The sequence below is a fragment of the Pseudomonas sp. NPDC089407 genome, assembly GCF_044900445.1.
In the GTDB taxonomy this organism is placed as follows: Bacteria; Pseudomonadota; Gammaproteobacteria; order Pseudomonadales; family Pseudomonadaceae; genus Aquipseudomonas.
Map to the genome: position 1 here is coordinate 1 of NZ_JBJDNB010000008.1, position 182,370 is coordinate 182,370.

Sequence of the window (182,370 nt, forward strand, 5' to 3'; positions counted from 1 at the left end):
TTGCCGGCGATGGGCCGCAACGCGGCCCCAAATTGCTTAACTGACCGGCATTAGGGCTTGCCCCGCGAAGCGCCGCGCGGGCGGCGCTCGATCTCACAGGCGCCCAAAACCTATCGCCAGGCACCTGGTGGCCATCGTGCAACCTCCTGACGATCACCTCGCCGCCATCACGCGAACACAAAAAACCATCAAAAATCGCCCGATTCTCAGCCAGGTCCTACCTCCCCGCGAACCATTTCCTACGTTCACCCCAATCCCAAGGATTTATCCTACGCATCGTGTCGACGCCCGTCTGATTGTCCGGGGAAAGCCAGCTCTCTAGGCTGACCGGGTCGCTGTCGGTTCAGCGATCGGGTGTGGAAACCCGTCTGATCTGAGGTGCTGTCTTCAATGGCAGCTGTGCGCGGGAGGCCGTCTGGCCTGCCGGGTTGCCTCCGACCGGTTTTCCACCCCGCGTACAACTGCCACCCTTCGTGTGGAAACGGATGGTTGCAGGACAACTTTGTGAGGTCTCTGCAATGAAAAAGATTGTCCCCAAGCCTCATATAGGTAACATCCTACAAAGCGCGACCCCCCACGTCTGATGCGGTGGCGGCCAAGTGAGCCTAGAGAGATGGGTCGCCGAGAGCAAAGGCCAGAACAATTGGGTGGACGAAAAACTGCCCGACCTCAAGACGTTTGCGCGTGAACTGCGCGCCAAGGCTAGCGAAGAACTAGCTGCTGCCGACTCACATGACGCCGCAATCGAACTCGCTGCGCAGCACCTGGGCTTGAACACAGAAAATGCCAGCCGGGTAATCGTCAAAAGCCCAATGGGCGACATCCTAATTCTGCGTAGCTGTATCCATCACATCGTCGAGAAGCGACAGGACGCCCGGGAACGCTATGTAAAAGTCGCTCTGGACACACTGATCGGACCATTTGAAGTTTGGCAGGTGGCCTACACCAATGACACCAACAGGCTGGCCTTCATAGGCGTCTACGAGACCAAGCGGCAGATGCTGGTGGTCGTAACCCTCGTCAAAGGCAGCATGCTGTGGAATTTCATGCAGTGCGATGCAAAAGCTCTGAACAAGCATCGCCACGGGAAGCTGCTCTACAAGCGCTACACATTCCTACCGAGCAAAGAAAAGGGCCACTGTCACCAGTGGCCCTGTAAGCATGCTTGATATTCATATACACACCCTCAAGCCGGGGTGTGGAGGTCTCACCCGACGCTGATGATTCAGCCACCGACGGGGTTCCTACGCCAACTGTTGCCGCTGAATGGCAGCTGGTTTCGCGCTCAACTGAAACGCTAACAACACTCTTTCATCAAGTCAACGATGACTCTCAGTGGAATCCACCTATCAGGTTACTTGGTGTTACTTACCCGCAGTCAACGCGTTATAGCTGGTCATCAAATTCCGATAATCCGGAATGTGGTTCGAGCACAGCGCCGCCAGCCCTTCCACATCATTGCGCCAGTCGCGGTGCAGCTCACAGGCCACGCCAAACCAGGTCATCATCTGCGCCCCTGCCTGGCTCATGCGGTCATGCGCCGCATCACGGGTCATTTCATTGAAGGTGCCAGAAGCATCAGTCACCACAAACACCTCAAACTCTTCCTCCAAAGCCGACAGCGCCGGGAACGCCACGCAAACTTCAGTCACCACACCGGCAATAATCAGCTGCTTCTTGCCAGTCGCCTTCACTGCCTTGACGAAGTCTTCGTTGTCCCAGGCGTTGATCTGGCCAGGGCGGGCGATGTACGGGGCGTCCGGGAACAGCGCTTTCAGTTCCGGTACCAACGGGCCGTTAGGGCCTTGTTCGAAGCTGGTGGTGAGGATGGTCGGCAGGTTGAAGAACTTGGCCAGGTCCGCCAGGGCCAGCACGTTGTTCTTGAACTTATCCGGCTCGATGTCACGCACCAGCGACAGCAGGCCAGCCTGGTGGTCGACCAGCAGTACGGCGGCGTCATCTTTGTTCAGGCGGTTGTATTTGAAGTTGGTCATGGTCTGTGCTCCTAAGGGTTATGAATTTTTCAGCAATTCGGGGTGTTTCGCGTTGATGGGCACAGATTAAAATCATCACCTTTGCGGCGGTAGTTAGCAGAATCTGGCTTTAGCGTTCCGTTATATGAACGATGGATTTGTAGGGGCTGTGCTGGCCTCATCGCCGGCAAGCCAGCTCCCACAGGTACTGCTCAGGATTCAAAACCAGCGCGATACCTGTGGGAGCTGGCTTGCCGGCGATGAGGCCAATATAGGCAACCCGTTACCCGGAGACCGATCATTGGAAGACCTCAACTCCCTCTACTACTTCACCCAGGTAGTCGAGCACGGTGGCTTCGCCCCGGCCGGCCGGGCGCTGGACATGCCCAAGTCGAAGCTCAGCCGGCGCATTGCCGACCTGGAAGACCGCCTGGGCGTGCGCCTGCTGCACCGCACCAGCCGCCACTGCTCGCTGACCGAGATTGGCCAGGCCTACTACAACCGCTGCCTGGCCATGCGCGTGGAAGCCGAAGGTGCGGCGGAGATTATCGAGCGCAACCGCAGCGAACCGCGCGGGCTGGTGCGCATCAGTTGCCCGACCACCCTGCTCAACTCCTGGGTCGGGCCGATGCTGACCCGCTACATGCTCAAGTACCCGCAGGTGGAGCTGTTCATCGAAAGTACCAACCGCCGGGTCGACCTGCTGCACGAGGGCTTCGACATCGCCCTGCGGGTGCGCTTTCCGCCGCTGGAGAACACCGACATGGTGATGAAGGTGCTCAGCAACAGTACCCAGTGCCTGGTTGGCCAGCCGCAGTACCTGGAACAGTTGCCCGAGGGCTTTGATCCACAGTTGCTCAGCACATTGCCGAGCCTGCACTGGGGCAGTGCCCAGCGCGAGTACCAGTGGGAGCTGTTTCAGGGCGAGGACACCCGCCGCAGCATCGTCATCCCGCATACCCCGCGTATGGTGACCGACGACCTGTTTGCCTTGCGCCATTTCGTGGTGGCCGGGGTGGGGATTGCGCATTTGCCGCGGGTGGCGGTGCGTGAGGACCTGGCGGCGGGGCGGCTGGTGGAGCTGGTTCCGGACTGGCACCCGCGCTGTGGCATCGTGCATGCGATCTTCCCGTCGCGACGCGGGTTGCTGCCTTCGGTGCGGGCGTTGATCGATCATCTGGCTGAGGAGTTTGCGATCAGCGATATGGCTTGAGTCAGTTGTAGCCTATTCGGGCCCTATCGCCGGCAAGCCAGCTCCCACAGGATCACCACAGGCTATGAGACCTGTGCAGTACCTGTGGGAGCTGGCTTGCCGGCGATAGGGCCCTGACAGTCAAAAAGGATCCCCAGCACACCCTTACAAGACCCTTGGCCTATCCTTCACCCACACTCCCGGATCATCCCCCGGAGCCCCCCATGATCCGCGCCACTCACGGACCAGGCCGCGCCCTGCTCGCCACCCTCGCCCTGTGCCCGGCTCTCAGCCAGGCCGACGAACCCGGCTGGTCGCTGCTCAGCCGCAACTACTTCCTGCACAGCGACTTCCGTTCACCTTCCGGCAGTGGCCAGAACTACCGCCAGGAATGGGCCCAGGGCTTCATCGGCGAGGTCCGCTCGGGCTTCACCGAGGGCACGGTCGGGGTTGGCATCGATGCCCATGGCTTTCTCGGCCTCAAGCTCGACGGCGGCCGCGGTCACGCGGGTACCGGCCTGCTGCCACGCGACAGCGATGGCCGTGCCGAGTCCGACTACTCCAGCGCCGGCGCCGCGCTCAAGCTGCGCCTGGGCAACACCCAGCTGCGCTACGGCGAGATGATGGTGGAAACCCCGGTGTTCGACACCGGCGACAAACGCCTGCACCCGGAATACGCCACCGGCTGGTTGCTGGCGAACACCGACCTGCCCGACTGGCGCCTGCAGGCCGGGCGCTTTACCGCCTTCAACAACCAGGACAACAGCTCGACCCACGACGACTTCAGCGGCTACGGCGCCACCACCCACAACCGCGCCATCAGCCTGGCCGGCGCCACGTTCGCGCCCGCTGGCCCGTTCGGCGGTGCGCTGTATGCCGGGCAATTGCAGGACACCTGGCGCCAGGCCTACCTGAACCTGAACCTGGCCGAAGGCAACTGGCGCCTGGACGGCAACCTGTACCGCACCCGCGACACCGGCAACGCCAGCGCCGGGGCAATCGACACCCTCGCCTACAGCCTGCTGGCCAAATACAGCTTCGGCGCCCAGGCGCTGAGCCTGGCCTACCAGAAGGTCGAGGGCGACACCCCGTTCGACTTCGTAGGTGGCGATTCCATCTACCTGGCCAACTCGATCAAGTACGCCGACTTCAACGGCCCTGGCGAGCATTCGTGGCAACTGCGCTACGACCTCAACTTCGCCACCCTCGGCGTGCCCGGCCTGAGCCTGATGGGCCGTTACGTCACTGGCCGCGGCATCGATGGCAGCCATGCCCCGGCAGGCGGCGCTTATGTGAACCAGTACGGCGAAGGCGGCAAGCACTGGGAGCGCGACATCGACCTGAAATACGTGGTGCAGTCCGGTGCCGCCAAGGACCTGAGCCTGTCGTTCTCCCACGTCAGCCACCGCGCCAACCAGGCCCAGGCCGGCGATGACATCGACCGCATCTACCTGATCATCGAATACCCACTCAAAGGCAGCTTCTGACATGAGCACATCCCCTTCAGGCGCCTGGAGCCCATTGCGCAACACCACATTCCGCATGCTGTGGATCGCCACCATCGCCTCGAATATCGGCACCTGGATGCACGAGGTGGGCGCCGGCTGGCTGATGACCACGCTCTCGGCCAGCCCGCTGCATGTGGCGCTGATCCAGGTGGCCGGTTCGCTGCCGATGTTCTTCCTGGCCCTGCCGGCAGGAGCGGCGGCGGATATCGTCGACAAGCGCCGCTACCTGTTGCTGGTGCAACTGTGGATGTCGACGGTGGCCGTGGTGCTGGCGGCGCTGACCCTGCTCGGGTTGATGAACGTGACCCTGCTGCTGGTGCTGACCCTGGCGCTGGGCATTGGCACCGCACTGATGATGCCGGCCTGGAGCGCGCTGACGCCGGAGTTGGTAGGCAAGCAAGACCTGGCCAACGCGGTGGCGATTTCCAGCGTCGGCATCAACGTGTCGCGCGCCATCGGCCCGGCGTTGGCCGGCGTGGTGGTGAGCCTGGTCGGCCCGTGGCTGACCTTTGCCTTGAACGCCGTGTCGTTCGCCGGGGTGATCCTGGTGCTGTTCCTGTGGAAGCGCGAAGTGAAGGAGCCGCTGCTGCCAGCGGAACGCTTCGTTGGCGCCATGCGCACCGGGCTGCGCTTTGCGCGCAGTGCCAAACCCTTGCAGGCTGTGCTGTTGCGGGCCTTGGCGTTCTTCTTCTGCGCCAGCGCCGGCACGTCGTTGCTGCCATTGATCGTGCGTGGCGAGATGCACGGCACCGCCGCTGATTTCGGCTTGCTGCTGGCGGCCATCGGCATCGGCGCGGTGGCCGGCGCGACCTTGCTGCCACGCCTACGTGACCGCATCAGCCGCGATCGGCTGGTGATGCTGGCCAGCCTGCTGTATGCCCTGTTCCTGCTGGCCCTGGCGCTGGTGCGCAACTTCTATGTGCTGCTGCCGGCAATGCTGCTTAGCGGCGCGGCGTGGATTGCCGTGCTGTCCAATTTGCAGGTGGCGGCGCAGACCTCGGTGCCGGCCTGGGTAAGGGCGCGGGCGCTGTCGGTGTACATCCTGATCTTCTTCGGCGCCATGGCTTGTGGTGGCTTGCTGTGGGGTACGGTTGCCAGCCATGTGTCGATCACCGTTAGCCTGCTGTTTGCTGCTGGTGGGTTGGCATTGGGCACCTTGCTGACCTGCAAGGTGACGCTGCCGGAAACCGAGGCGGAAGAGCTGACGCCGTCGCTGCATTGGCCGGTGCCGGTGCTGAGCGATGACATGGACAAGGAAAGCGGGCCGGTGATGGTAACCGTGGAGTACCACATCGACCCGGCCAAGGCCGAGGCGTTCCAGCGGGCGGCGCGGGAGCTGGAGGCCATGCGCAAGCGCAATGGCGCGTTGTCGTGGGGGTTGATGCGCGACAGTGCCGACCCGGCGGTGTGGCTGGAGTTCTTTTTTGAAGAGTCGTGGCTGGAGCATTTGCGGCATCACCATCGGGTGACCCGCGGGGAACTGAAAATCGAGGCTCGGGTGCGGATGCTGCAGACCGATGGGGTCGTGGTGAGGATCCGGCATCTGTTGGCTGGTGGGGAGCATAAAGCTCACCACTGAATGCCACAGGACTGATGCGATCCCTTTGTAGGAGCGGCCTTGTGTCGCGAAAGGGCTGCGCAGCAGCCCCGGCAATTTTTGCTGTGTCGCTGATACCCTGGGGCTGCTGCGCAGCCCTTTCGCGACACAAGGCCGCTCCTACAGGGGAACGCGCGATCCTGACAGACAAGAAAGGGGCCTTATTAAGGCCCCTTCTGCATTTCAGCTCAGCTTAGAACGCAAAGCACGAGCAACCCAGCGCCCCCCAGAAGCCCTGGAAGTCATTGACTGGCACACTCGATTTACGCGCCTTGTCATGGCTGTGCGCATGCACCCCGCACGGCCCCGAGCATTGGTGCACGGCTGCTGCCAGCGACGGCGTGCCCACGCGCCAGTGACCTGGCACCTTGGCCACAGGCGACCATTCCGGCAGCACGGGCACCTGCGGTGGGCCGAGGCGATCGAACTCGCCGGCACCGTACACAACCTTGCCATCGACAATGGTCAGCACCGACTCGATACCCTTGATCGCCTCTTCTTCGACGCTGAAGAAGTCCAGCGACAGTGCCGCCAGGTCGGCCAGCTGGCCTACCTTGATCTGGCCCTTCTTGCCCTGCTCGCTGGAGAACCAGGCGCTGCCCTGGGTGAACAGCTGCAGCGCGGTCTCGCGGTCCAGGCCTTCCTTGTACAGCGCCATGCCGCCCACGGTCTTGCCGCTGACCAGCCAGTACAGCGAAGTCCACGGGTTGTAGCTGGATACGCGGGTAGCGTCGGTACCGGCACCGACCGGCACGCCCATGTCGAGCATGCGCTTGATCGGCGGGGTCTGTTCGGCCGCCTTGGCGCCGTAGCGGTCGACGAAGTACTCACCCTGGAAGGCCATGCGGTCCTGGATGGCGATACCGCCGCCCAGCGCACGCACGCGCTCGATGTTCTCTGGGGTGATGGTTTCTGCGTGGTCGAAGAACCACGGCAGGCCGTTGAACGGGATGTCGCGGTTGACCTTCTCGAACACGTCGAGCATGCGCGTGATCGATTCGTTGTAGGTGGCGTGCAGGCGGAACGGCCAGCGTTGCTCGACCAGGTGGCGCACCACCGGTTCCAGCTCTTCTTCCATGGTCTGCGGCAGGTCCGGGCGCGGCTCGAGGAAGTCCTCGAAGTCGGCGGCGGAGAACACCAGCATTTCGCCGGCGCCGTTGTGGCGCAGGAAATCGGTGCCACTGTGCAGCTTGACGCTGGAAGTCCACTTGCGGAAGTCGTCCAGCTCTTCCTTAGGCTTTTGAGTGAACAGGTTGTAGGCAATGCGCACGGTCAGCTGGTTGTTGTCGGCCAGCGCCTGGATCACCGAGTAGTCATCGGGGAAGTTCTGGTAACCGCCGCCGGCATCGATGGCGCTGGTCAGGCCCAGGCGGTTCAGCTCGCGCATGAACTGGCGGGTGGAGTTGACCTGGTATTCCAGCGGCAGCTTCGGCCCCTTGGCCAGGGTGGCGTAGAGGATCATCGCGTTGGGGCGGGCGATCAGCATGCCGGTCGGGTTGCCGAACTTGTCACGCTGAATCTCGCCACCCGGCGGGTTCGGCGTGCTCTTGTCGTAGCCAACAGCCTTGAGCGCTGCGCGGTTGAGCAGCGCGCGGTCGTAGAGGTGCAGCAGGAATACCGGGGTGTCAGGCGCGGCCTGGTTGATTTCTTCCAGGGTGGGCATGCGTTTTTCAGCGAACTGGAATTCGTTCCAGCCACCGACCACGCGCACCCACTGCGGGGTTGGCGTGCGGGCGGCCTGGTCCTTGAGCATGCGCAGGGCATCTGCCACCGACGGCACGCCTTCCCAGCGCAGCTCCAGGTTGTAGTTCAGCCCACCGCGGATCAGGTGCAGGTGCGAGTCGTTCAGGCCCGGGATTACCGTGCGCTGCTTGAGGTCGATGATTTGCGTGGTGGCGCCCTTGAGGGCCATGGCCTCGGCGTCGCTGCCCACGGCAAGGAAGCGGCCGTCCTTGATGGCGACGGCGGTCGCGGTGGGCTTTTCGCGGTCAACGGTGTGCAGCTTGCCGTTGAACAGAATCAGATCGGCGGTCATGGAACCTCCTTGGGTGGATGCGTGAGCGGAACCGGCCTGGCCGGTGAAAGGCAATGCGGACCAGAGCGCGCCGGCGGCACCGAGGACGGTGCTGGTGGCGAGGAACTGGCGACGGGTCTTGTCGTTGCGGTCCTGGGACATGGGGTTCTCCGTCTCTGGGTGCGGCGGCGGCAGGCGCGACTGCGGAGCATGCCGGTTGGAGCAGGGCCAGGGCTTGGATGAATGTGCGGTGAGTTGAAGAAGGTTAGCCCTGATCAAGCTTTGTGTTGCCTGGGCTGGCCTCTTCGCCGGCAAGCCAGCTCCCACAAGTACTGCACAAGGCTCAAGTGCTATGGAGACCCTTTGGGAGCCCTGATCAGGTTTTGTGTTGCCTGGGCTGGCCTCATCGCCGGCAAGCCAGCTCCCACATCGCCCCCACAGCATTTGAGCCTTGTGCAGTACCTGTGGGAGCTGGCTTGCCGGCGATGGGCCGCAAAGCGGCCCCGGCTTTCTCAACGGTTCAAGAAGGACAACAGGTCTTCATTCAGCTGCTGCGCATGAGTCACCGCAAACCCGTGCGGCGCCCCTGCATACACCTTCAGCTCAGCCCCACGAATCAGCTCCGCCGCCTGCTTGCCGGTAGTCTCGAACGGCACGATCTGGTCGTCATCACCATGAATCACCAACGTCGGCACATCGATCTTGGCCATGTCCGGGCGGAAGTCGGTTTCGGAGAACGCCGTCACGCAATCCAGGGTGCCCTTGATCGACGCCATCAGCGCAATGTTCAAGGTTTGCGTCTGCACGCCCTGGGACACCTGCTGCCCATGGTTGATGCCATAGAACGGCGCTGCGAAATCGGCGATGAACTGCGCCCGGTCGGCACGCAAGCCGGCGCGGATACCCTCGAACACCGACAGGTCGACACCCTCGGGGTTGTCGTCACGCTTGCCGAACACCGGCGTTACCGCGCCCAGCAGCACCAGCCCGGCTACCCGCTCGCTGCCGTGGCGGGCGATGTAGCGGCTGACATCGCCGCCGCCCATCGAGAAGCCCACCAGGGTCACGTCGCGCAGGTCGAGGTGTTCGATCAACTGGGCGATGTCATCGGCGAAGGTGTTGTAGTCGTAGCCGCTCCACGGCTGGCTCGACCGGCCGAAGCCACGGCGGTCGAAGGCGATGGCGCGGTAACCGCGGCTGGCCAGGAACTCCATCTGCGAATCCCACATGTCGGCATCCAGCGGCCAGCCGTGGCTGAACAACACGGGCTTGCCGCTGCCCCAGTCCTTGAAGTAGATCGAAGTGCCATCGCGGGTAACGAACGTGCTCATAACGGTATCTCCTTGAAAGTGTCGAGGTGAGGGCGTGGTTCAGCCGCGCAGCCAGTTGGCGCAGCGGCGGGTTACCCAAGGCATGATGTAGAACACCACGGGCAGGATGACGAACACATTGACGATCAGGTTGCCGGTTATCACACCGCCCAGCTGCGGAAAGCGCGCGAACAGCGGCGCCAGCAGTTGCGGAATGACCATGGTCATCGGGCAGATCACCAGGTAGGTCAGCAGCGCCTGCTTCCAGCGCGGTGGTTGCGCCGCCGCTGTACCGGGCGGGTTTTCAACAACCTGGTGCTGCAGGCATACGGTTACCACTTCGCGGTTGTTCTGGAGTGCGGTGTTCATCGGCGTTCCTTGGGATGAGCTTGCCCGCATCCACTGTGCAACGGCGAACGGGCGGGGGCTTGGATAGGTGTGCTGCCCTGGCCGGGCACCGACTGGCGGTGCCCGCGGCGGTTGGGCTTACTTGTTGGCGTTGAAGGCGTTGTAGCTGGTCATCAGGTTGCGGTAGTCCGGGATGTGGTTGGAGCACAGCGCGGCCAGGCCTTCGATGTCGTTGCGCCAGTCGCGGTGCAGCTCGCAGGCCACGCCGAACCAGGTCATCAGCTGGGCGCCGGCACGGCTCATGCGGTCATGGGCAGCGTCGCGGGTCATGGCGTTGAAAGTGCCGGAGGCATCGGTGACCACGAACACGTCGAACTCTTCTTCCAGGGCTGCCAGCGCCGGGAAGGCTACGCACACTTCGGTGACCACGCCGGCGATGATCAGCTGCTTCTTGCCGGTGGCCTTCACGGCCTTGACGAAGTCTTCGTTGTCCCAGGCGTTGATCTGGCCTGGGCGGGCGATGTAGGGGGCGTCCGGGAACAGGGCTTTCAGTTCCGGTACCAGCGGACCGTTGGGGCCTTGCTCGAAGCTGGTGGTGAGGATGGTTGGCAGGTTGAAAAACTTGGCCAGGTCGGCCAGGGCCAGCACGTTGTTCTTGAACGCGTCCGGCTCAATGTCGCGGACCAGCGACAGCAGGCCAGCCTGGTGGTCGACCAGCAGTACGGCGGCGTCGTCTTTGTTCAGGCGGTTGTATTTGAAATGGGTCATGGGGGTAGCTCCTAAGGGTTTTGATTTTCAGTAATTTGGGTGTTTCGCGTTGATGGGAGAAGATTAAAACCATCACCTTTTGAGCGGTAGATAGTGGTTTTTGGCTGTAGCGTTCTGTTTTAGGAACGATGGATTGGCGCTGGATGTGCTGGCCCTATCGCCGGCAAGCCAGCTCCCACAGGATCTCCACAGGTCTTGCGGGCTGTGTAGTACCTGTGGGAGCTGGCTTGCCGGCGATAGGGCCGGTACAGGCCCCCATTGCCTGCAACAGCAACCTGCTCTATTACTACCCACAGCCCTCCCCTCACCTCCGAGACCACCATGCTGGCGTTCATCCAGTCATACCCGTTGTTGCTCGGCACCGCCCTGATCCTGCTCGACCTCGTGTTCTGGCAAGTCATCCCCATCCAGCGCCGGGCCTGGCGTATTGGCACGCGCCTGGTGATCTTCCTGCTGTTCAGCTCGGTGCTGGTGGCCGCCGGCATGAGCCCACTGCAACCGCCGCCGTGGCCCGACGATGTCTCACGCAACCTGATGGCCACGGTGCTGGCGATCGGCTGGTGGCTGTTCGGCGCGCGCACCGTGACGGTGGTGTTCGGCCTGTTGCTGGTGGCCCGGGGCAGCCATGGCGGGCGTTTGCTGCAGGATGTGCTGGGGGCGCTGATATTCCTGGCCGCCGTGGTCGCTGCCGCAGGCTATGTGCTGCAGTTGCCGGTGAAGGGGCTGCTGGCGACGTCGGGGGTGATGGCCATCGTCATCGGCCTGGCGTTGCAGAGCACGCTGGCCGATGTGTTCAGCGGCATCATCCTGAACACCACGCGGCCCTACCAGATTGGCGATTCGATCTCGATCGACGGCACCGAAGGCAAGGTGCTGGAAATCGACTGGCGCGCCACTCGCCTGCTTACGGGTACGGGTAGCCTGGCGGTGATCCCCAACTCGGTGGCGGCCAAGGCGCGGCTGCTCAACCACAGCCGCCCGGCCGATGTGCACGGGGTATCGATCAGCGTGGTGGTGCCGGCCAAGGTGCGGCCCAAGCGGGTGATCGATGCACTGGAAAAGGCCCTGCAAGGCACCAGCGCGATCCTTGCCTCACCGGCGCCCAAGGTTTCGGTAAAGGCCTCGACGCTGGAGTCGGTGGAGTATGAGGCCAGCGGCTTCATTGCCGACATGGGCGGCAAGACGGCGGCGCGCAACCAGTTGTTCGACCTGGCGCACCGGCACCTGGAAGCCAGCGGGGTAATGTGGAACATCGACCTGGCCATGCCTCCACGCAGCCGCCAGCGCGAGGTTCTGGACGAAGTTCGGGTGTTCCGCTCGTTGAGCGCCGAGGAACGCGATGCGCTCAGCCAGCGCATGACCACCGTGGAGTACCTGGCGGATCAGGTGATTCTGGAGGTGGGCGAGCATTCCGACCATTTGCTGGTGATTGGCAGCGGTGTGGTGTCGGCGTCGGTACGCGATGGCGACAAGCTGCTGGAAGCCGGGCGCATGGGGCCGGGCGAGGTGCTGGGGATCGAGGGGATCATCGACGAAGATGACTCGTTTGCCGAGTTCCGCACCTTGACCAGTTGCGTGTTGTATCGAATCGACAAGGAGCAGGTGAAAAGTTGCCTGGTGCAGCGTGGCGATGTGCACACGGCGCTGAGCAAGTTGCAGCGGTTCCGGCGCCAGAACCGGGAATCGTTGTTGCTGCAGAAGCCGGCCCTGATCAAGAAGGGTGGCTTCCTTAGCTGGTTGCACAAGTAAGCCTGCGCGGGTTACTTCCAGCCCAACGCGGTCCTTGGAGCGGCCTTGTGTCGCGAAAGGGGTGCGCAGCGCCCCCAGAATTCCAGCTTCGCCGCATAGATCGCTGGGGCCGCTCTGCGGCCCTTTCGCGACGCAAGGCCGCTCCTACAAAAAGCAGCGCAGGGCTTACAGGACCACTCTCAAGCACTGCCCCGCGTGGTACAGCGAGAACCCGGACTCGTAGAACGCCGTACGCAGCGAAGGCGCACTCACGCCACTCATCGGCGAGAACGGTATCGGCAGGCTATCGGCCTCACCCTTCAGCAGAAACTCGGCAAACGCCCGGCCAATCACGGTACCGGTGGTATTACCCCGCCCGTTATACCCGGTCACCGCCACCAGCCCCGGCGCCGGCTCGAACAGGCGCATCAGGTGGTCAGGGGTGAAATCGATGCAGCCGGTCCAGTGCATCTCCCACTCGACCTTGCCCAGCTCAGGGTAGTAATGGCTCTGGATGCGGTCGGCCCAGCTGCGCACGAACCACGCGGGCTTGTTGTCGACCCGGCCCAGGCTGCCAAGTAGCAGACGGCCCTGGTCGTCGCGACGGATGCTGCTGAGCACGGTGCGGGTGTCCCACGAGCCTTGGCCATGTGGCAGCACCTTGTCGGCCGCTGCGCCCTGCAGGGGCTTGGACGCCACCTGGTAGTAATACCCACGGAAGAACTGCTTCTGCAGGTTGCTCCAGTCGCCTTCGGTGTAGGCGCCGGTGGAAATCACCACCTTGTCGGCGCGCACCGAGCCACGGGCAGTCTTCACCCGCCAGGCATCGCCATCACGCTCCAGGCCTTCGACCGAGGACTGCTGGAACAGCTTGCCACCCAGGCGTACCACGGCAGCTGCCAGGCCTTGGGTATAACCCATCGGGTTGATGGTGCCGGCGCGGCGGTCGAGCAGCGCGGCGGAAATCTTGTGGGTACCGCAGTATTCCTGGCACTGCGCGCCGGTCAGCAGCTCGACGTCGGCACCGCGGCGGCGCCATTGTTCGTGGCGGGCTTCGAGGTCGGCGATGCCGGTGGCGTTGTGCGCCATGTGCAGCGTGCCTTTGTGCTGGGCCTGGCAGTCGATGCCCAGGCGCTCGATCATGGCGAACACTTCGCCCGGGGCTTCGCCGAGTACCGTGTTCAGGCGGCTGCCCTGCTTCTGGCCGAGGGTGGCCTCGACATCGTCGGGGCGGATCCAGGTGCCGGCGTTGACCAGGCCGACGTTGCGCCCGGAGCCACCGTGGCCGATCTTCCAGGCCTCCAGCAGAATCACCGACTTGCCCTGTTCGAGCAGGTGGATGGCCGCCGACAGGCCGGTAATGCCGCCACCGATCACGCAGACATCGGCCTTGTGCTCACCGGCCAGGGCCTGGGCGGCCACGCTCGGTTTGCTGACGAATTCCCACAAGCATTCTTGACGCAGTTCGGACATGGCCCGGCTCCAGCAGTGTTGTTCTTGTAGGGGCCGCTGTGCGGCCCATCGCCGGCAAGCCAGCTCCCACAGGGATCGCACAAGCTTGGAGTCTGTGCGATCCCTGTGGGAGCTGGCTTGCCGGCGAACCGGGGGCAAAGCCCCCGGCCATGCAGCATCAATCCATCAGTCGAACACAATACCCTGCGCCAGCGGCAGCTCACGCGAGTAGTTCACGGTGTTGGTCTGGCGACGCATGTAGCCTTTCCAGGCATCCGAGCCGGACTCACGGCCACCGCCAGTCTCTTTCTCGCCACCAAACGCACCGCCGATCTCGGCGCCGCTGGTGCCGATGTTGACGTTGGCGATGCCGCAGTCGCTGCCCGAGGCGCTCTGGAAGCGCTCGGCTTCGCGGATGTCGGTGGTAAAGATGCACGACGACAGGCCTTGTGGTACTTCGTTGTTCAGGCGCAGGGCCTCTTCGAAGTCGTCGTAGGCCAGCACGTACAGGATCGGGGCGAAGGTTTCGTGGCGTACCACGTCGCTTTGCGCCGGCATTTCGGCAATGGCTGGCGACACGTAGTAGGCGTTCGGGTACTGGTCGGCCAGCTGACGCTCGCCGCCAAACACCTGGCCACCTTCGTCGCGGGCCTTGGCCAGCGCGCCCTGCATGGCGTCGAACGACAGCTTGTCGATCAGCGGGCCAACCAGGTTGTCCTTGCGTGGGTCGCCGATGCGCACTTTGCCGTACGCGGCTTTCACGCGGGCAACCACTTCGTCCTTGATCGAACGGTGCACGATCAGGCGGCGCAGGGTGGTGCAACGCTGGCCGGCGGTACCGACAGCGGAGAACAGGATGCCGCGCACGGCCAGGTCGAGGTCGGCGCTCGGGGCCAGGATCATGGCGTTGTTGCCGCCCAGCTCGAGGATGCTGCGGCCGAAGCGGGCAGCCACACGTGGGCCGACTTCGCGCCCCATGCGGGTGCTGCCGGTGGCGCTGACCAGCGGTACGCGCGGGTCGTCGACCATGGCTTCGCCGGCTTCACGGCCGCCGATCACCAGTTGTGCCAGGCCAGCTGGGGCATCGCCGAAGGCTTTCAGCGCTTTTTCGAACAGCGCCTGGCAAGCCAGGGCGGTCAGCGGGGTTTTCTCGGAAGGCTTCCACACCACCGAGTTACCGGCCACCAGGGCCAGGGCGGTGTTCCAGGCCCACACGGCAACCGGGAAGTTGAAAGCGCTGATCACGCCGACCACGCCCAGCGGGTGCCAGGTTTCACGCATGTGGTGGCCAGGGCGCTCGGAGGCGATGGTCAGGCCATACAGCTGGCGCGACAGGCCGACGGCGAAGTCGCAGATGTCGATCATTTCCTGCACTTCGCCCAGGCCTTCCTGGGTGATCTTGCCGGCTTCGATCGAGACCAGCTCGCCGAGGTCGGCCTTGTGCTCACGCAGCACTTCGCCGAACAGGCGCACCAACTCGCCACGGCGTGGGGCCGGCACGGTACGCCAAGCTTCGAAGGCACTTTGGGCCTGATCGATGCGGGCGATGGTCTCGGCTTTGCCGAGCAGTTTCACCGAGGCGATCTGGCTGCCGTCGATCGGCGTGTGAACAGGGTAGTCGCCCTGGGTGTAAGCCTCGGCGGCAACGCCAAGGCGCTCGAGCAATCCAGCAACCATTTGTGCATCTCCTACATCGGGTGATGGGGTGGAAAATGATGTGGATCAGTATTAATCCGATCACATAGGTACAACAAACGACCTTTATTCCGCATATCATTCCGTCAGGTAATGATTCGAGCCGCAGAGACCGCTATGTCCAAACGCCTGGTGCCTTCCATGACCGCCCTGCAGTGCTTTGAAGCTGCAGCCCGCCATTTGAGCTTTACCCGTGCCGCCGAAGAACTGCACCTGACACAGAGCGCGGTCAGCAAGCAGGTGGCGCAGCTGGAAGACATGCTGCGCCACCACCTGTTCCTGCGCATTCGCCGGCGCCTGCAGCTGACCCCGGCGGGCAGCCTGTACCTGGCGGAGGTCAACAAGATCCTCACCCAGGTGGACATGTCCAGCCGCTACGTACTCACCTACGGCGAGCAGACCGAAATTTTGAAGGTAGCCACTCAACCGAGTTTTGGCGTGCGTTGGTTGATCCCGCACCTCAAGGGTTTTGGCAAACGGCACAGCAATATCCACCTGGATATCCGCAACGAGATGGAGCCGTTCGCCCTGCTGCAAGGTTCGGCGGATGTGGTGTTCTTTTATGGCCAGGGCACATGGCCGGGGGCCAGCTGCGTAGAGCTGTTCCGCGAAGAGGTGGTGCCGGTGTGCGCGCCGGAGCTGCTGGCCGGGCGTGAGCTGGGCGGGGCCGAGGAGCTGGCCGAACTTGTGCTGTTGCAGAGTACGTCGCGGCCAGAGGCCTGGCATGAGTGGTTCCTGGAGCAGGGCCTGCAGAGCGTCAGCGCCTACCATGGGCCGCGCTTCGATACGTTCTATATGGCGTTGAGCGCGGCGCAGGCCGGGTGTGGGGTGGCGTTGGTGCCGCGTTACCTGGCGGCCAAAGAGCTGGCTGACGGTAGCCTGGTGGTGCCGTGGAACCATGCGATGCGCAGTGCCGGGGCGCATTACCTGGCGTATGCCGAGCATGCGGCGGAGGTGCCCAAGGTAAGGGCATTGGTGGAATGGATTCGTGAGCAGTTGCAGGCTTGAGATTGCCGGGGCCGCTCTGCGGCCCATCGCCGGCAAGCCAGCTCCCACAGGTTCTGCACAGAGCTGAAGGTCGATCAAAAAAGGAATGACACACTCACTTTTTTTCGCTTGTGAGCCAAGTGCATTCCCAGCTTTCATGTAAGCGTCCGAACCTAACCAGGAAGCTAGCGATGCCCGCCCATGATTTCGTCAGCCCAGACAGCATCCGCGCGCAGTTCTCTGCCGCCATGTCGCTCATGTACAAACAGGAAGTGCCGCTGTACGGCACGCTGCTGGAGCTGGTGAGCGAAATCAACCAGCAGGTCATGGCCCAGCAGCCTGCCGTGGCCGAGGCCCTGCGCTGGACCGGCGAAATCGAGCGCCTGGACCACGAGCGCCACGGCGCCATCCGTGTCGGCACCGCCGAAGAGCTGGCCACCATCGCCCGCCTGTTCGCGGTGATGGGCATGCAGCCGGTCGGCTACTACGACCTCAGCTCTGCCGGGGTGCCGGTACACTCCACCGCTTTCCGCGCTGTGCACGAGCAATCGTTGCACGTTAGCCCGTTCCGCGTGTTCACTTCGCTGCTGCGCCTGGAACTGATCGACAACCTGCAACTGCGCGAGCTGGCGCAAGGCATTCTGGCCAAGCGCCAGATCTTCACTGCCCGCGCCCTCGAACTGATCGCCCAATGCGAACGCGATGGTGGCCTGAATGCCGCCGATGCCGAGGCGTTCGTGCAGGAAGCGCTGCATACCTTCCGCTGGCACCATGACGCTACCGTCACCGCTGAGCAGTACCAGCAATTGCACGACCAGCACCGCCTGGTTGCCGATGTGGTGGCCTTCAAGGGCCCGCACATCAACCACCTGACGCCGCGCACCCTGGACATCGATGCGATCCAGGTCGGCATGCCGGCCAAGGGCATACCGCCAAAGGCCGTGGTCGAAGGGCCGCCAACTCGTCGCCACCCGATTCTGCTGCGCCAGACCAGCTTCAAGGCCCTGCAGGAGAAGGTTGCTTTCAGCGACCAGCAAGGCAGCGAAGGCAGCCACACCGCCCGCTTTGGCGAGATTGAACAGCGGGGTGCGGCGCTGACGCCGAAAGGCCGCCAGCTGTACGACAAACTGCTGGATGCTACCCGTGCTGCCTTGGGCGGTGCGCCGGCTGAGGCCAACGCCGAGCGCTACATGGGGCTGTTGAAGGACAGCTTTACCGAATTCCCGGACGACCTCGCGCAGATGCGTGAGCAGGGTCTGGCGTATTTCCGCTACTTCGCCACCGAGAAGGGCCTGGCTGCGCGTGATCAGGAGGATCGCCCAACTACGCTGGAAGGCCTGATCGAGGCGGGCCATGTGCACTTCGAGGCGCTGGTTTACGAGGACTTCTTGCCAGTGAGTGCGGCGGGGATTTTTCAGTCCAACCTGGGGGACGATGCGCAGGCCGAATACGGCAGCAATGCCAACCGCGATGCCTTTGAAGCGGCATTGGGGCTGCAAGTGCAGGATGAACTGACGCTGTATGCGCAAAGCGAGCGGCGGTCGCTGCAGGCTTGTGCGCAGGCGTTGAACCTGGGTTCGATGTAAGGCTGCAGATCGCCGGGGCGCTTTGCGCCCCATTCGCGGGCACACCCGCTCTCATAGAACAACACATAACTCACTGATTTAGCAGGGGCCTGTGGGAGCCTGGCTTGCCAGCGATGAGGCCTGAACAGGCAACACAAGGCAGTTGCTCCCCCAGGTACCGCGCCCCCTTCGGTATCAGCGGAAACGGTCCACTTCCTGCCGTAACTGCGCCGCCAACCCTTCCAGCTCCCGCGCGGTAAAGGCCAGTTCATTGGCCACCTCGCGCTGCTCGCCGTTGGCCTGGGCAATGCTCTGCAAGTTGCGGCTCAGCACTGTCGCGGTGCTGCTCTGCTCCTGGGTCGCCGTACTGATCACGGCAAACTGCTCGCCCGCCGCACGGCTTTGCTCGTCGATACACGCCAGCGCCTGTGCCACTTTGTCGTTACGTTCCAGGCCTTCCTGCATCAGCTGGTTACCCTGCTCCAGGGTGGTAATGGCATGCCCGGTCTGCTGCTGGATGCTGGTAATCATCCCGGAAATTTCATCGGTGGCCTGACGGGTACGCGCGGCCAACCCCCGCACCTCATCCGCCACCACCGCAAAGCCGCGCCCCTGTTCACCGGCACGCGCCGCCTCGATGGCCGCATTCAATGCCAGCAGGTTGGTCTGCTCGGCGATCGCGGTGATCACGCTGATGATGCCGCCGATTTCTTGCGAGCGGGCCCCCAGGCTGTCCATCACCGTGGCAGTGCCGCCGAGGGCATCGGCAATCTGCTTCAACGAGCGAGATGCCTCATCCATGGCGTTGCGGCCAATGCGGGTCTGCTGGGCGTTGTCACGGGCCATGCGCTCGGTGCCCGCCATGTTGTCGGCGATGTTCATCGAGGTGGCGCTGAACTCCTCCACCGCGCCGGCCATGCTGGTGATCTCGCCGGACTGCTGGTCCATGCCTTCGCAGGCGCCAGCAGACAGGCCAGACAACGAACGGGCACGGGTGCTGACCTGCTCGGAGGCGCTGCGGATGTGCTCGACCATGGTCGACAGTGCCTCGCCCATCTTGTTGAAGCTGCGCGCCAGTTGCCCGATTTCATCATCGCTGGTCACGCTCAACCGCGCATTCAGGTCGCCTGCCCCAAGCGCTTCGGCCTGACGCACCAGGTCGTCCAGCGGGCGCAGCTTACGCCGCAGCAACCACAGCGTGGCCGCCACGGCCAACAGCATGGCCAGCGCGCTGCCGATGGCCAGGCGTAGGCCAACGCTCCAGGTCACCTCGCGGATTTCTGCCATCGGCATGCTCGCCACCACCGTCCAGGGGCCTTCGGCAAAGGGTGCGGTGGCATTGTACAGCTGCTGCTCGGCATTGGCCGGCGGCACCAGCCATTGGCCCTTCTCGTCCTGCAGGGCCAGCGAACCGGTCTGGCCGATGCGGAAGCGCTTGAGGTTGGCGAACTGGGTGTTCTGCGCATCGGTGTAGTCGAACCCGACGAACAACACGGCAATCACCCGGCCATCGCTGTCGCTTACCGGCACGTAGCGGGTCATGTAGTTACGCTCGAACAAAACGGCGCGGCCAACGTACATCTGCCCGGCCAGCAGCTTGAGGTAGGCCGGGTGCTGGCGATCGAGCTGGGTACCGATGGCGCGGCTGCCGTCCTGCTTTTTCAGGTTGGTGCTGATGCGCACGAAGTCGTCGCCGCTGCGCACGAACAACGTGGCGATGCCGGCGGTCATCTGCTGGAATTCGTCAACTAGCTGGAAGTCGTTGTTGAGCAGGTGCTCGCCGAGGTACAAGGCCGGCGTGGCCTGGCCGGCGACCTGCACGGTTTCACCGGCATGCCGTGACAGGCCCGAGGCGAAGCGGCGCTCGAACAGGCCGCTGAGGCGCTGGGTATTGTCCTTGAGCGAACTGTGGAAGGTGTCGAGCTGGTCGGCCAGCAAGCGCGCCTCACTGGCCAGGTGGGCCTGGCGTGTGGCGAGGTTGGCATCGTCCAGCGAACGCAGGGCGAACAAGGTACTGCCAGAGATGACCAACGCCAGCACGATGGCGAGGGCGACACCGAGTTGCGAGGCGATGCGGGCACGCGGTTGAGACATGAGGAAGCTCCAGGCAAGAGGCCGGGATCGTCCTGATCACGCTGACCACCCGATTATTTTTGACGGGAAGCGCGCCCTCTTTCGGGACGCTGGTGCCAATTGATCGGCGCCGCGGGCGAATACTTGAGTGCCGGGCCGGGGTATACGCAAACGTTTTCTATCGCCTGTTAGGGCCCTTTCGCGGGCTTGCTTTAATGCCAGTCAGTTAAGGCTACTGGGGCTGCTGCGCAGCCCATCGCAGGCAAGCCAGCTCCCACACCGATTGCACTGATCTCAAGCCATGCGCCGTACCTGTGGAAGCGGGTGAGCCCGCGAAGAGGCCATTTCAGGCCATCAAAGAGTCGCCAGGATTTCCACATCGGGCAGATCCATCGCCGCCACCTCCTGCTCAAGAAACGCACTCAACCGCCGCAACCGCTCCCCGCCACGCCGGGTACGCGGCCACACCAGGTAGTAATCCATGCCGCTTGGCACTGCCGTCGGCCAGGGCAGGCTCAGGCGCTTCTGCGCCACATCTTCGGCCACCATCAGCAAATCACCCATGGAAATCCCGTAACCACGCGCCGCCGCAATCATGCCCAGCTCCAGGGTGTCGAACACCTGCCCGCCCTTGAGCGACACCTTGTCGTCGAGGCCCATGCGCTCCAGCCATTCGCGCCAGTCGCGCTTGTCCACCGTGGGGTGCAGCAGCTCGATGCCGGCCAACCGGCAAACATCCCAGGGTTGTTCGTCGAGCAGGTCCGGCGCGCCGACCGGGATCAGCAGCTCCGGAAACAGCTTGCGCACCTCCCAGTCTGCCGGGAACACCCCATCGCTGAGCAACACCGCACAGTCGAACGGTTCCTGGTTGAAGTCCACATGGTCGACGTCCATCCAGGCGCTGGTCAGCTGCACCTCGTTGCCCGGCTGCAGGTGGCGAAAGCGGCTCAGGCACGCCAGCAACCAGCGCATCGTCAGCGTCGAAGGTGCCTTCATGCGCAGGATGTCATCTTCGCCGCACAAGGTCTCACACGCCCGCGCGAACGCGGCGAAGCCCTCACGCACCCCCGGCAGCAACACCCGCCCCGCTTCGGTCAGCTGCAGGCTGCGCCCGCTGCGCACGAACAAGCGGCAGGCGAAGTGCTCTTCCAGGGTGCGGATATGCCGGCTGACGGCGCTTTGGGTGATCGACAGCTCTTCGCCGGCACGGGTGAAGGAGCTGAGTCGTGCAGCCGCTTCGAATGCGCGCAAGGCATACAGCGGCGGTAGCTGGCGTGGCATGAGGCACCTGCAATATGGGCGTGAAAGGCGAATCACCAAAGAGCCTATATACATGAGTTCAACTCATGCCAACTATCGCTTTTATCCTTTTGTGCAAAGCTGACCGAAGCCTCAGAATCGCCCTTCGTTCATCACCTCAGGAAGAAGGACCGCCCATGCACGTCGCGCCCACCACTGAACTCAAGGCTTTGCTGCGCCTGGCCGGGCCGCTGATTGCCTCGCAGTTGGCGCACATGCTGATGGTGCTGACCGACACCCTGATGATGGCCCGCATCAGCCCGCAAGCCCTGGCCGGTGGCGGCCTGGGGGCAGCCAGCTACTCGTTCGTGTCGATCTTCTGCCTGGGCGTGATCGCCGCAGTCGGCACCCTGGTGGCAATCCGCAAGGGCGCCAACGACATCGAAGGCGCCACGCGCCTGGCCCAGAGCGGCCTGTGGCTGGCCTGGGGCCTGGCGCTGTTCGCCGCGCTGGTGCTGTGGAACCTTGAGCCTGTCTTGCTGATGTTTGGCCAGAAACCGGAGAACGTTGCCTCGGCCGCTGAGTTTCTTACCCTGCTGCCATTGGCGTTGCCCAGCTACCTGACCTTCATGGCCTTGCGTGGTTTTACCAGTGCCCTTGGCCGCTCGACCCCGGTCATGGTGATCAGCGTGGTCGGCACGGTGCTCAACTACCTGCTCAACGTGGCGCTGATCGAGGGCATGTTCGGCTTGCCCAAGCTGGGCCTGATGGGCATTGGCCTGGTCACTGCCGTGGTGTCGATGGGCATGGCCATTGCCCTGGCGCTGTACATCCGCTGGCACCCGGCCTATGTCGCCTACCCGCTGCGCAAGGGCCTGTCGCGCCCGTCGCTGCCGGCCCTGCGCGAACTGTGGCGGCTGGGCTTGCCGATTGGCGGCACCTACATGGTCGAAGTGGGCCTGTTCGCCTTTGCCGCGCTGTGCATGGGCGTGCTCGGCAGTACCGAGCTGGCGGCGCACCAGATTGCCCTGCAGATCGTGTCCACGGCGTTCATGGTGCCGACGGGCCTGTCGTATGCGGTCACCATGCGCGTGGGGCTGTATTACGGCGCCGGCAACCTGCTGGCAGCGCGCAGCGCCGGGCGGGTGGGTATCGGCTTTGGGGCGACGATCATGTTTGCCTTTGCGGCGCTGTTCTTGCTGTTGCCGGAAGCACTGGTGAGCCTGTTTATCGACCGTAACGACCCAGGCTTTGCAGCCATCTACCAACTGGCGGTGCAATTGCTGATGGTGGCGGCCTGGTTCGAGTTGTTCGATGGCATGCAGACCATTGCCATGGGCTCTATTCGCGGGCTGAAGGATGCCAAGACCACCTTCCTGATCGGGCTGTGCTGCTACTGGCTGGTGGGGGCACCGAGTGCCTGGCTGTTCGCGTTCAACCTGGGCGGTGGAGCGGTCGGGATCTGGTGGGGGTTGGCGCTGGGGCTGGCGTGTGCGGCGGTGGCACTGACCTTTGGTTTTGAGTGGCGGATGAAGCGGTTGCTGAGGAAAGCGGGTTTACCTGACAGGTCTGCGGTGTCTGTGTAATTGTCGGGGGCTGCTTTGCAGCCCATTCGCGGCACAAGGCCGCTCCCACAGCGGCCTGCATACGTCGATCAATGTGGGAGCGGCCTTGTGTCGCGATGGAGGGCGAAGCCCTCCCCTACGATGTCACAGGCTAACCAGCTTCGGCGCGCTGCAATTCAGCAAAAACGCCATCAACTCCCCCACCGGCAACGGCTTGCTGACCAGAAACCCCTGCACCTGGTCGCAACCAAACCCGCGCAGCAGTTCCAGTTGCTCTTCACTCTCAACCCCTTCGGCCACCACCTCGAGGTTGAGGTTGTGCGCCAGGTTGATCATGGCGTGCACCAGCTTGCGGTTTTCTTCGCGCATTTCCATTTCGGCAACAAAGCTGCGGTCGACCTTGAGCAAGGTGATCGGCAAGCTGTTGAGGTGCACGAACGAAGAAAAGCCAGTGCCAAAGTCATCCAGTGAGAAGCGCACGCCCAGCCGGCCCAGCGCGTCCATGGTCTGGCGCACCAGCTCGTTGCGGCGCATTACGGCCGTTTCGGTGAGTTCGAACTCGAGCCAGCGGGCATCCACGCCGTGCTCAAGGATCAGCCGGCTCAAGGTGGCCAGCAACTGGCTGTCCTGGAACTGGCGAAAGCTCAGGTTGACCGCCATGTGCAGCGGCTCCAGGCCACGCTCGCACAGCGCCTGCATGTCCCGCAGGGCACGGGAAATCACCCAGTAGCCCAACGGCACGATCAGGCCGCTCTGCTCGGCCAGCGGCACGAACTCGCTAGGCGGCAGCAGGCCACGTTCGGCATGCCGCCAGCGCACCAGCGCCTCGAGGCCGACGATGCGCCCGTCCGCCAGGTTCAGCCGTGGCTGGTAGTGCAGCTCCAGCTCGTCACGGCGCAGGGCGCGGCGCAGTTCGCTTTCCAGGTCGGCGAGGCTGCGGGCGTTGCGGTTGATGCGCTCGTTGAACACATGAAAGGTGCAGCCCTGGCTGCCCTTGGCCTGGCGCATGGCAATGTGCGCGTGCCACATCAGTGGGTCGGCGCCGCTGTGGGCACGGGCGTGAGCCAGGCCCAGGCTGCAGCCCAACAGCAGGCTTTCACCATCGATCCAGTAGGGTTCGGCCAGCGCCTCGACAATGCGCTCGGCAATCCACTCGGCGCGGTTGGCATCGCGGCGGGTGTCGATCAGCAGGGCGAACTCGTCGCTGCCCAGGCGCGCCAGCTGGTCGCCCGCTTCCAGCTGGTGCTTCAGGCGTGCCACCACCTGCAGGATCAGGCGGTCGCCACTCTGGTGGCCAAGCGCGTCGTTGACGTGGCGGAAGTTGTCCAGGTCCAGGTGGCCAAGGGCAACACCACGGCCTTCGTTCTCGGCCAGGCGTGCGGTAAGCAAGGCCTGAAAGCCCTGGCGGTTGGCGATGCCGGTCAGCGGGTCTTGTTCGGCCAGGCGCTGCAAGGTGGCGACCAGCACGCCGCGTTCACGCACATGGCGCAACGAGCGGCGCAGGGTGTCGGCGTTGAGCTGGTCACGTACCAGCCAGTCGCTGACGCCGCTGGGCGCCGTCTCTGGCTCGTGGTCCAGCAGCAGCATGGTCGGCAGCTCGCAACGCCCGGGCGCCGGCTGCAATGCCGCGGTTGCCAGGATCACCGCCTGGCGGTCCTGGCTGAACAGGCTGTCTACCGCCTCCCAGTTCGGCGCGGTCAACAGCACTGCGCTGCCGCCCAGTGCCTGCACGCATTCGCGTAGCAGCACGATCCATTCCGGCTCATCGGCCAACAGCAGCAAACGCAAAGGTTCGACAGGCGTGGACAAGCGGGCTCCTTAGGGCTTCACGGTGCAACGGGAGAGGTCGGGTATGCTACTGCATTAATGAAAATGATTTTCACTTTTACACATGCAGGCGCAGTGCAGCGCCCCGACGCATTTTGTCGTGCATCCTGCGCGAAACCAGACCCGCCGGCAAATACGATTTTTCCAGTACATGGCATTAGGCTGGCTAATACACCGAGCCTGCACAAAAGTCTGACTCAGACGTCAGACGGTCGCGCCACAACCGCCCCATGCCTGTTAGAATGCGCGGCTATTTTCTGGCGACCCCCGGTTTCTAGCATGTCCCGACTCAATCCCCGGCAGCAGGAAGCCCGTGACTACGTCGGCGGCCCTCTTTTGGTGCTCGCCGGTGCAGGCTCGGGCAAGACCAGCGTGATCACGCGCAAGATTGCCCACCTGATCCAGAACTGCGGCATCCGTGCCCAGTACATCGTGGCGATGACCTTTACCAACAAGGCCGCACGCGAGATGAAGGAGCGGGTCGCCACCTTGTTGCGCCCGGGGGAGGGCCGCGGCCTGACGGTGTGCACGTTCCACAACCTGGGCCTGAACATCATCCGCAAGGAACACGAGCGCCTGGGCTACAAGCCGGGCTTCTCGATCTTCGATGAGTCCGACATCAAGGCGTTGCTGTCGGACATCATGCAGAAGGAATACTCCGGCGACGACGGCATCGACGAGATCAAGAACATGATCGGTGCCTGGAAAAACGACCTGATCCTGCCGCCCGAGGCCCTGGAAAAGGCACGCAACCCGCGCGAGCAGACCGCGGCCATCGTCTACACCCACTACCAGCGCACGCTCAAGGCGTTCAACGCGGTGGACTTCGACGACCTGATCCTGCAGCCGGTCAAGCTGTTCCAGGAGCACCCCGAGGTGCTGGAGCGCTGGCAGAACCGCGTGCGTTACCTGCTGGTGGACGAATACCAGGACACCAACGCCAGCCAGTACCTGCTGGTGAAGATGCTGATCGGCATGCGCAACCAGTTCACCGTGGTAGGCGACGACGACCAGTCGATCTACGCCTGGCGCGGTGCCCGCCCCGAGAACCTGATGCTGCTCAAGGAGGACTACCCCTCCCTGAAGATCGTCATGCTGGAGCAGAACTACCGCTCCACCAGCCGCATCCTGCGCTGCGCCAACGTGCTGATCGCCAACAACCCGCATGCGTTCGAAAAGCAGCTGTGGAGCGAGATGGGCGTGGGCGACGAGATCCGCGTAATCCGCTGCAAGAACGAGGAAGCCGAGGCCGAACGCGTGGCCATGGAAATCCTCACCTTGCACCTGCGCACCAACCGCCCGTACAGCGACTTCGCCATCCTCTACCGCGGTAACTACCAGGCCAAGCTGATCGAACTGAAGCTGCAGCACCACCAGGTGCCGTATCGCCTGTCGGGCGGCAACAGCTTCTTCGGCCGCCAGGAGGTCAAGGACCTGATGGCCTACCTGCGCTTGCTGGTGAACCCGGACGATGACAACGCCTACCTGCGGGTGATCAACGTGCCGCGCCGCGAAATCGGCTCCACCACCCTGGAAAAGCTCGGTAACTACTCCACCGAGCGCGGCATTTCGATGTACGCCGCCAGCGAAGAGCTGGGCTTGGGCGAGCACCTGGACGCGCGCTACACCGAGCGCTTGCAGCGCTTCAAGCACTGGCTGGACGGGGTGCGCCACAAGGTTGCCCTGGAAGACCCGATTGCCGCGCTGCAAGAGATGATCCGTGACATCGACTACGAGAACTGGATCCGCCAGCAGACCGCCAGCGACAAGGCGGCTGAGTTCCGCATCAGCAACGTCTGGTTCCTGGTCGAAGCGCTGAAGAACACCCTCGAGAAGGATGAAGAGGGTGAGATGACCATCGAGGACGCCATCGGCAAGCTGGTGCTGCGCGACATGCTCGAGCGCCAGCAGGAAGAAGAAGAGAATGCCGAAGGTGTGCAGATGATGACCCTGCACGCCTCCAAGGGCCTGGAATTCCCTTACGTGTTCATCATGGGCATGGAAGAGGAAATCCTCCCGCACCGCTCCAGCATCGAGGCCGACACCATCGAAGAGGAACGCCGCCTGGCCTACGTGGGCATCACCCGCGCGCGCCAGACCCTGGCGTTCACCTTCGCTGCCAAGCGCAAGCAGTACGGTGAAATCATCGACTGCACGCCTAGCCGGTTCCTCGACGAACTGCCACCGGACGACCTGGCCTGGGAGGGCCTGGACGATGCGCCGGTCGAGGTGAAGGCCGCACGCGGCAACAACGCCCTGGCCGATATCCGGGCAATGCTCAAACGCTGATCAACCCTTATTCTTAAACTTTGCCGCTAGCTAGCGGCAACCTTTGTTACATCGAGGAAACTACAGTGGAAGCACTGCATCAGAAGATTCGCGAAGAAGGCATCGTGCTTTCCGACCAGGTTCTCAAAGTCGACGCGTTTCTCAACCACCAGATCGACCCGGCGCTGATGCAGCTGATCGGTGACGAGTTCGCCCGCCTGTTCGCCGATGCCGGCGTGACCAAGATCGTTACGATTGAAGCCTCGGGTATTGCCCCGGCGGTGATGACTGGCCTGAAGCTTGGCGTGCCGGTGATCTTCGCGCGCAAGCACCAGTCGCTGACCCTGACCGAGAACCTGCTGACTGCGACGGTGTACTCCTTCACCAAGCAGACCGAGAACACCGTGGCCATCTCGCCGCGCCACCTCAACAGCAGCGACCGCGTGCTGGTGATCGACGACTTCCTGGCCAACGGCAAGGCCTCGCAGGCGCTGATTTCGATCATCAAGCAAGCCGGCGCCACCGTGGCTGGCCTGGGCATTGTTATCGAGAAGTCGTTCCAGGGCGGCCGTGCCGAGCTGGACAGCCAGGGCTACCGCGTTGAGTCGCTGGCCCGGGTGAAGTCGCTGGAAGGTGGTGTGGTCAGCTTCATCGAGTGATGCCCATTGGGGCCGCTTTGCGGCCCATCGCGACACAAGGCCGCTCCTACAGGAAAACGCGATCCCTGTAGGAGCGGCCTTGTGTCGCGAAAGGGCTGCAAAGCAGCCCCGGCAGTCTTTCAGGTCGCCGCCAATCCTGCCAGCAACAACCGCTGATACAGCTCTTCCTTCAGCCCCTGCGGCTGCTCCAGCCCCATCCGCCCCAGATGCCGCTCATACCCCTCCGGCTCCGGCGCATCCAGCGCGGCCTTGCCCAGCTCCAATACCTCGCTCAGCTTGAACTTGCTCTTCAACCAGTTCAGCGCCCTCAACAAATCCCGCTCTTCAGCCGTAAAGTCCGTGCCCAGCGGATACTCCGGGAACAACCGCGCATGCCCCGCCCTGACAGCCTCCAGCCGCTGCGGCGTGTTGTCGGCAAAGCGTGTATCCAGCTGAAAATCCCTGGCCAGCTTACCGGCGCGCTTGGCCTGTTCGATCAGCCCCTGCTGGAACCGCGAATCACACACCGCCAGCAACCGCGCAATCACGTCGCTGTCGGTCTGCCCACGCAGGTCGGCAATGCCGTATTCGGTCACTACGATATCGCGCAGGTGCCGGGGGATGGTGCAGTGGCCATAAGCCCAGAAAATGTTCGACGTCACCTCCCCGCCCGCCTCGCGCCAGCTGCGCAACAGCAGGATCGAGCGCCCGCCCTCCAGCGCATGGCCTTGGGCAACGAAGTTGTACTGCCCGCCCACGCCACTGAGCACCCGGCCGTCTTCCAGCTGGTCGGCCACCCCGGCGCCAAGCAGGGTCATGCCGAACGCGGTGTTGATAAAGCGTGCATCGCGGCGCTGGCGGCGCTTGAGTTCCTCCTCCCCATACAGTTCGTTGATGAAGCTGATACGGGTCATGACGAACTGCGCACGCTGCTCCAGCGGCATCTCGCGCAAGCGCTGATAGAACGCCTGCGGGCCAAGGAAGAAGCCACCGTGCAATAACGCACCGTGCTCATCCGCCGGGCGTCGCAACAGGCCTGCCTCGGCCAGCACCAGCAGGCCGTTGACGAACATCTCGCTGCAGCCGTACAGGCCCTGGGCGAAGGTATCCAGCCCCCCTTCCCGCGCGATCAGCGCCTGCCACGGGCCGACATCCAGCGCGTCGAGCACTGCACGGTAGCCGGCGTTATCACCCTGGCGCGCCAGCAATGCCGCGGTCACCGCATCGCCCATGGCACCAATGCCGATCTGCAGGGTACCGCCGTCACGCACCAGGCTGCTGGCGTGCAGGCCGATGCAGTGGTCCTGGATGCCGACCGGCATGTTCGGCGTGGAGAACAGCCGGCGCTGCTCGGCTTCATCGAGCAACAGGTCGAAGGCGTCGATAGGCAGCTCGGCATCGCCCGGCATGTAGGGCAGCTCGGCATGCACCTGGCCGAGCATGAGGATCGTTTCGCCAGCAGCGCGGCGCTTGGCGATCATCGGCAACAGGTCGAGGGTGATATCGGGGTTGCAGGCCAGGCTCAGGTGGACCGGCCTTTCCGGAGTGGCGGCCACCAGCTGAGCGACCAGGTTCAGGCCCTTGGCGTTGATATCACGTGCGGCGTGGCTGTAGTTGCTGCTGACGTAATCCTGCTGAGCCGATTCGCTGTGCAGCAGGCTGCCCGGCTGCATGAAAAACTGCTCGACGCGAATGTTGGGTGGCAACGTGTCATTGCGCAGGTCGGCGAGGTAGGCGAGTTCTTCGTAGTCGGCGAAGACGCGTTCGACAAAGGGTTCGAGAAAGCGCCGTTGCAAACCATCACCCAGTGGCGGGCGGCCGAGGGACAGGGCCGTGTAGATAGTCAGCTGCCGTTCGGGCAGCTCGCGGACACGGGCGTAAAGCGCGTTGACGAAGGCGTTGGGCTTGCCCAGGCCCAGCGGCAGGCCCATGTGAATGTGGGCTGGCAGGCGCGCCAGGGCTTGCTCGACAGCCTGGTCGATGGAACAGAGGTGCATCGGGGCCTCCTGAGACATCCATGGGTTCAGGGGTTGGACATGGGTTCAAGCAGGTTGGTTGCCTGGGCGGGCCTCTTCGCGGGTAAACCCGCTCCTACAACAATCCGTGTGGTGCCTGGATCTTTGTAGGAGCGGCTCTAGCCGCGAAAGGGCCGGCACTGGCCCCACAAAAACAAAGCCCGCCATCAAAGGCGGGCCTCATGCAATTTCAGCTGCTGCTCACAGCCCGGACATCTTCTTGATCGCCCCTTTCAGGTCGTCATCCGAGCAGTCCGCGCAGGTGCCTTTCGGCGGCATGGCGTTGATGCCGGTAATGGCCTTGGCCAGGATGCCGTCCAGGCCGCCCTGGTGGTCGGCGCGTTCTTTCCACGCCGCGGTATCGCCAACTTTCGGCGCACCGAGCAGGCCGCTGCCATGGCAGGCGTTGCAGTGCTTGGCGATGATCTCGTCCGGCGTTTTCGCGCCCCCACCACCGGCACTTACAGCCACTTCCATGCCTTTGCATTCCTGGCCCTGGACGCACACCTGGCCAACCGGCTCCAGGCGTTTGGCGATGTCGTCATTGGTCGCAGCGGTTGCGCTCATTGCCCAGAGGGCGAATACGGCTGCTGGTACGGCCAGCATCTTCTTGATTTGGTTCACGCGAACACCCTCATGGTGGCTAATCACGCTCGCGGCCACGGAACGGCGAGCGTTGAAAAGTATAGCGGGAACCCAGAGGCCGTGAAACGACCCTACACAGGAAAGGGGTATTGCCGAATCAATGCACTGCGCTGGATCAAAAGTTTGAAGGTGTTGCCGCGCTGATCAGCCGCGCAGGCTGGTCGAACGGGTTGCGAAAACGGTGCGGGCGAGTGCTTTCGAAGTAGTAGCTGTCGCCTTCTTCGAGGATGAAGATCTCGTTGCCGACCACCAACTCCAAACGCCCTTCCAGCAGGATGCCGGTTTCTTCGCCGTCGTGGGTGAGCATTTCGGCACCGGTGTCGGCACCTGGCGGGTACACCTCGGTGAGAAAGGCGATGGCACGGTTGGGGTGCGACTTGCCGACCAGCTTCATGGTCACTGCACCGTCCGAGATATCGATCAGCTCGTGGGCCTTGTAGACGATCTGCGCCGGGCCTTCTGCTTCCAGCTCGACCGAAAAGAACTCGACCATGGACATAGGAATACCGCTCAGCACCTTGCGCAGCGAGCTGATGGAGGGGCTAACGCTGTTTTTCTCGATCATCGAGATGGTGCTGTTGGTCACCCCGGCTCGCTTGGCGAGTTCGCGCTGGGACAGGCCCTTGAGCTTGCGGATGGCTTGCAGTCGTTCGCCGACGTCCAAAGCTGGAGCCTCCTGAAACGGTGGAAAGGGGGGTGGATGTGAACGATATCATGGCAATGCCGTTCAGTATTTACAACACACCGCCCCTCAACCTGTCCGCTTCAGCGTGTCATTCGCCGATGTAGTCCCGTGGTACCCGCTTCAGGTTGCAGAAGATCTGGTACGGAATGGTGCCGGCATGTGCGGCCACTTCGCTGGCCAGCACCTGCTTGCCCCACAGCTCGACCGGGCTGCCGACGGAGGCTTGCGGCACCTCGGTCAGGTCGATGCACAGCATATCCATCGACACCCGGCCGATCAGCTGGGTGCGCTTGCCGGCCACCAGCACCGGGGTGCCGTTAGGCGCCTGGCGCGGGTAGCCATCGGCGTAGCCCATGGCGACCACGCCAACGCGGGTTGGCCGTGGGCTGACGAACTTGGCGCCGTAGCCCACCGGCTCGCCGGCAGGCAGCTCGCGCACGCTGATGACGCGCGATTGCAGCGTCATCACCGGTTGCAGACGCGCGGCCTCGGCCTGTGCCACCTCGAACGGCGTGGCGCCGTATAGCATCAGGCCCGGGCGTACCCAGTCGCTGGGCGCCTGTGGCCAGCCCAGTACGCCAGGCGAGTTGCGCAGGCTGCACTCGGCGGCCAGGCCCTGGCGGGCGGCTTCGAACACGGCGATCTGCTGCGCGGTGGCGTCGGCGTCCAGCTCGTCGGCGCGGGCGAAGTGGCTCATCAGCACGATGCGCGAAACTTTGCCGGTGGCCAGCAGGCGCTGATAGGCGTCGTGGTAATCCTTGGGGTGCAGGCCGACGCGGTGCATGCCGCTGTCGAGCTTCAGCCACACGGTGAGCGGCTTGTGTACCTGGGTCTTCTCGATGGCTTCCAGCTGCCACAGCGAGTGCACCACGCACCACAGGTCATGCTCGGCGATCAGTGCCAGTTCGCTGGCTTCAAAGAAGCCCTCCAGCAGCAGCACTGGGGCCTTGATACCGGCGGCGCGCAGCTCCAGCGCCTCTTCGATGCAGGCCACGGCAAAGCCGTCGGCTTCGTTTTCCAGGGCCAGGGCACAGCGTACGGCGCCGTGGCCGTAGGCATCAGCCTTGATCACGGCAAGGGCTTTGGCACCGGTCAGTTCACGGGCCAGACGGTAGTTGTGGCGCAGGGCCTGGAGGTCGATCAGGGCGCGGGCGGGACGCATGGCGGCTGCCTTATGGTGGTTCGGGTTGAAATCGGTGTTGGTTTCATCGCCGGCAAGCCAGCTCCCACAGGTTCTCGCAGGGCCTGAAGACTGTGGAGATCCTGTGGGAGCTGGCTTGCCGGCGATGAGGCCGGTACAGGCAAACTTACTGCTGGTGCGCCGGCGCAGTCTGCCCGTGCTTGGCCACTTCCGGGCTGTTGCCATAACGGGAAATGTCCAGGCCTTCGGCGCTGATTTGCGGCTTCTTGCGCGCAATCAGGTCGGCCAGCAGGCGACCGGAGCCGCACGCCATGGTCCAGCCCAAGGTACCGTGGCCGGTGTTCAGGAACAGGTTGCGGAACGCCGTGGCACCGACAATCGGGGTACCGTCCGGGGTCGCCGGGCGCAGGCCGGTCCAGAAGCTGGCCTGGCTCAGGTCACCGCCCTGAGGATAAAGGTCGTTGACGATCATCTCCAGCGTTTCGCGCCGACGTGGGTTCAGCGACAGGTCAAAACCGGCGATTTCCGCCATGCCGCCAACACGGATGCGGTTGTCGAAACGGGTGATCGCGACTTTGTAGGTCTCGTCGAGAATGGTCGAGGTCGGGGCCATGTCGCCGTTGGTGATCGGCACGGTCAGCGAGTAGCCTTTCAACGGATATACCGGGGCCTTGATGCCCAGCGGCTTGAGCATCTGCGGCGAGTAGCTGCCCAGCGCCAGCACGTAGCGGTCGGCGGTTTCCAGCTTGCCGTCGATCCACACGCCATTGATGCGGTCGCCGGCAAAGTCCAGGCGCTGGATGTCCTGGCCGAAGCGGAATTCCACACCCAGCTTCAGCGCCATGTCGGCCAGCTTGGTGGTGAACAGCTGGCAGTCGCCAGTCTGGTCATTGGGCAGGCGCAGGGCGCCGGCCAGGATGTCTTTCACGCCGGCCAGGGCCGGTTCGACGCGGGCAATGCCGTCGCGGTCGAGCAGCTCGTAAGGCACGCCGGACTGTTCGAGCACGGCAATGTCCTTGGCCGCCGCATCAACCTGGGCCTGGGTGCGGAACAGCTGGGTGGTGCCCAGGCTGCGGTTTTCGTAGTTGATGCCGGTTTCGGCGCGCAGCTCGTCAAGGCAGTCACGGCTGTACTCGGACAGGCGCACCATGCGCTCCTTGTTCACCGCATAACGGCTGGCGGTGCAGTTGCGCAGCATCTGCGCCATCCACAGGTACTGGTCGACGTCGCCGGTGAGCTTGATGGCGAGGGGGGCGTGGCGCTCCAGCAGCCACTTCACGGCCTTGAGCGGCACACCTGGGGCGGCCCAGGGCGAGGCATAGCCGGGCGAGATCTGGCCGGCGTTGGCAAAGCTGGTTTCCATGGCCACTGCCGGCTGGCGGTCGACCACCGTGACTTCGAAGCCTTGCCGGGCCAGGTAATAGGCACTGGCGGTTCCGATTACGCCGCTACCAAGTACCAGAACTCGCATCGTTATATCCCTCACACGCGGCACGCCGCAGACTTTTATTGAAATGGCATGAATGGGCGCAGTATAGGAATTCGAGACCAGTGCAATTCACTATATAAAAGCCTATTATTGGCGAGAATTCTCGGCAAAATCGCCTTTCACGGAGGGGCATCCCCTATGAGAACCCAGCACCAGAGCAAGCGTGAACTGGACAAGATCGACCGCAATATCCTGCGTATCCTGCAGAATGACGGGCGTATTTCCTTCACCGAACTGGGCGAGAAAGTTGGGCTGTCCACCACCCCTTGCACCGAGCGGGTTCGCCGCCTGGAGCGCGAGGGCATCATCATGGGCTACAACGCCCGCCTGAACCCGCAGCACCTCAAGGGCAGCCTGCTGGTGTTCGTGGAAATCAGCCTGGACTACAAGTCGGGCGACACCTTCGAGGAGTTCCGCCGCGCGGTGCTGAAGCTGCCGCACGTGCTGGAGTGCCACCTGGTTTCCGGGGACTTCGACTACCTGGTGAAAGCACGCATTTCGGAAATGGCCTCGTACCGCAAGCTACTGGGCGACATCCTGCTGAAGCTGCCGCATGTGCGCGAGTCGAAGAGCTACATCGTGATGGAGGAGGTAAAGGAGAGCCTCTGCCTGCCGATCCCGGACTGAGGCTAGACCAGTACCTGGCGGGTGGTGGCAATGAACTGGTGCACCAGCTGCTCGGCAGCGGGATCGATCATCGGTTCAGGGCCACGGCCACGCGGGCATGCCAACTGCGGGGTGGTGCCGAACAGGCGGCAGATCATTGGCCGCTCTTCATACACCGTGCAGCCATTGGGGCCCAGGTGCACGCAGTCCAGGCGCTCCAGGGCGGCGTCCTGCTCGGCCTGGGACTTGCGCGGCAGGCGGGCCATTTCTTCCGCCGAAGTGGTGACCGGGCCGCAGCAGTCGTGGCAGCCAGGCTCGCACTCGAAGGAAGGGATGAGTTCGCGCAGGAAGTGAATTTTGTGGCGGTTGCAGGACATGGCTGAATACAAATTTGGAAACCAGCCCGAATTATAGGCTTACACGCTCTTTGTAGGAGCGGCCTTGTGTCGCGAAAGGGGTGCGTAGCGCCCCCAAATTTTCAGCTTCGCCCCAGTTATTGCCGGGGCCGCTACGCGGCCCTATCGCGACGCAAGGCCGCTCCTACAGGTGACCGAGTTAACCAGGCCAGGCGGTTGCCCACCCCAGAGCCCCGGCTTATCCTCCCTCCCCTAGCCCACCAGCCTCAGGACCGAGCCCATGATCCACAGCGCGCAGCACGCCGCCTCCTATTACGCCGCCAGCAGCGCGCCACACCCCGATCATTCTTTCCTGCAAGGTGAACACAGCGCCGACGTGTGCATCGTCGGCGGAGGCTACTCAGGCCTGAACACCGCCATCGAGCTGGCCGAACGTGGCTTCTCGGTGATCCTGCTGGAAGCGCGCAAGCTCGGCTGGGGCGCCAGCGGGCGCAATGGCGGGCAATTGATTCGCGGGGTGGGCCATGGCCTGGAACAATTCCTGCCGGTGATCGGCGAGGACGGCGTGCGCAGCCTGAAGCTGATGGGCCTGGAGGCCGTACAAATCGTGCGCGAGCGGGTCGAAAAGCACGCCATCGCTTGCGACCTGACCTGGGGCTATTGCGACCTGGCCAACAAACCCGCCGAGCTGCTGGGCTTTGCCGAAGACGCCGAAGCACTGCGCAGCCTGGGCTACCAGCACGAGTTGCGCCTGGTCGGCAAGGACGATATCCACAGCGTGGTCGGCGCCGACTGCTATGTGGGCGGGCTGGTCGACATGGGCTCGGGGCACCTGCACCCGCTCAACCTGGCCTTGGGTGAAGCGGCCGTGGCCGCGCGCCTGGGCGTCAAGCTGTTCGAGCAGTCCGAGGTTTCCCGTATCGACTATGGCCCCGAGGTGCAGGTGCATACTGCCCAGGGCCGGGTACGCGCCAAGACCCTGGTACTGTGCTGCAACGCCTACCACAACAACCTCAACCGCGAACTGGGCGGCAAGGTGCTGCCAGCCGGCAGCTACATTATCGCCACTGAACCGCTGGGTGAGGCGCGCGCCCGCAGGTTGCTGCCGCAGAACATGGCGGTATGCGACCAGCGCGTGGCACTGGACTACTACCGCCTGTCTGCCGACAACCGCCTGCTGTTCGGCGGTGCCTGCCATTATTCGGGCCGCGACCCGAAAGACATCGCCGCCTACATGCAGCCGAAGATGCTCAAGGTGTTCCCGGAGCTGGCCGATGTACGCATCGACTACCAGTGGGGCGGCATGATCGGCATCGGCGCCAACCGCCTGCCACAGGTTGGCCGCCTGGCCGACCAGCCGAATGTGTATTACGCCCAGGCCTATTCGGGCCACGGGCTCAACGCCACCCACCTGGCTGCGCGCTTGCTGGGCGAGGCCATCAGCGGCCAGGAGGGCGGGCGTTTCGATCTGTTCGCCAAGGTGCCGCACATCACCTTCCCCGGCGGCCAGCATTTGCGCTCGCCGCTGCTGGCATTGGGGATGCTGTGGCACAGGCTCAAAGAGCTGGTCTGAAAGCAACGCGGTCAGTGTAGGAGCGGCCTTGCGTCGCGAAAGGGGTGCGAAGCGCCCCCAGGGTTTCAGCTTCGCCGCAGGAATCGCCGGGGCCGCTTTGCGGCCCTTTCGCGACACAAGGCCGCTCCTACATAGACCGCGCAGCACTTGCCTGATTAGTCTTTCCAGAAGGGTTTGCTGCCCTCGATCCGCGCCTGCTCCCAGCTCAGCCCGACATCGCGCAGCTCATCGTCAGTCAACTGCAGCAGTGCCCTGCGGGTATGCCAGCGGTGCAGCATCAGCCCCCAACGCCCAAGCCCTTGCGGCGCGTTGAACACCTTGGCCTGCTGCCCGGCTTCCAGTTCCCTGGCCAACAGTTGCAAGCGCACATCGCTCATGCCACCCATCACCGCACCCTCCCGTTCCGTTGATACCGTAGGGAAAGCATGCGCGTCGGCAGCAGCGCCAATACAGATCCAATACGGCCTTATTATTCCCATACAGAATTGGCCGTAGCCCGACTGAATGCTGTATTTTCACCCAAACTGTACCGGTCGCTGCACCCAGGCAGCGCAGGAGTATGCCGTGACGCTCTACCTGAACCTCGCCGAACTGCTCGGCGCCCGCATTGAACAGGGCTTGTACCGCCCCGGTCAGCGCCTGCCGTCGGTACGCGCCCTGAGTGTGGAGCACGGGGTCAGCCTGAGCACCGTGCAGCAGGCCTACCGCATGCTCGAAGACAGCGGCATGGTCTCGCCACGGCCCAAGTCCGGTTACTTCGTCAGCGACCACCGCCAACTGCCTGCGCTACCCGCCGTCAGTCGCCCGGCCCAGCGGCCGGTGGACATCTCGCAGTGGGAGCAGGTGCTGGAGCTGGTGCGCAGCACCCCACGCAAGGATGTGGTGCAGCTTGGCCGCGGCATGCCCGACATCGATAGCCCTACCCTCAAGCCGCTGCTACGTAGCCTCGCCCAGTTGAGCCGGCGCCAGGACATGCCTGGCCTGTACTACGACAACATCCACGGCAACCTGGCCCTGCGCGAGCAGGTGGCGCGGCTGATGCTCGATTCCGGCTGCCGCCTGGGCCCGGCCGATCTGGTGATCACCACTGGCTGCCATGAAGCGCTGTCATGCAGCATCCGCGCGGTCTGTGCGCCAGGCGACATTGTCGCGGTCGACTCGCCCAGCTTCCACGGCGCCATGCAAACCCTCAAGGGCCTAGGCATGAAGGCGCTGGAAATCCCCACCGACCCGGTCACCGGCATCAGCCTTGAGGCGCTGGAGCTGGCCCTGGAGCAGTGGCCGATCAAGCTCATCCAGATCACCCCCAGCTGCAACAACCCACTCGGCTACATCATGCCCGAGGCGCGCAAGAAGGCCCTGCTGAGCCTGGCCCAGCGCTACGACGTGGCGATTCTGGAAGACGATGTGTACGGCGACCTGGCCTACACCTACCCGCGCCCGCGCACCCTCAAGTCGTTCGACGACGACGGCCGCGTGCTGCTCTGCAGTTCGTTCTCCAAGACGCTGGCCCCCGGCCTGCGGGTAGGCTGGGTGGCGCCCGGGCGCTACCTGGAGCGGGTACTGCACATGAAGTACATCAGCACCGGCAGCACGGCCTGCCAGCCACAACTGGCCATCGCCGACTTCATCGCCGGCGGGCACTACCAGCCCCACGTGCGGCGCATGCGCAGCCAGTACCAGCGTGGCCGCGACCTGATGAGCGACTGGGTAACCCGCTACTTCCCGGCAGGCACCCGGGTCAGCCGGCCGCAAGGCGGCTTCATGCTCTGGGTAGAATTACCCGAACATTTCGACACGCTGCGGCTGAACCGCGCTTTACTGGAGCAAGGCGTACAGGTTGCCGTAGGCAGCATCTTCTCTGCCTCGGGCAAGTTCCGTCATTGCCTGCGCATGAACTTCGCCGCGCGACCGACGCCGCAGATCGAAGCTGCCGTGCGCAAGGTCGGTGAAGCCGCCCTTCGTCTACTGGATGAAGAAAGCGCCGACGCGTAACTTTGCGCCGCCCGCCACGGTCCAACCCCCTATAGCCCTTGCTGCACAGGACGATCCACCCTTGAGACGCCAGCGAGCCTTGCCTCTGCTGCTGGTGCTGCTGCTCGCCCTTGCCGGCTGCGCCAATGTCAGTACGCCCCGCGAAACCAGCCAGGCGCTGCCTGCCAACGACTCGGCCTTCGGCCGCTCGGTGCAACGCCAGGCCGCGCCCTACGGCGGCCGTTCGGGCTTTCGCCTGCTGCCTAACAGCAACGAGGCCTTTCGCGCCCGTGCCGAGCTGATCCGCAACGCCCAGGCCAGCATCGACTTGCAGTACTACATCGTCCACGACGGCCTCAGCACCCGCGCCCTGGTGCACGAACTGCTGCGCGCCGCCGACCGTGGCGTACGCGTGCGCATCCTGCTCGACGACACCACCAGCGATGGCCTGGATACCATCATGGGCACCCTCGATGCCCACCCGAACATCCAGATTCGTGTGTTCAACCCGCTGCACCTGGGCCGCAGCACCGGGGTGACGCGCGCTGTCGGCCGGCTGTTCAACCTGTCGCGCCAGCACCGGCGCATGCACAACAAGCTGTTCCTGGTGGACAACAGCATGGCCATCGTCGGCGGGCGCAACCTGGGTGACGAGTATTTCGATGCCGAGCCCAACCTCAACTTCACCGACATCGACCTGCTGGGCGTCGGCCCGATTGCCGAGCAGCTGGGGCACAGCTTCGACCAGTACTGGAACAGCGCCCTGAGCCGGCCGATCACCGACTTCCTCTGGCGCGACCCGGATGCTAACGACCTGCGCGCCAGCCGCCACCGCCTGGAGGTGTCGCTGGCTGAAGCCAGAACCCAGCGCAAGGCCCTGTATGACCGCCTGATGGCCTACCAGTCGCAGCCGCGCCTGGACGTGTGGCGCAACGAGCTGATCTGGGCACACGCCCAGGCGCTGTGGGATGCACCCAGCAAGGTACTGGCCGACGACGAGCCGGACCCGCAATTGCTGCTGAGCCAGCAACTGGCGCCAGACCTGGCCAACGTGCACTGCGAGCTGATGCTGACATCGGCGTACTTTGTGCCGGGTGAACCGGGGTTGCTGTACCTGACCGGCCGCGCCGACGCTGGCGTTTCGGTGAAACTGCTGACCAACTCGCTGGAAGCCACCGATGTACCGGCAGTGCACGGCGGCTATGCCCCCTATCGCCGGGCCTTGCTTGAGCACGGGGTGCAACTGTACGAGCTGCGCCGCCAGCCCGGCGACCCCAGCGCAGGGCGCCTGAGTTTCCGTGGCAGTTCGGATTCCAGCCTGCACACCAAGGCGATCGTGTTCGACCGGCGCAAGACCTTCATCGGCTCGTTCAACTTCGACCCGCGTTCAGTGCTGTGGAACACCGAGGTCGGGGTGCTGGTGGACAGCCCGGAGCTGGCTGAGTACACCCGCGAGCTGACCCAGCAGGGTATGGCGCCGGCGTTGAGCTACCAGGTGAAGCTGGTGGGCGACAGGCTGGTGTGGGCGACCGAGGACAATGGGCAGCGGCATATGCTGACTGCTGAGCCGGGCGGGGTCTGGCGGCGGTTCAATGCCTGGATCAGCAAGGCGGTTGGTTTGGAGAAGATGTTGTAGCTACCGGCCTCATCGCCGGCAAGCCAGCTCCCACAAGGACCGCACAGCATTCAAGACCTATGGGGAACCTGGAAGCTGGCTCCCAAAATGAATGCACAGCATTCGAGACCTGTGGAGTCCCTGTGGGAGCTGGCTTGCCTGCGATGGGCCGCAAAGCGGCCCCAAAATCGATCAGGCAGACACCGCCTCAAAAGCCCCGCGCCTCTGGGTTAGCACCACCAACCCGGCAGCCCCGACCGCCATCAGCAACAACAACGCATGCCCACTGATCCACTGGCTCCCCGCCCCCGCCAACAATGGCCCAAGCAGGCAGCCAATGCCCCACAGCTGCGCCACATGGGCATTGGCCCGCACCAGCTCATCATCGCGGTAGCGCTCGCCGATCAACACCAGCGACAAGGTGAACAAGCCCCCGGCGCTGGCCCCGAACAGCACCCACAACGGCCACACGGCCGGGGTATGCAGCAGTAGCGGAATCGCCAGGCTGGACACCAGCAAGGTCACCGCACAACCGGTGAACAACACACGGCGCGACATATGGTCGGCCAGCGCACCAATGGGCAGCTGCAGCACCGCATCGCCGACCACCACGGTACTGACCATGAACAGGGCGATTTCGGTGGTAAAGCCTTGCTGCAGGCAATACACCGGCAGCAAGGTCAGGATCATCGCCTCGAACGAGGCAAACAGGGCAATGGCCCAGGCGATCACCGGCAGGCGCCGGCAGAAGGCGAACAGGTCGCCGAAGGTGACGCTGCAGGCTTCGGTGCTCGGTGCCCCGCCACGCCCCATCAGTACTAGCGGTGCGAGCAACAGCAGGCCGGTCGCGGCCCAGAAGCCGAAGTCGTCATCGGAACCAAGAACGCCCAGCACCAGTGGCCCGGCCAACTGGCTCAGGGCGTAGCTGCTGCCATACAGCGCCACCAGGCGGCCGCGCCATTGCTCGACCACCAGTTGGTTGATCCAGCTTTCGCCGAGGATGAACACCACGGTCAGGGACATGCCGATCATCAGCCGCAGCAGCAGCCACAAGGGGTAGCTGGGCAACAGTGCGACCAGGCCAATCGACAGCGCCCCGCCCCACAGGCAGATGCGCATGGCCGAGGGCACGCCGACCCAACCGGCCAGGCGGCTGGCCAGGCTGGCACCGGCCAGAACGCCCAGCGCCGGCATCGCCGCCATTACGCCAATGGCAAAGCTGCCGTAGCCCCAGGCCTCCAGGCGCAGGGACACCAGCGGCATGCTCACGCCGAGCGCCAGGCCGACACTGAGCACCGATGCCAGCACGGCGAAGTAGGTACCCCAACGCATCCTTGACCTCTTGAATTGTTGGGGGCTGCTTTGCAGCCCGATCGCGACACAAGGCCGCTCCTACAGGAAATCGCGAATCCCTGTAGGAGCGGCCTTGTGTCGCGATCGGGCCGCGAAGCGGCCCCCTGGGATTACAGCTTGATCCAGGTCGCTTTCAGCTCGGTGTACTTCTCCAGCGCATGCAGCGACTTGTCACGGCCGTTGCCCGACTGTTTGAAGCCACCGAACGGCGCGGTCATGTCGCCGCCGTCGTACTGGTTGACCCAGACGCTGCCAGCGCGCACGGCACGGGCGGTCTTGTGGGCCTTGGAAATGTCCGAAGTCCAGATACCCGCCGCCAGGCCATACGGCGTGTCGTTGGCAATGGCCACGGCCTCTTCGGCGGTGTCGAAGGCGATTACCGACAGCACTGGGCCGAAGATTTCTTCCTGGGCAATGCGCATGGCGTTGGTCACGCCGTCAAAGATGGTCGGCTCGACATAGGTGCCGCCCGTCTCTTCCAGGGTGCGCTTGCCACCGGCCAGCAGCTTGGCGCCGTCCTGGTGGCCAGCTTCGATGTACGACAGCACGGTGTTCATCTGCTGGGTGTCGACCAGGGCACCGACAGTGGTCTGTGGGTCCAGTGGGTTGCCTGGCTTCCAGCCTTTCAGGGCCTCGACCACCATAGGCAGGAACTTGTCCTTGATCGAGCGCTCGACCAGCAGGCGCGAGCCGGCGGTGCACACTTCGCCCTGGTTGAAGGCGATGGCACTGGCAGCCGCTTCAGCGGCAGCTTGCAGGTCCGGGGCGTCGGCGAAGACGATGTTCGGGCTTTTGCCACCGGCTTCCAGCCAGATGCGTTTCATGTTCGATTCGCCAGCGTAGACCATCAGCTGCTTGGCGATCTTGGTCGAACCGGTGAACACCAGGGTGTCGACATCCATGTGCAGGGCCAGGGCCTTGCCCACGGTATGGCCATAGCCTGGCAGCACGTTCAGCACGCCAGCCGGGATGCCGGCTTCGATCGCCAGTTGGGCGATGCGAATGGCGGTCAGCGGCGATTTTTCGGACGGTTTGAGCACTACCGAGTTACCGGTGGCCAGCGCCGGGCCGAGCTTCCAGCAAGCCATCAGCAGCGGGAAGTTCCACGGTACGATGGCGCCGACCACACCCACTGGCTCACGGGTAACCAGGCCAAGCTGGTCGTGCGGGGTCGGGGCGACTTCGTCGTAGACCTTGTCGATGGCTTCAGCGGTCCAGTGAATGGCCTGGGCCGCGCCCGGGATGTCGATGCTGGAGGAGTCGCCGATCGGCTTGCCCATGTCCAGGGTTTCCAGCAGCGCCAGCTCTTCAACGTTCTTGCGCAGCAGGTCGGCGAAGCGGATCAGCTTGGCCTTGCGCTTGGCCGGGGCCAGTTGCGACCACACGCCAGCGTTGAAGGTGGCACGGGCGTTTTCCACAGCGCGGTTGGCATCGGCCAGGTCGCAGCTGGCAACCTTGGCCAGGAAGCGTCCGTCGACCGGGCTCAGGCACTCGAAGGTTTCACCGGATGCGGCATCGGTGTATTCGCCGTTGATGAAGGCACGGCCTTCGATCTTCAGTTGCTGGGCACGTTGTTCCCAGTCCGCACGGGTCAGGGTGGTCATACGAAACTCCTCCTCTTGTTTAGGTGCAACGCCGCACTGAGGACTCACAGGCGTTGTCAGAATTCTGGCCGGGCGACGAGCGCACACTGGCAAGCGATACCCTAAACCAGCCGGTGTAAACTATCAATATATTTGACACATAAGGCCCAAAAGCCTACTGATGTTCATTTTATTAAACAACAACAGGAGCCGCACCATGCGCATCGACAGCATCATCGACTTCGCCCAGGTCATCACCGAGGCCGAGCGCTACCGCCCGGCGGCGGAAAAAATTCTCAAGGGCGAGCCCGACCAGGCGGTCTACAACCATTATTCCAGCCCATGCGGGCAGTTTGCCGCTGGGGTGTGGGAAGGTGAGGTGGGGCAATGGACAGTGAACTACACCGAGCATGAATACTGCGAGATCGTCCAGGGCGTTTCGGTGCTGCGCGACCAGGACGGTGGGGCCAAGACCTTGCGCGCCGGTGACCGGTTTGTCATCCCGGCCGGCTTCAAGGGCACCTGGGAGGTGCTGGAGCCTTGCCGCAAGATTTATGTGATGTTCGAGCAGAAATAAGCGGTGGCAGTGCCGGCCTGTTCGCGGGCAAGCCCGCGAACAGGCCCGACCAGGCATAAAAAAACCCGCGTCCTTTCGGATGCGGGTTTTTTTCAGGTCGCCGATCAATTACTTGATCTTGGCTTCCTTGTACACCACGTGCTTGCGAACAACCGGATCATATTTCTTGATCTCGATTTTGTCCGGGGTGGTGCGCTTGTTCTTGTCGGTGGTGTAGAAGTGGCCGGTACCGGCACTCGAAACCAGACGGATCAATTCACGCATGATGCTCTCCTTAAACCTTGGCGCCAGCTTTACGGATGTCAACCAGAACGGCGTCGATGCCGCGCTTGTCGATGATACGCATGCCTTTGGCGGAAACGCGCAGACGCACGAAACGCTTCTCGGATTCAACCCAGAAACGGTGGTGCTGCAGGTTCGGCAGGAAACGACGACGGGTTTTGTTGTTTGCGTGGGAAATGTTGTTCCCGGTTACTGGACCCTTACCAGTAACTTGACAGACTCTCGACATGACTCAGCCCTCTAAAACCACATGCCCAACCCGGCATGGGTTGGCCGCTTAATCTCTCAGTCTTTGGCGCCTGGGCGCCGTGATTCTGGAGGTCTTATCGACCGGATCCGCTGATGCGACAGGCCGAGCCCCTAGAAAAGAGCGCTGCTTTATACCAGAAAGACTTGGCTGCAACAACAGTAGATACACATTGCCGCACGCCAGAACGCGCCGGGCCAGCATAGCGGCAGGCCCCGCCAGCCGTCGACCGCTCGTCGCCAGATTTGTAAAAAAGGGTGTGGTCATTTGCCAGCGGGCACACTAGGGTAGGCCTTTTCCAGACTGCACTGGCAGATGGGCCACTGACAGCCAAGGAGCCACCATGCGTGCTGCCGCCCTTTCCTTACTCCTCAACTCTATGTTCGCCGCAGGCACCGTGTTCGCTGCCAGCGCTGCCCAGGCCGCACCGCTGAGCGTTTGCAGCGAGGCCAGCCCCGAAGGCTTCGACGTGGTGCAGTACAACTCGCTGACCACCACCAACGCCACCGCCGACGTGCTGATGAACCGCCTGGTGGAGTTCGACGCGGCGCAGGGCAAGGTGGTACCGAGCCTGGCGGCCAGCTGGACGGTATCGGCCGACGGCCTGGTGTACGACTTCACCTTGCGCGATGGCGTGAAGTTCCACAGCACCCCGTACTTCAAGCCTGGCCGGGAACTGAATGCCGACGACGTGCTGTTCAGCTTCCAGCGCATGCTCTACCCGGCACATGCCTGGCACAAGACCGCACCCGGCGGCTACCCGCACGCCCAGTCGCTGCAACTGGGCAGCCTGATCAAGGCCATCGAGGCGCCGGCGCCGAACACCGTGCGCTTTACCCTTAGCCACCCGGACGCCACTTTCCTGGCCACCCTGAGCATGGGCTTCGCTTCGATCTACTCCGCCGAATATGCCGACAAGCTGCTCAAGGCCGGCACCCCGGAGAAGCTCAACAGCCAGCCGGTTGGCACTGGCCCGTTCGTGTTCCAGCGTTTCCAGAAAGACGCCGTGGTGCGCTACCGCGCCAACCCGGACTATTTCGCCGGCAAACCAGCGGTCGACCCGCTGATCTTCGCCATCACCACCGACGCCAACGTGCGCCTGCAGAAGCTCAAGCGTGGCGAGTGCCAGGTGGCCCTGTCGCCCAAGCCGCTGGACATTGCCGAAGCGGGCAAGGATGGCAACCTCAAGGTGGCTACCACCCCGGCATTCATGACCGCCTTCGTCGCCATCAACAGCCAACACCCGCCGCTGGACAAGCCGGAAGTTCGCCAGGCGATCAACCTTGCCTTCGACAAGCAGGCCTACCTCAAGGCCGTGTTCGAGGACTCGGCAGTGGCCGCCAACGGCCCCTACCCGCCTAACACCTGGAGCTACGCCAAGGACCTGCCCGGCTACCCGCTGGACCTGAAAAAAGCCAAGGCCCTGCTGACCAAGGCCGGCCTGGCCGAGGGTTTCAGCACCACGATCTGGACCCGCCCCTCGGGCAGCCTGCTCAACCCCAACCCCAGCCTTGGGGCGCAGATGCTGCAGGCCGACCTGGCCAAGATTGGCGTAAAAGCGGAAATTCGCGTAATCGAATGGGGCGAGCTGATCCGCCGCGCCAAGGCGGGCGAGCATGACCTGCTGTTCATGGGCTGGGCCGGTGACAACGGCGACCCGGACAACTTCCTCAGCCCGCAGTTTTCCTGTGCGGCAGTGGAGTCGGGGACCAACTTCGCGCGCTTCTGCGACAACCGCCTGGACCAGCTGATCAGCGCCGGGCGTACTACCAACGACCAGAGCGTGCGCAGCCGGCTGTACCAGCAGGCACAGACGCTGATCCAGCAGCAGGCACTGTGGGTGCCGCTGGCACACCCGACAGCGGCGACCCTACTGCGCCAGGAGGTCGAGGGGTACCAGGTGAGTCCGTTCGGGCGGCTGGATTTCAGTAAGGTTTCGGTGACCAAGTAAGGTCTGGAGGGGCCTGTCTTCAGGGCTGTGTTGCCTGTGAGATCGAGCGCCGCCCGCGCGGCGCTTCGCGGGGCAAGCCCGCTCCCACATCTGTTTCGGGCCAATGATTCCTGTGCCTTAGGCGCGCGCACCCTGGGTGTATGGCTGGAGAGAGATTAAGAACAGCGGTGCAGCCGATGTTGAAGGGGGCAAACAAGGCGAACAGCGGTGACCTCACAGGACTGATTGGCCCGAAACAGATGTGGGAGCGGGCTTGCCCCGCGAAGCGCCGCGCGGGCGGCGCTCGATCTCCCAGGCGCCATACCTCTCAAGACAGGCACCTGGCAGCCCTGACCCCATTGACCTGCCTCAAGCCACAATCCACCCCTGCTCGACCATCGACAACGGCTCGCCATCGCCAACGATGATGTGATCCAGCACCCGCACATCGATCAACGCCAAACCCCGCTTCAACGACAGGGTCAGATGCACATCGTCCTGGCTCGGCTCACTGTTACCCGAAGGATGGTTGTGGCACAGGATCAACGCCGCCGCGTTATGCAGCAGTGCCCGCCGTACGACCTCCCGCGGGTAGACGTTGGCCCGGTCGATCGTGCCCCTGAACAGGATCTCGAATGCCAACGGCCGGTGCTTGGTGTCGAGAAACAGGCAGCCGAACACCTCACTGGGCTCATGACGCAACATGGCCTTGAGATAACGCCGGACCGCCACAGGCCCTTCAAGGGGCGCTGCGCGCTCGATGCTCTCATCCAGATAGCGCCGGCCAATTTCCAGTAGCGCTTGCAACTGCGCGTATTTCACTGCCCCTATGCCCGGCTCACGCAACACAGCCTCGCGGTCAGCCTCAAGAAACTGCCTCAGCCCACCAAAACGCACCAGCAGCCCCCGCGCAAGGTCCAGCACATTACGCCCGGCGACCCCCGAGCCCAACAACACGGCCAGCAACTCGGCATCCGACAGCACCGCCGCCCCACGCTGCAACAACTTCTCCCTCGGCCGTTCTTCCGCCGGCCACTCCCTGATATTCATCCCCGCCCCTCTGCCCTTGCTGCGGCTCATTTCGGCCCTGTGTTAATCTATTTCGCCTCGTACATGCGACGTTCTGCCGCAGGCATTTTCAAACGTCGCCGCCCGCTCTCACTGGAAAAAGGCAAGCCTATGCAGCGGCTGTATCGCAAGCGCATCGTTCTCGGCGTGGGTGGCGGCATTGCCGCCTACAAAAGCGCCGAGCTGATTCGCCGACTCCTGGAGCACGGCGCGCAGGTGCGCGTCGTCATGACCCGCGGTGGTGCCGAATTCATCACCCCGCTGACCCTGCAGGCGCTGTCGGGCCACCCGGTGCACATGGACCTGCTCGACCCGGCCGCCGAAGCGGCCATGGGCCACATCGAACTGGCCAAGTGGGCCGACCTGGTGCTGATCGCCCCGGCCACCGCCGACCTGATGGCGCGCATGGCCCAGGGCATGGCCGATGACCTGCTGACCACCTTGGTGCTGGCCACCGACGCCACCGTGGCCGTGGCCCCGGCGATGAACCAGGCCATGTGGCGCGACCCGGCCACCCAGGCAAACCTTGAACTGCTCAAGAGCCGTGGCATCCAGGTGTTCGGCCCGGCCTCCGGCAGCCAGGCCTGCGGCGACGTCGGCCTGGGGCGCATGCTCGAAGCCACCGACCTGGCCTGGTGCGCGGCAGAAAGCTTCAAGCGCCAGGCGCTGACCGGCAAACACGTGCTGATCACTGCCGGGCCGACCCAGGAAAACATCGACCCGGTGCGCTACATCACCAATCATAGCTCCGGCAAGATGGGCTTCGCCCTCGCCGAGGCGGCCGCCGAAGCCGGGGCTCGGGTAACCCTCGTCACTGGCCCGGTGCACCTGCCTACCCCCGACCGGGTCAGCCGTATCGACGTGGTCAGCGCGCGGGACATGCTCGCGGCCTGCGAAGCGGCCATGCCATGCGACCTGTTCATCGCCTCGGCGGCGGTTGCGGATTACCGCCCGGAAGTGGTTGCCGCACAGAAACTGAAGAAGGATCCTACGACCGGCGACGGCATGCTGCTGCAGATGGTGCGCAATCCCGATATCCTTGCCACCCTTGCTGGCCGCGCCGACCGCCCGTTCAGCGTCGGCTTTGCCGCCGAGACCGAACACTTGCTCGATTACGCCACGCGCAAGCTCAAGGACAAGAACCTCGACCTGATCGTCGCCAATGATGTGGCCAACCCCAGCATCGGCTTCAACAGCGAAGAAAACGCCTTGACCGTGATCGACCGCCAGCAGCACCAGACTCTCTTCGCGCAGACCAGCAAGGGCAAGATCGCCCGGCAACTGGTCGCCTTCATCGCCGAACGGCTCAATCAGGTTCAATAAGTTCCATGCACGCTCTTCAAGCCAAGATCCTCGACCCACGCCTGGGCAGCGAATTCCCGCTGCCAACCTACGCCACCCCTGGTTCCGCCGGCCTCGACCTGCGCGCCCTGCTCAAGGAAGACACTGTCCTTGAGCCTGGCCAGACCCTGCTGATCCCTACCGGCCTGTCGATCTACATCGGCGACCCGGGCCTGGCTGCAGTGATCCTGCCGCGCTCGGGCCTGGGCCATAAGCACGGCATCGTGCTGGGCAACCTGGTCGGGCTGATCGACTCGGACTACCAGGGCGAGCTGATGGTGTCGTGCTGGAACCGCGGCAACACCCCGTTCACCCTTGCTGTTGGCGAGCGCATCGCCCAGATGGTGCTGGTCCCGGTGGTACAGGCCCACTTCGATATCGTCGAAGCATTTGATGAAAGCCAGCGTGGCGCTGGCGGCTTCGGTCACTCCGGCAGCCACTGAGCCGACAGAACGACCGTTCAGGCCAAGGATGGCGAACTCTCTGGCGAAACCACCGTCCAAGCGTTCAGTTTGCGCCTGCCCAGAAAGCCTTTGACTAATGGAGCTTCCAGAGATGAACGACATGGCCCACCTGGTCCCCGCCGAATTGCCAGACAGCATTTTCCGCGCCTATGACATCCGTGGCGTGGTCGGCAAGACCCTGCACGCCGAAACCGCCTACTGGATCGGCCGCGCCATCGGCGCGCAAAGCCTGGCCCAGGGCGAGCCGCAGGTTTCGGTAGGCCGTGACGGCCGCCTGTCGGGCCCGATGCTGGTCGAACAGCTGATCAAGGGCCTGGTCGATGCCGGTTGCCAGGTCAGCGACGTCGGCCTGGTGCCCACCCCGGCGCTGTACTACGCCGCCAACGTGCTGGCCGGTAAATCGGGTGTGATGCTGACCGGCAGCCACAACCCGTCGGACTACAACGGCTTCAAGATCGTGATTGCGGGCGACACCTTGGCCAATGAACAGATCCAGGCCCTGCTGACCCGCCTGAAAACCAATGACCTGACCTTGGCCGAAGGCCGCGTGGAAAAGGTCGAGATCCTTGACCGCTACTTCCAGCAGATCGTCGGTGACGTGAAGCTGGCGAAAAAGCTCAAGGTGGTGGTGGACTGCGGCAACGGCGCTGCTGGGGTGATTGCGCCACAGCTGATCGAGGCGCTGGGCTGTGAAGTGGTCCCGCTGTTCTGCGAGGTTGACGGCAACTTCCCCAACCACCACCCAGACCCGGGCAAGCCGGAAAACCTCGAAGACCTGATCGCCAAGGTCAAGGAAACCGGTGCCGATATCGGCCTGGCCTTCGACGGTGACGGCGACCGCGTCGGCGTGGTGACCAACACCGGCAGCATCGTCTACCCCGACCGCCTGCTGATGCTGTTTGCCCAGGACGTGCTGGCGCGCAACCCGGGCGCCGAGATCATCTTCGACGTCAAATGCACCCGACGCCTGACCCCACTGATCGAACAGCACGGCGGCCGCGCACTGATGTGGAAGACCGGCCACTCGCTGATCAAGAAGAAGATGAAACAGACCGGTTCGCTGCTGGCCGGCGAGATGAGCGGTCACATCTTCATCAAGGAACGCTGGTACGGTTTTGACGACGGTATTTACAGCGCTGCACGCCTGCTGGAGATCCTCAGCAAGGCCGGGCAGAGCGCCGAAAACCTGTTTGCGGCCTTCCCGAACGATATTTCCACGCCGGAAATCAATATTGATGTGACCGACGAGGGTAAATTCAGCATCATTGATGCACTGCAACGCGACGCCGACTGGGGCGAAGCCAACCTGACCACCATCGACGGTGTGCGGGTCGACTACGCCAACGGCTGGGGCCTGGTTCGCGCCTCCAACACCACCCCGGTGCTGGTGCTGCGCTTCGAGGCCGACAGCGACGCCGAGTTGCAACGTATCAAGGATGTTTTCCGTACCCAGTTGCTGCGGGTTGAGCCTGAGCTGCAACTGCCGTTCTGACCGACTATCTGTTCCTTACAGGAGCCCTGCATGACCCTCGATCGCGATGCCGCTTCCCATGTAGCCGAGGTTTTGTCCGAAGCACTGCCTTACATTCGCCGCTTTGTCGGCAAGACCCTGGTGATCAAGTACGGCGGCAACGCGATGGAGAGCGAGGAGCTCAAGACCGGCTTCGCCCGTGACATCGTGCTGATGAAGGCTGTGGGCATCAACCCGGTGGTGGTCCACGGCGGTGGCCCGCAGATCGGCGACCTGCTCAAGCGCCTGTCGATCGAAAGCCACTTCATCGACGGCATGCGCGTCACCGACTCGGCGACCATGGACGTGGTAGAGATGGTGCTGGGTGGCCAGGTCAACAAGGACATCGTCAACCTGATCAACCGCCACGGCGGCAGCGCCATCGGCCTGACCGGCAAGGACGCGGAGCTGATCCGCGCCCGCAAGCTGACCGTCAGCCGCCAAACGCCCGAGATGACTACCCCGGAAATCATCGACATCGGCCACGTTGGCGAAGTGGTGAGCGTGAACACCGACCTGCTGAACATGCTGGTGAAGGGCGACTTCATCCCGGTCATCGCGCCAATCGGCGTGGGTGCCAACGGTGAGTCGTACAACATCAACGCCGACCTGGTGGCCGGTAAGGTGGCCGAGGCGCTGAAGGCTGAGAAGCTGATGCTGCTGACCAACATCGCCGGCCTGATGGACAAGCAGGGCCAGGTCCTGACCGGCCTGACCACTGAGCAGGTCAACGAACTGATCGCCGACGGCACCATCTACGGCGGCATGCTGCCGAAGATCAAGTGCGCGCTGGATGCGGTGCAGGGCGGTGTGAACAGCTCGCACATCATCGACGGCCGCGTGCCGAATGCCGTGCTGCTGGAGATCTTCACCGACAGCGGCGTGGGTACCCTGATTACCAACCGCAAGCCACGCTGAGTGATTGGTTAGCCTGTTCGGGCTTCTTCGCGGCGGTTCGACGCCTCGATAAACCCGCTCTTACAAAGGCAATCGCAGCCCTCGAGCCTGGCGCTGCCCCATGTAGGAGCGGGTTCACCCGCGAAGAGGCCCGAACAGGCGACACAAAAAAAGGCGACCTTCACAAGAAGGTCGCCTTTTTCAGTTCCAGGCCAAGATCAGATCCCGTACTGCGCCCGGTAAGCCTCGACAGCCGGCAGGTGCTGCTTCAGCTGCGGGTCATCGGCCAGGAACTCCAGCACCTGGGTCAGCGAAACGATGCTGACCACCGGGATGCCGAAGTCGCGCTCCACTTCCTGGATCGCCGACAACTCGCCATTGCCACGCTCTTCGCGGTTCAGGGCGATCAGCACGCCGGCGGCCTTGGCCTGCTGGGCGTTGATGATTTGCATGACCTCACGAATGGCGGTACCGGCAGTGATCACATCGTCGATGATCAGCACTTCACCGGCCAGCGGTGCGCCAACCAGGCTGCCGCCTTCGCCGTGGTCCTTGGCTTCCTTGCGGTTGAAGCACCATGGCACGTCGAGCTGATGCTGGTCTGCCAGCGCCACGGCGGTAGTCGCCGCCAGCGGGATACCCTTGTAGGCCGGGCCGAACAGCACATCGAACGGGATCTTGCTGTCGACGATGGCGGCGGCGTAGCAACGGCCCAGTTCGGCCAGGGCGGAACCGGTGTTGAACAGGCCCGCATTGAAGAAATACGGGCTGGTACGCCCCGATTTCAGGGTGAATTCACCGAAACGCAGTACCCCGCGATCGATGGCAAAACGGATAAAGTCGCGCTGATACGGCTGCATGAATAGTCCCGGACACCACGGATTTAGCTAAATGGGTTGAGCTCGGGTATCATACACGCACGAGATTTATGGGGCCATTTATGCGGATCATCAGTGTGAACGTAAATGGCATTCAGGCTGCGGCCGAGCGTGGTTTGCTCAGCTGGCTGCAAGCCCAGAATGCCGACGTCATCTGCCTTCAGGATACCCGCGCCTCGGCCTTTGAACTCGATGACCCAGCTTTCCAGCTCGATGGCTATTTCCTTTATGCCTGCGACGCGGAGGTGCCTGCCCAAGGTGGTGTGGCCCTCTATTCGCGCATGCAGCCCAAGGCAGTCATCACCGGCCTGGGCTTCGAGACAGCCGACCGTTACGGGCGTTACCTGCAAGCAGATTTCGACAAAGTCAGTATTGCCACCCTGCTGTTGCCTTCGGGCATGAACGGGGATGAAGACTTGAACCAGAAGTTCAAGTTGATGGACGACTTTGCCAAGTACCTGGACAAGCAACGCCGCAAGCGTCGCGAATACATCTACTGCGGCTCGTTCTACGTGGCGCAACAGAAGCTCGACATCAAGAACTGGCGTGACAGCCAGCAGTCGCCGGGCTTCCTGGCGCCCGAGCGGGCCTGGATGGATGCGATCACGGGCGAGATGGGTTATGTCGATGCCCTGCGCGAAGTCAGCCGTGAAGGTGACCAGTACAGCTGGTGGCCGGACAACGAACAGGCCGAGATGCTCAACCTGGGCTACCGGTTCGACTACCAGATCCTCACCCCGGGCCTGCGCCGCTTCGTGCGCAACGCCCGCCTGCCGCGTCAGCCGCGCTTCTCGCAGCATGCGCCGCTGATTGTGGACTATGACTGGACGTTGACCATCTAAAAGGCATGGGCCGCTTTGCGGCCCTTTCGCGACACAAGGCCGCTCCTACAAGGGTTATGCATTCCCCTGTAGGAGCGGCCTTGTGTCGCGAAAGGGCTGCAAAGCAGCCCCAGCTTTATTTGATCGGCCGCCAGATCATCGGGTAGCGATACGGCTTGCCCTCATTCGCCCGCACCGCGGCAATGATGATCAGGATCAGCACTGCCACCGTCAGCATGGCGAACAGCACCAGCCCGATAAACACGAACATCAGCAAGAAGCAGATGAACCCGGCAATGGTCACGCTGATCTGAAAGTTCAGCGCCTCTTTGCCCTGGGCGTCGATGAAAGGGTCTTGTTCGCGCTTGAGGTGCCACAGCACCAGCGGGCCCAGCAGGTGCCCGAGCGGCACCACTAGGCCCAACAGCGCGGAGAGGTGGCAGAACATCGCCCATTGCCGGATTTCGGCATTGGGCGGGGTGATCGACAGGTTCGAATCGCTCATGCCCCGCACCTCCCTGGCTGGTTTCAGTCGGCCAGCGCGGCCTGCTGCAGTTCGAAGATTTCAGTCATGCCTTTTTGCGCCAGGGCGAGCATGGCGTTGAGTTCTTCAGGCTGGAACGGCGCGCCTTCGGCGGTGCCCTGTACCTCGATGAAGCCACCGGCACTGGTCACGACCACGTTCAGGTCGGTCTCGGCTGCGGAGTCTTCGAGGTAGTCCAGGTCGAGCACGGCTTCGCCCTGGTACATGCCGACCGACACAGCGCCGATCATGTGCTTGAGCGGGTTGCCGCCCTTCAGGCCGCCACGCTTCTTGATCACCGCCAGGGCGTCGCACAGGGCGACCATGGAACCAGTGATGGACGCGGTGCGGGTGCCGCCATCGGCCTGGATCACGTCGCAGTCGACGTACAGGGTGATGTCACCGAGCTTGCTCATGTCCAGCGCGGCGCGCAGCGAACGGCCGATGAGGCGCTGGATTTCCAGGGTGCGACCACCCTGCTTGCCGCGGCTGGCTTCGCGCTGGTTACGCTCGCCGGTGGAACGCGGCAGCATGCCGTATTCGGCGGTCAGCCAGCCTTGGCCCTGGCCTTTGAGGAAGCGCGGTACACCGTTTTCCACGCTGACCGTGCAGATGACCTTGGTGTCACCGAACTCGACCAGTACCGACCCTTCGGCGTGCTTGGTGTAGTTGCGGGTGATGCGGATCGAGCGGAGCTGATCGGCGGCGCGACCACTTGGACGTTTCATCTGGGATACCTGTACTGGGACTTTGAATCTGCCGTGCATTATAGAGCCCGCAGCCCGGCGAGGACATGCCTATTGTCGCGCGCGGGGCTGCCCGTCGCCTTTTCCTACCGCTGCAGGCCCCCCTCGGTAACATAGGCGGATTGGGCGCCACGGCCCCACTGCGCTACAATCCTGCGCCTTGCAGCCAAGTGGCTGCCACCGTTCATTCATCTACGCGAGGTACTCCCCATGGTGCACAGCATGACCGCTTTTGCTCGTGTCGAGCGCGCCGGCAGCCAGGGCACCCTGGTCTGGGAGCTGCGTTCGGTCAACCATCGCTACCTGGAGCCGCACCTGCGCCTGCCCGAGGCCCTGCGCGACCTTGAAGGCGGCGTGCGTGAAGGCCTGCGCCAGGGGCTGTCGCGGGGCAAGGTGGAATGCACCTTGCGCCTCAACGAAGACAGCAACGGCAAGCCGCTGAAGGTAGACCGCGAGCGCGCCGCGCAGCTGGTGGCCGCCGCCGAGGAAGTGGCCGGTCTGATCAAGCAGCCGGCGCCACTGAACCCGCTGGAGGTGCTGTCGTGGCCGGGTGTGCTGGTGGCCGACACCAGCGACCCGCAGGCGCTGAACGCCGAAGCCATGGCGCTGTTCGACGAAGCCTTGGCCGAACTCAAGGCAGGGCGCCTGCGCGAAGGCCAGGAGCTGGCCCGGTTGATCAACGAGCGCCTGGACAACATGGCCGGCGAAGTCACCACCCTGCGCGCGCTGGTGCCGCAGATGCTGGCGGCACAGCGGCAGAAGATTCTCGACCGTTTCGGCGACATGCAAGCGGAACTTGACCCGCAGCGCCTGGAGCAGGAAATGGTGCTATTGGCCCAGAAAAGCGACGTGGCCGAGGAACTCGACCGCCTCAGCACCCATGTCACCGAAGTGCGCCGGGTGCTCAAGGGTGGTGGCGCCGCCGGCCGGCGCCTGGACTTCCTGATGCAGGAACTCAACCGCGAGGCCAACACCCTGGGCTCCAAGGCCTTCGACCCACGCAGCACGCAAGCGGCGGTCAACCTGAAGGTATTGATCGAACAGATGCGTGAACAAGTACAGAACATCGAGTAAGGCCACCCCGACCATGAACCACAGCAGCGGCACCCTCTACATCGTTTCGGCCCCTTCGGGCGCCGGCAAGACCAGCCTGGTCACCGCCCTGACCAAGGACGACCAGCAAATCCGCGTCTCGGTCTCGCACACCACCCGCGCCATGCGCCCGGGCGAGCAGCACGGGGTGAACTACCACTTCGTCGTCCACGAGGAATTCAAGGCGCTGATCGCGCAAGGTGACTTCCTGGAGCATGCCGAAGTATTCGGCAACTTCTACGGCACTTCGCGCAGCGCGCTGCAAGAAGTGCTGGACCAGGGCAATGACCTGATCCTGGAAATCGACTGGCAAGGCGCCCAACAGGTGCGCAAGCTGATGCCGCAGGCACTGTCGGTGTTCATCCTGCCACCGAGCCAGGAAGCGCTGCGCCAGCGCCTGGACGGCCGCGGGCAGGACAGCGAAGCGATCATTGCCGGGCGCATGAAGGAAGCGGTCAGCGAGATGGTGCACTACGACGAGTATGACTACGTGATCATCAATGATGATTTCGACGTGGCGCTGACGGATTTGAAGGCGGTGTTCCGTTCGAATCGGCTGGTGTTGAAGAAGCAACAGCAGCGTCATGCGGCTTTGCTGAAAGAACTGCTCTCCTGAGAGACCGCATGGGGCTGCTTTGCAGCCCTATCGCGATACAAGGCCGCTCCTACAGGGGATCGCGCAAGACTGACTGACGCGATCTTTTGTAGGAGCGGCCTTGTGTCGCGATAGGGGCGCAAAGCGCCCCCAGCTTTATTCCTGCAGCGGCAAGGTAGCCTGCTGACGCAGGGTAGCCCCCAGGAAGTACGCCGGCGCACGCATGCGCGACAGCATCATCAGCCCGATGCCCAGCACCGAGATGATCGCGGCAATCACGAACACCAGCCCCAACCCGCCCACATGCGAGCCGCTGCCGAAGTCCGGCGAGGCGCTGTCGATCGCGGTACGCGCGAAGATCACCGACAAAATCACTCCACCCACCAGCGGGCACATACCGCGCATGATGAAGTGGCGCAGGCTGCTGAACAGGCTGTCGCGGAAATACCAGACGCAGGCAAACGCCGTCAGCGAATAGTAGAAGCAGATCATCATGCCCAGTGCAGTAATGGTGTCCGCCAGCACGTTCTCGCTCAGGGTACGCATGGTCACGTAGAACAAACCCGCGGCGATGCCGGCACAAATGGTGGCGTAGCGCGGGGTTTGCGAGCGCGGGCAGACGCTGGCGAACTTTGGCGGAACCGCGCCGTAGTAACCCATGGCCAACAGGGTGCGCGCCGGCGCCACGAAGGTCGACTGCAGCGACGCTGCGGTGCTGGCCAGTACGGCAATCGACATCAGGATTGCCAGCGGCCCCATGACCGGGCCGGCCAGGTGGGCAAACACGTTCTCCTGGATGCGCGGGTTGTTCAGGCCCAGGCCCGTTTCGCTGATACCGGCAAACTGCAGGGTGGCGATGGCAGTGAACAGGTACAGGCCAAGAATCAGCATTACGGTCAAGGTGGCAGCCTTGCCCGGCACCTCTTCACTGCCGACCGACTCTTCGCTGACGGTCAGGCAGGTATCCCAACCCCAGAAGATGAAAATCGACAACGACAAGCCAGCAGCAAAGGCCGAGAACGACTCGACGCCGAACGGGTTGAACCAGGCGAAATCAAACTCCAGCGATGGCGGCGCGGCGGTGCCACCGAAGGCGGCGAAGGCAAAACCGATCAGTACCAGCAACTGCAGGGCCACCAGGCCGTACTGCACAGTCATCGTGGTGGCAATGCCGCGACAGCAGATCCACACGGCCAGGGCGATGAATACGCAACAGGTGGTGATGTTGATCAACAGGTTGTCGGCCAACGCCGCCAGCTCGTGCTTACCCGTGATCTGGCCGAGGAACAGGTAAAAGAAGTCGACCGCCACGCCGGCCAGGTTGGACAGCACGATGGTGGTGGCCACCACCAGCCCCCAGCCGCCAATCCAGCCGATCATCGGGCCGAAGGCACGCGCCGACCAGGTAAACGAAGTGCCACTGTCCGGCTCGGCCGAGTTCAGCTCGCGGTAACCCAGTGCCACCAGCAGCATCGGCAGGAAGCCGACGATGAACACGGCCGGCAGGTGCGCACCCACCTCGCGCACGGTCGGGCCAAGGGCGCCGGTCAGGGTGTAGACCGGGGCGATGGTGGAAATGCCCAGCACCACGCTGGCCAGCAAGCCCAAGCGGCCTTTGGCCAGCCCCTTGCTGCGCTGGGTGTTGCCCGCGTCGGCCGCCACGTCGGGTGGGCGGCCGGCTTCTGTGTAATTGCTCATGAGTATTTGCCGTAAATTTTGGAATTGTTTTCACAGGCCTTGCGTACAAGGCCCGCTTTCACTCATTGAAAGCGTGCTATCGGGAACAGGTCATCCGAGACCTCGGCTGCCGTCAGAATCACTCCTGGCGTGCGCCCTCCCGTGCTGCATAGGCAAAGCAGGCTTCGCGAAACGCCTGAAACAGGCGCAGCGAGACCGGGTTTTCGTTGAACCGCCACTCCGGGTGCCACTGCACGCCAAGCACGAAGCCCGGCGCCGCAGGCATGGACACCGCTTCGATCAGACCATCCGGGGCCCGTGCTTCGACCCGCAGGCCCGGGGCCAAGCGGTCGATGCCTTGGCTGTGCAGTGAGTTGACCTCGAACTGCGTAGCCAGGCCCAGACGCTCGAACAACCCGCCAGGCTCGATGCCGACCGGGTGACGAGGGCCGTATTGCACCTCCAGGGGGGCGTCCTCGGGTTCGCGGTGATCAAAGTAGCCAGGCAGCTCCTGCACACGCTGGTGCAGGCTGCCGCCAAGGGCCACATTCAGTTCCTGGTAGCCACGGCAGATGCAAAACACAGGCACGCCGGCGGCAATCGCCGCCTGCAGCAGCGGCAGAGTCAGGCGATCGCGCGCCAGGTCGTGCCGGGTACCCGCTGCACTGGGGGCGCCATTGTAATGATGCGGTTCGATATTTGAAGGCGAGCCGGTAAAAACAATGCCGTGCAGCCGGGCCAGCAGCGCGGGCGTGTCGCTGCCGCCGTCACGGGCCGGCAAGATCAGCGGCAGGCCGGCAAAGCCGGCCGCCTCGACATACTTGTCGCCCACCGTGTGCGAGGAGTTCTTCCCCACCTGCTGGCGGCAGGCGCTGATACCGATCAAGGGGACCGCAGTTGCGCTCATGGGCTTACACCGTGTGCAGGTACCAGTTGTACTCAAGGTCGGAAATCGACACTTCGAATTCGGCCAGCTCGCTTTCCTTGCAGGCCACGAAGATATCGATGTAGTCCGGGCTGATGTATTGGTTGAGGACTTCGCTGTCGTCCAGCGCGCGCAGGGCATCGCGCAGGTTGTTCGGCAGGCTTTGCTCCAGTTGTTCGTACGAGTTGCCTTCGATCGGCGCTTCGGGCTCGACCTTGTTGGTCAAGCCGTGATGCACGCCGGCCAGGATGGCCGCCAGCATCAGGTACGGGTTGGCGTCGGCGCCGGCCACGCGGTGCTCAAGGCGCACGTTATCGCTGCTGTCGGTCGGCACGCGTACGGCCACGGTGCGGTTGTCCAGGCCCCAGCTCGGCGCATTGGGCACGTAGAACTGCGCGCCGAAGCGGCGGTAGGAGTTGACGTTCGGGCAGAGGAAGGCCATCGACGCCGGCATGGTCTCCAGCACGCCACCGATGGCGTGGCGCAGCGTATCGCTTTGCAGCGGATCGTCACTGGCGAAAATGTTCTTGCCGGTTTTCTTGTCCAGCAACGAGATGTGCACATGCAGGCCATTACCTGCCTGGCCCGGGTAGGGCTTGGCCATGAAAGTGGTGTCCATTTCATGGTCGTAGGCCACGTTCTTGATCAGGCGTTTGAGCAGGATCGCGTAGTCGCAGGCCTTCAGCGGGTCGGACACGTGATGCAGGTTGACCTCGAACTGCGCCGGGGCGCTTTCCTTGACGATGGCATCAGCCGGCAAGTCCTGTTCCTTGGCCGCTTCGAGCATGTCCTGCAGGCAGTCGGCGTATTCGTCGAGGTCGTCGATCAGGTACACCTGGGTCGACTGCGGGCGTTTTCCCGAAATCGGCGAACGCGGCGGTTGCGGGCGGCCGTTGAGGTTGTCCTGGTCGATCAGGTAGAACTCCAGCTCGAACGCGGCGCAGATATCCAGGCCCAGGTCGTCGAACTTGCTCACCACCTGGCGCAGCACTTCGCGCGGGTCAGCGAAGAACGGCTGGCCTTCAAGCTCGTGCATGGTCATCAGCAGCTGGGCGGTGGGGCGCTTTTGCCACGGTTCATTACAGAGCGTGCCGGCGATTGGGTAGCAGATGCGGTCGGCATCGCCGATATCCAGCCCCAGCCCAGTGCTTTCGACTGTGGAGCCGTTGATGTCCAGGGCGAACAGCGACGCCGGCAGGTTGATGCCCTTTTCGTACACCTTGTGCAGGCTGGCCCGCTCGATGCGCTTGCCACGTACCACGCCATTCATGTCGGAGATCAGCAGATCGACGTACTGCGTGTCCGGATGGGCCTGGAGGAAGTCATTCATCTCGCTGGAAGAACTGGCGCACGGGGTTACCGACGTCATGGCTGTACATCCTTTGATTTGCTGCGGCGATGTGGGGATACGGCTGGCGCCTCACGGGCGACGATGGTTGCAGCTGTTGTTCTTTTCACTTTCCCATCGTGGGGATTGGTTACCCGACCGGGCGCATTGATTCCGGGGGGCCGTTTCACTATAAAATGGCCCTGATGCAACAGACATTGGCAATTCGGCAAGCAGAGCGTGCACCAATGCAATATCAGATTACCCACGCCGACCTCTCCCTGGTCTTGGCACTGGAGCGTGGCCGCTCGCTGGCCAAGGCCGCCGAGCTGCTGAAAGTCGACGTGTCGACCGTGTTCCGTTCGATCCGCCGGCTGGAATCGGCACTCGGTACCGCGCTGTTTGTAAAAAGCCGCAAAGGCTACCTGCCGACCGACACTGCCCAAGCCCTGGCCGAACAGGCCGAGCGCGCCGAACAGGCGCTGGAGGCGGCGCGCATCGCCATGACCAGTGGCGAGCAGGTGGTCAGCGGCACGGTGCGCCTGACGTGCACCGAGGCGGTGATGCACAGCCTGTTGCTGCCGGCGCTGGCCGAGTTCATGCCCAATTACCCGGCCCTGTCGCTGGAAATGGGCACGTCCAACACCTTCGCCAACCTCAGCCGTCGCGACGCCGACATTGCCCTGCGCCTGACCAACACGCCACCGGAGCACCTGGTGGGCCGCAACCTGGGGTCTACCTCCTATGTTGTCTGCGGTCAGCCGCAGTGGCGCGAGCGCCTGGCCGAATCGCCGGCCAGCACACCGTGGATCGCCCCTGACGACTCGATGCAAGACCACCCCACAGTGGTCTGGCGCAACCAGCAGTACCCAGGGTTGAGCCCGCGCTACCAGTGCAGCAGCATGTCGACCATCGCCCAACTGGTGACCGCGGGGCTGGGTGTGGCGGCGCTGCCGGACTACATGGTGCATGCACTGCCCGAGGTGGACGCGCTGAGCGGGCCGCTGGCCGGCTGCGACACCCAGTTGTGGCTGCTGACCCGGCCGGATTGCCGGGCACTGCGCTCGGTGCAGACATTGTTCGAAGAGCTGACCCCGCGGTTGCGCGGCGCGATGCTCTGAGGTTATCGTCAGCCTCATGCATTGAGGGTGTCTGTTTCGGCCCTTTCGCGGCTGAAGCCGCTCCCACAGGGTGCGGTGGCAGGCCCGGGAATAAGGCGGCTCGGTAAAACAGCGCTTCCCTATTGGCTGGTGATTTTTTAAACTATCGAGTCCGCCTGCCCATTATCGGGCTGCACGCCCACCGCATTTGCTACTGAGGAAGACCATGGCCCGCGTAACTGTTGAAGACTGCCTGGAACACGTGGATAACCGCTTTGAGCTGGTCATGCTCTCGACCAAGCGCGCTCGCCAGCTGGCGACCGGCGGCAAAGAGCCACGCGTAGCATGGGAAAACGACAAGCCTACCGTTGTTGCCCTGCGTGAAATCGCCGAAGGCATCGTCACCAACGAGTTCATCGCCGCCGAAGAGATCGTCACCGAGGATCCGGTGTTCGCCGCGTTCGAGGACGAGAACAACGAGGCTGTCTGATTGATGCCAGGTCGACGTCGTACGGCGCAAGGCCCTCTTCCTCGGCAGGAGGTGAACCCATGCCGGGTATAGAAGCCTTGGCCGAACGGCTGTCGACCTATCTTGGCCCCGAACAGGTCAACCTGGTCCGGCGCGCCTATTTTTACGCCGAACAGGCCCACGACGGGCAGCGCCGACGCAGCGGCGAGCCCTACGTGACCCACCCGCTGGCCGTGGCCAGCATCCTCGCCGACATGCACATGGACCATCAAAGCCTGATGGCGGCCATGCTGCACGACGTGATCGAAGACACCGGCATCGCCAAGGAAGCCCTGAGCCAGCAGTTTGGCGAGACCGTGGCCGAGCTGGTCGACGGGGTCAGCAAGCTGACCCAGATGAACTTCGAGACCAAGGCCGAGGCGCAGGCCGAGAACTTCCAGAAGATGGCCATGGCCATGGCCCGCGATATTCGCGTGATCCTGGTCAAGCTGGCCGACCGGCTGCACAACATGCGCACCCTGGAAGTGCTGTCTGGCGAAAAACGCCGACGCATCGCCAAGGAAACCCTCGAGATCTACGCCCCCATCGCCAACCGCCTGGGCATGCACACCGTGCGCGTGGAATTCGAGGACCTCGGCTTCAAGGCCATGCACCCGATGCGCTCGTCGCTGATTCACCGGGCGGTGAAAAGCGCACGCGGCAACCGTAAAGAGATCGTCGCCAAGATCGAGCATTCGCTGGCCAACTGCCTGGCTGCCGACGGTATCGAAGGCGAGGTCAGCGGCCGGCAGAAACACCTCTATGGCATCTACAAGAAGATGCGCGGCAAGCGCCGCGCCTTCAACGAGATCATGGACGTGTACGCCTTCCGCATCATCGTCGACAAGGTCGACACCTGCTACCGCGTGCTTGGCGCCGTGCACAACCTGTACAAGCCACTGCCCGGTCGCTTCAAGGATTACATCGCGATCCCCAAGGCCAACGGCTACCAGTCGTTGCACACGACGTTGTTCGGCATGCACGGCGTGCCCATCGAAATCCAGATCCGCACCCGCGAGATGGAAGAGATGGCCAACAACGGCATTGCCGCGCACTGGCTGTACAAGTCCAACGACGACGAGCAGCCCAAGGGCAGCCACGCCCGCGCCCGCCAGTGGGTCAAAGGCATTCTCGAGCTGCAGCAACGGGCCGGCAACTCGCTGGAATTCATCGAGAGCGTGAAGATCGACCTGTTCCCGGACGAGGTCTACGTGTTCACGCCCAAAGGCCGGATCATGGAGCTGCCCAAAGGCTCCACGGCCGTCGACTTCGCCTATGCGGTACACACCGACGTTGGCAACAGCTGCATCGCCTGCCGCATCAACCGCCGCCTGGCACCGCTGTCCGAGCCGCTGCAGAGCGGCTCGACGGTGGAAATCGTCAGCGCCCCTGGCGCCCGGCCAAACCCGGCCTGGCTCAACTTCGTGGTCACCGGCAAGGCGCGTACTCACATCCGCCACGCGCTCAAGCAGCAGCGACGCTCCGAGTCCATCAGCCTGGGCGAACGCCTGCTGAACAAAGTGCTCACCGGCTTCGACAGCAGTCTTGAGAATATCCCCCAGGAGCGCATTCAGGCGATTCTCGCCGAGTACCGCCTGGAGCTGATCGAAGACCTGCTCGAAGACATCGGCCTGGGCAACCGCATGGCCTACGTGGTCGCACGCCGCCTGCTATCGGCCGAAGGCGAACAATTGCCGGCGCCGGAAGGCCCGCTGGCGATCCGCGGTACCGAAGGCCTGGTGCTGAGCTACGCCAAGTGCTGTACACCGATCCCGGGCGACCCGATCGTCGGCCACCTGTCGGCGGGCAAGGGCATGGTCGTGCACCTGGAAAACTGCCGCAATATCAGTGAAATCCGCCACAACCCGGAAAAATGCGTGCAGCTCTCCTGGGCCAAGGACATCACGGGCGAGTTCAATGTCGAACTGCGTGTCGAACTGGAACACCAGCGCGGCCTGATCGCCCTGCTGGCCAGCAGCGTCAACGCCGCCGACGGCAACATCGAGAAGATCAGCATGGACGAACGCGACGGCCGTATCAGCGTGGTCCAACTGGTGGTCAGCGTGCACGACCGTGTGCACCTGGCACGTGTGATCAAGAAGCTGCGTACCCTGACCGGTGTGGTCCGCATCACCCGCATGCGTACGTAGTCCGCCAACCGCAAGGAGTCATCATGAGCAAGACCGTCATCAACAGCGACAAGGCCCCAGCCGCTATCGGTACCTACTCGCAAGCGATCAAGGCCGGCAACACCGTGTACATGTCGGGCCAGATTCCGCTGGACCCGAAGACCATGGAACTGGTCGAAGGCTTCGAAGCCCAGACCGTGCAGGTGTTCGAGAACCTCAAGGCCGTGGCTGAAGCCGCTGGCGGTTCGTTCAAGGACATCGTCAAGCTGAACATCTTCCTCACCGACCTGAGCCACTTCGCCAAGGTCAACGAGGTCATGGGCCGCTACTTCGAACAGCCTTACCCGGCCCGCGCCGCCATTGGCGTTGCCGCGCTGCCGAAAGGCGCTCAGGTCGAAATGGACGCCATCCTGGTCATCGAATGATGCCTCGGGTGACGGGCGCCCTGCCCGTCACCCCCCTCCTCTGCAAGGTTTTCCCGTCATGCGTCAAGCACTGCCCCTCGCGCTGGCAGCCCTGCTACTGGGCGGCTGCGCCAGCCACAAACCCGAAGATTTCAACGGAACCTGGATCAACCAGGCCGCGATCAAGGCTGCCGTGAAAGGTGACAGCCTGCGCCAGGCCCTGAATGAACATGGCCCGGTATTCGAGTGGAAACTCGACGTCGCCACCCACCAGGCCAGTTTCAGCAATGGCTTCGAAGCTGCCGACGGGCAGTTGACCCCCCTTGAGAAACAACTGCAGGCCAGCTTTTTCGGTGGCCAGACCGAGCGGCTTGAGCTGGACGGCGACGAACTGCTGACCACTGACCAGGCTGGCACCCAGCAGACCTTCGTGCGCGTCAACGCCCCGGCCACAGCCAACGCCCCGTTGGGCAGCAGCTTCGAAAAAGCCCTGTATCAGGCTTACCTGGGTGGGGAGTGGAAAATTCTCGAAGGCCAGGGCAAAGGCGAAAAGGTGCGCTTCAGCGATACCGGCAACGTCACTGGCTTGCCAGGCCCGGACCGCTTCGCCCTGTGCCTGGCCGGCGACTGCGCGACCATGGGTGGCAGCAACGACAGCCTGTGGCTGGAGCGCAACCAGCGTGGGGCGCCATTCATTATCAAGCGCGATGGCGACACGCTGGAGATTTTCCAGGCAGTGAACCGTGCGCGGTCGGATGAAATGCCGCAGCTGGCGGCGGGTACGCGTCAGTGGGTGCTGGAACGCAACTAGAGGCCCCACGCGCACCTGTAGGAGCGGCCTTGTGTCGCGATCGGGCTGCGAAGCAGCCCCAGCAATTTATGCTGAGACGCTGAAACCCTGGGGCCGCTGCGCGCCCCGTCGCGACACAAGGCCGCTCCTACAATCGACCGCGTCAGTCTGAAGGCTGGTTTTTTCCTTTCAAGATCGCAGCGTAGCCCTCCTTGTAACTCGGGTACACCGGCGCCCAGCCTAACGCCCGCGCGCGGGCGTTGCTGCAGCGCTTGCTGCCGGTACGCCGCACACGCTGCTCATCGGACCACTCGGTAACGCCCATGTACTCGCGCAGCCAGGCCACCACGTCGGCCAGTGGTGCCGGGTCGTCGTCCACGCCGATGTAGCAATTGCCCAGCACCTTGCCATCAGCATCGGCCTGCAGCAGGAACGCCAGCAGGCTGGCAGCGTCCTCGGCATGAATGCGGTTGCCATAGAGCGGCGGCTCTACGGCCACGCGGTAACCCTGGCGCACCTGGCTCAGCAGCCATTCCCTACCTGGGCCATAAATGCCGGTCAGGCGCACCACGCTCGCCGGAATGCCACTGGCCAGTGCCAGCCGTTCAGCCTCCAGCATCACCCGCCCGGAATAACCCTGAGGCTCAGTGGCCGCGCCCTCCTCGATCCATTCGCCGTCCTGTTGCGCATACACGCTGCTGCTGGAAACGAACAGCAGGCGGCGCGGGTGCTGGCCACGTTCGGCCAACCACGCCAGCACATGGCGCAAACCGTCTACATAGGCTGCCTGGTAACCCGCCTCGTCGTGCTGGCTGGCGGCCACGCAATACACCAGGTAATCCAGCGCGCCCGGTGGCCAGGCTTGCGGAAGCGACGCTTCGGCCAGGTCTGCGGCAACCGGCTGAACACCTGCTGGTAGCTCCCCGACCGACCGCCGCAGGCCGCTCACCTGCCAGCCGCGCGCCAGCATCTGCCGGGCCAGACGCCCGCCCACATCACCACAACCCACCACCATCACAGAAAGGTCTGACATCACAAACTCCCTAGACCAATTGATCAGCCGACCACGCTACACGATGGGTGGCTAGACCATAGGCGAAAAAAGCAACAAGATTACTTTTGTTAACAAGAATTACTTGCAATAATGGGCGCCAATTTGTTCTCGGCCTACCTCGAGGCCTTGGAGAACGTTTACCTTTTTTCTTCATCAGGTCCGGCCAGCATGACTCGTAATCAACCTTCCGCTTCGCCAACCCCGTCGCGCGCCTGGCGCGCCATCGCCGCGCTGACACTCAGCCTGGTGCTGGCCCCGGTGGCCATGGCCGATGAGCCAACCGCCAATACCACCACCCCTGCTGCGGCCACTGCCGCTGCTGCGCCGGGTACTGCCCCGGGCGCCCCGGCTGGCGACGTACAGGCACCGGCCGCTACCGCCGCCGCCCCAGCCGATGCACCGGCTGCAGTCGACCCTAGCGTCGAAGCCATGGTTGAAGACACCTCGCTGGGCATGGCCCACGACCTGTCCCCATGGGGCATGTACAAGAACGCCGACATCGTCGTGAAGATCGTCATGATCGGCCTGGCCATCGCGTCCATCATTACCTGGACCATCTGGATCGCCAAAGGCTTCGAACTGATGGGCGCCAAGCGTCGCCTGCGTGGTGAAATCGCCCAGCTGAAGAAATCCACCACCCTCAAAGACGCCAGTGAAGCCGCCAACAAAGAAGGCACCCTGGCCCACACCCTGGTCCACGACGCCCTCGAAGAGATGCGCCTGTCGGCCAACGCCCGCGAAAAAGAAGGCATCAAGGAGCGCGTAAGCTTCCGCCTGGAACGCCTGGTACACGCCAGCGGCCGCACCATGAGCAGCGGCACCGGCGTACTCGCCACCATCGGTTCCACTGCGCCGTTCGTCGGTCTGTTCGGTACCGTATGGGGCATCATGAACAGCTTCATCGGCATCGCCAAGACCCAGACCACTAACCTGGCGGTGGTCGCTCCAGGCATCGCCGAAGCCCTGCTGGCCACCGCCCTGGGCCTGGTCGCAGCAATCCCGGCCGTGGTCATCTACAACGTCTTCGCCCGCTCCATCGCTGGCTACAAGGCTCAGGTGTCCGACGCCTCCGCTCAGGTACTGCTGCTGGTCAGCCGTGATCTGGACCATCAGGGCAGCGAGCGCGCCGCCCCGCACATGGTGAAAGTGGGGTAAACCATGGGCCTGCATCTCAACGAAGGTGGCGACGACCTCGCCGAAAACCACGAAATCAACGTTACCCCGTTCATCGACGTGATGCTGGTGCTGCTGATCATCTTCATGGTCGCAGCCCCGCTGGCCACGGTCGACATCAAGGTCGACCTGCCGGCCTCGACCGCCAAGCCGGCGCCGAGGCCCGAGAAGCCGGTGTTCGTCAGCGTCAAAGCCGACCAGAAGCTGTACGTCGGCGACGATCAGGTTGCTGCACCCGACCAGCTTGGCCCGATGCTCGACGCCAAGACCAAGGGTGACAAGGAAACCACCATCTTCTTCCAGGCCGATAAAGGCGTGGATTACGGTGACCTGATGGAAGTGATGAACAACATGCGTGCGGCCGGCTACCTGAAGGTCGGTCTGGTAGGTCTCGAGACGGCAGCCAAGAAATGACAAAACCGCGCTCAAACATGGCGCGCTACGGTGGCAGCCTGGCGATCGTGCTGGGTGTGCACGTGCTCGCCGTGCTGCTGACGCTCAACTGGTCGGTGCCCCAGGCCATCGAGCTGCCGCCGGCAGCCATGATGGTCGAACTGGCACCGCTGCCGGAGCCTGCGCCACCACCACCTCCAAAGGCGGCGCCGCAGCCACCGGCACCGGTCGAGGAACCGCCGCTGCCGAAGCTGGTGGAAGCACCCAAACCGAAAATCGCCATTCCCAAGCCGCCCAAGCCGAAGGCCAAGCCACAGCCGCCGAAGCCCGAGAAAAAGCCTGAGCCGCCGAAGGAAGCACCGCCGACCGAGCAGACGGTAGACGCACCGCCAAGCAACACGCCACCGCAGAAATCTGCGGCACCGGCTCCGAGCATTGCGTCCAACAGCAACGCCCTGCCGACCTGGCAGAGTGACCTGCTGCGTCACCTGGCCAAGTACAAGCGGTACCCGGAAGACGCGCGCCGTCGCGGTCTGCAGGGCATCAACCGCCTGCGCTTCGTGGTCGATGCCGAGGGCAAGGTGGTGTCGTACTCGATGGCCGGTGGTTCGGGCAGTGCTGCCCTGGACCGGGCGACCCTGGAAATGATCCGCCGGGCCGGCACAGTACCCAAGCCGCCACCCGAGTTGTTGAACAATGGCACGATCGAAGTCGTGGCACCGTTCGTCTACTCACTGGACCGCCGCTGACACTTTTGCTTCTGTCACAAATCGGCAACTCTGATAACGTGCGTCTATCGATTGCAGCCGCTATGCTGGGGCCGCAACTTCATGGACGCACGTTATGACCCTCACAGAATTACGCTACATCGTCACACTCGCCCAGGAACAGCACTTCGGCCATGCCGCCGAGCGCTGCCATGTGAGCCAGCCGACCCTGTCGGTCGGTGTGAAGAAGCTCGAGGATGAGCTAGGCGTTCTGATCTTCGAACGCAGCAAGAGCGCGGTACGCCTGACCCCGGTCGGCGAAAGCATCGTTGCTCAGGCACAGAAGGTACTGGAGCAGGCCCAAGGCATTCGCGAGCTGGCCCAGGCAGGCAAGAACCAGCTGACTGCCCCGCTCAAGGTTGGCGCCATCTACACCGTCGGCCCCTACCTGTTCCCGCACCTGATCCCGCAGCTGCACCGCGTGGCGCCGCAGATGCCGCTGTACATCGAAGAAAACTTCACACACGTGCTGCGCGAAAAACTGCGCAACGGCGAGCTGGATGCAGTGATCATCGCCCTGCCGTTCAATGAAGCCGACGTGCTGACCCTGCCGCTGTACGACGAACCGTTCTGCGCCCTGATGCCGGCCGACCACCCGTGGACGGCTAAAAAAACCATCGACACCGCCATGCTCAACGACAAAAGTCTGTTGCTGCTCGGTGAAGGTCATTGTTTCCGCGACCAGGTACTGGAAGCCTGCCCGACCCTGAACAAGGGCGGTGAAGGTTCCCGGCACACCACGGTCGAGTCCAGTTCGCTGGAAACCATCCGCCACATGGTGGCCTCGGGCCTTGGCGTGTCGATCCTGCCGCTGTCGGCCGTGCACAGCCATCACTATGCGCCGGGGGTCATCGAAGTGCGCCCGCTGACCGCACCGGCGCCGTTCCGTACCGTGGCCATTGCCTGGCGCGCCAGCTTCCCGCGGCCGAAGGCCATCGAGATCCTCGCCGACTCGATCCGCCTGTGCTCGGTCGCCAAAACCCCTGCGGAACAACCGGCCTGAGTCATGACTGAGCTGTCGAACGTCCCGGTCACCGTGCTCAAGGGTGTTGGCGAGGCCATGGCCGAGAAACTCGCCAAGGTCGGCCTGGAGAACCTGCAGGACGTGCTGTTTCACTTGCCCCTGCGCTATCAGGACCGCACGCGCGTGGTACCCATCGGCCAGCTGCGCCCGGGCCAGGATGCCGTGATCGAGGGTGTGGTCAGCGGCGCCGACGTGACCATGGGCAAGCGCCGCAGCCTGGTGGTGCGCCTGGGTGACGGCAGTGGTGTGTTGAGCCTGCGCTTCTATCACTTCAGCAACGCGCAGAAGGAAGGCCTCAAGCGGGGCACCCACCTGCGCTGCTACGGCGAGGCGCGCCCCGGCGCTTCGGGCCTGGAAATCTACCACCCGGAATACCGCGCCCTGAATGGCGACGAACCGCCGCCACCGGTCGATCAGACCCTGACACCGATCTACCCGTCTACCGAAGGCCTTACCCAGCAACGCCTGCGCCAGCTGTGCCAGCAGAGCCTGGGCATGCTTGGCCCGCGCAGCCTGCCCGACTGGCTGCCCGACGAACTGGCCCGCGACTACCAGTTGGCACCGCTGGACGATGCCATCCGCTACCTGCACAACCCGCCAGCCGACGCCGACGTCGACGAACTGGCCTTGGGGCACCACTGGGCTCAGCACCGCCTGGCTTTCGAGGAGCTGCTGACCCACCAGCTTTCGCAACAGCGCCTGCGCGAAAGCCTGCGCAGCCTGCGTGCTCCCGTGTTGCCCAAGGCTACCCGCCTGCAGGCGCAATACCTGGCCAACCTGGGCTTCCCGCCGACCGGTGCACAGCAGCGGGTAGCCAATGAAATTGCCTACGACCTCAGCCAGCACGAGCCGATGATGCGCCTGGTGCAAGGCGACGTGGGCGCGGGCAAGACCGTGGTCGCGGCGCTGGCCGCCCTGCAAGCCCTGGAGGCCGGCTATCAGGTGGCGTTGATGGCACCTACCGAGATCCTCGCCGAACAGCACTACATCACCTTCAAACGCTGGCTGGAGCCGTTGGGCATCGAAGTGGCCTGGTTGGCCGGCAAGCTCAAGGGCAAGGCCCGGGCAGCGTCCCTGGAGCAGATCGCCAACGGGGCGCCGATGGTGGTCGGCACCCACGCACTGTTCCAGGAAGAGGTGAAGTTCAAGCACCTGGCCCTGGCGATCATCGACGAGCAGCACCGTTTTGGCGTGCAGCAGCGCCTGGCCCTGCGCAAGAAGGGCGTGGCCGGCGAGTTGTGCCCGCACCAGTTGATCATGACCGCTACACCAATCCCGCGTACCCTGGCCATGAGCGCTTATGCCGACCTGGACACCTCGGTGCTCGACGAGCTGCCACCCGGGCGTACGCCGGTGAACACCGTGCTGGTCGCCGACAGCCGCCGCTTCGAAGTGGTCGAGCGAGTACGCGCCGCCTGTGCCGAAGGGCGCCAGGCCTATTGGGTATGCACCCTGATTGAAGAGTCCGAAGAGCTCACCTGCCAGGCCGCCGAAAGCACCTACGAGGAACTTGGCAGCGCCTTGGGCGAATTGCGGGTGGGGCTGATTCACGGGCGCATGAAACCAGCGGAAAAAGCCGAAATCATGGCGCAGTTCAAGGCCGGTGAATTGCAGCTGCTGGTCGCTACCACGGTGATCGAAGTCGGCGTGGATGTGCCTAATTCCAGCCTGATGATCATCGAGAACCCCGAGCGCCTGGGCCTGGCGCAGCTGCACCAGCTGCGCGGCCGGGTTGGCCGGGGCAGCGCCGTCAGCCATTGCGTGCTGCTGTACCACCCGCCGCTGTCGCAAATCGGTCGCGAGCGCCTGGGGATCATGCGTGAAACCAATGACGGCTTCATCATTGCCGAAAAAGACCTGGAGCTGCGCGGTCCGGGCGAGATGCTCGGCACCCGCCAGACCGGCCTGCTGCAGTTCAAGGTCGCCGACCTGATGCGCGACGCCGACCTGCTGCCGGCCGTGCGTGACGCTGCCCAAGCGCTGATCGCCCGCTGGCCGGAACACGTCAGCCCGTTGCTGGACCGCTGGCTGCGTCATGGCCAGCAATATGGCCAAGTGTGACGCCAGTCCCATAATGGATCCAGATTTGCCCCGAGGCTGGTTATACTTCGCGTTTAAAAGAATCAGTGGATACGGACCATGACTGAAGTTGCCCTGGACACCGCAACCCCACACACACCTTCCGTTATCAGGCTGCTGCTTGAAAAGCTCGGCGTCGCCTACCGCGAGGTGCTCGAAGATTCGCACCTGCCGGCCGCCTCACGGGTTCAGGCTGTGCTGCTCGACGACGAGGTCGGCGCCCTGATGGTGCTGTTCCCGCAGAGCCAGCTACTGGACCTGAACCGCCTGGCCGAACTGACCGGGCGCAAGCTCACTGCCGTGTCGGTGCCGCGCCTGAAACAGATGCTCGACAAGCACCAGCTCAAGGCCCTGCCGGGGATCCCGGCACTGACCAGCTCGCCGTGCCAGTACGAAAAGAGCCTGCTCGACGTCGACACCGTGTATATCCAGTCGGGTGAAGCCGGTCTGCTGCTGGAAATCGAACGTGCGCACTTCAAGCGCATGCTGGCCAAGGCCAGCGAAAGCAGTTTCGGCCAGGAAGTCGAGGCGATCAGCCCCAACCTCGACCGCCCCGATGACGACACCCGGGAAATCACCAATGCCGTGCAGGCCTTTACTGCCCGGCGCATCCAGAAACGCCTGGAAGAAACCATCGAAATCCCGCCACTGGCCGATACTGCACAAAAAATCATCAAACTGCGGGTAGACCCCAACGCCAGCATCGACGACATCACTGGCGTGGTCGAAACCGACCCGGCGCTGGCCGCACAGGTGGTGAGCTGGGCGGCGTCGCCTTACTATGCCTCGCCGGGCAAGATCCGCTCGGTGGAAGACGCCATCGTGCGCGTGCTGGGCTTCGACCTGGTAATCAACCTGGCCCTGGGCCTGGCGCTGGGCAAATCCATGAGCCAGCCAAAAGACCACCCGCAGCAGGCCACGCCGTACTGGCAGCAATCGATCTATACCGCCGCCATCATCGAAGGCCTGACCCGTGCCATGCCGCGGGCAGAACGCCCCGAAGCTGGCCTGACCTACCTGGCCGGGCTGCTGCACAACTTTGGCTACCTGTTGCTGGCGCACGTGTTCCCGCCGCACTTCTCGCTGATCTGCCGCCACCTGGAGGTCAACCCGCACCTGAGCCACACCTATGTGGAACAGCACCTGCTGGGCATTAGCCGTGAGCAGATCGGCGCCTGGCTGATGAAGTTGTGGGACATGCCGGAAGAGCTGTCGACCGCGCTACGCTTCCAGCACGACCCGGCCTACGACGGCGAGAATGCGGCGTTCCCCAACCTGGTGTGCCTGGCTACCCGGCTGCTGCGCTCGCGGGGGATTGGCTCGGGGCCGCTGGAGGAGATTCCGGACGAGTTGCTGGAGCGTCTGGGCATTGCCCGGGACAAGGCTGAGGATGTGGTGAACAAGGTGCTGGAGGCCGAGAGCCTGTTACGTGAACTGGCTTCGCAGTTTCACGCACCGCATTAAGGCCATTGGGGCCGCTTTGCGGCCCATCGCGACACAAGGCCGCTCCTACAGGGACCGCGCAAATCCTGAACGGGACGCGGTCGTTGTAGGAGCGGCCTTGCGTCGCGATGGGCTGCAAAGCAGCCCCAGCAATTTCAGCCCTTCTTCTTCGGTTTCAGGTATTTCATCAGCCCCTGGAACCACATCACCAACGCCGGATTGCCCTTGATCTGGATGTGCTTGTCCTGAATCCCCTGCATGAACGCCAACTGCTTGTTGCCCGCCTGCATCGTGGCAAAGCCGTAGGCCGCATCCTTGAAGGCGATGGCGAAGGCCGGCTGTGGGTGCGCGCCGCCCTTGCTGCTGATGCGCTCGTTGTTGACGGTGAAGTGCCGGGCGACCTTGCCGTCCAGGGTCTGCATCTGGAACACCAGGTCCTTGCCCTTGAGCTGCTGCTGGAATGCCGGGTTGTTTCGGCTGGCCCTGGCCATCAACAGCCCCATGGCCCAGAGAAGAAAGCGGAACTTCATCAACGCGCCTCGAATAAAAAGTGACTAAGACGCGCAGTCTATCCTTTTCCAGAACTATTTATGCAAGTTCGAAACATTTTGCCTGCAGAAAGCACAACGGGCGCCCTGGGGCGCCCGCTTGGCTGACACTGGGGTTGTCAGGAAGCGATCACTTGCCTTTCTTGGCTGGCTTGGCCGGGACATTGACGCTGTCGCGCAGGTTCTTGCCTGGCTTGAAGGCCACGGTGTTGCTGGCCTTGATCTTCACCGGCTCGCCGGTTTGCGGGTTCTTGCCGGTACGCGCGCCGCGATGACGTTTTTCGAAGGTGCCGAAGCCGACCAGGGTCACGGTGTCCTTGTCCAGGGCACCGGTGATGCTGTCGAGAATCGCGTTCAAAACCTGATTGGCCTTTTCCTTGGTCAGATCGGCCTTATCGGCGATGACGGCGGCGAGTTCTGGTTTGCGCATAGTGAAGCCTCTTTGACGGAATTCTTGTTGTTATGCCGTGCTGCCTTTGGGAGCAGCGCTCAAGGCACCGCAGGCTCTAATCTGCGGCAGACGGGAGTGAGAATGGCACGTGCTCCGGGGCCGCGCCAGTATCTGGACGGCCATTGTTCAGGCAACAACAGGATAAATCCGACAGAACGCCCGCTATTTACGCCATAACCGCTGGCAACTGGCGATTTAGCGCCAGTTTCTCCATCACCGCCGCCCCGGTCAGGGCGTAACCCAGCAGCTTGCCGTCGGTGTCCAGGCACAGCACCTTGAGGTCACTGCCCTGCCCCTCTACCTGCCAGCTGCCTTCGCGGCCCTGTGGCGGCGGTGAGACCACCAGCGGGCACGCCGGGGTTTTCACGGTGATCGGCATCGGCCCGTAAGCCACCGCCGTCGGCTTGCCGGCCAGGGTTTGCGCCAAGGCACGGGCACAGCTCATCAGCGGCATCACATAGAGCAGGTTGATGCCATCGACTTCGGCACAGTCGCCGAGGGCGAAGATGTTGGCGTGGGAGGTGCGCAATTCTCGGTCGACGCTGACGCCGCGATTGGTCTGCAGGCCGGCAGCGGCGGCCAGGTCGGTGCGCGGGCGCAGGCCGATGGCGGAAACCACCAGGTCACAGGCAATCACGCTGCCATCCGACAGGTGCGCTTCCAGCCCTTGGTCCACCTGCTGCAGGCGGGTCAGCACCGGCCCAAGGTGAAAGCGTACGCCCAGGCCTTGTAGCCCGGCCTGCACCGCGCTGGCGGCAGCCGGGTGCAGCAGGGTCGGCATGACCTGCTCGCAAGGCGCTACCACGTCGACCTGGAAGCCGCCCAGGCTCATGTCGTTGGCGAATTCGCAGCCGATCAGGCCGGCGCCGAGGATCAGCACACGCTGCTTGCCGGCAGCGGCGGCGCGGAAGCGTGCGTAGTCTTCCAGGTCGTTGATCGGGAACACCAGGTGGCTGCCGTCCCCTTCAACCGGCACCTGCACGGTTTGCGCGCCCCAGGCCAGCACCAGGTCGCGGTATTCCACCGCCTCTTCACCGATCCACAGGCGCTTGTGGCCTGGGTCGATGCCGCTGATGCGGGTATGGGTACGGATCTCGGCATTCAGTTGCTCGGCCATGGCGCCCGGCTCGGCCATGCACAGGCCATCGGCGTCTTTCTGCTTGGCATAGCCCATGGAGAGCATAGGCTTGGAGTAGGAGCGACCGTCATCGGCAGTGATCAGCAGCAGCGGCGTCTGCGCATCGAGCTTGCGAAATTCACGGGCCAGGTTGTAGCCCGCAAGGCCGGTACCGATGATTACCACAGGGGACGTCATGTCGTGCTTGCCTCGCTTAGCCGATGGAGATCATTTCAAAGTCGCTTTTGCCGACGCCGCAGTCTGGGCACAACCAGTCTTCCGGTACATCTTCCCAACGGGTGCCGGGGGCGATGCCGTCGTCGGGCCAGCCTTGGGCTTCGTCGTAGATCAGGCCACAGACAATACATTGCCACTTTTTCATCAGGTCGTTTTCCTCGGTTCGGGCTTGGGCTTTGTGTTGCTGCTGAAGGCCTCTTCGCGGCTAAAGCCGCTCCTACAGGGATCACCGCAGGCTCTGGAACAGTAGAGAGCTGTAGGAGCGGGTTTACCCGCGAAGAAGCCAGCGCGCAATTCTAGGGGGGCTTTGTAGCGGCCCTGCCCCCAGTATGCAAGCACTCGGGGCAATCATGCTAAGCTCGCCGCCTCTCTGGTTGTAACAAGCAGACCGACGTGTCGTACGAATCCCCGCAAGCAGCCGCTGTGGCGTGGCTGCCGTATTCGCAGCTGGCGACCGACATCGACCAGCCTACCCTTGACTGGCTGTTCGACGAGGGCTCGCTGACCCGCCGCCTGACCCGCCTTTCCGTTGATCACTTCTCCGTCACCCCACTGTTCGAGGGCTGGCAGCCGCTGCGCGATGACGAATGCCTGGCACTGGGCATCGCGGCGGGCGCGGAAGGCTGGGTGCGTGAGGTGTACCTGCGCGGCCATGGCCAACCGTGGGTATTCGCCCGCAGCGTGGCCAGCCGCAGTGCCCTGGAGCGCGGCGGGCTGGACCTGGAAACCCTCGGCAGCCGCTCACTGGGCGAGTTGCTGTTCTGCGACCAGGCGTTCACCCGTCACCCGCTGGAAGTGTGCAGTTATCCACAGGCCTGGCTGCCTTCTGAAGCTGCCCATGCGGCACTGTGGGGCCGCCGTTCGCGCTTCGAGCGCAACGGTCTCGACCTGCTGGTGGCAGAGGTGTTCCTGCCGGCACTCTGGCAAGCGGCCAAGGAGGAAAACCGCTGATGTACCTGCAACTGCTCAAGTCTCTCAACCGCCTGCACCCACGGGCATGGGACTTCGTCCAGCTCAGCCGCATGGACCGGCCGATCGGCATCTACCTGCTGCTGTGGCCAACCCTCTCGGCGGTATGGATTGCCGGCAACGGCTCGCCGACCCTGGCCAACGTGCTGATCTTCGGCCTTGGCGTGGTGCTGATGCGCGCTGCCGGCTGCTGCATCAACGACTTTGCTGACCGCAAGGTGGACGGCCACGTCAAGCGCACTGCCGACCGCCCGCTGGCGAGTGGCCGAGTGCGGCCACGCGAGGCGCTGGCGCTGTTCGCCACCCTGGTCGGGGTAAGCTTCCTGCTGGTGCTGTGTACCAACAGCCGGACCGTGTGGCTGTCGTTCGGCGCGGTAGCGCTGGCGTTCTGCTACCCGTTCATGAAGCGCTACACCTACTACCCGCAGGTAGTACTGGGGGCGGCGTATTCCTGGGGTATTCCCATGGCCTTCACGGCCGCCGGTGGCGAGCTGCCGGCCAGTGCCTGGCTGCTGTACATCGCCAACCTGCTGTGGACGGTGGGTTACGACACCTACTACGCCATGGTCGACAGGGATGACGACCTGAAGATTGGCGTGAAATCGACGGCGATCCTGTTCGGCGAGGCAGACCGTACCATTATCCTGACTTTGCAGTTGCTGTCGCTGGGCTGCTTGTTGCTGGCCGGTAACCGCTTTGACCTGGGTGGCTGGTTCCACCTGGGGCTGTTGGGTGCGGTGGCGTGCTTTGCGTGGGAATACTGGTCGACGCGCAAGCTGGACCGGGAATCGTGCTTCAAGGCGTTTCTGCACAACCACTGGGCGGGGTTGCTGGTGTTTGTCGGGGTGGTGCTGGATTACGCATTGCGTTGAGGTCGATGGCCCTATCGCCGGCAAGCCAGCTCCCACAGGCACCGCGCTGCCCTTGAGGCTTGCACATAACCTGTGGGAGCTGGCTTGCCGGCGATGGGCCGCAAAGCGGCCCCGGCGATCTCAAGGCTTGGCGATATGCCAGACGTCTTTCACGCCGTCACCGGTCTTGTCCCCGGCTTTCTTGTCCTTGATGAAGGTATACAGCGGCTTGCCGTCATAGGCCCATTGCATCTTGCCGTCATCACGCTTGATCTGCGTCCACTTGCCCTCGGCTTTTTCATCATCACTGACCATCAATGGCGGCCAGTTGGTGGCGCATTCGCCATTGCACATCGATTTGCCGCCCGCATCCTTGTCAAAGGTATACAGGGTCATGCCGGCGTGATCGACCCACATGCCGTCCTTCTCCATGGCATGGTGGGCAGAAGCCACCCCCGGGAGCGCCAGCGCAGTGAAAAGGGCCATCCAGCTCAGCGTATGTCGTGTCATTGGATTCACCATCGTTTCGGGGGGAAATGAGTTCGGGTTGCCACAACTGCGGCCTTGTGTAGCCTAGTTCAGTCACGGAATGTCGCCAGAACGGCCAACACCCTGTCACACAGCTGCAATAATTCCGTTATCTAATGCGGGCCAAGACACCGAATCCAGGAGAGGTTTTGAGCATGGTTGGCAGGAACATTCTGATCGTCGACGACGAAGCGCCTATTCGCGAGATGATCGCCGTTGCCCTGGAAATGGCCGGCTATGACTGCCTGGAAGCGGAAAACTCCCAACAGGCCCACGCGATCATCGTTGACCGCAAGCCGGACCTGATCCTGCTCGACTGGATGCTGCCAGGCACCTCTGGCATCGAGCTGGCCCGCCGCCTGAAGCGCGACGAGCTGACCGGCGATATCCCGATCATCATGCTGACCGCCAAGGGTGAAGAGGACAACAAGATCCAGGGCCTGGAAGTGGGTGCCGACGATTACATCACCAAGCCGTTCTCGCCGCGTGAGCTGGTCGCACGCCTGAAAGCCGTGCTGCGCCGCACCGGCCCGAGCGACAGCGAAGCGCCGATCGAGGTGGGTGGCCTGCTGCTCGACCCGATCAGCCACCGCGTGACCATCGACGGCAAGCCGGCCGAGATGGGCCCTACCGAATACCGCCTGCTGCAGTTCTTCATGACCCACCAGGAGCGCGCCTACACCCGTGGCCAGTTGCTCGACCAGGTGTGGGGCGGCAACGTCTATGTCGAAGAGCGCACGGTCGACGTGCATATCCGGCGCCTGCGCAAGGCGTTGGGTGAAGCCTACGAAAATCTGGTACAAACCGTCCGGGGCACTGGCTACCGCTTCTCGACCAAAAGCTAGCTGCAAGCTGCAAGAAAGAGCGGCAGCGTAAGGCTCGAAAAGGACTATCAGCACCACGATCCACTTCTTCTTGCAGCTTGAGGCTTGCGACTTGCAGCTGGATCCGAAGGATCTCGTCAATTGAACCAGAACTGGCACGCGACCCTGATTCGCCACCTGTTACTGCTGATCACCGTCTGCCTGATCGGCGGCCTGGTCAGCGGCTATTACGGCTGGAGCCTGGCCATCGGCCTGGCGCTCTACCTGGGTTGGACCCTCAAGCAGCTGCTGCGCCTGCATGACTGGCTGCGCAACCACCAACCCGACGAAGCACCGCCCGACGGCTACGGCCTGTGGGGCGAAGTGTTCGACAGCATCTACCACCTGCAACGCCGCGACCAGCGCGTGCGGGGCCGCCTGCAGGCCGTGATCGACCGGGTACAGGAGTCCACCGCCGCGCTGCGTGACGCGGTGATCATGCTCGACAGCGACGGAAACCTGGAATGGTGGAACCGCGCCGCCGAGACCCTGCTGGGCTTCAAGACCCCACAGGACGGTGGCCAGCAAGTGACCAACCTGGTGCGCCACCCGCGCTTCAAGGAGTACTTCGAGGCAGAAAACTACCTGGAACCGCTGGAAATCCCCTCACCGATCAATGACCGCCTGCGCGTGCAGCTGCACATCACCCGCTACGGCAACAACGAGCACCTGATGCTGGTGCGCGATGTCACTCGCATTCACCAGCTGGAGCAGATGCGCAAGGACTTCGTCGCCAACGTGTCGCACGAACTGCGCACGCCGCTGACGGTAATTGCCGGCTACCTGGAAACCCTGCTGGACAATGTCGATGACGTGAACCCGCGCTGGAGCCGCGCCCTGCAGCAGATGAGCCAGCAAGGCGCGCGCATGCAGACGCTGCTCAACGACCTGTTGCTGCTGGCCAAGCTGGAAGCCACCGATTACCCGTCGGACAACCAGCCGGTGGCGGTCGATGCCCTGCTCGCCGCCATCAAGAACGATGCCCAGGCCTTGTCCGGCCCGCGTAACCAGCGCATTACCCTGGAGGCTGCACCCGGCGTGAAGCTCAAGGGCAGCGAGTCGGAACTGCGCAGCGCCTTTTCCAACCTGGTGTTCAACGCGGTCAAGTACACCCAGGACGAAGGCAACATCCGCATTCGCTGGTGGGCCGATGCGCAGGGCGCGCACTTGTCGGTGCAGGACTCGGGGGTGGGCATCGATGCCAAGCACCTGCCTCGCCTGACGGAGCGCTTCTACCGTGTGGACTTCAGCCGTGCGTCGAATACCGGTGGTACGGGGCTGGGGCTGGCGATCGTCAAGCATGTGCTGATGCGTCACCGCGGCAAGCTGGAAATCAGCAGCGTGCCGGGGCATGGCAGTACCTTTACCTGTCATTTTGCGCCGGCACAATTGGCTAACGGCAAGGGTTGAGGGCCTCGGGGGCCGCTTCGCGGCCCATCCGACCGGTCCGGCGCCCCGGCAAGGCCGCTCCTACACGGGATCGCGGTCTCCTGTAGGAGCGGCCTTGCCGGGGCGCCGGACCGGTCGGATGGGGCGCAAAGCGCCCCCAAAAAATCCAGCGCCCTTTGCTTTTGCGGCCCCAGCCGCTACATTGGATCCCCTGTGCCAGCAAGAGCTGGCACTTTTTTTCTCTCCTTTTCTAAGACGGACCCCGTAAAAAATCCATCATGGACCCTTCCCCTGGTATCAGCCTCACCTCGTTATTCGCCGATTTCGGCATGATCATCTTTGCCTTCCTGCTGGTGCTGCTCAACGGTTTCTTCGTTGCTGCCGAGTTCGCCATGGTCAAGCTGCGCTCCACGCGCGTCGACGCCATCGCCGAGCTGCACGGCTGGCGCGGCAGTATCCTGCGCAAGGTGCACAACCAGCTCGACGCCTACCTGTCGGCTTGTCAGCTGGGTATTACCCTCGCTTCGCTGGGCCTGGGCTGGGTCGGTGAACCCGCGTTTGCCCACCTGCTCGAGCCGCTGCTGGCGTACTTTGGTGTCGACTCGCCCGAACTGATCAAAGGCGTCTCGTTCTTCGTCGCCTTCTTTGTCATCTCTTACCTGCACATCGTGGTCGGCGAGCTGGCGCCCAAGTCCTGGGCCATCCGCAAGCCGGAGCTGCTGTCGCTGTGGACCGCCGTGCCGCTGTACCTGTTCTACTGGGCGATGTACCCGGCCATCTACCTGCTCAACGCCAGCGCCAACACCATCCTGCGCATTGCCGGCCAGGGCGAGCCTGGCCCGCATCACGAGCACCACTACAGCCGTGAAGAACTGAAGCTGATCCTGCACTCCAGCCGCGGCCAGGACCCAAGCGACCAGGGCATGCGCGTGCTGGCGTCGGCCGTGGAAATGGGCGAGCTGGAAGTGGTCGACTGGGCGAACTCGCGCGAGGACATGGTTACCATCGATGCCCATGCGCCGCTGAAGCAGATCCTGGCCCTGGTGCGCCGCCACAAATTCAGCCGTTACCCGGTGTACGATGCCGAACGCGAGGAATTCACCGGCCTGCTGCACATCAAGGACCTGCTGCTGGAACTGGCGGAGCTTGAGCACTTGCCCGAGACCATCGACCTGGACGACCTCGCCCGGCCGTTGGAGCGCGTGTCCCGGCACATGCCGCTTTCCCAGCTGCTGGAGCAGTTCCGCAAAGGCGGCGCACACTTCGTGCTGGTGGAGGAAGCCGATGGCAAGGTGATCGGTTACCTGACCATGGAAGACGTGCTGGAAGTGCTGGTGGGTGATATCCAGGACGAGCACCGCAAGACCGAGCGCGGCATCCTCGCCTACCAGCCGGGCAAGCTGCTGGTACGTGGTGACACGCCACTGTTCAAGGTCGAGCGGCTGCTGGGCATTGACCTTGACCATATCGAGGCAGAGACCTTGGCTGGCCTGATCTACGAGACGCTCAAGCGCGTGCCTGAGGAAGAGGAAGTGCTGGAGGTCGAAGGGCTGCGGATCATCATCAAGAAGATGAAAGGGCCGAAGATTGTGCTGGCCAAGGTGCTGAAGCTGGATTAAGCCTCTGGGCCGCTTTGCGGCCCATCGCGACGCAAGGCCGCTCCTACAAGGGATTCGCGTACTCCTGTAGGAGCGGCCTTGTGTCGCGAAAGGGCCGCAGAGCGGCCCCGGCAATCTCAAGGGTTACCCGCAGTAAAATCCGGCAACCCGCTGATCGGCCGGTCGAACCGGTAAGGGATCGATTCCAGCGCCAACCCCACATTGCGCTGCACCACAAAATGCAGGTGCGGCCCGGTGCTGTTGCCGGTATTGCCCGACTTGGCCAGCATTTGCCCCTGCCGTACCCGCTGCCCCTCCTTCACCACCACCGAACCGCGCAGCAGGTGCAGGTACACGCCCATGGTGCCGTCCGGGTGCAGGATCCGGACAAAATTGCCCGACGGGTTGGGCTCGCGCCCGCTCTGGCTGTTCTGCATCTTCACCACCACCCCTTCCCGCGCCGCGATGATCGTGGTGCCTTCTGGCATGGCGATGTCCATGGCATAGCGCCCCTTGGGCCCAAAATGGCTGACACGGCCATTGGGGCCCTGGGTTACGCGGAATGGCCCGCCAATCCACGGGAACGCATAGCGAAAGCCCTGCGGCCGCTTGCCAGGGTCACCCATGGCCTGCAACAGGGTGGAGCGGTAGTTCAGCAGCAACCCAGGCCGCCCCCTGAGTACGCTGAGCATCTGCGTGGTGCGCGGCGGCAGCAGCCGGCGCACGATACGCGGGGCATCGCCGCCTTGGGCGTTGACCAGGTTGTCCAGGCGCAACTCGACCTCTACCGGTACGTGCAGCTCGTTGCGTGCCGAAAAGCTCACCCCGCCGTCGAAGGTTTTTGCGTTCAGCAACACCTGGCCTTCGAGCGTTTCGACCAGGGGTTCGAGCAGCACCAAAGGCTTCGCACCTGGGCCGGGGCGGTCGGAATAGGAGATGACACCGGATTCGTCGGTGATCTTGTAAAGGGTCACACCCAGGCTCGACGCCGAGGCCATGAGCAATGCACAGAACAGCAGCAGGCGCGTGGGCATGATAGTGGCTTTTTGACAGTTGTTATCTGTCGAAGCCTAGCAGCGGGTTTTGTGGCGGGTATTGCAGTTGGTCGGATGGCAATTGCAGGCCTGGCCTCATCGCCGGCAAGCCAGCTCCCACAGGATGCGTACAAGGGCCGAGGTCGGCGCTGTACCTGTGGGAGCTGGCTTGCCAGCGATGAGGCCAGTAGCCGTTACTCAAGCACCCGGCGTGAAATGCTTCTGCGCGGTCCCACGAGCAATCAGCCGCGACAGGTAGTCGAGCTTCTGCGCGTCCTGGTCGACGAACTTGAACGTCAGCTGCAACCAGTCGCTGTCCGGCTTGGGCTCCAGGGCCGCGATGGCGTGCAGGTAGCCGTTCAGGCGGGCGACTTCGGCGGTCTCGCCCTGCTCCAGGTCCAGCACCGCGCCTTCCAGCACCTGCGGCAGTACTTCGCCGCGGCGCACCACCAGCAGCGCTTCTTTCAGGCTCAACGCCTTGATCACGCACGGCTGCATGCCGCTGGCCAGGCGCAACTGGCCCTGACCACGGCCGCTCGGCGCGGCGGCGGCGGCGGCCGGGGCAGTAACCTGGGGCCTGGCCGGCGCGGGTGCAGGCGCTGCAACCTTGACCGCTTCCGGCTTACCGGCAGTCAGCGCGTTCAGTGAGTCATTAGCGAACGCCGAATTGGCCCGCGCCGGGATGGCCATCAGGCTGTCGAGCTTGCCGATCTTGGTCAGGGCCTTTTTCACCTTGGTCAGCAACTGCTCGTTGGTGAACGGCTTGCCGACAAAGTCGGAAACGCCCGCCTGGATCGCCTGAATGACGTTTTCCTTGTCGCCACGGCTGGTCACCATGATGAACTGCAGGTTCTTCAGCGCAGGCTGCTGGCGGCACCAGGTGAGCAATTCCAGGCCGGACATCTCCGGCATCTCCCAGTCGCACAGCACCAGATCGAACGCTTCCTTACCGAGCATGGCCATGGCCTTGCGGCCGTTGACCGCATCGTCGATCGCCATGCCCGGGAAGGCATTGCGCAGGCACTTGCGGACCAGGTCACGGATAAACGGCGCGTCATCCACGACCAGCACATTCACTTTACTCATCGATACTCCTTCTGAACCCGACTAGCCTACTGCCAAATACTGGCCACTTGCTACAACCTGGTCACGCCGGGACTTCATCACATCGTTCGCGGGTGCCTGCCGGCTCTCGACCACAAACGAAAACGCCCGGCCAAGGCCGGGCGTCGATGCTCGGGAGCAACCTTACTTATCGTCAGATTCGCCCGGAACATTAGCCTTTTCGCCGTCAGCGATGGCAGTGCCCTGCACTTCTGCGGTCATGCGCTTGAGGCCCATGTGGCGCACGTCGGTGCCGCGCACCAGGTAGATCACCAGCTCGGAGATGTTGCGTGCATGGTCGCCAATCCGCTCCAGCGAGCGCAGCACCCAGATTACGCTGAGTACCCGCGAGATCGAGCGCGGGTCTTCCATCATGTAGGTCACCAGCTCGCGCAAGGCGGTCTTGTATTCGCGGTCGATGGTCTTGTCGTACTGGGCCACCGACAGCGCCAGGTCGGCGTCGAAGCGGGCAAAGGCGTCCAGCGCATCGCGAACCATGTTGCGAACCTGGTCACCGATGTGGCGTACCTCCACATAGCCGCGTGGCGACTCGCCCTCTTCGCACAGCTGGATGGCGCGGCGGGCGATCTTGGTCGACTCGTCACCAATGCGCTCCAGGTCGATCACCGACTTGGAGATGCTGATGATCAGGCGCAGGTCGGAAGCCGCGGGTTGGCGACGGGCGAGAATGCGCAGGCACTCTTCGTCGATGTTGCGCTCCATCTGGTTGATCTGTTCGTCAACCTCGCGCACTTGCTGGGCAAGGCCCGAGTCGGCTTCGATCAGGGCGGTAACCGCATCATTGACCTGCTTTTCCACCAGCCCGCCCATGGCCAGCAGGTGGCTGCGCACCTCTTCCAGCTCGGCGTTGAACTGCTGGGAAATGTGGTGGGTAAGGCTTTCTTTGTTGATCATGCTGTCGCTCCGCGAAGTTGCTAGCTTCAAGCTGCAAGCTTCAAGTGGTTCGTGTCGTTCCCTGGCTCCGCGCTAACCGCTTTATCTTGCAGCTTGCAGCTCAAAGCTTGCAGCTGCGCCAAAGGCGCTCTTAGCCGTAGCGACCGGTGATGTAGTCTTCGGTCTGCTTCTTCGCCGGGTTGGTGAACAGGGTGTCGGTATCACCGAATTCGACCAGTTTGCCCATGTACATGAACGCGGTGTAGTCCGAAACACGGGCCGCCTGCTGCATGTTGTGGGTCACGATGACGATGGTGTACTTGGATTTCAATTCGTAGATCAGTTCTTCGACCTTCAGGGTCGAGATCGGGTCCAGCGCCGAGCACGGTTCGTCGAGCAACAGCACTTCCGGCTCCACGGCGATGGTGCGGGCGATGACCAGACGCTGCTGCTGGCCACCGGACAGGCCCAGTGCCGATTCGTGCAGGCGGTCCTTGACCTCGTCCCACAGCGCCGCGCCCTTCAGCGCCCACTCGACCGCTTCGTCAAGCACGCGCTTCTTGTTGATGCCCTGGATACGCAGGCCGTAGACCACGTTCTCGTAGATGGTCTTGGGGAACGGGTTAGGCTTCTGGAACACCATGCCCACGCGGCGGCGCAGCTCGGCCACGTCTTCGCCCTTGCGGTAGATGTTGTTGCCGTACAGGTTGATGGCGCCTTCCACGCGGCAACCGTCAACCAGGTCGTTCATGCGGTTGAAGGTGCGCAGCAGGGTCGACTTGCCGCAGCCGGACGGGCCGATGAAGGCGGTCACGCGCTGCTTGGGGATGTTCATGCTGACGTCGAACAGGGCTTGCTTGTCGCCATAGAACAGGCTCAGGCCCGGCACTTCGATGGCCACGGTTTCTTCGGCCAGGCGCAGGCTTTGCTTGCTGCGGCCCAGGGCAGACATGTCGATGCCGTGGGTGTGGGATTCGTTCTGCATGGTTGACTCCGTTTGTAGCTGCCAGCTTCGAGCTGCAAGCTGCAAGTTTGGGCAAAGCGGCAATCTGCTTGGAGCTTGCCGCTTGTGGCTTAAAGCTTCAATCAGCTGTCCAGCGCCTTGTACTTCTCGCGCAGGTGGTTACGGATCCACACCGCCGACAGGTTGAGGGTCGCGATCACCAGCACCAGCAACAACGCCGTGGCGTACACCAGCGGCCGCGCGGCTTCGACGTTGGGGCTCTGGAAGCCGACGTCATAGATGTGGAAGCCCAGGTGCATGATCTTCTGGTCCAGGTGCAGGTACGGGTAGTTGCCGTCCACCGGCAGCGACGGCGCCAGCTTCACCACCCCCACCAGCATCAGCGGCGCCACTTCACCGGCGGCGCGAGCCACGGCGAGGATCATGCCGGTCATCATCGCCGGGCTGGCCATGGGCAAGACGATCTTCCACAGCGTCTCGGCCTTGGTCGCGCCCAGTGCCAGCGAGCCTTCGCGCACGGTGCGCGGGATCCGTGCCAGGCCTTCTTCGGTAGCCACGATCACCACCGGCACTGCCAGCAGCGCCAGGGTCAGCGAGGCCCACAGCAGGCCCGGTGTACCCAGGGTCGGCGCCGGCAGGGCTTCGGGGAAGAACAGCCGGTCGATCGAGCCGCCCAGCACGTAGACGAAGAAGCCCAGGCCAAACACGCCGTAGACAATCGCCGGTACGCCGGCCAGGTTGTTCACGGCAATGCGGATCAACCGGGTCACCGGGCCTTGCCGTGCGTATTCGCGCAGGTACACGGCCGCCAGCACACCGAACGGGGTGACGATCACGGCCATGATCAGGGTCATCATCACGGTACCGAAAATGGCCGGGAAGATACCGCCCTCGGTGTTGGCTTCACGCGGGTCGTCACTGAGGAACTCCCAGACCTTGGCGAAGTAGGTGCCCAGCTTGGTGAACGCCGACATGCCGTTCGGCTGGATGGCGTGCACCACCTTGCTCAGGTTGATTTCCACTTCACGGCCATTACCATCGCGCGCCACCAGGCTGTCGCGGGCGAAGGCCTGGTGCAGGCCGCTGAGGCGATCTTCGATAGCCTTGTAGCGGCTGTTCAGCTCGGCGCGGTCGGCGTCCATGTCGGCCTGGGCGGCGGCGTCCAGCTTGCCGTGCAGCTCCAGCTTGCGGGCTTCCAGACGCAGGCGTTCGAGACCATGGTTGATGGCACCGATGTCCTTCTTCTCCAGTTGCTGCAGCTCGCTGTTGAGCTGGTTGGCACGCTTGAGGCGGGCCTGCAGCTCGTTCCAGGCGGCAGGGCCTTCTGCGACCACGCGGCCTTGCTCCTTGACGCTGACCAGATAGCCATAAAAGTTGCCCCACTCACGCCGCTCCAGGGCGATCAGGTCGGCCGGTCGCTGCTCGTCGACCAGCCAGTCGCCGACCACCCAGGTGAAATCGCTGCCATTGAGGTCGCGGTTACCCACCTTGATCAGCTCGCGGGTCATGAACTCCGGGCCTTGGTCCGGTACCGGCAGGCCGGCACCTTTCAGACGGGCGCGTGGGACTTCTTCCTTTTGCACCACTTCGCCGATAACCACGTGGTCAGCCTGGCCCGGCACCTTGTAGGTGGCCTGGACCAGGTCGGCCGGCCAGAAGTGGCCCAGGCCGCGCACGGCAATGACCGCCAGCAGGCCGACGGTCATGATCACCGCCATGGCCACCGCGCCGCCGCTCATCCAGACACCTGGGGCGCCGCTCTTGAACCAGCCTTTGAGGGAATCCTTTTTCACGGATCGCTACCTTTCTATCAAAGCGACGAGTATTTCTTGCGCAGACGCTGGCGAATCAGCTCGGCCAAGGTGTTCATGACGAAGGTGAACATCAGCAGCACCAGCGCGGCCAGGAACAGCACGCGATAGTGGCTGCCGCCGACTTCCGATTCGGGCATTTCCACGGCCACGTTAGCGGCCAGCGTGCGCATGCCCTCGAACAGGTTCATCTCCATCACCGGGGTGTTGCCGGTGGCCATCAACACGATCATGGTCTCGCCCACCGCGCGGCCCATGCCGATCATCAGCGCCGAGAAGATACCGGGGCTAGCAGTAAGGATGACCACGCGGGTGAGGGTCTGCCAGGGCGTCGCACCCAGCGCCAGCGAGCCCAGTGTGAGGCTGCGCGGCACGCTGAAAACGGCGTCTTCGGCGATGGAGTAGATATTCGGGATGACCGCGAACCCCATGGCGATACCCACCACCAGGGCGTTGCGCTGGTCGTAGGTTATCCCTAAGTCGTTGGTGATCCACAGGCGCATGTCGCCGCCAAAGAACCAGCTTTCCAGGTGCGGGCTCATGGTCAGGGCAAACCAGCCGGTAAACAGGATGACCGGGATCAGGATCGCCGCTTCCCAGCCGTCCGGCACCCGCAGGCGGATAGACTCAGGCAGGCGGGTCCAGGCGAAGCCGGCCAGCAGGATGCCGAATGGCATCAGCAGGAACAGGCTGAACACACCCGGCAGGTGGCCTTCCAGGTACGGGGCGAGGAACAGGCCGGCAAAGAAGCCGAGGATCACTGTCGGCATCGCTTCCATCAGTTCGATCACCGGCTTGACCTTGCGGCGCATGCCCGGGGCCATGAAGTAAGCGGTGTAGATAGCAGCGGCAATGGCCAGCGGTGCCGCCAGGATCATTGCGTAGAAGGCGGCCTTGAGGGTGCCGAAGGTCAGCGGCGACAGGCTCAGCTTGGGCTCGAAGTCGGTGTTGGAAGCGGTCGATTGCCAGACGTATTTCGGCGCGTCGTAGTTCTCGTACCAGACCTTGCCCCACAGCGCGCTAAAGGAAATTTCCGGGTGCGGGTTGCGCAGGCTCAGCGGCAAGAGCTTGCCGCCTTGTTCGATGATGATGCGGTTGGCGCGTGGCGACAGGGCCAGGATGCCCGGGCCTTCGGCGGCAGGCTCGACCAACAGGGTGCGGTGCGCGGTGCTGTGGAATACGCCCAGCTTGCCTTCGGCGTCGAGGGCGATGAAGCCCTTGCGGCGCTCTTCGGCATCGATCTGCACGATCGGCGCCTTGCCCATCTGGAAGGTGCGGATCTGCTTGAAGCGCGATTCGCCATCGGGGTCGCGGGCCATGAACCACTGAGCCAGGCCACCCTTGGAGTCGCCGATGATCAGCGAAATGCCGCCGACCAACTGGCCGGTGGCGGTCACTTCGGTGTCGGCGCTTTCGGACAGCTTGTAGCGGCCATTGAGGCTCTTGTCGCGCAGGCTGAATACATCGGCCGTGGCGCGGCCGTTGATCACGTAGAGCCACTGCTGACGCGGATCGATGAAGATGTTCTTCACGACCTCGGTCATTTGCGGAAGGACGATGCGGTTCTGCTCGGTGGTGACCTCTTCGGTCATCATGTTTTCGCTGCGGGTCAGCGCCAGTACCTGCAGTTGCGCACCGGTGGAGCCGGCCAGCACCAGGGTGTCGCCATTGACATTAATGCTGACGTGATCCAGCGCGCGCCCCTGCTCGTCGAGCGCGAACGGTTGTTCGCCGTACGGGTAGTCGATGCCGGCGGTGATGGTTTTCTTGTTGTCCGGGTAGGTGATCTTGTAGGTGTGGTGGAACACCAGCGCCTGGCCGTTGGACAAGCCCAGCACCACCAACGGGCTGCCCGGCTGATCGGCACCGATCGACGTAACCTGGGTGCCTGCAGGCACGGGCAGGTCGACGCGCTTGATCTCGTTGCCGCTCTTGGTATCGAAGAATAATGCCTGGCCCTTGTCCGAAACCCGCATGCCCACCAGGTTCTGCTCTTCCAGCGCGATCATCAGCGGCTTGCCGGCGTCCTGCTGCAGCCAGGTCGGTTCCAGGGTTTTCTTGCTGGTCAGCTCGGCGCCCTGGAAGAGTGGTAGCACCACATAGGCCAGGTAGAAGAAGATCAGGGTGATGGCAGCCAATACGGCAAGCCCGCCCACCAGCACATACCAGCGGGTCAGGCGGTCCTTGAGCGCACGCATGCGGCGCTTGCGTTGCAGCTCGGGCGTATTGAAGTCAATACGCACGGGCTGGGAGTTTTGGGTCATGTTGGAATTGGCCAGATCATTCATGCGCACACCCTAGCGGTCCCGTGTGACAAAAACATTACAAAGTGGTGACGCGCGAAAGCCCGCCGCACAGGATACCTGGCTTCGGACCGGGAATTCATGGAAGAGGCCGGGCAGTGGCACCGGCCTCATCTTCAGTTACTTACTTCTTTGCAACGTTACCGGCGTGCGACAGGCCCAGGTCAGCCAGGGTCTTGTCGACGACTTTGGCCGGCAGCGGGATGTAACCATCCTTCACCACGACCTGCTGGCCAGCTTGCGACAGCACCAGCTTGACGAACTCGGCTTCCAGCGGGGCCAGAGGCTTGTTCGGCGCCTTGTTCACGTACACATACAGGAAGCGCGACAGCGGGTAGCTACCGTTCAGGGCGTTGGCTTCGTTGTCTTCAACGAACTCGCCGCCTTCTTTCTTGGCCAGGGCTACGGTCTTGACGCTGGCGGTCTTGTAACCAATGCCCGAGTAGCCGATGCCGTTCAGCGAGGAGCTGATCGACTGCACGACCGAAGCCGAGCCAGGCTGTTCGTTGACGTTAGGCTTGAAGTCGCCTTTGCACAGAGCCTCTTCCTTGAAATAGCCGTAGGTGCCCGATACCGAGTTACGGCCGAACAGCTGGATTGGCTTGTTGGCCAGGTCGCCGGTCACACCGACGTCACCCCAGGTCTTGATCTCGGCCTTGCCACCGCACAGGCGGGTGGAGGAGAAGATGGCGTCGACCTGAGCCATGGTCAGGCCCTTGATCGGGTTGTCCTTGTGCACGAACACAGCCAGGGCGTCGACGGCAACCGGGATGGCGGTCGGCTTGTAGCCGTACTTCTGCTCGAAGGCCTGCAGCTCGACGTCCTTCATCTTGCGGCTCATCGGGCCGAGGTTGGCGGTGCCTTCGGTCAGCGCGGGTGGCGCGGTGGAGGAACCGGCCGCCTGAATCTGGATGTTTACGTTCGGATATTCCTTCTTGTAGGCCTCGGCCCACAGCGTCATCAGGTTCGCCAGGGTGTCGGAGCCTACGCTGGAGAGGTTGCCCGAAACACCGGTGGTCTTGGTGTAGGTCGGGATCGCAGGATCGACAGCGGCTACCGCGTTGGCGGTTGCAACGCCAGCGGCGGCAAAGGTGAGGGCCGCCATCAAACGCTTCAGTTTCATGCCTTGCTCCTAGCAGGAATATTGGGGTGTTGGATGGAACGGGGCCAAGTATCTGCAGGCCGCATGAATAGGATATGACTCGATTGTGACAAATGGATGAAAGGCCATCACCGGTTATCCGGGATGGCCTGGCTTTATATTGCGGGTGACCTGCCGGTTCTAAAGCTCGCGGCGATCCCTGAACATGACGTACAACGGCGCCAGGCCGGACTGCGGCGGAAACACCACGATATAGTCATCGAACCGAACCTGCCTCAGGTCCGTAAAGCGCTCTATGATAGGCACATTGGGCATGTGCAGGTAGCTGATGCTGGGTGGCCGAGAGAGATCTCGTGGTGCGCTAACCGCTGCTCGGCCGCCTGGATTTCTGCCACCAACTTGCGCACTTTCTCCAGGTTGCGAGTGGAAGACTGGCTGGCCCGCAGCTCGCGCGCAGGCGATCGGCGAAGCCGTGGCGGCTGCAAGGTCTGCCCCTTGAAGGCTACCCGGCCGTTGCGCTGATGCCATGACTTTATCGTCGCCACTACATAGCCTGGAGAGTTGACTGCACCGAATGATTCAGTACCTGAGTAGAACAACAGGTCGCTGCCGGCGGGGTGGCCGACTATCTGATCAAAGTGGCTGATCAGTTCATCATGGGAGCGCTTGTCAGTTTCGACATTCCAAATATGCTCAACCAAGTCAAGAAACTCTCGCTCAACATAATCACTCAAGCTGGATTTTAGCTCCATGCCTTCACCTTTTAAAACAGTATTCAACAGGAGCCGTTACAAACCGAGCTCTTCAATACGCATTTTGTCAAAACCCGTTAGCTTTAGAGAAAAGGTCACGCCGGATACGTACATTTTAGAATCATACTTAAACGTAACCTGGCGCTCTGCATAGCCAAGAGGACCCAAATCAAAAGTATCCCATCCTCCGACTTCCCCCATCGGCAAAGGCATTTTAAATTTGCCTTTAGAGCTTATTGGGCTGCCGAATGACTGCAACACTAATTCCCGAGTTCTGCATTTCTCATAAGGTTCATCAAGTTTACCTTTGTAGAGAACAGATGAAGGTGTGGTTTTCTTAAGTGCAAAGTGAAGCTTTTCAAATTTTTGGGTTTCAGCCCAAAATTCCAGCTCCAATCCGGGCTCTGGTTCATAAACCATCGTAAAGGAGCCAGAGAAGATCTCTACTAATTTCTCTGGGACTGCAAGATCTTCTAGTACCAGATCATTATAACAGCGACCCAATGAACTCAAGTATCTATCGAGCGCATGTGAATCCATTAATACATACCTTTTTCTGTATGAAGATCATGCAGTTTCTGCCGGACCACCTCAATTTCCTCATCAGAAAATCCATACTCAAGCAACCCAGGCTTCAGAGCGTTTACGTTACTATTAACCGCCTCACGAAGGTTGGACGCATCCCTATTCTGCCTTGCCGCGGAGTTTCTTCCTCCGTAGGTCTCGCTAAACTTCCGATGAACCTCTGCCGGTATCACGATGCTGGGCGCTGCCTCCAGTAAATCTTTAATTTCACGGGCGGTCAGTTTTGAATAACTATTTATCAAAAAAAATTTGATACGCCCTTCGGGAAACTATATGGTCCACGTCCATGAGGTCATTGATACTTCGTCGACTCAAGTCCTTGTACTCTCCGACCTCCAAAGGCTCCGCCGGCTCATTATTGACCAGCCCCGGCTCAGGCAGGTCCACGTCTCCACCGAATCCAGGAATTATGGCCCCAGTTTCGCCCGGGTTCTCGCCGGGAAGTATTTCAAGACTTGGTTTCACCGGATCGGTGGTTGTCCCTGGCAGAATCCCCGGCTGTTGTGGCGCCTCTGGCAAGCGCGTCGGGCCAAGCAGTTCCGCACCAGGCGCCACTAACGGGGTCCAGTTGTGCGAGGGTTGGCCCTGGACAGGGGCTGCGTCGAATGCCAAGGCCACACTGGCAGCGAACCAGGGCGCGTATGGCTGCACTTCCGGCAACACGCCCTGAGTGTCCGCTGGGACGTGGATGCTCAATTGATCAAGGTTATATAAACCGGAACCTTCACCTGCAGCCCCCGCATGACGCAATTCGAACGCGTGTCGCGCACCACTCCAGCTTGCTCTCGGGGCCACCGGTGGAAAGCCCCTGAAGATTCGACGCTGGTTCACCTCATCGAATTGCCTGAATAGCTCCTGCTCCGCTGCAATGGTCCGCCATACCGCGCTCTCGAAATCCGGCATGCCAGTAAACAGGCGGCCGCGTAGCTGGTTGCCGACCTGTGCCGGGATTGCCAGGCCAGCAATAGCCTCCTTCGCTGGCCACCAGTCAGCACCAGCCACCTGACCACTACCGCCGACCACACCGGTGCCCGCCGGCGACACGGCGAACGAAAAGTATTGGGGCAGTTGGCCTGGGATGCAGACGATGCAGTCATCGAAGCGAAGGTCGACACCAGCACCGACCTCTTCAGCTTGTGGTTCAAGCGCAAGCATCCGGCCGTTGGCTGGGCTTGCCGACACAGCAGCAGCGTTGCCCAGAACGATGGTTTTACTGTCGGGCGTCTGCGCCTCGACCCGGTAGCTGTCGGTGATGGGGTCAAAAACAGCATTCCTGACCCTGACTTCAGGGGCGACTCCAGCACCTGTGGCAGCCACCGCGATTGCACTGCCACCCGGCAAATGTTCGATCTTGATGCGCTGGCCCACAAGGGCCGCCCCACCTGCATCGGCGATAGCCTGAAGGTCCTGCCCTGGCGCAATGCCCAGCAGATCTGCACGCACCCCCAGGCCGTCAAAGTGTCGCCTGCGCTGGGCTTCGGTCAGCTCGCCGTTGCCCAGCGCAGGCGAGTACAGCATGGCGGTAGCCGAGAGGCTGACCGCCTGACCAAGGCGGATAGCTGCAACCCTCAGCACTTCCTTGGCCGCATTGGCAATTGCCTGCTCGATAGCCGTTGCCAGTTCGGCCGCAACCTGAGCCCCTGCCTGGCCAAGCAACACGCCCCCAGCCGATGCCGCCGCAACCGGCACGCTCAGCGTAGCGGCCTCCCTCAGCCGCAACAGGCGTCGATCTTCATCCAGCTGTTGCTTGTAACGGATTCTGGACTCGCGCAGCTCAGCGTACTGCCGCTGGCGCTCCCACTCGGCCTCCTTGGCGATCCACAGCTGTTCCTGCTCGGCATGCTCGACCACCAGCGCAGCTGCACGCTGCGACAGCTGAGTAATGGCCTCTTGCAGTAAACGAGCCTCGGAGGCTGCCACATAGGCACCTTCCCAAGCCTGATGCAGTTGCTGCATCTGCTGCGCCGTAGCCAACCCCGCCAAACGTGCGGCGTAGGCGTTTGCCGCCATGTCGTGGCCTGCAAAAGCCGTAACCAGTGCCTGACGGCGCGCCAGTTCAAGCTGCTTGGCAGCTATGAGCCCATTGGTTTCGTTTCGTGCTTTGGTGATCTGGTAGAGCTGCCAACGCTCACTGCCGTCATACTCTGGCCGCTTGCGCGCCGCCTCGATCTCTTGCTGAAGGGCCTGTGCCAGGCCCTGTGCCTGGCCGGCGAAGTGCACATCGAGTTGTGCACGTCGAACCTCGCGCGCCTGGCTGTGGGCTTCGACCTGTTGCCGGTGCACTGCTGCGAGCATTTCGGCATGAGCCTTGGCTGCCGCCGCCTGGCGTGCCTGCTCCGCAGCCCTGGCTTGCGCCAGAGCAGCAGCTCGTGCCCCGGCACGCTTTTTCCGGCGACGTCGGCTGGAACCGCCAAAGCCGCCACCGAAGCCACCGCCACCGCCAATGCTGAAAAAGCCGCCCCCGCCGCTACTGGAACCGGTGGGGCCTGGGGTGATAACGACATCACCCGTGGAGCTGTCATGAAGTGTGTTTTGGGCCATACAGATTCTCCTTCTCTGTATGGCTCAGGCTGACGATCTAGCGGTTGACGACTGCGTTACATATTCATCTGTTGCTGTTCAGTTCTTTCCGCATGTTTCATGTGTGAAGAAGCGAGCGGCCTCCAACGTTCAAAAGAGGCGCACGGCAGGCGCGGCCTCTTCGCGGGTAAACCCGCTCCCACAGAGGCTGCACAATCTTTGAGATTTTGATCGAGACAGCCTTTCCCACAGGGCCAGCAGTGTACCTGTGGGAGCGGGCGTGCCCGCGAAGAGGCGAGCAGCCGTAGCGCAGATCAGCGCTTATTGGCGAGCAGGTACAGCCCCACCGCCAGACCAACGGCACACAGCCCCGCCACATAATAGGCAGGCGCCATCGGGCTCACCTTCAGCAGTGCGGTCACCACCATCGGCGTCAACCCGCCGAAGATGGCGTAGGCGACGTTGTAGGAGAACGACAGCCCACTAAACCGCACCACCGCCGGGAACGCCTTGACCATCACATAAGGCACCGCGCCGATCACGCCCACGCACAAGCCGGTCACGGCATACAGCGGGAACAGCAGCTCGGGGTGGGTTGGCAGGCTGTGGTAGAAGGCCCAGGAGCTGGCCAGCAGCAGCAGGCTGCCGATCACGAACACCCGGCCCGCACCAAAGCGGTCGGCCAGGCTGCCAGCGCCGATGCAGCCGAAGCTGAGCAGTACGATGGCCATGCTGTTGGCCTTGAGCGAGTCGATCGGGCTGATGTGGTAGATGCTCTGCAGCAACGCCGGAGTCATCAGGATAACCACCACGATGGCGGCTGACAGCATCCAGGTCAGCAGCATCGACAGGATGATCGCGCTGCGATGGTCACGCAGCACGGCGCGCAGCGGCAGCTCTTCGGCCAGCGCCTTGCGCTGCTGCATTTCGGCGAACACCGGGGTCTCGTGCAGCCAACGGCGCAGGTACACCGAGAACAGGCCGAATACGCCGCCGAGCAGGAACGGGATACGCCAGGCGTAGTCGGCCACTTCCTCGGCGCTGTACACGCTGTTGATCAGCGTGGCCACCAGCGAGCCCAGCAGAATGCCGGCAGTCAGGCCCGCCGTCAGGGTGCCGCAGGCGTAGCCGGTGTTGCGCTCTGGCACATGCTCGGAGACGAACACCCAGGCGCCCGGTACCTCGCCACCGATCGCCGCACCCTGGATCACGCGCATCAGCAGCAACAGCACCGGCGCCCACATGCCGATCTGTGCATACGTCGGCAGCAGGCCCATGATCAGCGTCGGCAAGGCCATCATGAAGATGCTCAGGGTGAACATTTTCTTGCGCCCGAGCAGGTCGCCGAAGTGGGCCATGATGATGCCGCCCAGCGGCCGCGCCAGGTAGCCGGCGGCAAAGATGCCGAAGGTTTGCATCAGCCGTAGCCACTCGGGCATGTCGGCCGGGAAGAACAGCTTGCCGACCACCGTGGCGAAGAACACGAAGATGATGAAGTCGTAGAACTCCAGCGCGCCGCCCAGAGCGGACAGTGAAAGGGTCTTGTAGTCACTGCGGGTCAGCGGCCGCGAGGGCTGCTCGATACTGCTCGGCACGGAAGTCATCGCTCGTTGTTCTCTTTGTAGGGCATGCAGGCCGCTTGGCACGCGGCTTCTGGATTGGGAGACAGGCGAAGATAGCAAATTGCCGAGCCCGGCCGAAAGCGATACAAAAACCAAGCGGATATTCATGAATGCGCGGTCGTCGCTGGCCGTTATGCTCTATATACTGGCAAATCGTAGGAAAAGGTTGCCCCTTACGTGGGATGTTGTGCGAAAACGCCGGTCTTTATTGTCAGGCGGTTTCGCAGAGTTTCCGTACGGCCGCCCAGTGAAACGAAATCGGCGTAGTATGTTTCAAGCTGAATCGTTTACCCGGCCTTTGCGCCACACCAACGAAAGCGTCACGGGTCAGAGGCCCCATCGCATGATTGAGCTCGAACAAGAAGATCCTATCCCGCAAGGCGACCTGGCCTTGCAGATCACCGCGCTGCCGCGCGAAACCAACGGCTTTGGCGACATTTTCGGCGGCTGGCTGGTTGCCCAGATGGACCTGGCCGGCACCGCCATGGCCAGCCGTGTTGCCGGCGGCCGTGTGGCCACCGTGGCCATCGACCGCATGGCCTTCCTGGTACCGGTCGCGGTAGGCGCGCAGCTGTCGTTCTATACCCAGACCCTGGAAATTGGCCGCAGCTCGATCCAGATGATGGTCGAAGTGTGGAGCGATGACCCGCTGTCCAGCGAATGGCGCAAAGTGACCGAAGCGGTGTTCGTCTTCGTTGCCATCGACGGCAGTGGCCGCACCCGCTCCGTGCCTCGTCGCTAAGCCTGGCTGGCGGTAAACTCATTGCATGTGCCCGGGTCCAAGGCCCACTGGCAATCAATGAGACGAGTGCAATGGCTACCTTTCAGGTCGTAACCGAGCAACATGGCGAACTCAACTGCTGGCGTATCAGCAGCGACCACGCCGAACTGCTGATCGCCCAGCAGGGCGCGCAGATTCTCAGCTACCAGCGGGTCGGTGAACCGCCGCTGCTGTGGCTGAGCGACCAGGCCATCTTCAGCAAGGGCAAGTCGGTACGCGCCGGGGTGCCGGTGTGCTGGCCGTGGTTTGGCAACTTGCAGCGCAATCCAGAGGCCGTGCAGGCCATGTACCAAGGTGAGCAGGCGCCTGCCCACGGGCTTGCGCGTGCACGCGACTGGCAGTTGCTGGGAATCGAAGAAGTGGGCGAGCGCCTGCGGATCGAGTTCGAACTGCCTGAAGCGCAGGGCGATTTGCCCGGCTGGCCGCATGATGTGGAACTGAAGCTGGTCGTGGAGCTGGGCACAGACCTGAAGCTGACACTGACAAGCCGTAACATGGGCAATAGCCCAGTGACCATCAGCCAGGCCCTGCACAGCTACTTTGCGGTCAGCGATGTGCGACAGGCGCGGGTCGAAGGGGTCGAGGGGCTGAGCTATATCGAGACCCTAGCTGACTGGGAGCAGCGCCAGCAGCAGGGGGCGCTTGAATTTGCCGGGGAGACTGACCGGATCTACCTGGCCACCCCGCCGCAGCTGAGTATTGTCGACCCGCACTGGAACCGGCGGATAACCCTGACCAGCAGCGGCTCGCGTTCGGCGGTGATCTGGAACCCCTGGACTGAGCGGGCCAGGGAGTTGGCGGACATGGCAGATGATGGCTGGCAGCGGATGCTGTGCATCGAGACGGCGAATGTGTGGGATGACCTGGTGGAGTTGAAGCCTGGGGCCAGTCATTCGCTGGGCGTGGTGGTGGCTAGCGAAGCGCTTTGAGCTGAGGCACCCGGGACCGCTGCGCGGTCCTTTCGCGACACAAGGCCGCTCCTACAGGCGACCGCGTGCCCTTGTAGGAGCGGCCTTGTGTCGCGATGGGCTGCAAAGCAGCCCCAATTCAAGGAATCAGAGATCAGCGTCCTCCACCACCCTCACCTTCCCCGCATCCAGCGCATAGGCTGCATCAGCCACATCGTTGCTGACCTTCTCCACCTTCAGCGTGCCGCTGACCCACAGCGGTGTGTAGATGTCGTCGATCTTCAGGCCTTTGGGGTAGCGCACCAGCACCAGCTGGTTCGGCGGCGGTGGTGGCACGTGGATGCAGGCGCCCGGGTACGGCACCAGGAAGAACAGTGTGCTGTTGCCCTTGGCATCGCTCTCCAGCGGCACCGGGTAGCCACCCAGGCGGATGTCCTTGCCGTTCATGGCCGCCACGGTCTTGGTCGAGTACATCACCGCCGGCAGGCCCTTGCTCTGCTTCATGCCGCCCTTGGCAGTAAAGGTGCCCATGGCCTCTGGCGAGTTGTGGTCAATTTCGGGCATTTGCTCAAGCGCTTTCTGGTCCGACTTGGGCATCAGCTCCAGCCAGTCGGTTTCGGGCAGTTCGGCATGGGCCAGGGTGCTGGCCAAAAACAGGGGAACGAGGAAAAAGGCACGCATGGCAATGCTCGGCAACTCGAATGAATTGCCGGGCATTCTAACCAGTATTCAGCGTTTCTTGATGAATCCGTAGATCACCAGCAGTATCACGGCACCGACCAGCGCGCCAATGAAGCCCGCCGCTTGCCCAGCCTGGTAAATGCCCAGGGCCTGGCCGCCATAGGTGGCCAACAGGGAGCCGGCGATACCCAGCAGGATGGTCATGATCCAGCCCATGCTGTCGTCGCCCGGTTTGATGAAGCGGGCCAGCAAGCCGACGATGAGGCCGATGAAAATGGTTCCGATGATGCCCATGGCAATCCCTCTGCAGTGAAGATGGAACAAGCCAAAGCCTAGACAGCGCTTTGGCATGTTGCCATTTCAGAGGGCAAGCCGCGGGCAGAAGTTCGATCAGTTGCTGATCAGAGCCTCTACTTCGGCAATCTTGCGCTCGAGGGTAGCCATGTCGTGGCAGCGCAGGGTGGCGTGGCCAACCTTGCGGCCGACCTTGAAGGCTTTGCCGTAATGATGCAGGTGGCAGCCATCGATGGCGACAACCTTGTCCACGGCCGGCACTTCACCGATAAAGTTGAGCATCGCGCTCTCGCCCACCTTGGCGGTCGAGCCCAGCGGCAGGCCGGCAACGGCGCGCAAGTGGTTCTCGAACTGGCTGCACTCGGCACCTTCGATGGTCCAGTGCCCGGAGTTGTGCACGCGCGGGGCGATTTCGTTGGCCTTCAGGCCGCCGTCGACCTCGAAGAACTCGAAGGCCATTACGCCGACGTAGTCCAGCTGCTTGAGCACACGGCTGACGTAGTCTTCGGCCAGGCCTTGCAGCGGGTGCGCCGCGCTGGCCACCGACAGTTTCAGGATGCCGCTCTCGTGGGTGTTGTGCACCAGCGGGTAGAAGCGGGTTTCGCCATCACGGGCACGCACGGCCACCAGCGACACTTCACCGGTGAACGGCACAAAGCCTTCCAGCAGGCATGGCACGCTGCCCAGTTCGGCGAAGGTACCGACCACGTCTTCTGGCGTGCGCAGCACCTTCTGACCCTTGCCGTCGTAACCCAGGGTGCGGGTTTTCAGCACGGCCGGCAGGCCGATGCTGGCCACTGCCGCGTCCAGGTCGGCCTGCGAGAGGATGTCGGCGAAGGCCGGGGTAGGAATACCCAGATCGCGGAACATGCTCTTTTCGAACAGGCGGTCACGGGCGATGCGCAGCGCTTCGGCGCTGGGGTACACCGGCACGAACTGCGAGAGGAAGGCCACGGTCTCGGCCGGCACGCTCTCGAACTCGAAAGTGACCAGGTCGACTTCGTCAGCCAGCTGACGCAGGTGGTCCTGGTCGCCATAGTCGGCACGCAGGTGCTCGCCCAGGGGCGCGGCGCAGGCATCCGGCGCCGGGTCGAGGAAAGCGAAGTTCATGCCCAGCGGGGTGCCCGCCAGGGCCAGCATGCGGCCCAGCTGGCCGCCACCGATTACACCGATCTTCATGGGTTGAGCCTCAAGCCTGACGCGGGTCTGGGTTGTCCAGCACGGTGTCGGTCTGTTCCGTGCGGAACTGCTTCAGTGCCGCGTGGTACTGCGGGTACTTGGCGCCAAGGATGCTGGCCGACAGCAGCGCAGCGTTGACCGCACCGGCACGGCCGATGGCCAGGGTGGCAACCGGCACGCCCGCTGGCATTTGCACGATCGACAGCAGCGAATCGACGCCCGACAGCATCGACGACTGTACCGGCACGCCGAGCACCGGCAGATGGGTCTTGGCGGCGCACATGCCTGGCAGGTGGGCAGCGCCACCGGCACCGGCGATGATCACCTCGATGCCACGGCCCTCGGCCTCCTCGGCATACTGGAACAGCAGATCCGGGGTGCGGTGGGCGGAAACCACCTTCACTTCGTAGGGAATGCCGAGTTTTTCCAGCATATCGGCGGTGTGGCTAAGGGTGGACCAATCGGACTTGGAGCCCATGATCACGCCAACCAGTGCACTCATCGTCGAGCCTCTTCGCTTGTGCGCCCGTGGGCGCGTCAAAAAACAACAAGCCACGCGGGACGGCCGGCGTGGCTTGTTTGCTGATCAGGACCGGACGCATCCGGTCGAAAGGCCGCGCAGTATACCGTAAGGTGGTGCGTTTAAGGCACCCCGGCGACCAACTGTCGGGCCTTATTTTTCGGGGCTTTGGCTGACTTTCGGGTCAACCGCGGCAGCACCCTCGAGCTTGCGCCATAGCAGCCTGACGTTGGCCTTGCGCACCAACGCGCAGCGGTACAGGCGGATTTCCAGCGGCACGTGCCACTGGCTGCCGCCACAGATCGCCAGTTCGCCGCGCTCCAGCTCGCCACGCATCGACAGCCGCGGCACCCAGGCGATGCCCATACCCTCCAGCGCCATGCTCTTGAGGCTGTCGGCCATGGCCGTTTCATAGACAGTGGTATAGCGCAGGTTGCGCTGGCGCAGCAGCAAGTTGACCGAGCGGCCGAGGAAGGCGCCTGCGGAATACGCCAGCAGCGGCACACTGCCCTCGCCTTCCAGGTCGAACAAGGGCTTGCCCTCGGCATCCACGGCGCACACCGGCAGCATTTCGGTGTTGCCCATGTGCAGCGACGGGAAGATCTCGGCATCCATCTGCAGGGCAGCATCGGGGTCGTAGAACGCCAGCATCAGGTCGCAGCCACCTTCGCGTAATGCATGTACGGCATCCCCTACGTTAGTCGCAACCAGGCGGGTAGCGATGTTCAAACCGTCGTTGCGCAACTGCGCTACCCAACGCGGGAAAAAGCCTGACGCCAGGGAGTGCGCCGCCGCTACCTGCACCACCTCGCCCTGGCCACCCTCAAGGTGATGCAAATGGCGGAGAATTTCGCCCAACTGGTCGACAACAGTGCGCGCCGTTACGAGAAACAGCTGCCCGGCCTCGGTCAATTCGATCGGTGTGCGGGAACGGTTCACCAATTGCAGGCCCAAAGCCGCTTCAAGGCTGCGAATACGCCGGCTGAAGGCCGGTTGGGTAACGAAACGCCGCTCTGCCGCTTGGGAAAAACTGCGGGTAGCGGCCAGTGCGCTGAAGTCTTCCAGCCATTTGCTTTCAAGGTTCACGAAGCACATCTCCCCGCATGCACCAAAATGGAACACGCTCGAATGTCAATTGGCGTCACATGAAACACTATGCCGTTTGTGCATAGGTTAGCGTGCAACAGCATTGGCCGCAAAATCACCTTCAGGCCTAGGATTGGCGCCATTCCGGCATGTGCCGGGTCAAAATCGAGATGATATACATCATGTCCTCCGCTGCATCGTTCCGCGTCGAAAAAGATCTGTTGGGTACCCTTGAAGTTCCTGCTGATGCCTACTACGGCATCCAGACCCTGCGCGCTGCCAACAACTTCCACCTCTCTGGCGTTCCGCTGTCGCACTACCCGAAACTGGTAGTCGGCCTGGCGATGGTCAAGCAGGCTGCTGCTGACGCCAACCGGGAGCTGGGGCACCTGAGCGATGCCAAGCATGCTGCCATCAGCGCTGCTTGCGGCCGACTGATCAAAGGCGACTATCACGAGCAGTTCGTGGTCGACATGATCCAGGGTGGCGCCGGTACCTCCACCAACATGAACGCCAACGAAGTCATCGCCAACATCGCGCTGGAGGCCATGGGCCACCAGAAGGGTGAGTACCAGTACCTGCACCCGAACAACGATGTGAACATGGCGCAGTCCACCAACGACGCCTACCCGACGGCTATCCGCCTGGGCCTGCTGCTGGGCCACGACGCCCTGCTGGCCAGCCTCGACAGCCTGATCCAGGCCTTCGCTGCCAAGGGTAAAGAGTTCGACCACGTACTGAAGATGGGCCGTACCCAGCTGCAGGACGCCGTGCCGATGACCCTGGGCCAGGAATTCCGCGCCTTCGCCACCACCATGACCGAAGACCTGCAGCGCCTGCGCTCGCTGGCCCCGGAACTGCTGACCGAAATCAACCTGGGCGGTACCGCCATCGGCACCGGCATCAACGCCGACCCTGGCTACCAGGCCCTGGCCGTACAGCGCCTGGCAATCATCAGCGGCCAGCCGCTGGTACCGGCTGCCGACCTGATCGAAGCCACCTCCGACATGGGCGCCTTCGTGCTGTTCTCCGGCATGCTCAAGCGTACCGCGGTCAAGCTGTCGAAGATCTGCAACGACCTGCGCCTGCTGTCCAGCGGCCCGCGTACTGGCATCAACGAGATCAACCTGCCAGCGCGTCAGCCAGGTAGCTCGATCATGCCAGGCAAGGTCAACCCGGTTATTCCGGAAGCCGTCAATCAGGTGGCCTTCGCCATCATGGGCAACGACCTGGCCCTGACCGTCGCTGCCGAAGGTGGCCAGCTGCAGCTGAACGTGATGGAGCCGCTGATCGCCTACAAGATCTTCGACTCGATCCGCCTGCTGCAACGCGCCATGGACATGCTGCGCGAGCACTGCATCGTTGGCATCACCGCCAACGAACAGCGCTGCCGTGAACTGGTCGAGCACTCGATCGGCCTGGTCACCGCCCTGAACCCTTACATCGGCTACGAAAACGCCACCCGTATCGCCCGCGTCGCCTTGGAAACCGGCCGCGGTGTGCTGGAACTGGTGCGCGAGGAGAAGCTGCTGGACGAAGAGATGCTCAACGACATCCTGCGTCCGGAAAACATGATCGCTCCACGTCTGGTGCCGCTGAAGGCGTAACCCGGCTGCTGCAAACTGTCTCACCAGGTTAAGGGACTAGACACCTCTCAACCTTTCAAGGCCCGAGCCAATGGTTCGGGCCTTTTTTTATGCCTGAGGGATTTTGGGGCTGCTGCGCAGCCCTTTCGCGGCACAAGGCCGCTCCCACACGGGCCGTACAGTGGCCCCACCGGGTAACGGCACACAACTTGCTCCATAATGCGTCCCAGGCCCACGGGATTACCCAGCATGCTGCACAGCCACCTGACCACCCTCAACGCGGTATCGCTGATCCTCAACGTCTTCCAGGCAGACGGTTGCGAGGCTTCGGCGCTGCTGGCCGGCAGCGGCATCGGCCCGGCCGACCTGGGGCATGCCGATGCGCGCATCACCACCCAGCAGGAACTGCAGGTGTGCGCCAACGCCGTGGCCCGACGCGAGGACATCGGGCTGGAACTGGGCCAGCGCATGCATGTGTCGTGCTACGGCATGCTCGGTTACGCGTTGCTCTCCAGTGCCACTTTGGGTGACGCCTTGCGCCTGGCGTTGCAGTATCCGGCACTGCTGGGAACAGTCTTCAAGCTAGGTTTGCGCGACGATGGCCAGCGCGTATGGTTCAGCGCCAGCGATTACCACGACAGCCCGGCACTGAGCGCATTCAATGCCGAGTTCTGCCTGGTGTCGCTGAAAGTCATCTGCGACGACCTGCTCGGCCGCCCGTTGCCGCTGCTGGGCGCGCGCTTCGAGCACGCCCGCCCTGGTTACCACGCGCGCTATGCCGGTGCATTCCAGTGCCCGATCGTTTTTGCTGCCGAGGACAATGCCTTTGCTTTCGAAAAGCGCTGGTTGGACATGCCGCTGCCACTGGCTGACCCGATTACCCACAAGGCCATGAACGAACGCTGCCGGCGCCTGAACCTGGAATTCACGGGTCGCCAGGCCTGGCTGGGGCGGATTCGCCAGTTGCTGACGCAGCAACTGGACGCTGCACCCGGCCTGGATGGGCTGGCACGGCAGATGAACTGCTCATCGCGCACATTACGCCGGCATTTGCAGGCGCTGGGCAGCAGTTATCAACAGCTGCTGGACGAACTGCGGTTCGAGCGGGCCAAGCAATTGCTGGCCGATGAGCAAATGCCGATCTACCGGATTGCCGAGACTCTGGGGTTCAGCGAGACGGCCAGCTTTCGGCATGCCTTTCAGCGTTGGAGTGGTGTGGCGCCCAGCCATTTTCGCGGTTGACCTGTTCCGGCCTCTTCGCGGCGGTTCGACGCCTCGATAAACCCGCTCCTACAACGATAGCGGTCCCTTGTAGGCGCGGGTTTACCCGCGAAGAGGCCGGTGCAAGCCACCCCAACCCGGCCAATGACCTTGGCCACATCGATCCCCTTTTGGCCGTTTGCGTCGTTCTCCCCCACTGGCCCGCCCATGACAATGGACCCACGCCAGTCCCCACCGGAGAACAACAATGCTGACGATCTATTCCGATGACCACCGCCTGCACCACGGCCGCTGCGAGCTGATCGACGGCAAGCTGATGCCCTGCTTCGAAATGCCTTCGCGCGCCGACCATGTGCTCGACCAGGTGAAACAGCGCAAGCTCGGTGACATCAAAGGCCCTGTCGACTTCGGCCGCGCGCCGTTGCTGCGGATTCACAGCGCCGACTACCTGAACTTTTTCGAAGGCGCCTGGGCGCGCTGGGCCGCACTGGGCCAGGAAGGCGACCTGCTGCCGTTCACCTGGCCTGCACGCACCCTGCGCCAGGTAAAACCCACCGGCCTGCACGGCGAACTGGGCTACTACAGCTTCGACGCCGGGGCGCCGATCACCGCCGGTACCTGGCAGGCCGCCTACAGCGCTGCCCAGGTCGCACTCACTGCACAAGCGGCGATCCAGCAAGGCGCGCATTCCGCCTTCGCCCTGTGCCGCCCACCAGGGCACCACGCTGCTGGCGAGGTGATGGGCGGTTACTGCTATTTGAACAACGCCGCCATCGCTGCCCAGGCCTTCCTCGACCAAGGCCGGCGCAAGGTCGCCATCCTCGACGTCGACTACCACCACGGCAACGGCACCCAGGACATCTTCTACAGCCGCGACGACGTGTTCTTCGCCTCGATCCACGGCGACCCGCAGGACGAATTCCCGTTCTTCCTCGGCTATGCCGATGAAACCGGCGCCGGTGCCGGCGAGGGCTGCAACATCAACTACCCATTGCCCGCCGGCAGCGACTGGGCCGCCTGGAGCGCCGCCCTGGAAGACGCCTGCCAGCGCATCGCCAGCTACGACGCCGACGTGCTGGTGGTCTCGCTGGGTGTGGACACCTTCAAGGACGACCCGATCTCGCAGTTCAAGCTGGACAGCCCCGACTATCTGGAAATGGGCAAGCGCATCGGCCAACTCGGCAAGCCGACCCTGTTCGTGATGGAAGGCGGCTACGCTGTGGAAGAAATCGGTATCAACGCGGTCAATGTGCTGGAAGGCTTCCAGCGCGCCCAGCCAGGAGCCCGGTAATGGTCCGACTCAAGCGTCTGCTCGCCCCGTTCATCGCTGCCACACTGTTCACCGGTGCCCTGCACGCGCAAGCCGAGCAGCGCACCTTGCGTGTGTATAACTGGTTCGATTACATCACCCCGCAGACCTTGACCGACTTCCAGAAGGACAGCGGCGTCAAACTGATCTACGACATCTTCGACACCAACGAGGCGCTGGAGGCGAAGCTGCTGACCGGCAACTCCGGCTATGACGTGGTGGTGCCGTCCAACGTGTTCCTCGCCAAGCAGATCGAAGCCGGGGTGTTCCAGCCGCTGGACCGCAGCAAGCTGCCGAACTGGCAACACCTGGACCCGGCACTGATGAAGCTGATCGAGGCCAATGACCCGGGCAACAAGTTTGCCGTGCCGTACATGTACGGCACCGTGCTGATCGGTTTCAACCCGGCCAAGGTCAAGGCAGCGCTCGGCGAAAACGCGCCTGTGGACAGCTGGGACCTGATTTTCAAGGAAGAGAACATCGCCAAGCTCAAGCAGTGCGGCGTAGCCCTGCTCGACTCACCTTCTGAAATCCTGCCATTGGCCCTGCAGTACCTGGGCTTGCCGCCAAACAGCGACAAACCGGCCGACTACAAGAAGGCCGAGGCGCTGATGCTGAAGATTCGCCCCCACATCACCTACTTCCATTCCTCGAAGTACATGGCTGACATTGCCAATGGCGATATCTGTGTTGCGGTGGGTTACAGCGGCAGCTTCTCGCAGGCCGCCAACCGCGCCCGCGAAGCGAAGAACGGCGTGGAGGTGGACATGCGCCTGCCCAAGGAAGGTGCGCCGATCTGGTTCGACATGCTGGCGATACCGAAGAACGCGGCCAATCCGGAAGACGCCCATACGTTCATCAACTACCTGTTGCGGCCAGAGGTGATTGCACCGATCAGTGACTTTGTCGGCTACCCGAACCCGAACAAGGATGCCACCGACAAGGTGAACCCGGCGATTCGCAACAACCCCAACCTGTACCCCACGGCGGAGGCGATGGCCAAGTTGTATACCCTGAAGCCGTTGCAGCGTGATGCTGAACGGGCACGGACCAGGGCCTGGACGCGGATCAAGTCCGGGACCTGAGTTGGATTCTTCGCGGGTGAACCCGCTCCCACAGGGTCTGCGGCGCATCTGAATGTGGGAGCGGGTTTACCCGCGAAGAGGCCGTCAGCCTCAACCTTTGCGCCAAGCCTTACGCAGCTTCATCAACGCCTCGGCAATCTCCCCCTCCGGCACCGCCGCAAACCCCAACACCAACCCCGCACGCTTATCCACAGGCACCTCACTGTCCGCCAACCAGAAATTGCTCAGCGGGGTCACCTCGACTCCTACCGCTTCCGCCTTGGCCACCAGCGCCTGCTCACGAGCAAAGTTATCCACACCCACCTTCACATGCAGCCCGGCCGCCACTTCCGGCATGGCGCCCAACCCCGGAATGTCCATTGGCCAGCCTGCCTTGAGCACATTCCGCCGACTTAACGCTGCCTTGCGCATCCGGCGGATATGCCGCTGAAAATGCCCGCGCGCCATGAACTCGGCCATCACGCACTGAGTACTCACCTCCGAATGCCTCACCGCCAGCGCCTTGCCCTGGCTGAACGCCCGCACCAACTGCGGCGGCAACACGAGGTAACCCAGGCGCAACGCCGGAAAGGCGATCTTGCCGAACGTACCGACGTACAACACCCGCCCGTGCCGGTCGAGCGCCGCAAGCGGGGCCAAGGGCGCGCCGCTGTAACGGTACTCGCCGTCGTAGTCGTCTTCGATGATCCAGCTATCGTTGCGCTCGGCCCAGGCCAGCAACGCCAAACGCCGCGCCAGGCTCATGGTCACCCCGGTCGGGTACTGGTGCGCCGGTGTGACATAGGCCAGCCGGCAGCCCACCAATTGCCCAAGCTGGCCGCAGTCCATACCCTCTTCGTCCACCGGCACACCACACACCTGCGCGCCGGCCAAGGTAAAGGCGTGACCCGCCGCCCGGTAACCCGGGTTTTCCACAGCCACACTGTCGCCAGGTTGCAGCAGCAACTGTGCACAAAGGCTGATGGCTTGCTGCGCACCACTGGTGATCACAATTTGTTCAGCCGTACAACTTAGCCCGCGCGAACGACGCAGATAGGCGGCGATCAGTTCACGCAGCGCCGGCTCGCCTGCCGGGTCACCATAACCCAGCTGCGCGGGCGATGGGTTGCGCCAGAAACCACCCTGTAGCTTGGCCCAGACGTCGAACGGGAACAGGTCGAACGCCGGAATGCCAACGCGAAAAGCGCGCGGGGCACCACTTCGCGGCGGCGGCAAATGGTTAGTTTTCAACCGCTGCAAAGGCTCGCTGAAATACCGCTGGCTGGATAAATCCTCAGTATGCGCAGGGCAATATGTGGATAACTCTGTTGATAACCCCAGGGATAACCCTGTGGATACTTGTGTGGATAGTTTTGGCAGCTGGCTTACGTAGGTGCCATCGCCAACCCGGCTTTCGATGTAGCCCTCGGCATACAGCTGGTCATAGGCACGCACCACGCTGTTGCGTGACAGCGCCAGCATCGCGGCCAGATCGCGGGTGGCCGGCAACCGCGTGCCGCTGCTCAGGCGCCCGTCCAGTACCCGTGCGCGCAGCGCCTGGTACAGCTGCTGGCTTAGCCCGCGGCGGCGATCCAGGGCGATTCCGGCGGGGTCGAAAGGCAGGATGAGGGGGCGCTCGCTCATGGCATTGGACCTATGAAATCAGCTGGTAATGGCTCTTACCCAGAACCAATAGCCTGCCTAGGATGAAGCCATTCGACAAGGACCCTGCCCATGTACAACAGCAAGCCCCACCAGGAACACGACCTCGGTCGCCTGCACCAGCACATGCTCGACACCCGCCTGGCCGTTTTGGTCAGCCACGGCGAACAGGGCCTGCTGGCCACGCACATGCCGGTGCTGGTCAATACCACCGAAGGCAAGTTCGGCACTGTCTATGCGCACCTGGCCCGGGCCAACCGCCAATGGCAGGACCTGGAGCAAGGCGGCGAAGCCTTGCTGGTATTCCCCGGTGACGATGCCTACGTCAGCCCCAGCTACTACCCGAGCAAGGCCGATAACCCCCAGGTGGTGCCGACTTGGAACTACCTGGCCGTGCACGCCTATGGCCCGGCCGAAGTGATCCATGAAGCCGAGCCGTTGCTATCTATCGTCAGCCGCCTTACCGACCGCCACGAGCACGGCCGCAGCAAGCCGTGGAAAGTCAGCGACGCCCCTGCCGATTACCTCGAGGGCATGCTCCGCGCCATCGTTGGCATCCGCCTGCCGATCGCCCGCCTGCAAGGCGCACGCAAGCTCAGCCAGAACCGTTCCAAACAAGACATCGCCGGCGTGCGCGAAGGCCTGAGCGCCAGCCCCGATCAAATGGACAACCAACTCGCCGCGCACATGCGCCAACTCTGAAGGAATAGCCCCATGCCCAGCGTTACCCTGCGCCCTGTCACCGCTCAAGATCACGCCGCCTGGCATGCCCTGTGGCAAGCCTACCTGCACTTCTACGAAACCGAGTTGGCCGATGAAGTCAGCCTCAGCACCTGGCAGCGCCTGCTCGACCCCAGCGAGCCAACCCACTCGGCGCTGGCCTGGGTCGATGGCAAGGCGGTGGGCATGGTCAACTTCATTTACCATCGTTCCAACTGGAGCATCGAGAACGCCTGCTACCTGCAGGACCTGTACGTGCACAGCACGCAGCGCGGCCTGGGCATTGGCCGGCAGCTGATCGAGCATGTCTACAGCACCGCCAAGGCCGACAACTGCATCAAAGTGCACTGGCTGACCCACGAAACCAACGCCACCGCCATCAGCCTGTATCAACAGGTTGCCGAGCGCTCGGGCTTCATTCAATTCCGCAAAGGCTTGTAGGCCGAACATGACAGATGCATTGAACTGGAAACCCGCCGCAACGCCCCAGGCCGAGCCCATCGAGGGCCGCTTCATCCGCGTGGAAAAGCTCGACCCCGTACGCCACGGCGACGACCTGTGGGCAGTGCTGCAAGGCCCGACCTCCGACCCGGTGCTATGGGACTACCTGCCCTATGGCCCGTTCACCGAGCGTACCGCCTTCGACCGTTGGCTGGACGGCAACGCCGCAGGTCGCGACCCGCTGTTCTACACCGTCATCGACCGCCCCAGCGGCCAGGCCCAGGGCATTCTCAGCCTGATGTCGATCGTGCCCGACCACGGCCGCATCGAAATCGGCCACATCGCCTTCGGCGCGGCCATGCAACGCACGCCCAAGGGCACCGAGGCGGTTTACTTGCTGGGCAAGCTCGGTTTTGAGCTGGGCAACCGTCGGCTGGAATGGAAGTGCAACAATGCCAATGCCCGCTCCAAGTGCGCGGCAGAGCGGTTCGGGTTTACTTTCGAAGGGGTGTTCCGTAAACACTTAGTGGTGAAGGGCCATAACCGTGACACGGCGTGGTATTCGATTACCGATGATGAGTGGCCGCAGGTGGCTGCCGGGTTTGAGCGGTGGTTGAGTGAGGAGAACCAGCAGCCAGAGGGCCAAGTGGAAACCCTCGAGGCTTGCCGCAAAGACTGATTTTTGCGTTGGTTTGACCGGCCCTATCGCCGGCAAGCCAGCTCCCACAGGATTACCTCAATGTCGGAACCTGTGGCAATCCTGTGGGAGCTGGCTTGCCGGCGATAGGGCCATCAAATGCAGCACAAAAAAAGGGGAGCATCCGCTCCCCAGAGGTAAACCGCTTGTAGATGAGGGCCTGAATCAGCCCTCGATCTCGATCAGAATTTCACCCGGCGTGACACGGTCGCCCTTGGCCACATGGATGGCCACGACCTTGCCGGCGATGGCCGCCTGCACTTCGGTCTCCATCTTCATGGCTTCAGTGATCAGCACCGCCTGGCCGGCTTTAACCATGTCGCCTTCCTTGACCAGCACATCGACGATGTTGCCTGGCATGTTGGTGCTGACGTGACCCGGCTCGGTGGCCTGCTTGCGCTTGCTGCCGCCGCCACCCACGAATTCGTTGAGGGGTTCGAACACCACTTCTTCCGGCATGCCGTCGATCGACAGGTAGAAGTGACGCTTGCCTTCGGCCTTCACGCCCACGCCGGTGATGTCGACGCGGTAGGTTTCACCGTGCACGTCGATCACGAATTCGGTCGGTACGCCTTCACCGCCCGGGGCCGCCACGGCGCCAGCTTCCGGAATTGGCAGCAGGACTTCAGGGGTCAGGGTGCCGGCTTCGCGCTCTTCGAGGAATTTGCGGCCGATGTCCGGGAACATGGCGAAGGTCAGCACGTCTTCTTCGCAACGGGCCAGGGCGCCGATGTCACCACGCAGCTTGGCCATTTCCGGCTTGAGTAGGTCGGCCGGGCGCACGTCGATCACTTCTTCGCTGCCGATGGCCTGGCGGCGCAGTTGCTCGTTGACCACACCCGGAGCCTTGCCGTAACCGCCTTGCAGGTACAGCTTCACCTCGTTGGTGATGGTCTTGTAGCGCTCGCCGGCCAGCACGTTGAAGAAGGCCTGGGTGCCGACGATCTGCGAGGTCGGGGTCACCAGCGGTGGGAAACCAAGGTCCTCGCGCACACGCGGGATCTCAGCCAGCACTTCGTTCATGCGGTTGAGGGCGCCCTGCTCCTTGAGCTGGTTGGCCAGGTTGGAAATCATGCCGCCCGGCACCTGGTTGACCTGCACGCGGGTGTCCACGGCGGTGAACTCGCTTTCGAACTGGTGGTACTTCTTGCGCACGGCGTAGAAGTACAGGCCGATTTCCTGCAGCAGTTCCAGGTCGAGGCCGGTGTCGAACTCGCTGCCCTTGAGCGCAGCAACCATCGACTCGGTACCCGGGTGGCTGGTGCCCCAGGCGAAGCTGGAGATGGCGGTGTCGATGTGATCGGCACCGTTTTCCACAGCCTTGAGCTGGCACATGGCAGCCAGGCCGGCGGTGTCGTGGGAGTGGATGAACACTGGCAGCGACTGCTCGGCCTTGAGCGCCCTGACCAGCTCGCCGGTAGCGAATGGCGTCAACAGGCCGGCCATGTCCTTGATCGCGACCGAGTCGCAACCCATGGCTTCCATCTGTTTGGCCTGGGCCACGAAGGCGTCGATGGTGTGCACCGGGCTGACGGTGTAGGCTATGGTGCCCTGGGCGTGCTTGCCGGCAGCCTTGACCGCTTCGATGGCCACGCGCAGGTTACGCACATCGTTCATGGCGTCGAAGATACGGAACACATCGATGCCGTTGACTGCTGCCTTGGCGACGAAGGCCTTGACCACGTCGTCGCTGTAGTGGCGGTAGCCCAGCAGGTTCTGGCCACGCAGCAGCATCTGCAGGCGGGTGTTGGGCAGTGCTGCGCGCAGCTTGCGCAGGCGCTCCCACGGGTCTTCCTTGAGGAAGCGTACACAGGCGTCGAAGGTGGCACCGCCCCACACTTCCAGCGACCAGTAGCCGACTTTGTCGAGCTTGTCGCAGATCGGCAGCATGTCTTCGGTACGCATGCGGGTGGCCAGCAGGGACTGGTGGGCGTCGCGCAGGATCGTGTCGGTTACGTGAATTTTCTTGGACATTATGGGGTTCCTCACAGGCCTGCGTGGGCGGCGATGGCGGCGGCGATGGCCAGGGCCAGCTCTTCGGGTTTGCGCTTGATCGAGTAATTGGTCAGTTCCGGGTGGCTTTCGACGAAGCTGGTGTTGAACTGGCCGCTACGGAATTCCGGATTGCGCAGGATTTCCTGGTAATACGCGGCGGTGGTCTTCACCCCTTGCACGCGCATGTCGTCCAGGGCCCGCAGGCCGCGGTCCATGGCTTCTTCCCAGGTCAACGCCCACACCACCAGTTTCAGGCACATGGAGTCGTAGAACGGTGGAATGGTGTAGCCGGTATAGATCGCCGTGTCGGTACGCACACCCGGGCCGCCAGGGGCGTAGTACCGGGTGATCTTGCCGAAGCTGGGCAGGAAATTGTTTTTCGGGTCTTCGGCGTTGATACGGAACTGCAACGCGTAACCACGGTGCTGGATGTCTTCCTGCTTCACCGAAAGCGGCAGGCCCGAGGCGATGCGGATCTGCTCACGGACGATGTCGATACCGGTGATTTCCTCGGTGATGGTGTGTTCCACCTGCACCCGGGTGTTCATCTCCATGAAGTACACCTCGCCATCGGCGAGCAGGAACTCCACGGTACCGGCGTTCTCGTAGTTCACCGCCTTGGCTGCACGTACCGCCAGGTCGCCGATGTAGGCGCGCTGCTCGGGGGTGAGCTGTGGGCTTGGGGCAATTTCGATGAGCTTCTGGTTACGGCGCTGGATCGAGCAATCGCGCTCGAACAGGTGCACCACGTTGCCAAAGCTGTCACCGAGGATCTGCGCCTCGATGTGCTTGGGGTTGACGATGCACTTTTCCAGGAACACTTCGGCCGAGCCAAAGGCTTTGGTCGCCTCGGAAATAACCCGTGGGAAGTTCTGTTCCAGTTCTTCACGGCTGTTGCAGCGGCGAATACCACGGCCACCGCCACCGGAGGTCGCCTTGAGCATTACCGGGTAACCGATGCGCTCACCTTCGCTCAGGGCTTCATGAATATCGGCAACGTTGCCTTCGGTGCCCGGGGTTACCGGCACACCGGCGGCGATCATGGTGCGGCGCGCTTCGGTCTTGTCGCCCATGCGACGAATCACGTCGGCGGCAGGGCCGATGAACTTGATCCCGCGCTCGGCGCAGATCTCCGCCAGTTCGGCGTTTTCCGACAGGAAACCATAGCCTGGGTGCAGGGCATCACAGCCGGTTTCCACAGCCAGGTTCACCAGCTTGCGCGGGTTCAGGTAACCGGCCAGTGGCTCGGCACCAATGCTGTGTGCTTCGTCGGCACGCTTGACGTGCAAGGCGTGGCGGTCGGCGTCGGAATAGATCGCTACCGAGCGAATGCCCATCTCGGCGCAGGCACGCACGATCCGAACTGCAATTTCACCTCGGTTGGCGATCAGGATTTTTTTTATCACTGGAGTCTTCCCAAAGCCGTAGGAACAGTCGAGCCGGTTCTACCGGTCGGCGCGTGACCAGGCGTTGCTGGCCAGTCGCACATTCACCCTAGCGCTGTAGGTCGATAAACAAAAATCAATATTTGTTAGGGGCTGTATTAGCAAAAGCTTATAGTTCGGTAACAAGGTGTTGCCGAAGAGCCAATAAAAAATGCGTAAGTCCTTGATGCGTATGACTTTGCGTCAATTACAGATCTTCAACGAGGTGTGCGATTTGCGCTCGTACAGCCGAGCGGCGGAGGAGATGTCACTGACGCAACCCGCCGTTAGTCTACAGATCCGCCAACTGGAAGAGCTGATCGGCCAGCCGCTGTTCGAATACGTCGGCAAGAAGCTCTACCTGACTGAAGCGGCCGAAGCCTTGCAGCGTGCCAGCCACGACATCTTCGGGCGCCTGGAGAACCTGGACATGCAGCTGTCTGACATGCAGGGCTCACTGCAGGGGCAGTTGAAGCTGGCGATCGAGTCCAGTGCCAAGTACTTCGTGCCACACCTGTTCGCCGCCTTCAAGCAGCGTCACCCGGAGGTCAACCTGACCCTTACGGTAGTCAACCGCGCCCAGGCCATCCGCCGCCTTTCGGACAACCGTGACGACCTGATCATCATGTCGATGGTGCCGCAGGACATGGGCCTGGAATTCCTGCCGTTTCTGAACAACCCGATCGTTGCCGTTGCACCGCCCGAGCACCCGCTGGGCAAGCTGGAGCAGCTGCGCCTGCAAGACCTGGAACCTCATACCCTGTTGGTCCGCGAGCAGGGTTCGGGCACGCGCAAGGCATGTGAAGAGTACTTCAAGGACAAGCGCGTGCATTTCACCCAGACACTTGAAGTGGCCTCGGCCGATGCCCAGCGCGAGTGCGTGATCGCCGGCCTGGGTATCGCCCTGCTTACCCGCCACGCAGTCAACTTGGAGCTGGCCACCGGGGTGCTGAAAGAGCTGCCGGTGGAGGAATTGCCGCTGTACCGCAGCTGGTGCGTGGTGCAGGCCAAGGCCAAGCGGCAGTCGCCGGTGGCCTTGGCCTTTCTGGCGTTCATCCGTGGCGAACGTGCGCTGATCAGCGCGCTTGTTGAGCGTTTTTCGGGCAAGTTGCCGACGACGCCTGCCAAACCGTGAGTTCCTGCAACTCGGGGTAGTCCACCAGGTCGCGGAGCAGTTGACGTTGGTCGCAATAGCTTTCGATCGCGCGGCGGTACTCCATGCGGCGCTGATCCTTTTCCTGCTGTTTGCGAGCCTTGGCGTTGGGTTGGTACGTACCGTCGAAGTCACGAGCCATTGCCTGTCTCCCAGATAGGATGCGGGAGTTTCAGACTGGCCTTGATGGTTTACCGTTTGGCTGTGGAATGGTGACAAAACCGTGAATTTTGTAGCGCCTGTGCCGGCCTCTTCGCGGGTGAACCCGCTCCTACATAGGATCGCGTTCCTTTGTAGGAGCGGGTTCACCCGCGAAGAGGCCGGCACAGGCAACGACAATCAGTCGTCGGTAGCCTTGATCGACTTGGGCGACAAGCGCAGGCTGCGCAAGCTGCGCTTCACGCTCTTGAGGTGGTTGACCAGGCTCGGCCCGCGCGCCATGGCTACGCCCATGGCCAGCACGTCGATCACCACCAGGTGAGCGATACGCGAAGTCAGCGGGGTATAGATTTCGGTGTCTTCATGCACATCGATGGCCAGGTTGACCGTCGACAGCTCGGCCAGCGGCGTCTGGCTGGGGCACAGAGTAATCAGGTTGGCGCCGCTCTCACGCACCAGGTTGGCGGTAATCAGCAAGTCCTTGGAGCGCCCCGACTGGGAAATGCACACTGCCACATCGCCCGGTTTCAAGGTAACCGCCGACATCGCCTGCATATGCGGGTCGGAATACGCCGCTGCGCTGAGCAGCAGGCGGAAAAACTTGTGCTGGGCATCGGCCGCCACCGCACCGGAGGCGCCAAAACCGTAAAACTCCACACGCTGCGCCTGGGCCATGGCACTCACCGCCTGTTGCAGCGCCAGCGGGTCGAGGTGCTCGCGCACTTCCATCAGGGTGTGCAGGGTAGTGTCGAAAATTTTCAGGCTGTAGTCGGCGACCGAGTCATCTTCATGAATGGCGAACTGGCCAAAACTGGCCCCGGCGGCCAGGCTCTGGGCCAGCTTCAACTTCAGGTCCTGAAAGCCCGAGCAACCAATGGCGCGGCAGAAACGCACGATGGTCGGTTCACTGATACCCACGCTGTGTGCCAGGTCGGCCATCGAGCTGTGCATGACGGCAGCCGGGTCGAGCAGCACGTGGTCGGCCACTTTCAGTTCCGATTTGCGCAGCAGGTGGCGCGATTGGGCGATATGTTGCAACAGATTCACGGGCTGGACTCGGTTATGATCGGCTGGCCGGGTTGTAGCTTTCTTGTAGTTATACTACATGGACGCCAACCCGCCCAGTTAAACGAACGTGGAGAGTGGCGGTTTGACTATTCCTTGCGACATTCTGGTCTTCGGCGGCACCGGCGATCTGGCCCTGCACAAACTGCTTCCGGCGCTCTACCACCTGTTTCGCGAGGCCCGTTTGAACCCAGCCGTGCGGGTCATTGCCCTGGCCCGACGCAACTTGCCCCGAATCGACTACCTGAAGCTCGCTGAACGCCATTGCCGAGCACAAATTGCCCGCAACGACTTCGACGATGAAGTGTGGCAGCGTTTTTCAGCACGTCTCGACTACTTCCCCATGGATGCTTCGCAGAGCGCCGATTTCGGCCGCCTGGCACGTTACCTGGGTGAACCCGGCGGGCTGACGCGCATCTTCTACCTGGCCACGGCGCCCAACCTGTTCGTACCGATCGCCAACCACCTGCGCGTTGCCGGGTTGGCCGACAGTGAAGCGCGTATCGTGCTGGAAAAACCGATCGGCCATTCGCTGGAATCGGCTACAGCCATCAATGAAGCAATTGGTGCGGTGTTCGAAGAAGGCCAGGTGTTCCGCATCGACCACTACCTGGGCAAGGAAACCGTACAGAACCTGATGGCCCTGCGTTTTGCCAATGCCCTGCTGGAGCCGGTGTGGCGTAATAACCAGATCGACCATGTGCAGATCAGCGTCTGCGAGACGCTGGGTGTAGAGAACCGTGGCGGCTACTACGACCGCGCCGGGGCGATCCGCGACATGCTGCAGAACCACCTGTTGCAGCTGCTGTGCCTGGTGGCCATGGAGCCGCCCGCGCAATTCGAGGCTGAAGCGGTACGCGACGAGAAGGTGAAGATCCTGCGCGCGCTCAAGCCGATCGCTGGCCAGGATGTGCAGGACAAGACCGTGCGCGGCCAATATGGCGCCGGGCGTATCGGCGGCCAGGAAGTGCCGGCGTACTACTTCGAGAAGGACGTCGACAACGACAGCGACACCGAAACCTTCGTCGCCATCGAGGCGCATATCGAGAACTGGCGCTGGGCGGGCGTACCGTTCTACCTGCGCACCGGCAAACGCATGGCACGTCGCTCTTCGCAGATCGTCATCCAGTTCAAGCCGGTGCCCCACGAGCTGTTCAACGGTGGCCAGGTCAACCAGCTACTGATCCAGCTGCAACCGGACGAACGCATCAGCCTGCGCATGATGACCAAGAGCCCGGGCAAGGGCATGCGCCTGGAACCGGTGGACCTGGACCTGAACCTGGCCCAGGTGTTCAGCCAGACCCGCCGCTGGGAGGCGTACGAGCGTCTGCTGCTGGATGTGCTGGAAGGGGATTCGACGCTGTTCATGCGCCGCGACGAAGTCGAAGCGGCCTGGGCCTGGGTCGACCCCGTCCTCAAGGGCTGGGAAGAACACTTCCAGGCACCTCGTCCCTATCCAGCGGGAGCTTCCGGGCCGGAACAGGCCAACAGCCTGCTCGCCAGGCACGGTAGGCATTGGCATAACTGAAATATTGCCCTGCTCCTGAGGTGTGCGGAAACCGTGAAAGTGGTCGCCGCGCAACCGCGCTACTTTCAATCCGATCAGGAGCAGACCATGGCTGTAATCGACAACCTCGTTGCAATCAATGACATCGCCGGCGACGAGAAGGTGTTCAGGGTTCACGGTACCGTGACAGTTGCCAACCCAGCGATCGAGCCGGTGCTGGTGGAACCGAAAATGCGCCACAGGGGCGGCTGGGAAGTACTGGAACTGCAGCTGAAAGACACAGGGGCTGTCACCATGCAGGTACTCGCGGAAAAAACCGTGATGTTCGAGCGAGTAGGCGGTACTCCTTGGAAGAGCCTGGAGATCGTCCAGGCCGATGGTTCTCAGCGATGCGAAATCCGCACCTTGGAAACGATTGACTGAGCCACTTGCTGCCGGGCCAGCCCAAGTGGCGGCCTGGCTGCCTTTACCGGGTCGATGAACGGACAAAAGGTGCATATTTATACAGTAGAGATTTGCCCGATTTCCTGGCGCACCCTAGAATGGCCCGATGCGCACAGACGACCTCTCCCTCCTGCTGAACTCCCTTAACGATGCCCAACGCCAGGCCGTAGCGGCCACGCTCGGGCGTCAACTGGTGCTTGCCGGCGCCGGTTCCGGTAAAACCCGCGTGCTGGTGCACCGCATCGCCTGGCTGATCCAGGTAGAGCAGGCATCGCCGCATTCGATCCTGTCGGTGACCTTCACCAACAAGGCCGCTGCCGAAATGCGCCAGCGGATCGAGCAACTGCTGGGGATCAACCCGGCAGGCATGTGGGTGGGCACGTTCCACGGCCTGGCCCATCGCCTGCTGCGGGCGCACTGGCAGGAAGCGCGGCTGGTACAGAACTTCCAGATCCTCGACAGCGACGACCAGCAGCGCCTGATCAAACGGGTGATGCGCGAGCTGGGCCTGGACGAACAGAAGTGGCCGGCACGCCAGGCCCAGTGGTTCATCAACGGGCAGAAAGACGAGGGCCTGCGCCCGCAACATATCCAGGCCGGTGGCGATCTGTTCCTGGCGACCATGCGCGAGGTTTATACCGCCTACGAACAGGCATGCGAGCGTGCCGGGGTCATCGACTTTTCCGAGCTGCTGCTGCGTGCGCTGGACCTGTGGCGCGACCACCCGGGCCTGCTGGAACACTACCAGCGGCGCTTCCAGCATGTGCTGGTAGACGAGTTCCAGGACACCAACGCCGTGCAGTACGCCTGGCTGCGCCTGTTGGCGCGCGGCGGTGCCAGCCTGATGGCGGTGGGCGATGACGACCAGTCCATCTACGGCTGGCGCGGCGCCAAGATCGAGAACATCCACCAGTACACCGCCGACTTCCCCGACGCGGAAATGATCCGCCTGGAGCAGAACTACCGCTCCACCGGCGGCATCCTCAAGGCGGCCAACGCGCTGATCGCCAATAACAGCGGGCGCCTGGGCAAGGAGCTGTGGACCGACCTGGGCGAAGGCGAACCGCTGACCCTGTACGCGGCCTACAACGAACACGACGAAGCGCGTTACGTGGTGGAAACCATCGAGAGCCTGGTCAAGCAGGGCAATGCGCGCAGCGAGATCGCCATTCTCTACCGCTCCAACGCCCAGTCGCGGGTATTGGAAGAAGCCTTGCTGCGCGAGCGCATCCCCTACCGTATCTATGGCGGCCAGCGCTTCTTCGAACGCGCCGAAATCAAGAACGCCATGGCTTACCTGCGCCTGATCGAAGGCCGTGGTAACGATGCCGCCCTGGAGCGGGTGATCAACGTGCCGCCACGCGGCATTGGCGAGAAAACCGTCGAAGCCATCCGCGAGCACGCCCGCCACAGCCAGCTCTCCATGTGGGAGGCTATGTGCCAGCTGCTCGCCGCCAAGGCCCTGAAAGGCCGCGCCGCCAGTGCACTGGGCGCGTTCATCGAGCTGATCGAAGGCCTGGCTGCCAAGGTTGTGGACATGCCGCTGCATACCATGACCCAGACCACCATCGAGCAGTCCGGGCTGATCATCTATCACCAGGAAGAAAAGGGTGAAAAGGGCCAGGCGCGGGTAGAAAACCTTGAGGAACTGGTTAGCGCGGCGCGCAACTTCGAGTCTACCGACGAAGATGCCGACCTTTCGCCACTTTCCGCTTTTCTCGGCCACGCTTCGCTGGAAGCCGGCGATACCCAGGCCGATGAGCATGAAGACAGCATCCAGCTGATGACCTTGCACAGCGCCAAGGGCCTGGAGTTCCCGTTCGTGTTCCTGGTGGGCATGGAAGAAGGCCTGTTCCCGCACAAGATGAGCCTGGAAGAACCCGGCCGCCTGGAAGAGGAACGCCGCCTGGCCTATGTGGGCATCACCCGCGCCATGCGCCAGCTGGTGATGACCTACGCCGAAACGCGCCGCCTCTATGGCAGCGAAACCTACAACAAGGTGTCGCGTTTCGTGCGCGAAATTCCCGCAGGCCTGGTGCAGGAAGTGCGCTTGTCCAACAGCGTCAGCCGCCCGTTCGGTGGCGCCAAGACAGCCACCAACAGTAACCTGTTCGCCAATGCCAGCATCCCGCAGACCGCCTTCAACCTCGGCCAGCGTGTACAGCATGCGGTGTTTGGCGAGGGCGTGATCCTCAACTTCGAGGGTTCCGGCGCCCAGGCCCGGGTGCAGGTGAATTTTGCCGAAGGCAGCAAGTGGCTGATGCTGGGGTATGCCAAGCTCGAGGCCCTCTAAAGCCTAGCGCCGCCCCTTGTAGGAGCGGCCTTGTAACATTCAGGCAAAAGCTCGAAACATTATGTCGCTGGTCATGTGCCCGGGAACCTGTGCACCATGGCGCGCGTGCAATCCACAACAGGGGATATCCCAACTATGCAACGTTTTCTTAGCATCGCACTGGCGCTCTGCGTCGGCCTGACGCTGAGCCTGGACGCCAACGCCAAGCGTTTCGGCGGCGGCAAGAGCTCGGGCTCCGCGCCTATTCACCAGACCCGCCAAGCCACGCCAACCACGCCTGCCGCCGCGCCGACCGCACCTGGTCGTGCAGCTCCGGCCGCCAGCGGTGCTTCGCGCTGGTTGGGCCCACTGGCCGGTCTGGCCGCCGGTGGCCTGCTGGCGTCCATGTTCATGGGCGACGGTTTCGAAGGCTTCCAGATCATGGACTTCCTGATCGTGGCGCTCATCGCCTTCCTGGTGTTCCGTTTCATCGCCGCGCGCCGTCGCCAGCAACAGCCGCACATGGCCATGCCTGGCCATGCGCCGATGCAGCGTGAGGCACACGGCCAGCCTGCCCAGCCGTCGGTGTTCGGTGGTTCGGCCGCACCTGCTGCCGCAGCTGCCCCGGTGATCAACGCCCCGGCCTGGTTCAACGAGCAGAGCTTCCTGGCTGCCGCCCGCAACCACTTCCAGTCGCTGCAGCAGCACTGGGATGCCAACGAAATGGACAAGATCGCCGAATTCGTCACCCCGCAAATGCTTGAGTTCCTCAAGCGCGAACGTGCTGAGTTGGGTGATGGCTTCCAGGCCACCTACATCGACAACCTTGAAGTGCAACTGGACGGCCTCGACGACCGCTCCGATCGTACCGACGCCACCCTGACCTTCCGTGGCGTGTCGAAGAACTCGCGCTTCGACCAAGGTGAAGTGTTCAGCGAAAGCTGGCACATGGTTCGCGCCCAAGGCGAGAACCAGCCTTGGCTGGTCGCCGGTATCCGTCAGAACGGCTAACCGCTGCGTGCTGTACAAAAAACCCCGGGCCTGCCCCGGGGTTTTTTGCTTTTGCCAGAGTGGCCTACTAGGGTATAACGCGCAGCGTTGTCATCTAGGTCAGAGGAAGTTAACCGTGGAAGAAGTGATCGAACAACTCCGTGAAGCCAATGAACCGGTACCGGTGCCCCTGGAGCTTCCCGACGAGGACCAACTGGTCGAGATCGAAGAGCAGCTGTTCATCAACATTCCATTCGTGTTCAAAGAGTTTCTGCTCACCGTAAGTGATGTGGTTTACGGCTCCCTTGAACCTGTCACTTGTAACGACCCACAGTCGCACACTTACCTGCCAGAAGTTGCCGCCAACGCCTGGGATGCCGGCGTGCCGCGTGAGCTGATCCCGCTGTGCCAGGACGGCGACAACTACTACTGCGTTGAAGAAGACGGCACTGTGGTGTTGTGGGATGCGGAAGAAGAGCTAGTCGGTGAGGACAGCTGGGAATCGGTGTGGCACTGGGCGCGGGATGTTTGGCTGGAGAGCTGATCATTACCCATTGCCAGGCTAGCGCGGTCCCTGTAGAAGCGGCCTTGTGTCGCGAAAGGGCTGCAAAGCAGCCCCACGATTTCTGCACTGGTGCATAGATTGCTGGGGCCGCTTCGCGGCCCGATCGCGACGCAAGGCCGCTCCTACAAAGGCCATGCATAGTCTGCGACAGGAAAACTCATGGCTTAGTGCCATCAATGTAGTTAAAATCGCCAGGCTTTCGGCGCTCGGCGACATCGCTACCGCTCCATCCCCTCGGACGACGGTGAAATCTTGGGAAGGGAGCGTTACCCCCTCCTCCAGCTTCAGTGCGAATTCTCGCGGCTATTCTCCAGCGTTTCCAGCAAGGCAATCTGCATGCGCGTGTGTACGCGGATGAACCAGCGCCACAACAAGGCCACTACCACTGCAGCTACCACGGCAATCACCAGCAGTAACTCGCTGGTCGGCAGAATGCTCGCCGACAACGCCGACAGCAGCAGGAAAATCACCAGCAGCGAGAGCAGCGGGATCACTTCGGCGATCACCCGGCGCACCCGCTGGGTGTGCCGGCCGGCCATTTCCGGCTTCACGCCCATTTCTGCCAGCAGCATCGACAGCGCCTTCAGCTTACGGTACGCGGCGATCAAGAAGGGCAACGACAGCAACAACGCTGCGCCCCAGATAACCGCTTTCTGCTGGCTGGCGTCGCTGACCCATTCGCTGAGCCAGTTGCCAAGGCGCCCGGCAAAGTAGCCGCCACTGAAGAAAATGGCGATCACCAACGCCAGGTTAACCCCCACCTGCAACAGGATGCGCCGGATCATCGCTGCCAGCATGGCGCTCTCGCCCTGCGGCTGAATATTACGTAGCCATTCGCCATACAGCGACAGCACCCGTGCCAGGCGGCCAGGCACCACGTTGCCCAGCTTCTGCGACAGCGGGTCGGCGGCGCGGATCAGGTAGGGGGTGAGCAGCGTAGTGATTGCCGATACGGCGACAGCCACCGGGTAGAGGAAGTCGCTGGTCACCTGCAGGGTCATGCCCAGTGCGGCAATGATGAAGGAGAACTCGCCAATCTGCGAAAGCCCCATACCCACCCGCAGCGAGGTACGCCCGTCATTGCCGGCGATGAACGCGCCCAGACCACAGGACAACATCTTGCCCAGCACCACCGCCAAGGTAATGACCACGATCGGCCAGGCGTAATCGACCAGTACCTGAGGGTCGATCATCAGGCCGATGGCGACGAAGAAGATGGCGCTGAACAGGTCGCGTACAGGCTCGATCAAGCGCTCGATCTTCAGCAACTGGCGCGATTCGGCCATGATCGCGCCAATCAGGAAGGCCCCCAGCACCATGCTGTATTCCAGCTTCACCACCAGCAGGCAGAAGCCGAAGCACAGGCCCAGCACGGTAATCAGCAACATCTCGTTGCTTTCGAACCTGGCCACGTAGGCCAGCAGCCGCGGCACGAGCAAAATGCCGATGACCAGGGCAACGATCATGAACAGCGACAGCTTGCCGACCGTGGAGAACACTTCGCCAGAGCTGACCGTGCCGCTGACGGCGATGCCCGAAAGCAGGGCGATGATACCGATGCCAAGGATGTCCTCGACGATGAGCACGCCAAAGATCAGCTGGGCAAAGCGCTCGTTCTTCATCTTCAGGTCGTTGAGCGCCTTGACGATGATGGTGGTCGAGGAAATGGCCAGAATGGCGCCGAGGAACAGCGAATCCATGGTGTTCCAGCCGAACCAGCGACCGATCTCGAAGCCGATCCAGATCATCAGCACGATTTCCAGGAACGCGGCGATGAATGCCGTGGCCCCCACCCTGAACAGCTTACGCAAGCTGAACTCGAGCCCCAGGCAGAACATCAGGAAGATCACCCCCAGCTCGGCGAGGGTCTTGATGGTGTCTTCGTCGTGGATCAGGCCGAATGGCGGGGTGTGCGGCCCGATAATGAAGCCAGCGACAATGTAGCCCAGTACCACCGGCTGTTTCAGACGGTGAAAAAGGATGGTGACCACACCAGCGACCAGCATGATGACTGCCAGGTCCTGGATAAAGCTGATGGCATGCATGGCGTGATACTCCTTTTCTCGTCTTTTTTATGAATGCCTGGGCAGACCGCTCCTCTGCCGAGGCAAACCTGAGCGAGCAGCAAGTACATACTGTATTGAATGCCGGAAGGCCCATGTTGCACGGGCGTACTCAGGTTAACATCGCGCTCAGCCGCAAAAAGCCGGTGCAATATGCAGAAACAGATCGGCTGGAAAAGCGCCGTTGATGGCATGATCAGCGTGACGATAGCGCCGCAGCCAACGTCCCGTATCAGCAAGGCAAAATCAAAGAGGGGAACGAAAGTGTCAGCAGATAACGCCCTCCATTCGCCCGATTCAGCGCAACCTAACCGTGAGCACACTATGGAACCTGGAAACGCCCAGCTGAGCATGACCGTCCTGATGACACCGGACATGGCCAACTTTTCTGGCAACGTACATGGCGGCACCTTGCTCAAGTACCTCGACGAAGTCGCTTATGCGTGCGCCAGCCGCTATGCCGGCAGCTACGTGGTGACGTTGTCGGTCGACCAGGTGATCTTCCGCGAACCGGTACATGTGGGAGAGCTGGTGACCTTCCTGGCGTCGGTCAACTACACCGGCAACACCTCGATGGAAGTCGGCATCAAGGTGGTGACAGAGAACATCCGCGAGCGCTCGGTGCGCCATTCCAACAGCTGCTTCTTCACCATGGTCGCGGTCGACGACAACCGCCGCCCGGTGCCAGTGCCTCCACGCCAGCCGCACAGCAGCGAGGAAAAGCGCCGCTTCCTGCAGGGCCAGCAGCGCCGGCAGATCCGTCAGGAACTGGAAAAGCGCTACCAGGACCTGAAAACCGACGCCATTTAAAACGCCAGTAACTGCGCTTCGAAGCGTACCCGTGGGTGGGCGATGCGGTCCTGCGCCCGCACCAGTTGCAGCTCGTAGCTGGCGCAGGCCTGGGTTTCCAGCAGGACTTCGTGCACTGCTGCAGCAGTGAACTCGAAGGCCTGTACCCAATTGTCGCCAAGCAGCACGCGGGCAAGGAACAGCCCGGACGTCAGGTCACCCACCCCCACTGGCTGGCGCGGGAATGCCAGCAGCGGGCGGCGCAAGTGCCAGCTGTGCTCAGCGGTTACCAGCAACATTTCGAATTGGTCATCGTCACGCCCGGGGTAAGCCAGGTGCTTGACCAGCACCACCTGAGGCCCACGCTGCAACAGGCTGCGTGCCATGTTCACGCAATCCTCCAATGACTGCGCGCGGCGGCCGTAGAAGCTGTCCAGCTCCAGCTGGTTGGGGCACAGGATGTCCGCCTTGGCAGCGGCCTCGTCCAGCAGGAACTCGCTGACTTCCGGCGGCACGATACACCCCTTCTCAGGATGCCCCATGACCGGGTCGCACAGGTATAACGCCTTGGGGTTCACCGCCTTGATCCGCTCGACGCCGGCCAGGATTGCCCGGCCTTGTTCGGCACTGCCCAGGTAGCCGGAAAGCACCGCATCGCAGTGGCCCAGCTCGCCGATGTTGAAAATACCTTCCACCAACGCAGGAATTTGCGCCGGGGCAAGCACTTCACCTGCCCACTGGCCATACTGTGTGTGATTGGAGAACTGCACGGTATTGAGCGGCCAGACATTGACCCCGATACGCTGCATGGGAAACACCGCGGCGCTGTTGCCGGCGTGGCCGAACACCACATGGGACTGAATGGCGAGCAGGTGCGGGGTACGTTTCATGCGGAAGGTTTCCAAAGCGGTTTCAAAGGATTGTGCGCAACGCAGTATGAACTCGATTGCCACCTGTACGACAGGCCAGGGACGCAGTTAAGCTGGATCTACCTGTTTGGAGCATATGCAAATGTTGACCCTGGAGAACCTCTTCGTCCTGATGCTGGTAGCCACGGCAGGCGCCTGGTTGTGGCACAACCATGGGTTGCGCGAAAAAGCCTTGGAACGGGTCAAACAGCATTGCGCCAAACTCGACCTCGAGTTGCTCGACGACGCTGTGGCGCTCAAACGCATCGCTTTCGTGCGGGATGCCAACGGCCGCAAGCGCCTGGCACGCATCTATGCCTTCGAGTTCACCGTCACCGGCGAACAACGCCACCCCGGCACCGTTACCCAGTTCGGCGCGCACAGCGTGCAAATCGAACTGGCCCCCTACCCGTTCGAAATCAAAACCCCACCGCGCGCCGACAACGTCATCGAAATGCAGCAGTGGCGCCAGGAACACAATCGCTGGCGCAACTGATCAACTGACGCGGCATTCGCTCAACCCGGCTTGCAGGGCGGGTTGAGCCTGCGGCTGGTCGAAAATCAACTCTATACGCGTGTCCCTGCGCCAGTCGCTGGGCTGCCAGGCGGGCATATCCCCATCAAGCCCGTTAAATGACTGCCAGCCTTCCACGCTGTGGATAACTCCTTTGGCGCGACGCCAGGGCCAGGCGCGCAAAAACGCCTGCAGTCGCTGTGGATAAAACCGCTCGCCGGGGTGCCAGCGCCAGCCAATACTCCAACCTCCCTCCCCCTGCTGGGCAAGACAGAACGGCTGGCTGGGGTCTGTCCAGAGTGAAGGTGGGGCGCTCGCAATATTGTCGACAATCCTGAAATCGCGGAATGGGCTGTCAACAATCTGCCGAGGCGCTGTAGGCAGGCCCGACAAGGCTAGCTCTCCCTGTACGGTCCAGCTGATCCACTTGTTTCTAAATTTACTAGTTATCAATAACTTAGATGATTGATCCACGGCTTCAGACTTGTTGAAAACCAGTCTTTCGCAAGCGTCGAAAGCCTGCTGCTGAGCGTCCGAAAGCGGCTCGTTTCGGACCATGGCTTGAGCATCCAGAACCATCAGTAAAGGCTGAACTGTCAGCACTCCAGCCCACGGTGCTTGTTGCAGTTGTGCCAACAGCTGCAAGGGGTGGCCCAGCCCGGAGGGCTCGATAAACAACCGGTCTGGCCGGAATTTGCGCAGCAAACGGCCTAGACCCACCTGGAACGGCACACCATTGACACAGCACAAGCAGCCGCCAGCGACCTCGCCGATGGCGATGCCGTCTTCATCGCGGCTGAGCAAGGCCGCATCCAGGCCTACCAGGCCAAATTCGTTGATCAGTACCGCCCAGCGTTCATCGGCAGGGCGCTGGGCCAGGAGATGACGGATCAGGGTGGTCTTGCCGGCACCCAAAGGGCCGGCAATTACATGGGTGGGGATGTTCTGCAGCATGAGCGTGGCTTCGACCAAGGTGATGGCTCACTATGCGCCGTCAGGCAAGCCAGTCAAGGCTGAGTAACAGCCGCCCCTGCTTGCCCGAAGGCGAACGGTGAACTAGCCCTGCGCCTTCATTGCCCTGCCACTTCTCACCCTTTAGCACGGCAACATCGCCGGCTTGCAGATGCTGGACGTTATCCACAGAGGATTCTGCTGTGGGTAACTCTCTTCGCGGGCTCGCCTGCTCCTGCAACCACTCGCTGCCTGGGCCCACGTAGGTGGTGAGCAGCCGCAATGGCACGTTATCCACATGGAAGCGCGGGCACATGGGGGCATCCAGCACCCGTAGCCGCAAGCCGACCCGACGTGCGCCCACCAGGCAGGTGTAGGCCGCCACCAGCCAGGTCACATCGGCAACAAAAGACTCGTAACCCTGCAAGTCCGCTGCTTCGCGCAGCAGATCAGGCAATATTGGCGGGCGCTGCTCATCCACCTCGATAACTCGCTGATCAGCCAACGGCTGGCCGAGGCTGATCACCAGTGCGGCAAAGTCTTCCAACTGTGCCGGCAACCGCCGACGCCATACCGCCAGATTCACGCCATCTTGCAGCACTTCGGTCAGTACTTGTGGGTTCTCGCCGACTACCTGAAAGATATCCACAGGGCGCTGGGCCAAGTTCATGCTGCCGCTTCCTCGTGCCACGGGCCAAACGGATCGGGCAGGCGCAACCAACCCATGTGCCCCAGGTTCATTTCTTCATCCGTCAGCAGGCAGGCATCCAGGGCTGTGGATAGTTTTTCGAAGTCAATATTCTGCCCAATGAACACCAGTTCCTGCCGGCAGTCGCCGGTCTCCGCGGTCCAGTGTTTCAAGATCGCACTGGTGTTATCCACATCCTGTGGCCACTGATCGCGCGGCACGAAGCGCCACCAGCGGCCTGCCAGGCCATGACGCATCATGCCACCCGCCTGCGACCAGCTACCGGCTTCCTGATATTTGCTGGCCAGCCAGAACAAGCCTTTGGAACGCAGCAAGCGTCCATTACCCCAGTGGCTGTGGATAAAGTCGAAAAAGCGCTGTGGGTGAAGCGGCCGTCGTGCCAACCAGGTGATGGCCGCAATACCGTATTCTTCAGTTTCTGGCACATGTTCACCGCGCAGCTCCTGCAACCAGCCCGGTGCTTGGGCTGCCTGGTCGAAGTCGAACAAGCCGGTATCGAGAATGCGCGCCAGCGGCACTTGGCCCATCACCATGGGCACGATCTGCGCCCGGGCATTGAGGCTGCGCAAAATGGCGGTGAGTTCTTCGCGCTCATGCTGGCTGATCAAGTCGATCTTGCTCAGCAACAGCACATCGGCGAATTCGACCTGTTCGATCAGCAGGTCGCTGATCGAGCGTTCGTCTTCCTCGCCCAAGGTTTCGCCGCGGCTGGCCAGGCTGTCTGCGGCTTGGTAGTCGCGCAGGAAGTTAAGGCCATCGACCACAGTGACCATGGTGTCCAGCCGCGCCATGTCGGACAGGCTGCGGCCTTGCTCATCCCGGAAGGTGAAGGTCTCGGCTACCGGCAGAGGCTCCGAGATACCAGTGGACTCGATGAGCAGATAATCGAATCGTCCCTCTTCGGCCAGCCGCGCCACTTCTTCGAGCAAGTCTTCACGCAGCGTGCAGCAGATGCAGCCGTTGCTCATCTCGACCAGTTTCTCTTCAGCGCGGTTGAGGCTGACATTGCGCTGCACCTCACTGGCGTCGATGTTGATTTCACTCATGTCGTTGACGATCACCGCAACCCGCAGGTTGTCGCGGTTACGCAGCACATGGTTGAGCAAGGTGCTTTTGCCGGCGCCAAGGAAGCCGGACAGCACAGTGACAGGGAGACGATTGGACATGGCGAACCTCTTCAGGCAGACGCATTCGAAACGATGCATTGCACAATGTTATAAAGTAACAATACAATTTCGCCAAGCCGTTCTCGACGGACGCGTGCTAACCGGCCGCGTTGGCTGGACCACTTTGAACCGCGTATCCAGTTCCAGCGGGCAACGCTTCAACCTGCATTGCAGCTTGATCGGTGGTTGCCGCTGAAGCCCCTTTTTGTGTGGAAAGCCAAATGACCCAGCTCCAGCTCCCCGACATCGCTGCGCAAACCCAGCAGTACACCTTGCCGTTGAACTGGGTGGGCATGTGCGGCATTGCCCTGCCTGTTCAGTTCGAAGGGCGTCCCGCCGCTGCAAAAGTTGATGCTGGCGTCAGTCTGGTCGATGGCAGTTCACGCGGCATCCACATGTCGCGGCTTTACCTTGCCCTGGAATCACTGGAGAACCAGCCCCTCACGCCGCTGGCCATGTGGCAACTTTTAAACGGTTTTCTCGCCAGCCACGAAGGGCTTTCGTCTGCGGCCTATTTGCGCCTCAGCTTTGAGCACTTGTTAAAAAAGCCTGCACTGATCAGCCCCCTGGCGGGCTGGAAAAGCTATGCCGTAACAGTCGATGCACGCATCGAAAATGAAATGTTCCACGTGGAACTATCCGTTTCCGTACCTTACTCGTCGACCTGCCCATGCTCGGCTGCACTTGCACGGCAGTTGATTCAACAGCAATTTCAGGCGCATTTCAGCGAACAGCAGATCGAAAAAACTGCAGTACGGGATTGGCTTGGCACGGCCGAAGGCATTGTCGCCACCCCGCATAGTCAACGCAGTAATGCGCAAATCCAGGTACGGTTACGCAACAACCACCCCGTTTTACCCATTACCGAACTGATCGACTGCATTGAGGCCAGCCTCGGAACGGCGGTGCAGACTGCCGTGAAGCGCGCAGACGAACAGGCGTTCGCCTTGGCCAACGGGCAGAACCTGATGTTCTGTGAAGATGCCGCTCGACGCCTGCACAAGGCGCTGCGACAAATAGAATGGAGCACAGCCTTCAAGCTGCGTGTGGAACATGCAGAAAGCCTGCATGCCCACGACGCGGTTGCCACCAGCCAGTGGCAATGGGATTTCAACTGCGCGGTTTGACCGTGCCGCAGTCGTTACCCACCCACACTGCCCGGGTGTTCATGCTGCCTTGCTGCTGAACACCCGAGGCATTGAACGTACCACTAACCTGGGTCGTGAATTCGCGATCGCTAAGAAAGGTCGCCTGACCGCTACCCTGCGCCTTCGGGCAACTGAACTGGAACTTCCATACGTTCCCGGTACGGTCGGTAATTTTCTGGGTACAACCCGACTTCGGATCCTGCAGCGGGATGTCATTGGTTGCAACCTGCTCGGGTGTCAGGCACGAGCGTACACCGTTGCCGCCGACAGTCACCCCTTGCTTGGCCAATGCCCCTTCCATCATTGCGCGCTGTTCCGGCGGCAGGTTCTTCAACTGGCCGAGCATGAACGCCATGTCGGGCAGCGGCTTACCATCGACCTGCATGTTGCTGGTGGTCAGCTCCCACAACCCGGGCTGGAGCATCTGGGCATGCACCAGCGGGCTGCTCATAGCCAGGGCCAACGCCAACAGTGGCAGACGAATCTTCATGGGTGAACGCTCCTGGAAAAACCGGCCAAGTGGGCCGGGCTGAGCCTTAGACGTCAAATCCACCTACTGGTTGCAAGGCGGACCGGGAAGTGTTCTGTTAGCTCAAGTGTATATGGCAAGCAGGATGCATATGGATTACCACAGCCCCTACTTCTTAGGTTACCTCTTCGGTCTGATTCATCTACTGGGTATCGTCGCCGCATTACACGCGCTGTTCACCGTGCGGACCGCCCAAGGCGCCATCGCCTGGGCCATGCCCTTGTTCTTCATTCCCTACTTTACCTTGATCCCCTACTTGGTCTTTGGCGCCCGCTCGTTCTATGCCTACATCAAGGCACGGCGCCAGGCCAACCAGGAAATGCACGTGGCCATGGCCAACCTCAACTGGCGGCCCTGGGTAGAAGAAGCGCTCACCGCCCGCGAGTCAGAAAGCTACGCAGCCTTGCGCGCCATGCCCAAACTGGGGCGTATGCCGTGTCTGGCGAACAACCAGGTGAAGCTGCTGATCAATGGCAAGGCCACCTTCGATGCCATCTTCGCTGCTATCGATAAAGCCCGCGATGTGGTGCTGGTGCAATTCTTCATCATCCATGACGACAACCTCGGCAAGGCACTGCAGCAGTTGCTATTGCGCAAAGCCGCCGAAGGCGTGCAGGTCTATGTGCTGTACGACCGCGTCGGCAGCCACGCCTTGCCTGCCAGCTACAGCCAACAGTTGCGCGACGGCGGCGTGCAGATCCATGCCTTCGCTACCCGACGCGGCTGGTTCAACCGCTTCCAGGTGAATTTCCGCAACCATCGCAAGATCGTAGTGGTGGATGGCCTGTTCGGTTTCATCGGCGGGCACAACGTGGGGGATGAATACCTGGGTGAACACCCGCAGCTATCACCCTGGCGCGACACCCATGTGCAGATCAACGGGCCGGTGCTGGCCTGCCTGCAGGAATCGTTTGCCGAAGACTGGTACTGGGCCACGCGCCAGCTGCCACCGCTGATACTGCCCGATACCTATCCGGACAACGGCGTGTTGTGTCAGGCCTTGGCCAGCGGCCCGGCCGACCCCCAGGAAACCTGCTCGCTGTTCTTCCTTGAAGCCATCCATTCAGCCACCCGCAGGGTGTGGATCACCAGCCCGTACTTCATCCCGGACGAGGCAGTGTTCGCCGCGCTGCGCCTGGCGGTATTACGTGGGGTAGATGTGCGGGTGCTGATTCCGTCACGGCCTGATCACCGCATCGTGTATGCCGCCTCCAGCTTGTTCGCCTTCGAAGCGGTACGTGCAGGCGTGCGCATGTTTCGTTACCAACCGGGGTTCCTGCACCAGAAGGTGGTGTTGGTGGATGACGATGTCAGCGCGATTGGCAGTGCCAACCTGGACAACCGTTCGTTCCGCCTGAACTTCGAAATCACCCTGCTGACAGTCGACCGTGGCTTCGCCGACCAGGTCGAGCAGATGCTGAATGATGACTTTGAACAGGCGAGGGAGATAACGGCCGAGGACAGCCGCGATACCCATCGGCTACAGCAGTTGGGGATGCGCATCGCGCGGCTTATTTCCCCGATCCTGTAACAACCCATATTCACTCAGGCCCATCTAGGAGCGCATCTGCCTAAGGCCTGCACAGTACCTGTGGGAGCGGGTTCACGCGCGGAGAATCCAACTCGGTACCTGGCACCGGCTGTGCCGGTGTTCGCGGCTGAAGCCGCTCCCACAAAGATTGCGCAAGCTTTCAGGTTTTGAACAAGACTGTTCCCACAGGGTAAGGGTTAGCCTGCGGGTTTCAGCGGTACAGGTCTTCCCGCGTCCAGGGCAAATCATGGTGCCCATCGGCATACGGCTTAACCGCCAGAATCTGGTGCAGGTTGATCCAGCCCTTCTGGAACGCATAGGCACACCCAGCCAGGTACAAGCGCCAGATGCGCAGGGTTTTCTCGGGCACGAGCGCCGCCGCCTTGTGCAACTGGTGTTCCAGGTTCTCGCTCCAGTGGTGAAGGGTCTTGGCGTAATGCAGGCGCAGGCTTTCCACGTCCACTACTTCCAAGCCCGCTTCACAGATACTGGCGCTGATCATCGACAGGTGCGGTAATTCGCCATGGGGGAACACGTAGCGGTCGATGAATTCACCCGCGCCACGTCCAACGGGTCGACCGTCGATATGCTTGGCGGTGATGCCATGGTTCATCACCACTCCCCCTTCCCTCACTGCACCAAAAAGCTTCTGGCAATAGAGCGCCAGGTTGGCATGCCCGACATGCTCGAACATACCCACGCTGACCACCTTGTCGAAGCGGCCATCCTGAGGCAGGTCGCGGTAATCCAGAATCTGAAGATCGACCTTGTCGCCCAGGCCCTCTGCCTTGACGCGCGCGCGGCCCAGCTTGAGCTGCTCTTTGCTCAGGGTGATACCGAACACCTTGGCGCCATACTCACGCGCAGCAAAACGTGCCAGCCCACCCCAGCCACAACCCACATCGAGCAGGTACTCGCCAGCGTCCAGCCGCAACTTGCGGCACAGGTGATCGAACTTGTCTTGCTGCGCCTGATCAAGCGTATTGTCGGGCTCGCGGAAATACGCGCAGGAGTACGCCATGTCCTGATCCAGCCACAGCTGATAGAACGCGTTGGATACGTCGTAGTGGTAGGAGATGGCTTTAGCGTCGGTGCTCTTGTCATGTGACAACCGTTGCGGCGGCGTTTCATCCTCACCCGCCGACAGTGCTTCGCTAAGCTCATCGCAGACGCGGATGGCCTCGCTGATATCACCTTCCAGCTCCAACTTGCCTTCTACGAATGCAGTACCCAGCTGGTCCATGCTTGGGTGGGTCAACTGGCTGATCAGCTGGGGCTCTTTCACCAGTATGGTGACCTGTGGGCTAGGCCCCAGATCGAACTGGTTACCGTCCCAAAGTTTCAGCCGCAGCGGCAGATGCAAGCTCTGCAGTGCCGGTGGAAGTTGCGCAAGCATGAACGACCCTCCTGTCCGTATATGGCCACGACGCATGATATTTCGAACGTCGCCGGATCAGAGTAGTTCATTCGTGGGATGTTTCCTCTAAACACGACCATGGTCTAGAACCGACTGATCTTATCCATCAAGCCGATTGTATACAATTTACGCATCTCAGCTTAACCTTGTGCCCCTCTCGCGCTTCTACATCCTGGAGTTGAACCCATGAAATCCTATGACGTGGTGATCATCGGCGGTGGCCCTGGCGGCTACAACGCAGCCATCCGCGCTGGCCAGTTGGGCCTGAGCGTCGCTTGCGTGGAAGGCCGCTCGACCTTGGGCGGCACCTGCCTCAACGTGGGCTGCATGCCGTCCAAGGCGCTGTTGCATGCGTCCGAACTGTACGAAGCAGCCAGCGGTGAAGCGTTCGCCCACCTCGGCATCGAAGTGAAGCCCACCCTCAACCTCGCCCAGATGATGAAACAGAAGGACGAGAGCGTGACCGGCCTTACCAAGGGCATCGAGTACCTGTTCCGCAAGAACAAGGTCGAATGGATCAAGGGCTGGGGCCGCCTCGACGGCGTCGGCAAGGTCGTGGTCAAGGCCGAGGACGGTAGCGAAACCACGCTGCAGGCCAAGGATATCGTCATTGCCACCGGCTCCGAGCCCACTCCACTGCCGGGCGTGACCATCGATAATCAGCGCATCATCGATTCGACCGGCGCGCTGTCGCTGCCGCAAGTGCCCAAGCACCTGGTCGTCATCGGTGCGGGCGTGATCGGCCTCGAGCTTGGTTCGGTCTGGCGCCGCCTGGGTAGCCAGGTCACGGTCATCGAGTACCTCGACCGCATCTGCCCGGGCACCGACACCGAAACTGCCAAGACCCTGCAGAAAGCCCTGGCCAAACAAGGCATGGTATTCAAGCTGGGTAGCAAAGTGACTCAGGCCACCGCCAGTGCCGACGGCGTGAACCTGACGCTGGAGCCTGCCACCGGCGGCACGGCTGAATCACTGCAAGCCGATTACGTGCTGGTAGCAATTGGCCGCCGCCCTTATACCAAAGGGCTCAACCTTGAAAGCGTGGGCCTGGAAACCGACAAGCGCGGCATGCTCGTCAACCAGCACCACCGCACTTCCGTGCCAGGGGTTTGGGTAATTGGCGATGTCACTTCCGGCCCGATGCTGGCGCACAAGGCCGAAGACGAAGCAGTAGCCTGCATCGAGCGCATCGCCGGCAAGCCGCACGAGGTCAACTACAACCTCATCCCTGGGGTGATCTATACCCGCCCGGAACTGGCCACGGTAGGCAAGACCGAAGAACAGCTCAAAGCCGAAGGCCGTGCCTACAAGGTTGGCAAGTTCCCGTTCACCGCCAACAGCCGCGCCAAGATCAACCATGAGACCGAAGGCTTCGCCAAGGTCATCGCCGATGCCGAAACCGATGAAGTACTCGGCGTGCATCTGGTGGGCCCAAGCGTCAGCGAGATGATCGGCGAGTTCTGCGTGGCCATGGAGTTCTCGGCCTCGGCGGAAGATATCGCTCTCACCTGCCACCCCCACCCAACCCGCTCCGAAGCCTTGCGCCAGGCAGCGATGAATGTGGAAGGCATGGCCATGCAGATCTGATGCTGCTATACGGCCCAAAAAAACGGCTGCGGGCATCACTGCCGGCAGCCGCTGGTTTTCGACAATAACGCCTGTTATTTCAAAGCCTTACACACTGGGGGACTCCAACTCATCCAGACAATCTCGCAAAGCTGTCACAGACCTTGAAATTCAGATTTTCCAGGAAACCGCAAGACAATAAAAGCTGTAAATCTGTCACAACCAACTGAATTTAAAAGATTTTATGCCTAAACTGGTCTTCGTTGATTATCGATTTTCATCTGGCGAAAACGACCTTTCGGCTCAAACAACAGATTGATCGTGCTCTTTTCCAGATAAATCACCGCCTCAGCACCATGTCTCTTTGCGTTTAAAGGTCAGCCACAACCTCGTCTGCGTGAGGCCTGAAAGGCCTAGATCTTGGCATAAGGAGCAATCTGCCATTACTCTCGCGACTTTAGCGCGCACTATAAGGCAGAAGCGGCATGGAAATAGCGAATCTTGAGAAGTACAGAAAGGATCTCGACAAGCTGATTGATGAGGGATCCTCGGTACACAACAGCTTGGGACTAATGATTCTCGGACGGTCAGCTTTTATTAAGCAGCTTTGTGACCTGGGTGTGAGCGTCGAGAAGGCAGAGGCGCAAGCTAACAAGTTGAAACCATTCGCTACCGCTTATCAGCACTGGTACTCAGAAGCACTTGCACTAGTTAAGCAACTTTTGCCTGACCGTGCGAACGACTTTATCCGCCTTTACGAAAAGCCGAAAACCCGAAAAGACATTAGCTACTCGACCTACTGTATTGAGGATGCTTGCCAGAATCTGTTGATCACCTTGGGCGGTGAGACCAAAGTCGACGCCTCTGCGGCTATTCCGTTACTGACCCAGCAGCAGGCAATTGTAGCTGCGATAAAACGGCGGTTCGATAGCTCATTATTTGACATCAAACAATTGGTGCAGGCCGACCTGTATGATGATGAGCTCAGCACCGCACGAGCGCTGTTGAAGGCCGGTTTCGCTCGGGCAGCAGGCGCAATCGCTGGGGTGGTACTGGAGGGTCACCTGAAGGAGGTGGCAGCGAAACATGGGTTGCCGAAAAACCTCAAAACAATCAATCCGCTCAATGTAGCGCTCAAAGGCGCTGGGATCATTGACCAAGCTCAATCCCGCCGTATCGAGTTTCTGGGTGATGTCCGCAACAAATGTGGCCATAAGGGCTCATCGGAGCCAACCACGGATGATGTAGAAGACCTCATCTCCGGCGCCGACAAAGTCATCAAGACCATCTTCTGATTGGGATCCCGAACGTAGCTCTCAGCGGCCTCTGGCGGTAACGCCGTCTTGCGACCTCGGAGCTTCCTGCACCTGCCCCTTTCTTCCCCTATTGCGTAACCCAGCCTGTATAGGATTCCATCAGCAAATCAAGGATAGAGACCCTCATGTACCTAGCTGAACTCACCATAAAAAACTTCCGCAAGCTGCGTGACGCTAAGCTGAAATTCCAGCCCGGATTGAACGTTCTCGTCGGCCCCAACAACGTTGGCAAAAGTGCCGTTGTAGACGCGCTTCGGACCCTCTTGGCCGGGCATGAGGAGACATACCCACGTCTCGATATAGCCGACCGTCATCGGCCCATAGAAGGCGAACAAGAAGGAGACATCAGCTTCCACTTCATCTTCAAGGATCTCAGTCACGACGACGAAGCCGACTTCATCGCGGCCCTACAGCCCGGTGCTGGCAACTCCATGGAAGCGCACATCCACGTCAGGTACACCGATGCTGATCAGACTGGCCGCTTCCGTGTGAAACGGTGGTGCGGAGATCACCAAGACATCTCGCTCACCTCGGACATGATGGAAAACCTGCGCGGCGTTTACCTACAACCTCTGCGTGACGCTGCCCAGGGGCTGCGTCCAAGCCGCAACAGCCAACTGGCTCGCCTGCTCCATCTCCTAACCGATGATGAGGGTCGTGAGAAGATCAATACTGCGTTGAAAGAACTAGATGAGCAGTTGCAGCAGAACGAGGCGATCAAAAGTACCCATGCGGCGATCTCCACCCGGCACAGCTCCATGATGGGTGAGCAGCTGGCGCAGGTACTAGCCGTCGGACTCAGTGCAACCGATTTTCAGCGCCTTTCAGCCCGCCTCTCCCTGACTGCTCAGTCCCTGGAGATTGAGCAAAACGGCCTTGGCTTCAACAATCTGATTTTCATGGCAGTAGTGCTCAGCGAGCTGGTTAAGAACCCTGAAGCAGCGTACCGAAGCTTGATCGTGGAGGAGCCGGAGGCCCACCTCCACCCTCAACTGCAGCGCGTTCTCCTGAGCTACCTGGCCGGCATTCCGGCCAAAGAAGGTGAAAAGCCGGTGCAATTGTTCGTCACTAGTCACTCACCGAACTTCGCCAGCAATTCGAAACTTGAGTCGCTGGTGTGCTTAGTCGAGAACGAAGCTGGTGTGGAAACCTTCTTTCCACGTGATGTCCAGTTCGCGAAAGGCAAGCGGGAGAAACTGGAGCGCTACTTGGACGTGACCCGAGCTGAGCTGTTTTTCGCCCGCCGCGTCATTTTCGTAGAGGGCGCCGCAGAGCTCATGCTGGTCGACGCGCTCGCGAAAATTTTGGGATTCGACCTGAGGGAATATGGCATCAGTCTGATCAGTGTTGAGGGGCTGAATTTCGACTCATTCCTGCCGCTGTTTGGAGAGAAAGGTCTTCGCATTCCAGTTTCGGTCGTCACCGATGCTGACCCATTCGAAGAAGAAGACGTACCTGAACCCGCTGGGGTTGAGCGACCTGACGAGGAGATTCAGGAGGAGATGCTCGCGGAGGCAGCCTACCTCGAAGAAGCAGACTCGGAAAACGGGGATGAAGCCGAACAGGTGGCCGAAGAAGGTGACGCGCCGAAGAAAAAGAAGAAGCTAAAAGCTGTATATCCAGGGCTCGGCAATGCTGTCCGGATATCGAGCAACACGCTGAAAATGAAGGAATCCGAAGATCAGTTTGTGAAAGTGCACCATGGGGTGAAGACCCTTGAATACGATCTGGCGCTACAGGCGGAAAATCGGGACGCCATGCTGAAAGCGCTGGCTGAACTTCATCCTAGGATCTCTGTGGCGCTGCGGAAAATCGTAGATGCCGCGCCAGACAACACCGCCAAAGCCAAGGCGTTGTTCTGCGGGATGTTTGAGCGTAAAGACACCAATAGCAATGTGCAGAAGGGCCGCTACGCTCAAGCGCTTGCCGATAAAATTGCTTTAACGCCAGGATTCAAGGTCCCAGAGTACCTCCAGCAAGCTATCCAGCACGTTTGCCAGGAGGCGGAAAAGCCATGAAGCTATCCGATGAGCAGAAAGCTGTAATCGAAGCTCCCTTAGAACCGATGGCAGTCACGGCTTGCGCCGGCAGTGGAAAAACAGCCACAGCTATTCGGCGGTTGATCGCCATTAGGCAAAAGCTGGCCGATCACCGTGGCCGCGTCGTGCTGTTGTCGTTTTCCAATGTGGCCGTAAATACCTTCAACAAGGGCTACGCGGAGCTGGCCTCGGATCTGCCGGAGGATGCTAATCGCAAGCGCGTAGAAGTAGACACACTAGACGGATTTTTCACCCAGCACGTTCTGCGCCCTCATGCCTACCGCACCATGGGCGCCACGCGAACCCCCTATCTTGTATCGGGTTCGGAGGCGTTCTTAAGTAGCTTCCAGTACTGGAAGAGCAAAAACGAGCGCCCAATCCCGATCAAGGATGTGCAGGTAGGCGTAGAGAATGGAAAGTCGATCTTCTTCATCGACACCCAGGGGGCGGTCGAACACCTTGATCGCAGAAAGGCCAGGGAGCTCATCGAAAATCTGGGGCGCACTGGCGCGTATACCCATGATCTTGGGCGCTATTGGGTAATTCGAACGCTGCTTGATCAGCCTACCATTCTGAAGGCATTGGCCACGCGCTATCCGCAGATTCTGGTCGACGAATCGCAGGATCTGGGCACGATGCACAAAGTGACCTTGGAATTACTTATCAATGCAGGTGTGCAGGTATCACTGATCGGTGACGTTAACCAGGGTATCTTCGCCTTCGCCGGCGCTGATGGCAGGTTTTTGGAAACCTACTCCGACCGCCCGGGAGTGAGAGACTACAAGCTCACCCGCAACTACCGTTCCCTACCGCCCATCATCGATATTGCCAACCGCCTCTGCGGCCGAACCGATGAGCCAGACAGACAACCTGGGCAAGGTGGAGCATTTTTCGTAGGGTACAAGGACGCCGAGCACCTTAAGCTGATCAGCTCATTCAAAGACCGTCTTGACGAGCTGGGCATACAGGCAGAAGACGCCGTCATTCTCAGCAGGAACACGGATCGCGCCGCCAAACTTGCAGGTACAGCCGCCGCCCCAGGACAGGGAGTTGTGAACCTTTTTGCAGAGGCTGCATTGGCCCGCGATCAGCAGCATCGCTATCAGGATGCTTTCCGTATGGTATGCAAAGCGGTTGTGGAGCTTATCGCTGATGCACCGAGTGGACTCAGCTCGACGTTGCAGGGTTCGCCTCATGAAGTCTGGATGCTGAGACTTAGGCGGTTGCTATGGGCGTTCACACGCGATGCAGAGACGGGACTCCCGTCTTCTTCGCTCCAAGCCAAAGCACAGTGGCATCCGAAACTGGTCGCAAATTTGCGCACCCTGCTTACCCAAATGGATCAACTATTCGGGCTGAAAACAGTCGCAACTTTCGGAAATAAGATGGCCAAGAAGCGCTTGGAGGACGTCGCGCTCAGCGGTGCTAGGGGTGATGGTCAGGAAGCTCATGACTTAAGAGTTGAAACTGTTCACCAGGTTAAAGGCGAATCTATAGGAGCTGTCCTCTACGTCGCGACCAAGGCTAACATCAGCGCTATGCTGGACGGCACTGCAACGGAAGACGGCCGCATCGGCTATGTTGCGCTGACTAGAGCGAAAAACCTTTTCTGGCTCGCCGTTCCCAACAACTGCTTGGACGCAATGCGGGAGGATCTAAACAGAGCAGGCTTCACAGAGGTACCAGCGAGATAAATCAGGCAATGCTCAAATAAAACACTAAAAAGTCGAGTAACGGAATCTAAAATGCACCTAAATATATGTACTCGACTAAAGAAACGCAGACGAATGGAATACAAATGAGTCAGGGATCAACTGGATCAGAAGCAGTCAACTCAAAATTTTATGCTGGTATTGTGGTCGGCTTTACCGCCATCGGTGGCCTACTTGCTTTGCTGCATAACTATTCGGACTTTAAAATAGTAGACTCCACCTCTTACATCTCTGTTCGGGAGCTTGGTGAAAAATATTACACTAAAGAATTTGTGGCGGAGCACTATATTGGAAAGAATGATGTTGCCACCAATTACATCACCAAGGAAGAAGCCCAGCATCAGGCCTCTGAGCTTTTCTCTGCAGACAAGGTCAAGTTAGAGTATGTTCCTAAGCAAAAGTATGAGGAATTGGAGCAGGTAGCGTCCACTCTGAGCATAAAACTAAATGAGATCCCCAACCCATTTAGCGGGCGCAATAAAATGTTGAGCTCCTCTGGGCAATGGACCGATCCTCAGCTTGGTATTACAATATCGATTCGAAAAGCTTTATATTCAGAAAGCGGGCATTACGTTCAAATACTCCTTGCGCTTCCCGACTCACCATTGCACGAAGAGCATTTATATAGCGAGGACTTACGACTCTGCAAATGGACTTTTGTACAAAATAATAGGGAGTTCGAGCTCAAGGCCGAATCTCTAAGGCCAATTGTATTTTCCGTAAAAGAAATCACTAAGGCCAGTTAACCCGAAGGCATTATGGCAAGCACAGTATTGAATCACCCCTGATTTCCAAAATACCTCCAAGGTTCATTATGGGGCTCAGAGATATCTACGAAATTTAGGACTATGAAAGCTGCGGTTTACGCCAGTCATAAGATAAAAAAGGCACCCAAGGTGCCTTCTCGAGAGACTTATGAGGAGTAGTCGCAGCGATCCTTTAGCTCCCGGTCTTGAGACCATGGGTTCAGGATCCGACCGGCTAAGCCCGCCGTCACTACTTCAAAGAAACCAGCTTTCTCTGCTGCCGAAATTGCGGGGGGTTCTTGCTGGTAACCAGTCCCGACGGATGCGCAGTTGCAGTCCTCGACTACAAGCCTATACCCAGTGACTCGCGTGTCAATTATTTGATGACAAGCGTATCCGTGGATGCGGAACTACTTATCAGTCATACGCAGATCATCGTGCGTCTTGCTCAGGCCGTGAAGCGGACATTCCGGGCATAGCCTCAGATCGAGCGCTGGTTCACACGAGCAGATAGCTGCTCGACGTTTTCCTTGCGCTCCGAATAGCGATCCACCAGGAACTCCTGGTGGTCGCGCAGCAGGACGGTGAACTTCACCAGTTCCTCCATGACATCCACCACGCGGTCATAGTACGGCGAAGGCTTCATGCGCCCGGCGTCGTCGAACTCCAGGTAGGCCTTGGGCACCGAGGACTGGTTCGGGATGGTGAACATCCGCATCCAGCGGCCAAGCACGCGCAGCTGATTGACCACGTTGAACGACTCCGAGCCACCACATACCTGCATGACTGCCAGGGTCTCGCCTTGGGTGGCGCGAAGCGCACCCAGCGCCAGGGGCGCCGAAGGTGCGCTGATGCAAACTGAGCTATCAGGCGCCCAGATGGAAGCGATCATTGAAGACTGGGTTGCGGCCGCTGAACGCGCCACTCGTGCTGGCTTCAAAGTTGTAGAAGTGCACGCTGCTCACGGCTACCTGCTCAACCAGCTCCTGTCGCCTCTGTCCAACCTCCGGCAGGATAAATGGGGAGGCGACGCTGAACCGCGCATGGCTTTCCCACTGGAAGTGGTGTGCCGCGTTCGTGCCGCCTGGCCTTAGCATCTGCCCCTGTGGGTATCGCATGAACCGCGCCGCGCTGAGCGAATCGGTCACCTTCCATAATGCTGTGAGGGATCGCTAACCGCTCTGGAATGGTGGTTAAGAGGCGTGCCACTATAGATGTGGCACAATCGACTGCTCAGGCAAATGGGAAGTCAGCGTGACTAACGAATATATCTACCGCAACGACTACACCGCAAAACTGCGAGACATCCCGGACGATTGCTTTCGAGCACGCCGCTGGCATGGGGACGCAAATTCATTCCCGCATGACGTGCTTCGCTCTCAACTCGATCAATTGGATGACGATCACTCCATCTACCGAATCTGCTTTTGGACCACCTTGGACATGGCATTGAAGGACAGGGGCAACTACAAGCCGGGCACCACGTTGGGTCGTTGCCTTAAGTCGGAGGTCGAAGCAGCGGGATTCAATGCGAGCTGGGACGATGGTCTAGATCCGGAAGAAGCCTATCTTTTCTGGATCACCGAACATCTGGGCGAGGACAATCAGACCTTTTCCAAAGCGTCCATTCCGTTCAGCCGATTAGAGGCGCTAGTCGACGGCGACTGGGTGCCTCTCTCTGACCACATTTCTCCTCCAGTCCAGGTCGTGACTGAGCGGCAGGTGAAAGATGAGCCAGGCAAGCCGGGCATCCTGGCCAGGCTTCTTGGCGCTGTAAAAGGCAACTGATCAGAGCCGGAAGATGCCTCGCAATGCGCACAGGCAGATCCGTAACACTACTTTTCTACCACTTCGTTGATCATTCCTCAGGCGCAGCTACCGCCTGTTGGTTTGAATCCGCTACAAGGACCTGATATGACCACCTACGTTGGATGGGAAACCGCAACATCGCTCCTCCTTGCCTACGAAACGTTGGCGCTGAACCACAAGAGGACGCTGTCCATTGAGCCAAACGAAGAAGGCAGTGACGAACCTCATGCCTACTTCAAGTACAAGAATGGGTTCGCGCTGCTGATCCTGAATGCCTCGATCATCGAAGGGAGCATGCGCACAATCCTTTCTGAGCGGGTCAAGGATGACATCGATGCTGCGATCACTCGTGGCAGCCGGGAAGGGCGAACCGAACATGACGCACCAACTCGACTCCTCGCCAGGTTCTTGGTAGATCTGGAAAGCAGCGGGTCTTGGGAAAAGCTCTCGTCCGCCTCGGTGTCGTACTTGGGTGAGAAAATCGACCATGGAGTTGATCCGCAGGTCAAAGAAGGCATCGATAAGCTCTTCGTTCTCAGGAACGTTCTGGCCCACGGGACAACGATCATTCAGCCCAAGCAGAAAATGCCGGACGACCTGAAAGACGAATATCCGTACTCGTGGCAGTCCAAGCTGCACGGCGTGGCCATGTACCTCGAAAAGCAGTTTGGACGGGGCGGGGTTTTCGAGAATCTGGCCCATCCCGACTGCGCTGAGCACTTCATGAACGTTACGAAGCAGTACTTCACCTTCATTGAGCAAAAGTACGCACCTCTTCCAGAACGCGCTGCCAAGACCGTGGAGATGATCAAGGGATACAGCTTCGGTTACATCAACTGGCACCGATAGGCAAAGAGACTCACCCGCCGATTAGCTTATACGAAGCTCCGTACTGAGCAGCTCCAGCGCCGCATCAACTTTCGGCAGGAGCTGCCGGCCGACCGGCCATACTAGGTTCAGCAGTAAGCCCTCTGTGGTCAGTACTGGCAGGATGGGCACGAGGTCGCCACGGTCGACCTCATCCTGTACCAGCCACGTAGCGCACTGGGCGATACCGAATCCCGCCTTGATCACTTCAACCTGGGCTTCGCTATGCCCAACAATAATTCGGCCTTCACTCTGTATGACCTGCGCGCTGCCGTTGTCCTGCTTGATCGACCACAAGCTGGTTGTGTCGTCGGTTTTCCATGGAGCACAGCATCGTGGTCGGCGAGCTCAGCGGCAGAAAGAGGTACTCCGCGCTTCGCCAGATACTTGGCCGAGGCGCCGAAGATCAGTCGCTCGTCCCCCAGATGTTGGTGGCCAACTGAGGAAGGCCACTGCCCTGAGCCTCCCAGCCGGATGGACAAATCAATTCGCTCTTCTTGCATATCGACGAACCGATCGGTGAAGGACACATCGGGTTTCAGCAGCGGGTGTTGTTCAGCGAATTTCAGCAGCAGTAGCCAGAAATGTACGCGGATCAAGATGCTGCGGCCAACGACATGGTTGTAGGGCGTGTCCCTGTGTCGGAAATCCAGCTTGCTAGTCACGCCATTACATCTGGTTGTAGGTCTGGGGCGACTGGATGCTCATTACATAGTTTGACACAGAGGCCCGCATAATCTGAGGTTCTCGGCGCCGGCAGCAATGCACTCAAACAAAACATAGTCTGACACAGCCAAGCGCACTGGCAGAAAAGCCCGCTCGCTTTTCGGATTAAATCATGACACAACCAGCGTGCAGCCTATCAGCGGTCTGCCTATCAATCGCCAAAAGACCGAAATTTCTTTCATGTCAGATTTGAAGAATCGAACCTTATTTTGAAATTTACGGATGTCGTCGACAGCATGAGAGTTCCAGCAGAGGAACAAAGAACGTTCCAGATACGAACGAATTGACTCTTCTGGCTGAATTTTCAAACGCGGTATGGAGAGCATGCTGAGACTGCTTGGAACGTAACTGTGTCGCGCCGCCCCATGCGACCGTGGCCCCTATGGGAGGCCGCAGTCGCGCAGGACAGCTTTTATTGTCGCGGTACCGCTTTTATTGTCGGAAACCACCGCTCGTGGCGGGTTCGATGACTTACTCGACCGTCACCGATTTCGCCAGGTTACGCGGCTGGTCGACGTCAGTGCCCTTGAGCACGGCCACGTAGTACGACAGCAGCTGCAGCGGAATGGTGTACAAAATCGGCGCCAGGGCGTCGGCAATGTGCGGCACCTTGATCACGTGGGTGCCTTCGCCATTGCTCATGCCAGCCTGCTCGTCGGCGAATACCACCAACTCGCCACCACGGGCGCGCACTTCCTGCAGGTTCGACTTCAGCTTCTCGAGCAGTTCGTTGTTCGGCGCAACGGTAACCACCGGCATGTCGTTGTCCACCAGTGCCAGCGGGCCGTGCTTCAGTTCTCCCGCCGGGTAGGCTTCGGCGTGGATGTAGGAGATTTCCTTGAGCTTGAGTGCACCCTCCATCGCAACCGGGTACTGCGCACCACGGCCGAGGAACAGGGTGTGGTGCTTGTCTGCGAACAGCTCGGCGATTTTCTCGACCGTGGCGTCCATGGCCAGGGCTTCGCCCAGGCGGGTCGGCAGACGACGCAGTTCTTCGACCAGCTCAGCTTCAACACCCGCTTCCAGGGTGCCGCGCACTTGGCCCAAGGCCAGGGTCAGCAGCATCAGCGAAACCAGCTGGGTGGTGAAGGCCTTGGTCGAGGCCACGCCAATTTCCGGGCCAGCCAAAGTCAGCAGGGTCAGGTCCGATTCACGTACCAGCGAACTGATGCCCACGTTGCAGATCGCCAGGCTACCGAGGAAGCCCAGCTCCTTGGCATTGCGCAACGCAGCCAAGGTGTCGGCGGTTTCGCCAGACTGCGAAATGGAAACAAACAGGGTGTCCGGCTGCACCACCACCTTGCGGTAACGGAACTCGCTGGCCACTTCTACCTGGCACGGGATGCCAGCCAGGCTTTCCAGCCAGTAACGGGCAACCATGCCGGCATGGTAGCTGGTGCCGCAGGCAACGATCTGCACGTTACGCACCTTGGCGAACAGCTCGGCAGCCTGTGGACCGAAAGCCTGGACCAGGACATGGTCTTTACCCAAGCGACCTTCCAGGGTGCGCTGAACCACGGTTGGCTGCTCGTGAATTTCCTTGAGCATGAAGTGGCGGTAGTTACCCTTGTCTGCCGCCTCGGCACCTTCGTGGTATTGCACGGTTTCGCGCTGGACCTGGTGGCCGGCCTGATCCCAGATGGTGACCTGGTCACGGCGGATTTCGGCAATGTCGCCCTCTTCCAGGTACATGAAGCGGTCGGTGACCTGGCGCAAGGCCAACTGGTCGGAGGCCAGGAAGTTCTCGCCCAGGCCCAGGCCGATTACCAGCGGGCTACCGCTACGTGCCGCCACCAGGCGGTCAGGCTGCTTGGCGTTGATCAGAGCCAGACCATAGGCGCCATGCAGGCGCTTCACCGCGGCCTTCAGGGCATCGGCGAGGTCGGGAATGCTCTTCAGGGTGTGGTGAATCAGGTGGACAATGACTTCGGTGTCGGTCTGCGATGTGAAGGCATAGCCCAGGCCCTTCAGCTCTTCGCGCAACTCTTCGTGGTTTTCGATGATGCCGTTATGCACCACAGCCACTTCACTGCCCGAGAAATGCGGGTGGGCGTTGCCTTCGGTCGGAGCACCATGGGTAGCCCAACGGGTGTGGGCGATGCCCAGTTGGCCGGCCAGGGGGTCAGCAGCAACTGCAGCTTGCAGTTCGCTGACCTTGCCGATGCGGCGGCGGCGCTGCAGCTCACCGTTCTGGGTGAGTACGGCCAGGCCGGCGCTGTCGTAGCCGCGGTACTCAAGACGCTTGAGGCCTTCGATCAGGATGGCGGTGATATTGCGCTCGGCGACGGCGCCAACGATTCCACACATGGTTATTGCTCCTGGCTGATCGCGGCGCAGATCAGGTTGATGCCGCGGGCTTGAATGTGTTCGCGTGCCGCTGCGGGCAAGCGTTCATCTGTAATAAGGGTGTGTACGCTGCCCCAGGGCAGCTCAAGGTTGGGGATCTTGCGACCGACCTTGTCCGACTCGACCATCACGATCACTTCGCGGGCAACTTCAGCCATGACCCGGCTCAGCCCGAGCAGCTCGTTGAAGGTGGTGGTACCCCGGCCGAGGTCGATGCCGTCGGCACCGATGAACAGCTGGTCGAAATCGTACGAGCGCAGGACCTGCTCGGCGACCTGGCCTTGGAACGATTCCGAATGCGGGTCCCAGGTGCCACCGGTCATCAGCAGTACAGGCTCGTGTTCAAGGTCACAGATGGCCCGGGCCACATTCAGCGAGTTGGTCATCACCACCAGGCCAGGCTGGCGCCCCAGTTCCGGGATCATCGCTGCCGTGGTGCTGCCACTGTCGATAATGATGCGCGCATGCTCACGGATACGCCCGACGGCGGCGCGGGCGATAGCCTTCTTGTAGGAAGACACCGGCTGGGCGGGTTCACCGAGCAGTTCTTGCGGCACCGGCACTGCACCGCCGTAGCGGCGCAGCAACAAGCCGTTGGTTTCCAGGGCGGCAAGGTCTTTGCGAATGGTCACTTCCGAGGTTGCGAAACGCTTGGCCAAGGCGTCCACGCTCACCTCGCCCTGCTCGCTGAGCAAGGCCAGGATGTTGTGCCGCCGTTGTGGGGTGTTTCGTTTCGACATGAGCGTATAAGTTTCGATTCGAAAGATAATGCTTGCAATCAAAACCTAAGATGAGCGATTCGTCAAGCTGTGGATAAATATTAGGGATAATGAGGCACCCTGTGGGAGCGGGTTCATCCGCGAAGAATCCGACGCGGTGTGTGGCACCGGCTTCGCCGGTATTCGCGGCGGTTCGACGCATCGATGAACCCGCTCCCACAGGAGATCGTGTCGGCCTTGGGAAAGGAGCAAGACATTTGTTCGCGAAGGCATGATCCGCCCACAAAAAAAGCCGACTTATTCACAAGTCGGCTTTCGATCGAAACAGCTGTGAATAACTCAGCTTTTCTTGATCTTCTCCGGCCGCTTCCAGCCCGGGATGTTGCGCTGGCGCGCACGTGCCACGGCCAGGTCACCCGCCTCGACGGTCTGGGTAATGGTCGAACCGGCAGCCGTGGTCGCGCCGGCCTGGATTTCCACAGGCGCCACCAGCGAGTTGTTCGAGCCGATGAACACGTCCTCGCCCATAACAGTCTTGAACTTGTTGGCCCCATCGTAGTTGCAAGTGATGGTGCCGGCACCGATGTTGGTACGCGCACCGATCTCGGCATCGCCCAAGTAGGTCAGGTGACCGGCCTTGGCGCCTTCACCCAGGTGGGCGTTCTTCAGTTCGACAAAGTTACCCACATGGGCCTTGGCCTCCAGCACGCTGCCTGGGCGCAGGCGGGCGAACGGGCCGGCATCACTGCCCTCGCCCATCACGGCGCCTTCGAGGTGGCTGTTGGCTTTGACCACCGCACCTTTGCGCAGGGTGGTGTTCTTGATCACGCAGTTCGGGCCGATCTGTACATCGTCCTCGATGACCACCTTGCCTTCGAGAATCACGTTGATGTCGATGAGCACATCGCGGCCCACGGTGACCTCGCCGCGAACATCGAAGCGCGCCGGGTCACGCAGGGTCACACCCTGGGCCATAAGGCGACGTCCTTCACGCAACTGGTAATGACGCTCCAGCTCGGACAACTGGCGACGGTCGTTGGCGCCCTGCACTTCCATTGGGTCGTGTGGCTGCTCGGTAGCCACCACCAGGCCATCAGAGACCGCCATGGCGATGACATCGGTCAGGTAATACTCGCCTTGGGCGTTGTTGTTCGACAGGCGGCCCATCCAGTCAGCCAGGCGTGCAGCCGGCAGCGCCAGAATGCCGGTGTTGCCCTCTTTGATGGCTTTCTGCGCGTCATTGGCGTCCTTGTGCTCAACGATGGCAGTGACCTGGCCTTGCTCATCACGGACGATGCGGCCATAGCCGGTCGGGTCGTCGAGGGTGACGGTAAGCAGCCCCAGCTGCTGCTCATTAACCTTGGCCAGCAGGCGCCGCAGGGTTTCCACGTCGATCAGTGGCACGTCGCCGTACAGCACCAACACGGTGTCGGCGGTCAGCGCCGGCAGTGCCTGGGCAACCGCATGGCCAGTCCCCAGCTGCTTTTCCTGCATGACGAAGTTCAGGTCGTCAGCGGCCAGGCGCTCGCGGACCAGCTCGGCACCATGGCCGATAACGACATGGATACCTTGCGGCTGGAGCTGGCGCGCGCTGTGGATAACATGGCCGAGCATGGAGTTGCCGGCGACCGGGTGCAGTACCTTGGGCAGCGCCGAGCGCATGCGGGTACCTTGGCCGGCGGCAAGAATTACGATATCGAGTGACATTACTGGCTACCAATCCTGGGCGGTCAGCTACGTGACCAAAATAGAAATTCAGAAAAAGAAAAAGGGTAGCCGAGGCTACCCTTTAACTCAATCGCAACGGAAGTACCTGGCCTAAGCCGGATTACCTGCCTTTGCGCAATTGCTGGACAGTACGCAGCTGAGCTGCAGCCTCGGCCAGACGTGCGGCAGCAGCGCCGTAGTCGAAGTCCGAGCCCTTAGTGTTCAGCGCGTTCTCGGCAGCCTTGAGGGCTTCCTGAGCCTGAGCTTCGTCCAGGTCGGCAGCACGTTGCACGGTGTCGGCAAGAACCTTCACCATGTTTGGCTGCACTTCGAGGAAGCCACCGGAGATGTAGAACACCTCTTGAGTGCCACCCTGCTTGGTCAGCGTGATCGGACCTGGCTTGAGATTGGTGATCAGCGGCGCGTGGCCTGGAGCGATACCCAGATCGCCCAGGTTGCCGTGCGCTACTACCATCTCGACCAGGCCGGAGAAGATTTCCCCTTCCGCGCTGACGATGTCGCAATGGACTGTCATAGCCATCTGCTTGCCTCAACCTGATTAGCGCCCCTTGCGGGGCGCCGGGATTACAGTTTCTTGGCTTTCTCGATCGCTTCGTCGATGCTGCCGACCATGTAGAACGCTTGTTCTGGCAGGTGGTCGTAGTCACCTTTGAGGATGCCGCTGAAGCCAGCGATGGTGTCTTTCAGGGAAACGTACTTGCCTGGCGAGCCGGTGAAGACTTCGGCCACGAAGAACGGCTGCGACAGGAAGCGCTGGATCTTACGAGCGCGGGCTACCAGTTGCTTGTCGCTCTCGGACAGTTCGTCCATACCCAGAATCGCAATGATGTCCTTCAGCTCTTTGTAGCGCTGCAGAACATACTGAACGCCACGAGCGGTCTCGTAGTGTTCGTTGCCGATCACGTTCGGGTCCAGCTGGCGCGAAGTCGAGTCCAGTGGGTCGACCGCCGGGTAGATACCCAGGGAGGCGATGTCACGGGACAGAACGACGGTGGCGTCCAAGTGGGCGAAGGTGGTCGCTGGCGACGGGTCGGTCAGGTCGTCCGCAGGTACGTATACGGCCTGGACGGAGGTGATCGAACCTTCCTTGGTGGAGGTGATGCGCTCTTGCAGAACGCCCATCTCTTCAGCCAGGGTCGGCTGGTAACCTACTGCCGAAGGCATACGGCCCAGCAGAGCGGATACTTCAGTACCGGCCAGGGTGTAACGATAGATGTTGTCGACGAACAGCAGAACGTCGTTACCTTCGTCACGGAACTTCTCAGCCATGGTCAGGCCGGTCAGCGCTACGCGCAGACGGTTTCCTGGTGGCTCGTTCATCTGACCGTAGACCAGCGCCACCTTGTCGAGAACGTTGGAGTCCTTCATCTCGTGGTAGAAGTCGTTACCCTCACGAGTACGCTCCCCCACACCAGCGAACACGGAGTAACCGCTGTGTTCCATGGCGATGTTACGGATCAGTTCCATCATGTTTACGGTCTTGCCGACACCGGCACCACCGAACAGACCAACCTTACCACCCTTGGCGAACGGGCAAACCAGGTCGATAACCTTGATGCCGGTTTCCAGCAGGTCGTTGCCGCCTGCCTGGTCAGCGAACGAAGGCGCTGGCTGGTGGATACCGCGACGCTCTTCTTCGCCGATCGGGCCGGCTTCGTCGATTGGGTTGCCCAGTACGTCCATGATACGGCCGAGAGTGGCCTTACCAACTGGAACGGAAATGGCAGCGCCAGTGTCGACGACATCCAGACCACGCTTCAGGCCTTCGGTCGAGCCCATCGCAATGGTACGAACCACGCCGTCGCCCAGCTGCTGCTGAACTTCCAGGGTGGTTTCCGCGCCTTGTACTTTCAGCGCGTTGTATACACTCGGCACGACGTCACGTGGGAATTCCACGTCGATGACGGCGCCGATGATTTGAACGATACGTCCGCTACTCATAGCTGGATCCTCTGAATATTTGAACCGTTAAACCGCGGCAGCGCCGCCGACGATTTCCGAGATCTCCTGGGTGATCGCAGCCTGACGCGCCTTGTTGTAGATCAACTGCAGCTCTTTGATCAAATCACCGGCGTTGTCTGTGGCGTTTTTCATGGCGATCATCCGGGCCGCTTGTTCAGCAGCGTTGTTCTCGACCACCGCCTGGTATACCTGCGACTCCACGTAACGCACCATCAAGCCGTCCAGCAGCTCTTTTGCGTCGGGTTCGTACAGGTAATCCCAGTGATGCTTGAGATCCTGATCCGGGGTTGCCACCAACGGTACCAACTGCTCGACCGTCGGTTGTTGGGTCATGGTGTTGATGAACTTGTTCGAAACCACGGAGAGGCGATCGATACGGCCGTCCAGGTAGGCGTCCAGCATCACTTTGACGGAGCCGATCAGATCATTGATCGATGGCTCTTCGCCCAGTTGGCTGATCGCGGCTACGACGTTGCCGCCAAAGATGCGGAAGAAAGTCGCACCCTTGCTACCAATCACGCACAGGTCGATTTCAACGCCCTGTTCGCGGTTTGCGTTCATGTCCTTGACCAGGGCCTTGAACAGGTTGGTGTTCAAGCCACCGCACAAACCACGGTCACTGCTCACCACAACATAACCGGCGCGCTTTACAGGGCGGTCGATCATGAACGGGTGGCGGTATTCCGGGTTGGCGTTGGCCAGATGACCGATCACCTGGCGGATACGCTCCGCGTAAGGACGGCTAGCAGCCATGCGCATTTGTGCCCTGCGCATTTTGCTGACCGCCACTTTCTCCATGGCGCTGGTAATTTTTTGCGTGCTTTTGATGCTCGCAATCTTACTGCGAATCTCTTTTGCGCCTGCCATGTATCACCTATCAGGTTAGCAAGCGGGGGCCAGGGCCCCCGCTGCGGCTTACCAGGTCTGGGTGGCCTTGAACTTCTCGATACCGGCTTTCAGGCCAGCGTCGATTTCGTCGTTGAAGTCACCCTTCACGTTGATCTTCGCCAGGAGTTCGGCGTGATCACGGTTGAAGTAGGCGATCAGCGCTTGCTCGAAGCTGCCGACCTTGGAGACTTCTACGTCAGTCAGGAAACCACGCTCAGCGGCGTACAGCGACAGGGCCATGTCCGCGATGGACATTGGCGCGTACTGCTTCTGCTTCATCAGCTCGGTTACGCGCTGACCATGCTCCAGCTGCTTGCGGGTCGCTTCGTCCAGATCGGAAGCGAACTGGGCGAATGCAGCCAGTTCACGGTACTGAGCCAGAGCGGTACGAATACCACCGGACAGCTTCTTGATGATCTTGGTCTGAGCGGCACCACCCACGCGCGATACCGAAACACCGGCGTTCACTGCAGGGCGGATGCCCGAGTTGAACATGGCCGATTCCAGGAAGATCTGACCGTCGGTGATGGAAAAAACGTTGGTCGGAACGAACGCGGAAACGTCGCCAGCCTGGGTTTCGATGATCGGCAGGGCGGTCAGGGAACCGGTCTTGCCAGTGACTGCACCGTTGGTGAACTTCTCGACGTACTCTTCCGAAACGCGCGATGCACGCTCCAGCAGACGGGAGTGGAGATAGAACACGTCACCTGGGTACGCTTCACGTCCTGGTGGACGGCGCAGCAGCAGGGAGATCTGACGGTAGGCAACGGCCTGCTTGGACAGGTCATCGTAAACGATCAGGGCGTCTTCACCGCGGTCACGGAAGAACTCGCCCATGGTGCAGCCGGCGTAAGGCGCCAGGAACTGCAGTGCGGCGGATTCCGAAGCACTGGCAACAACCACGATGGTGTTGGCCAGGGCGCCGTTTTCTTCCAGCTTGCGAACGATGTTGGCAACGGTGGAACGCTTCTGGCCGACAGCAACATAAACACAGAAAATACCGGAGTCTTTCTGGTTGATGATGGCGTCGATGGCCATGGCGGTCTTGCCGATCTGACGGTCACCGATGATCAGCTCGCGCTGGCCACGGCCGACAGGGATCATGGCGTCGACGGACTTGTAGCCAGTCTGTACAGGCTGGTCTACCGACTTACGCCAGATCACGCCTGGGGCTACTTTTTCGACTGCGTCAGTCTGGGTATTGCCCAGCGGACCTTTGCCGTCGATCGGGTTACCCAGTGCGTCAACGACGCGACCCAGCAGTTCCTTACCAACCGGAACTTCCAGGATGCGGCCGGTGCACTTGGCGCTCATGCCTTCGGCGAGGGTGTCATAGGCACCCAGGATCACTGCACCTACGGAGTCTTGCTCCAGGTTCAGGGCCATGCCGTAGACGCCGCCAGGGAACTCGATCATTTCGCCGTACATGACGTCGGCCAGACCGTGGATCCGCACGATACCGTCGGATACCGAAACAACGGTACCTTCGTTACGGGCTTGGGAGCTCACATCGAGGTTGTCGATGCGGCCCTTGATGATTTCACTAATTTCGGAAGGATTGAGTTGCTGCATTGCTCTGCTGCCCCTTCAAACTCAAGATTTCAATGCTTCGGCCAGTTTCGCGATTTTGCCGCGAACAGAGCCATCGATTACCAGGTCACCAGCGCGGATGACGACGCCACCAATCAGGCTGGCATCCTCCGACGCGTGCAGGCGAACTTCCTGGCCTAGCCGTGCACTGAGAACCTTGGCGAGTTTGTCTTGCTGTTCTTGGTTCAACGCGAAGGCACTGGTGACTTCCACGTCCACGGACTTCTCTTGCTCGGCCTTGTACAGGTCGAACAGATTGGCAATCTCCGGCAGAAGCAGGAGACGGTCGTTTTCCGCGGCAACATGAATGAAATTCTGTGCCTGTGCATTGAACTTGTCACCGCACACGTCAATGATCGTGGCGGCCTTTTCTGCTATCTTCAGTCGCGGGGCCTTGAGCAGGCGCTGCATGGTGTCGTCTTGCGACACCGCAGCAGCCAGGCCGAGCATGGCTGACCAATTGGCCAGTTGCTGATGGGCCTGGGCATGCTCAAAGGCAGCCTTAGCGTAAGGTCGGGCCAACGTGGTCAGTTCTGCCATGATCGCCCTCGCTTAAATTTCAGCGGCCAGTTTGTTAACCAGCTCCGCATGCGCGTTTTGATCGATTGTGGCGCCAAGGATCTTTTCAGCACCGCCAACGGCCAGGGCACCCACTTGGGCACGCAGGGCGTCTTTAGCGCTGTTCAGTTCCTGTTCGATCTCGGCCAGAGCCTGAGCCTTCACACGGTCAGCTTCGACGCGGGCCTGGTCACGGGCTTCCTCGACAAGCTGAGCAGCGCGTTTCTTGCTTTGCTCAATGATTTCGGCTGCCTGTGCTTTAGCTTCACGCAGTTGCTGACCCGCTTTCTCTTGGGCCAGCTCCAGGTCGCGAGCTGCGCGGTTGGCAGCGTCCAAGCCGTCGGCAATCTTCTTTTGACGCTCTTGCAGGGCAGTAATGACCGGAGGCCATACGTACTTCATGCAGAAGAGTACAAAAATCAGGAAGGCAACGGATTGGCCAATCAGGGTTGCATTAATGTTCACGCCAACACCTCGCTCGGTCTTTGGTTCATCACAGCTATCAACTCGTGGTTAACGAGTGATTAGCCGGCGATTTGACCAACGAACGGATTCGCGAAGGTGAAGAACAGAGCGATACCAACACCGATCATGGTTACGGCGTCGAGCAGACCGGCAACGATGAACATTTTAACCTGCAGCATTGGAACCATTTCTGGCTGGCGAGCAGCGCCTTCCAGGAATTTGCCGCCCAGCAGGCCGAAACCAATGGCGGTACCCAGAGCACCCAGGCCGATCAGCAGAGCAACAGCGATAGCGGTCAGACCAACTACAGTTTCCATCTTTCCTCCCGACTTTTACGTCGTATTGGTTAGGTTTTTAAGTTGAAGCGGTAAAACAAATCGTTTGGTACAGCATGCCCTTGCGGACTTTTTAAGCCCTCCCCCCAAACGGGCGGGGAAGGCTATCAGACACGCCAGGCGGTCTTAATGGTTATCTTCGTGGGCCATCGACAGGTAGACGATGGTCAGCATCATGAAGATGAAAGCTTGCAGGGTGATGATCAGGATGTGGAACACAGCCCACGCCCATTGCAGCACCACACCCAGGCCGCTCAGCCAGAGCAGGCCGGAGCCGAACATTACAGCGATCAGGATGAACACCAGCTCACCGGCGTACATGTTGCCGAACAGACGCAGTGCCAGCGAGATCGGCTTGGCGATCAGGGTGACGAATTCCAGCAGGAAGTTGACCGGAATCAGCAGGATCTGCACGAAGATGTTCTTGCTGCCGAACGGGTGCAGGGTCAGCTCACCGATGAAGCCGCCCAGGCCCTTGACCTTGATGCTGTAGAAGATGATCAGGGCGAACACGCAGAAGGCCATGGCCAAGGTCGCGTTCGGGTCGGTGGTCGACACGGCGCGGAATGGAATGTGCGGATCACCGGATATCAGGATGGCCAGCTGAGGAATCCAGTCGACCGGTACCAGGTCGACGGCGTTCATCAGGAATACCCAGACGAAAATGGTCAGCGCCAGCGGTGCAATGACCGGGCTACGGCCGTGGAAGGAGTCCTTCACGCTGCCGTTGACGAAGTCGACCATCACTTCCACGAAGTTCTGCAGACCGCCAGGCTGACCGGAAGTCGCCTTCTTGGCCGCCATGCGGAAGATGAACAGGAAGATCAGACCCAGCGCAACGGACCAGCCCAGGGTGTCCAGGTGGAACGCCCAGAAGCCCATTGCCTTGGCTTCTGCAGCCGAATGGGCGAAGCCCCAGCTGCCGTCTGGTAGTTGACCGTAGGTCAGGTTCTGCAAGTGGTGCTGGATATAGCCCGAAGCGGTTTCTGCTGCCATGGTTGCCTCAAACGCCCTAAGGTCTCGAAAGTCTTTTATTCATTAGCAGTGGCGCGAACCAGCTGACCATGAGGGTCAGCAGGAAGACGCCGAATACTGCTAACGGCGCCAATGGCTTCACTCCTGCGAAGGTCAGTGCAAACAACACTGCCGTCAAAATCATTTTGCCTGCCTCGCCAGCGTAGAACGACTTGACGATGGCCTGCGCTGCCCGGGCTCCGCTGAAGCGAAAAGCCTTCCAGGCGAAGTACAGATTGGGTAGCCAGGCAATCAAACCTCCGCAGAGACCTGAATATCCACTGACCGCCCCTTTCCACTGCCACAACACCAACGTTGCCAGCAGCGCTACAACAAACTGAGTCAGCAGTACCGGAAAAACCGCCCAGCGATGGAAAGGCAGGCGGTTTGGCGTGCGTATTTCCATCACAACTGCTCCTCGGAAGTCGACCAACAAGTCAGCTATGACTTGGCATAATTTGTGCCGACAAAATGCGCGCAGAGTATAGGGGTGGATTAACCCCTATTCAACTCTTCGGTAGTGATTTCCGACTGCGCGCTACAACAGGAATTGTTTCAGCGGATGTGAGCAAGCACGCCTTGCAACTCGTCAAGCGAGTTGTAGCGAATAACCAACTGGCCTTTGCCCTTGTTGCCATGACGGATCTGCACGGCAGAGCCCAGGCGCTCTGCGAGCCGCTGTTCAAGGCGTGCGATATCCGGATCAGGTTTGCTCGGTTCGACCGGATCAGGCTTGTCGCTGAGCCACTGACGGACCAGTGCCTCCGTTTGGCGCACAGTGAGGCCACGTGCGACAACATGACGCGCCCCCTCTTCCTGACGATCTTCGTCCAGGCCGAGCAATGCGCGGGCATGGCCCATTTCCAGATCGCCATGGGCGAGCATGGTCTTGATCGCCTCGGGCAGGGTAATCAGGCGCAGCAGGTTGGCCACGGTCACCCGCGACTTGCCCACGGCGTCAGCCACCTGTTGCTGGGTCAGCTCGAACTCTTGCTGCAGGCGCTGCAGGGCCAGGGCTTCTTCCAGCGGGTTGAGGTCTTCGCGCTGGATGTTCTCGATCAGCGCCATGGCAATGGCGGCTTCGTCGGCCACTTCGCGGACCATGGCCGGGATGGTATCCAGGCCGGCCTGCTGTGTGGCGCGCCAACGGCGCTCACCAGCGATGATCTCGTAGCGGTTATCGCCGATCGGGCGTACCACGATCGGTTGCATCACGCCATGAGTGCGAATCGAGTGCGCGAGCTCTTCCAGCGCCTGCGGGTCCATGTCCCGGCGTGGCTGGTACTTGCCACGCTGGATCAGCTCGACCGGCAGGTGTTGCAGTTCTTTCTGGTCGATCTTCACAGCCTGCTCTTCGAGCGCGCTGACGGAAGGACCACTGAGCAGTGCATCCAACCCACGTCCGAGACCCCGTTTCTTGACGGCCATACGGATTCCTTAAGTTGTTTGTGCAGTGCGTGATTGACGGCGTTGACGGCGAACCAGTTCCCCAGCCAGGGCCAGATAGGCCAGCGCGCCACGCGATTGCTTGTCGTAGGCCAAGGCCGGCATGCCGAAGCTTGGGGCCTCGGCCAGGCGAATGTTGCGCGGGATGACCGTGTCGTACAGCTGCGGGCCGAAGTGCTCCTTCAGCTGCGCCGAAACATCGTTGTTCAGGCTCAGGCGCGGGTCGTACATGGTCCGCAGCAGGCCTTCGATCTTCAGCTCCGGGTTCAACCGGGCAGCGATGCGCTTGATGTTATCCACAAGGTCACTGAGACCTTCCAGCGCGTAGTACTCGCACTGCATGGGGATAATCACGCCATCGGAAGCGACCAGGGCGTTCAGTGTCAGCATGGACAGCGAAGGCGGGCAGTCGATGAGGATGTAGTCGTAGTTCTCGCGGATGGGCGCCAGCGCGTTGCGCAGGCGGCTTTCCTTGACCTGCATTTCCAGCAGCACCACTTCGGCGGCGGTCAGGTCGCGGTTGGCCGGCAGCAGCTGGAAACCACCGTGCTCGGAGTAATGCATGGCCTGGGCCAGGTCGCATTCCCCGATCAGCAGGTCGTAGACCGAGTGCTCGAGCTCGTGTTTGTCCACACCGCTGCCCATGGTGGCGTTGCCCTGCGGATCGAGGTCGATCAGCAGCACACGACGCTTGGTCGCGGCCAGCGAGGCGGCGAGATTGATACAGGTGGTGGTCTTGCCTACACCACCTTTCTGGTTCGCGATTGCGAATACCTTAGCCATTGATGCGCGTGTTCCCAGTCATGCCTTGCGGCGCAGTATCAGCAGATGGCGCTGGCCCTGGCAACCCGGAACGGTCAGGGCCTGTTCGCTTTCCACTGTGAAGTCTGCGGGCAATGCTACCAGTTCATCGGCAGGATGCAGCCCCTTCATTGCAAGCCATTGCGTCCCGGTGTCGCCCAGGTGGCGGGTCCAGTTGGTGAAGTTCTCCATGCTGCTGAAGGCACGAGAGATTATTCCGTCGAACGGTTGCGCTGGCTGGAAGGCTTCGACCCGGCTGTGGATAACCGTCAGGTTGTCCAGCTTGAGCTCCATTTTCACCTGAGTCAGGAAACGCGTTTTCTTGCCATTGGCGTCCAGCACGGTAACGCGTTTGTGCGGATGCAGGATAGCCAACGGGATGCCAGGCATGCCACCGCCGCTGCCCACATCCAGCCAGTTGTCACGCTTGCTGTGGATAAACGACATGACGCTGAGACTGTCGAGCAAGTGCCGCGAAACCATCTCGTCCGGGTCACGCACAGCAGTCAGGTTGTAGGCTTTGTTCCATTTGATCAACAGGGCCAGATAACCAAGCAGCCTCTCGTGCTGATCGGCACTCAGCTCGACGCCTAGCTGGCGCGCGCCTGTGGACAACTCTTCAGCGTGTTGCGGGGTGACCAGGGAACTCAAGCGCTTTGCTCCAATTCGCGGCCAGCGCCGCGTTTTTTCAAGTGAATCAGCAACAGGGAAATCGCCGCCGGGGTCACGCCCGGGATGCGTGAAGCCTGGCCCAAGGTTTCCGGGCGGGTCTGGCCCAGCTTGCCCTGGATCTCCTTGGACAGGCCGGAAATCGTCGTGTAGTCGATATCCACAGGCAGGCGGGTATCTTCGCTGGCGCGCAGGCGGGCGATTTCATCCTGCTGGCGGTCGATGTAGCCGGCGTACTTGGTGCGGATTTCGACCTGCTCGGCAACCTGTGGGTCGACCGCTGCAGCGCCTGTCGCCTCGATCAGGCCGGCATAGTCGATTTCCGGGCGCGCCAGCAGGTTCAGCAGGCTGTACTCGTGGCTGAGTGGGGTGCCGAACTTATCCACAATGGCCTGGCCTTGCGCGGTGTTCGGCCGTACCCAGGTCGATTTCAGGCGCTGTTCTTCGCGCTCGATGCCGTCGCGCTTGGCGCAGAACGCGGCCCAGCGCTGGTCATCGATCAGGCCCAGTTCACGGCCCTTCTCGGTCAGGCGCAGGTCGGCGTTGTCTTCGCGCAGGATCAGGCGGTACTCGGCACGCGAGGTGAACATGCGGTACGGCTCCTGGGTACCCAGGGTGATCAGGTCATCCACCAGCACGCCGATGTAAGCCTCGTCGCGGCGCGGGCACCAGCTTTCACGGCCCTGCGCCCGCAGCGCGGCGTTGGTCCCCGCCAGCAGGCCTTGCGCACCGGCTTCTTCGTAACCGGTGGTGCCGTTGATCTGCCCGGCGAAGAACAGGCCGCCGATGACTTTGGTCTCGAGGCTGTATTTCAGGTCGCGCGGGTCGAAGTAGTCGTACTCGATCGCGTAGCCTGGGCGCACGATGTGTGCGTTTTCCATGCCGCGGATCGACCGCACCAGCTCCAGCTGCACGTCGAACGGCAACGAAGTGGAAATGCCGTTGGGGTATAGCTCATGGGTGGTCAGGCCTTCCGGCTCGATGAACACCTGGTGGCTGTCCTTGTCGGCGAAGCGGTGGATCTTGTCTTCGATCGAGGGGCAGTAGCGCGGGCCAACCCCTTCGATCACACCCGAGTACATGGGCGAGCGATCTAGGTTCGAGGCGATGATCTCGTGGGTGCGCGCGTTGGTGTGGGTAATCCAGCAGCTCACCTGGCGCGGGTGCATGTCGGCATTGCCCATGAACGACATCACCGGGATCGGCGTATCACCTGGTTGCTCGGTCATGACCGAGAAGTCTACCGAGCGGCCATCGATGCGTGGCGGGGTGCCGGTTTTCAGGCGGCCAACGCGCAGCGGCAGTTCACGCATGCGGTGGGCCAGCGCGATCGAAGGCGGGTCGCCGGCACGACCGCCGGAATGGTTTTGCAAACCAATGTGAATAAGCCCGCCGAGGAAGGTCCCGGTGGTCAGTACCACCGATTCGGCGAAGAAACGCAGGCCCATCTGGGTAACCACGCCCTTGACCTGGTCCTGCTCGACGATCAGGTCGTCGCAGGACTGCTGGAATATCCACAGGTTCGGCTGGTTTTCCAGGATTTCACGTACCACTGCCTTGTAAATGGCGCGGTCAGCCTGTGCACGGGTGGCGCGTACGGCCGGGCCCTTGCGGTTGTTCAAAACGCGGAACTGGATGCCGCTCTTGTCAGTGGCCAGCGCCATGGCGCCGCCGAGCGCATCGATCTCTTTCACCAGATGGCTTTTGCCAATACCGCCGATGGCGGGGTTGCAGCTCATGTGACCGAGGGTTTCCACGTTATGGGTCAGCAGCAGGGTTTTCACACCCATGCGTGCAGACGCAAGCGCAGCCTCGGTACCGGCATGGCCGCCGCCGATGACGATCACTTCAAAACGGGAAGGGAAATCCACCACGCACCTCGTGCCTGTTTTGCGAATAGAGAAGGTAAGCCGACAAGTATAGGGACTTCACCCCCCTTAAAGAAACCTTCTGAGCAAATTTTGACCAGTCTGTGGATGAGTGGCAAACAACAGAAATCAAAGAAGAGAAATTTATAAAAGCTTTGTTTTTATGTTTATTCTTATGCACAGACTTATCTGTGGATAAACCGTTACAGCCCATTAATTACGGCATGTACAGAGAAATTAAACCCTGTGATTGGAGTGCCATAAGGGGTATGGATAACGTGGTTTAGCCTGTGGATTAAATGGCTGTTTACCCACAGGGGGATTTTTCCTCAGAAAAAAAGCCTGCTTATCAACCGACCTGAAGGCGGGTTTTCCACAGGGCTCCTGAGAGCAGTTTTGTGTCTGTGTGCAAAAAAGTGCCTGCGATTTGCCCATCGGGGAGGCTGAGTGAGGGCTTCCAGGTGCATGTCTTGGGATTTAGGTTGATGCACAGATCGAGCGCCGCCCGCGCGGCGCTTCGCGGCACAAGGCCGCTCCCACATCTGTTTCGGGCCAGTTGTTCCTGTGCCAGGCGGGTCGCAGCCTTGGTGCATGGCTAAAGATGGATGAAGAGCAACTGCGTCCCCTTCGATATCAAATGGAACAAACAAGGCGGACAGCGGTGACCTTACAGGACTGATTGGCCCGAAACAGACAGTGGGAGCGGGCTTGCCCCGCGAAGCGCCGCGCGGGCGGCGCTCGATCTCAAAGGCGACAAAAATGTTGTGCCAAGCCCCCCTCAGCCAAGATGCTTTATCAGGCAAAAAAAAGCCGCTCCCGAAGGAGCGGCCCATGGCCTTGCCTGCCTGTGGATTACTTACCGATGCAGAAGCTGGAGAAAATCCGCCCCAGCAGATCATCCGAACTGAATGCCCCAGTGATCTCGCCCAACGCGTGCTGTGCCTGGCGCAGGTCTTCTGCCAACAGCTCTCCTGCGCCAGCCAAGGTCAGTTGTGCACGGCCGTGCTCCAAGTGCTCACCGGCCTGGCGCAACGCATCCAGGTGGCGCCGGCGGGCGCTGAAACCGCTCTCGGCAGTCTGTTCATAACCCATGCAGGCCTTCAGGTGGTCGCGTAGCAGCTGCAGGCCTGCGTCATTGCCCTTGGCACTGAGGGTGATGGTGACGTGGCCGTCATCGCATTGTTCCAGCGCTACCCGCTCGCCACTCAGGTCCGCCTTGTTACGGATGAGGGTAACCTTGGCCGGGTCTGGCCGCTGGTCGAGAAACTCTGGCCACAATGCAAACGGGTCGCTGGCCTCGGGCGCGGTGGAGTCGACCACCAGCAACACCCTGTCAGCCTCGCCAATGGCCTTCAACGCGCGTTCCACACCGATCTTTTCCACATGGTCATCGGTATCGCGCAAACCGGCCGTATCAACCACATGCAGCGGCATGCCGTCTATGTGGATATGTTCACGCAGGATATCCCGTGTGGTGCCGGCGATATCGGTAACGATGGCCGCTTCGCGTCCGGCGAGCTGGTTCAGCAGGCTGGATTTGCCAGCGTTCGGCCGGCCAGCGATGACCACGGTCATGCCGTCACGCAGCAAGGCACCCTGCCCGGCTTCACGCTGCACGGTGGATAACTCGCCACGCACCGCATCAAGCATCGACAGCACATGGCCATCAGCAAGGAAATCGATCTCCTCCTCGGGGAAGTCGATGGCTGCCTCGACGTAGATCCGCAGGGCAATCAACGCCTCGGTCAGGCTGTGCACACGCTTGGAGAACTCCCCCTGCAACGAGCGCAGCGCGTTGCGCGCAGCCTGGCTGGAGCTGGCCTCGATCAGGTCGGCGATGGCTTCTGCCTGGGCCAGGTCGAGCTTGTCGTTGAGGAATGCACGCTCGCTGAACTCGCCCGGGCGGGCCAGGCGGCAGCCCACTTGTACACAGCGCTGCAGCAGCATGTCGAGGACCACCGGGCCACCGTGCCCCTGCAGTTCAAGCACATCTTCACCGGTGAACGAATTCGGCCCGGGGAAGAACAACGCGATCCCCTCGTCCAGCACCAGCCCTTCCTCATCACGGAACGGGCCGTAGTGGGCGTGCCGCGGGGTAAGTGTACGACCGGTTATCAACTGGCCAGCCTTGGCAGCCAGAGGGCCGGACAGCCTGACAATACCCACACCACCGCGGCCCTGGGCAGTAGCGATGGCGGCGATGGTTTCACGCACAGTGTTCATGCTCGAAAGCCTCTACGACAAAAACGACAGATAGCAAAAACGCCCCACTAGGGGGCGTTTTTTATTCACAGGCTAGCGTACTAACCCGTCAAGCAGCAGCTTTTTTCGTTGCTGCTTCGATGCGACGGGTGATGTACCACTGCTGCGAAATCGACAGGCAGTTGTTCACAACCCAGTACAGCACCAGACCAGCCGGGAACCACAGGAAGAAGAAGGTGAAGATGATTGGCATCATTTTCATGACCTTGGCCTGCATCGGATCCGGCGGGGTCGGGTTCAGCCGCTGCTGGATGAACATGGTAGCGCCCATGATGATCGGCAGGATGAAGAACGGATCCTTGATCGACAGGTCGGTAATCCACAGCATCCATGGGGCCTGGCGCATTTCTACGCTTTCCAGCAGTACCCAGTACAGGGCCAGGAAGACCGGCATCTGCACCAGGATCGGCAAGCAGCCGCCCAACGGGTTGATCTTCTCTTTCTTGTACAGCTCCATCATCGCCTGGGACATCTTCTGGCGATCGTCACCGAAGCGTTCCTTCAGTGCGGCAAGCTTCGGCGCAACGGCACGCATGCGCGCCATGGAGCGGTAGCTGGCAGCCGACAGCGGGAAGAACAGGCCTTTGATCAGCATGGTCAGGACGATGATCGACCAGCCCCAGTTACCCAACAGGCTGTGGATATGTTGCAGCAGCCAGAAGATTGGCTGAGCGATGAACCACAGGAAGCCGTAGTCGACAGTCAGTTCCAGGCCTGGGGACAACTCTTTCAGCTTGGACTGGATCTTCGGACCGGCGTACAGCATGGCGCTGGTCTCAACCTTGCCACCCGCGGGTACGTTGAGCGCCGGGCCGGTGTAGCCGATGATGTAGTTGCCTTGGCTGTCCTTGCGGGTCTGAACAACGTTGTTGTCCGATTTAGCCGGAATCCAGGCGGTTACGAAGTAGTGCTGCAGCCAGGCAACCCAGCCGCCAGACACATTTTCTTTCAAACTACCTTTGTCGATGTCCTTCATCGAGACCTTTTTGTAAGGCTCGGAAGCTGTCCACAGGGCTGCGCCCAGGTAGGTCGCGGTGCCGGTGGCAGTACTCGACGACGGATCACCGCTGGCGTCACGCTTGAGCTGGGCAAACATGTTGCCGCTCCAGGCCTGACTGCTCTGGTTGTCGATCAGGTAGCTGACATTCAGGTCGTACTCACCGCGCTTGAAGCTGAAGCGCTTGATGTAGTTGACGCCGTTGTCGCTGAACTTCAGGTCGACCACCAGTTGTTGCTGGCCGTCAGCCAGCTGGTAGCTCTTCTGTTCGGCGGCATACAGTGGGCGACCGCTGGCGCGGGCGTCCGGGCCGTTGGCGCCGGTCAGGCCGCTTTGTGCCAGGTAGACACGCTCACCACCGTTGTCGAACAACTGGAATGGAATGTCCGGGTGGTCCTGACGGCGCGGGTACTGCGGCAGGTTCAGCTGGACGATGTCACCACCGACCGGATCGATAGCCAGTTCCAGGACGTCGGTCTTGACTCGGATCAGGTCCTTGCTGAGTGCGACCGGTGCCAGTTCGGCAGGGCTCGATTCGGCGTTGGCGCTCGGTACATCGGCGCTGGCACCGTTGTTACCGGCCGGCACGCCATCGGGCAAGCCCGGAGCAACAGTGCTGGCAGCAGTATTCTGAGTCGGCAGGGCAGCCTGGCCGTAGTCATCGTTCCACTTCAGGACCATGACGTAGGACACGACTGCCAGCGCGGCGATCAGGATCGTGCGTTTAATATCCATGATTACTCGGCTATCGAAGAAGTTCGGGAGGAAGGAGCGGGTGGAACGGGGTCGAAACCGCCGTCATTCCACGGATGACAACGCCCCAGGCGACGAACGGCCAGCCACCCACCACGCCAGAGGCCATGGTTTTCGATGGCTTCATATGCGTAACAGGAGCAGCTGGGGAAGAAACGACAGTGGCTGGCCATCAGAGGACTAATGGCGTAACGGTAAAACTGGATCGGAACGAGCGCCAGTTTACGCATCTTGGCTGTCTACCCCTGCCGAATTGGCGGTGACTGCTGGAGTTGGCCGGCTGCGCGCCAAGCGTTTCCAGAGCTTGCCAAAGTGTTGGTGCAATTCCGGGTTTTCTACCTCACCCAATCCCTTGCGCGCGACGATCACAATGTCCAACCCGGCAAGCATTTGCTGGTTCAGACGAAAGGAATCGCGCATCAAGCGCTTGAGGCGATTGCGTTGAACGGCGAGCTTGACGCTCTTCTTGCCGATCACCAAGCCGAGGCGTGGGTGATCAAGGCCGTTCTCGCGAGCAAGGATCAGCAGGTTTTTCCCTGGAACCTTGCCGGTTGGGGAGTCGAAGACCGCTTTGAAATGTCGGGGTGTAAGCAGTCGCTTTTCCCGACTGAAGTCCTGACTCACCACCTGTGCCGAAAAATCAAATGGCCAGACGCTTACGGCCTTTGGCACGACGACGCGACAGAACAGCGCGGCCGTTCTTGGTAGCCATACGGGCACGGAAACCGTGAGTGCGCGCGCGCTTGATGGTGCTTGGTTGGAAAGTACGTTTCATGGCGTGTTACCTGGTTTGTCGACGACGGGCCGGGATGGCCCCCTTTTTAAGAGACCGGCGATTCTAGAGAAAGCAAGCCCGTAGGTCAATTTCCAACCAGTCTTTCCCTATAGGGCACGTGATGGACGGTGCTTGTTGGTTCATCGCCAGAGGGTGCTTGATCGGACACACGAATCGGGGACAACATGAAAAAAAAGAAGAGACATATAAAAAGCTTTTCTGAAGAATCTATAAATCTTAAGTGGATAAGTTTCTGTGGATAACACGCTGCAGCCTAGGATTCATGCACTGTACAGAGTTTCATAAGGTTGTTCTGAACCCGTGCTGCGCTTGTTTTCTACGTGGTCGAAACCTGTGGATTAAAAAGCCACTTATCAACAGCTGAGTTATCAACAGGCTTGACCTCAGGGTTGTGCATAGCCCTCATGGGCGGTTATCCACAGAGCTTATGCACATGGCTGGCAAGCCGATTTGGTCGATAAATGGCTGTTTTGCCATGGTTCCTAACGTGTCCACATGTGGATAACTGAACGCTCGACCGGTACAATGGCGGTTTGTTTTTGCCTCATCCGGCTTTCAAACTCAGGGGATATCCGTGTCAGTGGAACTTTGGCAGCAGTGCGTGGAGCTTCTGCGCGATGAACTGCCTGCCCAGCAATTCAACACCTGGATCCGTCCGCTACAGGTCGAAGCCGAAGGCGACGAGTTGCGCGTCTATGCGCCTAACCGTTTCGTTCTCGATTGGGTCAATGAAAAGTACCTGGGCCGCTTGCTCGAGCTGTTGGGTGAGAACGGCAGCGGCATTGCACCTGCCCTTTCCTTATTAATAGGTAGCCGCCGCAGTTCGGCGCCACGGGCTGCGCCCAACGCGCCAGTCAGTGCCGCCGTGGCGGCTTCGCTGGCGCAGAGCCAGCCCAAGGCCGCTCCGCCGGCAGCGGCGGCCGAACCGGTTGCCGTGGCTGCAGCCGAACCTGTGCTGGTGGTCGATCAACTCGCCGAGCCGTCTTCACGTGACAGCTTCGATGCCATGGCCGAGCCTGCTGCTGCACCCGCTGCCAGTGGCCGGGCCGAGCAGCGCACCGTGCAGGTTGAAGGCGCGCTCAAGCACACCAGCTACCTGAACCGTACCTTCACCTTCGACACCTTCGTCGAAGGTAAGTCGAACCAGCTGGCACGCGCAGCTGCCTGGCAGGTGGCGGACAACCCCAAGCATGGTTACAACCCGCTGTTCCTTTATGGCGGCGTAGGCCTGGGTAAAACCCACCTTATGCATGCTGTGGGTAACCATTTGCTGAAGAAGAACCCGAACGCCAAGGTGGTGTACCTGCATTCGGAGCGCTTCGTCGCCGACATGGTCAAGGCGTTGCAGCTCAATGCCATCAACGAATTCAAGCGCTTCTACCGCTCGGTGGACGCGCTGCTGATCGACGATATCCAGTTCTTCGCCCGTAAAGAGCGCTCGCAGGAAGAGTTTTTCCACACCTTCAACGCCCTGCTTGAGGGTGGCCAGCAGGTAATTCTGACCTCTGACCGCTATCCCAAGGAGATCGAAGGCCTGGAAGAGCGTCTGAAGTCGCGCTTTGGCTGGGGCCTGACGGTGGCCGTGGAGCCGCCAGAGCTGGAAACCCGCGTAGCGATCCTGATGAAGAAGGCCGACCAGGCCAAGGTCGAGCTGCCGCATGACGCAGCCTTCTTCATTGCCCAGCGTATCCGCTCCAACGTACGTGAGCTGGAAGGTGCACTGAAGCGGGTGATTGCCCACTCGCACTTCATGGGCCGCGACATCACCATCGAGCTGATCCGTGAGTCGCTGAAAGACCTGCTGGCGCTGCAAGACAAACTGGTCAGTGTGGATAACATCCAGCGTACCGTCGCCGAGTACTACAAGATCAAGATCTCCGATCTGTTGTCCAAGCGCCGTTCGCGCTCTGTGGCGCGTCCGCGCCAGGTGGCCATGGCCCTGTCCAAGGAGCTGACCAACCACAGTCTGCCGGAAATCGGCGACATGTTCGGTGGTCGCGACCATACGACCGTGCTGCACGCCTGCCGCAAGATCAACGAACTGAAGGAATCCGACGCGGACATCCGCGAGGACTACAAGAACCTGCTGCGGACGCTGACGACCTGATGGCCGTTTGCGCAGCTAATTGAAGGCAAGGGACTAGACCATGCATTTCACCATTCAACGCGAAGCCCTGTTGAAACCCCTGCAACTGGTCGCCGGTGTCGTCGAGCGCCGTCAGACCTTGCCGGTCCTGTCCAACGTATTGCTGGTCGTACAAGGCCAGCAACTGTCGTTGACCGGTACCGACCTGGAAGTCGAACTGGTAGGCCGCGTGCAACTGGAAGAGCCGGCTGAGCCTGGCGAGATCACTGTACCGGCGCGCAAGCTGATGGACATCTGCAAAAGCCTGCCGAACGACGCCCTGATCGATATCAAGGTCGATGAGCAGAAGTTGTTGGTCAAGGCCGGTCGCAGCCGCTTCACCCTGTCGACCCTGCCAGCAAACGACTTCCCGACCGTGGAAGAAGGCCCGGGCTCGCTGACCTGCAACCTGGAGCAGAGCAAGCTGCGCCGCCTGATCGAGCGTACCAGCTTCGCCATGGCTCAGCAGGACGTGCGTTACTACCTCAACGGCATGCTGCTTGAGGTTTCCCGCAACACCCTGCGTGCAGTATCGACTGATGGCCACCGGCTGGCGCTGTGCTCCATGACTGCGCCGATCGAGCAGGATGATCGCCACCAGGTCATCGTGCCTCGTAAAGGTATCCTGGAACTGGCGCGCCTTCTGACCGACCCGGAAGGTATGGTTAGCATTGTCCTGGGCCAGCATCATATCCGTGCGACCACCGGTGAGTTCACGTTCACCTCCAAGTTGGTGGACGGCAAGTTCCCTGATTACGAGCGCGTATTGCCTAAAGGCGGCGACAAATTGGTGGTCGGTGACCGTCAGGCCCTGCGTGAAGCCTTCAGCCGTACCGCAATTCTCTCCAATGAGAAGTACCGTGGTATTCGCCTGCAACTGGCTGCCGGCCAGTTGAAGATCCAGGCCAACAACCCCGAGCAGGAAGAGGCGGAAGAAGAAATCAGCGTGGACTACGAAGGTAGCTCGCTGGAAATCGGCTTCAACGTCAGCTACCTGCTGGACGTGCTGGGCGTGATGACTACAGAGCAAGTTCGTCTGATCCTGTCTGATTCCAACAGCAGCGCCCTGCTGCAGGAAGCTGGCAACGACGATTCTTCCTACGTTGTCATGCCGATGCGTCTGTAACCGTAGCAGGCGACATGTCCCTTCGACGTATCATGGTCACCGCGGTGCGCAACCTGCACCCGGTGACTCTCTTACCTTCCCCCCGCATCAACATCCTTTACGGCGCCAATGGCAGCGGCAAGACCAGCGTGCTCGAAGCTGTGCATTTGCTTGGGCTGGCGCGGTCTTTCCGTAGCACCCGCTTGAACCCGGTTATCCAGTACGAACAGCCTGCCTGTACCGTGTTTGGTGAAGTGCAGTTGACCGAGGGTGGCACAAGTAACCTGGGTGTTTCTCGCGAGCGCCAGGGGGAATTCACTATCCGCATCGACGGGCAGAATGCGCGCAGCGCTGCCCAGTTGGCAGAGTTGTTGCCGCTTCAGCTCATCAACCCTGACAGTTTCCGGCTGTTGGAAGGTGCCCCAAAAATACGCCGCCAGTTCCTGGATTGGGGGGTGTTCCACGTGGAACCTCGCTTTCTGCCTGCTTGGCAACGGCTGCAGAAGGCACTGCGGCAGCGGAACTCATGGTTGCGGCATGGTACACTTGACCCAGCTTCGCAAGCCGCTTGGGACCGGGAATTGTGCCTGGCCAGCGCGGAAATAGATGAATACCGTCGCAACTACATCAAGGCCTTGAAGCCCGTCTTCGAGCGAACCCTGAGCGAACTGGTCGAGCTGGACGGGTTGACCCTGAGCTACTACCGAGGCTGGGACAAGGATCGGGAACTGCAAGAAGTACTCGCCTCCTCTCTTCTTCGCGATCAGCAGATGGGCCATACCCAGGCCGGTCCGCAGCGCGCTGATCTGCGTCTTCGTCTGGCTGCCAACAATGCAGCCGACATTCTGTCGCGTGGTCAGCAAAAGCTGGTGGTATGCGCATTGCGCATTGCCCAAGGCCACCTCGTTAGCCAGGCTCGCCGCGGTCACTGTATTTATCTCGTGGATGACTTGCCGTCCGAACTGGACGATCAGCATCGCCGCGCACTGTGCCGCTTGCTTGAAGAATTACGCTGCCAGGTGTTCATCACCTGTGTAGATCACGAATTACTGAGGGAAGGCTGGCAGACGGAAACGCCAGTTGCTTTGTTCCACGTGGAACAAGGCCGTATCACCCAGACCCACGACCATCGGGAGTGAAGGCATGAGCGAAAATCAAACGTACGACTCCTCCAGCATCAAGGTGCTGAAAGGTTTGGATGCCGTACGCAAGCGTCCCGGCATGTACATTGGCGACACCGATGATGGTAGCGGCCTGCACCACATGGTCTTCGAAGTGGTCGACAACTCGATCGACGAAGCCCTCGCCGGTCACTGCGATGACATCACCGTCATCATCCACCCGGACGAATCCATCAGCGTGCGCGACAACGGTCGCGGCATTCCGGTCGACGTGCATAAAGAAGAAGGCGTTTCCGCAGCCGAGGTCATCATGACCGTACTGCACGCCGGCGGTAAGTTCGACGACAACTCCTACAAGGTCTCCGGCGGTCTGCACGGCGTAGGTGTATCGGTTGTTAACGCCCTGTCCGAGAAGCTTGTGCTGACCGTTCGCCGCAGCGGCAAGATTTGGGAACAGACCTACGTTCACGGTGTTCCACAAGCGCCGATGGCGGTTGTCGGTGACAGCGAAACGACCGGGACTCACATCCATTTCAAGCCGTCGGCTGAAACTTTCAAGAACATTCACTTCAGCTGGGACATCCTGGCCAAGCGTATCCGTGAGTTGTCGTTCCTCAACTCTGGCGTTGGCATTCTGCTGAAGGATGAGCGCAGCGGTAAGGAAGAGTTCTTCAAGTATGAAGGCGGCCTGCGTGCGTTCGTCGAGTACCTGAACACCAACAAGACCCCGGTCAACTCCCAGGTGTTCCACTTCAACGTCCAGCGTGACGATGGCGTGGGTGTTGAAGTCGCCCTGCAATGGAACGACAGCTTCAACGAAAACCTGCTGTGCTTCACCAACAACATTCCCCAGCGTGACGGTGGTACTCACCTGGTGGGCTTCCGTTCTTCGTTGACCCGTAGCCTGAACAGCTACATCGAGCAGGAAGGCCTGGCCAAGAAGAACAAGGTGGCAACCACTGGCGATGACGCCCGTGAAGGCCTGACCGCGATCATCTCGGTGAAGGTACCGGACCCTAAGTTCAGCTCGCAGACCAAGGACAAGCTGGTCTCCTCGGAAGTGAAAACCGCCGTGGAACAGGAGATGAACAAGTACTTCTCCGACTTCCTGCTGGAAAACCCGAACGAAGCCAAGGCCGTCGTTGGCAAGATGATCGACGCTGCCCGTGCGCGTGAAGCGGCCCGTAAAGCCCGTGAGATGACTCGCCGCAAAGGTGCGCTGGATATCGCGGGCCTGCCGGGCAAACTGGCGGACTGCCAGGAAAAGGACCCTGCCCTTTCCGAACTGTACCTGGTGGAGGGTGACTCCGCAGGTGGTTCGGCCAAGCAAGGCCGTAACCGTCGTACCCAGGCGATCTTGCCGCTGAAGGGTAAAATCCTCAACGTCGAGAAAGCGCGCTTCGACAAAATGATTTCGTCCCAGGAAGTGGGCACGCTGATCACGGCGCTGGGCTGTGGTATTGGCCGCGAAGAGTACAACATCGACAAGCTGCGCTATCACAACATCATCATCATGACCGATGCTGACGTTGACGGTTCGCACATCCGTACCCTGCTGCTGACCTTCTTCTTCCGTCAGCTGCCGGAGTTGGTCGAGCGTGGCTACATCTACATTGCCCAGCCACCGCTGTACAAGGTGAAGAAAGGCAAGCAGGAGCAGTACATCAAGGACGACGAGGCCATGGAAGAGTACATGACCCAGTCGGCCCTGGAAGATGCCAGCCTGCACCTGGACGAGTCGGCGCCAGCAGTTTCTGGCGTGCAGCTGGAGGCTCTGGTCAATGAGTTCCGCAGCGTGATGAAGACGCTCAAGCGTCTGTCTCGCCTGTACCCGGAAGAGTTGACCGAGCACTTCATCTACCTGCCTGAAGTTACGCTGGATCAGTTGGGCGACCATGCTGTCATGCAGTCGTGGCTGAGCAGTTTCCAGGAGCGTTTGAACAACAGCCAGAAGTCTGGCCTGGTGTACAAGGCAAGCCTGCGCGAAGACAAGGAACGCAACGTTTGGCTGCCGGAAGTGGAAGTGACTTCCCACGGTCTGGCCAGCTACGTCACCTTCAACCGCGACTTCTTCGGCAGCAACGACTACCGCACAGTGGTCAACATCGGCTCCAAGCTGTCCAGCTTGCTGGGTGAAGGTGCCTACGTTCAACGTGGGGAACGCCGCAAGGCGATTGTCGAATTCAAGGAAGGCCTGGACTGGCTGATGAACGAGACCACCAAGCGTCACACTATCCAGCGATACAAAGGGCTGGGTGAGATGAACCCTGATCAGCTGTGGGAAACCACCATGGACCCAACCGTCCGCCGTATGCTCAAGGTCACCATCGAAGACGCGATCGCAGCCGACCAGATCTTCAACACTCTGATGGGTGATGCAGTCGAACCGCGCCGTGACTTTATTGAAAGCAACGCGCTGTCGGTTTCGAACCTGGACTTCTGATCACGTGTAGGTTCACAGAAAAGCTGCACGCTTTCACAAATAGATGACCGGCCGGGCTTCAACCATGGCCCCTGTCGGTCACCATCAAGCCCGCCTTCGCGGGCTTTTTTTTGCCTGGAATTCCTGCCGGGGCGCCCTACTCCGCTCATTGGAAAATGATGCAGATGGGGGGATTTGAGGAAGTGATTTGATGGGGCGCTGGAAGTGCTGAGAGGGTCGGCGGGCGGATCTGAGCAGCAGAGAGATTGAGAGGACTTTAAAACTAATATTTGAACACCTTAATAGTTAATTAAGCGTACGTGTTAAGTATTAATTTGAACAATTTAGTATGGAAATGGAATTTGGTGGAAGTTGCCATTTTGGATTTTTTGTAGATTTCGAAGGGATGTTGGAATAAGATCTATGACCAACTTTTCCGCTTTGCACTGAAGATTTTCAGCCAAATCAGCTGTTTGAAGCGAGAGCTTCAGACCTGATCCAAATTGCTCCAGCGATCACGAAGTGGCCGTTTAGAAATAAAGAGAGCAAGCCGATTGCTTTAGATTCTGATCAGTCATGAGAGTCATGACCAATGAGAGAAAAGGAGACCTGAAAATGTAGAAAAACGCGATCAATCCCGAGAGGACTGACCGCGCTTAGCGAAGCAGACTTGCGTCCTCAGAACCCGCAATGTCTGCTTTTTCGAAGCGACTGTCAATCCTCTCCCATTTTTTCGACCTTAGCGAGGTTACTCGACGGCACAGTGTTGCCTGTCGAAAGGCCTCACTTCGCCCGCCCTGCGCCTTGATTTTTTGGCGCAGCGTCGGCGCTCGTTTCGAGATTTTCGGAGGTGTTTCATGACAGTACGAAAGGTGGTCACGCGGCGGTCCAACCATTACCGCGGCTACTTCCCATCGCTCAAAAATAAAAAGCCTGTGCCCTGGGAGTCCCAGCTCGAAGGCGCTCTTTTTCGGCTTCTTGAGCTGTCTCCTGCGGTCATCGGCTACGTCCCGCAGCCCAGTGAGGAACGTGTTCCATCGCTCCAGGGCTACTTCAAATATTACCCAGACGTACAGGTTTTCCTCGCGGATGGGCGCGAGTGGTGGTTTGAAGTGAAGCCTCACGACCGACTGAAGATTGCCAGCGTCAGGCAGCGACTGGATGCCGCTGAGCGCTACTTCAACGCCACTGCCCGTAACTTTTCGGTGATCACTGAAAAGTTAATTGAAGCTGAACCCCTGGCTACCAATCTTAGAAGGCTGATGTATCACCGGCGCGGTCCAGAGCTTTCGCATCAGGCGTTGGAGGAGGTAATGGCGACCTTCAACGAATGGCCGCCTATGACCGTTGCAGATCTGCTCTACGTGGTTGGTGAGGGGAAAGCCTGGCGCTTGTTAGGCCTTGGGGTGGTGGGCATTGACCTTGATAGGTCAATTGACACTGACTCCCCGGTCTTCCTGCAAGGGGGGCACCGTCATGCAAACCTTTTCCCTTAGGGTGAAATTGGTCGTCATCGTTCGTGGCGTACTGATGGTGCTTGAGAAGAGGCTTATTGACCGGAAGCTGCTCTTTTTCGATGAGCTTGGTGAGCCCACGAAGCTATCCGAGAAGGAGTTCTATGAGGCCTACGAGAAGCGCGAGATCGAGATCTCCGCTGATCAGCCATACCTTGGGAAGGTTCCGTATGTGCGGAACGTCCCTCCAGATATTTCATGCTTCCCCAAAAAACATGGAGATGAGGCATTGCGTCGACGCAAGTATCTGGACGACCTAACTAAGCGCGGTAAATACAAGCTACCGGGTGACGAAGACATGATCAAGAAACTTAGAGATATCGCCAAAAAGATTGGGGATGCGTGCGCACCCTCGGTTTCCACTATTCGACGTTGGGCAGCCAAATACATTGGCCAGAACGTAGTAAAGCTTATCCCTCAGCATGCCAAAAAGGGTCGGGCTGCCGCGATACAGGGAGAGCTCGAAGTTATTCTTGAAGGGGTGATTAATAAAACCTACCTGCAGGATACGATTCCAGCGGTCAGCGTGGTCGTTTCAGAATTCGAAGATCAGATAAAAGAGAGGAACAAAAGTCGTTTGCCTTCGGATCAGCTCAAGATCCCAAGCGGAATGACTGTCCGAAGGTACATCGCCAAGCTGGATCCGTACCTTGTGGATAAGGAGAGGCTCGGAAAACACGCAGCAGACAAGAAGCACCGTGTTGCGGCGGGTGTCCTACGTGTCCATGAGATTTTGGAACGTTGGGAAATTGATCACACCTTGTTGGACGTCCAGCTTGTGGATGAAACCTCGGGGCTGTGCATTGGGCGCCCCTATCTGACGATCGTCCTCGACCGCTTCTCTCGAATGGTGATGGGATATTTGCTCCACCTGTCGGCGCCAAATACGGAAACCGTGCTTCGTGTGATCGAACGCTCAATCCGTCCAAAAGCCGAATTGCTGAAGCGCTTTCCGAAAGTGAGAAATGAATGGTGGGCACGTGGGCTGCCGGCTCGAATAGTCCCAGACAACGCAGCGGAATTTCACGCGGGCGATCTCATCATGGGATTCAACGAGTTGGGTATCGAGATCATGTATCCCGCTTCAAGGGCCCCTCAAAGGAAAGGTGCCGTCGAACGCTTTTTCAGCACACAGAACCTGGGGCTTATCCACAACCTCCCGGGTACCACCTTCTCGAATATCCAGCAGCGTGGCGATTACGACTCGGAGAAGAATGCATGTTTCACGCTCCCTCAATTGGAGGCGGTGGTAGTGAAATGGATCGTCGATGGTTACCACCAGACTCCTCATCGGGGGCTGGACAACAGAACACCGGCTCAAGTCTGGGGGACTAGCGAGGCGAACCATGTCATCAGCCTTCCCGTCGACCTGGACTCGTTGGAGTGCATTCTGGCCAAGCGGGCCTCGGTGAAGGTTCACCATTACGGCATCGAGGTTGCCAAAGTGGGCTACCACTCTACGGAACTTGCTGAGCTCCGTATGCGTTTGGCAGACGGAGAAAAGGTAAACGTCCGCTATCGAGACGAAGCCGGGCACGTTTGGGTTCACGACCGCTTCAGAAACTTGTTCTTCAAAGTGCCCGCCAAAGATGAGCGAATGGCCGGTAAGAGCAGGGAGGTGTGGAAGGCTGCCGAGAAAGCGCTGCGAGAAAAATATAATGAGCAGCCTAGCTTCGAGGCTACGCACAGGTGCTACCAGGAAATTATGGAAGATGCAGACGAGGCCCGCCGTTCGCAGACGCTCAGAAAACGACGCGCAGCTGCCATAGCGAAAATCGACAAGGAGGGTCGAGTGACCGAAAGCACGCCTCCACCCAAGGTACTCGCTGAAGTGGAATGGACCGGTGACTCTATTCCTAACATTCCGCCAGCAGCCTTCAAGGTCTCGGTTCGTCGCCCTGCTGGGAGTTCTAAGCCATGAACGCCATCAATCTGTACGAATGCTACGAGCATGGTGAATACAGCTTTACGCTCCGCGATCGTTTTATTCACAGCCCTCAAGTCGAGCGAGCGTTGACGCGACTAGGCGATATCCACGGCGATAGTCGGCGTACCAGAGCAAGTAAAGGGTTGCTGATCCAAGGTCCAAGCGGAGTGGGCAAGAGCACATTGGTCAAGGAGTACATTCGGTCATTGGAGGAATTGGAGAGCCATGACCCACAGAAGCGGACAGTTCTGTTCGTCGAGATGCCTTCGTCTCCAACCAAAAAGAACCTGGCAGCAGCCATTTTGGCAGAGCTGAAGGATCCCTTCGCAGAGGCACGAGGACATTCGGCAGAGGTTAAATTTGCGCGAGTAGTCCTGCTGCTGAAGAACCTTGGCGTGGAGATGTTGGTCCTCGATGAGGCGCAGCACCTGGTCGATTATCGTCGTAATGGTGCGTATGAGGCAGCAGACTGGATCAAGAGTCTGATGAATGAAACCAGTATCGCGTTTGTTCTGATTGGGCTGAAGCGCACCGAAAATCTCCTGCTAGCAAACGAGCAACTGCGACGCAGGTTTTCGGCCACGGTGGCATACGATCGCTTCACCTTCTCCGCTAATACGTCTCTTCATTTCGTGATGTTGTTGCAGGCAATCGAGGGCGAACTGCCTGTTCAAACCATCAGTTTTGTAGAGCCAGCGATGATTAAACGCTTCTACCTGGCTTCCTATGGATTGATCGACTACCTCATCAAGATTGTGGACAGGGCTGTTTGGCTGGTTCAAGTCCAGGACCTTGTCGGGATTGAACTTCCTGTGCTGGCCCAGGCTTTTGAAGACGAGGTTTGGAGCTACGCCACCGAGGATCGAAACCCCTTCAGTGCGAGCTTCAATTTCCAGCCTCTGTTCGGGAAGCGGGAGCCGTTTGAGACGTTCGAAGAGAGCAGTACCTGACGGCCAAGGGCCGGGCTTATCGGCCCGGCTCTACTCCCCTGATTTTTATGTCTTCGATTTCATGGATGTGTAGGAATGTTTGGTCTTTTAATCAACCCACGACCACACCAAGACGAAAGTCTTTTGGGGTACCTGCAGCGCCTGGCGAAAGCCAACGGATTACCCAGAAAGGAACTGCTCACCGCCTTTGCACGAGCCGACGAGACCGATGTTGCGGACTGGCTGCAGATGATGGAAGGACCACTGAGCTGGCCTGCGGTATCTGCTGAGTTTCGTGATCCAAGGCCCAAGGGGGTCAAGTTATGGACGACTCATCACGCTCGTTACTGTCCGATCTGTTTGGGCGAAGCCGGTTATTGGAGAGAAAGCTGGGGCTTGACCCTGGTTACGACGTGTTCTGTCCACGGCACTGAACTCCACGGGCGGTGCCCCAACTGTCTGAAGGAAACCGATCCAAGCGCAATGAGTGCGAATAGTTGCCAAGCGTGTGGCACCTCATTGAGTGGGACCAATTTTGAGATCGCGCCGGCGAGTGATACGGCCGCCTGGCTCACCTCTGGCTTTGAAGATAGGTTTTACGCCGACTCGTTGCCAGCTGACGCGGGATTGGCGGCCCTCACCTACGAACAGTTTCACGAGTTGTCATCGCGTCTCGCTGTCAGAAGTTTGCCTACGGAAAGAACCCAGCCGCTGAAGGTTGCTGATTCGGGTTCGCTAGAGATATCGCGGCTTATGGCAAACGCGGCGGGCGTGGTTCTCATGAACTGGCCTCTCGCATTCAGAGAACTGCTGAGTGGCCTCAAGGCAGTCCATTCCGATAACGAACATTGGACGCTCAGCAGATCGTTCGGCCCGATATACCACGACATCCACCGTGATCTGGATGACTCTTGTTTTGACTTTCTTCGTCGAGAGTTCGAATCATTTCTGCAGCATGCGTGGGAAGCACCGTTAGCGAAGCGAAATCGCAATTTGAGTGAGGAGACGATTGAGAGACATCGTTGGGTGTCGTTCGATTCTGCTGCTGAAGCTTGTGGTCTCGGGGTATCAGTCATAAAACGCCTTCATCAGGAGGGACAAATCGCCTATCGGGAGAAGGTCCATGAAGATCGAGTCTTTACGGTCGTGGACCTGGATCATTTGAAGGCAATCTCGCAGCATCTCCAGGGCGTGGCTGATATGAAAGAAACCTCGACTTTGCTAAGCCTCTGTCGCAATCGGGTTAGGCAGCTGCTAGCTGGTGGTACCCTCCAGTTCTTTGGTGGAGAACCGCGCCCAGGCGAAAGGTGGCTGATTGACTGCCGCTCGATCAACGAATTGATTGATGAGAAGCTGCCTACCAGCTCTGACCAGAGCCTGGTGTCGATCAACTACTTGGCCAAGCATTCTCTGCCCAAGGGGGGTGGGTTGGTCGAGTTGGTTCAGGCAATACGTGCAGGTGAACTTCGCGCTTACGGCCCAGCTGAGAATGGCTCGGTTGCGGTAGGGGCGTGGTTACTCAAGCCGCAAGATTTTGCAGCGTGGCAACAAGCCCGAGCTGAGAACAAGAGTCCGGTCTTTCCCGGCCTGTCGGTAGTCAAGGCTGCTGCGCTGTTAGGCGTCAAAGAACAATGCGCATACGCGTTCGTTCGACTGGGTCTGCTATGGAGCACTGCTGTCGAACGAGGCCGGCGTACGCAATTGATGGTTAAGCCTCAAGCCATCGACAGATTCAGGCGTGGCTATATCTTGGGACCGGAGATTGCGGTGTATTTGGGGAAGTCGACCAGGGAGGCGTTCAAGCACCTTTGGGAGGCCAGGTTTCGCCCCGTTGCGGGGCCATCCATTCCAAACGCGGCTTGCCGGCAGTACGTTTGGGTAAGAAGCAAAAAGCTGATCGATTACCTCGCAAGTGAAGCCGCCCAGATCGACGATCCTGAAGCCATCACGTTTTTATCCACACCGATCGCTCAGCCTCGTGATTGCCGATTCAGGCATGTGGGATCAAGATAGTTAGCACGCTTTCTTTCTTGATTGCTAAAATCATCGAACCCATTTTGGAGAATCTTATGTCCCGTCTCGCTGAATTCCGCCTGCTCGAACAACAGCTCGCAGCCCAACTGGCGGAGCTGGAAGCGCTGAAAAATGACTCTGCCCTGAAGCAGGAAATGGAATTTGAAACGAAGCTGCGCAGTTTGCTCAACGAGTATGGCTACGGCCTGCGCCAAGTGGTGCTGATCCTCGATCCGCAAGCGGTGGCTTCCACTGATATGGCCCCAAAAACCTCTCGGAAACCACGCGAAGTAAAGGTCTACAAGAATCCACACAGCGGAGAGGTTGTTGAGACCAAGGGTGGTAATCAGCGTACGCTTAAGGCCTGGAAAAACGAGTATGGCGCTGAGGTAGTCGAGTCTTGGCTCGCCAATTGATTGCACTGCAGGCGGCTTCTGGCACGAGATGAATCGTGGTGCGCCCCGAATGCAAATTCCCATTCTGGGGCGTGACGAAATTTTCTGCGGGTGGTGGTGACACACAGTTTATGCGCATTAAATAGAGGTCCACTTCAAAAAATGGACTCTCCAAAATGCGGAATGCTCTCGTCTCAATCTCAGTGAACACCATCGCAAGCCTCCTGACTGCGCTTGTGCTTCACTGGATCACCCGTCCTCTTTCCGACCTCTCCATTCAGCCAATCACGGCCTCAAACTCTGGATCCAAGAGCTCTTCGTGCTCTTCGTAGATGAGAAATCTGGACCAGACAGCACGTTTCTGAACCACCCCATCAGAGCAAGCGTTCCCCTGGATTGAGCTATCTGGTGACGATTCGTTGAGTTTCTTCTCACTGCTAGGAAGAGCTCTGATTAAAAATTCGTGCTTCCTCAGAGGCTTAGCGATGGTGTCTGTAGAGGCTTTTCTGGAATGACGAGTAAGCTCCTGATGGAGGCGTTTTCTGCACTCCATCCCTCACGGGGACCGCTTGTCAAATCGAAAGGCCCTGCTATACAGTTCTTGTCAAAGGATTTGTCAAATGATGTAGAATCCGGTCCCTCGTTGGGCGCGGTGGAGGAGTTAACATGTCAGAACGCGAAGGGGTCTTAGCAAGGGCGCCGCTTATCTATGCGTTGAGCGTAATCAGATTTGCCCCGATTCTTAAGCTGCCAAAGCTGATCCCAGACATTCAGCACACGATCCGTCAGAGCCTCCCGGGCTTCTTCCAGATGGTCAAGGGCGTGCCGCCTGGGGTGATGCACAGCGGAGAACCGAATTCTTGGGCGTTCCTTAATCGGGATGCTGACTACGCGTGCGTGCTGGCCATGGATCACATGATCCTGCAAAGCACAAATTATCTTCATTTTGATAACCACTTAGCGCTTTTCCGTGAGTGCATTGAGGCGCTGGTAGGGCAAGCAGGTGCATTGGATATCACCGCTATCGGGATGCGGTACGTCGATAAAATTGAACCAGCTGAAGGTGAGACCCTAGCCGACTACCTTCCGGAAGCCATGCTCCCACTTAAATGCGATGAGCTAGCGGCGCATGGGAAAGTCCCCAAGGAGCAGCTTGGAATCTCTACTACCACCTACCATCTAGATCCGGAGTATCTGCACATCAGATGCTGGCGGCAGACTGGTATGTGGATACCGGAAGATTTGGTCGAGCCGGCCATGGTTTTCGAAATTGCTAAGCAATCGAGGAATTCATCCAAGCATGGTGCTCCTCTGCAAGGTGCATTTGTGCCTGTTAGCGAAAATGGTGCTCTTCTCGATACGGATGCGCATTGGCCGCTGCAGTTAGCCGAACGACTGGGAACCGAGGAGATCTGCACGAGACTCGACGGTTTGCATAAGACTGCTAACTTTGCTTTTAGGACAGTCGCGAAAGATCATGCCTTTGAGGTTTGGGGGAAGGCGAAATGACTACAGCAATGAATGGGCAATGGATTGATCCTACCGGGGCTGCTGTAAGCAGATCTTCTACTTGGGAAAACCCTGAAATTGCTCCGCGTGTAGGTAGCACGACAGCAAACCCTGTATTGGCGATTGCTTTCACAGCGATGCTGGCCGTTTCGGTAGTAGTCGCTCCTGGGACTGCCTCCCTGCCCTATCCACAACTTATCGGCTCAGCAGGCATGAGCTTTCATGGCGTGCATGCTGGTGCCTGGACCGAGGTGGACACCAGCCAGGATGCCAATGTTACCGAAGACGTAGCGCCGGCCTTAATCGAGGAGCTTAGGAGCGACTTCAAGTTGTCAGATAGCTCCATCGCGCAGATCTTCAACGTGTCTCGTCAGACCGTGTACAATTGGCGGACTGGAAAAACCGCCACTGGTTTTCCCGAGAGGCTTGCGGCTTTAACTGAGGCGTTGCGCCAAGTTAACGCCGAAGAAGCGCAGTATCTGCATCGGGTGCTTTTCTATCCAACCGCCGATGGCCGCCTGATTCAGGATGCGCTTTCGGATGAAGCGTGGAATCGAAATGGCGCTAAAGGTGTGTACGGAATGGTTGCGGAGTTGGCTGGCAAGGCGCAGCAGCTACGTGATAGGGACCTCAAAACCATCGCCAGGTTAGAAAAATCGGGCGGTTCGAATTTGGTTTGATTATGGCTGATACACCTGAGCAAGAGATCGTAAGTGCCATTAGCGCTGCTGGTTGGCTGCAAGGAGATACCGTCTCAGGTGACGCCTTGATTGAACACATATCCGAGGAGGTCCTGAAAGGCCAATTCGAGGGGGTGGCTCCAGCTTATTGGATGTTGGCCTCCCATTCCTGCACGGTGCATGCACGCAACCTTTGTGATGCGCCGTGGATAGAGTGGATTGCCGTTAAGGTAAAGAAAAAGGCCTTTGATAAGCAGCTGCACGCCCTCAATCCACGTACGCTGCACCTGCAGCACGCGGAAAAGCAGGTTTTGGAGCTCAAGATTCACAAGCGTGTGTGGACCAAGAGAGCCGTGCTTCCGACGCTCCACCGAAATCCGGTAATCACGCTGAGCGAAGAAAACGGTCAGTATTTCTCATACTGGATGTCCCACCATTACAACCGTATTGCGATGCCGGACGAGTTGGTCAACCGCCTGAAGGCAGACCAAGGTGACGACGGCATGAAGGGCATCGCCGTGCTTGTCGACGATTTCCTCCATCAGAACAACCAATTTTTCGCTAGTGCTTGGGTTTCCTTCAACCCCAAGGGCGAGATTCGCGACCCGGCTGAGCCCTACGAGGTGGTGTTCCGGTTTTTGACCAAACGAGAGCACGCCAGGCGCGCAAATGAGCTGCACGACCAGCTGAATGAATTGCTCGGGGTGGCCAGAAATCTCAACGATGGGCTGTACTTCGGTGGAGCAGACGTCACGGTGCTCCAAGACTTTACCATGCTCGATGCGGAAGACTTCGTGCGGTACAACCTTCACGACTGGCTCAGTGTTGGGGATACCGATGAAGATGAAGAAGGTGCCGATGATGCTGACTGAGCTGCTATCGGCCTCCCCTTTAGGATCTGGGTTTGACCTTAGCTGACCGGCTGCTCTACAAACCAATTGATTTTCTCCGGAGCCGGTGTCACTGTCGCTCCAAGAATAGCCCCCACGCCTCGGGCAGGTCCCAGACCTGTACTGCGCACCAGGGGGTTAGTTGTTTCTAGGGCCCGCCCAGGTCGATCAGGCATGCTTTGGGCGGGCCTCAAACCAGTGGGTGACCACCAAAAGGGTCAGTTAGGCCTACTGCTGCCTATCCTCGCTCGTTACCATCCAGAGACCCTCTATTGATACGGTTTCAGCAAAGATGGATGTCTATAAGGTCCGCATCGAAGACACAGAAAGCAAGATCATCGACAAGGAAGGTTTCGAGGCCGAGACCTTCCGCAGAGATCCATGGTACCAGCCTGGAAGTGCCGGCAAGCTAGCTCAGTTTGCTGTATGCCCGTAAGCGTCCGGCGAACTCACCTTGCGTAAGTCAGGCCGGCACCCACTGATGCGGCAGCAACTGTCCGATCTCACTGGCCCGTTGGGTCGGCAG

Annotated in this window: 163 protein-coding genes and 4 pseudogenes; 79 read left to right on the forward strand and 88 right to left on the reverse strand. The window is 61.1% G+C overall.

Annotation, left to right across the window (positions count from 1 at the left end):
• The first annotated feature begins 647 nt into the window (after positions 1-647).
• On the forward strand, positions 648-1,169 hold the full coding sequence (locus ACI2KG_RS08215) for a PBECR2 nuclease fold domain-containing protein (protein ID WP_404661532.1): 522 nt from the start codon (positions 648-650) through the stop codon (positions 1,167-1,169).
• A gap of 195 nt (positions 1,170-1,364) precedes the next feature.
• Here ACI2KG_RS08215 and ycaC (ACI2KG_RS08220) read toward each other — a convergent pair whose 3' ends face one another.
• Positions 1,365-1,994 (reverse strand): isochorismate family cysteine hydrolase YcaC, encoded by a 630-nt coding sequence (gene ycaC / locus ACI2KG_RS08220; RefSeq protein WP_404661533.1) that lies wholly within the window; start codon positions 1,992-1,994, stop codon positions 1,365-1,367.
• 280 nt (positions 1,995-2,274) lie between these two features.
• Here ycaC (ACI2KG_RS08220) and ACI2KG_RS08225 point away from each other — a divergent pair, with 280 nt between their 5' ends.
• The 3 genes from ACI2KG_RS08225 to ACI2KG_RS08235 all read left to right on the forward strand — a co-directional run bounded on the left by ACI2KG_RS08225 (position 2,275) and on the right by ACI2KG_RS08235 (position 6,252).
• Positions 2,275-3,186 (forward strand): LysR substrate-binding domain-containing protein, encoded by a 912-nt coding sequence (locus ACI2KG_RS08225; protein ID WP_404661534.1) that lies wholly within the window; start codon positions 2,275-2,277, stop codon positions 3,184-3,186.
• A gap of 203 nt (positions 3,187-3,389) precedes the next feature.
• The gene (locus ACI2KG_RS08230; RefSeq protein WP_404661535.1) at positions 3,390-4,652 is read left to right on the forward strand and encodes an OprD family porin; all 1,263 of its coding nucleotides are present in this window, start codon (positions 3,390-3,392) and stop codon (positions 4,650-4,652) included.
• A 1-nt stretch (position 4,653) separates the two neighbouring features.
• Complete coding sequence (locus tag ACI2KG_RS08235) at positions 4,654-6,252, forward strand: MFS transporter (protein ID WP_404661536.1); 1,599 nt, start codon at positions 4,654-4,656, stop codon at positions 6,250-6,252.
• 211 nt (positions 6,253-6,463) lie between these two features.
• Here ACI2KG_RS08235 and ACI2KG_RS08240 read toward each other — a convergent pair whose 3' ends face one another.
• From ACI2KG_RS08240 to ycaC (ACI2KG_RS08255), 4 genes are all read right to left on the reverse strand, one after another.
• Positions 6,464-8,305 (reverse strand): amidohydrolase, encoded by a 1,842-nt coding sequence (locus ACI2KG_RS08240; RefSeq protein ID WP_404661633.1) that lies wholly within the window; start codon positions 8,303-8,305, stop codon positions 6,464-6,466.
• A 491-nt stretch (positions 8,306-8,796) separates the two neighbouring features.
• Positions 8,797-9,615, reverse strand: coding sequence for an alpha/beta fold hydrolase (locus tag ACI2KG_RS08245; protein WP_404661537.1), 819 nt, complete (start codon positions 9,613-9,615; stop codon positions 8,797-8,799).
• Between the two features lie 39 nt (positions 9,616-9,654).
• A complete protein-coding gene (locus tag ACI2KG_RS08250) occupies positions 9,655-9,963 on the reverse strand; it encodes a hypothetical protein (RefSeq protein WP_404661538.1) in 309 nt (102 codons plus the stop codon).
• A 117-nt stretch (positions 9,964-10,080) separates the two neighbouring features.
• Positions 10,081-10,710 (reverse strand): isochorismate family cysteine hydrolase YcaC, encoded by a 630-nt coding sequence (ycaC, locus tag ACI2KG_RS08255; protein ID WP_110678615.1) that lies wholly within the window; start codon positions 10,708-10,710, stop codon positions 10,081-10,083.
• Between the two features lie 321 nt (positions 10,711-11,031).
• Here ycaC (ACI2KG_RS08255) and ACI2KG_RS08260 point away from each other — a divergent pair, with 321 nt between their 5' ends.
• Positions 11,032-12,459 (forward strand): mechanosensitive ion channel domain-containing protein, encoded by a 1,428-nt coding sequence (locus ACI2KG_RS08260; RefSeq protein WP_404661539.1) that lies wholly within the window; start codon positions 11,032-11,034, stop codon positions 12,457-12,459.
• A 165-nt stretch (positions 12,460-12,624) separates the two neighbouring features.
• Here ACI2KG_RS08260 and ACI2KG_RS08265 read toward each other — a convergent pair whose 3' ends face one another.
• Together ACI2KG_RS08265 and ACI2KG_RS08270 are read right to left on the reverse strand one after the other, a co-directional pair.
• Positions 12,625-13,911 (reverse strand): NAD(P)/FAD-dependent oxidoreductase, encoded by a 1,287-nt coding sequence (locus tag ACI2KG_RS08265; protein ID WP_404661540.1) that lies wholly within the window; start codon positions 13,909-13,911, stop codon positions 12,625-12,627.
• Positions 13,912-14,076: 165 nt separating this feature from the next.
• Positions 14,077-15,567 carry an aldehyde dehydrogenase family protein gene (locus ACI2KG_RS08270; RefSeq protein ID WP_016712672.1) on the reverse strand — a complete coding sequence of 497 codons (1,491 nt, stop codon included), beginning with the start codon at positions 15,565-15,567 and terminating at the stop codon, positions 14,077-14,079.
• 135 nt (positions 15,568-15,702) lie between these two features.
• Here ACI2KG_RS08270 and ACI2KG_RS08275 point away from each other — a divergent pair, with 135 nt between their 5' ends.
• Positions 15,703-16,593, forward strand: coding sequence for a LysR family transcriptional regulator (locus ACI2KG_RS08275; RefSeq protein ID WP_404661541.1), 891 nt, complete (start codon positions 15,703-15,705; stop codon positions 16,591-16,593).
• Between the two features lie 170 nt (positions 16,594-16,763).
• Positions 16,764-18,158: a VOC family protein gene (locus tag ACI2KG_RS08280; protein ID WP_404661542.1), complete on the forward strand. Its 1,395-nt coding sequence runs from the start codon at positions 16,764-16,766 to the stop codon at positions 18,156-18,158.
• A gap of 174 nt (positions 18,159-18,332) precedes the next feature.
• Here the strand turns inward: ACI2KG_RS08280 and ACI2KG_RS08285 are convergent, their stop codons facing one another.
• From ACI2KG_RS08285 to ACI2KG_RS08295, 3 genes and pseudogenes are all read right to left on the reverse strand, one after another.
• Entirely contained in the window at positions 18,333-19,193 is an 861-nt protein-coding gene (locus tag ACI2KG_RS08285; protein WP_400613253.1) for a methyl-accepting chemotaxis protein, read from the reverse strand.
• A pseudogene (locus ACI2KG_RS08290) lies at positions 19,188-20,231 on the reverse strand (Cache 3/Cache 2 fusion domain-containing protein); the annotation flags it as partial. The gene ACI2KG_RS08285 and the pseudogene ACI2KG_RS08290, both read right to left, overlap by 6 nt.
• Positions 20,232-20,564: 333 nt before the next feature.
• Positions 20,565-21,491 carry a LysR substrate-binding domain-containing protein gene (locus ACI2KG_RS08295; protein WP_404661543.1) on the reverse strand — a complete coding sequence of 309 codons (927 nt, stop codon included), beginning with the start codon at positions 21,489-21,491 and terminating at the stop codon, positions 20,565-20,567.
• Positions 21,492-21,646: 155 nt separating this feature from the next.
• Here ACI2KG_RS08295 and ACI2KG_RS08300 point away from each other — a divergent pair, with 155 nt between their 5' ends.
• A complete protein-coding gene (locus ACI2KG_RS08300) occupies positions 21,647-23,035 on the forward strand; it encodes a NorM family multidrug efflux MATE transporter (protein WP_404661545.1) in 1,389 nt (462 codons plus the stop codon).
• A 123-nt stretch (positions 23,036-23,158) separates the two neighbouring features.
• On the opposite strand, the gene ACI2KG_RS08305 is transcribed toward ACI2KG_RS08300, so the two are convergent.
• The gene (locus ACI2KG_RS08305) at positions 23,159-24,823 is read right to left on the reverse strand and encodes a putative bifunctional diguanylate cyclase/phosphodiesterase (protein ID WP_404661546.1); all 1,665 of its coding nucleotides are present in this window, start codon (positions 24,821-24,823) and stop codon (positions 23,159-23,161) included.
• Between the two features lie 297 nt (positions 24,824-25,120).
• Between ACI2KG_RS08305 and rep the strand changes: the two genes are divergently transcribed.
• Both rep and ACI2KG_RS08315 read left to right on the forward strand, forming a co-directional pair.
• Positions 25,121-27,130 carry a DNA helicase Rep gene (gene rep / locus ACI2KG_RS08310; protein ID WP_400612801.1) on the forward strand — a complete coding sequence of 670 codons (2,010 nt, stop codon included), beginning with the start codon at positions 25,121-25,123 and terminating at the stop codon, positions 27,128-27,130.
• A gap of 65 nt (positions 27,131-27,195) precedes the next feature.
• Entirely contained in the window at positions 27,196-27,768 is a 573-nt protein-coding gene (locus ACI2KG_RS08315) for a xanthine phosphoribosyltransferase (protein ID WP_400612804.1), read from the forward strand.
• 119 nt (positions 27,769-27,887) lie between these two features.
• Here the strand turns inward: ACI2KG_RS08315 and ACI2KG_RS08320 are convergent, their stop codons facing one another.
• The 5 genes from ACI2KG_RS08320 to dadA all read right to left on the reverse strand — a co-directional run bounded on the left by ACI2KG_RS08320 (position 27,888) and on the right by dadA (position 33,704).
• A complete protein-coding gene (locus ACI2KG_RS08320; RefSeq protein WP_404661547.1) occupies positions 27,888-29,744 on the reverse strand; it encodes an acetyl-CoA hydrolase/transferase C-terminal domain-containing protein in 1,857 nt (618 codons plus the stop codon).
• A gap of 219 nt (positions 29,745-29,963) precedes the next feature.
• A complete protein-coding gene (locus tag ACI2KG_RS08325; protein WP_404661634.1) occupies positions 29,964-30,368 on the reverse strand; it encodes a c-type cytochrome in 405 nt (134 codons plus the stop codon).
• A gap of 154 nt (positions 30,369-30,522) precedes the next feature.
• Entirely contained in the window at positions 30,523-31,071 is a 549-nt protein-coding gene (locus ACI2KG_RS08330; protein WP_400612808.1) for a cupin domain-containing protein, read from the reverse strand.
• Between the two features lie 109 nt (positions 31,072-31,180).
• Positions 31,181-32,254, reverse strand: a complete 1,074-nt coding sequence (gene alr, locus ACI2KG_RS08335) for an alanine racemase (RefSeq protein WP_404661549.1) — start codon at positions 32,252-32,254, stop codon at positions 31,181-31,183.
• A gap of 145 nt (positions 32,255-32,399) precedes the next feature.
• A complete protein-coding gene (gene dadA, locus ACI2KG_RS08340; RefSeq protein WP_201199421.1) occupies positions 32,400-33,704 on the reverse strand; it encodes a D-amino acid dehydrogenase in 1,305 nt (434 codons plus the stop codon).
• A gap of 156 nt (positions 33,705-33,860) precedes the next feature.
• On the opposite strand from dadA, the gene dadR reads away from it, so the two are divergent.
• Complete coding sequence (gene dadR / locus ACI2KG_RS08345; protein ID WP_003258963.1) at positions 33,861-34,349, forward strand: transcriptional regulator DadR; 489 nt, start codon at positions 33,861-33,863, stop codon at positions 34,347-34,349.
• 2 nt (positions 34,350-34,351) lie between these two features.
• Here dadR and ACI2KG_RS08350 read toward each other — a convergent pair whose 3' ends face one another.
• Complete coding sequence (locus ACI2KG_RS08350; protein ID WP_404661550.1) at positions 34,352-34,705, reverse strand: YkgJ family cysteine cluster protein; 354 nt, start codon at positions 34,703-34,705, stop codon at positions 34,352-34,354.
• A gap of 259 nt (positions 34,706-34,964) precedes the next feature.
• On the opposite strand from ACI2KG_RS08350, the gene ACI2KG_RS08355 reads away from it, so the two are divergent.
• Positions 34,965-36,257 carry an NAD(P)/FAD-dependent oxidoreductase gene (locus ACI2KG_RS08355; RefSeq protein WP_404661551.1) on the forward strand — a complete coding sequence of 431 codons (1,293 nt, stop codon included), beginning with the start codon at positions 34,965-34,967 and terminating at the stop codon, positions 36,255-36,257.
• A gap of 155 nt (positions 36,258-36,412) precedes the next feature.
• Here ACI2KG_RS08355 and ACI2KG_RS08360 read toward each other — a convergent pair whose 3' ends face one another.
• On the reverse strand, positions 36,413-36,643 hold the full coding sequence (locus tag ACI2KG_RS08360) for a DUF1127 domain-containing protein (protein ID WP_400612822.1): 231 nt from the start codon (positions 36,641-36,643) through the stop codon (positions 36,413-36,415).
• Between the two features lie 178 nt (positions 36,644-36,821).
• On the opposite strand from ACI2KG_RS08360, the gene ACI2KG_RS08365 reads away from it, so the two are divergent.
• Both ACI2KG_RS08365 and ACI2KG_RS08370 read left to right on the forward strand, forming a co-directional pair.
• Positions 36,822-38,252: a PLP-dependent aminotransferase family protein gene (locus ACI2KG_RS08365; RefSeq protein WP_400612824.1), complete on the forward strand. Its 1,431-nt coding sequence runs from the start codon at positions 36,822-36,824 to the stop codon at positions 38,250-38,252.
• Positions 38,253-38,313: 61 nt separating this feature from the next.
• Positions 38,314-39,867: a phospholipase D family protein gene (locus ACI2KG_RS08370; RefSeq protein ID WP_404661552.1), complete on the forward strand. Its 1,554-nt coding sequence runs from the start codon at positions 38,314-38,316 to the stop codon at positions 39,865-39,867.
• 171 nt (positions 39,868-40,038) lie between these two features.
• Here ACI2KG_RS08370 and ACI2KG_RS08375 read toward each other — a convergent pair whose 3' ends face one another.
• Complete coding sequence (locus ACI2KG_RS08375; RefSeq protein ID WP_404661553.1) at positions 40,039-41,178, reverse strand: MFS transporter; 1,140 nt, start codon at positions 41,176-41,178, stop codon at positions 40,039-40,041.
• A gap of 131 nt (positions 41,179-41,309) precedes the next feature.
• Positions 41,310-42,803: an aldehyde dehydrogenase gene (locus ACI2KG_RS08380; protein ID WP_404661554.1), complete on the reverse strand. Its 1,494-nt coding sequence runs from the start codon at positions 42,801-42,803 to the stop codon at positions 41,310-41,312.
• Positions 42,804-42,999: 196 nt separating this feature from the next.
• Here ACI2KG_RS08380 and ACI2KG_RS08385 point away from each other — a divergent pair, with 196 nt between their 5' ends.
• Positions 43,000-43,359, forward strand: a complete 360-nt coding sequence (locus tag ACI2KG_RS08385) for a cupin domain-containing protein (protein ID WP_012274818.1) — start codon at positions 43,000-43,002, stop codon at positions 43,357-43,359.
• A 108-nt stretch (positions 43,360-43,467) separates the two neighbouring features.
• Here the strand turns inward: ACI2KG_RS08385 and rpmG are convergent, their stop codons facing one another.
• Entirely contained in the window at positions 43,468-43,623 is a 156-nt protein-coding gene (rpmG, locus tag ACI2KG_RS08390; RefSeq protein ID WP_003253507.1) for a 50S ribosomal protein L33, read from the reverse strand.
• A gap of 10 nt (positions 43,624-43,633) precedes the next feature.
• Complete coding sequence (gene rpmB, locus ACI2KG_RS08395; protein WP_003253504.1) at positions 43,634-43,870, reverse strand: 50S ribosomal protein L28; 237 nt, start codon at positions 43,868-43,870, stop codon at positions 43,634-43,636.
• 361 nt (positions 43,871-44,231) lie between these two features.
• On the opposite strand from rpmB, the gene ACI2KG_RS08400 reads away from it, so the two are divergent.
• Positions 44,232-45,839, forward strand: coding sequence for an ABC transporter substrate-binding protein (locus ACI2KG_RS08400; RefSeq protein ID WP_404661555.1), 1,608 nt, complete (start codon positions 44,232-44,234; stop codon positions 45,837-45,839).
• A 348-nt stretch (positions 45,840-46,187) separates the two neighbouring features.
• On the opposite strand, the gene radC is transcribed toward ACI2KG_RS08400, so the two are convergent.
• Positions 46,188-46,868 carry a DNA repair protein RadC gene (radC, locus tag ACI2KG_RS08405; protein WP_400612835.1) on the reverse strand — a complete coding sequence of 227 codons (681 nt, stop codon included), beginning with the start codon at positions 46,866-46,868 and terminating at the stop codon, positions 46,188-46,190.
• Between the two features lie 129 nt (positions 46,869-46,997).
• Between radC and coaBC the strand changes: the two genes are divergently transcribed.
• The 4 genes from coaBC (at position 46,998) to argB (ending at position 51,119) form a co-directional block, all read left to right on the forward strand.
• Entirely contained in the window at positions 46,998-48,209 is a 1,212-nt protein-coding gene (coaBC, locus tag ACI2KG_RS08410; protein ID WP_201199449.1) for a bifunctional phosphopantothenoylcysteine decarboxylase/phosphopantothenate--cysteine ligase CoaBC, read from the forward strand.
• A gap of 5 nt (positions 48,210-48,214) precedes the next feature.
• Positions 48,215-48,670, forward strand: coding sequence for a dUTP diphosphatase (dut, locus tag ACI2KG_RS08415; RefSeq protein ID WP_404661556.1), 456 nt, complete (start codon positions 48,215-48,217; stop codon positions 48,668-48,670).
• A 112-nt stretch (positions 48,671-48,782) separates the two neighbouring features.
• Entirely contained in the window at positions 48,783-50,183 is a 1,401-nt protein-coding gene (locus ACI2KG_RS08420) for a phosphomannomutase/phosphoglucomutase (RefSeq protein ID WP_404661557.1), read from the forward strand.
• Between the two features lie 30 nt (positions 50,184-50,213).
• Entirely contained in the window at positions 50,214-51,119 is a 906-nt protein-coding gene (gene argB, locus ACI2KG_RS08425; protein ID WP_004575216.1) for an acetylglutamate kinase, read from the forward strand.
• Positions 51,120-51,316: 197 nt separating this feature from the next.
• Here argB and pyrE read toward each other — a convergent pair whose 3' ends face one another.
• Positions 51,317-51,958: an orotate phosphoribosyltransferase gene (gene pyrE / locus ACI2KG_RS08430; protein ID WP_014861506.1), complete on the reverse strand. Its 642-nt coding sequence runs from the start codon at positions 51,956-51,958 to the stop codon at positions 51,317-51,319.
• An 80-nt stretch (positions 51,959-52,038) separates the two neighbouring features.
• Here pyrE and ACI2KG_RS08435 point away from each other — a divergent pair, with 80 nt between their 5' ends.
• Positions 52,039-52,818 (forward strand): exodeoxyribonuclease III, encoded by a 780-nt coding sequence (locus ACI2KG_RS08435; protein WP_172229251.1) that lies wholly within the window; start codon positions 52,039-52,041, stop codon positions 52,816-52,818.
• A 115-nt stretch (positions 52,819-52,933) separates the two neighbouring features.
• Here the strand turns inward: ACI2KG_RS08435 and ACI2KG_RS08440 are convergent, their stop codons facing one another.
• Together ACI2KG_RS08440 and rph are read right to left on the reverse strand one after the other, a co-directional pair.
• Entirely contained in the window at positions 52,934-53,302 is a 369-nt protein-coding gene (locus tag ACI2KG_RS08440) for a DUF4870 domain-containing protein (RefSeq protein WP_201199455.1), read from the reverse strand.
• Between the two features lie 23 nt (positions 53,303-53,325).
• A complete protein-coding gene (gene rph / locus ACI2KG_RS08445) occupies positions 53,326-54,048 on the reverse strand; it encodes a ribonuclease PH (protein ID WP_404661558.1) in 723 nt (240 codons plus the stop codon).
• 228 nt (positions 54,049-54,276) lie between these two features.
• On the opposite strand from rph, the gene ACI2KG_RS08450 reads away from it, so the two are divergent.
• Both ACI2KG_RS08450 and gmk read left to right on the forward strand, forming a co-directional pair.
• Positions 54,277-55,140, forward strand: coding sequence for a YicC/YloC family endoribonuclease (locus ACI2KG_RS08450; protein ID WP_201199464.1), 864 nt, complete (start codon positions 54,277-54,279; stop codon positions 55,138-55,140).
• A 13-nt stretch (positions 55,141-55,153) separates the two neighbouring features.
• On the forward strand, positions 55,154-55,774 hold the full coding sequence (gene gmk, locus ACI2KG_RS08455) for a guanylate kinase (protein WP_404661559.1): 621 nt from the start codon (positions 55,154-55,156) through the stop codon (positions 55,772-55,774).
• A gap of 135 nt (positions 55,775-55,909) precedes the next feature.
• On the opposite strand, the gene ACI2KG_RS08460 is transcribed toward gmk, so the two are convergent.
• From ACI2KG_RS08460 to ACI2KG_RS08470, 3 genes are all read right to left on the reverse strand, one after another.
• Positions 55,910-57,451 carry an APC family permease gene (locus tag ACI2KG_RS08460; RefSeq protein ID WP_400612843.1) on the reverse strand — a complete coding sequence of 514 codons (1,542 nt, stop codon included), beginning with the start codon at positions 57,449-57,451 and terminating at the stop codon, positions 55,910-55,912.
• A 118-nt stretch (positions 57,452-57,569) separates the two neighbouring features.
• Positions 57,570-58,337, reverse strand: a complete 768-nt coding sequence (locus ACI2KG_RS08465; protein WP_404661560.1) for a gamma-glutamyl-gamma-aminobutyrate hydrolase family protein — start codon at positions 58,335-58,337, stop codon at positions 57,570-57,572.
• Between the two features lie 4 nt (positions 58,338-58,341).
• Positions 58,342-59,724, reverse strand: coding sequence for a glutamine synthetase family protein (locus ACI2KG_RS08470; protein ID WP_404661561.1), 1,383 nt, complete (start codon positions 59,722-59,724; stop codon positions 58,342-58,344).
• A 206-nt stretch (positions 59,725-59,930) separates the two neighbouring features.
• Between ACI2KG_RS08470 and ACI2KG_RS08475 the strand changes: the two genes are divergently transcribed.
• From ACI2KG_RS08475 to ACI2KG_RS08495, 5 genes are all read left to right on the forward strand, one after another.
• On the forward strand, positions 59,931-60,803 hold the full coding sequence (locus tag ACI2KG_RS08475; RefSeq protein ID WP_404661562.1) for a LysR family transcriptional regulator: 873 nt from the start codon (positions 59,931-59,933) through the stop codon (positions 60,801-60,803).
• Positions 60,804-61,008: 205 nt separating this feature from the next.
• A complete protein-coding gene (rpoZ, locus tag ACI2KG_RS08480; protein ID WP_003253383.1) occupies positions 61,009-61,272 on the forward strand; it encodes a DNA-directed RNA polymerase subunit omega in 264 nt (87 codons plus the stop codon).
• A gap of 59 nt (positions 61,273-61,331) precedes the next feature.
• Positions 61,332-63,440 carry a bifunctional GTP diphosphokinase/guanosine-3',5'-bis pyrophosphate 3'-pyrophosphohydrolase gene (spoT, locus tag ACI2KG_RS08485; RefSeq protein WP_400612854.1) on the forward strand — a complete coding sequence of 703 codons (2,109 nt, stop codon included), beginning with the start codon at positions 61,332-61,334 and terminating at the stop codon, positions 63,438-63,440.
• A gap of 23 nt (positions 63,441-63,463) precedes the next feature.
• The gene (locus ACI2KG_RS08490; RefSeq protein ID WP_009684531.1) at positions 63,464-63,844 is read left to right on the forward strand and encodes a RidA family protein; all 381 of its coding nucleotides are present in this window, start codon (positions 63,464-63,466) and stop codon (positions 63,842-63,844) included.
• Positions 63,845-63,902: 58 nt separating this feature from the next.
• Entirely contained in the window at positions 63,903-64,634 is a 732-nt protein-coding gene (locus tag ACI2KG_RS08495; protein WP_404661563.1) for a hypothetical protein, read from the forward strand.
• A gap of 142 nt (positions 64,635-64,776) precedes the next feature.
• Here ACI2KG_RS08495 and ACI2KG_RS08500 read toward each other — a convergent pair whose 3' ends face one another.
• The gene (locus ACI2KG_RS08500) at positions 64,777-65,646 is read right to left on the reverse strand and encodes an SDR family oxidoreductase (RefSeq protein WP_404661564.1); all 870 of its coding nucleotides are present in this window, start codon (positions 65,644-65,646) and stop codon (positions 64,777-64,779) included.
• A gap of 189 nt (positions 65,647-65,835) precedes the next feature.
• On the opposite strand from ACI2KG_RS08500, the gene exbB reads away from it, so the two are divergent.
• The 6 genes from exbB to ACI2KG_RS08530 all read left to right on the forward strand — a co-directional run bounded on the left by exbB (position 65,836) and on the right by ACI2KG_RS08530 (position 72,567).
• Positions 65,836-66,822, forward strand: a complete 987-nt coding sequence (gene exbB, locus ACI2KG_RS08505; RefSeq protein ID WP_404661566.1) for a tonB-system energizer ExbB — start codon at positions 65,836-65,838, stop codon at positions 66,820-66,822.
• Positions 66,823-66,825: 3 nt separating this feature from the next.
• Entirely contained in the window at positions 66,826-67,254 is a 429-nt protein-coding gene (gene exbD / locus ACI2KG_RS08510) for a TonB system transport protein ExbD (protein WP_003253367.1), read from the forward strand.
• Entirely contained in the window at positions 67,251-67,982 is a 732-nt protein-coding gene (locus ACI2KG_RS08515) for an energy transducer TonB (protein ID WP_404661567.1), read from the forward strand. Before exbD ends, ACI2KG_RS08515 begins: the two co-directional genes overlap by 4 nt.
• Positions 67,983-68,076: 94 nt before the next feature.
• Positions 68,077-69,003: a hydrogen peroxide-inducible genes activator gene (locus tag ACI2KG_RS08520; protein ID WP_085621510.1), complete on the forward strand. Its 927-nt coding sequence runs from the start codon at positions 68,077-68,079 to the stop codon at positions 69,001-69,003.
• 3 nt (positions 69,004-69,006) lie between these two features.
• A complete protein-coding gene (gene recG, locus ACI2KG_RS08525) occupies positions 69,007-71,085 on the forward strand; it encodes an ATP-dependent DNA helicase RecG (RefSeq protein ID WP_201199491.1) in 2,079 nt (692 codons plus the stop codon).
• A 78-nt stretch (positions 71,086-71,163) separates the two neighbouring features.
• Positions 71,164-72,567, forward strand: a complete 1,404-nt coding sequence (locus tag ACI2KG_RS08530) for an HDOD domain-containing protein (protein ID WP_404661569.1) — start codon at positions 71,164-71,166, stop codon at positions 72,565-72,567.
• 134 nt (positions 72,568-72,701) lie between these two features.
• On the opposite strand, the gene ACI2KG_RS08535 is transcribed toward ACI2KG_RS08530, so the two are convergent.
• From ACI2KG_RS08535 to ACI2KG_RS08550, 4 genes are all read right to left on the reverse strand, one after another.
• Positions 72,702-73,076, reverse strand: a complete 375-nt coding sequence (locus tag ACI2KG_RS08535) for an SCP2 sterol-binding domain-containing protein (RefSeq protein WP_404661570.1) — start codon at positions 73,074-73,076, stop codon at positions 72,702-72,704.
• Between the two features lie 148 nt (positions 73,077-73,224).
• The gene (locus tag ACI2KG_RS08540) at positions 73,225-73,524 is read right to left on the reverse strand and encodes an HU family DNA-binding protein (RefSeq protein ID WP_201199496.1); all 300 of its coding nucleotides are present in this window, start codon (positions 73,522-73,524) and stop codon (positions 73,225-73,227) included.
• Between the two features lie 187 nt (positions 73,525-73,711).
• Positions 73,712-74,860: an NAD(P)/FAD-dependent oxidoreductase gene (locus ACI2KG_RS08545; protein WP_404661572.1), complete on the reverse strand. Its 1,149-nt coding sequence runs from the start codon at positions 74,858-74,860 to the stop codon at positions 73,712-73,714.
• 16 nt (positions 74,861-74,876) lie between these two features.
• On the reverse strand, positions 74,877-75,044 hold the full coding sequence (locus ACI2KG_RS08550; RefSeq protein ID WP_201199498.1) for a rubredoxin: 168 nt from the start codon (positions 75,042-75,044) through the stop codon (positions 74,877-74,879).
• A gap of 248 nt (positions 75,045-75,292) precedes the next feature.
• Here ACI2KG_RS08550 and ACI2KG_RS08555 point away from each other — a divergent pair, with 248 nt between their 5' ends.
• Together ACI2KG_RS08555 and ubiA are read left to right on the forward strand one after the other, a co-directional pair.
• The gene (locus ACI2KG_RS08555) at positions 75,293-75,850 is read left to right on the forward strand and encodes a chorismate--pyruvate lyase family protein (RefSeq protein ID WP_404661573.1); all 558 of its coding nucleotides are present in this window, start codon (positions 75,293-75,295) and stop codon (positions 75,848-75,850) included.
• Positions 75,850-76,740: a 4-hydroxybenzoate octaprenyltransferase gene (ubiA, locus tag ACI2KG_RS08560; RefSeq protein WP_404661575.1), complete on the forward strand. Its 891-nt coding sequence runs from the start codon at positions 75,850-75,852 to the stop codon at positions 76,738-76,740. Before ACI2KG_RS08555 ends, ubiA begins: the two co-directional genes overlap by 1 nt.
• Before the next feature lie 120 nt (positions 76,741-76,860).
• Here ubiA and ACI2KG_RS08565 read toward each other — a convergent pair whose 3' ends face one another.
• On the reverse strand, positions 76,861-77,229 hold the full coding sequence (locus ACI2KG_RS08565; protein ID WP_404661576.1) for a hypothetical protein: 369 nt from the start codon (positions 77,227-77,229) through the stop codon (positions 76,861-76,863).
• Positions 77,230-77,402: 173 nt separating this feature from the next.
• Here ACI2KG_RS08565 and phoB point away from each other — a divergent pair, with 173 nt between their 5' ends.
• From phoB to ACI2KG_RS08580, 3 genes are all read left to right on the forward strand, one after another.
• A complete protein-coding gene (gene phoB, locus ACI2KG_RS08570) occupies positions 77,403-78,092 on the forward strand; it encodes a phosphate regulon transcriptional regulator PhoB (RefSeq protein WP_003253341.1) in 690 nt (229 codons plus the stop codon).
• A gap of 120 nt (positions 78,093-78,212) precedes the next feature.
• On the forward strand, positions 78,213-79,520 hold the full coding sequence (gene phoR, locus ACI2KG_RS08575; protein ID WP_404661577.1) for a phosphate regulon sensor histidine kinase PhoR: 1,308 nt from the start codon (positions 78,213-78,215) through the stop codon (positions 79,518-79,520).
• Positions 79,521-79,777: 257 nt separating this feature from the next.
• Positions 79,778-81,118, forward strand: a complete 1,341-nt coding sequence (locus tag ACI2KG_RS08580) for a hemolysin family protein (protein ID WP_400612886.1) — start codon at positions 79,778-79,780, stop codon at positions 81,116-81,118.
• A gap of 116 nt (positions 81,119-81,234) precedes the next feature.
• Here ACI2KG_RS08580 and ACI2KG_RS08585 read toward each other — a convergent pair whose 3' ends face one another.
• From ACI2KG_RS08585 to ACI2KG_RS08640, 12 genes are all read right to left on the reverse strand, one after another.
• Positions 81,235-82,131: a peptidoglycan DD-metalloendopeptidase family protein gene (locus ACI2KG_RS08585; protein WP_404661578.1), complete on the reverse strand. Its 897-nt coding sequence runs from the start codon at positions 82,129-82,131 to the stop codon at positions 81,235-81,237.
• 198 nt (positions 82,132-82,329) lie between these two features.
• Positions 82,330-83,217, reverse strand: a complete 888-nt coding sequence (locus ACI2KG_RS08590) for a response regulator (RefSeq protein ID WP_404661579.1) — start codon at positions 83,215-83,217, stop codon at positions 82,330-82,332.
• A 162-nt stretch (positions 83,218-83,379) separates the two neighbouring features.
• The gene (phoU, locus tag ACI2KG_RS08595; RefSeq protein WP_400612893.1) at positions 83,380-84,150 is read right to left on the reverse strand and encodes a phosphate signaling complex protein PhoU; all 771 of its coding nucleotides are present in this window, start codon (positions 84,148-84,150) and stop codon (positions 83,380-83,382) included.
• Between the two features lie 130 nt (positions 84,151-84,280).
• Complete coding sequence (pstB, locus tag ACI2KG_RS08600; protein WP_201199512.1) at positions 84,281-85,114, reverse strand: phosphate ABC transporter ATP-binding protein PstB; 834 nt, start codon at positions 85,112-85,114, stop codon at positions 84,281-84,283.
• A 101-nt stretch (positions 85,115-85,215) separates the two neighbouring features.
• On the reverse strand, positions 85,216-86,832 hold the full coding sequence (pstA, locus tag ACI2KG_RS08605) for a phosphate ABC transporter permease PstA (RefSeq protein ID WP_404661635.1): 1,617 nt from the start codon (positions 86,830-86,832) through the stop codon (positions 85,216-85,218).
• 71 nt (positions 86,833-86,903) lie between these two features.
• Positions 86,904-89,192, reverse strand: a complete 2,289-nt coding sequence (locus ACI2KG_RS08610) for a phosphate ABC transporter permease (RefSeq protein WP_404661581.1) — start codon at positions 89,190-89,192, stop codon at positions 86,904-86,906.
• 139 nt (positions 89,193-89,331) lie between these two features.
• Positions 89,332-90,330, reverse strand: a complete 999-nt coding sequence (locus ACI2KG_RS08615) for a phosphate ABC transporter substrate-binding protein PstS (protein WP_404661583.1) — start codon at positions 90,328-90,330, stop codon at positions 89,332-89,334.
• 159 nt (positions 90,331-90,489) lie between these two features.
• A complete protein-coding gene (locus ACI2KG_RS08620; protein WP_404661636.1) occupies positions 90,490-90,639 on the reverse strand; it encodes an S-type pyocin domain-containing protein in 150 nt (49 codons plus the stop codon).
• Entirely contained in the window at positions 90,603-91,061 is a 459-nt protein-coding gene (locus ACI2KG_RS08625) for a bacteriocin immunity protein (RefSeq protein ID WP_404661584.1), read from the reverse strand. Before ACI2KG_RS08625 ends, ACI2KG_RS08620 begins: the two co-directional genes overlap by 37 nt.
• 36 nt (positions 91,062-91,097) lie before the next feature.
• The gene (locus ACI2KG_RS08630) at positions 91,098-91,601 is read right to left on the reverse strand and encodes a DUF6392 family protein (protein WP_404661585.1); all 504 of its coding nucleotides are present in this window, start codon (positions 91,599-91,601) and stop codon (positions 91,098-91,100) included.
• 276 nt (positions 91,602-91,877) lie between these two features.
• Positions 91,878-94,187 carry an S-type pyocin domain-containing protein gene (locus ACI2KG_RS08635; RefSeq protein WP_404661586.1) on the reverse strand — a complete coding sequence of 770 codons (2,310 nt, stop codon included), beginning with the start codon at positions 94,185-94,187 and terminating at the stop codon, positions 91,878-91,880.
• 293 nt (positions 94,188-94,480) lie between these two features.
• A complete protein-coding gene (locus ACI2KG_RS08640; protein ID WP_404661587.1) occupies positions 94,481-95,770 on the reverse strand; it encodes an MFS transporter in 1,290 nt (429 codons plus the stop codon).
• Positions 95,771-96,131: 361 nt separating this feature from the next.
• Between ACI2KG_RS08640 and ACI2KG_RS08645 the strand changes: the two genes are divergently transcribed.
• Together ACI2KG_RS08645 and ACI2KG_RS08650 are read left to right on the forward strand one after the other, a co-directional pair.
• The gene (locus ACI2KG_RS08645) at positions 96,132-96,530 is read left to right on the forward strand and encodes an acyl-CoA thioesterase (RefSeq protein ID WP_003253317.1); all 399 of its coding nucleotides are present in this window, start codon (positions 96,132-96,134) and stop codon (positions 96,528-96,530) included.
• Positions 96,531-96,601: 71 nt separating this feature from the next.
• Complete coding sequence (locus ACI2KG_RS08650) at positions 96,602-97,498, forward strand: D-hexose-6-phosphate mutarotase (protein WP_404661588.1); 897 nt, start codon at positions 96,602-96,604, stop codon at positions 97,496-97,498.
• A 126-nt stretch (positions 97,499-97,624) separates the two neighbouring features.
• Here ACI2KG_RS08650 and ACI2KG_RS08655 read toward each other — a convergent pair whose 3' ends face one another.
• From ACI2KG_RS08655 to ACI2KG_RS08675, 5 genes are all read right to left on the reverse strand, one after another.
• Entirely contained in the window at positions 97,625-98,158 is a 534-nt protein-coding gene (locus ACI2KG_RS08655; protein ID WP_404661589.1) for a DUF3299 domain-containing protein, read from the reverse strand.
• A 48-nt stretch (positions 98,159-98,206) separates the two neighbouring features.
• On the reverse strand, positions 98,207-98,452 hold the full coding sequence (locus ACI2KG_RS08660) for a GlsB/YeaQ/YmgE family stress response membrane protein (protein ID WP_201199533.1): 246 nt from the start codon (positions 98,450-98,452) through the stop codon (positions 98,207-98,209).
• 96 nt (positions 98,453-98,548) lie between these two features.
• Positions 98,549-99,631, reverse strand: a complete 1,083-nt coding sequence (locus ACI2KG_RS08665) for a 5-(carboxyamino)imidazole ribonucleotide synthase (RefSeq protein WP_404661590.1) — start codon at positions 99,629-99,631, stop codon at positions 98,549-98,551.
• Positions 99,632-99,641: 10 nt separating this feature from the next.
• Positions 99,642-100,133 (reverse strand): 5-(carboxyamino)imidazole ribonucleotide mutase, encoded by a 492-nt coding sequence (purE, locus tag ACI2KG_RS08670; RefSeq protein ID WP_003253304.1) that lies wholly within the window; start codon positions 100,131-100,133, stop codon positions 99,642-99,644.
• Between the two features lie 171 nt (positions 100,134-100,304).
• The gene (locus tag ACI2KG_RS08675; RefSeq protein ID WP_400612911.1) at positions 100,305-101,237 is read right to left on the reverse strand and encodes a LysR substrate-binding domain-containing protein; all 933 of its coding nucleotides are present in this window, start codon (positions 101,235-101,237) and stop codon (positions 100,305-100,307) included.
• Between the two features lie 182 nt (positions 101,238-101,419).
• Here ACI2KG_RS08675 and aspA point away from each other — a divergent pair, with 182 nt between their 5' ends.
• From aspA to ACI2KG_RS08695, 4 genes are all read left to right on the forward strand, one after another.
• A complete protein-coding gene (gene aspA, locus ACI2KG_RS08680; RefSeq protein ID WP_201199541.1) occupies positions 101,420-102,844 on the forward strand; it encodes an aspartate ammonia-lyase in 1,425 nt (474 codons plus the stop codon).
• A gap of 228 nt (positions 102,845-103,072) precedes the next feature.
• Positions 103,073-104,065, forward strand: a complete 993-nt coding sequence (locus ACI2KG_RS08685) for an AraC family transcriptional regulator (protein WP_404661591.1) — start codon at positions 103,073-103,075, stop codon at positions 104,063-104,065.
• Between the two features lie 226 nt (positions 104,066-104,291).
• On the forward strand, positions 104,292-105,335 hold the full coding sequence (locus ACI2KG_RS08690; protein WP_404661592.1) for a histone deacetylase family protein: 1,044 nt from the start codon (positions 104,292-104,294) through the stop codon (positions 105,333-105,335).
• Positions 105,335-106,438, forward strand: a complete 1,104-nt coding sequence (locus tag ACI2KG_RS08695) for an extracellular solute-binding protein (RefSeq protein WP_404661593.1) — start codon at positions 105,335-105,337, stop codon at positions 106,436-106,438. The genes ACI2KG_RS08690 and ACI2KG_RS08695 overlap by 1 nt, the downstream gene beginning before the upstream one ends.
• 90 nt (positions 106,439-106,528) lie before the next feature.
• Here ACI2KG_RS08695 and ACI2KG_RS08700 read toward each other — a convergent pair whose 3' ends face one another.
• Positions 106,529-108,061, reverse strand: coding sequence for a PLP-dependent aminotransferase family protein (locus ACI2KG_RS08700; RefSeq protein WP_404661594.1), 1,533 nt, complete (start codon positions 108,059-108,061; stop codon positions 106,529-106,531).
• A 90-nt stretch (positions 108,062-108,151) separates the two neighbouring features.
• Between ACI2KG_RS08700 and ACI2KG_RS08705 the strand changes: the two genes are divergently transcribed.
• Genes ACI2KG_RS08705 through ACI2KG_RS08715 form a run of 3 tightly spaced genes read left to right on the forward strand, consistent with a single transcriptional unit; the run spans position 108,152 to position 109,919 of the window.
• Positions 108,152-108,781, forward strand: a complete 630-nt coding sequence (locus tag ACI2KG_RS08705; protein WP_404661595.1) for an FMN-binding negative transcriptional regulator — start codon at positions 108,152-108,154, stop codon at positions 108,779-108,781.
• A 12-nt stretch (positions 108,782-108,793) separates the two neighbouring features.
• A complete protein-coding gene (locus ACI2KG_RS08710; RefSeq protein ID WP_404661596.1) occupies positions 108,794-109,240 on the forward strand; it encodes a GNAT family N-acetyltransferase in 447 nt (148 codons plus the stop codon).
• Between the two features lie 7 nt (positions 109,241-109,247).
• Positions 109,248-109,919: a GNAT family N-acetyltransferase gene (locus ACI2KG_RS08715; protein ID WP_404661597.1), complete on the forward strand. Its 672-nt coding sequence runs from the start codon at positions 109,248-109,250 to the stop codon at positions 109,917-109,919.
• A 183-nt stretch (positions 109,920-110,102) separates the two neighbouring features.
• On the opposite strand, the gene oadA is transcribed toward ACI2KG_RS08715, so the two are convergent.
• Both oadA and ACI2KG_RS08725 read right to left on the reverse strand, forming a co-directional pair.
• Positions 110,103-111,911, reverse strand: coding sequence for a sodium-extruding oxaloacetate decarboxylase subunit alpha (gene oadA / locus ACI2KG_RS08720; protein WP_404661598.1), 1,809 nt, complete (start codon positions 111,909-111,911; stop codon positions 110,103-110,105).
• Positions 111,912-111,922: 11 nt separating this feature from the next.
• Entirely contained in the window at positions 111,923-113,338 is a 1,416-nt protein-coding gene (locus tag ACI2KG_RS08725) for an acetyl-CoA carboxylase biotin carboxylase subunit (protein WP_016489867.1), read from the reverse strand.
• A gap of 190 nt (positions 113,339-113,528) precedes the next feature.
• Between ACI2KG_RS08725 and ACI2KG_RS08730 the strand changes: the two genes are divergently transcribed.
• Positions 113,529-114,491 carry a LysR family transcriptional regulator gene (locus ACI2KG_RS08730; protein WP_404661599.1) on the forward strand — a complete coding sequence of 321 codons (963 nt, stop codon included), beginning with the start codon at positions 113,529-113,531 and terminating at the stop codon, positions 114,489-114,491.
• Here the strand turns inward: ACI2KG_RS08730 and ACI2KG_RS08735 are convergent.
• Together ACI2KG_RS08735 and hexR are read right to left on the reverse strand one after the other, a co-directional pair.
• Positions 114,433-114,651, reverse strand: a complete 219-nt coding sequence (locus ACI2KG_RS08735) for a PA3496 family putative envelope integrity protein (protein WP_404661600.1) — start codon at positions 114,649-114,651, stop codon at positions 114,433-114,435. The two genes, ACI2KG_RS08730 and ACI2KG_RS08735, sit on opposite strands and share 59 nt — an antisense overlap.
• A 197-nt stretch (positions 114,652-114,848) precedes the next feature.
• Positions 114,849-115,715, reverse strand: coding sequence for a transcriptional regulator HexR (gene hexR / locus ACI2KG_RS08740; protein WP_201199558.1), 867 nt, complete (start codon positions 115,713-115,715; stop codon positions 114,849-114,851).
• A 103-nt stretch (positions 115,716-115,818) separates the two neighbouring features.
• On the opposite strand from hexR, the gene zwf reads away from it, so the two are divergent.
• The 5 genes from zwf to ACI2KG_RS08765 all read left to right on the forward strand — a co-directional run bounded on the left by zwf (position 115,819) and on the right by ACI2KG_RS08765 (position 121,490).
• The gene (gene zwf, locus ACI2KG_RS08745) at positions 115,819-117,261 is read left to right on the forward strand and encodes a glucose-6-phosphate dehydrogenase (RefSeq protein ID WP_404661601.1); all 1,443 of its coding nucleotides are present in this window, start codon (positions 115,819-115,821) and stop codon (positions 117,259-117,261) included.
• Between the two features lie 33 nt (positions 117,262-117,294).
• Positions 117,295-117,663, forward strand: a complete 369-nt coding sequence (locus tag ACI2KG_RS08750) for a hypothetical protein (protein WP_404661602.1) — start codon at positions 117,295-117,297, stop codon at positions 117,661-117,663.
• Positions 117,664-117,790: 127 nt separating this feature from the next.
• On the forward strand, positions 117,791-119,977 hold the full coding sequence (gene uvrD, locus ACI2KG_RS08755; RefSeq protein ID WP_404661603.1) for a DNA helicase II: 2,187 nt from the start codon (positions 117,791-117,793) through the stop codon (positions 119,975-119,977).
• Positions 119,978-120,112: 135 nt separating this feature from the next.
• Positions 120,113-120,967, forward strand: a complete 855-nt coding sequence (locus tag ACI2KG_RS08760; RefSeq protein ID WP_400612944.1) for a Tim44 domain-containing protein — start codon at positions 120,113-120,115, stop codon at positions 120,965-120,967.
• A 115-nt stretch (positions 120,968-121,082) separates the two neighbouring features.
• Positions 121,083-121,490, forward strand: coding sequence for an SMI1/KNR4 family protein (locus ACI2KG_RS08765; protein WP_404661604.1), 408 nt, complete (start codon positions 121,083-121,085; stop codon positions 121,488-121,490).
• 305 nt (positions 121,491-121,795) lie between these two features.
• On the opposite strand, the gene ACI2KG_RS08770 is transcribed toward ACI2KG_RS08765, so the two are convergent.
• Complete coding sequence (locus ACI2KG_RS08770; RefSeq protein ID WP_404661605.1) at positions 121,796-123,556, reverse strand: cation:proton antiporter; 1,761 nt, start codon at positions 123,554-123,556, stop codon at positions 121,796-121,798.
• A gap of 342 nt (positions 123,557-123,898) precedes the next feature.
• Between ACI2KG_RS08770 and ACI2KG_RS08775 the strand changes: the two genes are divergently transcribed.
• The gene (locus ACI2KG_RS08775) at positions 123,899-124,384 is read left to right on the forward strand and encodes an acyl-CoA thioesterase (protein WP_003253263.1); all 486 of its coding nucleotides are present in this window, start codon (positions 123,899-123,901) and stop codon (positions 124,382-124,384) included.
• Here ACI2KG_RS08775 and pdxY read toward each other — a convergent pair.
• Positions 124,381-125,253 (reverse strand): pyridoxal kinase PdxY, encoded by an 873-nt coding sequence (gene pdxY / locus ACI2KG_RS08780; protein WP_404661606.1) that lies wholly within the window; start codon positions 125,251-125,253, stop codon positions 124,381-124,383. The two genes, ACI2KG_RS08775 and pdxY, sit on opposite strands and share 4 nt — an antisense overlap.
• Before the next feature lie 121 nt (positions 125,254-125,374).
• Between pdxY and ACI2KG_RS08785 the strand changes: the two genes are divergently transcribed.
• Entirely contained in the window at positions 125,375-125,767 is a 393-nt protein-coding gene (locus tag ACI2KG_RS08785; protein WP_012274886.1) for a DUF3301 domain-containing protein, read from the forward strand.
• On the opposite strand, the gene ACI2KG_RS08790 is transcribed toward ACI2KG_RS08785, so the two are convergent.
• Genes ACI2KG_RS08790 through zigA form a run of 3 tightly spaced genes read right to left on the reverse strand, consistent with a single transcriptional unit; the run spans position 125,768 to position 128,611 of the window.
• A complete protein-coding gene (locus tag ACI2KG_RS08790) occupies positions 125,768-126,739 on the reverse strand; it encodes a CobW family GTP-binding protein (RefSeq protein WP_404661637.1) in 972 nt (323 codons plus the stop codon).
• Positions 126,740-126,779: 40 nt separating this feature from the next.
• Entirely contained in the window at positions 126,780-127,406 is a 627-nt protein-coding gene (locus ACI2KG_RS08795; RefSeq protein WP_404661607.1) for a DUF1826 domain-containing protein, read from the reverse strand.
• Positions 127,403-128,611, reverse strand: coding sequence for a zinc metallochaperone GTPase ZigA (zigA, locus tag ACI2KG_RS08800; RefSeq protein ID WP_404661608.1), 1,209 nt, complete (start codon positions 128,609-128,611; stop codon positions 127,403-127,405). The genes ACI2KG_RS08795 and zigA overlap by 4 nt, the downstream gene beginning before the upstream one ends.
• 106 nt (positions 128,612-128,717) lie before the next feature.
• Here zigA and ACI2KG_RS08805 point away from each other — a divergent pair.
• Positions 128,718-128,807: pseudogene (locus ACI2KG_RS08805) on the forward strand (glutamine synthetase); the annotation flags it as partial.
• Positions 128,808-128,832: 25 nt separating this feature from the next.
• On the forward strand, positions 128,833-129,738 hold the full coding sequence (gene folE2, locus ACI2KG_RS08810; protein WP_404661609.1) for a GTP cyclohydrolase FolE2: 906 nt from the start codon (positions 128,833-128,835) through the stop codon (positions 129,736-129,738).
• Here the strand turns inward: folE2 and ACI2KG_RS08815 are convergent.
• Positions 129,722-130,249: a DUF3617 domain-containing protein gene (locus ACI2KG_RS08815; protein ID WP_404661610.1), complete on the reverse strand. Its 528-nt coding sequence runs from the start codon at positions 130,247-130,249 to the stop codon at positions 129,722-129,724. The genes folE2 and ACI2KG_RS08815 overlap by 17 nt on opposite strands.
• Positions 130,250-130,379: 130 nt before the next feature.
• On the opposite strand from ACI2KG_RS08815, the gene cls reads away from it, so the two are divergent.
• Positions 130,380-131,819, forward strand: coding sequence for a cardiolipin synthase (cls, locus tag ACI2KG_RS08820; protein ID WP_404661611.1), 1,440 nt, complete (start codon positions 130,380-130,382; stop codon positions 131,817-131,819).
• Positions 131,820-132,030: 211 nt separating this feature from the next.
• Here the strand turns inward: cls and cfaB are convergent, their stop codons facing one another.
• Entirely contained in the window at positions 132,031-133,215 is a 1,185-nt protein-coding gene (gene cfaB / locus ACI2KG_RS08825; protein ID WP_404661612.1) for a C17 cyclopropane fatty acid synthase CfaB, read from the reverse strand.
• A gap of 207 nt (positions 133,216-133,422) precedes the next feature.
• Here cfaB and lpdA point away from each other — a divergent pair, with 207 nt between their 5' ends.
• The 5 genes from lpdA to ACI2KG_RS08850 all read left to right on the forward strand — a co-directional run bounded on the left by lpdA (position 133,423) and on the right by ACI2KG_RS08850 (position 140,615).
• The gene (gene lpdA, locus ACI2KG_RS08830) at positions 133,423-134,823 is read left to right on the forward strand and encodes a dihydrolipoyl dehydrogenase (protein ID WP_404661613.1); all 1,401 of its coding nucleotides are present in this window, start codon (positions 133,423-133,425) and stop codon (positions 134,821-134,823) included.
• Between the two features lie 464 nt (positions 134,824-135,287).
• Positions 135,288-136,097, forward strand: a complete 810-nt coding sequence (locus ACI2KG_RS08835) for a hypothetical protein (RefSeq protein ID WP_404661614.1) — start codon at positions 135,288-135,290, stop codon at positions 136,095-136,097.
• Positions 136,098-136,243: 146 nt separating this feature from the next.
• The gene (locus tag ACI2KG_RS08840; protein ID WP_404661615.1) at positions 136,244-138,136 is read left to right on the forward strand and encodes an ATP-dependent nuclease; all 1,893 of its coding nucleotides are present in this window, start codon (positions 136,244-136,246) and stop codon (positions 138,134-138,136) included.
• Positions 138,133-139,851, forward strand: coding sequence for a UvrD-helicase domain-containing protein (locus tag ACI2KG_RS08845; RefSeq protein ID WP_404661616.1), 1,719 nt, complete (start codon positions 138,133-138,135; stop codon positions 139,849-139,851). The genes ACI2KG_RS08840 and ACI2KG_RS08845 overlap by 4 nt, the downstream gene beginning before the upstream one ends.
• A 104-nt stretch (positions 139,852-139,955) precedes the next feature.
• Positions 139,956-140,615, forward strand: coding sequence for a hypothetical protein (locus ACI2KG_RS08850; RefSeq protein WP_404661617.1), 660 nt, complete (start codon positions 139,956-139,958; stop codon positions 140,613-140,615).
• Between the two features lie 481 nt (positions 140,616-141,096).
• Here ACI2KG_RS08850 and ACI2KG_RS08855 read toward each other — a convergent pair.
• Positions 141,097-141,450 (reverse strand): annotated as a pseudogene (locus tag ACI2KG_RS08855) (arsenical resistance protein ArsH); the annotation flags it as partial.
• A 55-nt stretch (positions 141,451-141,505) separates the two neighbouring features.
• On the opposite strand from ACI2KG_RS08855, the pseudogene ACI2KG_RS08860 reads away from it, so the two are divergent.
• The 3 genes and pseudogenes from ACI2KG_RS08860 to ACI2KG_RS08870 all read left to right on the forward strand — a co-directional run.
• A pseudogene (locus ACI2KG_RS08860) lies at positions 141,506-141,706 on the forward strand (oxidoreductase); the annotation flags it as partial.
• 163 nt (positions 141,707-141,869) lie between these two features.
• Positions 141,870-142,403, forward strand: a complete 534-nt coding sequence (locus ACI2KG_RS08865) for a hypothetical protein (RefSeq protein WP_404661618.1) — start codon at positions 141,870-141,872, stop codon at positions 142,401-142,403.
• A gap of 126 nt (positions 142,404-142,529) precedes the next feature.
• Entirely contained in the window at positions 142,530-143,273 is a 744-nt protein-coding gene (locus ACI2KG_RS08870; RefSeq protein WP_404661619.1) for a hypothetical protein, read from the forward strand.
• Positions 143,274-143,294: 21 nt separating this feature from the next.
• Here ACI2KG_RS08870 and ACI2KG_RS08875 read toward each other — a convergent pair whose 3' ends face one another.
• The 23 genes from ACI2KG_RS08875 to rpmH form a co-directional block, all read right to left on the reverse strand.
• On the reverse strand, positions 143,295-143,588 hold the full coding sequence (locus ACI2KG_RS08875) for a LysR substrate-binding domain-containing protein (protein WP_404661620.1): 294 nt from the start codon (positions 143,586-143,588) through the stop codon (positions 143,295-143,297).
• A complete protein-coding gene (locus ACI2KG_RS08880) occupies positions 143,495-143,956 on the reverse strand; it encodes a LysR substrate-binding domain-containing protein (RefSeq protein WP_404661621.1) in 462 nt (153 codons plus the stop codon). The genes ACI2KG_RS08875 and ACI2KG_RS08880 overlap by 94 nt, the downstream gene beginning before the upstream one ends.
• Before the next feature lie 532 nt (positions 143,957-144,488).
• On the reverse strand, positions 144,489-146,324 hold the full coding sequence (glmS, locus tag ACI2KG_RS08885; RefSeq protein ID WP_404661622.1) for a glutamine--fructose-6-phosphate transaminase (isomerizing): 1,836 nt from the start codon (positions 146,322-146,324) through the stop codon (positions 144,489-144,491).
• Between the two features lie 2 nt (positions 146,325-146,326).
• A complete protein-coding gene (locus tag ACI2KG_RS08890) occupies positions 146,327-147,103 on the reverse strand; it encodes a DeoR/GlpR family DNA-binding transcription regulator (protein WP_201200277.1) in 777 nt (258 codons plus the stop codon).
• Between the two features lie 318 nt (positions 147,104-147,421).
• The gene (gene glmU / locus ACI2KG_RS08895) at positions 147,422-148,789 is read right to left on the reverse strand and encodes a bifunctional UDP-N-acetylglucosamine diphosphorylase/glucosamine-1-phosphate N-acetyltransferase GlmU (protein WP_404661623.1); all 1,368 of its coding nucleotides are present in this window, start codon (positions 148,787-148,789) and stop codon (positions 147,422-147,424) included.
• Between the two features lie 121 nt (positions 148,790-148,910).
• Complete coding sequence (locus tag ACI2KG_RS08900) at positions 148,911-149,330, reverse strand: F0F1 ATP synthase subunit epsilon (protein WP_114167566.1); 420 nt, start codon at positions 149,328-149,330, stop codon at positions 148,911-148,913.
• A 44-nt stretch (positions 149,331-149,374) separates the two neighbouring features.
• Entirely contained in the window at positions 149,375-150,751 is a 1,377-nt protein-coding gene (gene atpD, locus ACI2KG_RS08905) for a F0F1 ATP synthase subunit beta (RefSeq protein ID WP_009684662.1), read from the reverse strand.
• Positions 150,752-150,778: 27 nt separating this feature from the next.
• A complete protein-coding gene (atpG, locus tag ACI2KG_RS08910) occupies positions 150,779-151,639 on the reverse strand; it encodes a F0F1 ATP synthase subunit gamma (protein ID WP_400612977.1) in 861 nt (286 codons plus the stop codon).
• A gap of 48 nt (positions 151,640-151,687) precedes the next feature.
• Positions 151,688-153,232: a F0F1 ATP synthase subunit alpha gene (gene atpA / locus ACI2KG_RS08915; protein WP_404661624.1), complete on the reverse strand. Its 1,545-nt coding sequence runs from the start codon at positions 153,230-153,232 to the stop codon at positions 151,688-151,690.
• Between the two features lie 21 nt (positions 153,233-153,253).
• The gene (locus tag ACI2KG_RS08920) at positions 153,254-153,790 is read right to left on the reverse strand and encodes a F0F1 ATP synthase subunit delta (protein ID WP_404661625.1); all 537 of its coding nucleotides are present in this window, start codon (positions 153,788-153,790) and stop codon (positions 153,254-153,256) included.
• Positions 153,791-153,802: 12 nt separating this feature from the next.
• Positions 153,803-154,273, reverse strand: a complete 471-nt coding sequence (locus ACI2KG_RS08925; RefSeq protein WP_003260032.1) for a F0F1 ATP synthase subunit B — start codon at positions 154,271-154,273, stop codon at positions 153,803-153,805.
• 59 nt (positions 154,274-154,332) lie between these two features.
• Complete coding sequence (gene atpE / locus ACI2KG_RS08930) at positions 154,333-154,590, reverse strand: F0F1 ATP synthase subunit C (protein WP_003097235.1); 258 nt, start codon at positions 154,588-154,590, stop codon at positions 154,333-154,335.
• Positions 154,591-154,734: 144 nt separating this feature from the next.
• A complete protein-coding gene (gene atpB / locus ACI2KG_RS08935; protein ID WP_003260030.1) occupies positions 154,735-155,604 on the reverse strand; it encodes a F0F1 ATP synthase subunit A in 870 nt (289 codons plus the stop codon).
• A gap of 16 nt (positions 155,605-155,620) precedes the next feature.
• Positions 155,621-156,028: a F0F1 ATP synthase subunit I gene (locus tag ACI2KG_RS08940; protein ID WP_201200285.1), complete on the reverse strand. Its 408-nt coding sequence runs from the start codon at positions 156,026-156,028 to the stop codon at positions 155,621-155,623.
• A 149-nt stretch (positions 156,029-156,177) separates the two neighbouring features.
• Positions 156,178-157,050, reverse strand: a complete 873-nt coding sequence (locus ACI2KG_RS08945; protein WP_201200289.1) for a ParB/RepB/Spo0J family partition protein — start codon at positions 157,048-157,050, stop codon at positions 156,178-156,180.
• A gap of 9 nt (positions 157,051-157,059) precedes the next feature.
• A complete protein-coding gene (locus ACI2KG_RS08950) occupies positions 157,060-157,851 on the reverse strand; it encodes a ParA family protein (protein ID WP_012274913.1) in 792 nt (263 codons plus the stop codon).
• Positions 157,852-157,869: 18 nt separating this feature from the next.
• A complete protein-coding gene (gene rsmG / locus ACI2KG_RS08955) occupies positions 157,870-158,520 on the reverse strand; it encodes a 16S rRNA (guanine(527)-N(7))-methyltransferase RsmG (RefSeq protein WP_404661626.1) in 651 nt (216 codons plus the stop codon).
• A complete protein-coding gene (gene mnmG / locus ACI2KG_RS08960) occupies positions 158,517-160,409 on the reverse strand; it encodes a tRNA uridine-5-carboxymethylaminomethyl(34) synthesis enzyme MnmG (RefSeq protein WP_404661627.1) in 1,893 nt (630 codons plus the stop codon). The genes rsmG and mnmG overlap by 4 nt, the downstream gene beginning before the upstream one ends.
• A gap of 849 nt (positions 160,410-161,258) precedes the next feature.
• Complete coding sequence (gene mnmE, locus ACI2KG_RS08965; protein ID WP_404661628.1) at positions 161,259-162,629, reverse strand: tRNA uridine-5-carboxymethylaminomethyl(34) synthesis GTPase MnmE; 1,371 nt, start codon at positions 162,627-162,629, stop codon at positions 161,259-161,261.
• An 88-nt stretch (positions 162,630-162,717) separates the two neighbouring features.
• The gene (yidC, locus tag ACI2KG_RS08970; RefSeq protein WP_404661629.1) at positions 162,718-164,400 is read right to left on the reverse strand and encodes a membrane protein insertase YidC; all 1,683 of its coding nucleotides are present in this window, start codon (positions 164,398-164,400) and stop codon (positions 162,718-162,720) included.
• A gap of 2 nt (positions 164,401-164,402) precedes the next feature.
• Entirely contained in the window at positions 164,403-164,648 is a 246-nt protein-coding gene (gene yidD / locus ACI2KG_RS08975; protein ID WP_075046823.1) for a membrane protein insertion efficiency factor YidD, read from the reverse strand.
• On the reverse strand, positions 164,641-165,045 hold the full coding sequence (gene rnpA, locus ACI2KG_RS08980) for a ribonuclease P protein component (RefSeq protein WP_016712775.1): 405 nt from the start codon (positions 165,043-165,045) through the stop codon (positions 164,641-164,643). Before rnpA ends, yidD begins: the two co-directional genes overlap by 8 nt.
• A 13-nt stretch (positions 165,046-165,058) precedes the next feature.
• Positions 165,059-165,193: a 50S ribosomal protein L34 gene (gene rpmH / locus ACI2KG_RS08985; RefSeq protein WP_003253163.1), complete on the reverse strand. Its 135-nt coding sequence runs from the start codon at positions 165,191-165,193 to the stop codon at positions 165,059-165,061.
• A 595-nt stretch (positions 165,194-165,788) separates the two neighbouring features.
• On the opposite strand from rpmH, the gene dnaA reads away from it, so the two are divergent.
• The 12 genes from dnaA (at position 165,789) to ACI2KG_RS09045 (ending at position 181,826) form a co-directional block, all read left to right on the forward strand.
• Positions 165,789-167,321 (forward strand): chromosomal replication initiator protein DnaA, encoded by a 1,533-nt coding sequence (dnaA, locus tag ACI2KG_RS08990; protein WP_404661630.1) that lies wholly within the window; start codon positions 165,789-165,791, stop codon positions 167,319-167,321.
• Positions 167,322-167,361: 40 nt separating this feature from the next.
• Positions 167,362-168,465 (forward strand): DNA polymerase III subunit beta, encoded by a 1,104-nt coding sequence (gene dnaN / locus ACI2KG_RS08995; protein ID WP_016712777.1) that lies wholly within the window; start codon positions 167,362-167,364, stop codon positions 168,463-168,465.
• Between the two features lie 14 nt (positions 168,466-168,479).
• On the forward strand, positions 168,480-169,583 hold the full coding sequence (gene recF, locus ACI2KG_RS09000; protein WP_404661631.1) for a DNA replication/repair protein RecF: 1,104 nt from the start codon (positions 168,480-168,482) through the stop codon (positions 169,581-169,583).
• 4 nt (positions 169,584-169,587) lie between these two features.
• On the forward strand, positions 169,588-172,008 hold the full coding sequence (gyrB, locus tag ACI2KG_RS09005; RefSeq protein ID WP_404661632.1) for a DNA topoisomerase (ATP-hydrolyzing) subunit B: 2,421 nt from the start codon (positions 169,588-169,590) through the stop codon (positions 172,006-172,008).
• Between the two features lie 836 nt (positions 172,009-172,844).
• Positions 172,845-173,483: a TnsA endonuclease N-terminal domain-containing protein gene (locus tag ACI2KG_RS09010; protein ID WP_011953077.1), complete on the forward strand. Its 639-nt coding sequence runs from the start codon at positions 172,845-172,847 to the stop codon at positions 173,481-173,483.
• Positions 173,464-175,422 (forward strand): DDE-type integrase/transposase/recombinase, encoded by a 1,959-nt coding sequence (locus ACI2KG_RS09015; RefSeq protein ID WP_016497347.1) that lies wholly within the window; start codon positions 173,464-173,466, stop codon positions 175,420-175,422. Before ACI2KG_RS09010 ends, ACI2KG_RS09015 begins: the two co-directional genes overlap by 20 nt.
• Complete coding sequence (locus ACI2KG_RS09020; RefSeq protein WP_010951429.1) at positions 175,419-176,378, forward strand: TniB family NTP-binding protein; 960 nt, start codon at positions 175,419-175,421, stop codon at positions 176,376-176,378. The genes ACI2KG_RS09015 and ACI2KG_RS09020 overlap by 4 nt, the downstream gene beginning before the upstream one ends.
• Before the next feature lie 75 nt (positions 176,379-176,453).
• Positions 176,454-178,370, forward strand: coding sequence for a TniQ family protein (locus ACI2KG_RS09025; protein WP_010951430.1), 1,917 nt, complete (start codon positions 176,454-176,456; stop codon positions 178,368-178,370).
• A 56-nt stretch (positions 178,371-178,426) separates the two neighbouring features.
• Positions 178,427-178,786, forward strand: coding sequence for a histone-like nucleoid-structuring protein, MvaT/MvaU family (locus ACI2KG_RS09030; protein ID WP_010951431.1), 360 nt, complete (start codon positions 178,427-178,429; stop codon positions 178,784-178,786).
• A gap of 645 nt (positions 178,787-179,431) precedes the next feature.
• Positions 179,432-180,274, forward strand: a complete 843-nt coding sequence (locus ACI2KG_RS09035; protein ID WP_010951432.1) for a TIGR04255 family protein — start codon at positions 179,432-179,434, stop codon at positions 180,272-180,274.
• Complete coding sequence (locus tag ACI2KG_RS09040) at positions 180,271-180,954, forward strand: transcriptional regulator (protein ID WP_126404318.1); 684 nt, start codon at positions 180,271-180,273, stop codon at positions 180,952-180,954. The genes ACI2KG_RS09035 and ACI2KG_RS09040 overlap by 4 nt, the downstream gene beginning before the upstream one ends.
• A gap of 2 nt (positions 180,955-180,956) precedes the next feature.
• Positions 180,957-181,826 carry a hypothetical protein gene (locus tag ACI2KG_RS09045; protein WP_016497350.1) on the forward strand — a complete coding sequence of 290 codons (870 nt, stop codon included), beginning with the start codon at positions 180,957-180,959 and terminating at the stop codon, positions 181,824-181,826.
• Positions 181,827-182,370 lie beyond the last annotated feature (544 nt).

Excerpts from the sequence above, each read along its gene's own strand:
- ycaC (WP_404661533.1), bottom strand. The coding sequence starts at position 1,994 with ATGACCAACTTCAAATACAACCGCCTGAACAAAGATGACGCCGCCGTA.
- ACI2KG_RS08230 (WP_404661535.1), top strand. The coding sequence starts at position 3,390 with ATGATCCGCGCCACTCACGGACCAGGCCGCGCCCTGCTCGCCACCCTC.
- ACI2KG_RS08235 (WP_404661536.1), top strand. The coding sequence starts at position 4,654 with ATGAGCACATCCCCTTCAGGCGCCTGGAGCCCATTGCGCAACACCACA.
- ACI2KG_RS08240 (WP_404661633.1), bottom strand. The coding sequence starts at position 8,305 with ATGACCGCCGATCTGATTCTGTTCAACGGCAAGCTGCACACCGTTGAC.
- ACI2KG_RS08245 (WP_404661537.1), bottom strand. The coding sequence starts at position 9,615 with ATGAGCACGTTCGTTACCCGCGATGGCACTTCGATCTACTTCAAGGAC.
- ACI2KG_RS08250 (WP_404661538.1), bottom strand. The coding sequence starts at position 9,963 with ATGAACACCGCACTCCAGAACAACCGCGAAGTGGTAACCGTATGCCTG.
- ycaC (WP_110678615.1), bottom strand. The coding sequence starts at position 10,710 with ATGACCCATTTCAAATACAACCGCCTGAACAAAGACGACGCCGCCGTA.
- ACI2KG_RS08260 (WP_404661539.1), top strand. The coding sequence starts at position 11,032 with ATGCTGGCGTTCATCCAGTCATACCCGTTGTTGCTCGGCACCGCCCTG.
- ACI2KG_RS08265 (WP_404661540.1), bottom strand. The coding sequence starts at position 13,911 with ATGTCCGAACTGCGTCAAGAATGCTTGTGGGAATTCGTCAGCAAACCG.
- ACI2KG_RS08270 (WP_016712672.1), bottom strand. The coding sequence starts at position 15,567 with ATGGTTGCTGGATTGCTCGAGCGCCTTGGCGTTGCCGCCGAGGCTTAC.
- ACI2KG_RS08275 (WP_404661541.1), top strand. The coding sequence starts at position 15,703 with ATGTCCAAACGCCTGGTGCCTTCCATGACCGCCCTGCAGTGCTTTGAA.
- ACI2KG_RS08280 (WP_404661542.1), top strand. The coding sequence starts at position 16,764 with ATGCCCGCCCATGATTTCGTCAGCCCAGACAGCATCCGCGCGCAGTTC.
- ACI2KG_RS08285 (WP_400613253.1), bottom strand. The coding sequence starts at position 19,193 with ATGGGCGAGGCACTGTCGACCATGGTCGAGCACATCCGCAGCGCCTCC.
- ACI2KG_RS08295 (WP_404661543.1), bottom strand. The coding sequence starts at position 21,491 with ATGCCACGCCAGCTACCGCCGCTGTATGCCTTGCGCGCATTCGAAGCG.
- ACI2KG_RS08300 (WP_404661545.1), top strand. The coding sequence starts at position 21,647 with ATGCACGTCGCGCCCACCACTGAACTCAAGGCTTTGCTGCGCCTGGCC.
- rep (WP_400612801.1), top strand. The coding sequence starts at position 25,121 with ATGTCCCGACTCAATCCCCGGCAGCAGGAAGCCCGTGACTACGTCGGC.
- ACI2KG_RS08320 (WP_404661547.1), bottom strand. The coding sequence starts at position 29,744 with ATGCACCTCTGTTCCATCGACCAGGCTGTCGAGCAAGCCCTGGCGCGC.
- ACI2KG_RS08325 (WP_404661634.1), bottom strand. The coding sequence starts at position 30,368 with ATGCTGGCCGTACCAGCAGCCGTATTCGCCCTCTGGGCAATGAGCGCA.
- alr (WP_404661549.1), bottom strand. The coding sequence starts at position 32,254 with ATGCGTCCCGCCCGCGCCCTGATCGACCTCCAGGCCCTGCGCCACAAC.
- dadA (WP_201199421.1), bottom strand. The coding sequence starts at position 33,704 with ATGCGAGTTCTGGTACTTGGTAGCGGCGTAATCGGAACCGCCAGTGCC.
- dadR (WP_003258963.1), top strand. The coding sequence starts at position 33,861 with ATGAGAACCCAGCACCAGAGCAAGCGTGAACTGGACAAGATCGACCGC.
- ACI2KG_RS08350 (WP_404661550.1), bottom strand. The coding sequence starts at position 34,705 with ATGTCCTGCAACCGCCACAAAATTCACTTCCTGCGCGAACTCATCCCT.
- ACI2KG_RS08355 (WP_404661551.1), top strand. The coding sequence starts at position 34,965 with ATGATCCACAGCGCGCAGCACGCCGCCTCCTATTACGCCGCCAGCAGC.
- ACI2KG_RS08360 (WP_400612822.1), bottom strand. The coding sequence starts at position 36,643 with ATGGGTGGCATGAGCGATGTGCGCTTGCAACTGTTGGCCAGGGAACTG.
- ACI2KG_RS08375 (WP_404661553.1), bottom strand. The coding sequence starts at position 41,178 with ATGCGTTGGGGTACCTACTTCGCCGTGCTGGCATCGGTGCTCAGTGTC.
- ACI2KG_RS08380 (WP_404661554.1), bottom strand. The coding sequence starts at position 42,803 with ATGACCACCCTGACCCGTGCGGACTGGGAACAACGTGCCCAGCAACTG.
- ACI2KG_RS08385 (WP_012274818.1), top strand. The coding sequence starts at position 43,000 with ATGCGCATCGACAGCATCATCGACTTCGCCCAGGTCATCACCGAGGCC.
- rpmG (WP_003253507.1), bottom strand. The coding sequence starts at position 43,623 with ATGCGTGAATTGATCCGTCTGGTTTCGAGTGCCGGTACCGGCCACTTC.
- rpmB (WP_003253504.1), bottom strand. The coding sequence starts at position 43,870 with ATGTCGAGAGTCTGTCAAGTTACTGGTAAGGGTCCAGTAACCGGGAAC.
- ACI2KG_RS08400 (WP_404661555.1), top strand. The coding sequence starts at position 44,232 with ATGCGTGCTGCCGCCCTTTCCTTACTCCTCAACTCTATGTTCGCCGCA.
- radC (WP_400612835.1), bottom strand. The coding sequence starts at position 46,868 with ATGAATATCAGGGAGTGGCCGGCGGAAGAACGGCCGAGGGAGAAGTTG.
- coaBC (WP_201199449.1), top strand. The coding sequence starts at position 46,998 with ATGCAGCGGCTGTATCGCAAGCGCATCGTTCTCGGCGTGGGTGGCGGC.
- dut (WP_404661556.1), top strand. The coding sequence starts at position 48,215 with ATGCACGCTCTTCAAGCCAAGATCCTCGACCCACGCCTGGGCAGCGAA.
- ACI2KG_RS08420 (WP_404661557.1), top strand. The coding sequence starts at position 48,783 with ATGAACGACATGGCCCACCTGGTCCCCGCCGAATTGCCAGACAGCATT.
- argB (WP_004575216.1), top strand. The coding sequence starts at position 50,214 with ATGACCCTCGATCGCGATGCCGCTTCCCATGTAGCCGAGGTTTTGTCC.
- pyrE (WP_014861506.1), bottom strand. The coding sequence starts at position 51,958 with ATGCAGCCGTATCAGCGCGACTTTATCCGTTTTGCCATCGATCGCGGG.
- ACI2KG_RS08435 (WP_172229251.1), top strand. The coding sequence starts at position 52,039 with ATGCGGATCATCAGTGTGAACGTAAATGGCATTCAGGCTGCGGCCGAG.
- ACI2KG_RS08440 (WP_201199455.1), bottom strand. The coding sequence starts at position 53,302 with ATGAGCGATTCGAACCTGTCGATCACCCCGCCCAATGCCGAAATCCGG.
- rph (WP_404661558.1), bottom strand. The coding sequence starts at position 54,048 with ATGAAACGTCCAAGTGGTCGCGCCGCCGATCAGCTCCGCTCGATCCGC.
- ACI2KG_RS08450 (WP_201199464.1), top strand. The coding sequence starts at position 54,277 with ATGGTGCACAGCATGACCGCTTTTGCTCGTGTCGAGCGCGCCGGCAGC.
- gmk (WP_404661559.1), top strand. The coding sequence starts at position 55,154 with ATGAACCACAGCAGCGGCACCCTCTACATCGTTTCGGCCCCTTCGGGC.
- ACI2KG_RS08460 (WP_400612843.1), bottom strand. The coding sequence starts at position 57,451 with ATGAGCAATTACACAGAAGCCGGCCGCCCACCCGACGTGGCGGCCGAC.
- ACI2KG_RS08465 (WP_404661560.1), bottom strand. The coding sequence starts at position 58,337 with ATGAGCGCAACTGCGGTCCCCTTGATCGGTATCAGCGCCTGCCGCCAG.
- ACI2KG_RS08470 (WP_404661561.1), bottom strand. The coding sequence starts at position 59,724 with ATGACGTCGGTAACCCCGTGCGCCAGTTCTTCCAGCGAGATGAATGAC.
- ACI2KG_RS08475 (WP_404661562.1), top strand. The coding sequence starts at position 59,931 with ATGCAATATCAGATTACCCACGCCGACCTCTCCCTGGTCTTGGCACTG.
- rpoZ (WP_003253383.1), top strand. The coding sequence starts at position 61,009 with ATGGCCCGCGTAACTGTTGAAGACTGCCTGGAACACGTGGATAACCGC.
- spoT (WP_400612854.1), top strand. The coding sequence starts at position 61,332 with ATGCCGGGTATAGAAGCCTTGGCCGAACGGCTGTCGACCTATCTTGGC.
- ACI2KG_RS08490 (WP_009684531.1), top strand. The coding sequence starts at position 63,464 with ATGAGCAAGACCGTCATCAACAGCGACAAGGCCCCAGCCGCTATCGGT.
- ACI2KG_RS08495 (WP_404661563.1), top strand. The coding sequence starts at position 63,903 with ATGCGTCAAGCACTGCCCCTCGCGCTGGCAGCCCTGCTACTGGGCGGC.
- ACI2KG_RS08500 (WP_404661564.1), bottom strand. The coding sequence starts at position 65,646 with ATGTCAGACCTTTCTGTGATGGTGGTGGGTTGTGGTGATGTGGGCGGG.
- exbB (WP_404661566.1), top strand. The coding sequence starts at position 65,836 with ATGACTCGTAATCAACCTTCCGCTTCGCCAACCCCGTCGCGCGCCTGG.
- exbD (WP_003253367.1), top strand. The coding sequence starts at position 66,826 with ATGGGCCTGCATCTCAACGAAGGTGGCGACGACCTCGCCGAAAACCAC.
- ACI2KG_RS08515 (WP_404661567.1), top strand. The coding sequence starts at position 67,251 with ATGACAAAACCGCGCTCAAACATGGCGCGCTACGGTGGCAGCCTGGCG.
- ACI2KG_RS08520 (WP_085621510.1), top strand. The coding sequence starts at position 68,077 with ATGACCCTCACAGAATTACGCTACATCGTCACACTCGCCCAGGAACAG.
- recG (WP_201199491.1), top strand. The coding sequence starts at position 69,007 with ATGACTGAGCTGTCGAACGTCCCGGTCACCGTGCTCAAGGGTGTTGGC.
- ACI2KG_RS08530 (WP_404661569.1), top strand. The coding sequence starts at position 71,164 with ATGACTGAAGTTGCCCTGGACACCGCAACCCCACACACACCTTCCGTT.
- ACI2KG_RS08535 (WP_404661570.1), bottom strand. The coding sequence starts at position 73,076 with ATGAAGTTCCGCTTTCTTCTCTGGGCCATGGGGCTGTTGATGGCCAGG.
- ACI2KG_RS08540 (WP_201199496.1), bottom strand. The coding sequence starts at position 73,524 with ATGCGCAAACCAGAACTCGCCGCCGTCATCGCCGATAAGGCCGATCTG.
- ACI2KG_RS08545 (WP_404661572.1), bottom strand. The coding sequence starts at position 74,860 with ATGACGTCCCCTGTGGTAATCATCGGTACCGGCCTTGCGGGCTACAAC.
- ACI2KG_RS08550 (WP_201199498.1), bottom strand. The coding sequence starts at position 75,044 with ATGAAAAAGTGGCAATGTATTGTCTGTGGCCTGATCTACGACGAAGCC.
- ubiA (WP_404661575.1), top strand. The coding sequence starts at position 75,850 with ATGTACCTGCAACTGCTCAAGTCTCTCAACCGCCTGCACCCACGGGCA.
- ACI2KG_RS08565 (WP_404661576.1), bottom strand. The coding sequence starts at position 77,229 with ATGACACGACATACGCTGAGCTGGATGGCCCTTTTCACTGCGCTGGCG.
- phoB (WP_003253341.1), top strand. The coding sequence starts at position 77,403 with ATGGTTGGCAGGAACATTCTGATCGTCGACGACGAAGCGCCTATTCGC.
- ACI2KG_RS08580 (WP_400612886.1), top strand. The coding sequence starts at position 79,778 with ATGGACCCTTCCCCTGGTATCAGCCTCACCTCGTTATTCGCCGATTTC.
- ACI2KG_RS08585 (WP_404661578.1), bottom strand. The coding sequence starts at position 82,131 with ATGCCCACGCGCCTGCTGCTGTTCTGTGCATTGCTCATGGCCTCGGCG.
- ACI2KG_RS08590 (WP_404661579.1), bottom strand. The coding sequence starts at position 83,217 with ATGAGTAAAGTGAATGTGCTGGTCGTGGATGACGCGCCGTTTATCCGT.
- phoU (WP_400612893.1), bottom strand. The coding sequence starts at position 84,150 with ATGATCAACAAAGAAAGCCTTACCCACCACATTTCCCAGCAGTTCAAC.
- pstB (WP_201199512.1), bottom strand. The coding sequence starts at position 85,114 with ATGCAGAACGAATCCCACACCCACGGCATCGACATGTCTGCCCTGGGC.
- pstA (WP_404661635.1), bottom strand. The coding sequence starts at position 86,832 with ATGAGCGGCGGCGCGGTGGCCATGGCGGTGATCATGACCGTCGGCCTG.
- ACI2KG_RS08610 (WP_404661581.1), bottom strand. The coding sequence starts at position 89,192 with ATGAATGATCTGGCCAATTCCAACATGACCCAAAACTCCCAGCCCGTG.
- ACI2KG_RS08615 (WP_404661583.1), bottom strand. The coding sequence starts at position 90,330 with ATGAAACTGAAGCGTTTGATGGCGGCCCTCACCTTTGCCGCCGCTGGC.
- ACI2KG_RS08625 (WP_404661584.1), bottom strand. The coding sequence starts at position 91,061 with ATGGAGCTAAAATCCAGCTTGAGTGATTATGTTGAGCGAGAGTTTCTT.
- ACI2KG_RS08630 (WP_404661585.1), bottom strand. The coding sequence starts at position 91,601 with ATGGATTCACATGCGCTCGATAGATACTTGAGTTCATTGGGTCGCTGT.
- ACI2KG_RS08635 (WP_404661586.1), bottom strand. The coding sequence starts at position 94,187 with ATGGCCCAAAACACACTTCATGACAGCTCCACGGGTGATGTCGTTATC.
- ACI2KG_RS08640 (WP_404661587.1), bottom strand. The coding sequence starts at position 95,770 with ATGACTTCCGTGCCGAGCAGTATCGAGCAGCCCTCGCGGCCGCTGACC.
- ACI2KG_RS08645 (WP_003253317.1), top strand. The coding sequence starts at position 96,132 with ATGATTGAGCTCGAACAAGAAGATCCTATCCCGCAAGGCGACCTGGCC.
- ACI2KG_RS08650 (WP_404661588.1), top strand. The coding sequence starts at position 96,602 with ATGGCTACCTTTCAGGTCGTAACCGAGCAACATGGCGAACTCAACTGC.
- ACI2KG_RS08655 (WP_404661589.1), bottom strand. The coding sequence starts at position 98,158 with ATGCGTGCCTTTTTCCTCGTTCCCCTGTTTTTGGCCAGCACCCTGGCC.
- ACI2KG_RS08660 (WP_201199533.1), bottom strand. The coding sequence starts at position 98,452 with ATGGGCATCATCGGAACCATTTTCATCGGCCTCATCGTCGGCTTGCTG.
- ACI2KG_RS08665 (WP_404661590.1), bottom strand. The coding sequence starts at position 99,631 with ATGAAGATCGGTGTAATCGGTGGCGGCCAGCTGGGCCGCATGCTGGCC.
- purE (WP_003253304.1), bottom strand. The coding sequence starts at position 100,133 with ATGAGTGCACTGGTTGGCGTGATCATGGGCTCCAAGTCCGATTGGTCC.
- aspA (WP_201199541.1), top strand. The coding sequence starts at position 101,420 with ATGTCCTCCGCTGCATCGTTCCGCGTCGAAAAAGATCTGTTGGGTACC.
- ACI2KG_RS08685 (WP_404661591.1), top strand. The coding sequence starts at position 103,073 with ATGCTGCACAGCCACCTGACCACCCTCAACGCGGTATCGCTGATCCTC.
- ACI2KG_RS08690 (WP_404661592.1), top strand. The coding sequence starts at position 104,292 with ATGCTGACGATCTATTCCGATGACCACCGCCTGCACCACGGCCGCTGC.
- ACI2KG_RS08695 (WP_404661593.1), top strand. The coding sequence starts at position 105,335 with ATGGTCCGACTCAAGCGTCTGCTCGCCCCGTTCATCGCTGCCACACTG.
- ACI2KG_RS08700 (WP_404661594.1), bottom strand. The coding sequence starts at position 108,061 with ATGAGCGAGCGCCCCCTCATCCTGCCTTTCGACCCCGCCGGAATCGCC.
- ACI2KG_RS08705 (WP_404661595.1), top strand. The coding sequence starts at position 108,152 with ATGTACAACAGCAAGCCCCACCAGGAACACGACCTCGGTCGCCTGCAC.
- ACI2KG_RS08710 (WP_404661596.1), top strand. The coding sequence starts at position 108,794 with ATGCCCAGCGTTACCCTGCGCCCTGTCACCGCTCAAGATCACGCCGCC.
- ACI2KG_RS08715 (WP_404661597.1), top strand. The coding sequence starts at position 109,248 with ATGACAGATGCATTGAACTGGAAACCCGCCGCAACGCCCCAGGCCGAG.
- oadA (WP_404661598.1), bottom strand. The coding sequence starts at position 111,911 with ATGTCCAAGAAAATTCACGTAACCGACACGATCCTGCGCGACGCCCAC.
- ACI2KG_RS08730 (WP_404661599.1), top strand. The coding sequence starts at position 113,529 with ATGCGTAAGTCCTTGATGCGTATGACTTTGCGTCAATTACAGATCTTC.
- ACI2KG_RS08735 (WP_404661600.1), bottom strand. The coding sequence starts at position 114,651 with ATGGCTCGTGACTTCGACGGTACGTACCAACCCAACGCCAAGGCTCGC.
- uvrD (WP_404661603.1), top strand. The coding sequence starts at position 117,791 with ATGCGCACAGACGACCTCTCCCTCCTGCTGAACTCCCTTAACGATGCC.
- ACI2KG_RS08760 (WP_400612944.1), top strand. The coding sequence starts at position 120,113 with ATGCAACGTTTTCTTAGCATCGCACTGGCGCTCTGCGTCGGCCTGACG.
- ACI2KG_RS08770 (WP_404661605.1), bottom strand. The coding sequence starts at position 123,556 with ATGCATGCCATCAGCTTTATCCAGGACCTGGCAGTCATCATGCTGGTC.
- ACI2KG_RS08775 (WP_003253263.1), top strand. The coding sequence starts at position 123,899 with ATGGAACCTGGAAACGCCCAGCTGAGCATGACCGTCCTGATGACACCG.
- pdxY (WP_404661606.1), bottom strand. The coding sequence starts at position 125,253 with ATGAAACGTACCCCGCACCTGCTCGCCATTCAGTCCCATGTGGTGTTC.
- ACI2KG_RS08785 (WP_012274886.1), top strand. The coding sequence starts at position 125,375 with ATGTTGACCCTGGAGAACCTCTTCGTCCTGATGCTGGTAGCCACGGCA.
- ACI2KG_RS08790 (WP_404661637.1), bottom strand. The coding sequence starts at position 126,739 with ATGCTGCAGAACATCCCCACCCATGTAATTGCCGGCCCTTTGGGTGCC.
- ACI2KG_RS08795 (WP_404661607.1), bottom strand. The coding sequence starts at position 127,406 with ATGAACTTGGCCCAGCGCCCTGTGGATATCTTTCAGGTAGTCGGCGAG.
- zigA (WP_404661608.1), bottom strand. The coding sequence starts at position 128,611 with ATGTCCAATCGTCTCCCTGTCACTGTGCTGTCCGGCTTCCTTGGCGCC.
- folE2 (WP_404661609.1), top strand. The coding sequence starts at position 128,833 with ATGACCCAGCTCCAGCTCCCCGACATCGCTGCGCAAACCCAGCAGTAC.
- ACI2KG_RS08815 (WP_404661610.1), bottom strand. The coding sequence starts at position 130,249 with ATGAAGATTCGTCTGCCACTGTTGGCGTTGGCCCTGGCTATGAGCAGC.
- cls (WP_404661611.1), top strand. The coding sequence starts at position 130,380 with ATGGATTACCACAGCCCCTACTTCTTAGGTTACCTCTTCGGTCTGATT.
- cfaB (WP_404661612.1), bottom strand. The coding sequence starts at position 133,215 with ATGCTTGCGCAACTTCCACCGGCACTGCAGAGCTTGCATCTGCCGCTG.
- lpdA (WP_404661613.1), top strand. The coding sequence starts at position 133,423 with ATGAAATCCTATGACGTGGTGATCATCGGCGGTGGCCCTGGCGGCTAC.
- ACI2KG_RS08835 (WP_404661614.1), top strand. The coding sequence starts at position 135,288 with ATGGAAATAGCGAATCTTGAGAAGTACAGAAAGGATCTCGACAAGCTG.
- ACI2KG_RS08840 (WP_404661615.1), top strand. The coding sequence starts at position 136,244 with ATGTACCTAGCTGAACTCACCATAAAAAACTTCCGCAAGCTGCGTGAC.
- ACI2KG_RS08845 (WP_404661616.1), top strand. The coding sequence starts at position 138,133 with ATGAAGCTATCCGATGAGCAGAAAGCTGTAATCGAAGCTCCCTTAGAA.
- ACI2KG_RS08850 (WP_404661617.1), top strand. The coding sequence starts at position 139,956 with ATGAGTCAGGGATCAACTGGATCAGAAGCAGTCAACTCAAAATTTTAT.
- ACI2KG_RS08870 (WP_404661619.1), top strand. The coding sequence starts at position 142,530 with ATGACCACCTACGTTGGATGGGAAACCGCAACATCGCTCCTCCTTGCC.
- glmS (WP_404661622.1), bottom strand. The coding sequence starts at position 146,324 with ATGTGTGGAATCGTTGGCGCCGTCGCCGAGCGCAATATCACCGCCATC.
- ACI2KG_RS08890 (WP_201200277.1), bottom strand. The coding sequence starts at position 147,103 with ATGTCGAAACGAAACACCCCACAACGGCGGCACAACATCCTGGCCTTG.
- glmU (WP_404661623.1), bottom strand. The coding sequence starts at position 148,789 with ATGTCACTCGATATCGTAATTCTTGCCGCCGGCCAAGGTACCCGCATG.
- ACI2KG_RS08900 (WP_114167566.1), bottom strand. The coding sequence starts at position 149,330 with ATGGCTATGACAGTCCATTGCGACATCGTCAGCGCGGAAGGGGAAATC.
- atpD (WP_009684662.1), bottom strand. The coding sequence starts at position 150,751 with ATGAGTAGCGGACGTATCGTTCAAATCATCGGCGCCGTCATCGACGTG.
- atpG (WP_400612977.1), bottom strand. The coding sequence starts at position 151,639 with ATGGCAGGCGCAAAAGAGATTCGCAGTAAGATTGCGAGCATCAAAAGC.
- atpA (WP_404661624.1), bottom strand. The coding sequence starts at position 153,232 with ATGCAGCAACTCAATCCTTCCGAAATTAGTGAAATCATCAAGGGCCGC.
- ACI2KG_RS08920 (WP_404661625.1), bottom strand. The coding sequence starts at position 153,790 with ATGGCAGAACTGACCACGTTGGCCCGACCTTACGCTAAGGCTGCCTTT.
- atpE (WP_003097235.1), bottom strand. The coding sequence starts at position 154,590 with ATGGAAACTGTAGTTGGTCTGACCGCTATCGCTGTTGCTCTGCTGATC.
- atpB (WP_003260030.1), bottom strand. The coding sequence starts at position 155,604 with ATGGCAGCAGAAACCGCTTCGGGCTATATCCAGCACCACTTGCAGAAC.
- ACI2KG_RS08940 (WP_201200285.1), bottom strand. The coding sequence starts at position 156,028 with ATGGAAATACGCACGCCAAACCGCCTGCCTTTCCATCGCTGGGCGGTT.
- ACI2KG_RS08945 (WP_201200289.1), bottom strand. The coding sequence starts at position 157,050 with ATGGCCGTCAAGAAACGGGGTCTCGGACGTGGGTTGGATGCACTGCTC.
- ACI2KG_RS08950 (WP_012274913.1), bottom strand. The coding sequence starts at position 157,851 with ATGGCTAAGGTATTCGCAATCGCGAACCAGAAAGGTGGTGTAGGCAAG.
- mnmE (WP_404661628.1), bottom strand. The coding sequence starts at position 162,629 with ATGAACACTGTGCGTGAAACCATCGCCGCCATCGCTACTGCCCAGGGC.
- yidC (WP_404661629.1), bottom strand. The coding sequence starts at position 164,400 with ATGGATATTAAACGCACGATCCTGATCGCCGCGCTGGCAGTCGTGTCC.
- yidD (WP_075046823.1), bottom strand. The coding sequence starts at position 164,648 with ATGCGTAAACTGGCGCTCGTTCCGATCCAGTTTTACCGTTACGCCATT.
- rpmH (WP_003253163.1), bottom strand. The coding sequence starts at position 165,193 with ATGAAACGTACTTTCCAACCAAGCACCATCAAGCGCGCGCGCACTCAC.
- dnaN (WP_016712777.1), top strand. The coding sequence starts at position 167,362 with ATGCATTTCACCATTCAACGCGAAGCCCTGTTGAAACCCCTGCAACTG.
- recF (WP_404661631.1), top strand. The coding sequence starts at position 168,480 with ATGTCCCTTCGACGTATCATGGTCACCGCGGTGCGCAACCTGCACCCG.
- gyrB (WP_404661632.1), top strand. The coding sequence starts at position 169,588 with ATGAGCGAAAATCAAACGTACGACTCCTCCAGCATCAAGGTGCTGAAA.
- ACI2KG_RS09010 (WP_011953077.1), top strand. The coding sequence starts at position 172,845 with ATGACAGTACGAAAGGTGGTCACGCGGCGGTCCAACCATTACCGCGGC.
- ACI2KG_RS09015 (WP_016497347.1), top strand. The coding sequence starts at position 173,464 with ATGCAAACCTTTTCCCTTAGGGTGAAATTGGTCGTCATCGTTCGTGGC.
- ACI2KG_RS09020 (WP_010951429.1), top strand. The coding sequence starts at position 175,419 with ATGAACGCCATCAATCTGTACGAATGCTACGAGCATGGTGAATACAGC.
- ACI2KG_RS09025 (WP_010951430.1), top strand. The coding sequence starts at position 176,454 with ATGTTTGGTCTTTTAATCAACCCACGACCACACCAAGACGAAAGTCTT.
- ACI2KG_RS09030 (WP_010951431.1), top strand. The coding sequence starts at position 178,427 with ATGTCCCGTCTCGCTGAATTCCGCCTGCTCGAACAACAGCTCGCAGCC.
- ACI2KG_RS09035 (WP_010951432.1), top strand. The coding sequence starts at position 179,432 with ATGTCAGAACGCGAAGGGGTCTTAGCAAGGGCGCCGCTTATCTATGCG.
- ACI2KG_RS09040 (WP_126404318.1), top strand. The coding sequence starts at position 180,271 with ATGACTACAGCAATGAATGGGCAATGGATTGATCCTACCGGGGCTGCT.
- ACI2KG_RS09045 (WP_016497350.1), top strand. The coding sequence starts at position 180,957 with ATGGCTGATACACCTGAGCAAGAGATCGTAAGTGCCATTAGCGCTGCT.